General features: G+C 71.0%; 198 protein-coding genes and 4 pseudogenes (2 of these 202 running past the window's edge). 118 read left to right on the top strand and 84 right to left on the bottom strand.

The genetic code is table 11. The annotated features are described in order from the left end of the window. Window positions 1-624, bottom strand: partial view of an alginate lyase family protein gene (locus BCF44_RS17835; protein ID WP_246015191.1) — the 5' end (the start) only. Its footprint begins 645 nt before the window's first position; only the first 624 of its 1269 coding nucleotides appear in the window; it begins with the start codon at window positions 622-624; the stop codon falls past the left edge of the window. A 259-nt stretch (window positions 625-883) separates the two neighbouring features. On the opposite strand from BCF44_RS17835, the gene BCF44_RS17830 reads away from it, so the two are divergent. After that, the gene (locus BCF44_RS17830; RefSeq protein ID WP_246015190.1) at window positions 884-3544 is read left to right on the top strand and encodes a lectin; all 2661 of its coding nucleotides are present in this window, start codon (window positions 884-886) and stop codon (window positions 3542-3544) included. Between the two features lie 170 nt (window positions 3545-3714). Next, window positions 3715-5637 (top strand): serine/threonine-protein kinase, encoded by a 1923-nt coding sequence (locus tag BCF44_RS17825; RefSeq protein ID WP_246015189.1) that lies wholly within the window; start codon window positions 3715-3717, stop codon window positions 5635-5637. 112 nt (window positions 5638-5749) lie between these two features. Here the strand turns inward: BCF44_RS17825 and BCF44_RS17820 are convergent, their stop codons facing one another. Both BCF44_RS17820 and BCF44_RS17815 read right to left on the bottom strand, forming a co-directional pair. Continuing rightward, window positions 5750-7543, bottom strand: coding sequence for an anthranilate synthase family protein (locus BCF44_RS17820; RefSeq protein WP_116175391.1), 1794 nt, complete (start codon window positions 7541-7543; stop codon window positions 5750-5752). Between the two features lie 154 nt (window positions 7544-7697). Then, window positions 7698-8669: a magnesium transporter CorA family protein gene (locus BCF44_RS17815; protein ID WP_116175390.1), complete on the bottom strand. Its 972-nt coding sequence runs from the start codon at window positions 8667-8669 to the stop codon at window positions 7698-7700. Window positions 8670-8735: 66 nt separating this feature from the next. Between BCF44_RS17815 and BCF44_RS17810 the strand changes: the two genes are divergently transcribed. Together BCF44_RS17810 and BCF44_RS17805 are read left to right on the top strand one after the other, a co-directional pair. Further along, a complete protein-coding gene (locus BCF44_RS17810) occupies window positions 8736-10100 on the top strand; it encodes a serine hydrolase domain-containing protein (protein ID WP_246015227.1) in 1365 nt (454 codons plus the stop codon). A 42-nt stretch (window positions 10101-10142) separates the two neighbouring features. Further along, window positions 10143-10433 (top strand): zinc-ribbon domain-containing protein, encoded by a 291-nt coding sequence (locus tag BCF44_RS17805; protein ID WP_246015188.1) that lies wholly within the window; start codon window positions 10143-10145, stop codon window positions 10431-10433. A 40-nt stretch (window positions 10434-10473) separates the two neighbouring features. Here BCF44_RS17805 and BCF44_RS17800 read toward each other — a convergent pair whose 3' ends face one another. The 4 genes from BCF44_RS17800 to BCF44_RS17785 form a co-directional block, all read right to left on the bottom strand. Further along, a complete protein-coding gene (locus BCF44_RS17800) occupies window positions 10474-11991 on the bottom strand; it encodes a hypothetical protein (protein WP_116175389.1) in 1518 nt (505 codons plus the stop codon). A gap of 76 nt (window positions 11992-12067) precedes the next feature. Continuing rightward, window positions 12068-13546: a hypothetical protein gene (locus BCF44_RS17795; RefSeq protein WP_116175388.1), complete on the bottom strand. Its 1479-nt coding sequence runs from the start codon at window positions 13544-13546 to the stop codon at window positions 12068-12070. 27 nt (window positions 13547-13573) lie between these two features. Further along, window positions 13574-15115 carry a PH domain-containing protein gene (locus BCF44_RS17790; RefSeq protein WP_342775612.1) on the bottom strand — a complete coding sequence of 514 codons (1542 nt, stop codon included), beginning with the start codon at window positions 15113-15115 and terminating at the stop codon, window positions 13574-13576. Continuing rightward, entirely contained in the window at window positions 15112-15615 is a 504-nt protein-coding gene (locus BCF44_RS17785; protein ID WP_246015187.1) for a PH domain-containing protein, read from the bottom strand. The genes BCF44_RS17790 and BCF44_RS17785 overlap by 4 nt, the downstream gene beginning before the upstream one ends. A 141-nt stretch (window positions 15616-15756) precedes the next feature. Between BCF44_RS17785 and BCF44_RS17780 the strand changes: the two genes are divergently transcribed. Next, window positions 15757-17169 carry an amino acid permease gene (locus BCF44_RS17780; protein ID WP_116175387.1) on the top strand — a complete coding sequence of 471 codons (1413 nt, stop codon included), beginning with the start codon at window positions 15757-15759 and terminating at the stop codon, window positions 17167-17169. 63 nt (window positions 17170-17232) lie between these two features. Here the strand turns inward: BCF44_RS17780 and nagA are convergent, their stop codons facing one another. From nagA to BCF44_RS17765, 3 genes are all read right to left on the bottom strand, one after another. Continuing rightward, window positions 17233-18408: an N-acetylglucosamine-6-phosphate deacetylase gene (gene nagA, locus BCF44_RS17775; protein ID WP_116175386.1), complete on the bottom strand. Its 1176-nt coding sequence runs from the start codon at window positions 18406-18408 to the stop codon at window positions 17233-17235. 116 nt (window positions 18409-18524) lie between these two features. Then, entirely contained in the window at window positions 18525-19376 is an 852-nt protein-coding gene (locus BCF44_RS17770) for a hypothetical protein (RefSeq protein ID WP_116175385.1), read from the bottom strand. A 156-nt stretch (window positions 19377-19532) separates the two neighbouring features. Further along, on the bottom strand, window positions 19533-20267 hold the full coding sequence (locus BCF44_RS17765; protein ID WP_116175384.1) for a GAF and ANTAR domain-containing protein: 735 nt from the start codon (window positions 20265-20267) through the stop codon (window positions 19533-19535). 260 nt (window positions 20268-20527) lie between these two features. Between BCF44_RS17765 and BCF44_RS55510 the strand changes: the two genes are divergently transcribed. From BCF44_RS55510 to BCF44_RS58950, 4 genes and pseudogenes are all read left to right on the top strand, one after another. Beyond that, window positions 20528-20896: a PadR family transcriptional regulator gene (locus BCF44_RS55510; RefSeq protein WP_170217586.1), complete on the top strand. Its 369-nt coding sequence runs from the start codon at window positions 20528-20530 to the stop codon at window positions 20894-20896. A 314-nt stretch (window positions 20897-21210) separates the two neighbouring features. Beyond that, window positions 21211-22017, top strand: coding sequence for a hypothetical protein (locus BCF44_RS17755; RefSeq protein WP_147328522.1), 807 nt, complete (start codon window positions 21211-21213; stop codon window positions 22015-22017). A 39-nt stretch (window positions 22018-22056) separates the two neighbouring features. After that, window positions 22057-22386, top strand: a pseudogene (locus BCF44_RS58955) (FAD-dependent monooxygenase); the annotation flags it as partial. Between the two features lie 235 nt (window positions 22387-22621). Further along, window positions 22622-22987: an FAD-dependent monooxygenase gene (locus BCF44_RS58950; protein ID WP_342775611.1), complete on the top strand. Its 366-nt coding sequence runs from the start codon at window positions 22622-22624 to the stop codon at window positions 22985-22987. Window positions 22988-23123: 136 nt separating this feature from the next. On the opposite strand, the gene BCF44_RS17740 is transcribed toward BCF44_RS58950, so the two are convergent. Together BCF44_RS17740 and BCF44_RS17735 are read right to left on the bottom strand one after the other, a co-directional pair. Next, on the bottom strand, window positions 23124-23450 hold the full coding sequence (locus tag BCF44_RS17740; RefSeq protein ID WP_116175380.1) for a hypothetical protein: 327 nt from the start codon (window positions 23448-23450) through the stop codon (window positions 23124-23126). 343 nt (window positions 23451-23793) lie between these two features. Then, window positions 23794-24306, bottom strand: coding sequence for a MarR family winged helix-turn-helix transcriptional regulator (locus BCF44_RS17735; protein ID WP_211353060.1), 513 nt, complete (start codon window positions 24304-24306; stop codon window positions 23794-23796). Window positions 24307-24409: 103 nt separating this feature from the next. Here BCF44_RS17735 and BCF44_RS17730 point away from each other — a divergent pair, with 103 nt between their 5' ends. After that, window positions 24410-25729 carry an FAD-dependent oxidoreductase gene (locus BCF44_RS17730; protein ID WP_116175378.1) on the top strand — a complete coding sequence of 440 codons (1320 nt, stop codon included), beginning with the start codon at window positions 24410-24412 and terminating at the stop codon, window positions 25727-25729. A gap of 129 nt (window positions 25730-25858) precedes the next feature. Here the strand turns inward: BCF44_RS17730 and BCF44_RS17725 are convergent, their stop codons facing one another. Next, complete coding sequence (locus BCF44_RS17725) at window positions 25859-26467, bottom strand: TetR/AcrR family transcriptional regulator C-terminal domain-containing protein (protein WP_116175377.1); 609 nt, start codon at window positions 26465-26467, stop codon at window positions 25859-25861. Window positions 26468-26568: 101 nt separating this feature from the next. Between BCF44_RS17725 and BCF44_RS17720 the strand changes: the two genes are divergently transcribed. Both BCF44_RS17720 and BCF44_RS17715 read left to right on the top strand, forming a co-directional pair. Continuing rightward, complete coding sequence (locus tag BCF44_RS17720) at window positions 26569-27714, top strand: nucleotide disphospho-sugar-binding domain-containing protein (protein ID WP_147328520.1); 1146 nt, start codon at window positions 26569-26571, stop codon at window positions 27712-27714. A gap of 112 nt (window positions 27715-27826) precedes the next feature. Continuing rightward, complete coding sequence (locus tag BCF44_RS17715; protein ID WP_116175375.1) at window positions 27827-28396, top strand: MarR family winged helix-turn-helix transcriptional regulator; 570 nt, start codon at window positions 27827-27829, stop codon at window positions 28394-28396. Window positions 28397-28475: 79 nt separating this feature from the next. Here BCF44_RS17715 and BCF44_RS17710 read toward each other — a convergent pair whose 3' ends face one another. Genes BCF44_RS17710 through BCF44_RS17700 form a run of 3 tightly spaced genes read right to left on the bottom strand, consistent with a single transcriptional unit; the run spans window position 28476 to window position 31619 of the window. Then, window positions 28476-29321 carry a fumarylacetoacetate hydrolase family protein gene (locus BCF44_RS17710; protein ID WP_116175520.1) on the bottom strand — a complete coding sequence of 282 codons (846 nt, stop codon included), beginning with the start codon at window positions 29319-29321 and terminating at the stop codon, window positions 28476-28478. Beyond that, entirely contained in the window at window positions 29318-30193 is an 876-nt protein-coding gene (locus BCF44_RS17705; RefSeq protein WP_116175374.1) for a DODA-type extradiol aromatic ring-opening family dioxygenase, read from the bottom strand. Before BCF44_RS17705 ends, BCF44_RS17710 begins: the two co-directional genes overlap by 4 nt. Continuing rightward, window positions 30186-31619: an aldehyde dehydrogenase gene (locus tag BCF44_RS17700; protein ID WP_116175373.1), complete on the bottom strand. Its 1434-nt coding sequence runs from the start codon at window positions 31617-31619 to the stop codon at window positions 30186-30188. The genes BCF44_RS17705 and BCF44_RS17700 overlap by 8 nt, the downstream gene beginning before the upstream one ends. 19 nt (window positions 31620-31638) lie before the next feature. On the opposite strand from BCF44_RS17700, the pseudogene BCF44_RS59165 reads away from it, so the two are divergent. From BCF44_RS59165 to BCF44_RS59155, 3 genes and pseudogenes are all read left to right on the top strand, one after another. Continuing rightward, window positions 31639-32419: pseudogene (locus tag BCF44_RS59165) on the top strand (aldehyde dehydrogenase family protein). Further along, entirely contained in the window at window positions 32364-32630 is a 267-nt protein-coding gene (locus BCF44_RS59160; protein WP_211353078.1) for an aldehyde dehydrogenase family protein, read from the top strand. The pseudogene BCF44_RS59165 and the gene BCF44_RS59160 overlap by 56 nt, the downstream one beginning before the upstream one ends. After that, window positions 32584-32694: a hypothetical protein gene (locus tag BCF44_RS59155; protein ID WP_211353058.1), complete on the top strand. Its 111-nt coding sequence runs from the start codon at window positions 32584-32586 to the stop codon at window positions 32692-32694. Before BCF44_RS59160 ends, BCF44_RS59155 begins: the two co-directional genes overlap by 47 nt. Here the strand turns inward: BCF44_RS59155 and BCF44_RS56600 are convergent. Further along, window positions 32666-33475 (bottom strand): nuclear transport factor 2 family protein, encoded by an 810-nt coding sequence (locus tag BCF44_RS56600; RefSeq protein WP_211353057.1) that lies wholly within the window; start codon window positions 33473-33475, stop codon window positions 32666-32668. The genes BCF44_RS59155 and BCF44_RS56600 overlap by 29 nt on opposite strands. A 78-nt stretch (window positions 33476-33553) precedes the next feature. On the opposite strand from BCF44_RS56600, the gene BCF44_RS17680 reads away from it, so the two are divergent. Next, window positions 33554-34192: a TetR/AcrR family transcriptional regulator gene (locus BCF44_RS17680; RefSeq protein WP_211353056.1), complete on the top strand. Its 639-nt coding sequence runs from the start codon at window positions 33554-33556 to the stop codon at window positions 34190-34192. Further along, window positions 34189-34563, top strand: coding sequence for a VOC family protein (locus BCF44_RS17675; RefSeq protein ID WP_116175372.1), 375 nt, complete (start codon window positions 34189-34191; stop codon window positions 34561-34563). The genes BCF44_RS17680 and BCF44_RS17675 overlap by 4 nt, the downstream gene beginning before the upstream one ends. A 1-nt stretch (window position 34564) precedes the next feature. Here the strand turns inward: BCF44_RS17675 and BCF44_RS17670 are convergent, their stop codons facing one another. Next, entirely contained in the window at window positions 34565-35341 is a 777-nt protein-coding gene (locus BCF44_RS17670; RefSeq protein ID WP_116175371.1) for an acetoacetate decarboxylase family protein, read from the bottom strand. 100 nt (window positions 35342-35441) lie between these two features. Here BCF44_RS17670 and BCF44_RS17665 point away from each other — a divergent pair, with 100 nt between their 5' ends. From BCF44_RS17665 to BCF44_RS17650, 4 genes are all read left to right on the top strand, one after another. Then, window positions 35442-36758 (top strand): glutamine synthetase family protein, encoded by a 1317-nt coding sequence (locus BCF44_RS17665; protein WP_116175370.1) that lies wholly within the window; start codon window positions 35442-35444, stop codon window positions 36756-36758. Continuing rightward, window positions 36742-38103: a pyridoxal phosphate-dependent decarboxylase family protein gene (locus BCF44_RS17660; RefSeq protein ID WP_116175369.1), complete on the top strand. Its 1362-nt coding sequence runs from the start codon at window positions 36742-36744 to the stop codon at window positions 38101-38103. Before BCF44_RS17665 ends, BCF44_RS17660 begins: the two co-directional genes overlap by 17 nt. Window positions 38104-38113: 10 nt before the next feature. Continuing rightward, window positions 38114-39607 (top strand): phytoene desaturase family protein, encoded by a 1494-nt coding sequence (locus BCF44_RS17655; protein ID WP_116175368.1) that lies wholly within the window; start codon window positions 38114-38116, stop codon window positions 39605-39607. A 150-nt stretch (window positions 39608-39757) separates the two neighbouring features. Then, complete coding sequence (locus BCF44_RS17650) at window positions 39758-40102, top strand: hypothetical protein (RefSeq protein ID WP_116175367.1); 345 nt, start codon at window positions 39758-39760, stop codon at window positions 40100-40102. Between the two features lie 63 nt (window positions 40103-40165). Here BCF44_RS17650 and BCF44_RS17645 read toward each other — a convergent pair whose 3' ends face one another. Next, the gene (locus BCF44_RS17645) at window positions 40166-40753 is read right to left on the bottom strand and encodes a lytic polysaccharide monooxygenase auxiliary activity family 9 protein (RefSeq protein WP_116175366.1); all 588 of its coding nucleotides are present in this window, start codon (window positions 40751-40753) and stop codon (window positions 40166-40168) included. A 114-nt stretch (window positions 40754-40867) separates the two neighbouring features. Further along, window positions 40868-41452 carry a TetR/AcrR family transcriptional regulator gene (locus tag BCF44_RS17640; protein ID WP_116175365.1) on the bottom strand — a complete coding sequence of 195 codons (585 nt, stop codon included), beginning with the start codon at window positions 41450-41452 and terminating at the stop codon, window positions 40868-40870. Window positions 41453-41527: 75 nt separating this feature from the next. Here BCF44_RS17640 and BCF44_RS17635 point away from each other — a divergent pair, with 75 nt between their 5' ends. Together BCF44_RS17635 and BCF44_RS17630 are read left to right on the top strand one after the other, a co-directional pair. After that, window positions 41528-42694: a thiolase family protein gene (locus BCF44_RS17635; protein WP_116175364.1), complete on the top strand. Its 1167-nt coding sequence runs from the start codon at window positions 41528-41530 to the stop codon at window positions 42692-42694. A gap of 1 nt (window position 42695) precedes the next feature. Further along, window positions 42696-43535, top strand: a complete 840-nt coding sequence (locus tag BCF44_RS17630) for a 3-hydroxyacyl-CoA dehydrogenase family protein (RefSeq protein ID WP_281283117.1) — start codon at window positions 42696-42698, stop codon at window positions 43533-43535. Window position 43536: 1 nt separating this feature from the next. Here BCF44_RS17630 and BCF44_RS17625 read toward each other — a convergent pair whose 3' ends face one another. Further along, window positions 43537-44328, bottom strand: coding sequence for an enoyl-CoA hydratase/isomerase family protein (locus tag BCF44_RS17625; protein ID WP_116175363.1), 792 nt, complete (start codon window positions 44326-44328; stop codon window positions 43537-43539). Window positions 44329-44389: 61 nt separating this feature from the next. Here BCF44_RS17625 and paaZ point away from each other — a divergent pair, with 61 nt between their 5' ends. The 13 genes from paaZ to uppS all read left to right on the top strand — a co-directional run bounded on the left by paaZ (window position 44390) and on the right by uppS (window position 55106). Further along, window positions 44390-46414, top strand: a complete 2025-nt coding sequence (gene paaZ, locus BCF44_RS17620) for a phenylacetic acid degradation bifunctional protein PaaZ (protein WP_116175362.1) — start codon at window positions 44390-44392, stop codon at window positions 46412-46414. Continuing rightward, window positions 46411-47337: a 1,2-phenylacetyl-CoA epoxidase subunit PaaA gene (gene paaA / locus BCF44_RS17615; protein ID WP_116175361.1), complete on the top strand. Its 927-nt coding sequence runs from the start codon at window positions 46411-46413 to the stop codon at window positions 47335-47337. The genes paaZ and paaA overlap by 4 nt, the downstream gene beginning before the upstream one ends. Next, the gene (gene paaB / locus BCF44_RS17610) at window positions 47334-47621 is read left to right on the top strand and encodes a 1,2-phenylacetyl-CoA epoxidase subunit PaaB (RefSeq protein WP_116175360.1); all 288 of its coding nucleotides are present in this window, start codon (window positions 47334-47336) and stop codon (window positions 47619-47621) included. Before paaA ends, paaB begins: the two co-directional genes overlap by 4 nt. 10 nt (window positions 47622-47631) lie before the next feature. Then, complete coding sequence (paaC, locus tag BCF44_RS17605; protein WP_116175359.1) at window positions 47632-48477, top strand: 1,2-phenylacetyl-CoA epoxidase subunit PaaC; 846 nt, start codon at window positions 47632-47634, stop codon at window positions 48475-48477. Further along, complete coding sequence (paaD, locus tag BCF44_RS17600; RefSeq protein ID WP_116175358.1) at window positions 48471-48962, top strand: 1,2-phenylacetyl-CoA epoxidase subunit PaaD; 492 nt, start codon at window positions 48471-48473, stop codon at window positions 48960-48962. Before paaC ends, paaD begins: the two co-directional genes overlap by 7 nt. Then, a complete protein-coding gene (gene paaE / locus BCF44_RS17595; RefSeq protein WP_116175357.1) occupies window positions 48963-50015 on the top strand; it encodes a 1,2-phenylacetyl-CoA epoxidase subunit PaaE in 1053 nt (350 codons plus the stop codon). A gap of 205 nt (window positions 50016-50220) precedes the next feature. Next, complete coding sequence (locus tag BCF44_RS17590) at window positions 50221-50793, top strand: phosphatase PAP2 family protein (protein ID WP_116175356.1); 573 nt, start codon at window positions 50221-50223, stop codon at window positions 50791-50793. A 43-nt stretch (window positions 50794-50836) separates the two neighbouring features. Beyond that, the gene (locus BCF44_RS17585) at window positions 50837-51436 is read left to right on the top strand and encodes an ESX secretion-associated protein EspG (protein WP_170217585.1); all 600 of its coding nucleotides are present in this window, start codon (window positions 50837-50839) and stop codon (window positions 51434-51436) included. Between the two features lie 14 nt (window positions 51437-51450). Next, window positions 51451-52221, top strand: coding sequence for a siderophore-interacting protein (locus BCF44_RS17580; RefSeq protein ID WP_116175354.1), 771 nt, complete (start codon window positions 51451-51453; stop codon window positions 52219-52221). Between the two features lie 76 nt (window positions 52222-52297). Continuing rightward, window positions 52298-53197 (top strand): ABC transporter ATP-binding protein, encoded by a 900-nt coding sequence (locus BCF44_RS17575; RefSeq protein WP_116175353.1) that lies wholly within the window; start codon window positions 52298-52300, stop codon window positions 53195-53197. Then, window positions 53194-54030: an ABC transporter permease gene (locus BCF44_RS17570; RefSeq protein ID WP_116175352.1), complete on the top strand. Its 837-nt coding sequence runs from the start codon at window positions 53194-53196 to the stop codon at window positions 54028-54030. The genes BCF44_RS17575 and BCF44_RS17570 overlap by 4 nt, the downstream gene beginning before the upstream one ends. Window positions 54031-54037: 7 nt before the next feature. Further along, window positions 54038-54277 carry a helix-turn-helix transcriptional regulator gene (locus BCF44_RS17565; RefSeq protein WP_116175351.1) on the top strand — a complete coding sequence of 80 codons (240 nt, stop codon included), beginning with the start codon at window positions 54038-54040 and terminating at the stop codon, window positions 54275-54277. Between the two features lie 55 nt (window positions 54278-54332). Then, window positions 54333-55106 (top strand): polyprenyl diphosphate synthase, encoded by a 774-nt coding sequence (gene uppS, locus BCF44_RS17560; protein ID WP_116175350.1) that lies wholly within the window; start codon window positions 54333-54335, stop codon window positions 55104-55106. Here the strand turns inward: uppS and BCF44_RS17555 are convergent. Genes BCF44_RS17555 through BCF44_RS17545 form a run of 3 tightly spaced genes read right to left on the bottom strand, consistent with a single transcriptional unit; the run spans window position 55103 to window position 56705 of the window. Further along, on the bottom strand, window positions 55103-55888 hold the full coding sequence (locus BCF44_RS17555; protein ID WP_116175349.1) for a M56 family metallopeptidase: 786 nt from the start codon (window positions 55886-55888) through the stop codon (window positions 55103-55105). The two genes, uppS and BCF44_RS17555, sit on opposite strands and share 4 nt — an antisense overlap. After that, entirely contained in the window at window positions 55881-56234 is a 354-nt protein-coding gene (locus BCF44_RS17550) for a BlaI/MecI/CopY family transcriptional regulator (RefSeq protein ID WP_379798646.1), read from the bottom strand. Before BCF44_RS17550 ends, BCF44_RS17555 begins: the two co-directional genes overlap by 8 nt. Window positions 56235-56267: 33 nt before the next feature. Continuing rightward, complete coding sequence (locus BCF44_RS17545) at window positions 56268-56705, bottom strand: MarR family winged helix-turn-helix transcriptional regulator (protein ID WP_116175347.1); 438 nt, start codon at window positions 56703-56705, stop codon at window positions 56268-56270. Window positions 56706-56832: 127 nt separating this feature from the next. Here BCF44_RS17545 and BCF44_RS17540 point away from each other — a divergent pair, with 127 nt between their 5' ends. After that, window positions 56833-58062, top strand: a complete 1230-nt coding sequence (locus BCF44_RS17540) for an MFS transporter (protein ID WP_116175346.1) — start codon at window positions 56833-56835, stop codon at window positions 58060-58062. On the opposite strand, the gene BCF44_RS17535 is transcribed toward BCF44_RS17540, so the two are convergent. Together BCF44_RS17535 and BCF44_RS17530 are read right to left on the bottom strand one after the other, a co-directional pair. Next, window positions 57972-58400 (bottom strand): hypothetical protein, encoded by a 429-nt coding sequence (locus tag BCF44_RS17535; protein ID WP_116175345.1) that lies wholly within the window; start codon window positions 58398-58400, stop codon window positions 57972-57974. The two genes, BCF44_RS17540 and BCF44_RS17535, sit on opposite strands and share 91 nt — an antisense overlap. Then, entirely contained in the window at window positions 58397-60034 is a 1638-nt protein-coding gene (locus tag BCF44_RS17530) for a PHP domain-containing protein (RefSeq protein WP_342775609.1), read from the bottom strand. The genes BCF44_RS17535 and BCF44_RS17530 overlap by 4 nt, the downstream gene beginning before the upstream one ends. Before the next feature lie 122 nt (window positions 60035-60156). Between BCF44_RS17530 and BCF44_RS17525 the strand changes: the two genes are divergently transcribed. Both BCF44_RS17525 and BCF44_RS17520 read left to right on the top strand, forming a co-directional pair. Further along, window positions 60157-60906 (top strand): DUF742 domain-containing protein, encoded by a 750-nt coding sequence (locus BCF44_RS17525; protein WP_116175344.1) that lies wholly within the window; start codon window positions 60157-60159, stop codon window positions 60904-60906. 100 nt (window positions 60907-61006) lie between these two features. Then, a complete protein-coding gene (locus BCF44_RS17520) occupies window positions 61007-63478 on the top strand; it encodes a glycoside hydrolase family 3 protein (protein ID WP_116175343.1) in 2472 nt (823 codons plus the stop codon). Between the two features lie 13 nt (window positions 63479-63491). Here the strand turns inward: BCF44_RS17520 and BCF44_RS17515 are convergent, their stop codons facing one another. Continuing rightward, window positions 63492-64259, bottom strand: a complete 768-nt coding sequence (locus BCF44_RS17515; RefSeq protein WP_116175342.1) for a dioxygenase family protein — start codon at window positions 64257-64259, stop codon at window positions 63492-63494. An 86-nt stretch (window positions 64260-64345) separates the two neighbouring features. Continuing rightward, complete coding sequence (locus BCF44_RS17510; RefSeq protein ID WP_116175341.1) at window positions 64346-65509, bottom strand: cytochrome P450; 1164 nt, start codon at window positions 65507-65509, stop codon at window positions 64346-64348. 114 nt (window positions 65510-65623) lie between these two features. On the opposite strand from BCF44_RS17510, the gene BCF44_RS17505 reads away from it, so the two are divergent. Continuing rightward, window positions 65624-66268 carry a TetR/AcrR family transcriptional regulator gene (locus BCF44_RS17505; RefSeq protein WP_116175340.1) on the top strand — a complete coding sequence of 215 codons (645 nt, stop codon included), beginning with the start codon at window positions 65624-65626 and terminating at the stop codon, window positions 66266-66268. Window positions 66269-66391: 123 nt separating this feature from the next. Here BCF44_RS17505 and BCF44_RS17500 read toward each other — a convergent pair whose 3' ends face one another. The 3 genes from BCF44_RS17500 to BCF44_RS17490 all read right to left on the bottom strand — a co-directional run bounded on the left by BCF44_RS17500 (window position 66392) and on the right by BCF44_RS17490 (window position 70617). Further along, the gene (locus tag BCF44_RS17500) at window positions 66392-67543 is read right to left on the bottom strand and encodes a hypothetical protein (RefSeq protein ID WP_246015183.1); all 1152 of its coding nucleotides are present in this window, start codon (window positions 67541-67543) and stop codon (window positions 66392-66394) included. Further along, on the bottom strand, window positions 67540-69291 hold the full coding sequence (locus tag BCF44_RS17495; protein WP_116175339.1) for a dynamin family protein: 1752 nt from the start codon (window positions 69289-69291) through the stop codon (window positions 67540-67542). The genes BCF44_RS17500 and BCF44_RS17495 overlap by 4 nt, the downstream gene beginning before the upstream one ends. A 111-nt stretch (window positions 69292-69402) precedes the next feature. Further along, the gene (locus tag BCF44_RS17490; RefSeq protein ID WP_116175338.1) at window positions 69403-70617 is read right to left on the bottom strand and encodes an IniB N-terminal domain-containing protein; all 1215 of its coding nucleotides are present in this window, start codon (window positions 70615-70617) and stop codon (window positions 69403-69405) included. A gap of 262 nt (window positions 70618-70879) precedes the next feature. Here BCF44_RS17490 and BCF44_RS17485 point away from each other — a divergent pair, with 262 nt between their 5' ends. After that, window positions 70880-72163, top strand: coding sequence for an Hsp70 family protein (locus BCF44_RS17485; RefSeq protein ID WP_170217584.1), 1284 nt, complete (start codon window positions 70880-70882; stop codon window positions 72161-72163). Continuing rightward, the gene (locus BCF44_RS17480; RefSeq protein WP_211353055.1) at window positions 72163-74607 is read left to right on the top strand and encodes a helix-turn-helix transcriptional regulator; all 2445 of its coding nucleotides are present in this window, start codon (window positions 72163-72165) and stop codon (window positions 74605-74607) included. Before BCF44_RS17485 ends, BCF44_RS17480 begins: the two co-directional genes overlap by 1 nt. 50 nt (window positions 74608-74657) lie before the next feature. Here BCF44_RS17480 and BCF44_RS17475 read toward each other — a convergent pair whose 3' ends face one another. Together BCF44_RS17475 and BCF44_RS17470 are read right to left on the bottom strand one after the other, a co-directional pair. After that, entirely contained in the window at window positions 74658-75146 is a 489-nt protein-coding gene (locus BCF44_RS17475; RefSeq protein WP_116175335.1) for a DUF4232 domain-containing protein, read from the bottom strand. 112 nt (window positions 75147-75258) lie between these two features. Beyond that, entirely contained in the window at window positions 75259-76104 is an 846-nt protein-coding gene (locus tag BCF44_RS17470; RefSeq protein WP_116175334.1) for a hypothetical protein, read from the bottom strand. 102 nt (window positions 76105-76206) lie between these two features. Between BCF44_RS17470 and BCF44_RS17465 the strand changes: the two genes are divergently transcribed. After that, complete coding sequence (locus BCF44_RS17465) at window positions 76207-77931, top strand: DUF5107 domain-containing protein (protein WP_116175333.1); 1725 nt, start codon at window positions 76207-76209, stop codon at window positions 77929-77931. Here the strand turns inward: BCF44_RS17465 and BCF44_RS17460 are convergent. The 3 genes from BCF44_RS17460 to BCF44_RS17450 form a co-directional block, all read right to left on the bottom strand. Next, a complete protein-coding gene (locus BCF44_RS17460; RefSeq protein ID WP_147328518.1) occupies window positions 77921-78322 on the bottom strand; it encodes a hypothetical protein in 402 nt (133 codons plus the stop codon). The two genes, BCF44_RS17465 and BCF44_RS17460, sit on opposite strands and share 11 nt — an antisense overlap. Window positions 78323-78643: 321 nt before the next feature. Then, window positions 78644-79528, bottom strand: a complete 885-nt coding sequence (locus BCF44_RS17455) for a serine/threonine-protein kinase (protein WP_116175331.1) — start codon at window positions 79526-79528, stop codon at window positions 78644-78646. Window positions 79529-79539: 11 nt separating this feature from the next. Then, entirely contained in the window at window positions 79540-81285 is a 1746-nt protein-coding gene (locus BCF44_RS17450; protein ID WP_116175330.1) for an N-6 DNA methylase, read from the bottom strand. A 107-nt stretch (window positions 81286-81392) separates the two neighbouring features. On the opposite strand from BCF44_RS17450, the gene BCF44_RS17445 reads away from it, so the two are divergent. Next, window positions 81393-82151 (top strand): PP2C family protein-serine/threonine phosphatase, encoded by a 759-nt coding sequence (locus BCF44_RS17445; protein ID WP_246015181.1) that lies wholly within the window; start codon window positions 81393-81395, stop codon window positions 82149-82151. Between the two features lie 216 nt (window positions 82152-82367). Beyond that, the gene (locus BCF44_RS17440; RefSeq protein ID WP_211353054.1) at window positions 82368-83027 is read left to right on the top strand and encodes a response regulator transcription factor; all 660 of its coding nucleotides are present in this window, start codon (window positions 82368-82370) and stop codon (window positions 83025-83027) included. A gap of 23 nt (window positions 83028-83050) precedes the next feature. Here the strand turns inward: BCF44_RS17440 and BCF44_RS17435 are convergent, their stop codons facing one another. Together BCF44_RS17435 and BCF44_RS17430 are read right to left on the bottom strand one after the other, a co-directional pair. Next, window positions 83051-86398, bottom strand: a complete 3348-nt coding sequence (locus tag BCF44_RS17435; RefSeq protein WP_116175327.1) for a TM0106 family RecB-like putative nuclease — start codon at window positions 86396-86398, stop codon at window positions 83051-83053. Window positions 86399-86426: 28 nt separating this feature from the next. Continuing rightward, complete coding sequence (locus tag BCF44_RS17430; RefSeq protein ID WP_116175326.1) at window positions 86427-87818, bottom strand: hypothetical protein; 1392 nt, start codon at window positions 87816-87818, stop codon at window positions 86427-86429. A gap of 130 nt (window positions 87819-87948) precedes the next feature. Between BCF44_RS17430 and BCF44_RS17425 the strand changes: the two genes are divergently transcribed. The 5 genes from BCF44_RS17425 (at window position 87949) to BCF44_RS17405 (ending at window position 96556) form a co-directional block, all read left to right on the top strand. After that, complete coding sequence (locus BCF44_RS17425; protein ID WP_116175325.1) at window positions 87949-90168, top strand: RICIN domain-containing protein; 2220 nt, start codon at window positions 87949-87951, stop codon at window positions 90166-90168. A gap of 98 nt (window positions 90169-90266) precedes the next feature. Further along, complete coding sequence (locus BCF44_RS17420; protein WP_116175324.1) at window positions 90267-91175, top strand: RluA family pseudouridine synthase; 909 nt, start codon at window positions 90267-90269, stop codon at window positions 91173-91175. 278 nt (window positions 91176-91453) lie between these two features. After that, entirely contained in the window at window positions 91454-93658 is a 2205-nt protein-coding gene (locus BCF44_RS58535) for an ATP-binding protein (RefSeq protein ID WP_116175323.1), read from the top strand. Between the two features lie 294 nt (window positions 93659-93952). Beyond that, a complete protein-coding gene (locus tag BCF44_RS17410; protein WP_246015179.1) occupies window positions 93953-95158 on the top strand; it encodes a tryptophan dimethylallyltransferase family protein in 1206 nt (401 codons plus the stop codon). A gap of 18 nt (window positions 95159-95176) precedes the next feature. Then, window positions 95177-96556, top strand: coding sequence for a tryptophanase (locus BCF44_RS17405; RefSeq protein WP_116175321.1), 1380 nt, complete (start codon window positions 95177-95179; stop codon window positions 96554-96556). 59 nt (window positions 96557-96615) lie between these two features. Here the strand turns inward: BCF44_RS17405 and BCF44_RS17400 are convergent, their stop codons facing one another. The 8 genes from BCF44_RS17400 to BCF44_RS17365 all read right to left on the bottom strand — a co-directional run bounded on the left by BCF44_RS17400 (window position 96616) and on the right by BCF44_RS17365 (window position 107323). Next, a complete protein-coding gene (locus tag BCF44_RS17400) occupies window positions 96616-97218 on the bottom strand; it encodes a GTP-binding protein (RefSeq protein ID WP_116175320.1) in 603 nt (200 codons plus the stop codon). Next, window positions 97199-97570, bottom strand: a complete 372-nt coding sequence (locus BCF44_RS17395; protein ID WP_116175319.1) for a DUF742 domain-containing protein — start codon at window positions 97568-97570, stop codon at window positions 97199-97201. Before BCF44_RS17395 ends, BCF44_RS17400 begins: the two co-directional genes overlap by 20 nt. A 2-nt stretch (window positions 97571-97572) precedes the next feature. Next, on the bottom strand, window positions 97573-98004 hold the full coding sequence (locus BCF44_RS17390) for a roadblock/LC7 domain-containing protein (RefSeq protein ID WP_116175318.1): 432 nt from the start codon (window positions 98002-98004) through the stop codon (window positions 97573-97575). Next, the gene (locus tag BCF44_RS17385; RefSeq protein WP_116175317.1) at window positions 98004-100487 is read right to left on the bottom strand and encodes a sensor histidine kinase; all 2484 of its coding nucleotides are present in this window, start codon (window positions 100485-100487) and stop codon (window positions 98004-98006) included. The genes BCF44_RS17390 and BCF44_RS17385 overlap by 1 nt, the downstream gene beginning before the upstream one ends. 1192 nt (window positions 100488-101679) lie before the next feature. Continuing rightward, window positions 101680-103497: a DNA helicase RecQ gene (gene recQ / locus BCF44_RS17380; protein WP_116175316.1), complete on the bottom strand. Its 1818-nt coding sequence runs from the start codon at window positions 103495-103497 to the stop codon at window positions 101680-101682. Next, window positions 103494-104669 (bottom strand): FAD-dependent monooxygenase, encoded by a 1176-nt coding sequence (locus BCF44_RS17375; RefSeq protein WP_170217583.1) that lies wholly within the window; start codon window positions 104667-104669, stop codon window positions 103494-103496. The genes recQ and BCF44_RS17375 overlap by 4 nt, the downstream gene beginning before the upstream one ends. A 204-nt stretch (window positions 104670-104873) precedes the next feature. Beyond that, window positions 104874-106631: a sensor histidine kinase gene (locus BCF44_RS17370; protein ID WP_116175315.1), complete on the bottom strand. Its 1758-nt coding sequence runs from the start codon at window positions 106629-106631 to the stop codon at window positions 104874-104876. Continuing rightward, on the bottom strand, window positions 106631-107323 hold the full coding sequence (locus BCF44_RS17365; RefSeq protein WP_116175314.1) for a response regulator transcription factor: 693 nt from the start codon (window positions 107321-107323) through the stop codon (window positions 106631-106633). Before BCF44_RS17365 ends, BCF44_RS17370 begins: the two co-directional genes overlap by 1 nt. A 78-nt stretch (window positions 107324-107401) precedes the next feature. Here BCF44_RS17365 and BCF44_RS17360 point away from each other — a divergent pair, with 78 nt between their 5' ends. The 4 genes from BCF44_RS17360 to BCF44_RS17345 all read left to right on the top strand — a co-directional run bounded on the left by BCF44_RS17360 (window position 107402) and on the right by BCF44_RS17345 (window position 111221). Further along, complete coding sequence (locus BCF44_RS17360) at window positions 107402-108481, top strand: efflux RND transporter periplasmic adaptor subunit (RefSeq protein ID WP_211353053.1); 1080 nt, start codon at window positions 107402-107404, stop codon at window positions 108479-108481. Further along, on the top strand, window positions 108478-109161 hold the full coding sequence (locus BCF44_RS17355) for an ABC transporter ATP-binding protein (RefSeq protein WP_116175313.1): 684 nt from the start codon (window positions 108478-108480) through the stop codon (window positions 109159-109161). Before BCF44_RS17360 ends, BCF44_RS17355 begins: the two co-directional genes overlap by 4 nt. A gap of 52 nt (window positions 109162-109213) precedes the next feature. Continuing rightward, window positions 109214-110425 carry an ABC transporter permease gene (locus tag BCF44_RS17350; RefSeq protein WP_246015177.1) on the top strand — a complete coding sequence of 404 codons (1212 nt, stop codon included), beginning with the start codon at window positions 109214-109216 and terminating at the stop codon, window positions 110423-110425. A 91-nt stretch (window positions 110426-110516) separates the two neighbouring features. Next, window positions 110517-111221: a flavodoxin family protein gene (locus BCF44_RS17345; RefSeq protein WP_116175311.1), complete on the top strand. Its 705-nt coding sequence runs from the start codon at window positions 110517-110519 to the stop codon at window positions 111219-111221. Window positions 111222-111374: 153 nt separating this feature from the next. On the opposite strand, the gene BCF44_RS17340 is transcribed toward BCF44_RS17345, so the two are convergent. Together BCF44_RS17340 and BCF44_RS17335 are read right to left on the bottom strand one after the other, a co-directional pair. Then, complete coding sequence (locus BCF44_RS17340) at window positions 111375-111866, bottom strand: MarR family winged helix-turn-helix transcriptional regulator (protein WP_116175310.1); 492 nt, start codon at window positions 111864-111866, stop codon at window positions 111375-111377. 14 nt (window positions 111867-111880) lie between these two features. Continuing rightward, window positions 111881-112975, bottom strand: a complete 1095-nt coding sequence (locus BCF44_RS17335) for an FAD-dependent oxidoreductase (RefSeq protein ID WP_170217581.1) — start codon at window positions 112973-112975, stop codon at window positions 111881-111883. A gap of 213 nt (window positions 112976-113188) precedes the next feature. Here BCF44_RS17335 and BCF44_RS17330 point away from each other — a divergent pair, with 213 nt between their 5' ends. The 5 genes from BCF44_RS17330 to BCF44_RS17310 all read left to right on the top strand — a co-directional run bounded on the left by BCF44_RS17330 (window position 113189) and on the right by BCF44_RS17310 (window position 117344). Next, a complete protein-coding gene (locus tag BCF44_RS17330; RefSeq protein ID WP_116175308.1) occupies window positions 113189-114121 on the top strand; it encodes an NAD(P)-dependent oxidoreductase in 933 nt (310 codons plus the stop codon). A 96-nt stretch (window positions 114122-114217) separates the two neighbouring features. Next, window positions 114218-115231 (top strand): LacI family DNA-binding transcriptional regulator, encoded by a 1014-nt coding sequence (locus BCF44_RS17325; RefSeq protein ID WP_116175307.1) that lies wholly within the window; start codon window positions 114218-114220, stop codon window positions 115229-115231. 198 nt (window positions 115232-115429) lie between these two features. Then, window positions 115430-115963: a PadR family transcriptional regulator gene (locus BCF44_RS17320; protein WP_116175306.1), complete on the top strand. Its 534-nt coding sequence runs from the start codon at window positions 115430-115432 to the stop codon at window positions 115961-115963. Window positions 115964-115975: 12 nt separating this feature from the next. Further along, complete coding sequence (locus BCF44_RS17315) at window positions 115976-116704, top strand: class I SAM-dependent methyltransferase (protein ID WP_116175305.1); 729 nt, start codon at window positions 115976-115978, stop codon at window positions 116702-116704. Window positions 116705-116759: 55 nt separating this feature from the next. Then, window positions 116760-117344: a nitroreductase family protein gene (locus tag BCF44_RS17310; protein ID WP_116175304.1), complete on the top strand. Its 585-nt coding sequence runs from the start codon at window positions 116760-116762 to the stop codon at window positions 117342-117344. Here BCF44_RS17310 and BCF44_RS17305 read toward each other — a convergent pair. Continuing rightward, entirely contained in the window at window positions 117331-118872 is a 1542-nt protein-coding gene (locus BCF44_RS17305; protein ID WP_116175303.1) for a CocE/NonD family hydrolase, read from the bottom strand. The genes BCF44_RS17310 and BCF44_RS17305 overlap by 14 nt on opposite strands. 63 nt (window positions 118873-118935) lie before the next feature. On the opposite strand from BCF44_RS17305, the gene BCF44_RS17300 reads away from it, so the two are divergent. The 5 genes from BCF44_RS17300 to BCF44_RS17280 all read left to right on the top strand — a co-directional run bounded on the left by BCF44_RS17300 (window position 118936) and on the right by BCF44_RS17280 (window position 123692). Then, a complete protein-coding gene (locus BCF44_RS17300; protein WP_116175302.1) occupies window positions 118936-119472 on the top strand; it encodes a GNAT family N-acetyltransferase in 537 nt (178 codons plus the stop codon). Window positions 119473-119555: 83 nt separating this feature from the next. Further along, a complete protein-coding gene (locus BCF44_RS17295; RefSeq protein WP_116175301.1) occupies window positions 119556-120707 on the top strand; it encodes an NUDIX hydrolase in 1152 nt (383 codons plus the stop codon). Window positions 120708-120768: 61 nt separating this feature from the next. Continuing rightward, window positions 120769-121755, top strand: a complete 987-nt coding sequence (locus tag BCF44_RS17290) for a GNAT family N-acetyltransferase (RefSeq protein WP_147328517.1) — start codon at window positions 120769-120771, stop codon at window positions 121753-121755. A gap of 17 nt (window positions 121756-121772) precedes the next feature. Next, the gene (locus tag BCF44_RS17285) at window positions 121773-122762 is read left to right on the top strand and encodes a GNAT family N-acetyltransferase (protein ID WP_147328516.1); all 990 of its coding nucleotides are present in this window, start codon (window positions 121773-121775) and stop codon (window positions 122760-122762) included. 138 nt (window positions 122763-122900) lie between these two features. Then, a complete protein-coding gene (locus BCF44_RS17280; protein ID WP_116175298.1) occupies window positions 122901-123692 on the top strand; it encodes a sugar phosphate isomerase/epimerase family protein in 792 nt (263 codons plus the stop codon). On the opposite strand, the gene BCF44_RS17275 is transcribed toward BCF44_RS17280, so the two are convergent. Beyond that, entirely contained in the window at window positions 123687-124475 is a 789-nt protein-coding gene (locus BCF44_RS17275) for a helix-turn-helix transcriptional regulator (protein ID WP_116175297.1), read from the bottom strand. The genes BCF44_RS17280 and BCF44_RS17275 overlap by 6 nt on opposite strands. Before the next feature lie 123 nt (window positions 124476-124598). Further along, entirely contained in the window at window positions 124599-125441 is an 843-nt protein-coding gene (locus BCF44_RS17270; protein WP_342775607.1) for an NAD(P)-dependent oxidoreductase, read from the bottom strand. A 7-nt stretch (window positions 125442-125448) separates the two neighbouring features. On the opposite strand from BCF44_RS17270, the gene BCF44_RS17265 reads away from it, so the two are divergent. The 3 genes from BCF44_RS17265 (at window position 125449) to BCF44_RS17255 (ending at window position 128578) form a co-directional block, all read left to right on the top strand. Continuing rightward, on the top strand, window positions 125449-126333 hold the full coding sequence (locus BCF44_RS17265) for a LysR family transcriptional regulator (RefSeq protein ID WP_211353052.1): 885 nt from the start codon (window positions 125449-125451) through the stop codon (window positions 126331-126333). 55 nt (window positions 126334-126388) lie between these two features. After that, window positions 126389-128023, top strand: a complete 1635-nt coding sequence (locus tag BCF44_RS17260; RefSeq protein ID WP_116175295.1) for a flavin monoamine oxidase family protein — start codon at window positions 126389-126391, stop codon at window positions 128021-128023. Between the two features lie 72 nt (window positions 128024-128095). Then, on the top strand, window positions 128096-128578 hold the full coding sequence (locus tag BCF44_RS17255) for a PH domain-containing protein (RefSeq protein WP_116175294.1): 483 nt from the start codon (window positions 128096-128098) through the stop codon (window positions 128576-128578). Here BCF44_RS17255 and aspS read toward each other — a convergent pair. The 4 genes from aspS to BCF44_RS17235 form a co-directional block, all read right to left on the bottom strand. Next, window positions 128543-129805: an aspartate--tRNA(Asn) ligase gene (aspS, locus tag BCF44_RS17250; protein ID WP_116175511.1), complete on the bottom strand. Its 1263-nt coding sequence runs from the start codon at window positions 129803-129805 to the stop codon at window positions 128543-128545. The genes BCF44_RS17255 and aspS overlap by 36 nt on opposite strands. A 298-nt stretch (window positions 129806-130103) precedes the next feature. Beyond that, a complete protein-coding gene (locus tag BCF44_RS17245) occupies window positions 130104-131678 on the bottom strand; it encodes a flavin monoamine oxidase family protein (protein ID WP_246015175.1) in 1575 nt (524 codons plus the stop codon). A gap of 58 nt (window positions 131679-131736) precedes the next feature. After that, the gene (locus BCF44_RS17240; RefSeq protein ID WP_116175293.1) at window positions 131737-135222 is read right to left on the bottom strand and encodes a discoidin domain-containing protein; all 3486 of its coding nucleotides are present in this window, start codon (window positions 135220-135222) and stop codon (window positions 131737-131739) included. Window positions 135223-135400: 178 nt separating this feature from the next. After that, window positions 135401-135865, bottom strand: a complete 465-nt coding sequence (locus BCF44_RS17235; RefSeq protein ID WP_116175509.1) for a MarR family winged helix-turn-helix transcriptional regulator — start codon at window positions 135863-135865, stop codon at window positions 135401-135403. Between the two features lie 127 nt (window positions 135866-135992). Between BCF44_RS17235 and BCF44_RS17230 the strand changes: the two genes are divergently transcribed. The 3 genes from BCF44_RS17230 (at window position 135993) to BCF44_RS17220 (ending at window position 138784) form a co-directional block, all read left to right on the top strand. Then, window positions 135993-137453, top strand: coding sequence for an aldehyde dehydrogenase (locus tag BCF44_RS17230; protein ID WP_116175292.1), 1461 nt, complete (start codon window positions 135993-135995; stop codon window positions 137451-137453). An 8-nt stretch (window positions 137454-137461) separates the two neighbouring features. Beyond that, complete coding sequence (locus tag BCF44_RS17225) at window positions 137462-137983, top strand: ATP-binding protein (protein ID WP_116175508.1); 522 nt, start codon at window positions 137462-137464, stop codon at window positions 137981-137983. 72 nt (window positions 137984-138055) lie between these two features. Next, entirely contained in the window at window positions 138056-138784 is a 729-nt protein-coding gene (locus tag BCF44_RS17220) for a DUF4097 family beta strand repeat-containing protein (RefSeq protein ID WP_116175291.1), read from the top strand. 36 nt (window positions 138785-138820) lie between these two features. Here BCF44_RS17220 and BCF44_RS17215 read toward each other — a convergent pair whose 3' ends face one another. Next, complete coding sequence (locus tag BCF44_RS17215) at window positions 138821-142432, bottom strand: discoidin domain-containing protein (RefSeq protein ID WP_116175290.1); 3612 nt, start codon at window positions 142430-142432, stop codon at window positions 138821-138823. A 113-nt stretch (window positions 142433-142545) separates the two neighbouring features. Then, entirely contained in the window at window positions 142546-143328 is a 783-nt protein-coding gene (locus tag BCF44_RS17210; RefSeq protein ID WP_116175289.1) for a helix-turn-helix transcriptional regulator, read from the bottom strand. A gap of 51 nt (window positions 143329-143379) precedes the next feature. Between BCF44_RS17210 and BCF44_RS17205 the strand changes: the two genes are divergently transcribed. Beyond that, window positions 143380-144084, top strand: coding sequence for an SDR family oxidoreductase (locus tag BCF44_RS17205; protein WP_116175507.1), 705 nt, complete (start codon window positions 143380-143382; stop codon window positions 144082-144084). Window position 144085: 1 nt separating this feature from the next. Here the strand turns inward: BCF44_RS17205 and BCF44_RS17200 are convergent, their stop codons facing one another. Next, window positions 144086-145051, bottom strand: coding sequence for a hypothetical protein (locus BCF44_RS17200; RefSeq protein ID WP_147328515.1), 966 nt, complete (start codon window positions 145049-145051; stop codon window positions 144086-144088). An 84-nt stretch (window positions 145052-145135) separates the two neighbouring features. On the opposite strand from BCF44_RS17200, the gene BCF44_RS17195 reads away from it, so the two are divergent. After that, window positions 145136-147172 carry an oxidoreductase gene (locus BCF44_RS17195; protein WP_246015173.1) on the top strand — a complete coding sequence of 679 codons (2037 nt, stop codon included), beginning with the start codon at window positions 145136-145138 and terminating at the stop codon, window positions 147170-147172. Here the strand turns inward: BCF44_RS17195 and BCF44_RS17190 are convergent, their stop codons facing one another. From BCF44_RS17190 to BCF44_RS17160, 6 genes and pseudogenes are all read right to left on the bottom strand, one after another. Then, complete coding sequence (locus BCF44_RS17190) at window positions 147173-147829, bottom strand: cytochrome b/b6 domain-containing protein (RefSeq protein WP_211353051.1); 657 nt, start codon at window positions 147827-147829, stop codon at window positions 147173-147175. Further along, on the bottom strand, window positions 147807-148472 hold the full coding sequence (locus tag BCF44_RS17185; RefSeq protein WP_116175287.1) for a molybdopterin-dependent oxidoreductase: 666 nt from the start codon (window positions 148470-148472) through the stop codon (window positions 147807-147809). The genes BCF44_RS17190 and BCF44_RS17185 overlap by 23 nt, the downstream gene beginning before the upstream one ends. A gap of 67 nt (window positions 148473-148539) precedes the next feature. Beyond that, window positions 148540-149574, bottom strand: coding sequence for an amidohydrolase family protein (locus BCF44_RS17180; protein ID WP_116175286.1), 1035 nt, complete (start codon window positions 149572-149574; stop codon window positions 148540-148542). Beyond that, window positions 149571-150902 (bottom strand): cupin domain-containing protein, encoded by a 1332-nt coding sequence (locus tag BCF44_RS17175; protein WP_116175285.1) that lies wholly within the window; start codon window positions 150900-150902, stop codon window positions 149571-149573. Before BCF44_RS17175 ends, BCF44_RS17180 begins: the two co-directional genes overlap by 4 nt. Before the next feature lie 72 nt (window positions 150903-150974). Continuing rightward, a pseudogene (locus BCF44_RS59150) lies at window positions 150975-151753 on the bottom strand (oxygenase MpaB family protein). Between the two features lie 134 nt (window positions 151754-151887). Next, a complete protein-coding gene (locus tag BCF44_RS17160) occupies window positions 151888-152838 on the bottom strand; it encodes an LLM class flavin-dependent oxidoreductase (RefSeq protein WP_246015171.1) in 951 nt (316 codons plus the stop codon). A 57-nt stretch (window positions 152839-152895) separates the two neighbouring features. Between BCF44_RS17160 and BCF44_RS55505 the strand changes: the two genes are divergently transcribed. After that, window positions 152896-153225 (top strand): hypothetical protein, encoded by a 330-nt coding sequence (locus BCF44_RS55505; protein WP_170217543.1) that lies wholly within the window; start codon window positions 152896-152898, stop codon window positions 153223-153225. 52 nt (window positions 153226-153277) lie between these two features. Continuing rightward, entirely contained in the window at window positions 153278-154105 is an 828-nt protein-coding gene (locus tag BCF44_RS17150) for a hypothetical protein (RefSeq protein WP_116175280.1), read from the top strand. A gap of 48 nt (window positions 154106-154153) precedes the next feature. On the opposite strand, the gene BCF44_RS17145 is transcribed toward BCF44_RS17150, so the two are convergent. From BCF44_RS17145 to BCF44_RS17135, 3 genes are read right to left on the bottom strand one after another with little or no spacing between them, the layout of a single operon-like run. Next, window positions 154154-156310, bottom strand: coding sequence for a heavy metal translocating P-type ATPase (locus BCF44_RS17145; RefSeq protein ID WP_116175279.1), 2157 nt, complete (start codon window positions 156308-156310; stop codon window positions 154154-154156). A gap of 11 nt (window positions 156311-156321) precedes the next feature. Beyond that, a complete protein-coding gene (locus tag BCF44_RS17140) occupies window positions 156322-156525 on the bottom strand; it encodes a heavy-metal-associated domain-containing protein (RefSeq protein ID WP_116175278.1) in 204 nt (67 codons plus the stop codon). Between the two features lie 34 nt (window positions 156526-156559). Beyond that, the gene (locus BCF44_RS17135; protein WP_116175277.1) at window positions 156560-156841 is read right to left on the bottom strand and encodes a metal-sensitive transcriptional regulator; all 282 of its coding nucleotides are present in this window, start codon (window positions 156839-156841) and stop codon (window positions 156560-156562) included. Between the two features lie 258 nt (window positions 156842-157099). On the opposite strand from BCF44_RS17135, the gene BCF44_RS17130 reads away from it, so the two are divergent. Together BCF44_RS17130 and BCF44_RS17125 are read left to right on the top strand one after the other, a co-directional pair. Continuing rightward, on the top strand, window positions 157100-157651 hold the full coding sequence (locus BCF44_RS17130) for a DUF2087 domain-containing protein (protein WP_116175276.1): 552 nt from the start codon (window positions 157100-157102) through the stop codon (window positions 157649-157651). A 195-nt stretch (window positions 157652-157846) separates the two neighbouring features. Next, window positions 157847-158788: an MEDS domain-containing protein gene (locus tag BCF44_RS17125; protein ID WP_116175275.1), complete on the top strand. Its 942-nt coding sequence runs from the start codon at window positions 157847-157849 to the stop codon at window positions 158786-158788. A gap of 13 nt (window positions 158789-158801) precedes the next feature. Here the strand turns inward: BCF44_RS17125 and BCF44_RS17120 are convergent, their stop codons facing one another. Next, window positions 158802-159284 (bottom strand): helix-turn-helix domain-containing protein, encoded by a 483-nt coding sequence (locus tag BCF44_RS17120; RefSeq protein WP_116175274.1) that lies wholly within the window; start codon window positions 159282-159284, stop codon window positions 158802-158804. Between the two features lie 89 nt (window positions 159285-159373). Between BCF44_RS17120 and BCF44_RS17115 the strand changes: the two genes are divergently transcribed. Both BCF44_RS17115 and BCF44_RS17110 read left to right on the top strand, forming a co-directional pair. Then, the gene (locus BCF44_RS17115; protein WP_116175273.1) at window positions 159374-160327 is read left to right on the top strand and encodes an NADH-quinone oxidoreductase subunit B family protein; all 954 of its coding nucleotides are present in this window, start codon (window positions 159374-159376) and stop codon (window positions 160325-160327) included. Between the two features lie 118 nt (window positions 160328-160445). Next, window positions 160446-160751 carry an ATP-binding protein gene (locus BCF44_RS17110; protein WP_246015169.1) on the top strand — a complete coding sequence of 102 codons (306 nt, stop codon included), beginning with the start codon at window positions 160446-160448 and terminating at the stop codon, window positions 160749-160751. Here the strand turns inward: BCF44_RS17110 and BCF44_RS17105 are convergent. The 3 genes from BCF44_RS17105 to BCF44_RS17095 all read right to left on the bottom strand — a co-directional run bounded on the left by BCF44_RS17105 (window position 160732) and on the right by BCF44_RS17095 (window position 164197). Next, window positions 160732-161940 carry an NAD(P)/FAD-dependent oxidoreductase gene (locus tag BCF44_RS17105; RefSeq protein ID WP_116175271.1) on the bottom strand — a complete coding sequence of 403 codons (1209 nt, stop codon included), beginning with the start codon at window positions 161938-161940 and terminating at the stop codon, window positions 160732-160734. The genes BCF44_RS17110 and BCF44_RS17105 overlap by 20 nt on opposite strands. A gap of 123 nt (window positions 161941-162063) precedes the next feature. After that, window positions 162064-163326 (bottom strand): hypothetical protein, encoded by a 1263-nt coding sequence (locus BCF44_RS17100; protein ID WP_116175270.1) that lies wholly within the window; start codon window positions 163324-163326, stop codon window positions 162064-162066. 22 nt (window positions 163327-163348) lie between these two features. Then, a complete protein-coding gene (locus tag BCF44_RS17095) occupies window positions 163349-164197 on the bottom strand; it encodes a hypothetical protein (protein ID WP_170217579.1) in 849 nt (282 codons plus the stop codon). Window positions 164198-164389: 192 nt separating this feature from the next. Here BCF44_RS17095 and BCF44_RS55500 point away from each other — a divergent pair, with 192 nt between their 5' ends. The 3 genes from BCF44_RS55500 to BCF44_RS17080 are packed head-to-tail and all read left to right on the top strand — an operon-like array spanning window position 164390 to window position 166332. Continuing rightward, a complete protein-coding gene (locus tag BCF44_RS55500) occupies window positions 164390-164878 on the top strand; it encodes a YbaB/EbfC family nucleoid-associated protein (protein ID WP_170217578.1) in 489 nt (162 codons plus the stop codon). Between the two features lie 6 nt (window positions 164879-164884). Continuing rightward, window positions 164885-165196: a type VII secretion target gene (locus tag BCF44_RS17085; protein WP_116175267.1), complete on the top strand. Its 312-nt coding sequence runs from the start codon at window positions 164885-164887 to the stop codon at window positions 165194-165196. After that, entirely contained in the window at window positions 165196-166332 is a 1137-nt protein-coding gene (locus tag BCF44_RS17080; RefSeq protein ID WP_116175266.1) for a hypothetical protein, read from the top strand. The genes BCF44_RS17085 and BCF44_RS17080 overlap by 1 nt, the downstream gene beginning before the upstream one ends. On the opposite strand, the gene BCF44_RS17075 is transcribed toward BCF44_RS17080, so the two are convergent. Together BCF44_RS17075 and BCF44_RS17065 are read right to left on the bottom strand one after the other, a co-directional pair. Then, window positions 166248-167258 (bottom strand): hypothetical protein, encoded by a 1011-nt coding sequence (locus tag BCF44_RS17075; RefSeq protein ID WP_147328513.1) that lies wholly within the window; start codon window positions 167256-167258, stop codon window positions 166248-166250. The genes BCF44_RS17080 and BCF44_RS17075 overlap by 85 nt on opposite strands. Before the next feature lie 975 nt (window positions 167259-168233). Next, window positions 168234-168449, bottom strand: a complete 216-nt coding sequence (locus BCF44_RS17065; RefSeq protein WP_116175263.1) for a hypothetical protein — start codon at window positions 168447-168449, stop codon at window positions 168234-168236. A gap of 94 nt (window positions 168450-168543) precedes the next feature. On the opposite strand from BCF44_RS17065, the gene BCF44_RS58530 reads away from it, so the two are divergent. After that, window positions 168544-169830, top strand: coding sequence for a LuxR family transcriptional regulator (locus BCF44_RS58530; RefSeq protein WP_116175262.1), 1287 nt, complete (start codon window positions 168544-168546; stop codon window positions 169828-169830). Between the two features lie 3 nt (window positions 169831-169833). On the opposite strand, the gene BCF44_RS58525 is transcribed toward BCF44_RS58530, so the two are convergent. Together BCF44_RS58525 and BCF44_RS58515 are read right to left on the bottom strand one after the other, a co-directional pair. After that, window positions 169834-172191: an ATP-binding protein gene (locus BCF44_RS58525; RefSeq protein WP_281283116.1), complete on the bottom strand. Its 2358-nt coding sequence runs from the start codon at window positions 172189-172191 to the stop codon at window positions 169834-169836. A 115-nt stretch (window positions 172192-172306) separates the two neighbouring features. Further along, a pseudogene (locus BCF44_RS58515) lies at window positions 172307-172729 on the bottom strand (AfsR/SARP family transcriptional regulator); the annotation flags it as partial. Window positions 172730-173119: 390 nt separating this feature from the next. On the opposite strand from BCF44_RS58515, the gene BCF44_RS17050 reads away from it, so the two are divergent. The 12 genes from BCF44_RS17050 to BCF44_RS16995 all read left to right on the top strand — a co-directional run bounded on the left by BCF44_RS17050 (window position 173120) and on the right by BCF44_RS16995 (window position 197907). Then, entirely contained in the window at window positions 173120-174703 is a 1584-nt protein-coding gene (locus tag BCF44_RS17050) for a PLL family lectin (protein ID WP_116175261.1), read from the top strand. A gap of 392 nt (window positions 174704-175095) precedes the next feature. After that, on the top strand, window positions 175096-175887 hold the full coding sequence (locus BCF44_RS17045) for an ABC transporter ATP-binding protein (RefSeq protein WP_116175260.1): 792 nt from the start codon (window positions 175096-175098) through the stop codon (window positions 175885-175887). Further along, window positions 175887-178421 carry an ABC transporter permease gene (locus tag BCF44_RS17040; RefSeq protein WP_116175504.1) on the top strand — a complete coding sequence of 845 codons (2535 nt, stop codon included), beginning with the start codon at window positions 175887-175889 and terminating at the stop codon, window positions 178419-178421. Before BCF44_RS17045 ends, BCF44_RS17040 begins: the two co-directional genes overlap by 1 nt. A gap of 64 nt (window positions 178422-178485) precedes the next feature. Beyond that, window positions 178486-180048, top strand: a complete 1563-nt coding sequence (locus BCF44_RS17035) for an amino acid adenylation domain-containing protein (RefSeq protein WP_170217577.1) — start codon at window positions 178486-178488, stop codon at window positions 180046-180048. 293 nt (window positions 180049-180341) lie between these two features. After that, complete coding sequence (locus tag BCF44_RS17030; protein ID WP_116175258.1) at window positions 180342-181295, top strand: LysR family transcriptional regulator; 954 nt, start codon at window positions 180342-180344, stop codon at window positions 181293-181295. A 174-nt stretch (window positions 181296-181469) separates the two neighbouring features. Beyond that, on the top strand, window positions 181470-182372 hold the full coding sequence (locus tag BCF44_RS17025; RefSeq protein WP_170217576.1) for a TauD/TfdA family dioxygenase: 903 nt from the start codon (window positions 181470-181472) through the stop codon (window positions 182370-182372). A gap of 47 nt (window positions 182373-182419) precedes the next feature. After that, entirely contained in the window at window positions 182420-183424 is a 1005-nt protein-coding gene (gene sbnA, locus BCF44_RS17020; protein WP_116175256.1) for a 2,3-diaminopropionate biosynthesis protein SbnA, read from the top strand. Then, window positions 183421-194958 (top strand): non-ribosomal peptide synthetase, encoded by an 11538-nt coding sequence (locus tag BCF44_RS17015; protein WP_116175255.1) that lies wholly within the window; start codon window positions 183421-183423, stop codon window positions 194956-194958. The genes sbnA and BCF44_RS17015 overlap by 4 nt, the downstream gene beginning before the upstream one ends. Further along, a complete protein-coding gene (locus tag BCF44_RS17010; RefSeq protein WP_116175254.1) occupies window positions 194955-195767 on the top strand; it encodes an ABC transporter permease in 813 nt (270 codons plus the stop codon). Before BCF44_RS17015 ends, BCF44_RS17010 begins: the two co-directional genes overlap by 4 nt. Window positions 195768-195833: 66 nt before the next feature. Continuing rightward, complete coding sequence (locus BCF44_RS17005) at window positions 195834-196052, top strand: MbtH family protein (RefSeq protein ID WP_116175253.1); 219 nt, start codon at window positions 195834-195836, stop codon at window positions 196050-196052. A 4-nt stretch (window positions 196053-196056) separates the two neighbouring features. Further along, window positions 196057-196995: an ATP-binding cassette domain-containing protein gene (locus BCF44_RS17000; protein ID WP_116175252.1), complete on the top strand. Its 939-nt coding sequence runs from the start codon at window positions 196057-196059 to the stop codon at window positions 196993-196995. Between the two features lie 21 nt (window positions 196996-197016). Further along, on the top strand, window positions 197017-197907 hold the full coding sequence (locus BCF44_RS16995) for an ArsR/SmtB family transcription factor (protein WP_116175251.1): 891 nt from the start codon (window positions 197017-197019) through the stop codon (window positions 197905-197907). A 5-nt stretch (window positions 197908-197912) separates the two neighbouring features. Here the strand turns inward: BCF44_RS16995 and BCF44_RS16990 are convergent, their stop codons facing one another. Both BCF44_RS16990 and BCF44_RS16985 read right to left on the bottom strand, forming a co-directional pair. Next, window positions 197913-198881, bottom strand: a complete 969-nt coding sequence (locus tag BCF44_RS16990; RefSeq protein WP_116175250.1) for a hypothetical protein — start codon at window positions 198879-198881, stop codon at window positions 197913-197915. A 33-nt stretch (window positions 198882-198914) separates the two neighbouring features. Further along, window positions 198915-199901: a TauD/TfdA family dioxygenase gene (locus tag BCF44_RS16985; RefSeq protein ID WP_246015167.1), complete on the bottom strand. Its 987-nt coding sequence runs from the start codon at window positions 199899-199901 to the stop codon at window positions 198915-198917. A gap of 228 nt (window positions 199902-200129) precedes the next feature. On the opposite strand from BCF44_RS16985, the gene BCF44_RS16980 reads away from it, so the two are divergent. From BCF44_RS16980 to BCF44_RS16915, 14 genes are all read left to right on the top strand, one after another. After that, complete coding sequence (locus tag BCF44_RS16980; protein ID WP_211353050.1) at window positions 200130-202334, top strand: MMPL family transporter; 2205 nt, start codon at window positions 200130-200132, stop codon at window positions 202332-202334. A 165-nt stretch (window positions 202335-202499) separates the two neighbouring features. Continuing rightward, on the top strand, window positions 202500-202772 hold the full coding sequence (locus BCF44_RS16975) for an acyl carrier protein (RefSeq protein ID WP_116175248.1): 273 nt from the start codon (window positions 202500-202502) through the stop codon (window positions 202770-202772). A gap of 46 nt (window positions 202773-202818) precedes the next feature. Continuing rightward, window positions 202819-204057: a beta-ketoacyl-[acyl-carrier-protein] synthase family protein gene (locus BCF44_RS16970; protein WP_116175247.1), complete on the top strand. Its 1239-nt coding sequence runs from the start codon at window positions 202819-202821 to the stop codon at window positions 204055-204057. Further along, entirely contained in the window at window positions 204047-204835 is a 789-nt protein-coding gene (locus BCF44_RS16965) for an alpha/beta fold hydrolase (protein ID WP_211353049.1), read from the top strand. Before BCF44_RS16970 ends, BCF44_RS16965 begins: the two co-directional genes overlap by 11 nt. After that, entirely contained in the window at window positions 204832-205773 is a 942-nt protein-coding gene (locus BCF44_RS16960) for a thioesterase family protein (RefSeq protein ID WP_116175246.1), read from the top strand. The genes BCF44_RS16965 and BCF44_RS16960 overlap by 4 nt, the downstream gene beginning before the upstream one ends. Beyond that, window positions 205770-206876, top strand: a complete 1107-nt coding sequence (locus BCF44_RS16955; RefSeq protein ID WP_246015165.1) for a beta-ketoacyl synthase N-terminal-like domain-containing protein — start codon at window positions 205770-205772, stop codon at window positions 206874-206876. The genes BCF44_RS16960 and BCF44_RS16955 overlap by 4 nt, the downstream gene beginning before the upstream one ends. Beyond that, on the top strand, window positions 206873-207193 hold the full coding sequence (locus BCF44_RS16950; RefSeq protein ID WP_170217575.1) for a 3-hydroxyacyl-ACP dehydratase FabZ family protein: 321 nt from the start codon (window positions 206873-206875) through the stop codon (window positions 207191-207193). Before BCF44_RS16955 ends, BCF44_RS16950 begins: the two co-directional genes overlap by 4 nt. Beyond that, on the top strand, window positions 207190-207681 hold the full coding sequence (locus tag BCF44_RS16945) for a 3-hydroxyacyl-ACP dehydratase FabZ family protein (protein ID WP_116175244.1): 492 nt from the start codon (window positions 207190-207192) through the stop codon (window positions 207679-207681). Before BCF44_RS16950 ends, BCF44_RS16945 begins: the two co-directional genes overlap by 4 nt. Then, window positions 207678-208418 (top strand): 3-oxoacyl-[acyl-carrier-protein] reductase, encoded by a 741-nt coding sequence (gene fabG, locus BCF44_RS16940; protein ID WP_116175243.1) that lies wholly within the window; start codon window positions 207678-207680, stop codon window positions 208416-208418. Before BCF44_RS16945 ends, fabG begins: the two co-directional genes overlap by 4 nt. Before the next feature lie 48 nt (window positions 208419-208466). Beyond that, the gene (locus BCF44_RS16935) at window positions 208467-209171 is read left to right on the top strand and encodes a 2-hydroxychromene-2-carboxylate isomerase (RefSeq protein ID WP_116175242.1); all 705 of its coding nucleotides are present in this window, start codon (window positions 208467-208469) and stop codon (window positions 209169-209171) included. Then, the gene (locus BCF44_RS16930; RefSeq protein ID WP_116175241.1) at window positions 209168-210310 is read left to right on the top strand and encodes an acyl-CoA dehydrogenase family protein; all 1143 of its coding nucleotides are present in this window, start codon (window positions 209168-209170) and stop codon (window positions 210308-210310) included. The genes BCF44_RS16935 and BCF44_RS16930 overlap by 4 nt, the downstream gene beginning before the upstream one ends. 36 nt (window positions 210311-210346) lie before the next feature. After that, window positions 210347-212047 carry a tryptophan 2-C-methyltransferase gene (gene tsrT / locus BCF44_RS16925; protein ID WP_116175240.1) on the top strand — a complete coding sequence of 567 codons (1701 nt, stop codon included), beginning with the start codon at window positions 210347-210349 and terminating at the stop codon, window positions 212045-212047. A 109-nt stretch (window positions 212048-212156) separates the two neighbouring features. Continuing rightward, window positions 212157-212915, top strand: coding sequence for an AfsR/SARP family transcriptional regulator (locus tag BCF44_RS16920; RefSeq protein WP_116175239.1), 759 nt, complete (start codon window positions 212157-212159; stop codon window positions 212913-212915). Window positions 212916-212954: 39 nt separating this feature from the next. Beyond that, window positions 212955-213722, top strand: coding sequence for an AfsR/SARP family transcriptional regulator (locus tag BCF44_RS16915; RefSeq protein WP_116175238.1), 768 nt, complete (start codon window positions 212955-212957; stop codon window positions 213720-213722). 20 nt (window positions 213723-213742) lie between these two features. Here the strand turns inward: BCF44_RS16915 and BCF44_RS16910 are convergent, their stop codons facing one another. The 6 genes from BCF44_RS16910 to BCF44_RS16885 all read right to left on the bottom strand — a co-directional run bounded on the left by BCF44_RS16910 (window position 213743) and on the right by BCF44_RS16885 (window position 218499). Beyond that, complete coding sequence (locus tag BCF44_RS16910) at window positions 213743-214198, bottom strand: flavin reductase family protein (protein ID WP_246015218.1); 456 nt, start codon at window positions 214196-214198, stop codon at window positions 213743-213745. 53 nt (window positions 214199-214251) lie between these two features. Beyond that, on the bottom strand, window positions 214252-215517 hold the full coding sequence (locus BCF44_RS16905) for a cation:proton antiporter (protein ID WP_147328512.1): 1266 nt from the start codon (window positions 215515-215517) through the stop codon (window positions 214252-214254). 12 nt (window positions 215518-215529) lie between these two features. Further along, a complete protein-coding gene (locus BCF44_RS16900; protein ID WP_116175501.1) occupies window positions 215530-217083 on the bottom strand; it encodes a tryptophan halogenase family protein in 1554 nt (517 codons plus the stop codon). A gap of 119 nt (window positions 217084-217202) precedes the next feature. Then, window positions 217203-217931 carry a sensor domain-containing protein gene (locus BCF44_RS16895; protein ID WP_116175235.1) on the bottom strand — a complete coding sequence of 243 codons (729 nt, stop codon included), beginning with the start codon at window positions 217929-217931 and terminating at the stop codon, window positions 217203-217205. Further along, entirely contained in the window at window positions 217928-218161 is a 234-nt protein-coding gene (locus BCF44_RS16890; RefSeq protein WP_116175234.1) for a hypothetical protein, read from the bottom strand. Before BCF44_RS16890 ends, BCF44_RS16895 begins: the two co-directional genes overlap by 4 nt. After that, window positions 218158-218499 (bottom strand): ArsR/SmtB family transcription factor, encoded by a 342-nt coding sequence (locus BCF44_RS16885; protein ID WP_116175233.1) that lies wholly within the window; start codon window positions 218497-218499, stop codon window positions 218158-218160. Before BCF44_RS16885 ends, BCF44_RS16890 begins: the two co-directional genes overlap by 4 nt. Before the next feature lie 212 nt (window positions 218500-218711). On the opposite strand from BCF44_RS16885, the gene sbnB reads away from it, so the two are divergent. The 5 genes from sbnB (at window position 218712) to BCF44_RS16860 (ending at window position 225137) form a co-directional block, all read left to right on the top strand. Continuing rightward, window positions 218712-219719 carry a 2,3-diaminopropionate biosynthesis protein SbnB gene (sbnB, locus tag BCF44_RS16880; protein ID WP_116175232.1) on the top strand — a complete coding sequence of 336 codons (1008 nt, stop codon included), beginning with the start codon at window positions 218712-218714 and terminating at the stop codon, window positions 219717-219719. Window positions 219720-220195: 476 nt separating this feature from the next. Beyond that, window positions 220196-221245: a hypothetical protein gene (locus BCF44_RS16875; protein WP_147328511.1), complete on the top strand. Its 1050-nt coding sequence runs from the start codon at window positions 220196-220198 to the stop codon at window positions 221243-221245. Between the two features lie 43 nt (window positions 221246-221288). After that, entirely contained in the window at window positions 221289-222647 is a 1359-nt protein-coding gene (locus BCF44_RS16870) for a cytochrome ubiquinol oxidase subunit I (RefSeq protein ID WP_116175230.1), read from the top strand. A 10-nt stretch (window positions 222648-222657) separates the two neighbouring features. After that, window positions 222658-223668 (top strand): cytochrome d ubiquinol oxidase subunit II, encoded by a 1011-nt coding sequence (locus BCF44_RS16865; protein ID WP_116175229.1) that lies wholly within the window; start codon window positions 222658-222660, stop codon window positions 223666-223668. Window positions 223669-223850: 182 nt separating this feature from the next. Beyond that, on the top strand, window positions 223851-225137 hold the full coding sequence (locus BCF44_RS16860) for an NAD(P)/FAD-dependent oxidoreductase (RefSeq protein WP_246015163.1): 1287 nt from the start codon (window positions 223851-223853) through the stop codon (window positions 225135-225137). A 146-nt stretch (window positions 225138-225283) separates the two neighbouring features. Here BCF44_RS16860 and BCF44_RS16855 read toward each other — a convergent pair whose 3' ends face one another. After that, window positions 225284-226936 (bottom strand): PucR family transcriptional regulator, encoded by a 1653-nt coding sequence (locus BCF44_RS16855; protein WP_246015161.1) that lies wholly within the window; start codon window positions 226934-226936, stop codon window positions 225284-225286. Window positions 226937-227181: 245 nt separating this feature from the next. Between BCF44_RS16855 and BCF44_RS16850 the strand changes: the two genes are divergently transcribed. The 5 genes in view from BCF44_RS16850 to BCF44_RS16830 are tightly spaced (at most 11 nt apart) and all read left to right on the top strand, a layout consistent with a single transcriptional unit that may run on beyond the window. Beyond that, window positions 227182-227628: an Hsp20/alpha crystallin family protein gene (locus BCF44_RS16850; RefSeq protein ID WP_116175228.1), complete on the top strand. Its 447-nt coding sequence runs from the start codon at window positions 227182-227184 to the stop codon at window positions 227626-227628. 11 nt (window positions 227629-227639) lie between these two features. Further along, a complete protein-coding gene (locus BCF44_RS16845) occupies window positions 227640-228146 on the top strand; it encodes a general stress protein (protein ID WP_116175227.1) in 507 nt (168 codons plus the stop codon). Next, on the top strand, window positions 228146-230005 hold the full coding sequence (gene dnaK, locus BCF44_RS16840; protein ID WP_116175226.1) for a molecular chaperone DnaK: 1860 nt from the start codon (window positions 228146-228148) through the stop codon (window positions 230003-230005). The genes BCF44_RS16845 and dnaK overlap by 1 nt, the downstream gene beginning before the upstream one ends. Before the next feature lie 8 nt (window positions 230006-230013). Beyond that, window positions 230014-230544: a nucleotide exchange factor GrpE gene (locus BCF44_RS16835; RefSeq protein WP_116175225.1), complete on the top strand. Its 531-nt coding sequence runs from the start codon at window positions 230014-230016 to the stop codon at window positions 230542-230544. A gap of 6 nt (window positions 230545-230550) precedes the next feature. Further along, window positions 230551-230686: the 5' end (the start) of a DnaJ C-terminal domain-containing protein gene (locus tag BCF44_RS16830; protein WP_116175224.1), read on the top strand. Its footprint extends 719 nt past the window's final position; the window shows 136 of its 855 coding nt (coding positions 1-136); it begins with the start codon at window positions 230551-230553; its stop codon lies beyond the right edge, outside the window.

Below are 230686 nucleotides of genomic sequence, written 5' to 3'. Positions count from 1 at the left end.
CACCTGGGTCAGGCTCTGCGACGAGTCGATGATCCCGGTGCCGGAGACCTTGGTGCTGCACGGGATGATCTGCGCGAAGTTGAGGTCGGGGTTCATCGCCGTGGCCGGGTTGAGGAACCACGTGCGGATGTCCAGCTCGGCCCGCTGCGCGTACTTGACGTCGCCGGAGTAGTACCAGGCCAGCGTCAGGTCGCGGATCGCGTCCCAGGCCACCATGCGCTCGGTGTGGTCGGTGATCGCGTCGGCCTCGGGGTTGCGCTGGCCGTCCTTGTTGATGTACGGGCAGCCCTGCGGGTTGGCGGCGGTCTTGGGCTGCGAGGCCCACCAGTACGGGGCCTGGCTCATGTAGTCGTGCTTGTCGCCACTGGGCGGGGTCTGCGGCTTGTCCGTCACCGACCACGGACCGGCCTTCAGGTCGGCGTCGGCGGTCTTGAGCAGCAGGTTGTACGCGGTGCGGGTCGCCTTGGGAGCGGTGCCGGTCGCGAGTTGGAACTTGGTCTTCGCCAGCGCCTGGCCGTCCATCACGACGGTGTGCGGCGCCTTCGCCGCATCGCCGTCGTGGCACAGCGGGGCCAGCACCAGCCCCACCGTTGTCACCAGCGCCGAACCGAGCCGTCCGATCACCTATGCACGTCCTCACGAGGAACGAGCCGCACTCGTGTGAGGACGAGCGCGGCGTGGCGGTGGCGCGCGGCAAGGAAGTTCTACGCGGGAAAACGGTTTCGGTCAACAGTCCTCCGATGAATCCGCTTCGTCCCTGCGCCCTTCGGGCGACGTGACCGTTGCCGTTCATCGGCCGCTCGGCGGTGCGCGCGCCGTTTCGGGACGCCGATGTTAATAGTGGCGAACATGACAACGATGTCATCGCGAAAGGGTGAACTTGATGTCGTTTCCCCGCACGCTGGCGTTGGCCGCGCTGGCGACCCTGCTGCTACCCGCCGTACCGGCTATGGCGGTCACGCCGTCGCTGGTGACCGATCCCGCATCCCTCGTCAACACGTTCATCGGCACGAGCAACGCCGCCGACGACTTCCCCGGCGCCGACGTGCCGTTCGGCATGGTCCAGTGGAGCCCCGACACGCCGAGCCGCCCCGACGGCGGCGGCTACGAGTACAACGACTCGTCCATCACCGGATTCAGCCTCACGCACATCGCCGGCCCCGGCTGCGGGGCCATGGGCGACGTGCCGTTCCTGCCCACCACCGGCGCGATCAACGGCTCCGCGACCGCCGCCTTCACACACGCCAACGAGCAGGCCGACGCCGGCTACTACAAGGTCAAACTCAACTCCGGCATCACCACGGAGCTGACCACGACCACCAGATCCGGCATGGGCCGGTTCACCTTCCCCGCCACCAAGCAGGCCAATCTGCTGATCAAGCTCGCCGGCAGCCAGAACGCCGTCAGCAACACCACGGTGACCGCGGTCAGCAACACCGAGATCACCGGCTCGGTGACCACCGGCCACTTCTGCGGCGCCAGTGCGACGTACACGGTGTACTTCGCCGCCAAGTTCGACCAGCCCTTCACCACCAGCGGCACGTTCAGCGCCCTCGACTCGGGCCCGGTGCCCAACTCGACCCGGCCGGGCGCGCCGGCCCGGCCGCAGACCGTCACCCCGCAGCTGACCGGGCCCAACGGCGAGTACCTGACCTTCGACACCACCGCCAACCAGGTCGTGCAGGCCAAGGTCGGCGTCTCGTACGTGTCGACGGCCAACGCCCAGAACAACCGGGACACCGAGAACGCCCAGTGGGACTTCGACGCGGTGCACCAGGCGGCGCACTCGGCGTGGAACAGCATGTTGGGCCGGATCGCGATCGCCGGCGGCACGGCGACCCAGCAGCAGACGTTCTATTCGGCGCTCTACCACTCGCTGCTGCACCCGAATGTGTTCTCCGACGCCAACGGGCAGTACATCGGCTTCGACAACAAGGTGCACGCCGTCGCCGCCGGGCACGCCCAGTACGCCAATTTCTCCGGCTGGGACATATATCGCTCGCAGGCCCAGTTGTCGGCGCTGGTGGCGCCGGACAAGGCAAGTGACATCGCCCAGTCGATGGTCAACGACTACGCGCAGAGCGGCATGCTACCGAAGTGGGCGTTGAACAACGGCGAGACGTACGTGATGGTCGGCGACCCGGGAACCTCCATTCTCGCTGACTACTACGCCTTCGGTGCACGCAATTTCGACACCTCGGCGGCGCTGACCGCGATGGTGCACGAGGCGTCGGTGCAGAACAACATCCGCCCAGGTCAGAACTATCTGACGACCCCTGGCTACCTGCCGACCGATGGCCAGTGGAACTGCTGCAACTTCTACGGACCGGTGTCGACGCAGCTGGAGTACGACACCGCCGACTTCGCGCTGTCGGCATATGCCGGCGCGCTCGGTGACACGGCGAATCAGACCAAGTTCGCCAACCGTGCGCAGCAGTGGGTCAACCTGTTCAACACGTCCAGCAAGTTCATGCAGCCTCGGCAGGCCGACGGCTCGTGGACCGGCGGATTCAGCGCGACCAGCGGATCGAACTTCGTCGAGGGCACCTCATGGCAGTACACCGGAATGGTGCCGTTCAACATTCACGGCCTGGCGACCGCATTCGGCGGAAACGCGGCCTACGTCTCGTACCTGAACAGCGTGTTGTCGGGTTTCAACGGGGCCGGCGGCAGCAAGGCCGACCTCGGCAACGAGCCCAGCATCGAGCTGCCGTGGGAGTACGACTACGTGGGGCAGCCGTACCGGGCGCAACAGGTGATCCGGCAGGTCCAGGACCAGATCTGGACCGACAAGCCGAACGGGCTCGCCGGCAACGACGACCTCGGCACCATGAGCGCCTGGTACGTGTGGTCGGCGCTGGGCATGTTCCCCGAGACGCCCGGCACCGCCGACCTGGCGCTGGGCAGCCCGATGTTCACGCAGTCGGTGATCACGCTGCCCGGCGGCAACACGCTGACCGTCAACGCGCCGCAGGCCGCCGACAACGCGCCGTACGTGCAGTCGTTGTCGCTCAATGGATCCACGTGGAACAACGCATTTCTCGCGCCGTCAATCGTCAACACCGGTGGGACGCTTGACTACGTGCTCGGCACCACCGCCAACACCTCGTGGGCCGCGTCCTCCGCGCCGCCGTCGTATCCCGGCACGGGGGCTCCGTACGTGACGAGCGGGCCCATCACCTCGGCGCTGGCGGGCAAGTGCGCCGACGACAACCACAGCGGGCTCGGCAACAACACGGCGATCCAGCTGTGGGACTGCAACGGCAGCAACGCCCAGAAGTGGGCGGTGCCCGGCGACGGCACCCTCCAGGTGATGGGCAAGTGCCTGGACGTCACCAACTCCGGCACCGCCAACGGCGTCAAGGTGCAGCTCTACGACTGCAACGGCACCGGCGCGCAGCAGTGGCAGGTACACGGCACCGGGCTGCTGAACCCGCAGTCCGGCCGCTGCCTCGACGACCCCGGCAGCACCCTCACCAACGGCACCCAGCTCCAGATCTACGACTGCAACAACACCAACGCCCAGACCTGGACCATCCCCTGACCCCCTGAACCCCGGCGAGTCGCGCTCCCAGGCAGGGCGAATGTAAGTCTCAGGTAGAGGCTGAGGCCGGGCCGTTTGCGCAAACGGCCCGGCCTCAGCGCAGAGCACACAGCGGCATGTCGGGTGCGCTGTCCGGGCTACTACTCTCCGCTCGGCGATACAGTGACGGGGTGGACGGTGTCGGCGCGCTGGTGAACGGCCTGCTGTCTGGACTGCACAGCGCGTTCGGACTGCGGGTCTGCAATGGCGACTGGCTGCTGACGACGATTCTCGCCGGCGGCTTCTTCGCGCTGGCCCCGATCGCCGCGGCGATGCTCGTGGCGATGATTCGCAAGGTCAGCGGCAACAATTACAACCCGGTCATGGTGATCCTGTTCACCGGCATCGGGGTGGTCGGCAACCTGCTGCTGCCGCTCTCGGCGTTCTCGGGGGCGACCGACGCGCTGCGGCAGCTGGCCGCGGACGGCTTCGGCGCGGGCCGCAGCCTCCAGGAGAAATTCTGCTACGTCCTGAACACCCAGGACGAGCTGCTGGCCGGCTCGCCGCGGGCGGGGCTGGCGATCACCAGCGGCTACGAGGCCGCGCCGGTGCGCTGGCTGTCCATCGCGGCACTGGTCGTGGTGCCGGCGTTCATCCTGTTCTGGATCACCAAGCAGGCCAAGAACGCGTTCCGCGGCGGGGCCCGCTGGCCGGCGCGGCTGTACTACGCGCCGTTCGTGCTGCTGGTTTTCTTCACCCTCGACCTGCCGGTCGGCGTGGTCGGGCTGCTCTGGCTGGGCTTCTTACCCGTGAGTGCGGTCGGCGTGCTGGCGGTGAAGCTGCTCGGCACCCCCAGCGACGCCGTGCTGCACAAGGAGCCGGCGACCGCCGAGCCGGGGGCGAAGGCGATGGGGGAACAGCGGCCGATGCCGCCGTCGCAGCCGAAGCCCCTGCCGCAGACCAAGCCGCAGACGCCCGCGCCGTCGGCGCAGATGGCGTCCCAGCAGGCGCCGATGCCCCGGCAGAACCCGCCGACGAAGATGTACAGCCAGGCCCAGCCGCAACCGCAGGCGCCGCGGACGCAGGTCCAGCCGCCGCCGGTGCGGCCCCAACCCCGGCCGCTGCCGCCGCCCACCCGCGTGCAGCCGGCGGCCCCGTCGCAGGCCGGCCTGGCGATGACGCCCGGTCCGCTGCCGTGGGCCACGCCGCCCGCGCCGGATCCGGACAAGACCGTCTACAACCCGCTGGACGCGCCGACCAAGTTCGACAGCACCGGCGACTCGTTCGGCGGCCGGTTCCGCCGCATCCGCCAGCTCGGCGCCGGCGGCTTCGGCAAGGTGTGGCTGGCCATGGACGCCAACCTGAACCGGCAGGTCGCGATCAAGATCGCGCACACCTCCGACGCAGACACCCAGGAGCGCATGTACCGGGAGGCCCGCGCGCTGGCCGCGGTCCGGCACGAGAACTGCGTGCACGTCTACGACATCCTCGAGGAGGAAGACGGCATCGCCATCGTCATGGAGTACGTCGAGGGGCTGTCGCTGGCGCAGGCGATGCAGCGCAACGGCCTGCTCGACGACGTGTCGGCGGCGCGGCTGTGGTCGACCCTGGCCGGGGCCCTGAACGCGGCGCACGAGAAGTCGGTGCTGCATCGGGACCTCAAGCCGTCGAACGTGATCATCGACAACGATGGCATCCCGCATCTGATCGACTTCGGCCTGGCCCGGCGGCGGGGGGACAGCACGCTGACCGCCACCGGCATGATGATGGGCACCCCGGACTACCTGGCACCCGAGGTCGCCCGTGGCGACTCCGCCAGCCCCGCGTCCGACGCCTGGCAGCTCGCCGCGACCGTCAGCTACGCGCTCACCGGCAGCCCGCCGCGCGGCACCCGTGAGAACCCCATGGCCGCGCTGCTGGCCGGCGCCAACGCCGAGCCCAACACCAAGCTGCCGGAGCGGTCCGTGCACCGGCGGCTGCTCATGGCGTCCCTGGACAAGGAGCCCGGGCACCGGCCCACCCTGGGCCGGGTGCAGCAGCAGCTGGACGGCTGGCTGTCCAACACCGGCGTCTCCCAGAAGGGCCCCGTCACCGCCTTCACCCGCCGCATCTGAACCCCGGCGAGTCTGCCCAAATAGATCAACACTGCGGAGCACACCGAATGTAGGTCTCGGGCATGTGCCTGAAACCGACATTCGGTGTGTCTGAGAGCGCGACTCGCGGGGGTCAGAGGAGGTGGGTGAGGAGGGTGGCCAGGATTGTGGTGCCGTGTTCGGTGAGGATCGACTCGGGGTGGAACTGGGTGGAGGCGAAGCCGGGGGCGCGCAGGGCGTGGATCTCGCCGGTGGCGGGGTCGGCGCTGATCTCGACGCCGGGCACGGTTCCGGTGGCGACGAAGGTGCTGTAGAAGCCGACGCGTTCCGGCTGGCCGAACAGCGAGATGGAGCGCTGCATGCCCTGGTACGGCTGGGTTTTGCGGATCAGCTCCAGCCCCAGCAGCGACGACAGCACCTGGTGGCCGAGGCAGATGGCCAGCAGGGGAATGCCCGACTCCAGGACCTCGCGGACGATCCGGCGCAGGGCGGCGATCTTGGGGTCGGTGTGCTCACGGGGATCGCCCGGGCCGGGGCCGGCGATGACCAGGTCGTAGCCGGCGATCGCCGGCGCGGAGTCGTGGGCGACGATCGTGACCTCCAGGCCCAGCGTCTGTAGCACGTGGTCGAGCATGGCGGTGAAGGTGTCCTCGCCGTCGACGACCAGGGCGCGTTTGCCGCTGAACGGCCCGGAAACGGAGTCGTCGCGGGTGTCGAGCCAGAACCGGGCGAGGCGGTCGTTGCGGGCGGCCAGGGCGTCCAACACCTGGACGTCCTGGGCGAACGAGGCGACAGAAGTGTCCGGTGTGGACTTTCCGTGCAGCGCGGAGAGGATGCCGGCGGCCTTGGCGTAGGTCTCGGCGATCTCGTTCTCCGGCACGGAATCGCGGACGAGCGTGGCGCCCACGGAGACCCGAAGCTCGCCGGCGGGGGAGATCTCGGCGGTGCGGATCAGGATCGGTGCGTCCAAAGAGGATCCGTGCGGGCCGATGAGGGCGATCACGCCGGCGTAGTATCCACGGCCGCGCTGCTCGTAGCGGGCGATCACCCGGCAGGCGTTCTCCAGCGGGCTGCCGGTGACCGTGGGTGCGAACATGGTCTCCCGCAGCACGTCCCGAACGTCCAAAGTGGTCTTTCCGGCGAGCAGGTACTCGGTGTGGGTGAGCCGGGACATCTCCTTGAGATACGGCCCGAGCACCCGGCCGCCCCGGTTGCCGACGCGGGCCATCATCTTCAGCTCCTCGTCGACGACCATGTACAGCTCGTCGGTCTCCTTGCTGTCGGCGAGAAACGCCAGCAGCTCGGCCCGGTCGGGGCGGCCGTCGGGATGCCGATACGTGCCGCTGATCGGGTTCATCATGGCCACGCCGTCCTCGACGGACACGTGCCGCTCGGGTGTGGCGCCGACGAACGTCCGGGACCCGGTGTGCACGATGAACGTCCAGTACGCCCCGCGCTCGGCGAGCAGCAGCCGGCGGAACACGGCGAGCGCGGTGGCGATGCTGTAGTCGGGAATCGCTGCGGTGTAGGTCCTCTTGACGACGAAGTTCGCCCCGGCGCCCTGGCCGATCTCCTCGGCGAGCACCTTGCGCACGATCTCGCCGTAGCTGGCGTCGTCCACGTCGAAGCCGGCGTCGGCCAGCTCGAACGGCACGTCGCCGACGCGCGCCAGAACCTCGTCCAAGGTACAGGTTTCGCGATCGGTCACGCGCAGGGCCAGTAGCGGCGCGCCGTCGTCCACGCATTCGAAGCCGCGCTCGGAGATCTGTCGGTATGGCACGATCGCCAGAACTTCATTGTCGGACAAGGGAATGTCAGCGAGTCCGGCCACCTCGACGACGTCGCCGACGAGCACGTCGACGACGTCGGGCGAACGGCGGAGCAGCGCGAACGGTGTGTCGGCGGCGAGGATCCGGTCCAGCAGCACGGGTGAGGTCCTTCCGAGAAGGGCCGTCACAACCGCAGCGGGCAAACGAAAAGGCCGCCTCGGATGAGACGGCCGCGGGGTGCGCGTGGGAGTGGGCCGCCTACCAGGCGGGCCACCAGTTCATGTTCCGACGCGCGATCACGACCCCACCGTACTACAGCCAGTCCCGCCGGCGGAAGAACCACCACAGGCCGACCGAGGCCACGACGATCACCGCGCTCGACAGCCAGAAGCCCCACTCGGTGTTGATGCCCGGGTAGGTCACGTTCTGGCCGTAGAAACCGGTGATCAGCGTCGGCACCGCGATGATCGCGGCCCAGCTGGTGACCTGCTTCATGATCAGGTTCAGCTGGTTGCCCTGCACCGTCAGCTCGGTCTCGCGCAGCGTCGCCACGAGTTCCCGCAGCGACTCGATCCGGCCGGCGGTCTTGAGCACGTGGTCCTGCACGTCCCCGAAGTACGGCTTCATCGTGCGGTCCACCAGGTGCGAGCCGTGCCGTAGCACGCCCTCCAGCACTTCGCGCATCGGCCCGGCGACCTTGCGCAGCCCCATCAGGCTGCGCCGCAGCTGGTAGGACCGGCGCTGAAGCGGCCGCAGGTCCACGTCGTCCTCGAAAAGCGCCTCCTCCATCTGCTCGATCCGCTCGTCCAGCAGCTGCACGGAGTCGATGTGGCTGTCCACGATGAAGTCCAGCACCCCGTGCAGCAGGAAGCCGACGCCGCTCTTGGCCAGGTCGGCGTTGGTGTCCCAGCGGGCCAGCACCTTGCCGATGTCGAAGCCGTCGTCCTTGCGCACCGTGACCAGCGTCGTCGGCGTGATGAACACGGAGATCTCGCTGGTGCGCAGCCTCTCCGTGTCGGGATCCACAGTTGCCAGGTATGCGGCCAGGAACAGGTGTGACTCGTAGTGGTCCAGCTTGGGGCGCTGGTGCTCGTGCACCGCGTCCTCGACGGCCAGCCGGTGCAGGCCCAGTTCCTCACTGATGGTGCGCAGGTCGGATTCGTCCGGTTCGCACATGTCCAGCCACATCGCCACCCCGGGTTCCTCGAGGTGGTCGGAGATGTCCGCCGGGTTGAAGTCCTCGGCGGCCAGGACGCCGTTACGGTAGAGCCGGGTGCGAGCCATGGCCGCCAGGCTAACCGCTCGCCCGCTGCCACGAGTGTTGATGGACGGGAAGGATCCGGCGTGCCCATCGAACCCCTGCTGCCGACCACCGAGCGCGCCCTGTTGCAGCGTCTCGCCAGCGAGCAGGCCGCCAAGCGCGTGCCCTCGCTCGTCGCCGCCGTCGTGCGGGACGGCCGCATCGCGTGGAGCGGCGGCCGCGGCCGGGTCGCCGGCGAGGTGCCCGGCGTCGACACCCAGTACCGGATCGGCTCCATCACCAAGACCTTCGTCGCCGTGCTGGTGATGCGGCTGCGCGACGAGGGCAAGGTCGCGCTGAACGCGCCGTACGGCAAATACGTGCCCGGCACCGCCTTTGGCGACGTGACGGTGGCTCAGCTGCTCGCGCACGCCGCCGGCCTCACGGCCGAGTCGCCGGGCCAGTGGTGGGAGCGCACGCCCGGCGTCGAGTGGACGGAGCTGTCCGAGCGGGTCACCGAGGCCGAGCTCAAGCACCGCCCCGGCCGGCAGTTCCACTACACCAACCTCGGCTACGGCGCGCTGGGCGAGCTGGTGGCCCGGCTGCGCGGCGTCAGCTGGCTGGACGCGCTCAACGCCGAGATCCTGCAACCGCTCGGTATGACACGCACCACACCGATGCCGGAGAAGCCGCACGCCGACGGCTTCGCCGTGCACCCCTGGGCCGACGTGCTGCTGCCGGAGCCCGCACACGACGCCGTGGCGATGGCCCCGGCCGGCCAGCTGTGGTCGACGTTGAACGACCTGTCGCGCTGGGCCCGCTTCCTCGGCGGCGACACGGATGCGGTGCTGCACCCCGACACCGTGGCCGAGATGCGCGAGCCGGCCGTCGTCGAGGACGCCGAGCAGTGGACCAGCGGGCACGGCCTGGGCCTCCAGCTGGCCCGCAACCGCGGTCGCAAGCTCGCCGGGCACACCGGCTCCATGCCGGGCTTCCTGGCCACGGTGTGGACGCACGCCGAGAGCGGCACCGCCGGCATCGCCATGGCCAACACCACCACCGGCGCGGACATCCCGGGCCTGTGCACCGACCTGATCGACATCGTCGGCACGCTGGAGCCGCAGCTGCCGGCCGAGTGGGCGCCGCTGACCGAGGTCGACCCGGAGCTGCTGGCCCTGACCGGCACCTGGTACTGGGGTCCCGCCGGCCGGTCGCTGCGGCTGCTGCGGGACGGCTGGATCAGCCTGACGCCGATCGCCGGCGGCGGGCGCGCGTCGCGGTTCCGGCCGGTCGGGCGGGAGACGTGGATCGGGCTCGACGGGTACTACGCGGGCGAGACGCTGCGGGTGGTGCGCCGCCCGGACGGCTCGCTCAGCCACCTGGACCTGGCCACCTTCATCTTCACGCGGGAGCCGTACGACCCGTCCGCCGAGATTCCCGGCGGAGTGGACCCGGACGGGTGGCAAGGCCGGTAGGCTGCGTCACTCGTGTCGTGTCCGATCTAGGGGTGGAGAAACGTGTTCCTGCTGATCTGGGGTACCCGCAGATACGTGCAGCAGCTGCTGATGACCATGTTGGTGTGCAACAACTGCCACAATCCGGCGGCGCACGCGCTGCGCAAGTTCACCACCAAGTTCACGCTGTTCTTCATCCCGCTGTTCCCGATCAGCACCCGACACACGTTGCAGTGCACGTACTGCGGCTTCGTGGGTGAGCTGACCAAGGAGCAGGCGGAGGCGCTGGTGGCGCAGAACGTGGCCGCCGCGCAGCAGCAGACCCCGCAGCAGCTCCCGCAGAACCAGGGCTGATGTCAGGAAGGGCCCCTTGAGGAAGGGGCCCTTCCGCGCGTCAGGGCACGTACTTGGCGATGATCTTGGTCATCACCTGGTCCAGGTCGTGCAGCTTGGAGATGTCCGGCTTGGCGTCCTGGGCGGCGCCCCGGGCCGGGTAGGCGTGAGCCTGGCCGGCGATCATGCCGGGCCTGGTGATGTCGTTGTACGGCGACACATAGACGTCGTACTCGTCGTAGGCCGGCTCGCCGGGCCTGGCGTTCGCGACGGTGCCGGTGAATTCCTTGGCCTGCTTGCCGGACACGGGATTCGTCGTCTGGTCGCCGTACAGGTCGGTTTGCACGCCGTAGCGGGCGGGCGTGTTGGCGGTGGACACGTCGATGATGATCATCATCGAGTGCGTCGGCTCGACGAAGATGCAGTGCTGGCCCCACACCACGGGCTTGAAGGAGTCGCCGTACACCGCTTTGACGGCGTCCACCGCGACGGCGCAGCCGATCGCCGGCGAGTCCTCGGCGGCGGGGAACCAGTCCTGGAACGAGGACGGCAGCGTGAACGGCTGGTAGGGCACGCAAGTGCTGTCGGCGTCATGGAAGTCCAAGCACGCGCCGACCTCGGCACTGTCGGGGTCGTTCGCGCCGTAGAGGAGCGGCCGTTGCGGGTTCTCGCTGGACGGCGAGGGACCGGCCAGCGCCTTCTGCACCTTTGCGGCCAGCGCGGTCGCCGCGTCGCAGTCCTTCAGACTCACCTGGGCCACCACGGTGTTGTGATCCGAGTCCGAACCGGACGGACCGACAGCCCATCGCACGTAGCACGAACTCCCGGAGCCGTCGACATCCGCCGTCTTGTCGCCGACCTGCTGCGGTTTGACCCCGTGGCCGGCCAGCGGATCCGTGCCGTACTCCAGTTGGACCGCGGCGTTGTCGGAGGTGCCCTCCTGGTTGACCAGACAGGAGTCGAACTTCGACTTGCCGGTGCCCAGCTCCAGCTTGGCCTTGTCGGGAAGCTGGCCGACCGCCTTGGCGAGCAGCGAGCAGCCGTCCCAATTGGCCAGCGGCCGGGACGCGGGCAGGGTGACCGCGCCCGGGTTGCCCAGCTTCGACACCACGGTCGCGGTCGCCGTCTTGGCCAGGTCGCAGGCATTGCCGGCATTGTCGCCGAGCTGCGCGTCCACCTTCACCGAGAACTGGAAGCTGACCGGGATGTCCACCCAGCATCGCCGGGTGTAGCCGGTTTCGCCGAGGTCCTGGATGTACGCCTTGGAGCCGCCGACGGTCATCGGCGTCTCGGCGTAGTGGCCGCCGAACGGGAAGTCCATGCCGGCGCTCACGTCGATCTTGTCATTGCCCTGCTTGAACTCGCACGAGTGCGGCGCAAGCGGCACCGCCTGGCCGGTCATCAGCGCGCACGTGTCGAGCTTGCGCATCGCGGCCAGCACCGCGTCACCGTTGCGGTCCGCCGGACGCTGCACACCCTGCTGGGCGCCCAGTGCCGGTTCCGCCTGGCCGGCGACGCCGGCACACCCTCCCAGTGCCAACACCGCCACCACGGCGGCAATCCCCCTGATCAAAGCCATGGGGCGGACCCTAGCAGCGGTGTCGTCCTATGTGGCCGGTTCGGGAAATCACGCACCGGATGGGGCGATGACGCGCTCACGGCACGTACTTGGCGATGATCTTGGCCATCACCCGGTCGAGGTCGTGCAGCCGGGAGACGTCCATCGGCTTCGTGACGTCGCCGCCGCGCGGCACGGTGGCCTCGGCCTGGCCGGTGATCATGCCGTCCTTGGCGAGGTCGTTGAACGGCGAGACGTACACGTCGTATTCGTGGTAGGTCGGCGCGGCGGGCTTCGCGGCCTTGAAGCTGTCGGTGAACGTCTTGGCCTGCTTGCCGGACACCGTGGTCGTCTGCACGTTGGCGTACAGGTCGGGCCGGTTCCCGTAGTCGCCCGGCCGGAACTGCTTCGACACGTCGATGCGGAGCAGCACCGCGTGCGTCGGCTCCACGTAGTAGCAGAAGTCGCCCTGTAGCACGGGTTTGAACGCGTCGCCGTACACCTCGCGCACGGCATCCACGGAAATGGCGCAGCTGATGGACTTCTGGTCGGAGCCGGCGAACCAGTCCGCGAACGACGAGGGCAGCGTGATCGGCTGGTACGGCTCGCAGTCCACGTCGCCATGCTGGAAGTCCACGCACGCGCCGGCGGCGGCGCTGTCCGGATCGTTCGTCCCGTACAGCAAGGGCCGCTGCGGCTTGTCGTTCGACGGCGGCGGACCAGCCAGCACCTGCTGGGCCTTCACGGCCAACGCGACCGCCGCGTCGCAAGTCCTTCCTCGCACGTCGATCTCGACAGTGTCGTGCTCCTGGTCCGAGCCCGACGGCCCGGCACCCCACAGCACCGTGCAGGCGCCGCCGCCAGTGGAAATGGCGGCGGTCTTGTCGCCGACCTGGCGGCGAGTCGGGATATTGCCGGACAACGGATCCGTGGCGTACGTGATGTCGATCGTGCCGTCCTGCGCGGGGGACTCCCCGACCCCGCAGGTGTCGAACCGCGAATCGACAAGGTCGTGGCGCAGCTTGGTTTTGGCGTCGAATCCGCCGAGTGCCTTCTCCAGCAGCGTGCAGCCGTCCCAGTTGGCGAACGGCCGGGACGCCGGCACCGCCACGGCGTCGGGGTTGCCGAGCTTGGCGATCGCGGTCGCGGCGGCCGCCCTGAGCTTGTCACAGTTCTTGTCCGACGCGCCGGTCCTGAGGTAGACCGCCCACTTGAAGCTCACCGGGATGTCCATCTGGCAACCGGCCTCGCCGCTGTCCCAGTACGCCTTCGTGCCGCCGATCGTGGTCGGGTTCATCCCCCACCGGCGGCCGAAGTCCGAGTCCATGCCGACAGCCGCCATGACTCCGCCGGCGCTGCACGCGTGCGGACCGACCGGCACCGGCGGGCCGCCGGCCAGCAACGCGCACGCGTCGAGTTTCCGCAGGCCGGCGAGCACGGCGTTCTCGTCGCGGTCGGTCGGGTGCGCGACCTTCGGCTGCGCCCCGAGTTGTGGTTGCGCCTGGCCGGCTATGCCGGCGCACCCGCCCACCAACATCATCGCCGCCACGGCGGCGACCCCCCTGATCCAAGCCATGGCCCGGACCCTAGCAGCGGCGTCGTCCTATGTGGTCCGTTCGAGGAACTGCGCCACCAGATCGGGGACGGCGTCGTCGGCGAACGCCAAGGCCTGGCTCATGCCGGCGTCGGTGACGTGATAGCCGCCCCGCCCGGCGGCGGTCGTCGCGACGAGCGTGGCGAGGCCGGCGCGGCGCTGGAAGTACGACGCGTGCACCCGCCATCCGATGATCCCGTCGCTGCGCAGCGCAACCGTTTCCCGTACGAGCGAACCGGATCGAGTGACGAGGTAGCCGTTGGTCAGCGTGTGCCCGAGGCTTCGGTACCGGTCGTAGCCGAGCCACGCCGCGAACGGCGTCAGCACCAGGAACAGGATCCACACCCAGAACGGCAGGATGTCCAGCTGGTAGCCGATCCACGCGACCACCGCCAGCGCCAGCACGGACACGACGGCCCGCGTCAGCCGGCGGCGCAGCGCGGCCCGGGGATGCGGGGTGAGCGGCGCGGTGGTCGGATCCTTGGGCTCCCGCAAGGCTTTCGCCGCGACGAGGTGCGCCTCCGCCACCGGCGCGGCGGGCAGCAGCAGGCCGCCGCCGCGCTCGTCGCCACGGCCGGTGCGCAGGCCGGACACCACCGCGGTGGCGCGGCCGCCCTGAACCAGGCGCAGCGGCAGGGTTTCCTTCACCTCGACGCCGCGCAGCCGCGCTTCCTCGATCGACACCGACCGGGTGTTGAGCAGGCCGTGCCGGATGTGCAGGGTGCCGCTGGCCTCGCGCGTCACCGAGAAGTTCCAGTACGACAGGATGTAGCCGACCACCGACGCGATCGTCGCGATGAGCAGCAGCACCACGATCGCGCCCGGGATCAGCAGCCACGGCGACTCGGTGCCGACCGCGTCCATGACCGTCCGCACGATGGTGATGTCGTCCGGCCGCAGGTGCAGATCGTTGGCGAAGTGCCAGACGGTGCCGAACGCCGCGGCGACGACCGCGATGCCGGACAGGGTGAACGGCGCGTAGCGCGTCCACCGGCGGTCCACCCGCACCAGCTCGGTCTCGGCCGGCGCGGGTTCGTCCACAACGGACGGTGCCGTGCTGGTGGTGGTGGCCACCTTGGTGAGCAGCAGGGTGCGCAGCCGCTCCGCCTCCGCCTTGGTGATGGCGTCCAGGACGAGCTCGTCGTCCTTGCCCTTGTCCTGACGGCCGGTGCCGATCTTCAGCGCGCTCAGCCCGACCAGCCGGTGCTGCCACTCCGAGGTGATGTCCACGGTGCGGATCCGGTCCCGCGGCACCGCCCGGGTCTTCCGGTTGAACAGACCCGAGCGGAGCTCGACCTGGTCGTCGGTGATGCGGTAGCGGGCGGTGGCCCAGTGCGTGACGCCGCGCGCGATCAGCAGCGCCACGCCGAGCAGGCTCAGCCACTGCCCCCAGCTGTGCGCGCCGCCGCCGGCGAAGAACACCACGACCAGCGGCACCGCGGCCCGCACGACCTCCTTGAGCGGACTGACGATCACCATCAACCCGTTGAGCCGCAACCACTCCGGCGGCTCGTTCAGCGACGGCGCGGCGGCGACCTCCAGCTCGCTCACGTCGCGTCTCCCTCGCTGGCCTCGGTGGCGGCGGTCAGGTCGTCGACCAACTGCCGCGCCACGTCGAGGTCGAGGCCGTGGATGTGCAGCGGGCCGGCCGCCGACGCGGTCGTCACGGTCACCTTGGCCAGGCCGAACATCTGCTCGAACGGCCCGCGCTCGGTGTCGACGGTCTGGATCCGGCTCAGCGGCGCGACCCGCCACTCCTGGTCGATCCAGCCGGACTGGGTGTAGACGGCGGTCGGCGTGACCTCCCAGCGGTGCACGCGGTAGCGCCAGCTGGGCATGACCGCCAGGTGCACCAGCGCCAGCACCACCGTCACCACGATCGCGACGGTCAGCCAGGCGCCGGGCGGGTCGTCCGGGAGGACCTTCACCAGCACCTCGATGACCAGCAGCACGATCCACCCCGGCAGCGCCCGCACCGTCCAGTACGGAATCGCCTTCTTGCTGATGGGGTGCCGTGGCGCCCGCAGCCGCACGCCCGTCGTCTCACTCACGTCCACGAGCAAACCATGCACCCCCGACAGTCCGTTCACCCGGGACGGATGTCACGTTCGTCCCGTGACTCCGCCACCCGCGCGGTGACCGCCGGCCCCCTCTGCTACAAACGGCGTAATCCGCTAGGGCGAGAGGACCTCATGACGAACACCTCGGAGATCGTCGCCGTCGACGACGGCGACGCCGGCTATCACAAGGGCCTGAAGAGCCGCCAGGTGCAGATGATCGCCATGGGCGGGGCCATCGGCACCGGCCTGTTCCTCGGCGCCAGCGGCCGGCTGGTCACCGCGGGGCCGTCGCTGGCGATCGTCTACGCGGTGGCCGGCGTGTTCGCCTTCTTCGTGGTGCGGGCCATGGGCGAGCTGGTCATGCACCGGCCCAGCTCGGGCTCGTTCGTGTCGTACTCGCGGGAGTTCCTGGGTGAGAAGTCCGCGTTCTTCGTGGGCTGGATGTACTTCCTGAACTGGGCGTGCAGCGGCGTCGCCGACGTCACCGCGGCCGCCAAGTACGTGCAGTTCTTCTGGCCGGACGTGCCGCAGTGGATCCCGGCGCTGGGCGCGCTGGTGCTGGTGCTCGCGGTGAACATGGTGTCGGTGACCCTGTTCGGCGAGCTGGAGTTCTGGTTCGCCGCGGTCAAGGTGCTGGCGCTGGTGGCGTTCATGGTCACCGCGATCGTGGTGCTGATCTCGCGGACCCCGGTCAACGGCAACGTGACGGGCCCGCAGCTGATCGTCGAGCACGGCGGGTTCTTCCCGAACGGGCTGCTGCCGGCGGTGCTGATCCTCCAGGGCGTGGTCTTCGCGTACGCGGCCATCGAGATGGTCGGCGTGGCCGCCGGCGAGACCGCCGAGCCGCGCAAGGTGATCCCCAAGGCGGTCAACTCCGTCGGCTGGCGCATCGCGATCTTCTACGTCGGCTCGGTGCTGCTGCTGGTGATGCTCATGCCGTCCAACTCGTACGACAAGAATGTGAGCCCCTTCGTCACGTTCCTGTCCTCGCTGGGCGTGCCCGGCGCCGCCGGCATCATGGACATCGTCGTGCTGACCGCCGCGCTGTCCAGCGTCAACTCGGGGCTGTACTCGACCGGCCGGATCCTGCGCTCGCTGTCGGCTGCCGGCTCGGCGCCGAGGTTCCTGGGCGTGATGAGCCGCGGCGGCGTTCCCTACGGCGGCGTGCTGCTGACCGCCTGCGTGTACGTGCTCGGCGTGGTGCTGAACCTGTTCGTGCCGGGGGAGTCGTTCGAGATCGCCCTGAACTTCTCCGCGCTGGGCATCCTCAGCATGTGGTCGATGATCATGGTGTGCAACCTGGCGTTGCAGCGCAAGGCGCGGCGCGGGGAGGTCGAACGGCCGGCCTACCGGCTGCCGTGGGCCCCGGTCACCAACTATCTGACGCTGGGCTTCCTGGTGCTGGTGCTGGCCCTGAGCTACTGGGACGTGCCGGCCGGCCGGATCATGATCTACTCGATCCCGGGCGTGGTGCTGCTGCTGGTCCTCGGCTGGTTCGCGGTCCGGCACCGGGTCCGCGAGGTGGCCGTCGAACACCACCACTGATGCCGGGAAGGGGGCCTTCCCCGCGTTCACCGCGGGCAAGGCCCCCTTCACTGCACAGCGGGACTACTGGGCGTCGGCGGTGGTGAGGGGTGCGGGGACCTCGGTGACCCACCGGCCCCGCGACATCACGCCGGCGACGGTGAGCTGGTCGTCCAGCACCACGAGGTCCGCCCGCTTGCCGACCTCCAGCGACCCCACGAGGTCGTCGATGCCCAGCACCCGCGCCGGCGTGCCGGACGCGGCGACCGCCGCCCGCTCCAACGAGATCCCGTTGACGAGAACGGCCCGCCGGAAGGCGGCGTCCATCGTCAGCGTCGAGCCGGCGATGGAGCCGCCGTCCTCCAGCCGGGCGACGCCGTCCACGACCTGCACCGCCAGCTCGCCGAGCTGGTAGCGGCCGTCACCCGCGCCGGCGGCGCTCATCGCGTCGGTGATCAGCGAGACCCGCGAGTGCCCGGCCGCCTGGAAGGCCAGCTCGACGGCGGCGTCGTGCAGGTGGTGGCCGTCGTTGACGAGCTCGACGGCGACGTTGTCCGACTCCAGCATGGCGGCGATCGGCCCGGGCTCGCGGTGGTGCAGGCCGCGCATCGCGTTGAACAGATGCGTCGCCACGGTGACGCCGGCGTCGATCGCCGCACGCGCCTGCTCGTAGCTGGAATCGGTGTGCCCCAGGGCGGCGATCACGCCGTTGTCGGTCAGCTGCCGCACCGCCCGCAGGCCGCCGTTGAGCTCCGTCGCCAGCGTGACCATCTTGATGGCCCCGTGCCCGCGCTCCAGCAGCTTGCCGACGACGTGCTCGTCGGGTTCCCGCAGCAGCGCCGGGTCGTGCGCGCCGCAGCGGGCCTTGCTGATGAACGGCCCCTCCAGGTGCAGGCCGGTGAGCAGCCCGTCCTGCACGAGCCCGGAGAGCGCCTCGACGGCCCGCTCCAGCTCCGGCAGCGGCATCGTCACGGTGCTGGCGATGGAGGTCGTGGTGCCGTGCGCGCGGTGGAACTCCACGACTCGGCGGGCCTGGTCGAGGTCCTCGCCGAAGGAGCCGCCACCGCCGCCGTGGACGTGCATGTCCACGAAGCCCGGCACGATCACGTATCCGGTGAGGTCGACCACCTGGGTGTCCGCGTGCGGTCCGCCGTTGGCGCCGGTGCCCAGCTCCGTGATCCATTCGCCGTCGACGGCGAGGCGGCCGTCGTGGACGACTCCTCCCGGCAACACGAGCCGGGCGTGGCGCAGCAGGTACACGGGTGCCTCCTGGACTAGGCGTCAGGGTCCGACTGCCGCCACGGCAGCTTGGCGGTATTGGTATAGACCTTATCGGAAGCGGTGCCGTGCACACGAGGTCCGGGCCGATCGGCCCGCTATCCGGGACCGACCAGCCGCAGCGTGGCCTCCCGGTGGCCGATCAACGCCGTGGACCGCGTGCGCTCCAGCGGCACCGCCCCGGCCAGGCCGATCTCCGGCCCCGTCAGCGCCGCGCACAGGCCCGCGACGGTGGCGCGGTCGCGACAGGCGAGCTGCCAGTGCCGCCCCCGGCCCCACAACGAACGCAGCGGCGACGCCGTGCCCCGCTGGTGTGCCCGCGCCAGCGTCGCGCCCACGTGCCAGCGCCCGTCCGGCTCGTCGGTGCCCAGCCGCACCAGCACCGCGGCCAGCAGCTGCTCGGCGTCCACGTGCATCGGCGGCACCGATCGCAGCGCCACGTCCTCCTCGGGCAGCATCTCCCAGCTGCGACTGGCGATCTCCCAGGCGATCGGCACCTGCGGATGCACCGCCGCCGCCTCGGATTCGACGGCTTCGATGCGCAGCAGCGTGCGTGTCGGCACGTGCCGCATCCGGAACCACAGTCCCTCGGGATGCGCGTTCAGCGGCCGCAGACCGGGCAAACCCTGGCGCCGCACCGGATCCGGGTGCACCAGCGCGGCCGACGCCAGCAGGTGCGGGATGGGCGTGAGCACGACGAGCGCGTGCTGCTCGGGGGAGTAGGTGATTCGCCCCGCCACGGACCAGTCCAGCTGCCAGCGGGTCAGCTGGTTCTCGGTGGTGTCGGAGTTGCAGGCCAGCAGCGCGAGCAGGGCGCGGAACCGGCGCTGGCCGGCCGAGCAGAAGTCGAGTCCGTGGCCCGCGAGGTCGCCGACGGCGGCGTTGACCCGGGTCAGCGGCTCACCGGTGTACGCGGACCGCCGGGCCGAGACGGACACCCACCCGGACACGGCACACCTCCCTGGTGCATCTCACGAAAAGTGGTGATCCGCCAGGGTCCGGAGCGGTTCGAAGGGCGAGCGCCGTCGACAATGCACGGTGAATTCGGCCATTCAGGCTCAACTTTGCACCGCCGGAATTAGGGTCGCAACCCATCAGGACGAAGATCACTTCGATGCCGGCGGCAGCGGCGGCACCTGCTCCGATCCGGTGACCACGGCGTTCGCGAGCTCGGCGAGTCGCAGGTTGCGCCGCCTGGCGTACTCGCGAAGGGCGCCGAATGCGCCGTCCACGCTGCTGCCGTGCCGTTCCGCCAGCACGCCTTTGGCTTGCTCGATCACTATTCGGCTGCTGAACGCGGTCTGGAGCTGCGCGGCGAGCGTTTGCGCCTGCGTCAGCTCCCCAAGTCTGCGCACGCCCGCGGCGGCCGCGAGCGCCATCGCCTCGGCGATTCGGTGGTCCTGATCCGACAGCGTTCCCCGCTCCGTCCGCAGCAGCGTCAAGGCCCCGATCGTGGTTTCCCGCACGCGTAAGGGCACGGCCGTCAGGGAGCCGAAGCCGGCCGCCCGAGCCTCCGTCAGAAAACGGTTCCATCGGTTGTTTCGCTGGTCGGTGTCCGGCACCGCGATCGCGGTTCCGGTGCGGTGGCACTCCATGCTCGGGCCGTCGCCGCGCAGCAGCGGCCACAATGGCGAGGCGGCGAGCCGATCCGCCGCGTCGTGTCCGATGTGCGGCTCTCCCCGGTGATCGACGAGAACCGCACCGACCGCGGGGACCTGCAACGTTTCCCGCGCCCGGGCGGCCAGGAATCGTGCGAACTCGGCATGGTCGAAGTCGTCGACCAGGGTATCGGCGATGCGGGCGAACGTTTCCGCCAGCCGCGCCGGGGACATCGCGGTCATCGTTGAACCGTACCTGTGCCGTCCGCGGCCGCCGCAGGTTATCAGGCCAAATGGGTTGCGGTTGTTCCGGTCGGCCCAATCCCGTTCTACCTTTCGGCGGCTGCATCCTTGATAATCCCGGTGAACGCGGGTTGCGCGGTACCCGATTGGACGCGGCGGTGTCCCTGTGCGGGGCAGCCATTCGGTTTTATCCTTGGTCGGGGTCACGGGCGAGAATTCGACGTGGAGGCCGTCATGAATTCAGCGGGCGAGGTCGCCTGATGCGCGAGGGGGAACCGCGCAACTTCGTCCAGCCGTGCCTGCTGCTGTTGCTCGACGAGCGGCCGGATCACGGCTACGAGCTCATCGAGCGGCTGCGCCTGTTGTGCGGCGTGGACAACGACGCCAGCGGCATCTATCGCGCGCTGCGCAACCTGGAACGGGCCGGGCTGGTCTGCTCGAGCTGGACCACCGCCACACCGGGACCGGCCAGACGCATGTACCACCTGACCGCCAACGGGGCCGCGGTGCTCGCCGAGTCCGCCGCCGCGCTCACTCGCACGCGCGCGTCCATCGACGCGTTCCTGCATCGGTACGCCCGCCGCGCCGAGCACTCGCGGGGCGCCGCGGTCTATCGGTTCCAGCGCTGACTTAGCCCAGACGGACCGATGGCTGACATCCTTCGCTGTCCATTGTGGAGGCAGGCCGCTTGGCCGAACCGTGAGCGGATCGGTGCGCTCCGTTGACCGTTGCCACACCGTACGTGGCGATCTTCCCGCGCCACGCCAAGGTTTTTCAAGGATGGCGAGTGACCGACCACACTAGACAGATTCGGTGACCTGCGGTTTCTCCAAGATCGGCTGGTCGGCGGTAGCGGTTCCCCCGATGTGACGACAGGAGCACCCATTCGGGGCGGATACGATTTTCGGGCGTTGTCTGGACCTGTAGCCGGGGAGCTGTTCTGGTGTACGCCCGAAGTGTGATGGCCGATGCCTGCGTGCGCGTCGCGCCGGTCGCGGTCCCGCGCGCCCGCAGAGCGCCGGCGCGCCCGCTCGGCCGCACCCTCGCCGAGCTCGACCACCTGCACGTGGCCGACCGCCTGGACTTCCTGCGCGAGGTGCAGTCCGACTTCGCCGGCCGGCTGGACATCGAGCCTGGTCGATGGCGAAACATCGAAGGTGTGCTCGAATTCTTCCGGGACAACGAGTTGGCCCGGCCGGGCAGCTGGATGTCCATTGTGGACGCGTCCATTCTGGAGGGTCTCCAGCGCGGCACGGCCATCGCGCTGGGGCTGAGCGAGGACACCCACGGCAATCCCGGTTCGGCCGAATGGGCTAGCTACTTACGCAGGCTCAGCGACGGCGAGCTGGACCGGCGCAGCGTGCACGACGCCGCCTGGAGCCGGGCCGAGCAGGCCGCCACCGAGCACGGCGTGGCGCTGGCCCGCACGCTCGGCGTCGCCCCCTCCGCCGCCGAGTGGCGGTTCTACCAGTTCTCCCAGGTCTACCGCTGGGTCATGCGCAACGAGCCGACGGCGCTGCTCGCGCTGGGCGGCCCGCTGATGAACCCGGCGATCCGCGAGCTGCGGATGCCGTTCCTGAGCTGGTTCACCGATGTCGGCACGCCGGTGCCGGCCTATCGCGGCTGCGCCTTCGCGTGGGCGCTGTCCCGGCTCAACCCGGTCGGCGGCGCGTTCTCCGGGCTCGGCCTGCTCGTGGCGTACCTGCCGAACCTGTTCGAGGACTTCCTGATCGACACCGGCCGGCGCTGACAGCGGTCTGTCGGTGACCTGACAGCCACCGCGCGCGGTGTGCGCCGTGGACACCGAAATCCTGATCATCGGGGCCGGCCGACCGGCCTCACCCTCGCCATCGAGCTGGCCCGCCGTGGCGTCGCGCACCGCATCGTCGACCGCGATCCCGGCGACTTCGCCGGCTCCCGCGGCAAGGGCATCCAGCCCCGCACCCTCGAGCTGACGTCGTTAGCCCAGGCCGACAACGGTGTCAGCGCGCTGCTGGGCGACGAGGCGGTGCGCGCGCGGTACCTGGTCGGCGCCGACGGCGGGCGGAGCGTGGTGCGCAAGGAGATCGGCGTCGGCTTCGCCGGGGAGACGTTGGAGCAGCACCGGATGCTCATCGCCGACGTGCGGGTGGCCGGCCTGGACCACTGGCACGTCTGGGTGGGGGAGGACGGACCGGTGCTGGGGCCGTGCCCGCTGGTCGGCACCGACACCTTCCAGCTGACGACGCCGCGGTACGACGTGCCGGATCTGGCCGCGTTGGTGCTGGAGACAACGGGTTTCGCGCTGACCGACGTGGGTGGTCCACCCAGTGGCGTGCGAACGTTCGCATGGCGGACCGGTACCGGTCGGGCGGGTGTTCCTGGCCGGCGACGCCGCGCACGTGCACACGCCGGCCGGCGGGCGGGGCCTCAACACGGGTGTGCAGGACGCGCACAACCTCGGCTGGAAGCTGGCCGACGGTTCGGAGGAGCTGTTGGACAGCTACGAGGACGAGCGGCTGCCGGTCGCCGCGGACGTGCTCGGCATCAGCACCGAGCTGTTCGATCGCGGCGTGATGGACCGCGGCAACCCGGCACTGCGGCAGCTCGGCGTGAACTACCGGAGCAGCAAGCTGTCCGTGGACACCGGGGTGAATCCCGGCGCGCTGCGCGCCGGCGACCGCGCGCCGGACGGGTACATCGGGATGATCGCCACCGACCCGGGGGACGTCCGGCAGTAACTGGGGCGCGCTGGTAGCTCAGCCTCGGAGTTCGGTGGCCCTGGAGCGCGGCGGCCTGCTCGTACCACTCCGCCTGCGCCTCGAGGACGGTTGCGCGGCCGGGCGCGTCCTTCGTGCGCATGGCCAGGTCGACCGCTTATCGGTGCTGTCGGCCGGCCTCCTCGGTTTGGCCTGTCGCGGCAAGGGTTTGGGCGTAGTTCATGCGCAGCAGAGCGCGGAACTGGTCCGGGGCCTCGTTGGTGTCGAGCTCCACGGTGACGCCGATCCGATCGCCCAGCTCGCGGAATTCCGTTGCCGCCCGGGCGAAGTGGCCCTCCGCCTTGGCCCCGTTGCCGTCGCTGAGCTCGGAGGCGCCATAGCCGTGCAGCAACTCGCCGGCGGCCCGCCGCCAGGGATCGTCGCTTGTGGACAGTCGTCGCGCGATGTCGGAGATCCTCGCGGTGTCGTGGCCGTTGCGGACCACGACCAGTGCCAGCGTCGCCGGGCCGTCCTCCGGGGCCAGGCGGTCCAGCAGCTCCTCAGTGGGTTCGCGGAGCAGCCTCGCCTGTTCCAGCGTCAGCCTCGCGAGCCACGTCTGCTGTTCCGGGCCGCGCAGCAGCGGTTCGGCGCCGCAGGATCGTCAAGAGGCTCTCTTACGTGCTCGTGGCAACATCACTGGGGTCCTGTGGTCGGCCCCCGCCGACGACTTGGATTGATTCGGGGGCTGCTCGCTCAAGATCGGCTCGGCCCGGTCGAGGAAGTTCAGTACCCAGGTCTCCGCACCGCGGCCGAACGCGGCCTTGCCGCCGGTTCGGTCTGGCGGCCGCTCAGCGTGTTCGCCGAGTCGCCGGCGGGGACTCCTGGTCGCGCAGCCGTTGCACGTGCCGGCGCTGGAGCTCGGTGTTGGTGCGCAGGTAGTCGGTGACGAGCCGGAGCTGCGAGGCGTCGTACCGCGAACCGATCTCGCGCGCGCCGTCCTCGATGAGCGGGGCGATCAGGTCCAGGCAGCGCTGCCGGCCGGCGTCGGTGAGACGGACGACGACCTTGCGCCGGTCGGCGGGGTGCGGGGCGCGGGCGAGCAGGTCCAGCTTCTCGAGGCGGTCGAGCATCGCGGTGACGCTGCCGGTGACCAGGTTGAGGCGCTCGCCGAGCTCTCGCGGGGTGAGCTCGCCGGCGTCGATCAAGTGCTCGAGACACCGCAGGTCGGTGCCGTTGATCCCGAGCAGCCGGGCGGTCTCGCGGTCGTAGTCGTCGACCGCGGCCTGGTAGGCCTGCACGGCCCGGCCCAGGTCGGCCAGCACGTCGTCCAGTTCGTTCGGCATCGCTTCCTCGGCTTTCAAGATCCAGCGCATGGTAACCGGCGGCACATCGCTTGACATTCGAGCGACTTTGCTCTCAAACTAAGTTACACGAAAATCGAGATACACGACGATCGAGGTTGTCATGCGTGTGATCATCATTGGCGGCGGCACCGGCGGGATGTGCCTGGCCCACGGCCTGAAACGGGCGGGCGTGTCGGTCGCGGTGTACGAGCGCTACGGCTCCCGCCGCGACGGGCTCTACGGCTATCGGGTGGGCATCGACCCGACGGGCAACCGCGCGCTCCGGCAGTGCCTGCCGCCGGAACTGTTCGACACCTTCGTCGCGACCTGCGCCCGGACCCCGCGGCACTTCAACATCCTCACGCAGTCGATGCGCAGCACCGCGAGCTTCGCGCTCCCGGACAGCACCGACGCGATCGACAGCGAACGGTCTGTGTCCCGTTCCACCCTGCGGCAGGTGCTGCTCACCGGCATGGACGACGTCGTGCACCACGGCAAGGTCTTCACCCGCTACGAGCAGAACTCGGACGGCACGGTCACCGCGTTCTTCGCCGACGGCAGCTCCGCAACCGGCGACATCCTCGTCGCCGCCGACGGCACCCGCTCGGCGGTGCGCCGCCAGTTCCTGCCGCACGCGAAGATCCACGACACCGGCGTCACCGCGATCGCCACCAAGACGGCGCTCACCCCGGAGACCCGTGCCCTGCTCGGCGACGAGGTGCTCAACGGGCTGTCGCTGGTCTTCGGCACCAAGGGCATGATCGGCATGCTGCACGTCATGGAGTTCAAGTGGGACGCCGACGGCCGGCCCAAGAACCCCGCCGACGCGGCCCTGTTGGACAGCTGGTCCGGGCTCCAGTTCGACAACACCCGTGACTACATCAACCTGTCCATCTGGAGCTCGCACCAGCACTTCCCCGACGGCGCGGAGAAGCAGCGCGGTCGGGAGCTGATCGACACCGCGCTGCGGGCCGCCGGGAACTGGCATCCCAACCTGCGCCGGCTGTTCGAACTCTCCGACCCGGACGCCGCGTTCGCCCTGCGTATCGGCACCTCCGAGCCGGTGGAGCCGTGGCCGACCACCACCATCACCCTGCTCGGCGACGCCATTCACACCATGACGCCGGGCCAGGGCGTCGGCGCGAACACCGCCCTGCGGGACGCCGCGCTGCTGTGCCGGGAACTCGTCGCCGCTTCGCGTGGCGAGAAGCCGCTGCTGACGGCCGTCGGGGACTACGAGGCGGAGATGCTCCCGTACGGCTTCGCCCGCGTCGCGGAGTCCCTGAACAACAACGGCACCAGCGGCGACGACCCGCTCTACCGTCCCGTCACCGGCCGCCTGGCCCTGCTGGCCGCCCGCACCTTCTTCGGCCTCACCAGCCGGATCCCCGCCCTCCGCCGCAAGTTCCTCGACGACCTCCGCACCACCCGCGCCGCCTGACGAACTCCCGCGAGTCGCGCCCACAGACACACCGAATGTGGGTTTCAGGCAGAGCCAAGCCTCGGGTCCCAGTTCTGCCCGAAACCCACATTCGGTGTGTCCCAGAGCGCGACTCGCCGGGGTGTGGCGCTAGGCGGGACTCGCGAGGGTGGCGGCTTCGGCGCGCATGCCGAGGATGATCGTCGCCACCGAGGCGGCGAAGGTCTCGGCGCTGGGCGGGTGGTGGTCGCCGAGCATCTCGAGCAGCTCGGGGCTGGCCTCGCTGAGGTCGAAGGCGATCTCGGCCGGGGCGGTCTGCTCCTGGAGCACGTAGCCGGTGACGTAGCTGGCGATGATGTCGCCCCAGCGGGCGGCCACCGGCAGGGGAATTCCCTGCCGGGCGTAGTCGGCCAAGACGCGCTGCATCAGCTTGAGTCCCGACGCGCTGACGGTCACGTGCGCGGCGACCAGGCGGGCGCCGTCGCGGTGGGCGAGCATGGCGTCCCGCATCCGGTGGGCGAACTCGACGAGGTTGTCGAACACGTTCGGCTCCTCCTCGCCGGTGTCGGCGAACACCGGCCGGAGCAGCAGCTCGGTGACGGCGCCGAGCAGCTCCTGCTTGCTCTTGACGTGCCAGTACAGGGCGCCGCGCTGCACGCCGAGCCGCTCGGTGAGCGCTCGCGTGGTGAAGGCGTCCAGCCCCACCTCGTCCAGCAGCTCCAGGGCGGCCTCGACCACCTGTTCCCGTCGCAGCGGCATCCGCGTCCTTTCCCGAGGGGCTTGACGGCGGCAGTCTACCCACCGTAGCTTGAGCAGCGCTCAATTGAGCGCTGCTCAAGACGATCTAGGGGGAGTTGACGATGCGAGTGCTGTGCACGGCCGTGCCCGGTAGCGGCCTTTTCCTGCCGACGGTGCCGCTGGTCTGGGCGTTGCTGGCCGCCGGCCACGAGGTGCTGCTGCTCAACAACGGCGACGGGGCCCGCGCGGCGGCCGGCGCCGGCCTGCCGGTGGTGGACCCGCTGCCCGAACGCGACCTGTGGGCGGAGTTCGTGGCCGCGGTGGCCGGCATGATCAAGGACGGCCAGATGACGAAAGCCGGGGTCGCGCGCAAGCCCGATCGCGGCGGCTTCGCCTGGTTCGGCGAGCAGATGATCGACGGCATGCTGCCGGTGGCCCGGGCGTTCCGCCCCGACCTGGTGATCACCACCGCCGAGCAGGCGGCCGGCCGGCTGCTCGCCGCCGACCTGGGCGTGCCGCTGGTCGAGCAGGGCATCCGGCTGGGCTGGGCCGGCCTGGACGAGCACGTGGTGAGCTCGCGCCGGGAGGCCGCCGAGTACCTGGAGCCGACCCGGCGGCGACTGGGCCTGCCGGACGTCCCGGTGAACCCGGTGGCCTCGATCGACGTCCGCCCGCCGAGCATGGGCGGCCTCGCCACGGACACCCAGTTCCTGATGCGGTACGTCCCGTACAACGAGTCCCGCGTGGTGCCGGCCTGGGTGACCCAGCCGCCGACCCGGCCGCGCGTCTGTGTGACCCTCGGCAGTGTGCTGCCGGCGCTCGGCGGGGTGGGCGCCCTCAAGGCCGTCCTCGCCGATCTGTCCACAATGGACGTCGAGGTGCTGCTCGCGTTGGGGGACATCGACATCTCGGAGCTCGAACCGCTGCCAGCGAACGTCCACGCGCTGGGCTGGATGCCGCTGGGCGCCCTCATGCCCACGTGCGCCACGATCGTGCACCACGGCGGTTCGGCCACGGTGGCGACGCCGCTCGTGCACGGCGTGCCGCAGGTGTCGCTGCCGAAGTTCGCCGACCAGCCGATGAACGCCAAGCTGATGGCCGACCGCGGCGTCGGCCTGACCGTCAGCGAGCCGGAGGAGGTCGCCGCGGCGCTGGCCCAGGTGTTGGAGCAGCCGAAGTTCCGGGACACCGCCGCCGAGGTGCGCGACGAGATCGCCGCCCAGCCCAGCCCGGCGGAGGTGGTGGGCAGGCTGGCGGAACTGGTGTAGTTGCCGCGGCGGGAACGGGACGGCCGGCGCCCTGGCGGGGCCTGCCCGGTCGCCGCGGTGACGTGCCGGTCGATCGCCGGCGCCCGCCCGGGTTGGGGCTACGCTGACCGCTGTGACCGGCTACTACACGCTGCGCGAGACCGAGAAGGCCGTCGGCGAGCGCCTCAACGGCCTGGCCATCGACGTCGAGTCCATGATGGCGCTGTCCAACCTGCACCGGACCGCGCTGGTGGTGCGCAACCACTTCGAGCAGTCCGTGCTGCGTGACGTGGATCTGTCGTGGACCGGTTTCGTGGTGCTGTGGGTGGTGTGGATCTGGGGCGACATCGAGACCCGCCACGTGGCCGAGGAGAGCGGCATCTCCAAGGGCACCCTCACCGGCGTCGCGCGGACGCTGGCCAACCGCGGGCTGCTCACCCGGACGACGCCCGCCGACGACCGGCGGCTGAGCGTGCTGTCCCTGACCGAGCGGGGCAAGGCGCTGATGTGCGAACTGTTCCCGCGGTTCAACGCCGAGGAGGTGTACAGCCTGGAGGGGCTGTCGCCGCGGCGGATCGCCGAGCTGACCCGGGTGCTGCGGCACATGCTCAACCACTTCGAGCAGACGTCGGCCGACCGGCAGGCGGAGGTGCGGCAGGAGGTGCAGTCCAGCACCCTGCCGACCATCGCCGGCGGCGCCTAACCGGCTTCATGCAGGGAAGGACGCCTTACCCGCGTTGAACGAGGGTAAGGCGTCCTTCCCTGCATGACCGGCATTCGGGTCAGCGGCGGGGCGGGCGGATGCCCCGGAACTCCCAGTCGCCGCCGAGTGCCGTCGACAGCACCTCCTCGGACTCCGTCGGCTGCGCGCCCACGTCCGTCCGGATCGCGGTCGGTCCGCTGACGATGTGGTTGCGCAGCACGCCGAGGCCCTCGACCTCGACCTCCACCACGTCGCCCGGCCGCACCGGCCGCGAATGAGCCGGCGTCCCGGACAGCAGCACGTCGCCCGGGAACAGCGTGATCGTTCGGGCGATGTCGGCGACGAGATAGTGCATGTCCCACTCCATCTCGTCGGTGCTGCCGTGCTGCGCGACCTCCCCGTTCACCCTCGTGATCAGCGCCTTGCCGCGGAAGTCCCAGTCGGTGACGAGCCCGGGACCCAAGGGGCACAACGTGTCCGAGCCCTTCACTCGCAGCATCGAGCCGGCGTCGGTGTCGCGGAAGTCGTGCAGGCCGTAGTCGTTGGCGACGGTGTACCCGCGGATGTGGGCAGCGGCGTCGGCGGGGGAGATGTTGCGGCAGGTCCGCCCGATCACGATGGCGACCTCGCCCTCGTAGTTCAGCCACTTGCAGCCCTCGGGCCGCACCACCGCCCCGCCGTGCGCGTTCAGCGCGGAGGTCGGCTTGTGGAAGTAGGTCGGCGCGGCCGGCAGCCGGGCCTGGAACTCCTCCACCCGGCTGCGGTGGTTCAGATGCACCGCGATGATCTTGGACGGCTCGCAGGGCGGCAGGTGCACCGCCTCGTCCGCCTTGACGCTGCGGCCGTCCCCGGCGACGAGCAGCTCCTCGCGGCGCACCACCTCGACAACGGCCCCGTCCAACAGGATCCTGCGGTGCTCGGTCACGTCCACCCCTCGCCCGGGCGGTCGAACCAGATGTGCACCTGGCCGGTGCCGACCGCGTTCTCGTACTCGCTGTAGAGGCGTCCCGGCGCCCGCCACGCCCGCTCGCCGAGGGCGCCGGCCATCATCAGGTAGTGCCCGAAACCGGCCTCCGGTTTGAACTTCGCGAACTCCGGCATGGTGTCGAGGACCCGTGCGTGATCGCCCCGCCGGAGCCATTCGATGCGCTCCAGGTCCGCCTGCGCCGCCTCCGGGGTGCGGATGTGCTCGACGCCGGCGGCCTCGTGCTTGCGGAGTTCCCGCAGCGGCCAGAAGGTGTGGCTGAGCGCTCCCGACGCGACCAGCAGCACTTTCCGGTCCGTGTCGGCGATTCCGGCGGCCAGCGCCCGCCCGAGCCGCAGGTTGTCCTCGCGGTCGGCGGTCTGGCAGACGCCGATGGACACCCACCGCTTGCCCGGAACCCCCAGGTACTGCCACAGATTCACGGTGGCGTAGTAGATCGGCAGGTACTGGTCGTCGATCGGGGTGATCCACGTGCCCTGCTTCTCGCCGTGCGCCGCGACGGCGTGCGCGAGTTCGGGATCGCCCGCGAAGTCGTACGGGATGCGGCACATCCCGCGCGGCAGCTCCTCGGACGTGAACAGCCCGGCCCGCCGCTGGTGCGCGGTGACCACGAACTCCACAGTGGTCGCCCAGTGCGAGTCGAGCACCACCACCGTGTCGTAGTCGAGCCGCTCGAACACCTCCGCGCGCAACCGCTCCAGCCCGGCGACGAGTGTGGTGTCCCTGCCGTCGTTGAGCTCCCGGCGCTCGGCCGCCGGCAGCATGATCGTCGGCACGTGGGAGAGCAGGCCCGCGCCGACGACCTCACCCATGCCGCCACCCCTGTCCCGCCGTGACCGTGTTCTTGACGTCGCAATAGAAGTCGAAGCTCCAGTTGCCGCCCTCGCGGCCGATCCCGGACTCCCGGCTGCCGCCGAACGGCGCGCGCAGATCCCGTACGAAGAAGCAGTTCACCCAGACCGTGCCGGCCACCAGCTGCTCGGTGACCCGCCTCGCGCGGTCCTCGTCGCCGGTGACCAGCGTCGCGGCCAGCCCGAAGCGGGTGTCGTTGGCCATCGCGACGGCGTCCTCCTCGCGCCGGAAGGTCTGCAGCGTCAGCACCGGGCCGAACACCTCCTCGGTGAGGATTTCGCTGCCCGGTCGGACATCCGTGAGCAGCGTCGGCCGATAGTAGAGGCCGCCGAGCTCGGTGTTCGGGCCGCCGCCGAGCAGCACTCGCGCCCCGTCGGCCACCGCCCGCCGCACGAAGCCGTCCACGCGGTCCAACTGGCGGCGGTGGATCAGCGGGCCGACGTCCGTGGCGGGATCGCGCGGATCGCCCTGCTTGAGGGCGTCCGCCCTGGTCAGGAAGCCGGCGAGGAACTCGGCGGCGACGGACTCCTCGACCAGCAGGCGAACGCCGGCCAGACACACCTGCCCGGCGTTGTCGTACTGCTCGACGGCCAGCTTCACGGCCAGGTCGAGGTCCGCGTCGGCGAACACGATCAGCGGCGACTTGCCGCCCAGTTCCAGCGAGGTCGGCACCAGGTTGGCGGCCGCGGCCCGCGCGATGGCCTTGCCCGTCGGCACCGAGCCGGTGAAGCTGATCCGGCGCAGTCTCGGGTTGTTCACCAGGTGCTGGCCGGTGTTCTCGCCGTGGCCTTGCACCACGTTGAAGACGCCGTCGGGCAGGCCCGCCTCGGCGGTGATCTCGGCCAGCAGGGTCGCGGTCAGCGGCGTCCACTCGGCCGGTTTGAGCACCACGGTGTCGCCTGCGGCCAGCGCCGGCGCGATCTTCCAGCTGGCCAGCATCAGCGGCGCGTTCCACGGTGTGATCAGCGCGCAGACACCGGCCGGGTCCCAGCTGACGCGGTTGGTGTGGCCGCGGGTGTCGAAGTCGGGGTGGCACACCTCGTCGACGAGCCAGTCCGCGAAGAACCGGAAGTTGTGCGCCACGCGCGGCATCACGCCGCGCAGGTGCGAGCGCAGCAGCGCGCCGTTGTCGGACGTCTCGACGGCGGCCAGCTCGTCGAGGCGCTTCTCCACCCCGTCGGCGATCTTGTGCAGTAGCTCCGCGCGGCGCTCGCGGGTGGTGCGCCGCCAGTGCGTGAACGCCTTCTCGGCGGTGTCGACCGCGAGGTCGACCTCCTCCGGACAGGCCCGCGAGACGTGGGCCAGGACGGAGCCGTCGATGGGGGAGATGTCGTCGAAGCGGATGGGCGAGGTGACCCGCCTGCCCCCGATCCAGTGGTCGGACATCGTGTCTCCGTAATATCGTTTGCATCCAAACGTACTTGGCTCGGTCGGGCCGGTCAAGGCGTTTGGAGGGCGCCGTGCAGGTGCGTTCACCCCGGGACGGCAAGGTTCCGATGTCGATGAGGCCGGCCCCGCCGAGGTAGACCGAGCGGTCTCCGCCGCGCGGCAGGCCTTCGACGACGGGCCGTGGCCGCGGCTGCCGGCCCGTGAGCGGGTCGACGTCCTGCACCGGCTCGCCGATCTCATCGACGCCGACAGGGATCGGCTGGCCCGCACCATCTCGCCGGAGATGGGCAAGCCGATTCGCGACTCGCTCGGCATCGAGGTGCCGGCGGTGGCTCGCACCTTCCGCTGGTACGCCGAGCTGGCGGACAAGGTCGCGGGCGAGGTCACCACATCGACCGTGGACACCCTCGCGATGGTCACCCGCGAGCCGGTCGGCGTGGTCGCCGCGGAACTTCCCGCTGACGATGGCCGCGTGGAAGCTCGCGCCGGCGCTGATCGCCGGCCGAACGGTGGTGTTGAAGCCAGCCGAGCAGTCGCCGCTATCGGCGCTTTTACTTGCGGAACTCGCAGCGAAGGCGGGATTGCCGGCGGGCGTGCTCACCGTCGTGAACGGTCCCGGCCCGGCGACCGGCGGCGCCCTCGGGCTGCACCGGCGTCGATGTCGTCACCTTCACCGGGTCGACGGAGGTCGGCCGGGAGGTCCTGCGGTACTCGGCGGATTCCAACCTCAAACGGGTGTGACTGGAGCTCGGCGGCAAGTCGCCGAACATCGTCTTCGCCGACGCCCCCGATCTTGACGCCGCAGCCGACACGGCGGCGTGGGGGATCTTCTTCGACTCCGGGGAGATGTGCACTGCGGCGTCGAGGTTGTTGGTGCACCGGGCCATCGCCGACGAATTCGTGACGTGCGTGCTCGACCGTGCCGCGCTGTGTGTGGGTCAACTGCTACGAGGAGGGGGACATGGTGGTTCCCTTCAGTGGCACCAAGTTGTCCGGCCACGGCCGTGACAAGTCCGCCCATGCGTCGGACAAGTTCACCGACCTCAAGACCACGTGGATCTCTCTCCCGTGACGGCGACGGCTGCCGCGATGTCGACGTAGTCCTTGAGGTGGGCGATCTGCCCGTCGCGGGTGGTCAGCACCAGCAGGTTCGGCAGCGTGAAGTCGCCGGTGATCTCGCTGGTGCCCAGCGCTTCCTGCTCCACGACGATCGTGTTCGGGTCACCCGTGTCGTGGACGGCGAGCGTGCGGAACCGGTGGTACCGGAAGGGGGCGCGCCAGGCTTCGGTCATCCAGGCCGTGATCTGGGCTCGGCCCTCGAGCTTGGCGGGGAGGCCGGGAGCCGTGAACGGGAACTCGTGGATTCCGTCGACTGCATACAACGTGGTGAGGTTGGCGAGGGAGTGGTCGATCGCCGCCTGTCGCCAGCGTTCCAGCACCTCTCGCGGCCCGGGCTGGTCCCCTGTTCTGCGCCTTGCGGTCACCTTGCGGTAGCGGATCCGCCAGCCCTCGGGCGTCTGGGCGACGATGTCGTCGTACTCGACGCTGCCGGCCGTGCCCGCCGCGCTGATGCCGATTCCCTTCGATCGGACCCGGACTTCGTTCTCCCCGCCCTCGGTGATCACGATGTTGGTCACGTGATGCCCGACCGGGTTCGCCTCACCCAGTGCCAGCGCCGCCTCCCTGATGGCCGCCACGCCGTGCAGCGTGCCGAGCCCGAAGTCCTCCAGGTCATACGCCACGTCCGCGCGAAAGACGTCTTCCACGCGGTTCCACGCGCCCCCGTCCACGAGGTGGCCGTGCAGGTTGATCAGGTCGGTGATGTCGATCCGGTCCTGTGCCGTCAGCGCCATGGGAGCCCCCGTTAAGGTGAGACATGGTCCGGTTGGACCGTAACGGACTGTGTCCCCGGTTAGCAAGGGAGCCCGCGAGTGGACAAGGCCCGTCCGATGCGCGCCGACGCCCGGCGCAACTACGAGCAGCTGCTCGAACAGGCCCGCATCGCGTTCGCGGAGTTCGGCGCGGACGCCTCGCTGGACGAGATCGCCCGGCGGGCGGGCGTGGCCAGCGGCACGCTGTACCGGCATTTCCCCACCCGCCTCGACCTCATCGAGACGGTGCTCGCCGGGCAGATCGAGGAACTGGTGGAACTCGGCCGTCGGCTACTCGCCGATGCCGGCCCGCTCGATGTCGACTCTCGCGGTACCGGCTCTGGTGATGCCGACTCTCGCCACGCGGACTCTCCCGACCCCGCCCCTCTCGACGCCCTCACCGTCTGGCTGCGCGCCGCCGTCGTTCACGGCCTGACCTACCGCGGCCTGGCGGCCGCCGTGATGAACTCCGCCCTCTCCCACGACCTCGTCGCCGGTTGGCACGCCGAGATGTTCGCCGTGGGGGCCGACCTGCTGGCCAGGGCCCGCGAAGCCGGCGCGATCACCGCCGTCGCCGACGACGCGGACGTGTTGCGCATGGTCGGCGCCATCGCCTGGGCCGCCCAGGACGCCCCCGAGACCGCCGACCGGCTGCTCGCCCTGCTCGTCGACGGGCTCCGCTACGGTGGGGCGTCGTGATCGCCAAGCTGCAATGCGTCGTGCTGGACTGCCCCGACATCGTCGCCCTGTCCGGCTTCTACCAGGCACTTCTCGGCGGCGTCGTGAACCAGCCCGACCCCCGGTGGGCGCTCGACGATCGCTGGGCCACGCTGCACGTCGACGGGCTCGTGCTGGCCTTCCAGCTCGCCGAGGATCACCAGCCGCCGACCTGGCTGGATCCCTCGCGTCCGCAGCAGTTCCACCTCGACCTCGGCGTCACGGACCTGGACGAGGCCCAGGCCGAGGTCCTCAGGCTCGGCGGCGCCCTGCTCGACGCCGGGAACGACCGGCGGAACTGGCGCGTCTTCGCCGATCCCGCCGGCCATCCGTTCTGCCTGGTCCAGGAGTGACTCAGGCCAGCACGGTGCCACCGTTCCAGGTCACGCCGACCTGCCGGTAGTACGCCCCGATGTGCTCCTCCACAGTCAGGTCCGCGAGTTCCTCGGTCGGCGACTCGAACAGCCGCAGCTCGGCCCGCGCGGCCCAGGCCGGCCCGCCCTCGAACGCCGCCGCCCCGGACTCCACCAGCTCCGAGTAGCTGTCCGGCTTGCCGGGTTCGATGTTCGGCTGCCGCCGGTGGTGCGCCATCGGGTGCGCGTTGACGAAACCGTTGTGCGGACTGGGTTCGGTGAGCTCGATGACCGCCTCGGCGAGCCGCCGGTCGCCGGCCGCGAGGGTCGCGCCGAACCGCGCGCCGGCCTCGATCCGCGGCGCCGGCCCGTACGGATGCGGCCGGGTCTGGTGGATCGACCCGATCTTCTTCGGATAGCCCTGGTGGATCCCGCGAGCCAGCGAGAAGTCCTTGTCCACCCAGATGAACACGCACCGCGAGTACGTCCGGCCGGCGAACCGGCAGCGCACGACGACGAAACATTCCCTGTACTGCGAGCGAACCGGGTCCAGCAGCTCCTCGCCGCCGTCCGAACAGGCCTGCCAGTCGGCCCAGATCAGCGCCACCGCACCGGGATCCTCCGCGGCCGGCGCGAGCGGTTCCGGCAGCAGCGCGGCGACCTTGGCCGGATCCGTGCGGTACTCGACGGTGATCAGGTCGCCGGCGTAGTGCCACGGCGGGCCGGCGGTCACGGACGCCCGGCCGGTGGGTGTGCGCGGATGCAGAAAGCCCTTCACGTGCCGCCTCCCGGGTGGTCGTTTGGATACGTACGATATCGCTCTTGTTGCCGACCTGTCACGGCGCTATGGTTCGGAAGCAAACGAGGGAAGGTGGAGGATGGCAGCGCAGGCCGACCGCGTGGTGGCCGAACTGACCGCCAAGGGCGTGGACGTGGTCCGGGTCGCCTTCCCGGACCTGATGGGCACCGAGCGCTCCAAGGAGCTGCTCGTGGAGCAGCTGCCCGCCGCCGTCGAACGGGGCGTCGCCTTCTGCCGCGCCGTCTACCACACCAGCCCGCTCGGCGAGACCGTGCCGGTGCCCGGCGGGCTCGACGCGGGCCTGCCGGACATGGAGATCGTGCCGGATCTGGACACGCTCGCGGTGGTGCCGTGGGAACCCGGCGTGGCCACCTGCATCGGCGACCAGCGCGACGGCGGCGAGTCGCCGCGGGCGGTGCTCGGCCGCGTCGTCGCCGGGCTCGCCGAATCGGGCCTGCGCCCGCTGGTCGGGCCCGAGCTGGAGTACTACCTGTGCGTGCCGGACGGGGCCGGATTTGCCCCGTATTCCCCGGAACCCGGCAACATCTACGTCAGCGGCACCCGCGGCGACCCCGACCGCCACCTGATCGCCACCGTCCGCAACCTGCGCGACCTCGGGCTCGGCGTGCTCGGCGGCAACCACGAGTACTGCCCCGGGCAGTTCGAGATCAACCTCGACTACTCCGGCGCGCTCGACTCCGCCGACCGGGCGTTCCGCTTCAAGGCCGCCGTCAAGGACCTGGCCCGGCGCGAGGGCAAGCTCGCCACCTTCATGGCCAAGCCGTTCAACGAGCACGGCGCGTCCGGCTTCCACGTGCACGTCTCGCTGGTGGACGCCGCCGGCGAGAACCTCGGTGCCGACGACGCCGGCGAGTACGGCATGAGTCCGCTGCTCCGGCACGCGCTGGCCGGCGTGTTGCGGCACGCGCCCGCGCTGACCGCCCTGACCAACCCGACCATCAACTCCTACAAGCGTTTCGGGCCGGACACGCTCGCGCCGTGGCTGATCGACTGGGGCCTGGACAACCGCAGCGCGATGGTCCGCGTGCCGCCCGACCGCGGCGTCGGCACCCGGATCGAGGTGCGGCTGCCCGACGCGTCCGCCAACCCGTACCTGGTGCACGCCGGCGTGCTGGCCGCGATGCGGCTCGGCATCGAGGACGGGCTCGAACCCCCCGCGCCGCTCGAGGGGTACGGCTACAACGCCGACCGCACCGCCGTGCTGCCGATGTCCCTGACCGCCGCGCTCGACGCGCTGGACGACGACTCGGCGCTGCAATCCTTGCTGGGCAAGGACTTCGTCAGCTCGTTCAGCGTGCTCAAGCGGGCCGAGGTCGCCCGGTTCGAGCAGTGGGTGACGGATTGGGAGTTCCGCGAGTATGCCTACCACATCTGAGCAGCTGCGGCCCTGGCTGGACCGCGTGCTGGCCAACCACGAGTCGTGGGCCGCCGAGTTCGGCGAGTTCACCCGGCACGATTCGTTGGCGCTCAAGGACAGCGAGGTCGCTGCGGCGCTCGACGAGCTCGCGGACCGGTTGCGCGACAACTACCCGTTCTTCCATCCCCGCTACGCCGGTCAGATGCTCAAGCCGCCGCATCCGGTGGCGATCGCCGGCTACGCCGCGGCGATGCTGATCAATCCCAACAATCACGCCCTGGACGGCGGTCCCGCCACTGCGAAGATGGAACGGGAGGTCGTGGCGCAGCTGGCCACCATGTTCGGCTACGGCGACCACCTCGGCCACCTGACGTCCAGCGGCACCATCGCCAACCTCGAAGCACTCTACGTGGCAAGGGAAATCCATCCCGATAGCGGCGTCGCGTACAGTGTGGACAGTCACTACACGCACTCCCGGATGTGCAAGCTGATCGGCGTCGCCGGTCATGCCGTGCCGGTCGACGCCACCGGCAAGATGGATCTTGACGCCCTGGAGTCGTTGCTGCGTAGTGGAAAGGTCGGCACCGTTGTCGTCACCGCCGGCACCACCGGCCTCGGCGTGGTCGATCCGGTGCACGAGGTCGTGGCGCTGCGGTCCCGGTACGACTTCCGTATTCACGTCGATGCCGCCTATGGCGGGTTCTTCAGCCTGATCGCCGGCACCGAGGGTATCGACCCCGTGCCGTGGCAGGCGATCCGGCACTGCGACTCCATTGTGGTCGATCCCCACAAGCACGGCCTCCAGCCGTATGGCTGCGGTGCCGTCCTGTTCGCCGACCCCGCCGTCGGCCGCTTCTACGTCCACGATTCGCCGTACACGTACTTCACTTCCGACGAGCTGCACCTCGGCGAGATCAGCCTGGAGTGCTCGCGCGCCGGCGCCGGTGCCGCGGCGCTGTGGCTGACCCTCAAGCTGCTGCCTTTGCGCGCCGACGGTCTCGGCGCCGTGCTGGCGGCCGGCCGTCGGGCCGCCGTCCGTTGGCACGAGTTGATCGACCAGTCCGATCGGCTCGTGCCGTACCAGCGGCCCGAGCTGGACATCGTCACCTATTTCCCGGCCGAGCCCACGCTGTCCGCGATCGACGCCGGGTCCGAGCGCATGATGCGAGAAGGCATGGGCGACAGGGACGATCCGGTGTTCCTCAGCACCCTTCGTGCCGGTGCCGAGGCTTTCGGCGCACGCGGCATCGCCGCCGTCGCCGATGTCGACGGGGCCCGGGTGCTGCGCAGTGTGCTGATGAAGCCCGAGTCCGAGGACTATCTGGACAGGCTGCACGACAGGGTTGTCTCGTTGGCAGGATAGGAGCCGTTGGGTGGACGTCGTCATCGTCGGTGGTGGGCACAACGGCCTGGTGGCCGCGGCATACCTGGCTCGGGCCGGCAAGACCGTGCTCGTGCTGGAACGTCTCGATTCCGTCGGCGGTGCCGCCGTGTCGTTCCAGGCCTTCCCCGGCGTCGATGTCCGGCTGTCGCGCTACTCGTACCTCGTGAGCCTGTTGCCGCGCAAGGTGATCTCCGACCTCGGTCTGCCGATCACCCTGCTCCGTCGGCGGATGTCCTCCTACACGCCCGTCGGCGACCGTGGCCTGCTCGTCGACACCGAGGACCCTTCGCGCACCGCTTCGTCCTTTGTGGATCCAGCCGACTTCGCCGCCTGGCAACGCTTCTACGCCATGACCGGTCGGGTCGCTGAAAGGGTGTTTCCCACCCTCACGGAACCGTTGCCCGGCAGGGCATCCCTTCGCTCGGCCGTCAACGACGACGAAGCCTGGCGTGTGTTGTTCGAGGAACCCATCGGGCACGTCATCGAGCGCACCTTCCGTGACGACACCGTTCGCGGCGTTGTCCTCACCGACGCCCTCATCGGCACCTTCGCCGGCGCCGACGATCCCTCCCTTCTCCAGAACCGCTGTTTCCTTTACCACGTCATCGGAAACGGCACCGGAGACTGGGATGTCCCTGTCGGCGGCATGGGCTCCGTCACCGCCGCCCTGGAGGACGCCGCCCGCTCCGCCGGCGCCCAGATCCTGACCGGCGCCACCGTCACGTCCATCACTCCCGACGGCGAAGTCCGTTACCTGGCAGGGGAAACCTCCCATGTGGCGCACGCCGACCACGTGCTCGTCAACGCCTCACCCGCCGAGCTCTCCCGGCTGCTCGGCGAGACCCCCGATCCCGCCGAAGGCGCTCAGCTCAAGGTCAACATGATCCTCCGCCGCCTACCCCGCCTCCGGGACACCACCGTCGACCCCCATGACGCCTTCGGCGGCACCTTTCACGTCAACGAGAGCTTTTCCCAACTGGCCCAGGCCTTTTCCGAAGCCTCCGCCGGCCAGATCCCCTCGCTGCCCCCGTGCGAGATCTACTGCCACTCGCTCACCGACCCCTCCATCGTGCGGGAGCCCGGCGCCCACACCCTCACCCTGTTCGGCCTCCACATGCCCGCCCGGCTCTTCACCGCCGACAACGACACCGCCCGTGCCCGGGCCCTCGACGCCACCTTGGCCTCCCTCAACCAGGTTCTCGCCGAGCCCATCCAGGACTGCCTCTGGCTCGACCCCGACGGCCGCCCCTGCATCGAGGCCAAAACCCCCGTCGACCTGGAGGAATCCATCGGCCTCCCCGGCGGCCACATCTTCCACCGGGACCTCTCCTGGCCCTACTCCGACGACGCCCCCGGCTCGTGGGGCGTCGAGACCGCCCACCCCCGCATCCTCCTCTGCGGCGCCGGCGCCCAACGCGGCGGCGGCGTCAGCGGCATCCCCGGCCACAACGCCGCCATGAAAATCCTCACCGGCACGGCCTGACCTCGTTCCTCGGGCTTTCAGACCCGTTGTAGGCCTTTCGGGTTGTTCGTCCGTCGCAGCCGCTAACGACCGTTCCGGGTCGGGCGACCAATGCGGTGCGTGTCCGGAAAACGGGTCCGGACGGCGGTATTCGGCGTTTGGAGTTTGGCCATGGGCGGGAAGTTCTGGGCCTGGGTGGCCGGGATCGCGGCGTCCGTGGTGGCGGCGGCGATCATCGCCAACCTGGGGATCAACCAGGCGCTGGGCGTGACCATCGACGGGCCGACGACGGGGCCGTTCGGGAATCGGGTGGCGATCCGGCTCACCGGACACATCAATGGTTCCTACGATTCGGCGTACTGGACGGACACCTTCGGCCAGCAGATGGCCTTCAACCCGAACGGCCAGTACTTCTACTGCCCGGGAGTCGGACAGTTCACGGTGACGTTGACGGCGGTCTCGGACGGCAATCAGGCGCAGGCGAGCCACACGATCAACTGCGTGCAGGTGTACTAGGAGGCGGCTCCTGCCCGGCGGCAGGGGGTGCCGGGTAGGAACCGCCGGCCGACGTCACAGAGGTCAGAAGGTGACGTCGGCGCAGGAGTAGAAGGCGTTGCCGGTGTCGGCGATGTCCCAGACACCGAGGATCAGATGCCGCCCGGTCTTGCCGGCGGGCAGCTTGCCGGGAATGGAGACGTCACCGCTTGGCCTCTTGCCGCCCCAGTTGGACACGAGGAACGGCGTGGGGTCGAGCTGGGCCCGGGTGAGCGGCTTGGTGGGGTCCCAGCCGTCGCGGGTGACGAAGTACCGGAAATCGGTGGTGGCGTGGATGGCGGTGAAGTGCCAGGTGAAGGTGTAGTTGGCGCCGCTGGTGAGCTTGGTGGCGGGCCAGGCGCCACCTCGGGGGTCGTCGAGCTGGGAGAAGCGGGCGATGCCGCCGGCGCAGATCGAGCCGTCGGCGGGCCCGGCCTGCGGGAAGTTCTTGGGGCCTTCGACGGACTGCGGCTCGTACTGGATGTCGCCGCAGTTCTTGACGATGCCCTGGGCGCACAGCGACGACCGGCTGACCGGGTTGGTGGTGTAGCCGTGCGCCTGCGCGGTGCCGGCGAACAGCACGGGCAGCGCCACCACGGCGGCGAACAGGGGTAACAGGAACCTCTTGCGCATGAACAACCCTCCATGGGGTCGGCAGGGAATCAGCGCGGCGGCCGAAGTGGTATAGACCACTTTCCGAGGTTCAGTATGGGGGCGCGGCGAAAAGGGCCGCAACGTCCGATTGGGCTACCGGGTTCGCAACCCATCGAACGCGATCGTGCACACAGCGTCAGCGATCGAGACCCCGGAGCGGGGTTTGTACCACTCGATCAGCGAGTTGACCATGCCGAAGAGCAGGCGGGAGGTCACCGCAGGGTCAACATCGGGGCGGACGTCGCCCTCGGCTTCGGCCTGCTTGACGAGATCGGTGACGAGCCGGTCGAACTCCTTGCGCCGGGCCACCGCGGCCCGCTCGATCTTGGTGTTGCCGCGGGCCCGCAGCAGCAGGGTGACGAACGGCAGCCGGTCGACGAGCACGGCGACGCTGCCGCGCACGAGGTGCTCCAGCCGGTCGATGGCCCGGCCGTCCATCGCCTGCGCCTCGTCGGCGACCCCGAACAGTCCGTCCAGCGCCCGGTCCATGGCCAGCCGCAGCAACTCGTCCTTGCTGCTGACGTGGTGGTATATGGCGGACTTGGTGATGCCGAGCTTGCGCGACAGCTCCTCCATCGAGGTGGCCTCATACCCGCGCTCGTTGAACACCTTCACCGCGACGGCGAGCAGCGACTCCTGGTCGTAGCCGGGCCGACCCCGGCGTGGCGCTGGCTCCACGGTGTGCCTCCACCCTTGCGAACTGACCGAATGGCCGGTTAATAATAGCGCGCAGACGTCCTGAGGAGAGCCGCCATGCCGGAAGTGTTCCTGGTCGACGGAGTGCGCACGGCGCAGGGCCGTTACGGCGGCGCGCTGGCCGCGCAGCGCCCGGACGACCTGGCCGCCCTCACGGTGGCCGAAGCCGTCGGACGATCGAAGGTCCCGGCGGACGTGATCGACGAGGTGATCCTCGGCGCGGCGAACCAGGCCGGCGAGGACAACCGCAACGTGGCCAGAATGGCCGTCCTGCTGGCGGGACTGCCCGAGCACGTCCCCGGCTACACGGTGAATCGCCTGTGCGCCAGCGGTTTGACGGCGATCGCGTCGGCGGCGCAGGCGATCCGTGCCGGCGAGGCGGACGTGGTCGTGGCCGGCGGCGTGGAGTCGATGACCCGCGCCCCGTGGGTGATGGCGAAGCCGGGCACGCCGTGGGCGCGCCCGGGCGAGGTGAGCGACACGTCGCTGGGCTGGCGGTTCACCAATCCCCGCTACGACAAGCAGATCACGCTGTCGATGGGGGAGACGGCCGAGGAGGTCGCGGCCCTGGACGGCATCAGCCGCGAGGACAGCGACGCGTTCGCCTTCCGCAGCCACCGGCGGGCGCTGAAAGCCATCGAGAACGGCAACTTCGCCGATGAGATCATCCCCGTCGGCGATTTCGCCGTCGACGAGGGCCCCAGGCCGTCGACCACTGTGGACAAGCTCAGTACGCTGAAACCCGTGTTCCGCAGGGACGGCGTGGTCACGGCCGGCTCCTCCTCGCCGCTCTCGGACGGCGCGGCGGCGCTCGTGCTGGCCAGCGAGGAAGCGGTGCGAACCCACAACCTCACGCCCCGCGCCCGGGTGATCGCCGGCGCCTCGGCCGGCGTCGCCCCGCACGTGATGGGTCTCGGCCCGGTGCCGGCGACGGAGAAGCTGTTGGCCCGAACCGGTCTCCGCGTCGACGACCTGGACGCCGTCGAGCTGAACGAGGCGTTCGCGGTGCAGAGCCTGGCGGTGATCCGCCGGCTGAAGCTGGACGACGAGAAGGTCAACGCCGACGGCGGCGCGATCGCGCTCGGCCACCCGCTGGGCTGCTCGGGCGCGCGGCTGATGGTCACGCTGCTGGGACGGCTGGAGCGCGAGCGCGGCCGGCGCGGGCTCGCTACGTTGTGCGTCGGAGTGGGGCAGGGCGTGGCAATGCTCGTGGAAAGGGTCTGACGTGCAGGTCGGTGTGATCGGTGGCGGCCGGATGGGGTCCGGCATCGCGCAGGTGTTCGCCGCGGTGGGCGCCGAGGTGACGGTGGTGGAGAGCGACACCATCGCCGCCAAGGGGGCCCTGACGCGGGTCGAGACGGGCCTGCGCCGGGCGGCCGAGCGCGGCAAGCTCGACGGCACGCCGACCCAGGTGCTCTCGCGGGTCGACTTCGTCACGGAGATCTCCTCCCTGCCCAGGCGCCCTGACCTGGTGGTGGAGGCCGTCCCGGAGGCCCCGGAGCTGAAGGTCCGCGTGCTCACGGCGGTGGAGCTCGCGGTCGCCACCGACACCGTGGTCGCGACCAACACCAGCTCGCTGTCGATCGCCGAGCTGGGCGCGGTGCTGGTGCACCCGGACCGGTTCCTGGGCATGCACTTCTTCAACCCGGTGCCGGTGTCGAAGCTGGTGGAGATCGTGCTGGGCCCGAACACCTCGGACGCTGTGCGGGACAAGGCGCTGGCCTGGGTGCACCTGCTCGACAAGGCGGACGTCGTGGTCCGCGACTCGCCGGGGTTCGCCACCAGCCGGCTGGGCGTGATGCTCGGTCTGGAGGCGATCCGCATGCTGGAGGAGGGCGTCACCGACGCCGAGTCCATCGACCGGGCCATGGAGCTGGGCTACGGCCATCCGATGGGCCCGCTGCGCTCGACCGACCTGGTCGGCCTGGACGTGCGGCTGGCCATCGCCGAGTACCTGGAGCGCACGCTCGGCGACCGGTTCGCCCCGCCGAAGCTGTTGCGGGACAAGGTGGAACGGGGCGAACTGGGCCGCAAGTCCGGGCGGGGCTTCTACCCCTGGAACTGACCTACTTGCCGTGGAACTCCACCGGCCGCTTGGCCAGGAACGACTCCACGGCGCCCTGATGGTCGGCGGTCAGGCCCAGCCGGGTCTGTGCCGCCGCCTCGGCCGCCAGCACGTCGGCCAGCGGCGGCTGGAAGCTCGCCGCCAAGGCCGCCTTCGCTTCGGCATACGCGACGGTGGGCCCGTTCGCCAACTTCGACGCCAGCGTCCGCACCTCGTCCGCGAACGACGCGTCCGGCACGACCCGGCCGACGACGCCCCACTCCAGCGCCTGAGCGGCGGTGAAAGGCTGGCCGAGCAGCACGAGTTCGCTGGCCCGGGCGGCCCCGACGGCCCGCGCCAGCGTCGCCGACAGGCCGGAGTCGCAGGTCAGGCCGATGCCGGTGAACGCCGTGGCGAACTTGGCCGATTCGGCGGCGATCCGCAGGTCGCAGGCCAGCGCGAGCCCCAGCCCCGCGCCGACGCAGGTGCCGTTGACGGCGGCGAGCACCGGCTTGCGCATGCCGGCCAGCGCCGACACGATCGGGTTGTAGTGGTCGCCGACGGTGTCCAGCGCGGTCGCGGCGTCCGCGCGCAGCGCCGACGCGTGCTCGGCAAGGTCCTGACCTGCGCAGAAGGCCTTGCCGGAGCCGGTGAGCACGACGGCCCGGACCGACTCGTCGTCGGCGGCGCGGCGGACCGCGGCCAGCAGCGCCTCCTTCATCGACACGGTGAGTGCGTTGCGGGTGGCCTGCGCGTCCAGGGTGATGGTCGCGACTGCTCCGTCGACGTCGAGCGACACGGTTTCCCCATCCATGCACGCACGCTAGCATGTGAACGAACGGACGGTCAGTAATTCGGTCGCGAGAGGTGCTGAGATGGCTCTGCTGCGCAGCTATGTCAACGGCCGGTGGCACACGCCGACGGTCGACGGCCAGCCGCTGCACGACGCGGTGACCGGTGAGGAGGTGTGCACGGTCTCCTCGGCCGGCGTCGACTTCGCCGCCGCGCTCGACCACGGCCGCCGCGTCGGCGGCCCGGCGCTGCGCGAGCTGACCTTCCACCAGCGCGCCGCCCTGCTCAAGACCGTCGCCTCCATGCTCCGCGAGCACCGCGAGGAGCTGTACGGGCTGTCGGCACGCACCGGCGCCACCAAGACCGACTCGATGGTCGACATCGACGGCGGCATCGGCGTGCTGTTCAGCTTCTCCAGCAAGGGCCGCCGTGAGCTGCCCAACGACACCGTCTACGTGGACGGCGACGTGGAGCCGCTCGGCAAGGCCGGCACCTTCCTCGGCCAGCACATCCACACCCCGCTGCGCGGCGTCGCCGTGCAGATCAACGCCTTCAACTTCCCGATGTGGGGCCCGCTGGAGAAGTTCGCGCCGGCCTTCGTCGCCGGCGTGCCGTCGCTGATCAAGCCGGCCAGCCAGACCGCCTACCTGACCGCCCGCATGGTCGAGCTGATCATCGAGTCCGGGCTGCTGCCGGAGGGCTCGCTCCAGTTCGTCGCGGGCAGCGCCGGCGACCTGCTGGACCACCTCACCGAGCAGGACCTGGTCGGCTTCACCGGCTCCGCGTCGACCGCGCAGCGGCTGCGCGCGCACCCGGTGGTCGTGTCCCGCTCGGTCCGCTTCAACGCCGAGGCCGACTCCCTGAACTGCTCGATCCTCGGCCCGGACGCCAAGCCCGGCACCACCGAGTTCGACCTGTACGTGAAGCAGCTGGTCAGCGAGATGACCGTGAAGGCGGGCCAGAAGTGCACCGCCATCCGCCGCGCCTTCGTGCCCGCCGACCTGATGGACGCGGTGGCCGAGGCGGCGTCGGAGCGGCTGGCCAAGGTCAAGGTCGGCAACCCGGCGGCCGAGGGCGTCCGGATGGGCGCGCTGGCCAGCCTCGAGCAGCGCGAGGAGGTCCGGCGCTCGCTGAAGGGCCTGCTGGAGGCCGGCCGCGTGGTGTTCGGCGACGCCGAGAAGGTGGACCTGGTGGACGCTGACGCCACCAGGGGCGCATTCATGTCACCGGTCCTGCTCCGCGCCGACGACGCCGACCTGCCGCAGCCGCACGAGGTGGAGGCGTTCGGCCCGGTCAGCACGCTGCTGCCGTACACGTCGACCGAGCAGGTCGTCGAGCTGGCCGCGCGCGGCCAGGGCAGCCTGGTCGGCTCGGTCGTCACGGCCGACGCCGGCTTCGCCCGGGACGTGGTGCTCGGTGTCGCCCCGTGGCACGGCCGCCTGCTCGTGCTGGACGCCGACGACGCCAAGGAGTCCACCGGCCACGGGTCGCCGCTGCCGATGCTGATCCACGGCGGCCCGGGCCGCGCCGGTGGCGGCGAGGAGATGGGCGGCATTCGCGGCGTGCTGCACCACATGCAGCGCACCGCCGTCCAGGCCAGCCCGAAGGTGCTCAGCGCGGTCACCAACCGGTGGGTCGCCGGCGCCGACCGCAATGTCGACGGCGTGCACCCGTTCCGGAAGTCGTTGGCGCAGTTGAAGATCGGCGACACGGTGGTGGCCGGGCCGCGGCCGGTGTCGATGGCCGATATCGAGCACTTCGCCGAGTTCACCGGCGACACCTTCTACGCGCACATGGACGAGGACGCCGCCAAGGCCAACCCGTTCTTCGACGGCCGGGTGGCGCACGGCTATCTGATCGTCTCCTTCGCGGCGGGCCTGTTCGTGTCGCCGGAACCCGGGCCGGTGCTGGCCAACTACGGCCTGGAGAACCTGCGGTTCCTCACGCCGGTCTACCCCGGCGACGAGCTGACCGTGACGTTGACCGCCAAGCAGATCACCCCGCGCGAGGCCAACGACTACGGCGAGGTCCGCTGGGACGCGGACGTGACCAACCAGAACGGCGACTCGGTCGCCAAGTACGACGTGTTGACCCTGGTGGCGAAATGACCGATCTCGAGCAGCATTTCGAGGACACCATCGCGGCCGATCACCGGATCGAGCCGCGGGACTGGGTGCCCGAGGGCTACCGCAAGACGATGGTCCGGCAGATCGCGCAGCACGCGCACTCGGAGATCATCGGCATGCAGCCGGAGGGCGCCTGGATCACCCGAGCGCCTTCGTTGCGGCGCAAGGCGATCCTGCTGGCCAAGGTGCAGGACGAGGCCGGGCACGGGCTGTACCTGTACTCGGCGGCTGAGACGCTCGGCGCGGACCGCGGCGAGCTGACCGAGATGCTGATCTCCGGCCGGCAGAAGTACTCCTCCATCTTCAACTACCCGACGCTGACCTTCGCCGACGTCGGCGTGATCGGCTGGCTGGTCGACGGCGCGGCGATCTGCAACCAGGTTCCGCTGTGCCGCAGCTCCTTCGGCCCGTACGCGCGGGCGATGATCCGCATCTGCAAGGAGGAGTCCTTCCACCAGCGGCAGGGCTACGAGCTGCTGCTGACGCTGATGCGGGGCACCCAGGCGCAGCGGGACATGGTGCAGGACGCGGTGAACCGGTGGTGGTGGCCGTCGCTGATGATGTTCGGCCCGCCGGACGAGGCGTCGCCCAACACCGCGCAGTCGATGGCGTGGAAGATCAAGCGGCACACCAACGACGAGCTGCGCCAACGGTTCGTGGACATGAGCGTGCCGCAGGCGGAGAAGCTGGGCGTGACGTTCCCCGACCCGCTGCTGAAGTGGAACGACGAGCGTCAGCACTACGACTTCGGCCCGATCGACTGGGACGAGCTCAAGCGCGTGATCTCCGGCAACGGGCCGTGCAACGAGGAGCGGATCGCCAACCGGCGTCGGGCGCACGAGGACGGCGAGTGGGTCCGCGAGGCGGCGATCGCCCACGCGGCGAAGAAGGCGGCGGTGGTATGAGCAGGAACAGTTGGCCGCTGTACGAGGTTTTCGTGCGGGGCAAGCGGGGTCTGAACCACGTGCACGTCGGGTCGCTGCACGCGGCCGACGACGAGATGGCCGTGCGGCACGCCCGCGATCTCTACACCCGGCGCAACGAGGGCGTCAGCATCTGGGTCGTGAAGGCCGCCGACATCACCGCGTCCAGCCCGGACGAGAAGGACCCGTTCTTCGCGCCCAGCGGCGACAAGGTGTACCGGCACCCGACGTTCTACGAGATCCCCGACGACGTTCCCCACATGTGAGCAGGCGGCCATGTTCGACAACGCTTACGAGGCCCTGAGTTCCGAGGGCGACGCTCGCTGGGCCTTCGGCACCGGCTTCGCCGACCCACTGTCCGGTGTGGACACGACGGTGCCGGCCGACGTGGACGCCTCGGCGCTGGCGGCGTACTGCCTGATGCTGGCCGATGACGCTTTGGTGATGTCGCACCGGTTGCAGGAGTGGTGCACGCGGGCGCCGGAGCTGGAGGACGAGGTCGCGCTGGCCAACATCGGCCTGGACCTGTTGGGGCAGGCCAGGTTGCTGCTGACCCGGGCCGGCAAGGCCGACGGCACCGACCGTTCCGACGACGACTTCGCGTTCCTGCGGGAGGCCGACGACTTCCGGAACGTGCGGCTGGTGGAGCTCGACAACGGCGACTTCGCGTTCTCCATGGCACGGCTGCTGGTCTTCACCACGTGGCGGCTGGCGGTGTTGCAGCGCCTGGTGATGTCGCCGGATCCGGTGCTGGCGGCGATTGCCGCCAAGGGCGTCAAGGAGGTCACCTACCACCGCGACTATGCGGCGCAGTGGGTGGTCCGGCTCGGCGATGGCACGGAGTTGTCGCATGAGCGCATGCAGGCCGGCTTGGACGCGGTGTGGCCGTACGTGGGGGAGTTGTTCGCCGGGCACCCGTCGGAGCTCGTCGATCCCGCCTCGGTGCGTGACGAGTTCGACGCCGTGATCACGCAGGTGCTGGACGCGGCCGGCCTCGCCCGGCCGGAATCCGTTGGCGTTCAGGAGCTTCTTGGTCGCGACGGTTCGCACACCTCGTCCTTGGTGGAGCTGTTGGCTGTGATGCAGAGCGTCGCGCGGGCCCATCCGGGTGCGACATGGTGACCGCACAGGCCGTCGCCGAGACCGTGACGGATCCCGAGCTGCCGATGCTCACGCTGGCGGAGCTCGGGGTGCTGCGGTCCGTCGAGGACAACGGGGACCGGGTCGTCGTGGCCATCACGCCGACCTACACCGGTTGTCCCGCGATGGATGCCATGCGCGACGACCTCGATCACCGGCTGCGCGAGGCCGGCTACCGGGACGTGGAGATCAAGGTCGTGCTGGAGCCGGCCTGGACGACCGACTGGATCACCGACTCGGGCCGTCGGAAGCTGGCCGAGGCCGGCATCGCGCCGCCGGGAGCCGCACCGCGTAAACACGACGGCCCGATTCCGCTGACACTGGGGCCTTCCGTGCGGGTGGTTTCCTGCCCGCGCTGCGGAAGTGCCGACACCGTCGAGGTTTCCGGGTTCAGCGCCACCGCGTGCAAGGCGTTGCGCCGGTGCCGGGCCTGCGCCGAACCGTTCGAGCACGTCAAGGAGATCTGAGTGGCTACCACGTTTCACGCGCTCACGGTGTCCGAAGTGGACCGACTGTGCGACGACGCCGTCGCCGTCACGTTCGACGTTCCCGGCGATCTGGCCGACCTGTACGCGTTCCGGCCCGGTCAGTCGCTGACCTTGCGCCGGGAGATCGACGGCCGCGAGGAGCGCCGGTCGTACTCGATCTGCGCCCCGGCCGGCGCGAAGCCGCGGATCGGCGTGCGGGAGGTGCCCGGCGGCGCTTTCTCGCCGTGGCTGGTGCACGAGGTGCGGCCCGGTGACCGGATCGAGGTGCTGCCGCCGACCGGCTCGTTCAGCCCCGACCTCGATGTGCCGGGCCATCACGTGCTGATCGCCGCCGGCAGCGGCATCACGCCGATCCTGTCCATCGCCTCGTCCGTGCTGGCCAAGTCGTCGGCGACGCTGCTCTACGGCAACCGGCGCACCGACACCGTGATGTTCGCCGACGAGCTCGCCGACCTCAAGGACGCCAACCGCGAGCACCTCGACCTCGTGCACGTGCTGTCGCGCGAGCCCCGGGAGGCCGAGCTGTTCAGCGGCCGGCTCGACGCCGACAAGCTGCGGACGCTGCTGCCCGCGCTGCTCGACGTCGCCGGGGTTGATCACTGGTGGCTGTGCGGGCCGTACGGCATGGTCACCGATGCGCAGGCCGTGCTGACCGAGCTCGGCGTGCCCCGGGAGCGGGTGCACCAGGAGCTGTTCTTCGTCGACGACCTGCCGCCGGAGCCCGTCCGGCACGCCGAGCCCGGCGTCGAGGGCCCGAGCTCCGCGGTGAAGGTGCAGCTCGACGGCCGGACCACCGATGTCACGCTGCCGCGGGACGTCACCATCCTCGAGGGTGCGCAGCGGGTTCGCCCCGACCTGCCGTTCGCGTGCAAGGGCGGCGTGTGCGGCACGTGCCGGGCCAAGGTCCTCACCGGCGACGTCGACATGCGCCGCAACTTCGCCCTGGAACCCGCCGAGGTCGCCGCCGGCTTCGTGCTCACCTGCCAGTCGTTCGCGGCCTCCGACCAGGTCACCGTCGACTACGACGCCTGACTGAGCAGCCCCCGAATCAAGCCTGGCGAGGTGGTCTGACAGACCGGCCGGATCGCGGTCCGCGGCCACTGCGTCCGCCCGGGATTGTCGGTCCCACATGGTTGGATTGATTCGGGGGCTGCCTTCACCGAATGTGTGAGGCCGTTTCACACATTCGGTGTGTCTGTGGGCCGGACTCGCCGGGGTCGTAGTCGATCATGGTGGGGTGAGGCTCGCCAAGGCGGTCAGTGACGTGCTGGACCCGAAGAACGTGGTCGTGGCGGGGCTGGTGCTGATCGGGTGGCGCACGGGCGGCCCGACCGGGCTGGCCTGGGCGCTGCTGGCGGTGGTGTTCGCGGGCGTGGTGCCGGGAGTGGTGATCCGCCTGGGCATCGCCCGCGGCAGCTGGCACGACCCGCACGTCCGGACGAGGCAGGCCCGGCTGGTCGTGATCCCGCTGGTGATGGTGTCGGTCGGCGGCTGCATCGTCCTGTTCGCACTGCTGGGCGCGCCGCCGATCCTGGTGGGGGCCCTGATCGCGATGATGACGGTGCTGGTGCCGCTGTTCCTGGTCACCCTGGCGTGGAAGGTGAGCGTGCACGCGGCGGTCGGCAGCAGCGCGGTGACAGCGTTCATGGCGCTGCTGAGCCCGTGGTGGGTGCTGGGCTTCGCGGCGGTGGCTGCGGTCGGCTGGTCGAGGGTCGCGCTGCGTGAGCACACGGTCGCACAGACGATCGTCGGCGCGTTGATCGGAGTCGTGTCGACGGCCGCCGCGATCCTCCTCCTTGGACAGCAGTGAAAAGTCACGGTCGGAGACGGCCCGTTGTGCCACCATGGCCGCCGTGGGACTGGAGTGCACCTTCGTCGAACTGGACGTGGTGGGGGAGGCGCTGGGGCTCGCGCTGCGCCGATTCCCTTTCACATTCCCGTACTTCGGCAACGGCATCAACCGCTCGGCGCTGCGCGCCCAGGTCGGCGCCAGCCTGGCCGGGCGAGGTCTGTTGCGGGGCAACAGGTTCACGCCGGAGCTGCACGACACGGTGACGCTTTTCGGCACCGGGCGGCCGACGATCGGCCTGCTCGGCATGACCGGCGAGCGGCAGCTGACCGCGCTCGGGGTGTTCGGCGCCGACCGCGGCCTGATCGCGGTGGGCAGCGGCGAGGGCATCCGCTTCGACTTCGTGCCGCGCGATCGGATCGTGCCGGCGCTCGTGGCACGCCTGCCGACCATGGCCGCCGCGCCCGCCGGCACGCCGGTGGGGCGGGAGCGGCTCGGCGGCGGCTCGTTCCTGATCGACGGCGAGTCGATCGGCTGGGTGGACACCGACGGGGGCCGCTACCTGGCCGTCACGAGCCGGGGCGGTGACGGTCGGGCCCGGATGGACTACTCGCCGGGCGATCCGGTGGCACTGGAGCGGCGACTGAGGACGGCATTAGCTTAGGCTAACCTAAGCAAATGTCGACGCAGTACAAGCTGGTCACGGTCACGCGCGTGCGCCAGGTCTCGCCGCGCACCCGGCGGCTCACCTTCGGCGGCCCGGAGCTGGCCGACTTCACCTCGGTGGCGCCGGATCAGCAGGTCAAGCTCTTCTTCGGCCGCAACGGCGAGGCGCGGCCATGGGTGCCGCAGCCGCCCGCCGACGGCGACACCATGCGGTGGTACCAGGCCTATCTCGACGTGCCGGAAGAGCGCCGCCCGTGGATGCGGGCGTACTCCGTGCGGGCCCACCGTGCCGACGACGCCGAGATCGACATCGACTTCCTCATGCACGATGTCGACGGCCCGGCGACGCGCTGGGCCGCCGCCGCGGAGCCGGGTGACGTCGTCGGTCTGCTCGGTCCGACCCGGAGTCACCTCGTCACGCCCGGTCCGTACGACTGGCAGCTGTTCGCCGGCGACCAGAGCGCGCTGCCGGCGATCGCCGCGTCGCTGGCGCAGCTGCCGGTAGGCGCGAAAGCGTTGGCGTACATAGAGATTGCCGACGAGCGCGAGGTGCAGGACCTGTCCAGTTCCGCCGAGATCGAGGTCCGCTGGGTCCACAATGGACTCCTCGACGCGGTCCGCGCCGCCGAATTCCCTGACGGGGCCGTCTATGCGTGGCTGGCGGGTGAGGCGTACCTGGTGCGCTCGCTGCGCCGACACCTCGTCGGCGACCGCGGCGTGCCCAGGCACATGATCGCCTTCGCCGGCTACTGGCGCGTCGACGCCACCCACGATCAGCTCTGAACCTGTCGCACCCCTTCCTCGGTGTGTAGTAGGTCTGCTACATTTCATTCCAGACGTAGGACAGGGGGAGGGGTTCATGAGCGTTCTCGACGTTCGTGACCTGCGGATGCGCTACGGCTCGACCGATGTGCTGACCGGGGTCACGTTCCAGGCCCACCGGGGGGAGGTGCTCGCCCTGCTCGGACCGAACGGGGCGGGCAAGACCACGACGATCGAGATCCTGGAGGGATTCAGGATTCGCTCGGCCGGCGAGGTCGGCGTGCTGGGTGTGGACCCGGCGCGCGGCGATGAGAAGTGGCGCGCCAGGCTGGGCATCGTGCTCCAGTCCTGGCGCGACCACCGCAACTGGCAGGTGCGCGAACTGCTGGCGCACCTCGCCTCGTACTACGAGCCGTACCGCACGCCGTGGCCCGCGGACGAGCTCATCGAGCGGGTCGGCCTCACCGAGCACGCGAACCAGCGGATCGGCCGGCTCTCCGGCGGCCAGCGGCGTCGCCTGGACGTGGCCGTCGGCATCGTCGGACGGCCCGAGCTGCTGTTCCTGGACGAGCCGACCGCCGGCTTCGATCCCGAGGCCCGGCGCGAGTTCCACGACCTGGTGCACCAGCTCGTCGACTTCGAGGACACCACGGTCCTGCTCACCACGCACGATCTCGACGAGGCCGAGAAGCTCGCGGACCGGATCCTGATCCTGGCCGGCGGCCGGGTGATCGCCGACGGCTCCGCGGACGCCTTGTCGCGGCGGGTGAACGCCGCCGCCGAGGTGCGGTGGGCCCGCGGCGGCGAGCGGTTCGTGCACTCCAGCACCGAGTCGGCGGCGTTCGTGCGGGAGCTGTTCGCCCAGTACGGGGAGGAGATCTCCGACGTCGAGGTCCGCCGGGCCAGCCTGGAGGACACCTACATGGCGCTGGTGCGAGGCGTCGAGTCCGGCGCCGGCGAGGCCGCCGTGCGCGAGTTCGAGGGGGTGACCCGGTGAGCGCGATCAGGATCGGCCTGGCCAGCGGCCGGATCGAGTTGCGGCACGTCTTCACCACGCCGACGGAACTCGCCTCGTTCTTCCTGCCGGGGCTGGTCTTCATGGTCGTGTTGACGTTCCTGCGCTCCGTGCCGGTGAGCGGGGGCGGACTGTCCTACGGCGCCCTCATGCTGGCCAGCATGATCGGCTCCGGGCTGTTGACGATGGGCATGACGCTGATGACCTCGTCGCTGGCGGCCGATCGGGAGGACGGCGGGCTGCTGCGGGCCAAGGCGCTGCCCAACGGCATGACGGCCTACCTCATCGGCAAGACGGTGCTGGTCTCCGGGGCCACCCTGAGCACCGCGTTGATCATGCTGGTGTACGCGCTGCTGCTGTTCGACGTGACGCCGCCCGGCCCGGGCGGGTGGCTGGTGCTCGTCCTGGTGCTGCTGGTCGGGCTGGTGGCCACCCTGCTGATCGGCGCCGTGCTGGGAGCGCTGTTCCCCAACCCGCGAGTGGCCGCGGTGATCTCCATCCCGATGCTGGCGTTGACGGCCATCTCCGGCATCCTGTTCCCGATCACCGTGCTGCCGGCGTGGGTGCAGTGGATCGCGCAGGTGTTCCCGATGTACTGGCTGGGCCTGGGGGTGCGCTCCTCGCTGCTGCCCGATTCCGCGCTCGCGGTGGAGATCGGGCACTCCTGGCGGACCTGGGAGACGTTCGGGGTGCTGGGCGCCTGGGTCGTGCTCGGCCTCCTGCTCGCGCCGCCGGTGTTGCGCCGGATGGCCCGGCGGGCGTCCGGCACCACGGTGTCGGTCCAGCCGGAGAAGGCGAAACTGCGGAGTGGGTGAGTCACGGATGAACGAGACGGTGCACAACCGCATCGCCATGCTGCGGGCCGAGCGGGGCATCAGCCGCCGGCAGCTCGCCGAGGCGCTGGGCGTGCACTACCAGACCGTCGGCTATCTGGAGCGCGGCGAGTACAGCGCCAGCCTCTACCTGGCGCTGCGCATCGCCGAGTACTTCGAGGTGCCGGTGGAGGTCGTCTTCTCCACCTCGCCGTTCCCCCGTATCGGCAGCGCGGAGCGGCCCGCGTAGGAACCCGCACAACTCCTTCGCGGGATCTCCACACCCGCGTGGTGAGGTGGGGCGTATGGCTTCCTGGCTCACCGGACCGCTCTACGCCCTTTACACCCGCCGCCTGCGGACACGAGTGGCGCAAGGCCCGGTGCCGCGGCACGTGGGGCTGATCATGGACGGCAACCGCCGGTGGGCCCGGCAGATGGGGATGGCGTCGCCGAGCCTGGGGCATCGGTACGGGGCGGAGCACGTGGACCACGTGCTGGAGTGGTGCCGGGCAACAGGAATCGAGCACGTGACGGTGTTCGTGTGCTCCACCGAGAACCTCCAGCGGCGGGACGACGCGGAGGTCGGGTACCTGATGGGCGTCATCGAGGACGTGGTGGCGGACCGGCTGACCAGGTCGAATGATCACTGGCGGGTGCACATCGCGGGCAGCCTGGACGTGCTGCCGGACAGCACGGCGCACGCGCTGAAGCGGGCGGTGGACGTGACCAGGGACCGAGAAGGCGGGCACATCACGCTGGCGGTGGGGTACGGGGGCCGGCAGGAACTGGTCGACGCGGTCCGGGAACACCTGTGCGCCAACGCGGACCGGGATCCCCGGGACATCGCGGCGGAGCTGACGATGGACGACATCACGGGGCGGCTGCACACGGCCGGCCGCCCCGATCCGGATCTGGTGATCCGGACCAGCGGCGAGCAGCGCATGTCGAACTTCCTGCTCTGGCAGAGCGCGTACGCGGAGCTGTACTTCTGCGAGGCGTACTGGCCGGCCTTCCGCGAGGTCGATTTCCTCCGGGCGCTGAGGAACTACGCCCAGCGGCAGCGCCGGCACGGGGCCTAGAGCAGTTGCCAGAGGTCGAGAACCGCCTCGCCGGCCTCGGCCAGCACGAAGGCCGCGAGCAGCAGCGCCAGGAGCGCGAGGACGCGGTACCGGGGTTGGGCCGGGGTGAGCAGGGCGGCGACGCGCTGCGGCACGGGACCGGCGGAGATGCCAAGGGCGGCAACGGAAAGCCGGGACTGGCGGGCAGCCAGCGCGGCGGTGGCGACGGCACGGGCGGTGAGCACACGGTCACCGGTCGCCGCCGCGGCGACCTCGTCGGCCCAACGCTCCACTGTGTACCGAACGGCGGCGCGCAGCGGCCACAGCAGCGGCTGGGCGGCGCTGGCGAGGTCGACGACCAGCACGAATCGGTGGTGGCGCAAGGAAACGTGGGCCCGCTCGTGGGCGAGGAGCGCCCGTCGCTGGTCGGCCCCCAGCGCCCGGACCATGCCGCGGGACACGACGACGCCGCCGGGCAGGGCATAGGCCAGCGGCTCGTCGTCGGGCAGGATGGCCAGCCCGTCAACGTGAACCTGCCACGCGCGGCGCCGGTGCCACGCGGCGGCGCCGGCGGAAACCAGGGCCGTCACGAACAAAGCGCCGAACACGGTGCCGAGGAGGGGGGAACCGTCCATCCAGGACTCCACTGCCTCGACGGCCAGCGTGACGGTGCTGGACAGCGCCAGCAGCGCCGAGACCACGGCGATCAGCCAGCTCGTCGGCCGCGGCTGCCACGACCGGCAGTAGACCAACGCCCAGGCCAGCATCGGCGCCAGCAGCGGCACCAGCGCGCCGTCATCCATCCGAGTCCGCGAGCAACTGTCGCAGCAGCACTTCGTCCTCCTCACTGAGATCGGTCACGAACCGGGCCAGCACGGTGTGCCGGTCCGGCTCGGCGTCGAGGAGCTTACGCATCCGGCCGGCCGCGATCCCGGGTTCGTCCTGCACTGGGGAGTAGGCGTACGCCCTACCTTGCCTCTCCCGTGCAGCCACGCCCTTCTCGTGCAGTCTGGACAGGATGGTCACGACGGTCGTGTACGCCAGCGTGCCGCCGAGCTCGGCCTGCACCTGGGCAGGCGTCATCGCGCCGTCGGCCGCCCACAACGCCGCCAGCACCTCGGACTCGAGCTCTCCGGATCTGCGCCGCACCAGGACAATCTACGGCGCACGGTCACGATCTACCTATGACCTGCCCGAGAGGGCACGCACGAGCGGCGCGAACTCCGGGTTCTGCTCGGCCTCGGCCAGGGCCCGCTCCAGCTCCGCGTCGTTGACGGGGCGGGCGGCCTCGAGCAGCGCGAACCCGGCCTCGGTGACCTCGGTGTAGATGCCCCGGCGGTCGGTCGGGCACAGGTACCGCCGCAGCAGCCCGCGGTCCTCGAGCCGGTTGACGAGCCGGGTGGTGGCGGACTGGCTGAGCACCACCGCGTCGGCCAGCTGGTTCATCCGCAGGTGGTGCTCCTGCTGCCCGGACAGTGTGAGCAGCACGCTGTACTCCCGCACGGACAGCTCGTGCGACGCCTGGAGCGCGCGCTCCAGCCGGTCCTCGATGCGGTTGTGCAGGGCCGCCAGCGTGCACCAGCCCTGCGCGCGCCGGACGTCCTCGTCGGCCAGTGTCACGGCTCACTCCTCCTCGGCTTGCCTGCATCGACTTGCCCGGGGCATCGTTGCATGCAACATTATCAAGCGTATGCAACTATTGTGGAAGCCTGTTACTCCGGAGTCTACTGGGGAAGGACCATCCGACATGCCTCTCGCCCTGCTCGCCCTGGCGGTCAGCGCATTCGGCATCGGCACGACCGAGTTCGTCATCATGGGCCTGCTGCCGGAGGTCGCCGCCGACCTCCACGTGACCATCCCGACCGCGGGCCTGCTGATCTCCGGCTACGCCCTGGGCGTGGTCGTCGGCGGCCCGCTGCTCACCGTGGCCGGCAACCGGATCCCGCGCAAGAACCTGCTGGTCGGCCTGATGGCGCTGTTCATCGCCGGCAACCTGATCTCGGCGCTGGCCCACAGCTACGCCCTGCTGCTGACGGGCCGCGTGGTCGCGGCGCTGGCGCACGGCGCGTTCTTCGGCGTCGGCTCGGTCGTCGCGGCGAGCCTGGTCGCGCCGGCCAAGCAGGCCAGCGCCATCGCGCTGATGTTCACGGGCCTGACCGTGGCCAACGTGCTCGGGGTGCCCGGCGGCACCGCGCTGGGCCAGGCGTTCGGCTGGCGCTCGACGTTCTGGGCGGTGACCGCGCTCGGCGTGCTCGGCCTGATCGGCGTCGCGACGCTGGTGCCGCGGCAGCCGTTGGAACCCGGCCGCAGCCTGCGCGGCGAGCTGGCGGTGTTCAAGCGCCCGCAGGTGCTGCTCGCGCTGGCCATGACCGCGCTGGGCTTCGGCGCCGTGTTCGCCGCCTTCACGTACATCGCGCCGATGATGACCCAGGTCGCGGGCTTCTCCGACGGCGCGGTCACCTGGCTGCTGGTGCTGTTCGGCGTCGGCCTGGTGATCGGCAACCTGATCGGCGGCAAGGCGGCGGACCGCCGGCTGATGCCCAGCCTGTACGTCATCCTCGCCGCGCTGGCCGCGATCCTGGTGGTCTTCGCCTTCACGGCACACGCCCAGATCCCGGCGGCGATCACCCTCGTCCTGTTCGGCACCATCGGTTTCGCCACCGTTCCCGGTTTCCAGACGAGGGTGATGCAGCAGGCCGATGGCGCGCCGGCGCTGGCGTCGACGGCGAACATCGCCGCCTTCAACCTCGGCAACGCCTTCGGCGCCTGGCTGGGCGGCCTCGCGATCACCACCGGCCTGGGCTACACCGCGCCGAGCTGGATCGGCGCGGCGCTCGCCCTGGGCGGCCTCGCCGTCGCGGTGATCTCCGGTCTGCTGGAACGCCGTCAGCAGACGTGGCCGCCCTCGACCTCCAACGGCACGACCGTGCCGGCCGAAGCCGGCGTGACGTGCAGCGTGAGCAGCCCGTCGGCGTAGACCGGCCGCACGTAGTCCCGGGTGTCGACGACCGTGTCGTCGGTGACGGTGCAGCCGACACCAACCACGCGATCAACGGCGCTGGATGCAACGAGATCCCGCACTGGTAGCGCGCCGCGCAGCGCGTCCTGGCCGGGGAACCGGAACGCCCGGCCGCCCTCGGGGTCCCGAAGTTCCTCGAAGTCGGCCTCGGCCAGCTCGAACGACACCGCGTGGTGCGGGGACGGCTCCCGCACCACGTGCGTGCACAACAGGACCGCCGACGGCGCGAGGTCGAGCGCGAAGTGCTCGGCCTCGTGCCGATCGCGGTGTCCACCGTCGACGGTGTACAGAGTCACCGGACGTCCACGAAGATCGGGTTCGAGTACGTCCAGAGGTCGCTCCACGGGTCCACGCCGCCGGCCGGGTCCATTCGCGGCTCGATCGAGCCGTCCGCGTGCACGTTGCCGTCGGTTCCGCGCAGCCGCACGTAGAACGGGTCGCGCACGTTGCGGAAGGTGTGCTGGAAGACCGCCACGTTTCCGCGCCGGGTGTCGAACGACTGCGCCACCTTCACGCTGGGCGTGGCGAACGTGTCGCGATCGGCCACCGGGCCGGTGACCATGCCCTGGATCAGGTCCATCCGCGCCAGGCGCGGGATGCTACCGCCGGCGTTGGGCCGGGTCGCCAGCCGCGCCACGATCAGCACCGTCACGTTGCCGCCGCACCGCACCGACGTCCGCCCGCCGAGTGTCACCGGCCAGCCGCCCTCGTCGGAGAACACTGTCACCTCGAGGCCGGCCAGCAGTCCGCCCATCGCCACCCAGACCCGGCCGTTGCGGATGCCGTCCATCACCGCGCGGTAGCTGCGGTCGGTCGCGCCGACGACCGTCCGCGAGTACTGGCCCGGCCAGAAGTCGGCCCAGCTGTGCCGGACGCCGCTGTCGACCGGGTCCAGGTGCTTGCCGGTGGAGTTGTAGTCGGAATCCGGCGACGCGTTGGTCAGCGTGTCGCCGAAGTTCCGGTGCGAGTCGGAGTTGGACGTGATCCACCAGCCCTTGCCCTCGGCCAGCATCGAGTCCCACAGGCCGCCAAGCTTGGCCGTCATCCAGTCGAAGCCGCCATGTGTCCGGTACAGCTCCAGCGGATAGCCCGGCCACGAGTCGACGCCGGGGCTGTTGGAGTAGCCGCCGCGGGCCGCGCCGTTGCCGCCCAGCGCCACGGGCGTGCTGTCGGCCTGCGCGCCGGGGGAGCCCTCCATGCCGACGGCGATGTGCGGGGCGGTGTCACGCCAGTTGCGCAGCTCGTGCGGCGACAGCCGGCCGTTGCGGGACGGGTGGTTGGCCAGGAACAGCGCCGAGTTGATCTTGCCGCTGCGCACCTGCTGGTCCAGCCACTTCAGCCCCTGGACGGCGATCGCCTCGTTGGCCGGCGAGCTCGGGTTGGTGCCGTTGACGTTGCCGTCGAAGAGCTGCTCGAACGTCTGGAGCATCTGCGCCTCGTCGCGGGTGCAGTCGAAGAACACCGTCGCGTGCTCGGCCGCCGGCGTGTTCCACTCCAGGCCCTGCCAGAGCAGCAGCCCGCGGTGCCGCCGCCGGGAGGCCAGCACGTCGGCGTAGGTCTGCTGCACCGCGTACTTCTCGTGGGCCAGGTAGCCGTGGTCGGTGATGACCATCCAGTCCAGGCCGTTGCGCACGCCGCCGGACACCTGCTGCTCGACCGTGTACATGGCGTCGTTGGAGTACTGGGTGTGGATGTGGTGGTCGCCGGCCAGCCACTGGTAGCGGCCCGGGCTGTCCCAGGTGCTCGCCGACGCGGTGCCGGCGGTCAGCGCGCCGCCGCCGGCGACCGCGGCGCCGAGCAGGCCGGCGTTGCGCAGGAACCGCCGCCGGCTCACGTCCAGCGGACGGAGCTCGCGCTCGGGAACCGACAGGTCGGCGTACTCCGGCGTGTCGCCGTCATGGTGGTGATGATGGTGATGGTGTCCGTGCACGGCCGGAAGCTAGGTGCCGGAGATGGCCGCCGCGTGTCCGCAGCCTGAACTCGGGGCGGTTCACCTGGAACGAACAGAGTCGCAACATCACCGACACGTTCGGAACCGGTCACGGTCCTAGGGTGGCCGACGTGGTGGAGGTCGGTCGGACCGGGGCTCGCTTCGGATCGTCGCGCAACCGCACACGCTGGAACGACGTTGTACCGGACGTGGAGCAGCCCGAACCGGGAGAAGCCGGTCACGACGAGCCGGCGCACGCGTTGGCCCCCGAGGTGGGACGGACCGGCGCCCGGTTCGGCTCGGCCAAGGCCCGGCGCTACCGCTGGCAGCGCGACGACGAGGACGACGACGGGCCCGTCGAGGTCGAGCATGAGCCGGCGCCCGAGGTGGGCCGCACCGGGGCGCGCTTCGGGTCGTCCCGACGCAACCGCGCCGAACCGGCCGACACGGGCGAATCCGACGAGCCGGCGAACACCCAGCCGATGCCCGTGCACCCGAAGCCGCTGCCACCCCCGCCGCCGAGGTATCCCGAGGACGACTTAGACGACGACGAGGAACCCAGCTCGCTCGTCCGCCCCTACGCGCGAACCGGCGGCCGGACCGAGGCCAGTCGCGAACTCCGGCTGGAAACACTGATCTCGGTCGAGCGCACGGACGTAGTACTCGTCATGGAACACCGACGGATCGTGGAGATCTGCGAACGCACCAGCTCGGTGGCCGAGGTCGCGGCCGCCCTGCCCGCGCCGCTGGGGGTCGCCCGTGTCCTGATCGACGACCTCATCGAGCTCGGGGTGTTAACGGTGCATACCGGAGACAGCCGCCCCGACGAGGCGCTGCTGGCCCGCGTTCTGGCCGGACTTCGCAGACTGTGACCCATCGGTAACGCTTGACGGTCGTCAGGAAGGCGTGAAAAGTTCTCGCCTACTCCGCCGAACGGAGTCCTGATCGGCCTGCCATCCAGGTGGGTGCCGCTTGCGAGGGGAGGGGGCGACCACGTTCCGTCTCGCCGATACCGGCGCGCAGCAGGAGCCGACGCCGCGCCAGGTGGCCGATGATCTGGTGGCGCTGCTCAGCCTACCGGAGAAGATCGAACTCACTCAGCAGACCCAGCCCGCCCTGCCCCGGCTGGGCCTGCCGGCGGCGGATCTGACGCTGCGGGCCGCCACCGACGGCGTCGAGTCGGACTTCCCGCGGCCGCTGGCCCTGGGCAGCAGCTGGGACCCGGAACTGGTGGCCCGGGTCGGCGCGGCCACGGCCGACGAGATCAGGGCGTCCGGCGGCAGCCTGGTGCGGGAGATCCCGCTGGTCAACCCGACCTACGACCCGCGGCACGCCAACAACGAGCGCGGCTTCGGCGAGGACCCGCTGCTGTGCTCCAAGCTCGGCGCGGTGTTCGCGCTGGGCCTGCGCGGGCCGGAGAAGGTGCACCCGAAGACCGTGCCGGTCGTGCGGCACGTGGACCACCTCGACCGCTGCGCCATGGCGCCGGGCTTCAACCTGCGCGTGTTCAACGAGTACGAGATGCCGGTGTTCCGCGCGGTGTTCGAGACCGGCGGCGCCGCCGGGATCGTGCTGTCGCAGCTGATGATGGAGGAGTACCCGGCGCTGGCCGCCCAGCTGGTGCGGTTCGTGGTGCGGGGCTGGAGCGACGGCGACGCGGCGATCTGGAGCGAGAAGCTGCCCGGCCGGCCGCTGACCGCCGGCGGCCAGGCGCTGGCGCTGCGGCTCGGCGCGGACGGCTTCATGGGCGGCGGCGACACCGTCGAGGCGATCTCCCAGGCGTGCCAACGGGGTGAGGTGACCGAGCCGCTGATCACCGCGGCGGCCCGGCGGATGCTGATGCTGCGCCTGCAACTGCTGGCGTCCAGCGCCGGCCCGGCGAGGGTGGACCGCAGGGGGCATCGCGAGCTCGTCAACCGCGCCGCGCGGGAGTCGATCGTGTTGCTGCGCAACGACGGTCTGCTGCCACTGCTGGTCGGCCCCGGCATGCGGCTGGCGGTCATCGGCCCGCACGGCGACGGCCTCGCGGCCGAGTTGAGCCGCCGGGTCACCGCCCAGTACGTCAGCGGATCGGACCTGGTCACGGTGTCCGGCCGCCAGGGCGAGTTCGAGCTCATCGAATGGCGGCAGGGCCGATTCACACTGGAGTCGGACACCGAGACGATCGAGGCGATCGCCGGTCCCGACGGCACGATGGCCACCCCGGACGGCGAACCGCTGGAGTGGCAACGGGTTTCGCACGGCATCGGCGACGCCGTGGCGCTGGCCCGCGAGGTGGACGTCGTCGTGCTGGCCGTGGGCAGCAATCCCGCGCTGGACAACGGGAACCGCTCAACGCTGGAACTGCCGCCGCAGCAGCACCAGCTCATCCGGGCCGTGCGCGCCGCCAACCCGAACGTGGTGCTGGTGGTGCGCAGCGACTACCCGTACGCGCTGCGCTGGGAGGACACCTACCTGCCGGCGATCCTGTGGAGCGCGCACCCGGGCCGGGCGTCGGATCGGGCCACCGCGGACATCCTGTTCGGCGACCAGGCGCCGTCCGGGCGGCTGCCACAGACCTGGTATCGCGCCGACACCGACCTGCCGCCGACCCTGGACTACGACCTGATCCAGGGCAACGGCACGTACATGTACCAGACCACGGAACCGTTGTACCCCTTCGGTCACGGGCTGACGTACACCACGTTCACGTACGAGGAAATGGACCTCAGCGACCGGGTGGTCGATTCCGACGCCAGCGTGACGGTGACGGTTCGGGTGCGCAACAACGGGTTCCGCGACTGCCACGAAGTCGTGCAGCTGTACACGCGGCAGCTCAACTCGCAGGTGCGGCAGCCGCGGAAGGTGTTGCGGGACTTCAGGAAGGTGCTTGTCCCGGCACGATCCGCCGTGACCGTGCGGTTCCGCCTGCGCGCCACCGATCTGTCCTTCTGGGACGTCACGCGCGACCGCTGGGTGGTGGAATCGGCGCTGCACGAGGTTTTCGTCGGCAGCTCGTCGGCGAAACCCGCCACCAGCGCGGTGTTGGACGTGCGCGGCGAGACGCTGCGGCCCCGCACGCTGGCGCGGACCTCGATCAGCTCGCACTCGTACGACGAGTCCATGGGCGTCGGCCTGGTGGACATCTCCAGCGAGGTCGGGCCGGTGGTGTCGGCGGTGAAGGACGGCGCCTGGCTGGGGCTGCTCGGGTACGACGCCAGCGGCTGCCGGTCGTGGAGCGTCACCGCGTCCAACGCCACCGGCGAGCCGGTGCCGGTCGAACTCCGTTGCGGCGCACCGGATGGCCGGCTGCTCGGCACCGTGCTGGTGCCGCCGACGAAGGACCGCCGGCGGTACGCGGTGGCCACGGGGCCGCTGATGCCCGTGGACGAGGTCGCCGACCTGTTCGTGGTGTTCCCCGACCGCGGGCCGTGGATCAACCGGGTGGCCTTCGGCGCGGGCTGACCTCTGGGCAGGGCTAACCGATCTGGACGGAGCGCTTGGCCAGGCCGTGCCAGAAGCCGTCGATCACCGTGCGCTGCGTGGACAGCTCGTCCTCGCCGGCGCCGAGCGTGACGAACAGCGGCGCGAAGTGCTCGGTGCGCGGGTGGGCGAGCCGGCTGGCCGGGGCCTTGTGCTGGAAGTCCAGCAGCGAGTCGAGGTCGCCGGCGTCGAGGGCCTGGTGGCCCCACTCGTCGAACTCGGCGGACCAGGTCGGCGTGCCGGGCGCCTGGAGCGCGCGCAGGTTGTGGGTGAAGAAGCCGCTGCCGATGATCAGCACACCCTCGTCGCGCAGCGGCGCGAGCTTGCGGCCGATCTCCATCAGCTGTTCGGGGTCCAGGGTGGGCATGGACATCTGGAGCACCGGCACGTCGGCGTCCGGGTACATCTCCACCAGCGGCACGTAGGCGCCGTGGTCGAGGCCGCGCTCGGGGGCGCTGTGGACCTGCTGCCCGTGCACCTGCTGGCCGAGCAGTTGCCGGACGCGGTTGGCCAGCGCCGGCGCGCCGGGGGCGGCGTACTGCACCTCGTAGTAGTGCTGCGGGAAGCCCCAGAAGTCGTAGACCAGCGGCACGGTGGTGGTCGCGGAGACGGTCAGCGGCGCCTCCTCCCAGTGCGCGGAGACCATCAGGATCGCCTTGGGCTTGGGCAGATCCTTCGACCAGGCGGCCAGCTGGGCCGTCCAGAGCTCGTCGTCGGCCAGCGGCGGCGCGCCGTGGCTCAGGTACAGGGTCGGCAACCGCATGACAGGACCTCCCGCTCACTAGTTGAACATTCAACATAGTAGGCGGGAGGTCGTTCAAATTTCAAGTACCTGCCCCGGTATGTGATCTACCACGAGACCGGGAGCGCCGTCACGCCGGACAGCAGGGCGTTATCGCGGCGCGGCACCTCGTCCAGCGGCACGGCCGGCCGCAGCGTCGGGATGCGGCGGAACAGCTGGGTGAAGGCGATCTCCAGCTCGGCGCGGGCCAGGTTCTGGCCGAGGCACTGGTGGATGCCGAAGCCGAACGCCAGGTGCTGGCGCAGCGGGTGGTCCACGTCCAGGTCGTCGGACTGCTCGCGGTTGGCGACGGCGCTGGCCACCAGCACGCCCTCGCCGGCCTTGATGGTCCGGCCGCCGAGCTCGATGTCGTCGGTGGCGATGCGGCTCAGCGTGCCGGCGATGGTCAGGTAGCGCAGCAGTTCCTCGACCGCGCCCGGGATCGCGGCCTCGTCGGCGCGGACCTTGGCCAGCTGGTCCGGGGTGCTGAGCAGGGCCAGGGTGCCGAGGGTGATCATGTTGGCGGTGGTGTCGTGGCCGGCGATCAGCATCACCATGCCCATCGTGGCCAGCTCGGTGTGGTCGAGCGCGCCCTCCCTGAGCTGCTCGGCGATCAGGTCGTCGAGCAGGCCGTCGCCGGGATTGTCGATCTTCCTGCCGACCAGGTCGTGCAGGTACTTGATCAGGTTCTGGATGGCCTGGCCGTCGGCGTCGAGGCGGCGGCGGGACTGCTCCTCGAAGAACTCGTGGTCCTCGTACGGCACGCCCAGCAGCTCGCAGATCACCCTCGACGGCACCGGCAGCGCGAAGTCGGCCATCAGGTCGGCCGGCGAGCCGGCGGCGAGCATCGCGTCCAGCCGCTCGGTGACGATGGCCTCGATCTTCGGCTTCAGCGCGGCGACCTTGCGCACCGTGAAGGACGGGATCACCATGCGGCGCAGCCGGCTGTGCACCGGCGGGTCGTTGGCGATCAGCGTCGCCGACAGGTTGGACGGTCGCGGGCCCGGCGTCGGCACCGGCATCGGGAAGCCGGGCGCGCTGCGGTCGGACGACACGCGCGGGTCGCTCAGCAGCGCGCGGGCCTCGGCGTGGCCGGTGACCAGCCACGGGGTGCTGCCGTCGAACAGCCGTACGCGCGCGACCGGCCCGCGTTCCCGCAGCTCGGCGGCCTGGTCCGGCGGCCCGTACGGGCAGCTGCGGTGGAGCGAGAGGTCCGGGATGGTGTCGGTCATGAGTGTTCCCCCGCCACTGTAAGAAAACGGCAATTAAGAAACGGAGCGTATCTTCTCTTCGAGGGTAGGCTTCGGTCCGAAGAAACGCAACGGATCTAATCGGGGAGTCTGGAGATGGCCGGGGCCCGGCGACGCGGCGAGGAGCTGGAGGACGCGCTGCTCACCGCCGCCTGGGCGGAGCTGCTCGAGGTCGGCTATCCCAGGCTGACCATGGAGAACGTGGCGGCGCGGGCCGGCACCAGCAAGCCGGTGATCTACCGGCGCTGGCCGACCAGGCCCAAGCTGGTGATCGCCGCGCTGGCCCACAACCTGCCGCTCGAAGAGGCCGACATCGACACGGGTTCGCTGCGCGGCGACCTGATCGAGCTCGTCGGCCGGGGCATCCGCCGCTACCGCGGGGTCCCCGGCGACACGCTGCCCGGGCTGATCACCGAGACGTTCCGCGATCCCGAGGTGTTCGCCGAGCTACGCAGCCGCCTCCGTCAGGGCGAGGTCGTCGAGCTGGTCCGCCCGACCCTGACCCGGGCCGTCGCCCGCGGCGAGCTGCTGACCGACCAGTGCGGCGACCGCGTGCTGCGCCTCCCGTTCGACCTCCTCCGCAGCGAAACCCTCGTCTACGGCGTCATGGTCGACGACCCCACCATCACCGCCATCATCGACGACATAGTCCTCCCGGTGATCCACACCCACTGCGGAACCCCCGCGAGTCGCGCCCAAACCGACATTCGCCCTGCCCCAGAGCGCGACTCGCGGGGGTAAACCAACCCGGCGAGTCGCGCTCTGGGGCACACCGAATGTGCGTTTCGCGCAGATCGGAGACTGGGGGCTCGGTTGTGCCTGAAACCGGATTTCGGTGTGTCTGTGAGCGCGACTCGCGGGGGTTCAGCGGGTGAGGGTGTCGATGATGCCTTCGCAGGTGCGGACCACGGTCTTGGCGGCTTCGGTCTGGGCGCGGCGGAAGGCGGGGTTGGCGGCGTAGCGCTGCCAGCGGTCCAGCACGGTCAGGGCCAGCGGCAGCTGGTCCTCGTCGTCGGTGAGACCGAGGCGGCTGCCGGGGCTGGTGCCGGCGCGGCCCAGCAGCTGCTCGGCCTCGGCGGCGATCTCGCTGGGCAGCTCGACCCGGCCGGTCTGCAACGCCGCGAGCAGCCGCAGCTCCCGGAAGTCCTGGGTGGTGACCTGGATCCGCTCCACCTCGGCGTGCAGGCCGCGGGCCTCGGAACGGGGCTCGGCGCGCAGCACCCTTTCGACGGCGACCAGCGCCGACCGGGCCTTCAGCACCGGCGCCCGCTCGGTGAACTGACGCTTGATCGTCAGCCGCAGGTCGTTCAACCCGCTGCGCTGCACCAACTCCGCGGCCAACCGGCTCGGATCGCCGTAGCCCCGGCGCACCAGCGTCGTCGACAGCCGCACGCCGAACAGCCCGAGCCGCTCCAGCAAACCCTGCCGCAGCACCACATCCTCCAGCGCGGGGTTCAGGAACCGGTCGGTGGACAGCACGAGCTCGTCCAGCTCCACCCGGGGCAGGGCGGCCAGCGCGGCGAGCGTGTCGAACTCCGCGTCGGTCAGGGTCCGCCCGGCGACGGCCAGAAGTCCGGCCACCGCAACGACGTCCTGGCACATCTCGCCGAGCTCGGGCTCCGCCCGCAGCCGGCGGGCGATCATCTTGGCCGACGTCATCGCGTCCACCCGCCCGCCGCCGAGCTCGTCGGCCCGGGACAGCACGACGATCGTGTTGACGGGCAGGGGATTGCCCTGCAGCGCCGCCCGGTCCTCGGCGCGCACCGGCCCGGTCAGGTGCAGCACGGCGTCCACATCGGACGTGTGCCCCTCGATGAAGTCGTCCTCGTCCAACGCGTCCAGCAGCGTCGACTTGCCCGCCTTGGGCCGCCCGGTGACGCCCACCCGCAGCGGCTCCTCGAACAGCTGCCGTTGCTGCGCCAGGAAGTTCGTCGCCTTGCCGCTGCCGCGGTAGAGCCGCAGCGCCCACTCCAGCATCGTGCGCACGTCCTCGGTGAGGACCTCCTGCGTGATCACGACGTCAGCGCGAGGGCCTGGGCGCGCTGCCGGAGCGCCACCAACGTGTTGATCTCCTCGGCGATGCTCTGGTTGCGCTGGTTGCGCGCGGCCAGGTCGGCGCTGGCCAGCTCGCGGGCCCGCCGGATGGTGTCGCTCAGGTTGTCCTGCAACTGCTCCGCCTGCTCGGTGAAGTGCTCCCGCAACCGCCGCTGCACCTGCCGCAGCGCGTCCCGACTGTGCTTGCCGACCTGGAACACCAGCTCGTCGATGTGCCGCTGCACCGCCGTCTTGGCCACGGCCTGGCGGCGCTTGAGCTGCGCGTCCCGCTCCTCCTTCAACGTCTTCGCGCCCATCACCGCGCCCGCGCCGACGGACACGAAGTTCACCAGCGGCATGCCCATCAGGCTGGTCAGCAGCCCGAACATCAGCATGCCGCTGTACGAGCCGCGCAGGCCGGTGATCACCTTGTTGGCGATGCCCGGCGGCGCCAGGTCCGGGGTGAGCAACGCCCCCATCCGCTCCAGCACGGTGGCCGGGTCGCGCAGGCCCAGGTCCGGGATGGTGCCGCGGCTCTCCTCGTCGAACTGCTCGGCGATGCGCTGGGCCAGCCAGTGCGTGCGCTCCACCGTCCAGTCGTAGTTGCGCAGCACGGCGTCGGTGAGCTTGTCGGCGAGCCAGTCGCAGTAGGCGTCCCAGGTCTTGGCCGGGTCGGCCTTGTCGAAGGCCTGGTCGGTATGCCGCAGGATGATCCGGGTGCGCTCGCGAAGGTCGTGATCCACATCGGACATCAGGTCGGCCATGCCGTCCATCAGCATGTTCTGCCACCGCGCCGACTGCCGGCGCAGCAGCTCGGCCGCGCGCTGGGCGTCCTCCAGGCCGCCGATCGACGACGGGTCCTGTGTGGACAGTTCGGCCCGCAGCCCGAGCGACACCTGCTCGGTCACCGCGAGGATGGCCTCCGACGCCGAGCGCCGGGCCAGCAGGCCGGCCTGGGCCTTGACGGTGTTCTCCAGATAGCTCACCAGCGCCGGAAAACCGGACTCGGCGTTGACGTCCTGGTCGCTGGTGGCCAGCGCCCGCTCGCGCAGCACCGAGGACACCGCCACCATCGGGATCGCCAGCCCGGCCTCGGCGACCAGCATCCGGTTGCGCTCCAGGTGCGCCCGCCAGCGCGGGCTCAGGTCGGTCTTGGTCAGCACGCCCAACACGTTCGGGCAGATCGTCGTGGCGAAGCGCAGGAACTGGAGCTCCGCCGGCGACAGCTCGGTCAGCGCGTCGGTGACGGCCAGCACGGCGTCGGCCTCGGCCAGCTCCGCCAGCGTCCGGCTGGTGTGCTCGGACCGCAGCCCGTCCACGCCGGGAGTGTCCACGATGACCAGTCCGCCGGTGAGCACCGCTCGGGGCACGCCGATCTCGGCCCGCACCACCTGGCCGCCGCTGATCTCCTCGGCGATCCGGTCGAGCTCGACCGGCTCCAGCCGCTGCTGCCCGGGCCGCACGACCGCCGCCCACGGCTGCTCGGCGTGCCGGATCACGGCCGGCGCGGCGCTGGCCACGTCGTCGTGCACGGGGCACAGGGTGGCCCCGAGCAGGGCGTTGACCAGCTGGCTCTTGCCCTGCTTGAGACCGCCGACGACCACGACCCGGATCGCCGGGTCGGCAAGTCTGCCCCGCAGGCGGCTGAGCCTGCTGGTCAGGTCGCGCCGGCGGCCGATGGCCGGCTGCCGGAGCGCCTCGTCGATCACATCGAGGGCCGTCATGGTCATCACCCGGGTGATTGTGTCCCGTTCGATCGGGTGATGCACACCAGGCCGGGCCCACGCTGAGGGAGCGGGCCCGGCCTGGAGTCAGTCACCGGTCACTGAAGGGAGGAAGGATCAGAAACCGGGCAGGTGAGCGTCCAGGTTGTGGGTCACATCACCCACGTGCACGCCACCAAGGTTGATGTCGCCGATGCCGACGTGGTTGTCGTTGCCGATGTTCAGGTCCTTGACGCCTGCGTCGACGCAGCCGCTGACGTGCTGCAGGACCTGGTCGCCGTGCACCGAGCTGGTCACCGAGTTGATGGTGTCCAGGGTGTGCGACACGTCGCCGATGTTGGTGACGGCGTGGATCGGGTCGCCGTTGGCGATCTTGGTGATGTCGGTCAGGCCGGCGGCCGTCTTGGCCACGCCGTCCACGTCGACCGAGTGCACCGCGCCGGTGACGTGGCCGGTGGTGTCGGCGACGAGCTTGCCGGCGACCGGGACGTTGCCGGCCACACCGGTGGCGGAGTGGACGGTGGTGTCGAGCGTCTTGGTGACGTCACCAGCGGCGCCCAGGCCCGGGAGGCCCGCGCCGCCCAGCAGGCCGGCGACCGGCAGGCCGTGCGCGGCCACGGCCGGCGCGCCCTGGACGATCTGCTCGGTCATGGACTGCACGCCGTACGCCGCGCGGCCCGGGTCGGCCACCGCGCTGCGGACGTCGCCGACCAGCGCGGTCGGGTCGCTCAGGGCGTCCGTCGGCAGGCCGGGGACGGCCGGGAGGGCGCCGGTGACGCCGTCGAGCGGCAGGGCCGGGATGGCGCCGTCGATCGGCAGGGCCGGGATGGCGCCGTCGATCGGCAGCGACGGCAGCGCGCCGTCGATCGGGAGGGCGCCGGTGACGGCGTCGAGGCCGGGGAGCGGCAGGGCGCCGGTGACGTCGCCCAGGCCCGGGACGGTGGGCAGGCTGCGCTCGATCGGCAGCTCGGACAGGCCCGGCAGGGACGGCAGGCCCGCCGTGGGAAGGCCGGCCGTGGGCAGGCCCGGCAGGCTGTCGACCGGCAGCGCCGGCGCGATGCTGGTGAGGTGCTGGGTCAGCTCCTGGAGGGTGCTGACGGCGTCGCCACCGGGGAGGCTCGGGAGGCCGCCGCCGATGCTCTGCTCGAACGCCTCGACCACGGGGGTCGGCGCGTAGTCCAGCACGAGGGGCAGGATCTCGTGCACGTCGGCGGCGGTGATGTCGCCGAGGCCAGCGGACTGCAAGACACCCGCCGGGTCGGCCGCGAACAGCGACCGCAGCTGCTCGTCGCGAACCAGGCCGAGGGTGAACTCGTGCAGCGTCTGGGCCATGGGGTGGTGCTCCTGACTTCGATCGGGGGACTTGACGGGGATGATCACGGTGTGAGCCGTGCTGGGGCAGAACCGTAGGGGCTGGCGGCCCGTACGCCATCCGGGATCACTCCCAGTCCTGCCTGGTGACCGCCTAGGGATCGGGCCCGGCGGGCCGCCTGGGGCACTAGGGAGCCCCCTTCGTTACGGCACCGGATCACGAATGGGTTACCTTTTCCCCATTCACCTGAGCCCCCGGCCGCTGCGCCTCGCGGAGGAACACTTGCCGTACACGCTAGGGATCGATGTCGGAGCCAGCCGCGCCGCCGCCGCGATCACCCGGCTCGACGGACCGCATCGGGGTGCCCCGCACCCGGTGTCGCCGGTCTCGGCCGATCCCGGCCAGTTCGTCGGACGTATCGGCGACGACGTGCCCATCGTGCTGGGCAATCGCCAGCACAACGCGCACGAGCTGATGGCGTCGGGCATCGACCGGATCGTCGAGCAGGTCGCCGCCCACCACGGCGACCGGCCGGCCCGGGTCACCGTCACGCACCCGCCCACCTGGGGCCCCTACCGGCTGGACCTGCTCCGGGAGGCGCTGTCCCGAGTGGGCCTGGGGGGCGCGGCCCTAGTGCCCGAGCCGGTGGCCGCCGCGGTGGCCGCGGCCGCCCGGCACCGCATCGACGGGCCGGCCCCGATCGCCGTGTTCGACCTCGGCGGCACGTCGGTGACCGCCACCCTGCTGCGCCCGGCCGCGGGCGGCTTCGAGATCATCGGTCGCTCCGAGACCTCGCAGCACCCGGCCGGCGCCGATTTCGACGACGAACTCGTCGCCCTCGTCACCGCGGGCAGACCCGACCCGGTGTCCAGGGTCGACCCGGTGACCGGCTGGGACGACCTCGCCAAGCTGCGGCAGGAGTGTGTGCAGGCCAAGCACACCCTGTCCGTGGCGCCGGAGGCGGTCGTGGCGCCGCTGCAGGTCCGGGTCACCCGTGCGGAGTTCGAGGAGCTGATCAGGCCGTTGTTGTTCCAGGGAGTGGACGTTCTGCTGCGAGCGCTGTCGGGCGCCGGTCTCACGCCGGAGCGGCTGGGCGCGATCGTGCTCGTCGGCGGCTCGGCGCGGATCCCGCTGGTCCGGCAGGTGCTGGGCGAGCGGCTGCGCCGGCCGGTGCTGGTCGACGCCGCGCCCGAGGCCACCGTCGCCGCCGGCGCCGCGCTGCTGGCGTCGCGGTCGCTGCCCGAGCCGGTCAACCCGGTCGCCGAGACGGTCGTCATGGCGAAGATCACCGACGAGACCGTGGTGCTGTTCCCGATGGACGATCCCGACGCCGTCGACGAGGACGTCCAGGTCGAGGAGCCGCCGGCCAGACCGCCGGTGGAGACCGAGCCACCGGACCTGGTCCCGGCCAAGCCGGCGCTGACCGCCGCCCCGCGCGGGCGCCGGCGGCGGCGCAAGGCCAGCCGGCGCGGCCTGGTCATCGGCATCGTGACGCTGCTACTGGTCCTGGCCTGCGCGTATCTGGTGCTCCAGTACTTCACCACACCGGTCGGGGGCGGCCTGTGATGGTGTTGGAGTCCGACCTACGGCAGCTGGACGAGTCGATCGCCGCCGATCCGTCCGCGCCGCGGGTGGTGGGCGTTCGCGCGCCCGGCGGGTACGGCAAGACCGCCCTGCTCAGCCGGTGGGCGCAGATCTACCGCGACGCCGGCGTGCCCGTGTACGACGGCCGTCACGAGCTGCCGGCGCGGGACGCCGCGGTGCTCGTGGACGACGCCCACCAGCTCGACGACGACCGGTTACGGGCGCTGCGCGGGCTGGCGGTCACCGGCAGCGCGCAGCTCGCCGTCGCGTACCGGCCCTGGCCGCGCCGGGCGGCGCTGACCGAGCTGGTCGACGCCGTGACCCGGGTGCGGCCGCCGGTGCTGCTGGGGCCGCTGAGCCGGGCGCAGATCGGCGAGCGGGCCGGTCTGCTGCTGGGCGCCAAGCCGTCCGACGACCTGGTCGACCTGGTCGGCGTGCAGACCGGCGGGGTGCCGCGGTTCGTGGACCGGCTGGTGCGGGCCGTGTCGGAGACCGAGGACTGCTCCGTGCCGGCGGCCGCGGTCGAGGGCTTCCGCTACGAGGTGGAGAACCTCGACGAGAGCGTGCGCCGGCTGCTGCTGGCCACGGCCCTGGGCGCGGGCGTGCGCACCGACCTGCTGGCGTCGCTGCTGGGCATGGACCTGGACGCCCTGGGGGACGCCATGGACGGCGCCCGGGCCAGCGGCCTGCTCGACGAGTACGGGATCTTGTTGCCGATAGCGCAACGGGCGCTGGTCGCGCTGAGCCCGTGGGAGCGGCGGCTGAGCCTGCACCAGCGGCTGATCGAGATCCAGCTGGCGCGCAGCGGTCCGCTGCTGCCGTTGGTCCGGCCGCTGTTGGGCATGCCGGTGAGCGGCCCACTGTTCGCGGCGGCGTTCAAGGCGGCCGGCGACGAGGCACTGGCCGAGTCGCCCGCGCTGGCGGCCCAGCTGTTCACCGCCGCGGTCGACGCCGGCGAGCCCGCGCTGGCGCTGGCCGCGCGGCGGGCCGAGGCGGCGGCGCTGTCCGGCGACCTGGACGGCGGCTTACGCCTCGCCGACCAGGCGATCGCCGCCGAGGCGGCAGCCGACCGGGCGCACGGCGCCAGCGTGGCGGCGGCCGTATTGGCGCACCGAGGACTGCTGGGCAGCAGCACCGAGTTGTACCGCTGGGCCGGCGAGGGCTCGTCCGTCCCGTTCGCGGCGCTGGGGTTGATCGGCACCGGCCGGCTGGCCGAGGCCGACGAGTTGCTGTCGCAGCCGGGTGTCGGCGGACCGCCGACGCTGCTGGCCGGGGCCGCGCGACAGCTGGCGCAGGGCGTGCGGGAGTCCGTCACCGGCTCCGCGACCACCGCGCTGGCCACCCTGACCCGGGCCGCCGTGCTGATCGAACCGTTGGGGCGCAACGTTCTGCTGCCCGACACCCCGGCCGCGCTGGCGGCGCTGGTGGCGATGCACTGCGGCGAGTTCACCGTGGCCGAATCCGTGCTGCGGCGGGCCATCGACTCCGGCATGGGCGGCGCGATCGCGCTGCGCCGGCATCTGTTGTTGCGGGGCTGGACCGCGATGCTCCGCGGCGGCTTCGAGGCGGCGCGGGCCGATCTGCTCGCCGCGACGTCGAACGGGCCGGTGGAGCCGCGGGATTGGCTGCTGGCAACGGGTCTGGAGATCGGGCTGGCCCGTCGCGACAGCGACCTGTCCGCGCTGCGGACGGTGTGGGACCGGGCCCGTGAGGCGATCGTGCGGCACCCGGCGGACCTGTTCGCGTTGCTGCCGCTCGGAGAGCTGGCCGTCGCCGCGGGCAGACTGCACGACACCGAGCGGCTGGCGCCGCACCTCGCGCAGGCCACGGAGTTGTTGCAGCAGCTGGGGAATCCGCCGCTGTGGTCGACCGCTCTGTCCTGGAACCGGATGCACGCGGCGGTGTTGGACGAGCATCCCGAGGACGCCTCGCGGCACGCCGCCGATCTCGCCCGGTTCGCGCCGGCGCATCCGTTCTGCGCCGCGGTCGCCGACGGCGCCCGGGTCTGGGTGAAGCTGCTCGCGGGCGACGTCGACGCCGTGGAGACCGAGACGTCCGCGCGGGCGTTGGCCGCCGCCGGCCTCGTGTGGGACGGCGCCCGGCTGGCCGGGCAGGCCGCGATCCGCACCACCGACCGCGCGGCGATGGTCGGTTTACTCGACTGCGCGCGGATCATCCAGGGCCGGCAACAGGAACCGCAGCAGGAGGCCCCGCTCACCGACAATGCGACCACGCTCAGCGACCGGGAGCGCGAGGTGGCGGAGCTCGTGGTCAGTGGGCTGACGTACAAGCAGATCGGCGAGAAGCTGTTCATATCCGCGAAAACCGTGGAGTACCACGTGGCGCGGATGCGGCAGCGGCTCGGCAGCGACACCCGCAGCGACCTGTTGAACCAGCTGCGCGGGCTGCTGGGGAACCGGGTGTGAAGCCCTAGGGCCGCCTCGGCTTTCGCGGAGGCGGCCCTTCGGTTTCCAGCTCAGTACTGCGCGGCGCCCGGCTGGACAGCGCTTACCCGAAGGCCGTGTGCCTCCTGGCTGTCGTCCAGCGGGCCCTGGTTCCACGGCAGCGTGATGAAGGTGTCGTGGGCCAGGGTGATCTTCACCGAACTCGGGGTCACCTGCTGCGCCGGGGCGTTGATGCCGGACCAGTGCAGCAGCATGCTCGCCGACTCGCCGTTGGCGATGGTCACCAGCTTGCCCTCGCCGCGGTCGGTGACCACGTCGATGCCCGGCGCGCCGGCCAGGCTCACCGGCTGGGCGCCCTGGAGGCTGCACCCGCGGTCCGGCTTGGCGGTGAACTGCACGTTCGCGTAGCGCTGGCCGGCGCCCGGGTCGCCGGCGACGAGCCTGGCGGTGACCTCGTTGGCGGTGCAGAGGTGGTCGCCGGGCATGGCCGAGGCGGTGCCGGCGGTCGCGAAGACCGCGATTCCGGCCAGGCCGATGGCGGCGAATGCCTTGATGTTCATGACGCCCTCCCAGTGGTGTGCTGTCACAACGGGAGACGCCCATCACCCATCTGAGGATCACTCGAAATGGTGTATGCCACTGCTGGGCAACCGCGACGCTCGCTGTGCGTCGTCAGTCGGTCGCCTTGTCGTCCGGCTCGCCGATGCGCTCCGCGCCCCGGCGGCGGAAGAAGCCGAAGCCGGGGATGCCCACGATGGCCCGCCGCACGTCCCGGGTCACCTTGAGCAGCTCGGTGACGTCCGGGCCGACCCGGTCCAGGGTGCTCAGGATGGGCAGGATGTTGGTGGTGAGGTGCTCGGTCAGCCGGGGCAGCTCGTCGACCAGCTTGATCGCCGCCTCGACCTCGTCCTCGGAGAGCTCCTCGACGAAGCGGCCGGCCAGCGGCGCGGCCCGGTTGGCGATCGGCTCGTAGAGGCGGATCAGCTCGTTGGCGATGGTCGCGGTGCTCTCGGCCATGGCCACGACCGCGGCGGCCTCGTCGCTCACCTTCCCCGCGTCCTCGACGATGACCGCCGCCTTGCCGCTGACCAGCGCCGCGCCGTCCACCACGAGCGCGGCCTTGCCGCTGACCACGGCCGCGTCGTCCACGATCAGATTCGCTTTGCCGCTGACGACCGCGGCGTCGTCCACGACGAGGGCCGCTTTGCCGCTGACCAGCGCGGCTTCGTCCACGATGATGGCCGCCTTGCCGCTGACCCGCTTGGCGTCGCCGACCACGACCGCCGCCTCGTCGCTGATGCGGGCCGCGTCGACCACCACCACGCCGGCCGTCGCGGCGATCGCCTCCACCTCGGTGACCAGGCGCTCGGCCCGCTGCACCACGTCGTTGATGCGCTCCACGAGCGACTCGGCCGCGCCGACCAGTCCGATCGCCCGGGCCGGCAGCGACACGAGGGCGACCGTCGTGTCGATGGCGGCCACCGTGGCCGCCTTCGCGAGGCCGATGATCGAGGTCATGACGCCCACTCTGCCCTGCTCGGGGCGGTCGTGCGAGCGATTCGGGGCGGCAAACGTTTGCGAACCGCGGGGCGCGTTGACAGGTGCCGTTAGATCACGGGCATGGGGCGGAAAACCACACTGACCGTGACCGAACTCGGGCTGCCGGCCGCGGCGCTCGGGCCCGAGAATCCGCTGCCGGTGCTGGGGGCGGACCGGGCCAAGGTGCTGCCGTGCCTGCTCCAGGACGGCTACGGGCGGTCACGGGTCGAGACCACCCTGCCGGCGGTCGTGCTGGAGAACGACCACCTGCGGGCGACCGTCCTGCCAGGGCTCGGCGGCCGGCTCCATTCGTTGCTGCACAAGGCGTCCGGGCGGGACCTGCTGTTCCGCAACCCGGTGTTCCAGCCGGCCAATCTGGCGCTGCGCAACGCGTGGTTCGCGGGCGGCGTGGAGTGGAACCTCGGCAGCACCGGGCACACCACCATGACGTGCGCCCCGATGTTCGCGGGGACCGTCGACGGCCCGGACGGGTCGCCGGTGCTGCGGCTGTGGGAGTGGGAGCGGACTCGGAACCTGGTGTACCAGGTGGATCTGTGGCTGCCGCCGGAATCGGAGTTCCTGTACGTCGGCGTGCGGATCCGAAACCCTTGGCAGCAGGAGGTTCCCGCCTACTGGTGGTCCAATGCCGCGGTACCCCGCACGGACGACACCCGGATCCTCGTGCCGGCTCAGGAGGGTTGGCACTACGGGTACAGCCAGAAACTGTCCCGTGTGGACGCTTCGCACGTCACGGTGGCCGACCGGGACGCCGCCGACCTGTTCTACGACATCCCCGCCGGCCAACAGCCTTGGATCGCCGCCGTCGACGACGACGGCTTCGGCCTGATGCAGGCGTCGACGGATCGCCTGCGTGGCCGGAAGTTGTTCGTGTGGGGGACGGGCGCGGGCGGGCGGCGGTGGCAGTCGTGGCTCGCGCCGGGGACCGGCGGCTACCTGGAGATCCAGGCCGGGCTGGCCCCGACCCAGTTCGAGTACGTGCCGATGCCGGGCGGGGCGTCGTGGGACTGGTTGGAGGCGTACGGCCCGTACGGCGACATTCCCGCGCTGCCACTGGATTCGTGGCGGTCGGTGGCGGACTCCGAGCCCTCGCGGCTGTTCGCCGGGGCCGGGTGGGGTGCGTTGGAGTTGCTGCGAACCGGGACGGATCCCTTGCCCGGCACGCCGTTCGACTCGCTGGGGCCGGAGCAGGAGCCGTGGCTGGCGTTGCTGGACGGTGCGATGCCGGTCCCGGATCCGTTGTCGCCGCCCGGATGCACGCTGGTGGCGTGGTCGTCACTGCTGGAGGCCGCGCCGGATTCGTGGTTTTCTTTGTACCACTTGGGCGTTTCGCGCTGGTACCACGGCGACCTGCTCGGCGCGGAGTCCGCCTGGGAGCAGTCGCTGGCGCTGGCGGAGTCCCCGTGGTCCTTGCGTGCCTTGGCTTTCGCCCGGCCGGCGCAGGCGGGTGTGTTGTTGTCACGGGCCATCGAGCTGGCGCCGTCAGTGCCGGCGCTGGCCGTCGAAGCCCTGGAGGCACTGCTCACCGCCGGTTCCGCCGACGCCGCCGCGGCCGTTTTGGCTTCGCTGCCGGAGGATGTCGCCTCCCTCGGGCGCCTGCGCCTGATGGACGCCCGCATCCGCCACGCCCGCGGCGACATCGCCGGCGCACGGGCCGTCTTCGACGCCGGCTTCGAGGTGGCAGACCTCCGTGAGGGCGAGGAATCCCTCAACCACACGTGGGCCCTGATCGCCGGCCCGGAACCGATTCCCGCCGCCTACGACTTCCGTATGACGACTACTGGTTGACCGTGCTCAAGACGACCGTGCGGTCGCCCAGCGGGGCATCGAGGTGCACCGTCACCCAGACGTTGCGGACGAACTGGGGGCACACCACGTGCTTGACGACGACGCTCACGACCTGGAAGTCGACCTCGGTCGCCGTCTGCTTGGACAACCGGCCGCTCACCCTGACGCAGCCGCCTTCCTCGGCGACCACGGCCAGCGTCCGGCCGCCGTCCTGTTCCCAGACCACCGGCTGGATGTCGGTGGTGACTCCGGTGGCGTCGACCTGGCCGGCCGGCACGCGCGTGCCGCCCGGATCGTCGGCGACCGATGCCGATGCGGTGCCGACCGCCGTCGCGCACAGCAGCGCCACCGCCCCGACACTCGCGGCTACTTTCCCCAGGAGACGAGACATCTTTCCTCCACTGGCCACTTGCGGCCCAGAACTGAATTCTTCGCCGGAACAAGTCGAACGCGCCCACCGGCCGTCGGTGCAGGTCGGGTCGCTTCGATCTCATCGGGCGGTCGTGCGCTGCGGATAACCGCTCTACCGCACGCACTCCAAGGTAGCCGACCCCGACGTCGCTGAAATCGAGGTCACCGCACTTTCGACCGAATGTGCGACCGTCACGACCCGAACGCGCCGGTTCCGGGACCACACCGTCGGATCAATCGGCAGCGACTGTCCGATCCTCGCGGGCGAGCCGTTCTTCCGGCGATCCACGTCCGGATCGGGTCAGGGAAGGCGGCCGGCGGCCTGCGAGTACATGCGGGCGGGGCTGGGGGTGGGGTCGAGGAAGCCGGGAAGGGGCGGGAGGTCGGTGACGAAGGGGAGCAGCCGGTCGTAGAGCACGGTGGCGTCGGCGGGGCGGCGCTCGGGGGCCTTCTCCAGCACGTCCTGGAGCAGCTGGTTGAGGGCCGGCGGCAGGCCGGGCACGTCGGGCGGGAGCTCCTTGACCTGTCGGTCGAACACGGCGTACGCGGTGGGGCCGGTGAACAGCTGCCGGCCGGTGAGCATCTCGTGCAGCACGCAGCCCAGGGCGTACAGGTCGCTGGCGGGGCCGGCGGCGCCGCGCTGGATCTGCTCGGGGGCCATGTAGGCCGGCGTGCCGAGGATCTGCCCGGCCCGGGTGAACTGCGCGAGGTCTGACTCCCGCAGGATGGCGAGCCCGAAGTCCAGCACCTTCACGCTGCCGTCGGGGCACAGCATCAGGTTGGTGGGCTTGAGATCCCGGTGGCAGATGCCCAGCGCGTGCGCCGCGGACAGCACGGCGCACGCCTGCGCGGCGACGGACGCGGCCCATGGCACGGGCACCGGCCCGTGCTCGCTGACGAGATCGGCGACGGTCACGCCGTCGATGAACTGCATGACCTGGAACAGGCGGCCCTCGTGGGCGCCGAAGTCGTACAGCACGGGCGCGCCGGGATGCTCCAGGCGGGCCAGGATCCGCGCCTCGCGGACGAACCGCTGCTCCAGCTCGTCGTCGGAACCGCCGGGCCAGTGCAGGAACTTCACCGCGACCCGGCGGTCGAGGTGCTTGTCGTAGCCGCCGTGCACGGCGCCCATGCCACCCCGGCTGAGCGGCAGGTCGTCGAGCTCGTACCGGTCGGCGATGAGCATCGGCCCTCCCGCTAGCGTCCTGGCCGCAGGCTACCCTCGACCAGGCCGTCGACGCCGAGCCGCACGACCGTCCCGCCGATCGCGGCGGCCTCCCGCAGCCGGTCCTCGAACGCCAGCAGCCGCTCGAACGCCTCGCCGCACGCCCGCTGCTCGGCCAGCGGCAGCCGCGGCACCTGGGTCCGCCGCACGTCCAGCCGGCTCGACCCGGTCGACGGCCGCGCGGTCGACGCCCGCAGCGCGCCGGCCAGGAACCGGGCGTCCAGCTGCTGCTCGTCGACGCGATACGCGGTGAGGTACGGCCCGAGCGCGGCGACCTCGGTCGCCACCCGCGCCATGCCGGTGGGGGCGGCGACGACGTCACCGGGTGCGATCATCACCAGGTCGCCGGTGTCGGCGGCACGCTCGCCGGCCGGCCGTCCCTCGGCGAGATCGTCGAGCGTCAGCACGGGAACGTCGTCGCCGGGCGTCAGCTTGGCCGGCGCGTGGCGTACGCCGAGCGCCCCGGACCGCACGAGGTCGCCGACGGTGGTGGTCGGCGCGGACCGGTGCTCGACCAGCACGGCCAGGTCCGGCGGGGTCAGGTCGAGCTCGCGGAACCGGTCGACGGCGTCGGCGAACTCGCGGCCGATGTCCGGGCCCTGGGCGAGCTGCCGCCGCCGGGCCGGGCTGACGTCGACGTCGTCGTCGAGCAGGTCGATGATCCGCACCGCGTCCTCGGCGGCGGGGTCCAGCCACGCCGCCTCCACGCCGTCCACACGGTCGGTGATCAACACCGTTGACGGCGGCCGCAGCTCGGGCGTCGGGCGGCACAGCAGCCACAGGTCGGAGTTGGCCTCCGGCAGCGCGATGACGGCCCGCAGCGCGCCGGTACGCAGCAGCTTGGCCCGGATCCGCCGGCCGGGGCGGCGGCTCGCGGCGGTCGGCGGCATCAGGATGGCGACCATGCCGCCGGGTTCGACGTGCGCGAGGCAGTGCTGCACCCACGCCAGCTCCGGCTCGCCGCGCGGCGGCACGCCGTACTCCCACCGCGGGTCGCCGATCAGCTCCTCGTGGCCCCAGGTCCGGTCGTTGACCGGCGGGTCGCACAGCACGGCGTCGGCGAGCCGGCCGGCGAAGCCGTCGTGCCGCAGCGAGTCGGCGTTGACCATGTCGACGTCGGTGTCCCGCAGCGTCAGCCGGCAGGCGGCGATCATCACGGCGGCGCGGTCGACGTCCTGGACGAAGACCTCGTGCGCGGCGGTGGCCATCGGCAGTGTGCCGACGCCGCACGCCGGATCGAACACCACGCCGCCGTCCGGGCAGGCCAGCCGGACCATCAGCTCGGCGACGGCCGGCGGGGTGACGGCGAGCCGCCGGGAGTGGGCGTCGAGGTAGCGGGCGACGAGCAGCTCGAACGCGTCGGCGGCGCCGTGCTCGGTGGCCAGCCGGGAGAGCAGCTGCGCCAGCGCGGGGTCGTCGACGCCGCTGCCGCTGGCCAGGAACAGGCCGGCGCGGGCGACCTCCTCGCCGAGCCGCAGGTCGTCGACGCTGGAGCGCAGCGCCTGCCAGGCCCGTTCGGCGGTGGACACCTCGAACGCCTTGCCGTTGCGCCGCAGCCAGTCCTCGATCTCGTCGAGGGAGAACAGCGGGCTCGCGGCGCTGCCGCCGACGGGCTGGGGGAAGTCGTCGAACCGACGCCGCCAGTTGCTGACGGCGGCCCGGCCGACGTCGACGAGGCGAGCGATGTCGGCGGCGCTGACCGTGGCGTCGTGGTTCACCGGCCGAATCCTAGCAGCAGCGGTGCACAACCATTTTGCTTGTGAACTCAGTTCACAACTGATTCACTGGTGGCATGGCGAACACATCGAAGCTTCGGTTGACTGCCGTGTCACGCACCCACCCGGGCTGCCTGCGGGCCTACAACCAGGACGCCGTCCACCTGGGCGAACACGTGCTCGCGGTGGCCGACGGCATGGGCGGCCACGCGCACGGCGAGGTCGCCAGCGCGGTCGCGGTCGAGGTTCTCGACGAACTCGAGACGGCCGTCGCACACGAGAAGATCGCCGAAAACGACAAGACGGGCGCACTCGCCGCCGTCGTCGGCGAAGTGCTCCGTCGTCTGAACGACCTCGCCGCTCGCGACAGCGGTCTGTACGGCATGGGCACCACCATCACCGCGCTGCTGTGGAACGGCGCGACAGTCACCGGCGCGCACATCGGCGACTCGCGGGCGTACCGGTGGCGCGCGGGCGAGCTCGTGCAGCTCACCCGGGACCACACCTTCGTCCAGTCGCTGCTGGACGGCGGCCGGATCACCGCCGAGGAAGCCGCCGTGCACCCGCGGCAGAACCTGCTCGCGCGGGCCGTGCAGACCGGCGGCTCCGCCGAGCCTGACGTGTTCTCCCACCGAGCGCGGGCCGGCGACCGCTACCTGATCTGCTCCGACGGCCTGCCCCGCGTGCTCACCGACGAGACGATCGCCGGCGTCCTGTCCGACGTCGTCGTCCCGGCCGACGCCGTCGATCAGCTCATCGATCTCGCCCTGCGCGGCGGCGCGCCGGACAACGTGAGCGTGCTGCTCGCCGATGTGGCGGATGCGCCGCGATCCGGCCACCGGAAGTACTTTTGGCGACAGTCCGGGTAGGAAATCCGGGGCCGGGACGGCCCGAGATGACCGGACGGGTCGGAAATCATGCCATCTGGTCGGCCGCTGGCGCGTCTTCCCGTGGCGCCGTTCGCATCGGCCGACAATGGCGGCGAGGAACCCGCACGGTCGGGTGGGAAGATCACCGGCATTTTCGGCCTGCCCTGTCAGGATGCCGACGTCCACGGTCCCATCCGCGACGAGGTAGGAGCCACGGTGTCCGAGCCCGAGATCAGTGTTGTGCTGGCCGACGACCACCCGGCGGTGCGCGGCGGGCTGAAGCGGGCGCTCGGGTCGGAGCCCGGCATCCGCCTGGTGGCCGAGGCCGTCGACGGGCGCGAGGCGATCCAGGCGGTGGTCGCGCACCGGCCGGCCGTGTTGTTGGTGGACATCGACATGCCCGAGCTGAACGGCCTCGACGCCACCCTCGCGGTGTCCGCCGTCGCGCCGTCCACCGCGGTGCTGATGCTCAGCGGCGGCGAGGACGACGAGTCGGTGTTCGCCGCCGTCCGGGCCGGGGCGCGCGGCGCCGTGCCCAAGGACGCCGAGCCGGCCGAGATCGTCCGCGCCGTGCGCTGCGTCGCCGCCGGCGGCGTCATGTTCGGCCCGCGCATCGCCCGCCGGGTGGGCGAGTTACTCGGCGGCGCGCCCGAGGACCTGCCCGACGTGCCGTTCCCGCAGCTGACCGTCGGCGAACGCCAGGTGCTCGACCTCGTCGCCGCCGGCCTGGCCAACGGCCAGATCTCCGATCGGCTGCGGCTGGCCGCCGACGCCGTCGGCGACCACGTCTCGTCGATCCGCGCCAAGCTCCAGGACGCCGACCGCGCGCAGCTCATCGCCCGGGCCCACGACGCCGGCCTCGGCCGCCAGGCCTGAGCCGCCCGGGGACCCGGCAGCGGTCAGGAACGCCAGGGAGCGGCCGCGTTCATGAGGCCGATCATGCCGGAGACCAGGCGCATCTGGTCGACGGTGCGGATGTCGGCCTCCACCAGCTTGGGCGAGCAGACCAGCACCGCGACCGCCTGGGCCCGTGACAGGGCGACGTTCAACCGGTTGCGGGACAACAGGAAGTCCAGGCCCCGGGGCAGGTCGACGGCCGACGACGAGGTCATGGTGGTGATCACCGCCGGGGCCTCCTGGCCCTGGAACCGGTCCACCGTGCCGACCCGCACGCCGGGGAAGCCGGCGCGTTCCAGCTCTCGGGTGACGACCCGCGCCTGGAGGTTGTACGGGGCCACCACGAGAATGTCCTCGTCGCCCAGGGGGCGCACACCGTCGCCGTCCGTCCACTTGCGACCGTGCAGGGACCGCACGATGTCCACGACCGCGGCAGCTTCCTCGACGGAGCGGGTGGTGTTGCCGCGATGGTCCACGGAGGCCAGGTACAGGCCGGAGTCGATGCCGTCGATGCCCCGCTCGGCGGCCGACGGGTGGGCGTGCAGCAGCCCCGCGTACGACAACCGGGACACCGGTTCGCAGACGGCGGGGTGCATGCGCCGGGACTGGTCGAGGAAATATCCCAGCGACGGCGGGATCACGTCGTTGTCGCCGATGAGGTGCCCGAGCGCGGACGCCTCGGCGCCGGCGGGATGAGTGCCCTGCACGACCTGCGGCAGCTGCTGCGGATCGCCCAGCAGCACGAGGTTTCGCGCGCACATCGACACCGCCAGGGCGTCGGCGAGCGCGAACTGGCCGGCCTCGTCGATCACCAGCACGTCGAACGGCTCGGCCCGCATGGCGGCGTTGGCGAAGGTCCACGCGGTGCCGCCGACGAGGTGCCCGTCGGTGTGCTCGGCCCGCCACCGGGCCAGCCCGGGGTTGTCCTTCGGCTGCTCCCAGGGCACGTCCTTCTCCGCCGCCTTCTTCGGCCGCTTCGCGGCGGGAAGCGTCGGCGCGGTGGACTTGGCCGCCCGCAACACGTTCTCCACGGCCTTGTGGCTGGTCGACGTCACGGCGACCGTCCGGCCGGAGCCGACCAGGTGCGCGATCAGCTTGCCGGCCAGGTAGGTCTTGCCGGCCCCGGGCGGCCCCTGCACCGCCAAGGTCGACCCGTCGAGCAGATCGACGGTCTCGATCACCGTGCGGACGAGATCCTCACCGTGGTCCGGCAACGGCCGCCCGCCGCGCAGCCGCGGGGGAGTGCGGCGGAGCAGGTCGACGCCGGGATGCTGTGGCAGCGCGGGCAAAGCGTCCACCGCGAGCTGCGCCAGGTCGGCGACGGCCTCGTCCTTCGGCTGCGGGCGGACCGGCGCGCCCGGCAGCACCGCGCCGGGGCGGGCGTTGTCGGTCTCGTCGGGCTTGGCGCTCTCGACGAGCGTCAACTCCTCGGCGGTGGCGGCGCTGACCAGCGCGTCCCGCGTCGAATCGCCGTAGCGAAGCCGAACCTGGTCGCCCGTGGCGTACGGGTGCGGCCGGTCCGGGTCGCATCGGAGCGTCAACACCCGCTTGGCCAGCTTCGACCGGCCGGCCGGCGGCTGCCAGTCGCCCGCCCGCACGGAGACCGGCACCGCGCACGTGGTGTCGACCTCCAGGTCGGACAGCGGGGCGGCGACCTGACGGAAGAACTCCCACCAGGCCGGATTCGTCTCGCGGCGGTGGTATCCGACCGCCGCGGCCAGCAGCGCGCGGGCCTTCTCGTCGTCGGTGGCGTCGAGCGGGTTGTCGGGCAGGTCGGCCAGCAGCGGATCGACCAGCGCCGCCAGGCGGGCGGCCCGCTCGGCCCGGCGCTCGGCCGCGACGAGGTCCTCGGTCTGCGTGACGAGATCGTCCTCAATGGACCCTTCCGCCGTCTCGATGCCGGCCTCGACGCGAACCCGGTGCAGGAACTGGAAAAGCTCCCGGGTCGACACGCAGTCGTACTCGTTGTAGTCGCTGATGCCCCGCAACACCTCGCCAGCCCGCGGATCGTCGAGCTGTTTGAGCGTCAGGTATTCCTCGTACGCCTCGATGCTGGACACGGCCGTCTTCACGTCGCCGTCCCGCGCCGACGGCATGTACAGCGGCTCCAGGTACTTGATGGAATACGACCGCTGCGACACCCGCAACGCCTTGCGCACCACGGCGTACAGGTCGATCAGCTTGCCGCCGCGCAGCAGGTCGTCGACGGCCTCCTCGCGGGTGCCGTGCACCGCCGCCAGCCGCTTCAACGCCGTCACCTCGTACGGCGCGTAGTGATAGACATGCGCGCCGGGATGCTCGGCCAGGCGCGCGGACGCGAAGTCGACGAAGTCCGCGAACGCCTTCTTCTCCTGCGCCCGGGAATGCGCCCAGAACGGGGTGAACCCGTCGGTGGTGATCGAGCCGAACAGGTACTCGAGCCCGGTGCCGGCCAGCGCGAACGGGTCGCCCTCCATGTCGAAGAACACGTCGCCGGGGCTGCCGGCCGGCAGCTTGGCCAGCTCGGTGCCGTCCACCACCTCGTAGCTGATCTTGCCGGTGGCGTCCTGCCGCACCTGGATCGCCGCCTGCGCCCGCAGCGCCGTGTACGTGGTCGCGGACAGGTCGCGCGGACGGTCCTCGGGGGCGGCCGATGCCAGCGCGTCGATGGTGCCCAGCCCGGCCTCGACGAGCTTGCGCCGCTGGTCCGCCCGCATGCCGGCGACCAGCGACAGGTCCCGGTCGGCCTCCCGGCCGGACTCGCAGTTGCTCAGGAACTTGCACGTGGCGCAGGCCGGCCGGGCGTCGTCCCACAGCCGCGGGGGCAGCGCCGGCTCCCGGACGGACAGCTTGGCGCGCAAGCGATCCAGCAGCGGCACGAAGTCGTCCACCCGCAGCGCCACGTCGCTGCCGTCGCCGAGCAGCAGGTGCATGTGCGGGCCGGTGGGAAAACCGGTGCGGCGCAAGGCATCCGCATACGCCGTCAGCTGGAGCACCGCCGCCGGCCGGGCGTGCCGGGCCAGCTTGGTGTCGTACGCCTCGTAGCGGCCGTCGGCGTCGGCGATGAGGAAGTCCGCGCGGCCGGTGAGGTCGCCGTCGCGGAACACCGCCTGGTAGATCACCGGCGCGCCGGCTTCCAGCGCGGCCAGCGTGGCCGCCACCGGATCGTCGCCGCCGATCTCCACCACGCCGCGTTCCGACCGCAGCCGCTCCAGCACCGCCAGCTCGTGTGCCTGGCCGTGCTTGACGGCCAGCTGGTCGCCGCCCGGATCGGGCCTCGGCGCGCCCGGCAGGCCGGCGGACAGCGCCTGGTCGAGCACGCTCCGGTGCTCGCACTCAAGCAGGTCGGCCAGGTCCGTTGGGGTGAACATCGCCGGCACAGTGTTCCACAGCGAAGGATCAACCCGTGGTTGCCACGCGCGCGGCCTCCGCGGCGAGTCGCTCGGCCAGCCCGGCGTCCGAGGCCGAGCTGAACACCGACAGCACCAGGTTGCCGCAGCGCAGCACCACCTCGACGCCGCGCTGGCTGACCACCTCGCTGGCCTGGTCGCACGGGCCCGGCAGCGCGCGCACCGCGCCGGGGATGACGTGCGTGGCCAGCGTGAACTCCCGGATCGACTGCGGGATGTCGCCGCTGCCGACGTAGGCGTCGATCGCGACGAACCCGACCGGCGCCGCCCCGTGGCTCTGGAACCACTCGCAGCCGTTCACGGTGGCTTCGGTGAAGGTGTTGGCCGGCCCGGCGTCGATGTTCGGGGCGATCCGGGCCAGCGCCTCGTGCGACAGCAGCGAACACGCCGACACGTGCGGGAAGGCGGGCGCGGGGGAGGGGCCGGCGAGCACCGGCGTGAGCAGGCCGAGCCCGACCGCCGCGACCGAGGCGGCGGACAGCCAGGACAGCTGGCGGATCCGTGCCGGCGACAAACGATTGCGGCCCCGGGTCGAGGATGTCGCCGCGAGCAGGCCGAGCGCGATGGCCGTCGCGGCGGCGACGGTGAGCCATTCACGCACGCCGAACGCCGGCTGCCACCAGTTGACGTCCCAGGACTTGCGGATCGTCCAGAACATCATGAACACCAACGGTGTCAGGGCGATGGCGGTGACCCGGACCCGCCGCCCGCTCGCCGTGCCGAGCGCCACTTCGACCAGCGGCAGCAGACACCCGAGGCCCAGGCCCAGCGCCAACGGGATGGTGCGGTGGTAGAGGGAGGGCTCGATGTTCCAGGTTTGTTCCAGCCACGCCAGGGAGGCCACGGCCAGCGCACAGGCCAGCACCGAACCGACGATTTCCCTTGCCCACCGGGGCTTCGGCGCCGGCACCCGGGCCAGCACCGGATACACCATGTTGGCGCGCAACAGCTCCGCCGCCACCGTCAACCCCGTGCCCGTGCGCTTTCGCAACGGTTTCCACGACGCCGCGAGCTCGTCCGCTGCGTACTCGCGGAGGTCGGCGTGCGGGCGGAACGGCAGCAAGGCGGGGATCGGCGCATCGTCGTCGTCCAGTTGGCTCAGCACGAACTGCGCTGTCGCGCTTCCCTGCTGCTGCGCCAAACGCGTCCGCTGGAATGCCGCGTACCCCGCGCGGAACCGGCGAAGTCGATCGTGCAGACTGTGCCGGAACCTGGCGGTCCCGAGTCGGTGACGCAGCCAGGTCTCGACGCCGAGCCAGCCGGCGGCGGCCGCCAGCAGCGGCGCGACCGTCGGCGACCGCACCGCCAGTGCGCCTAGGGCAAGCGTCGCCACCAGCCCGGCCACGGCGGTCCCGGTGCTGATCGGGCGCCTTCTCGCCATGCCTGCATGATCCCCGCGGGCGGGATTGTCTCGGTCTTATTTTAAGGCGTGTATTGACGCTCCACAGTGACCGCCATAACATTCGGCCCTGTCGGGGCCGCCAACTGTCGACACCCCTGTCCTCTTTTCAATGAAGCAGGAGGGCCCTGTGACCCCTGTGCGAACCGCCGCTGTCGCGGCGGTGGTCGTGACCCTGTCCGCGACCGCAGTCAGCTTCGCCATGGCGCCGGCGGCCAGCGCCGCGGTGTCACCCGGCACCTACACCGTCACCAACGCCAACAGCGGCAAGTGCGTGGACGCGCGCTCCGCCGCCACCGCGAACGCCACCGCCGTGCAGCAGTACGCCTGCAACGGCAGCGGCGCGCAGTCCTGGACGTTCACCGCCACCGACTCCGGCTACTTCCAGGTCGGCGTCGCGGGCGCGCCCGCGCAGGTCTGGGACGTCACCAACGTGTCGACCGCGGACTCGGCGCCGATCCAGCTGTGGACGTACGGCGGCGGCGCCAACCAGCAGTGGCAGCCGGTCGACGAGGGCAACGGCAACTACCACTTCGTCAACCGGAACAGCGGCAAGTGCCTGGACGTGCCGAGCGCGTCCGTGGCCGACAGCGTGCAGCTGCAGCAGTACACCTGCAACGGCACCGCCGCGCAGTCGTTCAGCCTCAACGGTGGCGGCACCACTCCGCCGCCCCCGCCGCCGCCCGGCCAGCCCGACTTCGGCCCGAACGTGTCGGTGTTCGACCCGTCCATGTCGGCGTCGACCATTCAGAACAAGCTCAACTCGGTGTTCAACCAGCAGCAGTCGGCGCAGTTCGGCACCGGACGCTTCGCTCTGCTGTTCAAGCCGGGCTCGTACAACGTGGACGCCAATGTCGGTTTCTACGAGGAGGTCGCCGGCCTCGGTCTGACACCGGGCCAGGTCACCATCAACGGCCAGGTGCACGTCGAGGCCGACTGGCAGGGCGGCAACGCCACGCTGAACTTCTGGCGTGACGCCGAGGGTCTGACCATCAACCCGCCCGGCGGCACCGACACCTGGGCGGTGTCCCAGGCCGACCCGCTACGCCGGGTGCAGGTCAACGGCAACCTCAAGCTGGACGACGGCGGCTGGTCCTCCGGTGGCTTCCTGGCCGACTCCCGGGTGACCGGGCAGGTGCAGTCGGGATCGCAGCAGCAGTGGCTGTCCCGCAACGACCAGATCGGCAGCTGGAACGGCCAGAACTGGAACATGGTGTTCTCCGGCGTGCAGGGCGCGCCCGGCAACACGTTCCCGAACCCGCCGTACACCACGCTGAACTCCAGCCCGACGATCGCCGAGAAGCCCTACCTGTACGTCGACAACGCCGGCAACTGGCAGGTCTTCGTGCCGGCGCTGCGGAACAACAGCTCGGGCACCTCGTGGGCCAACGGCAACCCGGCCGGCAGCTCGCTGCCGATCAGCCAGTTCTACATCGTCAAGCCCGGTGACTCGGCCTCGACGATCAACGCTCAGCTGGCCGCCGGCAAGAACCTGATCGTCACGCCGGGCATCTACCACCTCAACCAGACGCTGAACGTCACCCGTCCCGACACCGTGGTGCTGGGCCTGGGCATCGCGACCCTGGTGCCGGACAACGGCATCACCGCCATCTCGGTGGGCGACGTCAACGGCGTGAAGCTCGCCGGTCTGCTGATCGACGCCGGCACCACGAGCTCGCAGCAGCTGGTGCAGGTCGGCCCGCAGGGCTCGTCCGCGGACCACTCGGCCGACCCGACCGTGCTGTCCGACTTCCACGTCCGGCTCGGCGGCGCGACCGTCGGCAAGGCCCAGCAGTCGGTGGTCATCAACAGCAACAACGTGATCACCGACGACACCTGGCTCTGGCGGGCCGACCACGACGACAACAACGGCACGGCCGGCTGGTACACCAACACCGCCGCGAACGGCCTAGTCGTCAACGGCAACAACGTCACCGCGTACGGCCTGTTCGTCGAGCACTACCAGCAGTACCAGACGATCTGGAACGGCCAGGGCGGCAAGACGATCTTCTACCAGAGCGAGATGCCGTACGACGTGCCCGACCAGGGCTCGTACATGAACGGCTCCACCCAGGGCTTCGCGTCCTACAAGGTGGGCAACAACGTCACCAGCCACGAGGCGTGGGGCATGGGCGTGTACGCCTACTTCAGCACCAACCCGGGCATCGTCAACCACCACGCCTACGAGGTGCCGCAGAACGGGAACGTCAAGTTCCACGACATCATGGACATCTCGCTGGGCAACAACGGGTCCATCACGCACGTCATCAACGAGACGGGCGCCGCGACCCCGACCAACACCACCCCGGTGGACATCGTCAGCTACCCGTGATCCGCTGACGGCCTGATGCAGGCAAGGACGCCTTACCCGCGTTGAGCGAGGGTAAGGCGTCCTTCCCTGCATAACGGGTGCCGTAGGCTGGCCGGGAGATGAGACGCCGCGCCAAGCCCCCGCTGCCGCAGCGCCTCGGCCTCGACCCGGTGCGGATGCGGATGCCGGCCGAGGGGCCGTGGCGGACGCTGCGCGAGCACCTGGTGTTCCGGCTGCCCCGGGTGGACCCCGAGCGGATCGACGAGATGCTGCGGGAGCGGCGGATCGTCGACCTGGACGGGCCGCTGGGCCCGGACGCGCCGTTCGTGCCGGACGGGGTGATCTGGTTCCACCGGGACCTGCCGGTGGAGACGCCGGTGCCGTTCGACATCCAGGTGGTGCACCGCGACGACGATCTGCTCGTTGTGGACAAACCGCACTTTCTCGCCACGATCCCGCGCGGGCAGCACATCGCCGAGACGGCCCTGGTGCGGCTGCGCCGCGACCTCGACCTGCCGGACCTGGTGCCCGCGCACCGGCTGGACCGGGTGACCGCCGGCCTGGTGATGTTCGTGATCCGCCCGCAGGTGCGCGGCGCGTACCAGACGATGTTCCGGGATCGGCTGGTACGGAAGGTTTACGAGGCGATCGCCCGGCACGACCCCGACCTCGTGCTGCCGACCACCGTGCGCAGTCGCATCGTCAAGGAGAAGGGTGTGATCGTCGCCCAGGAGGTGCCGGGCGAGCCCAACGCGGAGACGGTCGTCGACCTCGTCGAGCACCGCGCCGGCCTCGGACGCTACCGCCTCAAGCCGCACACCGGCCGCACGCACCAGCTCCGGCTGCACATGAGCGGCCTCGGCGTGCCGATCCTCAACGACGACTTCTACCCGGTGCTGACCGAGAAGCCGCTGGACGACTTCACCGACCCGCTCCAGCTGCTGGCCAAGACCCTGGAGTTCGACGACCCCCTGACGGGGCGACACCGCCGCTTCGACAGTCGCCTGACCCTGTCGGCCTGGGGGTAGACCGAGGGCAGGACGGCGCGGCCCGCTGGGGAAGCGGGCCGCGGACGCGTCGGCTGGGGAACCAGCGCCGGAGCCGCAGGCCGGGTACGAGGTCGCGTCCCGTTCGGTCAACACGGTCGCGAACCGGCTGCCCGCCCCCCTGACGGACCGTCATACCGGCCGGCGGTCTCCCCGCCCTGTCGTCCCTCACGGGACGTGATCACTGTGCCGTCTCCACGTGGTCACGGGCATCCGTGATTTCCCGGATACGGGTACGGAGAGCCCCGTAGAGTGACCGGGTGACTGGGGCACACCGCGGGCGGCTTCCGGTCGAGCTGACCAGTTTCGTCGGCCGCCGGCAGGAGTTCGCCCGGATTCGCGCGACCCTCGACTCCGCCCGCCTGGTGACGCTGACCGGTGCCGGCGGGATCGGCAAGACCCGGCTGGCGACACGGATTGCGGCGGACCTGGCGGGGGTCTGCTTCGTCGACCTCACACCGCTGGCCGCCGGCAGCGGGGTGGAGCAGGTCGCCGGCGTGGTCGCGGAGTCGTTGGGGCTCCAGGACGGCATGCGGCCTGACCTCGTCGTGGCCCACGGCCGGCAGCTGTTCGTGCTGGACAACTGCGAGCACGTGCTGGCCGGCGCGGCGGCGTTCACCCTGATGCTGGTGCAGGCCGGCGCCAAGGTCCTGGCCACCAGCCGCGAACCGCTGCGGGTGGACGGGGAGCACGTGATCGACGTGCCGCCGCTGCCGGTCTCCGGCGAGGCGCTCGAGCTCCTCACCCACCGCGCGCGCCAGACGCTCGGTGCGGATTGGGAACCGGGCGCGGAGACCGCGGCCGCGGTCCGGCTGTGCCAGCGGTTGGACGGCCTGCCGCTGGCGATCGAACTCGCGGTGCCGATGATGCGGGCGATCCCGCTCGAGACGCTCGCCGATTCGGTCGGCGCGAGGCTCGGCCGGCTGACCGCGACCCCGCAGCCCCATCATCGGACGTTGCACGTCACCTTCGCGTGGTCGCACGAGCTCTGTGCCGACAAGCAGCGGCTGCTGTGGCGGCGGCTGGCGGTGTTCCCGGCATCCTTCGATCTGGCCGCGGTGACCGCGGTCTGCTCCGATGACGGCCTGTCGGCCGCGGACGTGTTGCCGACGCTGGCCGAACTCGTGGACAAGTCGGTGGTACGCAAGGAGACCTACGGCGGCCGCGTGCGGTGGCGGATGCTCCAGCCGGTTCGCGAGTACGCGGCGGAACTGCTTGCGACGTCAGGGGAACAGGACGTCCTGATGGCCCGGCACCGCGACTACTACCTGGGCCAGACCGAAGGTTGGGCCTCGGCCTGGGTGAGCGCGAACGAGGTCGAGTACCTGCACGCGTTCGAGCACGACATGCCCCACCTCCGCCAGGCGCTGGAGTGGTCGCTGACCACGCCCGGGCAGGAGTCGGCGGGCCAGCTGCTCGCTGTCAACCTGGCCCGGTCGCACGCCTGGTTCGCGATGGGCAACCTGCGCGAGGGCCAGGAGTGGTTGCGCCGCGCGCAGGAGGTCGACGCCGCCGCGGAGGGGCAGGCCTTCGTACTGGCGACGTCGGTGTGGCTGGCCGCGCTGCGGGGCGAAGCCGAGTTGACCGGCGAGCTGCTGCCGGTCTGCCGGGCCGCGGCGGTCGCAGTCGGGCCGAGCAAGGCGCTCACGGTCGCGACGAACCTCGCGGAGGGCACGTACCGCTGGCTGTTGCACGGCGAAGCGTCCGGAGTGGAGCAACTGGAGCTGGCCCGCGAGTCCAGTGTGGAGATGGGCTCCGAGCGCTTCCTCGCGACGCTGTTCTGCGGCATCGCGCACAGCCAGCTCGGCGACGCCGACGCGGCCCGAGCGGCGTTGCTGGAGTGTCGGGAGATCGTGGCCGCGGACGGTGCCGAGTGGACGGCCGGCTGGGCTGACTGGCTCGAGGGGCTGATCACGCGGCACTCGCGTCCGGCCGACGCGGCCGAGCTGTTCGCTCGCAACCTGCGCCGGCAGGTCGCCATCGGCGACGTCTGGGGTGCGGCGTGGAGCCTGCTGATGATGGGCTGGACCGCCGCGGCGCTGGGCGACTACCGGCGGGCCGTCCGCCTGATGGGCGCCAGCAATCGGCAGCTGGCCGACATCGGCGTGCGGTTCGCCGAACTGAAGGCGTTCCAGGCCGAGCGGCTCGGCTGGGAGGCCGTGGTCGGGCGTGCGCTGTCGAGCGTCGAACACCGGCGAATCCTGGCCGCTGGCGAGTCCGCGGCGTACGAGGACAGCGTGCGGTTCGCGCTCGGCACGGACGTGCGGGGCGGCGCCGAGTTGACCAAACGGGAACTTGAGGTGGCGGAGCGGGTCGCGGCCGGGCTGACCACGCCGCAGATCGCCCGCGCGCTGTTCGTCGGCGAGCGCACGGTGGAAACGCACATATCGCACATCATGCGGAAACTGGGGGTCACTCGCCGGGCCGCCATCGCCGCCTGGATGACCGGCGCCGACCGGAGCTGACCCGCTCACCGACAGTGCACAGCGGACGTCCATTGTGCTCGAATACATGTTCGAATTGGACGGTGCGTGGCGAACGTTGACTGTGCGTGTAGCGCGGACCGTGGTGTGGACGCGAGATCTTAGCATGTTTCACGTTCTGCGAGTGGGTGATTCCGGCCGTCCGTCCGGCGCACCCCCGGTGAAATGCGAAAACGTCCCGAGCGGGTGCTTGGTTGTCGTGTGTTGACATTATTCGAACCGTCGACAACTGCGCTGGGTCATGGAAGTTGAGCGTGCAATCGCCAGGTAGGCGGTATGCGGACTCTGGGTCACTGGGTAGGTTTCTGGGGCAACTTGCAGGGGGCTGGACGGGTGATTAATGTTACTACCCATCGGAGTCGAAGGATGAAGGTGCGGTCCCTTTCCTTACGTGAACACGCCACTGTTCAGCTGCGCGGGCTGTGCGCCGCCGTCGGCCTGTCGGACGTCGAAACTCCGGTGAGCATCCTCACATTGCTGCTGGGTGCGGCCGGTGATCGCGGTACCACGGAGCCGCCGATCTGGGCGTCCCACGTGTCCGACGACCTGACGCCCGTCGAATTTTCGATAGCGATGGACGAGGACGGCACCCCGGTGTTGCGAATGTTGGTCGAGCCGATCGCCGACGGCTCCGGTGTGTATGCCAACAATCGGGTGGCGCTCCGGGTACTCACCGCGCTCGCCGATCGATTCGACATTTCCCTCGAACAGTTCGAAAAAGTGTGGGGCCTGTTCGTGCCGGGCGAGCCCTGCGGCCGTTTCGGGTTATGGTTCTCGGTCATATTCAGGCCGGGCGCCCCGCCCGATTTCAAGGTGTACTTCAATCCCGCGGCCCGTGGGGAGGAACACGCGCCGGCATTGGTGGCCGAGGCGCTGTGCCGACTCGGGCTCGACAGCGCGTATTCACTGGTCAGCGCCGGTGCGGTGGCCCGGCCCGGGCTGGACCGGCTGCCATTCTTCGCCCTCGATCTGCACGCGCGGATGCACGCGCGGGTCAAGGTCTACGTCTCCCACTACGACGCCGGATCGCCCACCGTGGAGACGGCCGCGGCCGTCGTGCCGGGCATCCACATGGGCCGGGTCCGCGAGTTCTACTCGGTCATCGCCGGCGGCCTCGGCCGACGGTTGACCGGCCTGCCCTCACTGTCCAGCTATTCGTTCGTCGGCGATCCGGGGACGCCGAAGAACTACTCCTTGTACCTGCCCATCCGCGATCTCGTACCCGATGACGAGGTGGCGCTCGAGCGGGTGCTGCTGTTGATGGACCGGTGGGGTCTAGACCACTCGCCGGTGCTGCGCGCGGTCGACGCGGTCAGCGCCCGTCGCCCCGGCGACGGCGTCGGTCTGATCGCCTACGCCTCGCTGCGGCTGGGCCCGGACCGGTCGGGAATCACGGTGTACCTGTCCTCGGAGGCCTACGCGACGATGCCGCCGAGATCGCGGGCGAGCACACACGCCCAGCTGTCGCAAGCGAACCACTAGGAGGGGGAAGGGTCTGCCATGCCCGCCATCATCGAGCCGTACCGGATCAAGGTCGTCGAGCCGATTCCGCTGACCACTCGCGAGGCCCGGGAGCGCTCACTGTCCCGCGCCGGCTACAACGCCTTCAACCTGCGTGCCGACGAGGTCACCATCGACCTCATGTCGGATTCCGGCACCGGCGCGGTGTCGGTGGCGCAGGAGTCGGCGGCCGCGCTGGGCGACGAGTCCTACGCCGGCGCCCGATCCTTCTACCGCTTCCACGAGGTGCTCAGCGACCTCACCGGCTTCCCGCACATCTTCCCGGCGCACCAGGGCCGGGCCGCCGAGCGCATCCTGTTCGGCGCGCTGCTGACGCCGGGCAAGATCACTCTGAGCAACACTCACTTCGACACCACCCGGGCCAATGTCGAGCTGCTGCACTGTGAGGCGCGCGACCTGCCGTGCCCGGAGGCAGCCGACCTGGACAGCCACGACCCGTTCAAGGGCAACATCGACCTGGCCGTGCTGGAGCAGACGCTGGCCGGGCCGGAGGGCGACAAGGTCGGCTTCGTGATCATGACGATCACCAACAACGGCGGCGCCGGCCAGCCGGTGTCGATGGCCAACATCGAGGCCGCCAGCGCCCTGTGCCGCAAGCACGGCGTGCCGTTCCTGTTGGACGCCGCCCGATTCGCGGAGAACGCGTGGCTGGTGACCCAGCGGGAGCCCGGCTACGAGGACAAGACCCCGGCCGAGGTGGCCAGGGCGGCGTTCCGGCTCGCGGACGGCTGCGTGGCCAGCCTGAAGAAGGACGGGATCTCGCCGATGGGCGCGTTCCTGGCCACCCACGATCCCGAGCTTGCCTCACGTTGCGAGCTGATCCTCACCGCCACCGAGGGATTCCGCACGTACGGCGGCCTCGCCGGCCACGAACTCGACCGGCTCGCCCAGGGGCTGCGCGAGGTGCTCGAGCCCGACTACCTGCGGTCCCGTGCCGCCGCCGCGGCGCACCTGGCCCAGCTGGCCAACGAGGCCGGCGTCGATGTCGTGCAGCCGCCAGGGATCCACGCGCTCTACCTCAACGCCGGCCGCCTGCTGCCGCACATCCCGCCCGGCCGCTTCCCCGGCCACGCGCTGGCCTGCCAGCTGTACCTGGAGGGCGGAATCCGGTGCGTCGAACTGGGTTCGCTCTACCTCGGCACCCTTGACGAGAACTACGAACTGGTCAGCGCGGCGCCGTACGAGCTGGTCCGGCTGGCGCTGCCGCGCCGCGTCTACACCCGCAGCCACTACGAGTACGTCGCCGAGACGCTGGCCACCATCGCCAAGCACCCGGAGAGCGTGCCCGGCTACCGGATGGTGGAGACCACGCCGATCCTGCGGCACTTCAACTCCCGCATGGAACCCGTGCACATGTAGGGAGACAACGGAAAGGGCCCCCGCCGGACGCGTCGGCGGGGGCCCTTCTCGTAGCCAGGTCAGGCGCTGGCCTGCGCCGGCAGCCGGCTCATGGCGTGCTCGATCAGCCGGATCAGGATGAGCTTGCTGGCGTCGCGCTTGCGGGCGTCGCAGGGCACGATCGGGATGCCCGGGCTGATCGCCAGCGCGGTGCGGATCTCCTCCGGCTCGTAGCGGTGCTCGGCCCCGTCGAAGTGGTTGATGCCCACCACGAACGGGATCTCGCGGCGCTCGAAGAAGTCGATCGCGGCGAAGCTGGCGTCCAGCCGGCGGGTGTCGATCAGCACGATGGCCCCGATGGCGCCGCGGGCCAGCTCGTCCCACATGAACCAGAACCGGTCCTGGCCGGGCGTGCCGAACAGGTACATCACCAGCTTCGGGCTGATGGTGATGCGGCCGAAGTCCAGCGCCACCGTGGTGGTGGTCTTGCCCTCGATGCCGGCGAGGTCGTCGATGCCGTCGCTGGCCTCGGTCAGCAGCTCCTCGGTGCTCAGCGGCGGGATCTCGCTGACCGAGGCGACCATGGTGGTCTTGCCGACGCCGAAACCGCCGGCCACCAGGATCTTCACCGACTCGGGGGCCAACGCCGCGGCCTGCCGTTGGTCAGAGGGCACGGACACCATCGAGCACCGCCTGGAGGAGGTCGCGACCCGGCGCTTGCAGGGCCTGTGCGGGGGGACGGACAACCACGTCGCCGCGGTCCATCAGGTCGCTGATCAGCACCTTGATCACGACCAGCGGCACGTTGACGTACGAGGCGAGCTCGGCCACCGACAGCGCGCGGTGGCACAGGTCCAGGATCGCCTGGTGCTCGGGGCCGAGCCCGAGCCGCTCGCTGGCCGAGGGCACCGTCACCACCTGGGTGGCGACGTCCAGCCAGGCCGCGCCCGGCCGGGTCCGGCCGCCGGTCATGGCGTACGGCCGCACCAGCGGGCCGGCCGCCTCGTCGAACCACTGTGTTTCGTCGCCGGTCATCGTCACGCCCTCTGGCCGGTGTCCGCGGCGGCCGCCGCTGTGCGCGGCGCCGAGCTCAGGTACACGCCGACCTGCTTGACGAGCAGGTTCATCTCGTAGGCGATCAGGCCCACGTCCGCGCTCTCGCCGGCCAGCACGGCCAGGCAGGCGCCCCGGCCGGCCGCGGTCACGAACAGGTAGGCGTGCTCCATCTCGACGATGGTCTGCCGCACCTGCCCGCCGCTGAAATGCCGGCCGGCGCCTCTGGCCAGGCTCTGGAAGGCCGAGGCCATCGCGGACAGCTGGTCCGAGTCGTCCCGCGAGAGTTCCCTGGACTTGCCGATGAGCAGTCCGTCCGCCGACAACACGACAGCATGCTGCGCGGCGACGACCCGCTCCACCAGGTTGTCCAGCAGCCAGTTGAGGTCGGTCTCCGAAGTGGCCTTCTCGTTCATCAGTCCTGACTTCCCTGTGCCTGCGGTGAAAAGTCCGAGGATTCGCCGGCCTGGCGGCCGAGCATCGACCCGCTCTGGAACGCCGACATGGTCCGGCGGATCTCCTCGGGTGACTTGCCCGGCTCGTCGTCGAACCCGGGCTCCTGCTCGTCGTAGAGATCGCCGCGCAGCTGCGGAGCGAGGTTGTTCTGCGGTTGTCGCAGGGGCAGTGCCGGGCGGGGCGTCGCGTTGCTGGCGCCGATCGGAGTGACCTCCTCGCTGGCCGGTGCGGGCGCCGGCGGCAGCCGCAGCCCGTCGCTGCTCTGGCCGAGCAGCGGCGGCTCGACCCGGGCCGTCGGCGCGGCCACCGGCGCGGGCGCCGGCGGGGCGGCCACCTGCTGCCGCCCGCCGGTGGTCTGCACCGACTCGGCCAGCCGGGACCGGCTCAGCGCCCAGAACTCGTCCAGCTCGCTGGCCCCGCTGCCGTCCTTCTCCTGGTACTCACCCGAGACCGGGGTGCCTTCGACCGGCATCAGCTGGCCGGCGACCGACTCGGTCTCCGGCTCCTCGTCGCGGGCCAGGATGTGGTTCGGGATGAGCACGATGGCCCGGGTGCCGCCGTACGGGGACAGCCGGAACTCGACGTTGATCTCCAGTCGGGCGGCCAGCCGCGCGATCACGAACAGGCCCAGCCGGGAGTCGGACTTCAGCGCCATGGCGTCGAACTCGGGCGCCTCGGCCATCATCGCGTTGGCGCGGGCCCGGTCCTCCTCGCTCATGCCCAGGCCCTGGTCCTCGACCTCGACCACGACGCCGCGGGCCACCCGGGTGCTGCCGACCAGCACCTGCGAGCGCGGCGGCGAGAACGACGTGGCGTTGTCGACCAGCTCGGCGATCAGGTGGATGGTGTCGGCGACCGCGGTGCCGACGATGGCCACGTCCGGGCCGCGCTCGACCTGGACCCGGTGGTACAGCTCGGTTTCCGACACCGCGGCGCGCAGCACGTCGACCAGCGCGACCGGCTTGCGCCAGCGCCGGCCGGGCAGCTCGCCGCCGAGGATGATCAGGTTCTCGGCGTTGCGCCGGGCCCGGGTGGCCAGGTGGTCGAGCTGGAACAGCCGCTCCAGCTGCTGCGGGTTCTCCTCGCCGCGTTCCATGGTGTCCAGGATCTTCAGCTGCCGGTGCACCAGGCCCTGGTTGCGGTGGGCGATGCTGAGGAACACGTTGTGCACGCCGTCGCGGGCCTGCGCCTCGGTGACGGCCGCCGACACGGCGGTGTACTGGGCGGCGTTGAAGGCGTCGGCGAGCTGGCCGATCTCGTCGCCGCCGAAGTTCAGCTCGGGCAGCTCGGAGCGGACGTCCAGGGTCTCGCCGTCGCGCAGGCGGCGCACGATGTCGGGCAGCCGCTCCTGGGAGGACCGCAGCGCCTCCTCGCGCATCTTGGTCAGGCGGGTGACCAGGGTGCGGTCGACCAGGGTGCGGGACACCCGGACCGCGAACAGGATGGCGCCGACCGCGGCGAGCAGGGCGACCACCGAGCCGACGATCACCGTGGTCAGCTGGCTGTCGCTGTCGGTGATGGCCTGGCTGGAGACCTCGTCGGCCTGGTCGATGGTCAGCGTCACCAGCTGGTCGGAGATCTTGTTGGTCAGCGCCAGCCAGGTGCCCTGGTCGGTGGGCAGCCCGGTCAGGCCCTTCGTCCACGCGCCGTGCTCGATGAACGCGTTCTCGATGTCGACGAGCTGCTTCCAGTCGTCGCCGCCGGCCAGCTTGTTGTACCGGCTCTCGATGTCCGGTTCCACGAACGGCATCGTGGTGGCGAACTCGGAGTGGTAGGCGGCGACCAGGCCGGCGTACTGGAGGTGGTCGGCCGGGCTGAGCGTGCCGGCGGCGAAGCCGCTGGAGATCAGCGTGGCCGAGCGGGACATCAGGTCGGTGGCGCGGAACTGCGCCGCCGAGGTGACGCCGCCCAGCGAGACGGTGACGGCGGGCAGGATGCGGGCCTGGGTGTCGAACAGGCTCCAGGCCGAGTCCAGCATGGTGTTGTAGAACTCGAAGACCTGCGCCTTGTCGATGGTCTTGCTGTCGACCTCGGCCCGGATCTTGGGCAGCTGGTCGATGCTCACGTTGAGCTTCTGCAGGCCCTGCACGACCGGCGGCGGCGCGTTCTTGGCCAGCGCGTCGGCGGCGGTCTTCATCGAGGCCAGGTACTTGTCGGTCTGCTGCTCCTGGTTGTGCAGCGTGTCCAGGTCGTTCGACGACCCACTTAAGAAGGCCGTGCCGAGCTGGCGCTCCTTCTGCGCGGAGGCCAGCGCGGTGACCGCCGGGATGGACACCTCACGCACACCGGTGACCACCGCCTTGACGTACACGGCGTCGAAGACCAGGTACGATGCGGCCACCGTCCACAGCACGACCAGCGCGACGCTGGGAATCAACACCGCCCCGACCAGGCGCGACTTGATCGACCGGTTCGCCTTGTCCGGCTTGTCCTTGTTCTTCACGACGCTCCATCACCGACCCTGGGGGTGTGCGGTTCGTGGCCTCTCGCCGGCGCCCGGGCACGGTCGGCGATTGCGGCGGCGGACACTCGCAGTGATGGTCGCGTTCACGGCCATCTCGGGACAGAAGCGCCCGCTCACCGATCTTGATCTTCTTCCGGCCAGGAAATCTAGCACGTTCGAGATAGTGGGCGAACAGTCCTCATGTCGGCGATCTGGCCTTTTCGTCGACTACTGCGATGAGCGTGCAGAAGCATGCGCCGAACGGTCGTAGGGAGTTAGGTCGAGCTGTCGCGGCCCGTCGGGTTTCGGGCCCGGTCTTCACTCGTTCAGTGGTACAGCGGCCCCGGTTCGGCACGATATGGGACGAGGTGTTCCGTCGCTATCGGTACACGCCCGGATCGGTACGGTGAGCAAACACGTTCGACGAATTCATGAACCCGTGGCGAGAAATTCGGACACGTATTAACTCGAACGAAACGCGTGCACGCGGCGCTGATCGGGGCCCTTGCGGCGGCGGCCGACCGGCCGTAGCGGTACGTGCGTACGCCAAGATGTGCACTTCCGGTCACTGATGGTCACCCGGGGTGTCGATGTGGCCGCCGCGAGTGCGCCGGGCGGTCCAACCGGGGCGTCCGATCGACCGCGATCCGCACGCCGGGGCCGACTTTTGGGCACGGGCCCGACCGCCGCGGGCGGGGCTGCGGTTCGCGGTCACTCGGCTGCGGAGCGGCACCGCCGCCGACGGCCGGCCGATCCCGCGCCGCCGCGCCGCGGGCGCGACGCGGTCGGCGGGTGCCGGCGTAGGCCCTGCGGCGCACCGCCGGCTGCGCCGACCGTCACAAGGGCAACCGCTGACCGGCCGTGTCGGAAAATGGTCGCCACGCATTGGCGATAAACGCCTGAAACGTTTTCTTTCGCTGGCCCGAGGCATCCGGCCAGGCGGTTCGAACCCGTACGGCCGACCGCCTCGGACACGGTGGCGGCCGGTCGCCGTGATCAGGGGGCGGCGGCCCGCTGGTCAGCGCTTTCTCCGTCAAACGGTGGAATTCAGGCCGCCGATTCCGGCAGTCGACGTCCGCTCATCGGGCTGCCGCTAATACTGCACAAGGTGGCCGCGACCGATATGTCCCGACCATGCGGGGGGGCCGCCCCCGCATTTGTGTGACGGGATCGATGCGCGGAGTTCTTCCCTTTAACCGCCGGCGGCGAGGGTGTCCAGGACGGCCTGCCCGTACTTCGCGAGCTTGTTCTCGCCGACGCCGCTGACCGTGCCCAGCTCGGCCAGCGTCGTCGGGGCCTGCGTGGCGATCTGCCGCAGCGTGGCGTCGTGGAAGATGACGTACGCCGGCACGCCCTGCTCCCGGGCGGTGGCCGCCCGCCAGGAGCGGAGCTGCTCGAACGCCGGCGCGGCCTCGGCCGGCAGCTCGGCCGCCGCGGCCTTCGCGGTTGCCGTGCGCGCGGCCTTGGGTGGCTTGGCGGCGTTCTCCCGGCGCAGCCGGACCTCGCGCCGCCGGCCGAGCACGTCGGCACTGGCCTCGGTCAGCGACAACGTGCCGTAGTCGCCCTCGACGGCGAGCAGGCCCTGTGCGAGGAGTTGTCGCACCACGCCCCGCCACTCCGACTCGTTGAGCTCGGTGCCGATGCCGAACACGGTGAGCCCGTCGTGGTCGTGCTGGATCACCTTGGCGGTCTTGCGCCCCAACAGGATGTCGATGACCTGCCCGGCGCCGAACCGCTGCCGGCGCTCCTTGTCCAACCGGAACACCGCGGACAGGAACTTCTGCGCGGCAATGGTTCCGTCCCACGACTCCGGCGGCGTGAGGCAGGTGTCGCAGTTGCCGCAGGCCTCGGTGAGCGTCTCGTTGAAGTACGCCAGCAGCCCGCTGCGCCGGCACTCCACGGTCTCGCACAGCGCGAGCATCGCGTCGAGGTGCTGGCCGAGCCGCCGGCGGTGCGCGTCGTCGCCCTCGGAGGTGTCGATCATCTTGCGCTGCTGCACCACGTCCTGGAGGCCGTAGGCCAGCCACGCGGTGGAGGGCAGCCCGTCCCGGCCGGCGCGGCCGGTCTCCTGGTAGTAGCCCTCGACCGACTTGGGCAGGTCCAGGTGGGCGACGAAGCGCACGTCGGGCTTGTCGATGCCCATGCCGAACGCGATGGTGGCCACCATGACCAGGCCGTCCTCGCGCAGGAAGCGCGCCTGGTTGGTGGCGCGGGTCTGCGCGTCCAGCCCGGCGTGGTACGGGAGCGCCTGGATTCCTTGCTCGGTCAGCCATTCCGCGGTCTTGTCCACAGAGGACCGGGACAGGCAGTAGACGATGCCGGCGTCGCCCTTGTGCTCGGTGCGCAGCAGGTCCAGCAGCTGCCGCTTCGGCTCGTTCTTCGGCACGATGCGGTACTGGATGTTGGGCCGGTCGAAGCTGGAGACGAAGTGCCGAGCCTGCTCCAGGTTGAGCCGGCTGGCGATCTCCTTGCGGGTGGCCTCGGTGGCGGTCGCGGTCAGCGCGATCCGCGGCACCTCGGGCCAGCGTTCGTGCAGATGGGACAGCTGGAGGTAGTCCGGCCGGAAGTCGTGGCCCCACTGGGAGACGCAGTGCGCCTCGTCGATCGCGAACAGGGAGATCTTGCCGCGGGACAGCAGCTGCGGCGTCGACTCCATGCGCAGCCGCTCCGGCGCCAGGTAGAGCAGGTCCAGCTCGCCCGCGACGTAGAGCGCCTCCATCATCCGGCGCTCGTCCGGATCCTGTGTGGAGTTCAGGAATCCCGCCCGCACGCCGAGCGCGCTGAGCGCGTCGACCTGGTCCTGCATCAGGGCGATCAGCGGGGAAATGACGATCCCCACGCCGTCACGGACGAGCGCGGGGATCTGGTAGCACAGCGACTTGCCGCCGCCGGTGGGCATCAGCACCAGCGCATCGCCTCCGGCCACGACATGCTCCACGATTGCCTGTTGGTCGCCGCGGAACGAGTCGTAGCCGAAGACGGTGCGCAGTACCTGAGCCGGTTCACTCACGCCGCCCGAGTGTAGTCCGGCAGCGTCAGCGAGTCGGCGGAGCGGTTGACCAGCCAGGTCAGCAGGCCCGTCATGGGCTTGGTGTTGAGCACGCGGTACACGTACTTGCGGTTGCGGATGGCCCGCTCGGTCTCCGGCGCGAAGAAGCCGCCGCTGCGCTTGGCCTGGTTCTGACCCATCTTCGCGGTGGGCCGGATGACCTCCTCGTACGCCGCGAAAGCCGCCTCGTGGCTGGACTTCGTGGCCAGCTCGCCGGCGAGCACGTAGCCGCCGATCATGCCCAGACCGGTGCCGCCGCTGCCCGGGCCGCCCGCCCACGCCGCGTCGCCGACCAGCACGACCCGGCCCTTCGACCACTTGTCAAGTCGGATCTGGGTGAGCGAGTCGAAGAACAGCGTGTCGGTGTCGGCCAGGCCCTCCAGGATGGTCGGCAGCTCCCAGCCGGCGTCGCGGAACTTCTCGATCAGGATCCGCTTCTGCTGTGCGATGTCGCGCCGGTCGTAGGTCAGGGGCTCCGACGCGAAGTACATGGCCACGCCCATCTCGTCCTGGTCCAGGTGGCTGGTGACCATGACGCCGATGTTCGGCTCGGAGTACATCAGACCGGAGTGGTCCAGGCCCAGGTGGTTGGGCACGGTGAAGTAGGCGACGTAGTAGCCCAGGTCGGTGGCGAAGTCCTGCTCCGGCCCGAAGGCCAGCGACCGGACACCCGAGTGCGAGCCGTCCGCGCCGATCACCAGGTCGAAGGTGCGCGGCGCGCCCTTCGCGAACGTCACGTCCACGCCGCCGGCGTGCTCGGTCAGCGACGTGATCCGGTCGCCGAACACGTACTCCACCTTGTCCTTGGTGTGTTCGTAGAGGACCCGGCTCAGGTCGCCGCGTGGGATCTCCACCTCGCCGCTCATCACCGCGGACGGGACCCGCGCCTCGAACTTGCCGTCGCGATCGACGATCGTCACGTCGCCCATCTGGGTGCTGAGAGCCTCGATCGCCGGCAGCACGCCCATCTTGCGCAGGATCTCCGTCTGCTCGCCCCGGAAGTCGACGGCGGAGCCGCCCTGGCGCAGCGCCGCGGCCTGCTCGACGACGGTCACGTCGAAGCCGTAGTGGTTCAGCCAGTAGGCGACGGTCGGGCCGGCGATGCTCGCTCCGGAAACCAGGATCTTCGTCATTTCTGCCTCCTCGGTCGGTGTCTGGTCATACCGTCGCGGCCGGCGCTGACCGGTCGCTGATCGTGCGCTGACGATGGCGATCGAGGGTGGTGGTGAGTGGTCAGGTGAGGGGCTGTGAGGGCCGGTGACCTGCGGAGATACCGCTGACAACCATTCTACGGGGGATCTTGCGCAAGGGGTTGCGGCGGCCGGGTGACGGTCACCCTAAGACTGGGTGTCGATCGGCAGACGCACCCAGAACCGGGACCCCTCGCCGACCGAGCTGGCCACCCCGACCGTGCCGCCGTGCCCCTCCACCAGCTTCTTCACGATCGCCAGCCCCAGCCCGCTGCCGCCGGTCAGCCGGCTGCGCGACTTCTCCGCGCGCCAGAACCGCTCGAAGACGTGCCCGAGGTCCTCGGCGGCGATACCCGTGCCGGTGTCGCGCACCTCGATCACCAGGTCGCTGCCGTCGGCGAACCCGCGCAGCGTTATGCGCCCGCCGGCCGGAGTGTGCCGCAGCGCGTTGGTCACCAGGTTGTCCACTACCTGCCGCAACCGCACCGGGTCCGCCCACACCTGACCGTCACCGTCACACCTCAGCTCCACCCCGCCGGCCACCGCCCGAGCCCGGTGCCCCGCCACCACCGCCCCCAGCAGTTCCCCCACCGACACCAGCTCCCGGTGCAGCCGCAACGTTCCCGCGTCGGCCATCGCCAGGTCCTGGAGGTCGTCGATGATGTGGTGCAGCAGCAACGCCTCCTCCAGCAGCGACCCGACCAACGCCGGATCCGCCTCCGTCACCCCGTCCTGCACGGCCTCCAGCCACCCCCGGATGTTGCTCAGCGGCGTCCGCAACTCGTGGGCGATATCGCTGATCAGGTCCTTCCGCAGCCGCTCGACCTCACCGCGAGCCGCCGCCATCTCGTTGAACGCCCCCGCCAACCGACCGATCTCGTCCCGGCGTCTGACCGACACCCGTGTGGCCAGGTCCCCGCCCGACATCCCTTGAGCCGCCGCCGTCAGTGCCCGTAGCGGCCGGGTGAAGCGCCGCCCCGCCAGCACCGTCACCAGGATCGTCACGACCAGCACCCCACCGGCCGCCAGCCCGATCCGCACCTTGTTCTCCGCGCTCAGATCGAACACGCTCGCCGGCGAAACGCCGCCTTTGGTCGTCACGAACAGCAGCGCAGCCGGTGCCACGAACGGCGTGAGCTGCTCGTGCCGGCCGGTCGTGACACAGTCCTGCACCCGCTGATCCGTCGGACTCGGCACCGCCGCGCTCGTACTCGCCTGCGCCGACCGCGCCTGCCACGTGAAGTCCAGCGCCACCGTCACCGCCGGCAGCCCTTGCCGCGCCAAACACTCGTTCACCAGCGATCCCAGCTGGTCCAGCGCCGCCTGCTCCGACTTCACCGGCTCGTCGAGCGTCTTGGCGCACTGGGCCGCCACCAGCGGATCCGGGCTCTGGATCTTCGGCCGCCCGCTCGGCGTCGTCACGATCGACCCCACCGAGCCGCCAGCGCGCACGCACGCCAGCGCGCGCTGCCCCAGCCCGCTCAGGTACGCCACATCCTCCTGGCTCAGGGCGAACGGCCCCACCGCCGACGGCGAGATCCGGTCCGGTCCCGCGTCCACCAGGCTCGGATCCACCGACAGCGCGTCCACGCCCGCCGACGCGGAGTCCGGCAGCGCATGCCCGCCCGGCTCCGAGTCCATGATCACGTGCCGGTTCTGGTCCGTCAGCACGATCCGGCGACCCGTCTCTTGCGCCAGCACCGTGACGCTCTGCCCGACGCCCGCCCAGCTCGGATGCGCCGCCGCGTAGCCGAGCAGGTCGTCGTAGATCTGGTTGCCGGTGGTGATCGCCTGACCCTGCTCCTGCCGGATCGCGCCACTGGTCGTCTCGATGGCCAGCCACGCCGTCGCCGCGATGGAGCACGCGGCGACCACAATGGATACCGCGAGCAGCCGGGCGAGCACTACGACCTCTCGTCGGCGGTCAGTTTGTAGCCGACGCCGTACACCGTCACCAGTCGCACCGGCCGCCGCGGGTTCGGTTCGATCTTCTTGCGCAGGTTCATCACGTGCACGTCGATCGTGCGGTCGGTGATGTACTTGTCGAAGCCGTGCAGCCGCGCCAGCAGCTGCTGCCGGGTGAACACCCGATCCGGTTGCCCGGCAAGGGTTTCCAGCAGCATGAACTCGCCCGGCGTGCAGTCCACCCGATTGCCGTCGCTGGTCACGGTGTGCCGTCCCGGATCGATCACCAGCGTGCCGACCTTGAGGAGCTCGTCCGGTTCCGCCGCCCGCTGCGCCCGCCGCAGCAACGTCCGCACCCGTGCCACCAGCTCGCGCGGGCTGAACGGCTTGGTCATGTAGTCGTCCGCGCCCAGGTCGAGGCCGAGCAGCAGGTCGTCCTCCGTGGATCGGGCCGTCAGCATCAGCACCAGCACGTCGGATTCCCCGCGCAGCACCCGGATCACGTCCAGACCGTCCACTTTGGGCATCATCACGTCCAGCACCAGCAGGTCCGGCCGGCAGGCCCGGACCGTGTCGATGGCCGCGCGGCCGTCGCCGACGACGACAACCGTGTGCCGTTCACGCTCGAGATAGCGGCGGACCAGCTCCGCCTGCTTCTCGTCGTCCTCGGCCAGCACGATGTGGGCGCACATGGCACCGATGATAGGTCCGCCACGCGCACGCCACCGGATCCTGACAAGTTCCTCATATCCCTCGGCGATGGTGTCGCCATGACCAGAGTGGCAGCCCGCCGGCGGACGGTGATCGGGATCGCCGTCCTGGTCGTCGTGGTCGGCACGGCGCTCGGTGTGGCCCTGATCGACTCCCGGCACGGCGAACAGGCCGGCGCCGCGACGCCACCGCCGGCCGCGCAGACCGTCGCCGTGCGGCGGACCGACCTGTCGAACGCCCAGTCGTTCGGCGGCACGCTCGGTTATGGCGCGCCGCAGACGTTGAAGGGCACCGGATCGGGCGTGGTGACCAAGCTGCCCGCGGTCGGCGACGTCGCCGCGCAGGGCAAGGCCTTGTACTGGGTCAACGACAAGCCCGTGCCGGTGTTCTTCGGGGACACACCGCTCTTCCGTAAGCTGGACGGCCCGACCTTGAAGGGCGCGGACGTCGCTGTGGTGGCTTCGAACCTCAAAGCCCTGGGCTACAGCGTCGGCGCGCTGCCGAAGGACCCGCAGCAGACGGCCTTCACGCCGGCGATCGCCGCCGCGTTGAAGAAGTGGGAGAAGAGCGTCGGCCTCGACGACACCGGCACCATCGACGTCGGCCAGGTGGTGGTGCTGGCCGGGCCGATGCGCGTCAACTCCGTGACCGCGCAGCTCGGCGACCCGGTCGCCGGTGACCTGATCCCCCTCACCTCGACGCAGAAGGTCGTCACCATGCCGGTCGACGCCACCGAGGTCGGGCAGATCAAGACCGGTGCCGCGGTGACGATTCTCCGTCCGGACAACAAGACTGTGTCCGCCAAGGTGACCGCCATCAGCACCACTGTGGACGGTGGCGGCAAGGATCAGACGTCGTCCGGGCCGCCCAAGCTCAACGTCACCGTTACACCGGACGACGCGTCCACTCTAGCCGATCTCGATGCCGCATCCGTTCAGGTTCAGGTCACCACCTCGGTCCACAAGGGAGTGTTGGCGGTCCCCGTCGGCGCGCTGGTGGCTCTCCGCGAAGGCGGCTACGCCGTCCAGACGCCGGACGGCCAGTACAAGGCCGTGCAGACCGGGATGTTCGCCAACGGCATGGTGGAGGTCAGCGGCGCCGGCATCGCCGAGGGGCTGAAAGTGGTGACCACGTCGTGACGCCGGTGCTGGAGCTGACCGGCGTCAGCAAGCGCTATCCGGGCGTGACGGCGCTCGACTCGGTGTCACTGGAGATCGAATCCGGCGAACTCGTCGCCATCGTGGGACCCTCCGGCTCGGGCAAGTCGACCATGCTGAACATCATCGGCACCCTGGACCTGCCCTCGCAGGGTTCGGTTCGCCTCGGCGGCCTGGACGTCGCGACGCTGTCCGACCGGCGGCTGTCGGCCCTGCGCGGGCGGTGGCTCGGTTTTGTGTTCCAACAGTTCCATCTCACCGACGGTTTGACCGCCGCGCAGAACGTCGCCACCGGGCTGTTGTATGCCGGCGTGCCTCGCCGCAGGCGGCGTCCGCTGGCATTGGAGGCGCTTGATCGTGTCGGGCTGTCGCATCGCGTCGACCATCTGCCGCAACAGCTTTCCGGCGGCGAACGGCAGCGGGTGGCCATCGCCCGTGCAGTGGTGAACGATCCCGCGCTCGTGTTGGCCGACGAGCCGACCGGCGCGCTGGACACCGTGAACGGCCAGGCCGTGCTGGAGTTGTTGCGGCGGTTGAACAACGACGGCACGACCATCGCCGTGATCACGCATGACCGGGACATCGCGGCCGGCCTGCCACGCCGGATCGAGATGCGCGACGGGAAGCTGGTCGCGGACACACGCTCGGGGAGTTTGGTGTGACCTCTCTCAACGGCCAGCCGCGCTCGACCGGCAAGTGCGCCGGGAGTCCGGTGTGACCACCACCCTCAACACCCATCCCGTTCGCCTCTCCTTCGGCGATGTGCTGCGCCTCGGGCTGCTCGGTGTCGGCACCCGCAAGATGCGGACCGTGTTGTCCGCGCTGGGAATCTCCATCGGCATCGCCACCATGGTGATCGTCACCAGCATCCCGGCGTCCAGTCAGCAGGCGCTGCTCGACCAGCTCACGGCGTTGGGCACCAACCTGTTGCGGGCCGAGCCGCACCCGGCACAGGGCGGCGATCCCGTGCTGCTGCCCGAGAACGCGATGGGCATGGTCAAACGGATCGGGCCGGTGGCCGCCGCCGCGCAGGTCGCCAACGCGCACAGTTCCGTGCAGCGCAACGACAAGGTCGATCCCAACACCGACTCCGGGCTGACCGTGCTGGCCAGCAGCACCAACCTGCTGACCGCCGTCAACGGATCACTGCACGCGGGCAAGTTTCTCGACGACGCCACCTCGAACTTCCCGACGGTGGTGCTCGGTTCCGTCGCGTCGGCACGGCTCGGCTTCACGTCGCTGGTGCCGGGGCAGCCGCCGCAGGTGTACATCGGCAAGCAGTGGTTCACCGTGATCGGCATCCTGAACCCGATGCCGCTCGACCCGGATCTCGAGCGGTCGGTGCTGGTCGGATGGGGTGCGGCGAAACAGGTTCTGGGCTTCGACGGGCATCCGACGGTCGTGTACGTGAAGGCCGACGAGGACGCCCTTCAGGACGTGCGGGCGGTCCTCGGGCCCACGCTCTATCCGCAACTTCCCGGCCTGGTGCAGGTGTCGCGGCCGTCGGACGCGTTGGCCGCCAAACAGGACACCAAGACCACGTTCTCCGCGCTGTTCCTCGGGCTTGCCGGCGTCGCGCTGCTGGTCGGCGGCGTCGGCGTGGCGAACACGATGGTGATCTCGGTGCTCGAGCGCCGACGGGAAATCGGCCTGCGGCGGGCACTCGGCGCCACCCGGGGCCAGATCCGTGGGCAGTTCCTCACCGAGGCCGCCGTCCTGTCGGGGCTGGGCGGGCTGGCCGGGACCGTGATCGGGGTGGTGGCGACGGTGGCGTACACGGGATACCAGGGCTGGCCGGTGATCATTCCCGTCGCCACCCTGGGCGGGGGACTCGCCGGCGCGGTGCTGATCGGCGTGCTCGCGGGCATCTATCCCTCGGTTCGGGCCGCACGCCTCACGCCAACCCAGGCGCTGGCCGCGCCTTGACCTTGTTCAGGGGGACCTTAGGAGGTTATTACCGAACGTCCATTCCGGCCGGTTCCCGTGCTGGACTGTCGGTGGACGGAAGGAGCTCCCGATCATGGCGTTCGACGACCTGCGCGCGCTGTTCGTCAACTGCACGCTCAAGCGGTCCCCGGAGGTCAGCAACACCAACGGGCTGATCGACATCAGCAGCGGCATCATGGCCCGCAACGGCGTTACGGTCGAGGTGCTGCGGGCCATCGACCACGACATCGCGGTGGGGGTGTGGCCCGACATGACCGAGCACGGCTGGGCCACCGACGCCTGGCCCGCGATCTACGAGAAGGTGCTCGCCGCGGACATCCTGGTGCTGTGCGGTCCGATCTGGTTGGGGGACAACAGCTCCGAGATGAAGAAGGTGATCGAGCGGCTGTACGCCTGCTCGCACCTGCTCAACGACGCCGGCCAGTACGCCTACTACGGGCGGGTCGGCGGCTGCCTGATCACCGGCAACGAGGACGGGATCAAGCACTGCGCGATGAACGTGCTGTACAGCCTGCAACACCTCGGCTACACCGTGCCGCCGCAGGCCGACGCCGGCTGGATCGGCGAGGCCGGGCCGGGGCCGTCCTATCTGGACCCCGGTTCCGGCGGCCCCGAGAACGACTTCACCAACCGCAACACCACCTTCATGACCTGGAACCTCATGCACCTGGCCCGGCTGCTCAAGGACGCCGGCGGCATCCCCGCCCACGGCAACCAGCGCTCCGCCTGGGACGCCGGCGCCCGCTTCGACTTCCCCAACCCCGAATACCGCTGACCCCCCGGACAAACAAACCCCCGCGAGTCGCGCTTACAGACACACCGAATGTCGTTTTCAGGCACAAACGAGCCTCGGAGCTCAGTTCTCCACCAAACCGACATTCGGTGTGTCTCAGAGCGCGACTCGCGGGGGTGCGTGGCCTTCGGTGGGTCAGGACCAGGCGGCGTCGGGGGTGGTCACCTGGGTCTCGCCGCCGGCTTCGGCGAAGGCGAGGAGGGCGTCGACCAGGCCGGCGCGGGTCTCGGGCGGCATCTTGGCGACGATGCGCGCGATCTCCTTGCGCCGGCGGGCGGTCACCTGGCGCACCACCCGGTGCGCCTCGGCGGTCAGCTCGATGACGATCTCCCGCCGCGACACGGGGTTGGTCTGCCGCTCCACCATGCCGGCGGCGACCAGGCGGTCCACCATCCGGCTGGCCGTCGACGGGTTGACCCCCAGCTGGTCGGCCAGGGCGGCGTGCTTGACCGACCCCACCGACTGGAGAATCACCAGCATCCGGAACTGGGCCAGGGTGATCGCCTCGTCGACGGCGGCGATGGACCGCGCGGACACGGCGACCAGCAGCCTCGACGCCGTCAGCACCGCATCGGTGACGGCGTCGACGTCCGTGTGCTCGGCGAGTTCGCCCTGGCTGCGCGGCATGGGACCAGTGTGCCTCAGGCCCGCCCGGCCAGTGCCGGCACCGCGTCACGGATGGTGATCTGCCAGCGCGTGGTCGGCGCGACCCAGCCGGCTGCCCGCCGACCGGTGCGCTGCACGAGCTGCACGGCCGGCATCAGTCCCTGCTGGTACGCGGTCATGCCGGCGCGCAGGTCCAGGGACCGCTGCAACGAGTCGGTGAGCCGGAAGGCCCCGAACACGGCGAGCGTCGCCCCGTGACCGGCGAGTTCGGACACCGCGGCGGCGGCGTCGCCGACCAGCACGGTACGGCCCACGTGCCAGCTGGCGAGCTCCACCTGCGCGACCGGGGCGTGCTGGATCCGGGGTGGACACAGCGCCAGCGCGCGGTCGACGATCCAGCCCATGCCGGCGCACTGCTCGCGGACCTCGGCCGTCGGGTCGGCGGGGGAGCGTTCGCCGGGGTGCACGACGAACGCAGCGACCCGGCCGTCGGCGGTGCGGCAGAAGCCCGCCTGCCTGTCGGGCAGGCTGAGCACCTTCAGATCCGGTCCCACACACGCCGCGATCTCGGCGTCGTCGAACACGAACGTGCCGCTGTACTGCCCCAGCGCGCGCACGTACAGCCGGTCCGGCCCGAACACGATCCGCCGCACGCTCGAGTGCAGGCCGTCCGCGCCGATCAGCAGGTCGACGACGTGCACGCTGCCGTCGGACAGCGTCACCCGGACGGGCCCGTCGCCGTCCTCGACGGCGGTCACCTCGACGCCGTGCAGCCTCCGCACGCGGGACGGCAGCGCGTCGGCCAGCACGTCCTCCAGGTCGCCGCGCATGATCGTGAGCAGTCGGCCGCGGAGCAGGGTGGCCGTGGCCAGGTAGCTGACGGAGGCGAGTTTGGCGCCCTCCTCGTCGACGTACACCACGGCCGGGATGCGCCGGCGGAACCGGTCCAGCGCCGGCAGCAGGCCCATCCGGTCCAGCACGTCGTAGCCGGCGCCGCCGACGTCCAGCAGGTGCCCGGCGTCGCGGGGGCGCTCGTCCCGCTCCGTCAGCAGCACGTCCCAGCCGTGCCGGTCCAGCCACCACGCGGTGGTCAGCCCGGCCACGCCGGCGCCGCACACGAGCACCCGCATCGGTTCTCCCGTCATTTCCGACGAATCTCCAAGTGTTGCATATGGCAACAGTCTGTGGCGGTACTATGCCGGTCGTCCGACCCCGAACGACAAGGTGGCGGCCGTGGCCTCGCAATCGTTCGCATCACACGACCGGCCCAATGGGGTTGACCAGCGTCGACACTCTGGGCATCGTGACTGCGAACGATTGCAGCGGGGACGTCGAGGAGTGTCATGTCTTCACCCACGATCGGCTGGATCGGCGCGGGGCGGATGGGGGCCGCACTCGTCGCGCGGCTGCGCGCCGCCGGCTACGACGTCGCGGTGTACAACCGCACGCGCGCCAAGGCCGAGGCGCTGACCGCGCACGGCGCTACCGTCGCCGACCGGCCGGTGGACCTGGCCGGCCGCGACATCGTGTTCACGATGGTCGCCGCGTCCGCCGACCTGGAGGAGGTGACGACCGGCGAGGGCGGCCTGCTCACCGACCCGGACGCCGCGCCCCGGGTGGTGATCGACTCCTCCACGGTGTCGCAGGAGGCCTCGGCCGCGGTCCGGGTGGCCGCCCACAAGCGCGGGTCCGAGCTGCTGGCCGCGCCGGTCAGCGGCAACCCGAAGGTCGTCGCCGCCGGCAAGCTGACGCTCGCCGTGTCGGGACCGCGGCCCGTGTTCGACGAGGTCGAGCCGGTGCTGCGCACGCTCGGCCGGGGCGTCACCTACGTCGGCGAGGACGAGGTGGCCCGGCTCGTGAAGATCGCTCACAACGTGTTCCTCGGGGTGGTCATCCAGTCCCTCTCTGAGATCACCGTGCTCGCCGAGAAGGGCGGCGTCAGCCGCGCGGCGTTTCTCGAATTCCTCAACGACTCGGTGCTGGGTTCGGTGTTCACCCGGTACAAGTCTCCCGCCCTGGTCAACCTCGACTTCACCCCCACCTTCACGATGCCCTTGCTGCGCAAGGACTTCGACCTGGGGCTGGCGGCGGCCCGCGCCCTGGAGGCCCCGATGCCGCTGGCCTCGGCGGCCGCGCAGCTGGTCGCGTCGGCGGTCGGCGCCGGTCACACCGACGAGGACTTCGCCGCGCTGGTGCTGGAACAGGGCCGTCGGGCCGGGCTGGAGCTGGCGTCCGAGCATGCCGACGTGGACGACGGCCTCACGCCCGACGAGTGATCATCCGACCGCCGGTCCCGCGTCGGCGGCGAAGTTCCCGGCGCGGTAGCCGTTCGTCGGCAACGCTTGGTGATCGCCAGTCCCTATGCTGGCCCGATGGACAAGCCCGCGACCATCAAGGACGTCGCCGAACTGGCCCGCGTGCACGCGGCGACCGCGAGCCGTGCGCTGAACCCGCAGACCCGGGACAAGGTGAGCCCGCGCACCGCCGCCCGGATCGTGGAGGCGGCGCGGACGCTGGGCTACTCCCCGAACTCGGCTGCGCGCAGCCTGCGCACGCGGACGTCGTCGGTGGTCGGCGTGGTGATCCCGGACCTGCGCAACCCGGTGTTCCCGCCGATCGTGCGCGGGGTCGAGGACGCGCTGCGGGAGGCGGGCTACCTGGCGCTGCTGGGCAACACCGACGGCGACGCCGAGCGCGAGCGGGACCTGCTGACCACCATGCGCGGGCAGCAGCTGGCCGGGTTCATCCTCGCGACGAGCCGGCGGGACACCCTGCCGCCGCTCGGGCCGGACGTGTCGGTGGTGCTGGTCAACCGCCGGACCGAGGCCGGCGACATCGCCTCCGTCGTGCCGGACAGCGGCGCCGGCGTGCGGGCGGTCGTCAACCTGTTGGTGGAGCGGGGACATCGGCGCATCGCCCACCTGGCCGGGCCGCAGGACACGTCGACCGGCGTGGAGCGACACCGGGCGTTCCTCGACGGCCTGGCCGCGCACGGGCTTTCCCCCGTGGGGGTGGTGGTCTCGGCCGCCTTCACCGAGCAGGCGGGGTACGAGGCGGCCCAGGAGCTGCTGGCCGGGAGTGCGGCCGTCACGGCGATCGTCGCCGGCAATGACATGATCGCGCTGGGGTGCTACCGGGCGTTGGAGGAGCGCGGGCTGCGGTGTCCGGAGGACGTGTCGGTGACCGGGTTCAACGACATGCCGTTCCTGGACAAGCAGCGGCCGGCGCTGACCACCGTCCGCATTCCGCACTACGACATCGGCTACGAGGCGGCCCGCCTGCTCCTGGAACGCATCGCCAACCCCGGAGCCCCCGCCAAACGGGTGGTTCTCCCCGTGCAGTTGATCACCCGTGACTCCGTGACATCCCCCGCGAGTCCCGCGTAGGCGCACACCGAATCCCGCTCACCGTCACATCCCCCGCGAGTCGCGCTCTCGGACACACCGAATGTACGTTTCGGGCAGATCTGAGCTCCGAGTCTCGTTTCTGCCTGAAACCGACATTCGGTGTGTCTGTAAGCGCGACTCGCGGGGGTTGGACGGTTCTGAGGCAACCTGTCAGTGGTGGAAGGTAGGGTGCTGCGTATGAGCCTGCGGCATGCACTGATCGGCCTACTGCGCGAGAGTCCGGCCAGCGGCTACGACCTCATGCACGTGTTCAACAGCTCGCTGGCCAAGGTCTGGCCGGCGACCAAGAGCCAGGTCTACACCGAGCTGGCCAAACTCGCCGACGCCGGCCTGCTCGTGGTCACGGCGGAGGGCCCGCGCGGCCGCAAGGAGTACGCGCCGACCGAGGCGGGCCTGGCCGAGCTGCGCCGGTGGATGCTGGACGCCGGCAACGAGGCGCCGACGCGCAGCGAGAGCCTGCTCCGCGTGTTCATGCTCGGCGCGCTCACCCGTGACCAGGCCCGGGACTACCTGCACCTGATCCAGCGGCGGTCCGCCGAGGACCTCGCCGCGATGACGGCGTTCGGCGAGCACGTCGACTGGGACCGCGAGGACATGGGCGATCTGCGCATCTACGGCCGCATGGTGCTGGAGTTCGCCACCCGCCTGGCCGAGCTGAGCCGGGACTGGTCCGAATGGGCCGCGCAGCAGATTCCGCCGACCGATTCGTGAGATCGTACGGGTGTGAACGTGCATGCGCTGAGCCAGTACCGGACCATCGACAGGCTCGCCGCCCGCATCGCATTGCACCGCCACAGCACGAATCCCCGGCCCTGGCACGACTGGGTCCGTGACCATCTGCCCCTTCGCGCAGGCCAGCGCGTGCTGGAGGTAGGTGCCGGCACCGGCGCGCTGTGGCCGCAACCGGTCGACGGTGTGGTGCCGACGGATTTCTCGCCGGCGATGTGCACCACGTTGCGGGACAAGGGGTTCGGGCCCATTCGGTGCAGCGCCGACGCTTTGCCGTTCACCGCCGGCGTTTTCGACGGGGCCGTCGCCTGCCACATGCTGTACCACGTGGACGAGCCCGCCGACGCCCTCGCCGAGCTGCGACGCGTGCTGCGGCCACGCGGTTGGTTCGTCGCGACCACCAACGGCGCCGGTCACATGGCCGAGCTGTGGGACGTCGCCAGGACTGTCGGACTGCCGATGGCGTTCCCCGAAGCCGCGAATCTCTCGTTCAACGCGGAGAACGCGGTTGCCTTGTTGGGCAGGCATTTCGACGGGGTCGAGGTGATCCGGTACGAGGACGAGATCAGGGCGCCCGGCGTCGAGCCGGTGGTCGCCTACCTGGCCAGCTGCCTGGACCGGGACGCCACCGACGAGGAGCTGGCGGCGCTGCACGACGAGGTCGCCCGGCGCCGCGATTTCCGGGTGGGCAAGCATTCCGTCCTGCTCACGGCGCAAGGGTGAGCCTTGACGGCCTCGGGCATGCTGGGACGTCGGACCGTTACGAGGAGGACCGCCCGTGGAGTTCGCCGATGTGCTCCGTGCCCGCCGGATGGTGCGCACCTACCGCCCCGACCCGGTGCCCGAGGACGTGCTGCGGCGGGTCGTGAAGGTCGTGCACCGCGCGCCCAGCGCCGGCTTCAGCCAGGGCCACCGGCTGATCGTGATCACCGATCCCGAGCTGCGGCGGGAGGTCGCCGACCTGGCCGAGCCGTGGTACCTCGAATCCGGCATGGAGCCTTGGATCTCGGTCGCCCCGGTGCTGATCGTCGTCGGCGTTCGCGAGGAGTCCTACCACGAGCGCTACCGCCAGCCGGACAAGGTCGACGAGAACGGCAACGAGGCCGAGTGGCCGGTGCCGTACTGGTGGTTCGACAGCGGCAGCCTGCTGGTCATGCTGCAACTGGCCGCCGCCAACGAGGGCCTGGCCACCGGGTTCTTCGGTCCGCACGCCGAAGGACTGGCCGAACTCGTCGGGCTGCCCAAGGACGTCGGCCTGGCCGGCATCCTGACGCTCGGCTACTCCGACGCCGACCCCAAGGCCCCGGTGCCGCGCCTGGACCAGCGGCGGATGCCGCTGGACGACCTGGTCACGTGGCGCTGACGCGGTCGATCACCGGCAGCGTCAGCCGGCTGCGCCCGAGGTGCACGGTGTTCTCCGCGACGACGACCTCCCGCGCGTCCGCGACCACGCCGCCGGTGTTGGGATTCCGGTCGTAGCGCGGGAAATTGCTGCTCGCCACCTCCAGCCGGATCCGGTGACCCGGCAGGAACACGTTGGACGTCACGGAAAGGTCCAGCCGCAGCTCGTACACCCGATGCGGCTCGAGGAGTTCCGGTGCGGACAGCGAGTTCCGGTAGCGGGCGCGCAGCATGCCCTCGCACAGGTTGATGGCCGTGCCGTCGGGGTGCACGTCCACCAGCTTGCCCATGAAGTCGGTGTCCACCGCGGAACTGGACACGTGCAGCGTCAGCGACACGTGCCCGGTGACCTCCAGCGGATCGGCCAGCTCCGGCCCCGTGAAGCACAGCACGTCGTCCCGTGTCTCCACCGGCCGCTGGTCGCGCGGGCCGGCGTCGGCGGCCAGCGTGTTGCCGCCGATCGTGGGCACCGGATTCGCCGGGTCGTAGCGGTACGTCAGCGAGCCGGCCGCCGGCGGTACCACGGAAAGCGTTCCCTCGCCGAGGAAGTAGTCCATCCGGCGGGTGTCCGGCAGCGGCCACGCCGGCTCGTCGCGCCACTGGTCGACGCCCATCACGAAGATCCGCACCGGCGCGGAGCCGTCCGGCCTGCCGCGCAGCCACTGGTCGAAGAACCGCAGGTGCGCGTCGGTGAGGTTGGCGCTGCGGTAGTCGGTGCTCAGGTGGGTCCATGGCCCGATGATCAGACGCTCGTTGTGCGCACGGACCGTCTCGTCCACGAAGATGTCGTACCAGCCGCCGACGCTCAGCGCGGGCGCCTTGGCCGCCGGGGCCAGCCGCTGCCAGTAGCCGTCGTGCTCGGGGTGGTCGAAAACCGTGTCCAGCCAAGGGAAGTGCTTGGCCAGCACCGGATGGTCGCGGGTCGGCAGCACGTCGAACTGCTGCCGCATGATCTCCGTCAGGTCCTCGGCCGCGCCGGCCTTGAGGGCCTCGCCGGCGGCGTTCGCGGTGATCCACGTCAGCACGGTGTGCAGCGACATCGCGCCGCCGGGGGAGTACCAGGGGGCCAGGTAGAAGTCGGCCGTCGCGAACGTGGGGGCGATGGCCTGCAACAACTCCGCCGACTGCCACTGCACCGCGCCCTGGTAGGACGCCCCGAAACCGCCGATGTTCCCATCGCACCAGGGCTGTTCCCGCAGCCAGGCGATGGTGTCCGCGCTGTCCGCGGCCTCCGTCTCGTGCGGCACGTGCACGCCCTCGGAGCGGGCCGTGCCGCGGCAGCACTGGATCACCACGGCGTAGCCGGCCTCCAGCAGGGCGAACAGGTTCGGGCGGTTGCCGCCGTAGCTGGCGATGTCGTCCTTGCCGTACGGGGTGCGCAGCAACAGCACCGGCGCCGGCCGCTCGTCCGCCGGCCGCCAGATGTTCGTGGCCAGCGCGACGCCGTCCCTGGCGGTGATCCGGACGTCGGTGTCCACGATGTGCCTCATGGGTCCGGATCGTGCAGCATCCTTCCGGCGATGTCGAACCGGTATGTCTGGCATTGTTGCGGCATGAACCCGTTCGCCTCGCCGCTCGTCCTCACCGGGAACGGCCTGCTGCTGCGGGATTTCACCGACGCCGACCTGCCCGCGATGATCGACGTCTTCGACGACCCGGACGTGGCGCTGCGCACACCCATCGCCTCGCCGTTCGACCTGGCCGCCGCGCGGGACTACCTGGCCGCCATGCGCCGGAGCCGGGCCGAGGAGAACCGCCTGCACCTGGCCATCACCCGTCCCGGCGAGGACCTGCCGCTGGGCATGGTGTTCCTGCGGCCGGCGCTGTGCATGGCCGGGTACGTGGTCGGCAAGGCGCACCGCCGCCAGGGCCTCGCCGTCCGCGCCGGCCAGGTGATCACCGAGTTCGCGCTGCGCACCGTCGGCCTGCCGCACGTGCTGCTGGAGATCGAGCCCGACAACCTCGGCAGCCAGCAGGTCGCGCGGGCGCTGGGGGCCCGGCTCAGCGACGCCGCGCCCATCGAGGTGACGTCCAAGGGCCGGGCCATTCGCCTCGACACGTGGATCATCGAGCCGGGGGAATTCGGATAACGGAACGCGCCGGGACTGCGATTGCTGGTCGAACTCGCACTGCGGCACGGTTGTCCGAAGGTTCGGCGAGAAGGTGGTCGTCGGTGGATGTCCTGATGGGTATCGTCTGGCTTGTCCTCGGCGTACTGCTCGGCGGTCCATTCGGGGTGATCTGTGCGGTCCTTTTCCAGGACCGCTGGAAGGCGCGGGTCGAGCGAAGGAAGAGATTGCATGTGGCGAACGCGATCACCCGGATGCAGCACCAGGGCGACGGCATGATCCACATTGCCGGCCGGCCGACGACGGTTCACCTGGTCGAGGGCGACGGATCACTGGTCCTGGAGCCGGAGCACGTCGATATCGACATTCAGCGGGACCCCGTGCCCCTGCCTCCGGAAGTGGCGGCCGTTCGGGAACGGGTGCTCAGGGAGATGGACGTCGACCGTGGCAACAGCGTCGGCGTTGTGCCGACGTGGAACAGCAAAAGGCTGGTCGCGCTGCGCGGTTACCGCATTTCCAGAACGAGCCGGCACGAGAAATCCCGCATGCAACTGGAGACAGCGCCGGTCGACTACGCCACTTTCTGTGCCACGGTCCTCAGACTTGATGAGGAGTTCGAGCGAGTCGACGGGTCCGGCGCGACGGTGCGGACGACGTTGCGCCGAGACTATCTGACTTCCGACGATGCGGTGGTACGTCCCGTTCCCTTCCTCGCGAATGGTCTCGGTATCGCTCTGCTGGCATTCACCGATGACGACAAGGTCCTGCTCGGGCGGCGTCGTCCGACCGCGAGGGCACGTGGAGGGGAACGCGACGTCAGCGTGGTCGAAGGCATGCACTCGAAAATGGACCGGAACCCGGACGGCAGCCTCAGCGCGTACAGGACGGCCGTTCGGGGGTGCGAGGAGGAGCTCGGGGTCCAGGTTGAGCCCGCGGATGTCCGCCTGCTCGGCTTCGCGGTGGACATGAAGTACTACCAGTGGAACTTTTACGGCCGTGTCAACGTGCGCCTCAGCGCCGCCGAGGTGATCGAGGCGCAGCGGCTGCACGCGAAGGACCGCTGGGAGGCCAAGCTCGAACCTGTCGACCTCGATCCGGAGGCGATCTTCGAGCGGATGCGGCAGGACGGAATCTGGGACACCGGTCTGGTGGCGGCTTATCTCGCACTGTGTTCCCGGCTCGGCCCCGAGCCGGTCCGCCGTGCGGCGGAACGGGTGTTCGGGGCCAAGCCCGATCACGTTCCCTGGCGTCGCTGACCCCTACGCCGTCGGGGGAATTCGCCTGACGGCAGTCGTTCGCGGCGGCCATAGTGGACCGGTGCTGGAAGTGCGGCTGATCGACGCCCGGCGGGCGGTCGACGGCGAGGTGGACGAGCACCACGAGCTGCAACGGGCCGCGAGCCTGGCGGACTACCCCGGCGCGCCGCCGCCGACGAGGGAGACGACGCTTGCGAGGCTCCGGGATCCCGACGTCGACCTGGGCGAACGCCTGTTCTGGACCGCGCGCCTGGACGGCCGGCTGGCCGGGCACTTCGTCGCCCAGTTGCCGGTGGACGGCAACGAGCACCTCGGCATGGTGCGGCTCGTCGTGCATCCCGAGCTGCGCCGGCGGGGCATCGGCACCGAACTGCTGCGGGTCGGGGCGGCCGAGCTCCGCGACCGCGGCCGCAAGATCGTCGAGATCGTGCAGGTGGAGACCAACTCGCCCGGGTTCCGGTTCGCCGCCTCCCGCGGCTTCCGGACCGTGCAGACGTCGATCTTCCAGGCGCTGGAGATCGCCGAGGTCGACCCCGACATCTGGGCCGTGCCGCCGGCCGACGGCTACCGGCTCGTCCGGTGGAGCGGCCGCGCCCCCGACGACCTGGTCGAGTCGTACGCGCGAGCGCGCCACGCCATGGCCGACGCGCCGCCCGGGGAGTCCGCGTTCCGCGTGCCGGACTGGACGGTCGACCGCGTGCGGCGGATGGAGGCCGGGTATCGGGAGAACGGGATCGAGCGGCGGGTGGTCGTCGCCGTCGCCGGTGACGAGGTCGTCGGCGTCACCGAGCTCGACCTGCACCCGCTACGCCCCGAACTGGCCTCGCAGCGCGACACCGCCGTGTCGGCGGCCCATCGCGGCCACGGCCTCGGCCAGGCGATGAAGGCCTCGATGCTGAGGTGGATCACCGCCGACCGACCGGAGCTGCGCCGGGTGTGGACGTCCACGGCGGCGGCCAACCAGTACATGGCCGATGTCAACCACCGCCTCGGCTTCGCCACCATGCGCCGCTACTGTGTGGTCAACCGGGCGCTGGCCGGTTTGTGACGCTGGGGGAGCGCCAGATGGTTGACGTGCGGCCGTTGGACGGACGGCGGGCGACCGACTCGGAGATCGACGAGTACCACGAGCTGTGGAGCGCGGTCTGTCGCGTGGACTACCCGGAGCTGCCGGTCCCGACCAGGGCGGCCAGCGCCGCCGGGCTGCTCACGTCGCAGCTGCACCTCGGCGAGCGTCTGCTGTGGTTGGCGCGCCTGGACGGACGGCTGGTGGGGTCGGCGAGCATCAACCTGCCGGCTGACGACAATGACAGGATCGCCATCGCGCGCATCATCGTGCACCCCGACCAGCGGCGTCAGGGCATCGCGACGGAGATCCTTCGCGTCGTGGCCCTGACCCTGCGTGAGCGTGGTCGCACGCACATCGAGGGGTGGGATGTCACCGAGGGCGGCACCGGTGCCGGGTGGACGAGGGCCCTGGGTTTCCGGGTCGTGAACGCCTCCGTGCTCCAGATCCTGGAATTCGCGGAGAGCGACCCGAGCCGCTGGGACGCTGCCGTTCCCGCCGGATATCGGCTGGTGCGCTGGGTCGACGCGGCGCCCGACGACCTCGTGGAGTCCTACGCGAAGGCCCTCAACGCGATGGCCGACGCCCCGCTCGGTGAGTCCGGCCTGACCGAGTCGGCGTGGTCGGTCGAGCGGGTGCGCCGAGAGGAAGCCGTATACCGCGACAACGGCATCACGAGGTGGACCATCGTTGCGGTCACCGGGTCCGGTGAGGTGGCCGGGCTGACCACCGTGCAGCTTCGGCCGCTCAACCCCGAGCGGCTGGTGCAAGCCGAGACGGCGGTGCTTGCCGCACACCGTGGACACGGGCTGGGCATGGCGTTGAAGGGGGCCATGCTGCGCTGGGTCAGGGCCGACACGGGTGGCCTGAAGCAGGTGTGGACCGGCACCGGGGCCGCCAACACCCACATGATCGACGTGAACCATCGGCTCGGATATCGAACCGTGCGCCGCTTCAGCGCCGTCAGCCGGGAGCTCGCCGGTTTGTGAACCATCGGCTCGGATTTTCGACCGTCCGTCGCGTCCTTGCGGTCATCCGGGACTGTGACGGGTGGTAGCCGTTGCGCCGACCGGTGGTAGCTGGTAGTCCACCTGGAAACCCTGCCTGATTCGTGGAGTGGAACCAGTATGCGGCTGTCCGTCATCACCGACGAGATCGCGCCCGATCTCGACACGGCGCTGCGCGAGTGCGAGGGCCTCGGTCTGACGGCGGTGGAGCTGCGCAGCGTGGGCGGCCGCAACGTCGTGCACCACGAGCCGCAGCGGCTGCGGGAGATCCGGGCGGCGCTGCGGGCCGGCGGCTTCGACTGCCCGGTGGTGGACACGCCGTTCCTCAAGGCGACCAAGGCGGTGTGGGAGCACCTGGACCGCGGCATGGAGATCGCGGACATGGTGGGGGCCAAGGCGGTCCGGGTGTTCTCGGGCCTGCGCGTGGACGACCGCGACTGGTATCTGCCGTGGCTGGCCGACGTGCTGTCGGCGGCGGCGAACCAGGTCCGCGCGGCCGGGTTCCGGCTGCTGCTCGAGATCGACGAGAACTGCATGGTCGCAACGGTCGCGGAGGCGGACGAGCTGCTCGGCACGATGGCACCGGGCCTGGTAGGCGTGGTGTGGGACCCGGCCAACGAGGCCCGGTTCCGGGACTCGGAGCCGGATCGGGTGGACGGCGGCAAGATCGCGGACGCGGTGCGCCACGTGCACGTCAAGGACTACGCCCGCGGCGAGGGCTGGGTGCGGCCCGGCGAGGGCATCGTCGGCTGGGACGGCCAGCTGCGCAGCCTCGCGGCGGCCGGTTACGAGGAGTACCTGTCGATCGAGACGCACCACGCGGATCCGGTCGGCGGCACGGTGCAGGCCACCCGCGACAGCGTCACGGCGCTGCGGCGGATCGCCGGCGAGAGCGGGATTTCCCTGCTATGACTTGGGCAGCAGACCGAACCGCTGCGCCCGCAGCACGGTGGTGAGCCGGTCGGACGTGCCGAGCTTGCGGTAGATGTTCTCCAGGTGCTTGTGCACGGTCCGGGGCGACGCGCCGAGCCGGTTGGCGATGCCGCCGGCGGTCAGCCCGGCGGCCAGCAGCGACAGCACGGTGATCTCCCGGTTGGTCAGCTTCAGCTCCGCCGCCCGGTCGAAGCCGTCGATCGCCTTGTCCTGCCAGCGTTTCAGCTGCCGCACGTGCCCGTCCACCCGACGCAGCAACGGTTGCAGCCGCCGCACGAACGCCCGTTCCCGGTCGGTGAAGTCCATGCCGGCCCGGCCCAGCACGAAACCCCGGTTGTGGCCGGACATGTCGTGCAGCGGCAGGGCGATGTGCCTTGTGGCACCGGAGGTTTCGCGCAGTGCGCCGAACGTCTCCGTGGAGCGCCAGGTCCGATCGTCGAGCAGGTCGCTGACCGTGCGCGGCTCGTTGTCGCCGGTCTCGGCGTAGTGCCGCACCAGCGGGTGCAGCGGCATCCGGGCCTGCTCCTCGGCGCCGGCCGGCAGGACGCCGCGGTACCACGGCGTCCACACCTCGACCTCGTCCAGCACGATGACCCGCTCGACGAACCGGTGACTGCGCGACAGCACACACGTGGTGCCGTGCAATGATCGGATCAATTCGTCGGCGACGAGCGACCACGTCCTGTCCACGTTGCGGCTGTCCATCACCGCAACGGCCAGGTCGAGTATGCGTTCGTAGTCGCGCGACGCCAGTTCCGTCACGTCACCCTCGCACTTCTCGCCGCCTGCGGGGCACGCTACACCGTGGCGCGCGGTGGTTCCCGCCGCGCCCGTTCGTCTCAACGCGACGGCGGCCGATCAGGTTCAGGCGAGCAGCCGTCGGTTTCAGCGCAGCTGGTCCACGACCTTGCCGAGATCCTCCTCCTGGCCGGCGAGTCGGGTCAGCTGCTCGTGCACGGTCCGCGCCAGCGGCAGGTCCGCGGACGTGAGCGCGAGCGAGACATCCTTGGCGGCCAAGCGGATCGGGAAGTGCACGCCCTCGGCGAAGGCCCGACCGGCGACGCCGGCCAGCGGGCTGTTGGACAGCACGGTTCGGATCAGACTCTCGGGCAGGCCGTAGCGGTCGGCCAGCCGCACCGCCTCGGCCACCGCCGTGACGCCGACGATCACGGACGTGATGATGACGATCTTCGCCGCCGATCCGGAGCCCGGGCCGCCGCAGCGGACGGTGGTGCCGAACTGGTCGAGAATCGCCTGCACGGGCGTCGGATCGCCGCCGACGAACAGGGTCAGCTGGCCCGTCGCGGCGCGGTCGACGCTGCCCAGCACCGGTGAGTCGATCGCGGTGACGCCCGCCGGCAGCTTGGCCGCGACCTCGGCGAAGGCTTCGGGGCCGATGCTGGACATCTCGATCAGGTACGCGCCGGGGTTGAGCGCCGGCGACAGGGCGTCCACGACCTCGTGCACGGCCTTGGGGTCGGCCAGCATCGTCACCACGAACTCGGCGTCCTCGACGGCCTCGGCCGGTGTGAAGGCGGTCTTGGCACCGTCCTGTGCAAGTAAGTCCGCCTTGGCGGCGGTGCGGTTCCACACCGTCAGCTCGTGGCCGGCGGCGAGCAGGCGGCGGGCCATCGGCAGCCCCATGGCGCCCAGCCCCAGAAAAGCGATCTTCGACATGTCCTCGACGCTACGAGCGTCCGTGCGATGCCACCAGCGAATGTCTAGCATGGCTGCCATGCCTGACGCGCATGAGTTGTCGAGCGGCCTGCTGCGGGTGTTCGTCGAGGTGGCGCGGCTCGGATCGTTCACCGCGGCCGGCAGCCGGCTCGGCTACACCCAGTCGGCGATCTCCCGGCAGATCTCCGCGCTGGAGGACGAGGCCGGCACCCCGTTGTTCGACCGGCTGCCGCGCGGCGTGCGGCCGACCGAGCCGGGGCGGCGACTGCTCGCGCACGCCGAGGCGGTGCTGGACCGGCTGGAGGCGGCCCGCCGCGAACTCGCCGACCTGCGCGAGCTGGCGACCGGGCGGCTGCGGGTGGGCGCGTTCGCCACGGCCGACGCTTCCCTGGTGCCGAAAGCGATCGCGGCGTTCCGCGCCGCCCATCCGGCGGTCACGGTGACGCTGACCGAGGGCTACACCCCGGGCCTGGCCCGGCAGCTGCGGGAGGGTGCCCTCGACGTCGCGGTGATCTCCGGCGAGAGCCCGTTCGAGGGCCTGGACCTGCGGAAGATCTGTGACGACACGATGCTGGTGGCGCTGCCCGCCGGGCACCGGCTGGCCCGGCGGCGTCGGCTGCGGCTCGTCGATCTGGCCGACGAGGAGTGGATCGCCGGCAGCGACCGGCCCGAGGACACCCTGATGAGTTCGTGTCTGGCGCACGGTTTCCGGCCGCGGATCGGCTTCGTGGCCCGGGACTGGCTGGCCAAGCAGGGCTTCGTGGTGGCCGGCGTGGGCATCACGCTGATCCCGTCCATCGCGGCCGAGTCGGTGCGGCCGGACATCAGCCTCGTGCCGCTGCACCCGGACGAGGTGCCGGTGCGCGGCGTGTACGCGGCGACGCCGGCCGGGGTGGCGCTGTCTCCTGCGACTCGCGCATTCCTGGCGATTGTGAACGACTGATTTCGTTGCGATTGGCCGTTGACAGTACTGATTCGGTTGGTGTTGGCTCCCTGGCATGCCGCGTACGGAGATGTTCCGGTTCCTGCGTCGAGTCGCCGCCGACCATGCCGCCGCCGAGCGGCTGGGCATGCCGGTGGCCGAGTTCCGCGAGGCGCGGGTGGCGCGGGCAGCCGGCACGATGAGCCGCCGGGACGTGCTCAAGGTCTTCGGCGCGTCGGCGGTCGTGCTCGGCGCGGCGAGCGTGCTGCGTGCACCGAAGGCGGCCGCCGCTGCGTCTCGGGCCACGAATGCGCGGATCGCTGTCATCGGCGCCGGCATCGCCGGACTCAACGCGGCGCTGACGCTGGCCGACGCCGGCGTGCGCTGCACCGTCTACGAGGCCAACGACCGCGTCGGCGGGCGGATGTACTCCGAGCGCGACTACTGGGGCGGCGGCCAGGTCACCGAGTACGGCGGCGAGCTGATCGACACCGACCACACCGTGATCCGGGACCTGTGCAAGCGCTTCGGCATCGGCCTCACCGACGTGCACGCCGCCGAACCCGCCGGCAGCAACGATGTCCTGTACTACGAGGGCCGCTATCGTCCACACGCCGAGTTCGTCGCCGAGTTCCAGCCTGTCTACAAGGCGTTGAAGGCCGACATCGACAAGGCCGGCGAGGACACCCCGACCTGGGACTCGTCCACGCCCGGCGGCGTGGCGCTGAGCCGGATGAGCGTGCAGGAGTGGATCGCCACGCGGGTGCCCGGCGGCTACTCGACCTGGCTCGGGCGGTTCATCGACGACGCGTACGTGGTCGAGTACGGCCGGGACAGTGGGCAGCAGACCGCGGTCAACCTGACGTACCTGATGATCGACCAGGAGGACCTGAACGAGCCGTCGATCTGGGGCGCGTCCGACGAGCGGTTCCACATCACCGGTGGCAACCAGACCCTGCCCGAGGCCATCGCCCGCGCGTTACCCGCCGGCACCGTGCAACACGGGCACCGGCTCGAAGCCTTGGCACGCAACGGAGACGGCACCCAGACCCTGCGCTTCGACACCGGCGCCGTCCGGGCCGACCACACGATTCTCGCCGTGCCGCTGGGGGTGCTCAAGCGCCTCGACCTCACCCGGGCCGGCTTCGATCCCCGGATGCGCGGCGCGATCTCGTTGCTGGAGATGGGTTTCTGCACCAAGCTGCACATGCGCTTCGGCTCCCGGCCGTGGGTCGGGCGCGGCCCGTGGCCCGGCGTCGCCAACGGGATCAGCTTCTCCGACACCGGGTATCAGCAGGTGTGGGACGCCACCGCCGGCCAGCCCGGGCGCGCCGGCATCGCCATCCAGTACGGTGGCGGCAGCGGCGCCCTGGCCTTCCAGCCCACGGTTGCGTTCTCCGACGCGGGATCTTCCTACGTTCGCTCCGCCGTGCGGGACAAGTTGGCGCAGTTCTCCGTGGTGGTGCCGGGGATCGGCGATGTCTACACCGGCAGGGCGACCCTGGCCGCGTGGCACCGCAACCCGTACACGTACGGCGCGTACAGCTGCTACCCCGTCGACTACTGCCACCGCTTCGCCGGCTACGAGGGCCAGCGCCAGGGCAACGTCCACATCGCCGGCGAGCACACGTCGCTGGACTCCCAGGGATACATGAACGGCGGCGCCGAATCCGGCGCCCGAGCCGCCACCGAACTCCTCTCCCTCCTGTAACCCCCGCGAGTCGCGCTCTGGGACACACCGAAATGCGGTTTCGGGCACACCGCGCGTCGGTAGCATCGGGGTGTGGCCGATGTGATTGGTCTCGACGCCGACGCCCGGCGCCGGAACCGGGGTTGGACCTGGGTCCTGACGGTGATCTTCGGGGCCCTCGCGGTGGTGTCGGCGCTGGTCGGGAGCCGTGATCACTGGTGGTTCGTCGGCGTCACCGGCGGGATCGGGCTGCTCGCCTTCTGCTACATGGTCGACCGCGGCTACGCACGGACCATCCTGACGGCCGAGGGGATGAGGTTCCGGACCTTCTTCGGTCGCCGTTCGGTCCCGTGGGACCAGGTCGTTCGGATCGAGAAGCGCTGCCACCGGGCGCGAAGCGGCGGGTGGTGGGACATCTGGGTGGTGCGCCGCCGCGGACGGGCGTTGCGCATTCCGGGAGGTTTCACCGGCACGAGTCGGATCACCGCCGACTTCGACGCGAAGCTGACGGTGATCCGTTCGTACTGGTCCCGCGCGAGGTCAGGGGGTCAGGCGGTGGATGTCCCGTGGGAATAGCGTGGTCTGCCGGATGTTGGCGACGCCCAGCAGCCGGGCGGTCCAGCGTTCCAGGCCGATGGCGAAACCGCCGTGCGGCGGCATGCCGTGGGCGAACACGTCGAGGTAGCTCCGGTACGCCTCGGGCGACTCGCCGCGTTCGGCCAGCGCGGCGAGGTAGTCGGCGTGCCGGTGCAGGCGCTGCCCGCCGGTGACGAGCTCCAGCCCCCGGAAAAGCAGGTCGAAACTGTTGCTGTACTTGGGGTTTCCGGGTTGGGGGTGGGTATAGAACGGCCGTTTGGCCATCGGGAACCCGCTCACGAACAGGAACTCCGAACCGAGCTCACGCGCCGCCCACGCCGACAGCCAGCGCTCGTCGGCGGGGGAGAGGTCGATCTCGTCCTTACCTCCCAACAGTTTCTGGGCCTCGGCGAAGTGGATGACGGGGATCTCGGCCGGCACCTCGGGTAGGCGAGCACCCAGCAGCGACACGGCCTCGACGCGTGACGCAGCCGACGACACCATGCCGGCGATGGCGTGCCGGAGCACGGACATCACGTCCCGGTCGTCGGTGATGAAGCCGATCTCGGCGTCGAGACTGGTGTACTGGGCGAGATGCCGGGCGGTGTCGTGCGGCTCGGCGCGGAACACCGGCCCCACCTCGTACACCCGCTCGAACACGCCGACCATGGACTGCTTGAAGAACTGCGGCGACTGGGCCAGAAAAGCCCTGCGCCCGAAGTAGTCGATGCCGAACACGTTCGCGCCGGACTCGGTGGCCGACCCGACGATCTTGGGCGTGTGGATCTCGGTGCAGCCGATGGCGTCCAGCGCCGACCGGAACCCGGCGACGGAGGCGGCGGCGATCTCGAACTGAGCGCGCAGGGCGGGATGCCGCAACGAGACCGGCGCACCGTCCAAAATGGTCGGCAGCGTCGCGGGCACAACTGGTCGGTAGAGGTCGAAGGGCGGCGCGGCGACCGCCTCGCCGAGGACGGCGATGACAGGCTCGACCAGTTCGACCCCGCCGGGGGCCTTGGAGTTGGCGGTCACCAGGCCCGTCACCTCGACGACGGTCTCCTGCGCGGGCGCGGGACCGGCGGTGACGACCTGGGTGAGACCGGATCGGTCCCGCACTATCACGAAGGTCACGGATTTCAGCTCACGGCCGCGGTGCACCCAGCCGGCGACGCGGACGCGTTCGCCGATGTGGGCGGCCAGCTCGGCGGCCAGTACTCGGGCGATCATCGCCACTCCAGTGGTCGAGTCGGCCCCTTGGGAGTGCGGGCGAGAAGGGAAACTCGCGGTGCCACCGCACTTTCGTCCCCGGTGACGGGAACCTCGTCGCGGCCCGATCACGGGGGCCGGCCGGCGGGGCATTGGGCGCGCGGCGCCGTTTCTCCCCGCACTCGGGAGGGTCTTCGCACGGGGGACCCGAGACCGCCTTCGCAGCTCCCGGCGGCTCTCTCCGACTCGCGTCGATCCCGGCTACTCGTCTCCGTCAACGTGTTGCGGCAGAGGATAACCCGGACGACGTCGCAGCGCCTCAGGTTTTCAGCACCCGCTGGTGCAGCTCGGTGACGACCCGCCGCGCGGAGTCGAAGGCGCCGGCCTGCCAGGTGACGAGCCAGGTCAGCCAGTCGCCGGCGAAGTACACCCGCCCCTGCGGCCGGTTGAGCAGCTCGTACGGCTGCGTGCCGAACAAGATCGACCAGCCGCTCTCGATATGCGGCGTGCGGTGCCAGGCGACCGAGAACGAACTGGCCAGCTCGGTCCGGTACTTCGAGCCGTGGATCTTCACACCCTGCGCCACGGCGCGGGCCTCCCGTTGCGGCGGCGTGAGTTGGCCGTACGCGACGGCGTCCTCCTTCGTGTTGTAGTAGCCGATCAGCACCCCGCGCGGACCGTGGTAACCGTGCGAGGGGTACCAGATGTGCTCCACGTCCATGTCGGTCTCGGTGATGCCGCCGTAGATCCGGTAGTCGGTCTCCCACCACCGGCTGCGGTACTCCAGGCCGATCTTGCCGACCTTCTCCACGGGGAACGCCGCCAGCGCGGCCTGCACGTCCGCGCCGAGGTTGTGCGGGATCCGCGCGGTGATGTTGGGCGGCATCGCGGAGATGCAGTAGTCGGCGTCGATCCGGCGCTGGACGCCCTCACAGATGTACGTCACGGAGACGCCGTCGTCCCGGTTGGTGATGCCGGTGACCACGCAGCCGGTCCGCACCCGGCCGGGGCCGATCTCCCGCACCAGCGCGGCGGGGATCCGGTCCATGCCGCCGACCGGCTGGAACATCAGCATCGCGTACTGGTACTCGAACTCGAACGAGAAGGTCCGGCCGACGTTGCTGGCGAACACGTCCGACAGCGACGGCGGCGGCCCGAGCGCGGTGCCGGTCTGGTCGGCCGCGCCGGGATCCGGCGAGAAGCCGCGCCGGAACGACCCGGTGTACCGGTAGTCGGTCTTGCCGAGCGAACCCCAGTCCTGGAGGAACGTCAGCAGCCGCTCCTTGTCGACGGCGGTCAGGTCGCCGTCCAGCGCGCCCTGGTTCGTCGCCTTCGCCAGCAGTTCGCCGACGTAGCCGTACATGTCGGCCTTGGCGGTGCGGTACCGGACCGGCGCGGTCATGCCGGCCTGCTCGTTGTAGATCAGGGCGCTGGCGTTCTCGTTGGTGAACACCTCGATCGGGATGCCGAGCTCCCGGCAGTAGTCCAGGGTCACCATCCACTGCGCGATCCGCGCCGGGCCGGCGTTCATGTACTCGCCGTCGGCGAACCGGGCGACCTGGGTGTTGCCGTCGAGATCGGTCTGCCGGGTGCCGCCGCGCACGGTGAAGTTGCGGCCGCCGGCGATGTCCCGCGCCTCCAGCACCGTGCAGTCGTAGCCGGCCTTGCCGAGCTCGTACGCGCTGGCCAGGCCGGCGATGCCGCCGCCGAGAACGACCACCTTGGCCGCCGCACGGCCGGTCAGCCGGAAGTCGGACGGCCGCGGCGGCACGTAGGCCGGCGCGCCCATGGCCGTCGGGGCCAGTCCGAGCGCCCCCATCGTCGCGAACATCGCGCCCGCCCCGCCGGCGACGCCGACCGCGGACAGGAAGTCCCGCCTCGAAATCCCCCTCATGCCTCCCGAGGGTCCCACTCCTCGGGAGGCAGCGGAGGCGAATCCGCGAAGTTGCCGGTCAGTGCCAGCCCTGCAAGCCGGATCCGTACTGGTACAAGGGCTTGCCGTACGTCGGCGGCACCGGCTGCCCGGCCCCGATGCGGGCCCGGATGTCGGCCCGCTCGGCGTCGGTGGCCCCCAGGTCGTACGGGAGGTCCCAGCTCTCCACGGCGTCGGCCGGCACGTCGGTGCCGCCGGGCTTGAGCACCTGGTCTAGCGAGGCCGGCAGCTGCCAGGGGAGCTTGCCGCGCGGCGTGTAGTCGCCGAACAGCAGGCTCGCCGCCGCCGGCCCCATCTCCTCGCCGCCGCGATAGGTGACCACGATGGCGTCGGCCAGGCCGTTCCAGTCGGAGATCACGTACGGCCGCGGCAGCACCAGCAGCACGACCACCGGTATGCCCTGGTTCTTGTAGTTCTGGATCAGCGCCACCTGGTCCGGCGGCAGGTACGGCTGCTCCTTCACCCAGTTGGTGGCGTGCGTGTACGACGCCTCGCCGACCGCCACGACGGCGAGTTTGGGCGGTGTCGGCGACGTGTCCTGGTACACGTTCACCCCGGCCTGAGCCGCCCTCGCCTTGATGGCGTCCAGGAAGTCCAGCGACCCGTAGTCCTGGTGGAAGTAGCTGGTCCACAGGCAGCAGGCCGCGCCGTCGGCGGCCCGCGCGCCGGTGACGACGATGTTGTCGCCGGCGTTGAGCTTGACCGGCAGCACGCCGTCGTTCTTCAGCAGGGTCATGGATTCCCGCGACGCCTGGTTGGCCAGCGCCGCGTACGAGGGCTGGTGGAACCGGTACGGCGCGTTGGCCGGATCCCCGTACGGGTGGTCGAAGATGCCCAGCTTGAACTTCACGGTGAGGATCTGCCGCACCGAGTCGTCGATCCGCGCCTGCGGCACGCTGCTGGCGAAGGTGTCGAGGGAGAAGCCGGCCGCGCCGGGATCGGCCCCGCCCATTACGTCAGCGCCGGCATTGGCGGCGCTCACCCACGCGCCCGACGGCAGCCAGTCGGTGGTGATCAGCCCGGTGTAGCCCATGTTCTGCCGCAGGTAGTTCATGATCGGCGCGCTGTTGCCGGCCCCCGCGCCGCTCGGGTCGAGGAAGGACGCGCCGGCGTAGCCGGTCATGATGCTGCCGGCGTTGGCCTCGATGGCCGCCGTCCACGGGATCATCGTGTACTTGATGGTGGTGCCGTCGAACACGACGCCGGCCTCGCCGCCCGCGCCCTCGCCGGGCCAGTGCTTGACGGTCACCAGCACCGACTGCGGGTTGAGCTCCGGACCGCCCTGCATGCCGGACACCAGCGCCCGCACCTGCGCCGCCGCGACCTGGGCGTTCTCGCCGTTGCCCTCCTGGATCCGGGGGTAGAGCACCTTCGTGCCGACCTCGGCCAGCGGCCCGAGCGTGCCGCGTGCGCCGGCCTGGACCTCCTCGCGCCGCTGCATGTCGCCGAGCTTGTAGTCCAGGGCGTAGTCCTGCCCGGCGGCCAACGCGCTCTGCGCCGGATACGTGGTCTGGTAACCGATGATGGTGTCGCCGGCGGCGATCGGCGGGATGCCGAGCCGGGTTCCCGCCGACGCCTTGAGGAAACCGTCCAGGTCCTGCGGCTGCGCCGGCCCGAAGATCCAGCCCGACTGCGGGTAGACCTGGTTGTTGTAGAACATCTGGTACGCCTTCTCCTGCAACGTCATCCGACCGAGCAGGTCGTTGACGCGGGTGGCGATCGGCTGCCGCCAGTCCTCGTACGGCTCGATCGTGCCGTCCTTGTTCAGGTCCCGCGCGCCGTTGACGATCGGCACGCCGTCGGACGCCGCGGCGACGTCCGGCAGGTACAGGCTGAACGTGTTGACGTTCGACGCCTTGGTGGCCCCGCCGCCGTCGACCGAGACCACGAACCACTTGTAGGTCCAGCGATCCGAGATGTCCCACGTCGGCGTGTAGCTGGTGCCGGCCGGCTCGGCGACCTTGGTGTAGAAGTCGAGCAGGTTGCCCGACGCGGTGAAGTCGTAGTCGGCACGGCTGATGTTGAGCCACACCTGGTAGTGCGCGGCCCCGGCGACGGCGGCCCAGGAGAAGGTGGGGCGGCGGGTGTCGGTCACCATCGCGTTGTTCGCGGGCGCGGACAGCGCGAACTGGCCGGTGGTGGCGGGCGCCTTGGTCGGCGGGGAGAGCAGCGGCGGCGTGGACGTGGAGGTGTCGACCGTGCCGTGCACCTGGAATTCCCACAGGCTGTAGCCGTATCCGGTGGCGCGTGCGGTGCCGTACAGGCGGATGTAGCGGCCGGTGCCGGTGATCTTGAGGGTCTCGGTGCCGCCCTGGCCGGCGGTGGTGGAGTAGATGCTGGTCCAGTTGGTGGCGTCCGGCGAGACCTCGATGCGGTACGCGGAGGCGTAAGCGGTTTCCCAGGTCAGCACGACGCAGCTGATCGCGGCGGTGCCGCCGAGATCGACCTGGAGCCACTGCGGATCGCTGGCGGCGCTCTCCCAGCGCGTGGTGGACCGGCCGTCCAGCGCGGCCGCGGGCGCGTTCGCCCCGGCGTACGAGGAGGCCTTCACCGGCGCGAACCCCGAGATCACCGGGTCCGCGCAGCTGCCGCCGCCACCGCCGCCGCCGGTGGTGAAGACGGCGAATTCCCAGAGGCTGTAGCCGTATCCGGTGCCGCGAGCGGTGCCGTACATCCGCACGTAGCGGCCGGTTCCGCTGACGTTGAGGGTCTGCGTGCCGCCGGCGCCGGTGGTGGTCGTGTAGACGCTGGACCAGTTGGCGCCGTCGGCGGAGACCTGGATCTGGAAGGCGCTGGCGTACGCCGTCTCCCAGTTCAGCGAGACCTGGCAGAGGGTCTGGCTGCTGCCCAGATCCACTTGCAGCCACTGGGGATCGCTCGCGGCGCTGGACCAGCGCGTCCCGGTGTTGCCGTCGAACGCGGCGCTGGCCGGCGTGCCGGCGTTCTCCGTGGAGGAGGCGGTGGCCGGCTTGTTCAGGGCGGCGTTCGTGCCGCACGAGCCGCTGCCGGCGGTGCCGTAGACCTGGAACTCCCACAGGCTGTAGCCGTAGCCCGTGTTGCGCTGGGTGCCACTGAGGCGGACATAGCGGCCTGAGCCGGTGACAGTGAGGGTTTCGGTGCCGCCGGGGCCGGTGGTGGTGCTGTAGATACTGGTCCAGTTGGCGCCGTCGGTGGACGTCTGGATCTGGTACGCCTTCGCCGACGCGGTCTCCCACTGGAGCACCACCTGCGTGATGGACGCCGTCGCGCCGAGGTCGACCTGCAACCACTGGGGGTCCGACCACGCGCTCTCCCAGCGCGTGCCGGTGTCGCCGTCCACCGCCGCGGCGGCGGAGTTGCCGCCGTTGACCGAGGACGCGGTGGCGGGTTTGCCTTGGGACAGCAGGGTCGGCGCGGCGTGCGCCGAAGGGCCGGTGGCGACGAGCCCGCCGGCCGCCACGATGATCGCGAACGCGGTGCAGAGCAGGCGGAACCGGCGCGTCGTCGCGCCGCGAGGGCTGGGCATACCGTCTCCCGCAGGGTTGATGGAGCGCTCTCCCGATCGGCTGGATCGGTGACCAGAAGTCAGCACAAAGCCGTACGCAGGGGCGGATCGGCCACCGTGGGTAGCCGATCCGGGCTAGTTGGAGAGCGCTCTCCGATGCGGCCTAGTGTCACGCGCCGCGGCGGCGGCCGTCAAGCCGTCACCCCGAGCGGTTCTTCATGTTCCGGTGCAGGGCGTCCATTCCCTCGGCCAGCGCGCCGAACTCCTTGCGGCTCATTCCGTCCACGAAGAGCTCGCGCACCAGCGCGGCATGGCCGACGGCGGCCTCGCGCAGCTTCTCCCGGCCCCGTTCCGTGAGGGCTGCGACGATGCCACGCTCGTCGCTCGGGCAACCCTCGCGCGCGACGAAGCCGGCCTTCTCGAGTTGGCCGACCTGGTAGGTGAGGCCGCTCTTGGACGTCAGCGCCGCGCCGGCGAGCTCGGTCATGCGCAGCCGGCCGTCGGGGGAGTCGGCCAGCCGCGCCAGCACCTCGAACTGCGGGTGGGACAGGCCGGCGTCCTGCTTCAGCTGCTGGTCGACCAGCCGGTTGATCACGGCGCCCGCGCTCAGGAACTGCTTCCACGCCGTCAGTTCCCGTCGGTCCAGCCAGGTCGGGTCCGCCATGTCGGACATAGTACGAATTTCAACGTTCTCCGGCTTGACGGCCGCGTGTCACCGGGGCCACACTGTGCGTATCGCGAATGTCTGTGCGCAGTGCGCACAATCCTTCTGGGAACACATGGAGCGACTTGTGACGATCAAACGAGACCTGGTCATCGGCGGCGAGGACGTCCCGGCGCTGGACGGCCGCACGGCGGAGGATCTCAACCCGTACACCGGCGAGGTGTACGCGGTGGTGGCGGCCGCCGGCGCCGCCGACGTCACCCGCGCGGTCGACGCCGCCCAGCGGGCGTTCCCGGCCTGGGCGGCCACCTCCCCGGCGACCCGGCGGCGGATCTTCCTCAGGGCCGCCGACCTGATGGAGGCCAAGGCGGCCGAGGCGACCGCGCTGATGGCCGAGGAGGTCGGCGGCGTCGCCGGCTGGGCCGGCTTCAACGTGGGCCTGGCCGCCGGCATCCTGCGCGACGCCGCGTCCTCGATCGGCCAGCCGCTCGGCGAGGTGCTGTCCACCGAGACCGAGAACCAGCTCTCGCTCGCCTTACGGCAGCCGGTCGGCGTGGTGGCGGCGTTCGCGCCGTGGAACGCGCCGATCATCCTGGGCACGCGGTCGCTGGCGGTGCCGCTCGCGGTCGGCAACACCGTGGTGCTCAAGCCCAGCGAGGACGCGCCGATCGCGTGCGGGCTGTTCATCGCCGACGTCCTGCGCGAGGCCGGCCTGCCCGAGGGCGTGCTGAACGTCGTGACGAACGCGCCCGCCGACGCGGCCGAGGTCGCGCGCACCCTGATCGCGGACAAGCGGGTCCGGGTCGTCAACTTCACCGGGTCGACCAAGGTCGGACGGATCATCGGCACCACCGCGGCCGAGCACATCAAGCCCGCGATTCTCGAACTGGGCGGCAAGAACGCGCTGCTGGTGCTGGACGACGCCGACGTCGACTACGCCGTGAACGCGGCGACGTTCGCCTCCTTCCACAACGCCGGCCAGATCTGCATGTCCGCGGACCGGGTGCTGGTGCACCGGGCGGTCGCCGCCGAGTTCACCGAGAAGCTGGCGGCCAAGGCGGCATCGCTGCCGCACGGCGACCCGACCGATCCCGGCACGGTGATCGGGCCTCTGATCAGCGCGACCGCCGCGCAGCGGGTGTCCGCGCTGGTGGCCGAGGCGATCGACGCCGGCGCGTCGCTGCGGGCCGGCGGCGGGGACGCCGACGGGTCGCGCTACCCGGCGACGGTGCTCGCCGACGTCACCCCGGAGATGCGGATCTTCAACGACGAGATCTTCGGGCCGGCGGTCACCGTGACCACCGTGGACGACGACGAGCAGGCGCTGGCCATCGCCAACGACACCGACTACGGCCTGACCGCCGGCGTCATCACCGAGGACGCCCGGCGCGGGCTGGCGGTCGCGCGGCGGCTGCGCACCGGCATCGTGCACGTCAACAACCAGACCGTCGACGACGAGCCGCAGGTGCCGTTCGGCGGCGTGAAGTCCAGCGGCTACGGGCGGTTCGGCGGGCGGTGGGGCGTGGAGGCGTTCACCGAGACCCGCTGGGTGACCGTCGCCGGCCAGCAGAACGGTTTCCCGTACTAGTGATCCACGTGCCGGCGGGTCTCGTGGTCCTCGTGGGCCCGCCGGCGTCCGGCAAGACCAGCTTCGTTCGGGCACTGATCGCGCGCGGGCGGCTCGACGCGGCTGCCGTGGTCTCCAGCGACGAGATCCGCGTGGAACTCGTCGACGCCGACGACGGTCGGATCTTCGCGGAACGCGACCGCAGGATCGTCGCCCGGCTCGCCGCCGGACGGACCGCGGTCGCCGAGTCCACCAACGTCACCCCGGAGGCCCGCGCCCGCCTCATCGCCATCGCGCGGCGCTTCCACGTCCCGGTGACGATCCTGCGTTTCGCCCCGGACCTCGACACCCTCCTCGACCAGCACGAAGGGCGCGGCCGCACCGACGTCACCGCCGCCGACGTCCGCGCCTACGCCACCGTCATGGCCCGCCACGCCGGGGCCGAGCAGCTGCGGGCCGAAGGCGCCACCGCCGTGCACGACGTGCCCGGACGCCGTGACGGGGTCACGCCCGCCCAGGCCGCCGGCCGCTTCGCGGTCACCTCAGGGTGATTCCCCGATGCGACCCCGGGGTTGCCGCCGCTAATGTGCGTCAGCGTCGGAATCGACGCGGGGGAGTGACAGATGCGCAGGGTGGGAATCGGTGCCGCACTAGTTGTCGCCGGGGCGTGCGCGGTGGGCGGGTGCAGCCTGCTGCCGGCGCAGTCGGTGAGCGACACCACGACGCTCGACCAGTCGGTGACCTCGATCAAGCTGGACGGCCACTCCGGCAGCGTCGAGGTGAACGGGCAGACCGGCGCGACCAAGGTGACCGTGGAGCGGACGATCAAGTACCGGGACCAGCGGCCCAACCAGGACGCCTACCAGGTGACCGGCGGCGTGCTGACCCTGACCGGCGACTGCGGCAGCGACTGCGACGTCGACTACGTGGTCACGGTGCCGGCCGGGCTGGCCGTCGGCGGCGGGACGTCCTCCGGGCACATCGCGCTGCACCACGTCGGCGCGGTGGACGTGAAGACCTCCACCGGCAGCGTGGAACTGGCCGACGTGACCGGCACGGTGAAGGCGGAGACGAGCAACGGGGCGATCGAGGGGACCGGCCTGCGCGGCGGCGCCGTGCAGGCGACCACCAGCAACGGCGAGATCGACCTGACGCTGGCCGATGCGAACAATGTCACCGCCCGCACGTCCAACGGGCGGATCCAGCTGACGGTGCCGTCCTCGGCGACCTACCGGGTGTCGGGCAACAGCAGCAACGGGCACCGCAGGATCGGCGTGGACGACGACGCGTCCGGCAAGTACTCGCTGGACCTGAACACGGACAACGGGTCGATCGAGGTGGACAAGGCGTGACCGTTGGGGGGCAGGAAAAGCCTGCCCCCAACCGGCTCACGACAGGGTGGTCGGCACGTTGTAGCCCTCCACCAGCAGCCTCGGGCGCGACACGGCCTTCCGCGGCGACACGGTGACCGTCCTGCTCTCACCGGGCAGCAGCCAGAAGTAGTTGTCGCCGTACAGCGTGGGCAGCACGCGGTCCTTGCCGTTGCTTTCCCGCAGCGACAACCGAACCATCGCCGCCACCGTTTTCCCGGTGTTGCGCACGACCGCGCTGTAGGCGTCGCCGGACTGCCGCAGCGACACGGACACGCTCGTCGCCGCCACCTGGTTCAGCGCCCGCATGTCGGTGTCCGCGCGGTAGCGCCAGTACGTGTTCTCCGACATCAGGTTTCCCTTGCTGTCGGTCATCCGCAGCCGCAGCAGGTGCAGCGCCGGCAGCGAATCGCCGAACGCCACCGTGAACGCCGACGTCACCGAGGACGCGCCGATGTCCACCTTCTGCGATTGCGCCGCCCCCAGCGTCGACCCGCTCAGGTCGTACAGCTGCGCGGTGACGGTCGCCCCGGACACCGCCGTCGGCGTGTGGTTGACGGAACTGACCTGCCACGTCGCCAGGCTCGCCTGCACGTGGTGCGCCTCGCAGCCCTTGCGCGCCCCGTAGTAGCTGCCGTTGACGTCCAGGTCGTAGTCGTAGGTCTGCCACACGGTGCTGTGCCAGGCCGGGTGCGACATCCACAGCAGCACGCCGCGGGCGTCGTTCCACAGCAACGCGTTCCAGGCCTCGAAGATGGCGCGCATGCTCTCGTAGTTGACGAACTGGGCCTTGCGGCAGAACTCCTCCAACCCGCTCGACGGCGCCAGCCGCGCGTCGATCGCCGCCTGATAGCTCTGCGGCTGCTGGTTGCCCTGCGTCGACCAGTCGTGCAGGTACCAGGCCGGGCCGATCGGCCAGCCCGGGTCGCCGGAGCCGACCAGGTTGCGCATGCTCTCCACGACCGACACCGTCGGAATGCCGATCTCGCTCCAGAAGCCGTGCTTGCCGCCGGTGGCGTCGCCGGTGAAGTACTGCTTCGGGTCCAGCCAGTGGTACGGCCCGTCGCCGCTGATCACGCCGCCGGCCGAGTTGCTCTGGTACATCAGGTCCGTGTTGCCGGTGACGATGTCCCGCAGCGGCGCGTCGATCGAGTCCGGCGGCGTCCCCTCGTTGCAGCCGAAGAACACCACCATGCACGGGTGGTGCCGGAAGCGCAGCACCGTGTCCTCGGCCTGGGCCAGGAAGATGTCGTGGTTGGCCGGATCGGTGGAGAAGCCGTCCCAGAACTCGTTCCACACCAGGATGCCGTTGCGGTCGGCCGCCGCGAACAGCTCCTCGCGGTAGCTGCACCCGATCCAGTTGCGGATCAGCGTGAAGTTCATGTCCCGGTGCATCGCGACGACCGAGTCCGTCCTGTCCGCCGGCATGCGGCGCAGCAGCTCGTCCCAGCCCCAGCTGCCGCCGCGGATGAACACCTTGACGCCGTTGACGAAGATGGTCATCGGCACCGGCGAGTTGTCCACAGCCTTCGCGTCGGTCCAGGTCGTGCCGTCGTTGGAGACCTGGATGGTGAACGTCGCCGCGTAGGCGTACTCCCAGGTCAGCTGGAACCGGTCGAAGGTCTGCGTGGAGCCGAGGTCGACCTGGATGTACTGGTCGTCCTCCCACGCCGAGGCCCATCGGGTGCTGGGGTCGCCGTCGACAGCGTTGCCCGCCGGCCGGCTGGGATCGTCCACGGAGGACGATGTGGCCGTCTTGTTCAGCGCCAGGTCGGTGGTCGGCGCGGCGCTGTTGATCACGGACAGCGTCCACAGCGAGATGCCGTAGCCGGTGGCCCGCTTGTGGCCCTGCAACCGCACGTACCGGGCCTGCTGCACCGGGAAGTCGACGGTCTGGTCGGCCCGGCTGTTCTTCACGGTGATCGGCAGCTGGTAGTCGTAGCTGATCTTGCGGATGCCGAAGTTCACCGACCGCTTGTCGCTGGTCCTCCCGCCGACGGTTGCCGTCAGCTGGAGCGCGTGCAGATTCGGGTCGCCGTATCCGTTGGGCCACCACAACTTCGGGTTGGTCAGCTTCAGCTGCGGGTACGCCGTCGGGTCGAACTTCACGTCCGTCGACTGGCCCGCCGCGACGGTGACCGTGCTGCTCACCTTCACGTTGTCGAAGGCCGCGGTCACCGTGACCTGCTGCGGGCTACCGGACGCGTTGCGCACCGGAACGGTGATCGTCAGCTCGGCCGAACTCAGGTCGGGCGACTTCGGCAGCACGGTGTCGATCCGCGCGTCGCCGAGGACCGCCGCGCCGGTCGAGCGCAGCCGCACGTGGTCCCAGATGCCGGAGACCCGGTCCCGGACCGCCGGCATCCAGTCCCAGCCCGACGCCGCAACCAGCGTGGGGGAGTTGGCGAAGATGCCGCCGCCGGCGTCCACGAAGGACTGGCCGGCCGGGCCCTTGTCGCCGGGGCTGCCCGGGAACGGGATCGGCGAGATCTTCACCGCCAGCGCCTGGTCGCCGCTCTTGCGCAGGGCATTGGTGACGTCGAAGGCGGCCCGGCCGAACGGGTGCGACAGCGTGCCCACCGACTTGCCGTTCAGCCACACGTCGGCCTGGTTGTTGACGCCGTCGAACTCCAGCCAGACGAACCGGCCGGCGCTCGTGTCCACTCCGGACGGCACCGAGAACGTCCTGCGGTACCACCAGGCGTGCCGGCTCAGCGCCTCCGGGATGACCATGTTGTTCATGCCGGACACCGGGTCCGGGAAGTGGCCCTGCTCGACCAGCGAGGCCAGCACCGTGCCCGGCACGGTGGCCGGCACCCAGCTGTCGGTGTTCACGGACGGGCCCGACAGCGCGGCCCCGTCCTGGCTGGGCGCGAAGTCGTCCATCGTGAGCACCCAGCCGGACTCGATCGGCACGGTGCCGTCGCCGGCCACGGTGAGTGCCGGCGGGGTGCGGTGCCGCGCCGGCCAGTTCGTCCAGCCGGTCACCTGCGGCCGGCCGCCCGTGGCCGTGCCGTACACCTGGAAACCGTTGAGGCCCAACGGGTTGCTCGTGGAGCGGCCGAACGAGGTGAACCGCACCCAGCGGGCCGCCGCCGGCTTGGCCAGCGGCACGGTGCTCACCGCGCCGGTGCCGGCGGTGGTGCTGTAGACGGTCGTCCACACCTCGCCGTCGGTGGACACGTCCAGCGCGTACGAGGTGGAGTAGCTGGTGAGGATCTCCAGGCCGGTGGTCTGGTTGCGGGACTTGGAGAAGTCGAACGCGGGGTCGCCGGGCCTGGCGTCGAAGGTCAGCACGATCTTGCCGACCTGGCACTGCCCCTGGAGGTCGACGACCATCCACTGCGGATCGCCCTGGGCCGCGCGCCAGCCCGAGCCGCGCAGGCCGACCTGGGCCACGCCGTCCACCGCGAAGGAGCCCGGGGTGGCCGCGTAGTCCGTGGACGAGACGGTGACCGGACGGAACAACGCCAGGTCGGAGGGGGTGGCGTCGGTTGCCGACGACGTGTCGGCCGCGGCCGACACCATCGCGTCGGGCAGCGCCGTGGCTAACCCGAATCCGGCGAGAAGGGTGACCCCGGTGGAGAGGAAGCCTCTCCTCGACACCCCGTCTGCTTCGACCTGCGTCATGCCCTGCTCCCGGATCCGTCGCGGCGTTGACAACGTTGCCAAGACCCTGCTTCAGGGGTGTGACTGTGTCAAGACGACAAGCAAGACAGGAAATCCGGCCACCGACATCGTTGTCATAGTCGGCGGAACAGCCGGGCCGTGGGCGGCCCCGGGTCGGCGGTGATGAACACGACCTGCTGGTCGTCGTCCGGCACGGCGAGCACGTCGCAGTTCACCCGCAACGGGCCGAGCTCCGGGTGCTCCAGCGTCTTGCGGCGGTGGCCGGGAGTGCGCACCGGGTTGGTGTCCCAGATATGCACGAACTCGTCGCTGCCACGGAGATCGGCGATCAGGCGGCCCAGGCGTTCGTCGCGGGGGTAGCGGGCGGCGGCGCTGCGCAGGCGGGCGACGGCGATCTCGCCGAACTCCTCGGCGCCGCTGCTTTGGGTTGCTGTGCTCAGGAAGCGGCGGCGGGCCAGGTTCGGCTCGCGGCGCAGGTCCCCGAGCAGCGCCTCGGCCAGCGGATTCCAGGCGATGATCTCGTACGTCGCATCGGTGACGACCGCGCCGGCCTCGGGCAGGCGGCGCAACAGCTCCGCCACGTACGGGCGAACGTGGCGGGTCGGCCCCGGCGGGGGCGAGAGGTTCGTGCCGGCGAGGCGGAACAGGTGGCGGCGCTCGGCCTCGGCCAGGCGCAGCGCGTCGGCGATCGAGTCGAGGATGCGCGGAGACGGCCGCGGCCCTCGGGCCTGCTCCAACCGTGCGTAGTAGTCGACGGACATCGTGGCCAGGCCGGCGACTTCCTCGCGGCGCAGGCCCGGCGTGCGGCGACGGCCGGCAGCGGGCAGGCCGACATCGGCCGGCCGCAGGCCGCGGCGGCGGTCGCGCAGGAACCGCGCCAGCTCTTCCCTCGGCATGGGATCGATTGTGCCTGGTTGGCCGGGATGGGGCCGGGCATCGTGGTGGCCATGACTTCCACGGCATTGGTGACCGGGGCCAACAAGGGCATCGGCAAGGAGATCGCGCGGCAGCTGGCCGCCGCCGGCCTGACTGTCTGGATCGGATCGCGGGACCCTGAACGCGGTCAGCGCGCGGTCGAGGAGATCGCCGGCTCGCGGCTGCTCGTCCTGGACGTGACCGACGAGGCCGGCATCGCCGCCGCGGCGCGTGAGGTCGACTCGCTCGATGTGCTGGTCAACAACGCCGGCATCATGGTCGACGGGGACAACCCCGTGGACGCCTCCGTCGATGGCTTTCGTCGCACCTTCGAGACGAACGTGTTCGGTGTGGTGGCCGTGACCAACGCCTTCCTGCCGGCGCTGCGCCGGTCCGCCCATCCCCGCATCGTCAACGTCTCCAGCGGCACGGGGTCGCTGACCTGGAGCACCTCTGGCGAGCACTTCCGTTACGGCGGTTCGGGCGCGGCGTACCGGTCGTCCAAGGCGGCGTTGAACGCGCTCACGGTGTTCTACGCGCAAGCGCTTGCGGACGACGGATTCAAGGTCAACGCCTTGGCGCCGGGGCTGCGGCGCACCGACCTGAACGAGCGCGCCGCCGCCAGCGACGGCGACCCTGGGGAGGCCGCCGCCGGCGCCGTGCGGCTCGCGTTGCTGCCGGACGACGGCCCCACCGGCGAGTTCCGGTCCTGGGATGGTTCCCCGGTGCCGTGGTGATTCACGCCAGCTGGTGCCAGCTGCCGCGGTAGTACCAGAGGCCGCCGGTGGAGTCGACGTAGAAGTCGCCGTTCTGGCCGTTCGCGGGCGCGGTGTTGGTGAGGCTGCCGGGGAGGAGGCGGATGGCCGCCTGGCCGCCGGCGAACACGCCGCCGCGAGCGGTCTTGCTGAGGCCCTGCACGCCGTTCTGGTCCTTGCTGTCGCCCGTGACGGCCGCCGCCGGCGCGGTCACGCCGCTGCGTTCGACGGAGACACCGAGCACACCGACGCCGTTCGGCTGCACGGCGAGGCCGAACACGCCGTGGCCCTCGTTGGCGATGCCGCGGACGCCGTCGCCGCTGCCGGAGTGGCCGTAGACGCCGGTGGCGGCGTAGGAGCCGTCGCCGAAAACGCCGATGCCGTTGTCGTTCTGGCAGTTGCCGTGCACGGCGGCGAGACCGCTGGTGGTCTGCGCGGCGATGGCTTCGCCGTTCTGGGAGGTGGCGAACACCCCGGCCACCCCCTCGACGCCGATGCCGACAACGCCGGCCGGCACGGGTACCGACACGGGCCGCCCGAGCCCTGGGGCCTGGCCGATCACGCCGCCGTAGTCGCCGGTGCCGAACACCCCGTAGTCGCCGAAGGCGTCGAGTCCGGACGCGTAGCCCTGGTGCGCGACGAGGGTGTCGTTGGACACCGTGAGCGCCGCGGCGTTGCCCGCGTGGTCGGCGTACAGGGCGGTGCCGTTGGTGGCGAAGTTGGTGACGCCTTGCAGGACCGGGTTCTTGTCGTCGGCCGCGGCGGTCGGGGCGGCGGCGACCTCCGCGCCGACGGAGAGCGCGGCCGCGCCGAGGGCGACCTGGCCGGCGCGCTTGAACATGGCGCGGCGGCTCACCGGCCGGGCCAGCTCGTCGAGGCGGGCCGACAGCCTGCGGTTCTCGTCCTCCAGCTTGTGCAGCCGGGCGAACAGCTCCTCGTGTTCGGACATGGTCACCAGTGTCGGGGCGCGGTGCCGCCGCTGTCCCGTCCGATGGGGTGCCCGATCGCGCCGGCTTGTGGCACGGTGGGCGGCGTGGCCTACGACGTGCTGTTCGAGCCGGTGCCGATCGGGCCGGTCGTCACCCGAAACCGGTTCTTCCAGGTGCCGCACTGCAACGGCATGGGGTACCGCGACCCGTCGGCCGAGGCGGCGATGCGGGGCGTCAAGGCCGAGGGCGGCTGGGCGGTGGTGTGCACCGAGGAGACGGAGATCGGGCCGTCCAGCGACCTGACGCCGTCGATCGAGCTGCGGCTGTGGGACGACCGGGACGTGCCGGCGGTGGCTCGGATCGCCGACCGGATCCACGAACACGGGGCGCTGGCGGGCATCGAGCTCGTCCACAATGGAATGCACGCGGCCAACCTGACCAGCCGGATCCCGCCGATGGGGCCGAGCGCGCTGCCGGTGGTGGGCAGCAACCACCCGGTGCAGGCGCGGGCTATGACCCTGGCGGACATCGCCCTGCTGCGGGAGATGCATCGTGCCGCGGTGCGGCGGGCGCTGTCGGCGGGCTACGACCTGATCTACGTGTACGCGGCGCACGGCTACGGCATGCTGGAGCATTTCCTGTCGCCGCAGCACAATCACCGGTTGGACGAGTATGGCGGTTCGCTGCGAAACCGGGCCCGGCTGCTGCGCGAGGTACTGGCCGACACGCGGGAGCTCTGTGCCGGCAAGGCGGCGGTGGCGTGCCGGCTGGGCGTGGGCGGCGGGGCCGAGGAGACGGCGTTGTCCGCAGCGGAGACCCGGGAGGTCGTGCACGAACTGCGGGACCTGCCGGATCTGTGGGACTTCGTGGTGGGACCGTGGTCGGCGGATTCCAACACGTCCCGGTTCGGGCCGGAGGGCGAGCAGGAGGAGGCCGTCCGCGGCCTGAAGTCGTTGACCTCCAAGCCGGTCGTCGGCGTAGGACGGTTCACCTCGCCGGACGCGATGGTCCGGCAGATCCGTTCCGGTGTGCTGGACTTCATCGGCGCGGCCCGGCCGTCGATCGCGGATCCCTTCCTGCCGTGGAAGATCCGGGACGGGCGGCTGGACGAGATCCGCGAGTGCATCGGCTGCAACATCTGTGTGTCCGGGGACCACACGCAGTCGCCGATCCGCTGCACCCAGAACCCGAGCATGGGTGAGGAGTGGCGGCGCGGGTGGCACCCGGAGCGCTTGCGCCCCAGGGGATCCGACGCCACCGTGCTGGTCGTCGGCGCCGGCCCGGCCGGCCTGGAGGCGGCGATGTCGTTGGGACGCAGGGGATATCAGGTCACCCTGATCGAACGGTCCCGGGTGCTCGGCGGGCGGGTCCGTCGCGAGGCGGCGCTGCCGGGGCTGGCGGCGTGGACCAGGGTCGCGGACTACCGCGAGGCCGTCCTCGGCAAGCTCGATACCGTCGAGCTGTACTACGAGAGCGAGCTCACCGCCGACGACGTGCTGGAGCACGGCTTCTCACACGTCGCCGTCGCCACCGGCGCCCGGTGGCGCGCGGACGGCGTCGGCCGGCAGCACCCTTGCGGGCTGGCCATCGACCCGGCGGCTGAGGTCCTCACCCCCGACGACGTCATGGCCGGCGCGCGGCCGCGCGGCCGTCACGTGGTGGTCTACGACGACGACCACTACTACATCGGCGCCGTCCTGGCGGAGTTGCTGGCCCGCGAAGGCTTCGCCGTCGAGCTCGTCACACCTGCCGCGAGCGTGTCGGAGTGGACCGCGAACACCATGGAGCTCACCAAGATCCGCCGCCGCGTGATCGAGGCGGGCATCATCGTGCACACCAATCGCTCGGTGGTCTCCGTTGCCGGCGTTGTGCGTACGGCCTGCGTTTTCACCGGCTCCGAACGCGACCATGCCGCCGACTCCGTCGTGTTGGTGACCGCCCGGACGCCGATCGACGACCTGAGCCACCAATTGCTGGCCAGGCAGTCGGCGTGGACGCACCTCCGGTCCGTCCGTGCCATCGGCGACGCCTTCGCGCCGAGCACCATCGCCGCCGCGGTGTGGGCCGGCCGCGAGTACGCCGAAACCCTGGACGCCGTCGCCGAGCCGTTCCGCCGGGAGATCACGGAACTGGCGCCGTAGTCACCCCAACCAGTTGGGGTGTTCCTCGCGGGCCCAGTCCAGTCGGACGTAGCCGGTGCGCATGCCCTCGCGGGCCAGCGGATCGCGGTGTGCCATTCGGATGTGCCCGACCAGCACCGCAGCGATGGCCAGCGCGAGCCAGTCGTGCACGAAGATGGCGCTGCTGCGCGGAATCCACGGCAGCAGGCCGCCGAACCACATCAGCAACCCGGTGAACAGCATCACCGGCACCGCGCCGCCGATCCACGCGGCGTACAGCTTCTGACCGGCGTTGAACTTGCCAGCCGGCCGGGACCTGAGCCGCTTCAGGGCTCGCCGCAGCCATTCGCCGTCATACGCGGCGAAGCGGTTGAGCCGGCGCAGGTCGGCCCGGAACGACGCGGAGAACAGCCCCAGCAGCACGGGAACCGGCAGCAGCAGGCCGGACGCCTCGTGCACAGCCACGACGATCAACCGCCGGCCGACCAGCTCCGCCAGGGGAGGAAAGTACAGGCAGGCAGCGGTGCCGACGCAGAACGCCATCAGCCAGCCGGTGGCGCGGTGCACCAGCCGCTGCACCCGGCCGAACCGCGGCACCCAGCCGGGCCGCTGCTCCTGGCCGGGCCTTGGCACGTTGCCGCGCCGGGGCACCCGGTCAGAGCCAGCCGTCGGCGTCATAGCCGTACTCCTCCCAGTAGCCGGGCCGGACCTGGTCGGTGACGGTGATGCCGGACAGCCACTTCGCCGACTTGTAGAAGTACATCGGCGCGGCGTAGAGGCGGACGGGTCCGCCGCGCTCGTGGGTGAGGGGTTGGTCCTGGAGCTTCAGCGCCACGAGCATGTCGGGCCGGCGGGCCTGGTCGAGGGTGAGGCTCTCGGTGTAGACGCCGTCGAAGCAGGTGAAGCGCACGGCGGCGGCGCGGGACTGCACGCCGGCAGCGTCGAGGAGGGCCGACAGCGGCACGCCGGTGAAGGCGGCGTTCTCGACCTTCCAGCCGTCGGTGCACTGCACGTCGTGCACGACCCGGCGCTGGGGGAGCGCGCCGAGCTCGGCGAGCGTGAACGACCTTGGGCGGTCGACCAGACCGTCGATGGTGAGCCGGTAATTCGCCTCGTTCTTGACGGGAACGGACGCGGTGACGCTGTAGTACCGGAACCCACCGCTGTTCGGCAGCAGCTGGGTCACGCCGACGGGGTCGGCGTCGAGCAGCTTCTGCCATCCTCCCTGCAACACCGGGGCGGCGGCGATGCCGGCCGCGCCCGCGGCGAGCACGGACAGCAGCACCCGGCGGCCGATCGGCTTGCCCTCGTCTTCGCTCACGAGCCGAGCCTATGCGCACTGCTCTAACCGGTGTGCGATTCGTGCGGAGGTTGGCCGGATGTGTGGGTCAGCGCACTCGGCACCCCCTCAGGATCACGGCCGCCGGCGCGGACAGCTGGGAGAGGTCGGTCCGCGGATCCTCGGCGTACACAACGGCGTCGGCGGGCGCCCCGGGAGTCAGCCCGCCCAGGCCGAGGAACTCCCGAGCGGCCCAGGACGCGGCGGCGAGGGCGTCGTGCGGGCGGAGACCGGCCCCGACCAGCGACCGGATCTCGTCGACGACCCGGCCGTGCGGCCGCGAGTCGGTGCCGGCGAGCACGGTCACGCCGGCCTCGACCGCCATTGCGGCGAGCCGCCCGTGCACCTCGGCTCCGCCGAGGTACCAGTCGCGCCGCGGACCCGGTGGACGGGAACGCACTTGCTTCAGGCTGGACTCGATGACCGACAGCGTGGGGGTGAGGACCGTGCCTTGGGCGGCCATGGTCGGCAGCGCGGACGGGTCGAGGCACATGCCGTGCTCGACGGAGTCGACACCCGCGGCCACACACGCGGCTCCGCCGGTGGCGTGCTGCGTATGGGCGGCGACCCGGCCGCCGACGGCGTGCACGGCGTCGACCACGGCCTTGAGCACCTCGGCCGGCACCGGCTCGTCGTCCACACCCCAGTCACTGATGATCTTGGTCCAGCCGGTGCGGGCGGCCTGCTCGGCGGCGACGGCCGGCATGTCCGCGTGCTCGACCCGACGTCCCCAGCCGTCGAAGAACTGGCCGAACTGTGCCAGCCACGGCCCGGCGTGCCAGGCCCGCGGCAGGTCCGGGTCCCGCCCGAACCACTCCGGCGGATCGCCGGCCAGACCGGGCGCCCTGATCACGGTCACGCCGGCTGCCACGTGCAGGCGGAGATCCTCACGCAGCATCGCCTCGTCGAGCGGGTCGCCGGGTTTCTCGGCGCCGGGATGGGTGTGCGCGTCGACGAGTCCGGGCAGCAGCCAGCCCTCGATCACCTCCGCGCCCGACGCCGGATCGTCCGTCCACCGGTCGCCGTCGGCACACAGATCGACGTACTCCCCGGACGGCAACGCGGTGCCGCGGACCCGGATCATGCGGACCTCCTCGCGGTGAGCAGCAGCATCCCGGCCGGGCTGCGCAGATCGACCAGATCGAGGCCGGCCGCACCGAGCCAGGTCGTCAGCTCCGTCGGCGTGAACGATCGCACGCCGGACGCCTCCTCGTACTGTCGTTGGAAGAACCGGGCCGTGGGCCGGTCGGAGCGCCGGGCCGTGACGGCCGTGAACACGCCGCCCGGTCTCAGGCACCGGGCCACCTCGCGCAGCACCTCACGCGGCGATGGCAGTAACTCCAAGGCATGAGAGCAGTTGACGGCCCCGAGCGAGCCGGTCGCGAACGGCAACACCCCCGGTGGGCTATCGACCCCATCCAACGTGAGCACCTGACCGACGTGGTCGACCAGCGTCTGCGTCCAACGGCCGGTCGCCAGGTCGAGCAGCGGCACGTCGGCAGCGGTCAGGTGCGTGCGGAGATAGTCGTCCTCGACTTCGGGCGCCAAGACGCTGTTCTCGCCCGGCTCCACCACATTGTCGGCCTTGGTGCCCAGCGCCGCGGCCGAATCGTCGCCACGGAGCTGTGCTTCCAGGTAGTCCAACGCTAAAGTCACCGGCTCCGCGTTGGGGGAGCCGACGACGGCGAGGATCTCCGGCAGTCGGGCGGTCACCGCATCGTGGCACGACGTCGACAGGACGCCGAGCAGGATCAGTGCCCGGGCGTGCGCCGGATCCTCGGGGATGCGCTTCGCCGCAACGACAAGCCCGTCGACCACGTCGTCCGGTGTCGGCCCCGGGCCGGCGATCAACTCGCCGAGACGTCGGTACGAGTCGAGCACCGCGTGACCGCTGGCCAGATTCGCCAGATGCCGTGACCGCTCAACGGGATCGTCCCTGAACACGGTGGTGCCGCGAGCGGCCGACTCCGCGGCCATCACGGCCGGATCCGTGTGGGCGTGGGCGTCGCCGCCGGGCAGCCGGTTCTCGGCCGCCGGCGAGCTGACGATCTGGAACATCTCCTCGAAGCCGCCGGGGGTGATCAGCACGAGGAAGTGGGCCTCCTCGGAAATCACCGCGAACCGGTGCGGCTTGTGCCGGGGCAGGAACGCGGACTCGCCGGCACGCAGCACGCCCTCGCGGCCGTCGACGAGGTACGAGAGTTCCCCGGCCAGCACGACAAGCGTCTCGTCCTCGCGGGAATGCACGTGCGGGGGCGTGGAATAGCCCCGCACGGCGCGTTGCTCGACGACGCTCAGCGCCCCGTCGGTGTCGCCGGCGGTGGCACGGATCGACATCAGCCCGCCGAGATGCCACAGCTGTCGTGGCAACTCCGTGCCGCGCCGTGCCAGCAGGCCAGGTGGAATCGACATGCCGCCAACACTAGCGACCGCGACCGGCTGTCAAGGGCGATCGCCGCAGAAGGCGCAGTCCATTGGGGACGGTCACAGCCCGACGCGCTCGATCTCGTACCCGTCGGGGTAGCTCGGCGTGTCGAGTTTCTCCTGGTAGAGCGGCACTTTCCGGACCGGAAGCCGACGCACTACCGCACCGCGGGCCTTGAACGCAAGGTGCCCCGCGCGCACCGCCCACGCGGGCACGGAACCGACGCCGAGCGCCGCGCGGAGGCGTTCGTCGAGCAGTGCGTTGGCCATCGTGTCGGCGAACCGGCGGCCGACGGGCGCGAGCGGCCCCGGCAGCCATGCCGCGAACAGCTCGGTCAGCTGTGCGCGGGTGGCGTCCCACTGGCGCTTGTTCGCTTCCGTGTAGCGGAAATGCTCCCGTTCGTACGAGTCGAACCAGGTCTCGAACTCCGGCAGCGTGGCCGGGTGCCGCGCACTCCCATCAGCCGGCCCATTTCCTGGTAGAAGCGGAACAGCGCGGTCCGCTCGTGGCAGCAGATCGGCCGCCACGCGTAGACGTCCAGCCAGCGCAGCGTGGGAATCACGAACGCGCCCAGCACGTAGACGAATTCGTGGTCGGGGATCCGCCACGGCCGGTCCGTGCCGGCCCGCTGCATCGCGGCCCCGTGCACGCGGCGCATCTGCCGCACGGCTGCCTGACCGCGTTCGTGCTCGAGGCCGTAGTGGATGGCCTCGAAGAGGAGGATGGCGGTGTTGTCCAAGCGGCGCTGGGTGTGCGCGGTCATCTCGCCGGTGCGGTCGAGCAGCGCGCTGATGCCCGGCACCGCGAAGGTCCGGTAGAAACCCAGCTGGATGCCCATGGTGATGTCCCACGGGAATTCCAGCAGCGCCATGTCCCGGTAGATCCGGTGGTAGTCGCGGTCGGGGTCGAGTCGGCGGAACTCCCGCAGCCGGTCGTAGCGGCCCACCGCGTCTCCCTTCAGCGCAGACCCGATCAACCCAGGGCTGGGGCGATTTTAGCGACCAACTCGTAGGATCGCCGCCGCGCCGCGTGGTCGTGCACCGGAGTGGTCAGCATGAGCTCCGTCGTGCCGGTCTCCTCGACCACAGCCTGCAACAGCTCGCGGACGGTGTCCGGCGACCCGACCAGCACGCCACCCGAACGGGCGGCGATCTCCGCGCGGTCGTCGTCGGTGTACGGGTACGCGGCGGCATCGGCCGCGCTGGGCAGCTGGATGCGCCGGCCGCGGACCCGGCTGAGCACCTTCAACCGGGTGGAGCCGGCCAGATACTCCGCCTCGGCATCGGTGTCGGCGACGATCACCGACACGCTGACCAGGGTCTGCGATCCCCGGTACTGCCCCAGCGCCGCGGCGGCGTTCTCCGGCTCGAGGTGGTGCGCGAAGGCGTAGCCCAGGCCCAGCGACGTGGCGAGTTCGGCGCTGTGGCCGCTGGAACCCAGCAGCCACACCGGCGGCCGGTTGCCGACGGCGGGCACCGCGCGCACCCGGTTGCCGCCCTCGAAGTACTGGAGCAGCTCGCGTACCTGCGCCTCGAAGCTCTTGGCGGTCCGCTCGCGCTCGCTGCGCACGGCGTCGGCGGCCGGCTGCGGCCCGCCGAGCGCGCGGCCGATGCCCAGATCTATTCGTCCCGGGTGGAACACCTCCAAGGTGCCGAACTGCTCGGCGACGACGATGGGCGCGTGGTTGGGCAGCAGCACGCCGCCGGCCCCCACACGAATCCGGCCGGTGACGTCCGCTATCCGTCCTACCACAACGGCCGGCGCCGAGCTGGCGACGCCGCGCATGCTGTGGTGCTCGGGCACCCAGTACCGGTGAAAGCCCAGCTCATCAGCCAGAACCGCGAGGTCAAGCGTGTTTCGCAGAGCCTGTCGGGCGGTGCTGCCCCGCACGATCGGGGACGTGTCCAGCACGGATACGCGCACGTTGTTCCCTCCAGCCGGACCGGCCGCCCGGGTACCCAGGTGGGGTATGGTAGCGCCGTGACGACCCGCGCGCGGCTGCTGACGCTGTTCGCCGTGCTGGTCGGCATTTTTCTCATGCACGGCCTGCCCATGCAGTCCTGTGCCGGCGACTCGATGGCCGCCCCGATGGCTCATGTCGCCGCCGGCGTGTCGTCCAGCCATGGCGGCGTTTGCGAGTTCACCGCACCTTCCCGTGACACGGGTCCGCTGCTGACCCTGGTGCTGGTGGCCGTCGCTTTGCTGGTGACGGTGCTGTGGCGGCCGCTGTTGGTCGGCGGGCCCAGTCGCCGCGGTCCGCCGCTGTCCGGCGCCCGTCTGCTGACCGTGGTGTGCGTTTCCCGGACGTGATCGGCACTCGTGTTGTGCCGTCCTGTTCACGTCGCACGGAAAGACGTTTCCCATGTTCACGACCACGCGTGCCCTGGTGGCGGTTGTCGCCGCCGGGGTGTTGACCACTGCCTGCGGCAGCAGCCCCATGCAGATGCCCTCGTCGTCTGCGATGCCCGAGTCCTCGATGTCCATGTCGCCCATGGCCATGGGCGACGGGCTCGCGGCCCAGTCCGGCGGCTACACCTTCAAGCCGGCGTCCAACACCGTGACCGGCGCGTTCACGTTCCAGATCCTCGGCTCCGACGGCCGGCCCGTCACGGCCTTCGAGCCCGAGCAGACCAAGCTCATGCACTTCTACCTCGTGCGATCCGACCTGACCGGGTTCCAGCACGTGCACCCGACCATGGCCGCCGACGGCACCTGGACCGCGCCGCTGGCCGGTGCCGCGTCCGGCACCTACCGGGCGTACACGCAGTTCGTCGTCGGGGGCCAGTCGGAGGTGCTGAGCCAGCAGGTGACCGTTCCCGGCAGTGCGACGAATGCCGCCCTGGCTGCGCCCAGTGCAACAACGGCGGTGGATGGCTACACGCTCACCGTCGGCGGCGACAAGCCCATGGCGGGCATGAGCCACCAGCTCACGGTGAGCGTCGCGAAGGACGGCAAGCCCGTCACCGATCTCCAGCCGTACCTTGACACGTATGCGCATCTTACGGCGTTCCACGCAACAGATCTCGTTTTCGCGCACCTGCACCCGCAGGGCACGGTCGACGGCGACCGCGGCGGCCCGACCCTCACGTTCGAGGCGATGCTGCCCAGGCCCGGCGACTGGCGGATGTTCGTCCAGTTCCAGACCGGCGGCGTCCTGCACACCGCCGCGATCACCATCGCCGCGAGCTGACAAGAGCGTGGCCCCGGCTCGCCGAGCCGGGGCCACGCCTTTTAGGCGTCAGCGGAAGCGGCGCAGCCGCAGGCTGTTGCTCACCACGAACACCGAGGAGAACGCCATCGCGGCTCCGGCGATCATGGGGTTGAGCAGGCCCAGGGCGGCCAGCGGGAGGGCGGCGACGTTGTAGGCGAAGGCCCAGAACAGGTTGCCCTTGATGGTGCCCAGGGTCCGGCGCGACAGCCGGATGGCGTCGACGGCGGCCCGCAGGTCGCCGCGGACGAGGGTGAGGTCGCTGGCCTCGATGGCCACGTCGGTGCCGGTGCCCATGGCCAGGCCGAGGTCGGCCCGCGCCAGCGCCGCGGCGTCGTTGACGCCGTCGCCGACCATCGCGACGACCCGGCCCTCGGCCTGGAGCCGGGCGACCACGTCGACCTTGTCCTTGGGCAGCACCTCGGCGATGACGTCGTCGATGCCGACCTCGGCGGCCACCGCCCGGGCGGCGTCGGCGTTGTCGCCGGTGAGCAGAACGGGCTTGAGCCCCAACGACTTCAGCCCGGCGACGGCCTCGGGCGAGCCCGGCTTCACGGTGTCGGCGACGACCAGCACCGCGCGCGCCGCGCCGTCCCACGCGACGCCGACCGCCGTGCGCCCGGCCTGCTCGGCGGCCTGCTTGGCCTCCAGCAGCGAGGAATCCAGCTGCACACCCCACTGCGACAGCAGCCGCTCCCGCCCGACGAGCACCGCCTTGCCGTCCACGATCCCTTGGACGCCAAGGCCTTCCTCGTTGCGGAAATCGTCCACGGTGGGCAGTTCGCCGACCCGGTCGGCCGCGCCCGCGGCGATCGCCCGGGCGATCGGGTGCTCGGACGCGTGCTCCAGCGCCCCGGCCAGCCGCAGGGCCTCCGTCTCGGAGACGCCGTCAGCGACGTGCACGGAGACGAGGGTCATGCGGCCGGCGGTGACGGTGCCGGTCTTGTCGAGCACGACGGTGTCCACCTTGCGGGTGGATTCCAGCACCTCCGGGCCCTTGATCAGGACCCCCAGCTGCGCCCCGCGACCGGTGCCGACCAGCAGCGCCGTCGGCGTGGCCAGGCCCAGCGCGCAGGGGCAGGCGATGATCAGCACCGCCACCGCGGCGGTGAACGCCGCCTCGGCGGGATGCCCCGTGACCAGCCAGCCGATCAACGTCGCCAGCGCGAGCCCTATCACCACCGGCACGAACACCGCCGACACCCGGTCGGCCAGGCGCTGCACCGCCGCCTTGCCGTTCTGCGCGTCCTCGACCAGCCGGGCCATCTGCGCCAACTGGGTGTCCGCGCCGACCCTCGTCGCCCGGACGACCAGCCGTCCGCCGGCGTTCACCGTCGCGCCGACCACGGCGTCGCCCTGCCGCACCTCGACCGGCACCGACTCGCCCGTGAGCATGCTCATGTCGACGGCCGAGCTGCCCTCGACAATCACGCCGTCCGTGGCGACCTTCTCGCCCGGCCGGACCACGAACTCGTCGCCGACTCGCAGTCCCGCCAGCGGGATCCGGTGCTCCCGACCGTCCCGCAGCACCGCGACGTCCTTGGCCCCGAGCTCCAGCAACGCCCGTAAGGCGGCACCGGACCGGCGCTTGGACCGTGCCTCGAAGTAGCGTCCGGCGAGGATGAACATGGTGACGCCGGCGGCGACTTCCAGATATGTCTCGCCGTCGCCGAGGAACAGCGCGTACAGCGACCACAGGTAGGCCGCGCCGACGCCCATCGAGATCAGCGTGTCCATGGTGGCCGCGCCGTGCCGCAGGTTCGTCCAGGCGGCGCGGTGGAACGGCAGCGCGCCCCACACCACCACCGGGCTGGCCAGCACGAGCGCGAGCCACTGCCAGTACGGGAAGTGCAGCGCCGGGATCATCGACAGCAGGATCACCGGCACCGCGAGGACCGCGGAGACGATCAGCCGCTGCCGCAGGGCGTCGATCGGGTCCGTCTCGTCGGCGGCCGGCTCGGCTGTGTAGCCGGCGGCCTCGACGACCCGCACCAGCTCCGCCGGGTCGATCGTGTCCGGGTAGCTGACCTTCGCCTTCTCGGTGGCGTAGTTGACGGTGGCGGTGACACCCGCCACCTTGTTGAGCTTGCGTTCGATGCGCGCGGCGCAGGAGGCGCAGGTCATGCCGCCGATGGACAGCTCGACCTCGTGCTGAGCCGCTCGCACCTCGTGCGTCGCGGAACTCATCGAACCCTCCGTCAGACGAGCTGGTAGCCGGCTTCCTCGACGGCCGCGCGGATGTCGGCCTCCGGCACGTCCGCGTCGCTCGTCACGGTCAGGCGACCGGTGGGCAGGTCCACGTCGACCTGGCGGACGCCGGCGACCGCGCCGACCTCCTCGGTCACCGAGCTGACGCAGTGGCCGCAGGTCATGCCCTGGACCGTGTAGGTGTTCTCGGCCATCGGTTGGTGACTCTCCTCCATGGAAAGGGGTGGTTCAGGAGCGGACGAGGCGGGCGATCGCGTCGGCGGCTTCCTTGACCTTGGCGTCCGCGTTCTCGCCGCCCTCGGCGATCGCGTCCGTCACGCAGTGCCGCAGGTGCTCGTCCAGCAGCGCCAGCGACACCGCCTGCAGCGCCCGCGTGGCCGCCGAGATCTGGGTCAGCACGTCGATGCAGTACTTGTCCTCTTCGATCATCCGTTGCAGGCCGCGGACCTGGCCCTCGATCCGCCGCAGCCGACGCAGGTGCGCCTCTTTGTGCTCGGCGTAGCCGTGCATCGTCATCCTCCTGGGGTCGGGGCGCCTGCGGCGCGGCCGGTCGCGAGTGACCGGGGGAGCCGCTGGCTCGTCCCTCCTTTATACCCCTGGGGGGTAGGAGTATCGCAAGCCGGCTCGGCGTGCGCAGTATCTCGCCGCGGTGTGGACCGACGTCCACCCGGGGCCACACGGCCGGCCGGGTTCAGTCGATCGGGTGCGGTGGTCGACCCCGAGTAATTGAGCGGCGATCCGTCCCGCCCCGGGGCTACCCTCCGCGTCGTGTCCGCGAAGCTGACTGCGGCGGCCGCCGCGCTGCAGGCCCTGTCGAGCCCGACCCGGCTGGCGATCCTCGCCGCCGTCGCCGACCTCAACCGGCAGCGCAAGCCCGTCGTGCTCGGCGAACTGGGCTTCGACATGCGGACGCTGACCAAGGAGATGGGCCGGCTCACCGAGGCCGGCCTGCTGACCAGGTCCCGCGGTCAGCTCATCGCCGACCTGACACCTCTGTCCGCGCTGGCCGAGGCCGTCGTCGAAGCGACCGCGCTGGCCCGGGCCATCCCGCCGGCCTCGCCGCTGCGCCGGTTCCTGGTGCACGGCCGGATCGAGACGCTCCCGAAGAAGCCCGCCGACCTCGAGGCCCTCGCCGCCGCCCTGTGCACCCTGCTGCCGAACGACCGCACCCTCACCGAAGCCGAGGTCAACGACTGTCTGGCGCAGGCGGGCGACGACGTGGCCGGTCTGCGCCGCCTGCTGGTGGACCTGCACTTCGTGCGACGGAACGGCTCCGCCGAGTATCGGGTGATCGAGGCTCCGATCGACGTTACACCCTGAATTCGCGGACAATTCTGTCCCGCTGAATACGGGAACCCCGGACAGAAATGTCGGATGTCCCGACGATCAAGGCCGTCCACCAGCGGGGGATCACCCTAACGGGTGAAGCGTATTCACTGCGTTATTGGGCCGGACGTAGTCTTCAGTGCCCCCCGTGGAAATGCCGAACGATTCCGCGTGGGAATCGGAGGCGAGATGACAGCGGCTTTTCGGCACCTGGGTTTCCTCTACGGCAGCGACGCGGAGTGGCTCGAGATGGCGGTCCCGTTCGCGCTGGACGGCCTGGCGCGCGGCGAGCCGGTGCTGGTCGCGACGACGTCGGCCAACCTGGAGCTGCTGCGTGAGGCGATGGGGGACGAGGCCGACGGCGTGGACTACGCCGAGTCGGCCTACTTCGGCCGGCGGCCGCCGCAGCGTGCGACGGCGATCCACCGGTACTGGAGCCGCCGCCGCGGCGGCGTGGTGCGCATCATCGCCGAACCGGTCTGGACGGGCCGCTCCCGCCGCGAGGTGGACGCGTGGCAGCGCATGGAGGCGGGCTTCAACGTGGTGCTCGCCGACACCACCGTCCGCCTGGTCTGCCCGTACGACACCAGGATCGTCGACCCGGCCATCCTCGACGACGCCTGCCGCACCCACCCGGAGCTGGTCGCCGGCGACGCGGTGCGGCCGTCGCCGCAGTTCATGGCCCCGGACGAGTTCGCCCGCCGGCACACCGCGCCGGGCTCGGTGGCCACCGTCGGGGACATCTTCGACTTCGACGGGGACCTCGGCGCCGTGAGGCAGTACGTGCTGGGCAAGGCCACGCCGTTGCTGGGAACCGAGGACGCGGTCGCCATGTTCGGCATCGCGGTCGGCGAGTCGCTGACGTACCTGCTCCGGCAGGGCATCACGCACGTGTCGGTGTGGGTCCGGCCGGCCGGTGGCCGGGTGGTCTGCACCCTGCACAGCGAGCAGCCGCTGGCCGTGCACCCGTTCGTCGGCTTCCGTCCACCCGACCGGCCGCAAGGTGACGGCGACGGCCTGTGGCTGACGAACCAGATCTGCGAGTGGCTGGACGTCACGTCGGACGACACCGGCTGCACGGTGGAGCTGGCCGTGCCCGGTCATCGGGCTGCCGAGGCATTCGGTGTCTAACGGGACACAAGTGTCAGCGCAGCTTGACCTCGCCGAAGCGTTCCTGGATACGGCGGAGCTCCCGCAGCCGGGGTTCGGTCTCGCCGCCGACCCAGCGGCTCACGGTCTTCGCCGACACGCCCAGCTGACGCGCGGCGGTCTCCCGGTTGATGCCCTCGCGGCGCAGCATCTCCGTGATCCAGTCGGCGAAGGTGTCCTGCTCGGGGGGCATCGCCACCGGTTCGTCGGCCACCGCGTGCAGCACGTCGAACTCGACGTACTCGGGGTAGACGCGGCAGGAGATCTGGATCGCGCCGCTGGGGCCGGCCGCGTCCAGCAGGGCCCGGAACACGGCGTTGGTGATCTCGCGGTTGTCGGCCTCGGCCAGCGGGGCGTCGGAAACGCACTGTCGGATGAAGTCCCGGATCTCGGGCACTGCCGCCGGTCGCGCCGGGAACACGCGCGTGACGACCTCGATCGGGAGCACCTCGATGGGTTGCTCGCTGGTCCCGGCCACGCCTGCCGCCTTCCCGCCGCACGCTGTCCTGGGATTTTCGCCGACAACGGCCGGATCCACCAGTACCCTGGCCGCGCCGGAGGTGTCCGATGAGCGAAGTTCTGCACATCCTGTGGATGAATGGCGGGCTCGGCTGCGACGGCGACTCCGTCGCGCTGACCGCCGCCACACAGCCCAGCATCGAGGAGCTCGTGCTCGGAGGCATGCCGGGACTACCCCGGGTGGCGCTGCACTGGCCGATGCTCGACTACGACAACGGCCCGAGCTTCATGGACTGGTGGCACAAGGCGGACCGGGGCGAGCTGGACCCGTTCGTGCTGGTCGTGGAGGGGTCGATCGCGGACGAGTCGAACAAGGCGGAGGGCTTCTGGACCGGCTTCGGCACGGATCCCGAGACCGGCCAGCCGATCACCGCGAGCGAGTGGCTGGACCGCCTGGCGCCCAAGGCCTGGGCCGTGCTGGCGGTCGGCACGTGCGCCGCGTACGGGGGAATCCACGCGATGGCCGGCAATCCCACCGGCGCGATGGGCGTGCCGGACTACCTCGGCTGGGAGTGGCGGTCGAGGTCCGGCATCCCGATCGTCTGCGTGCCCGGCTGCCCGATCCAGCCCGACAACCTGTCCGAGACGCTGCTGCACCTGCTCTTCCAGTACGGCAGCCCGGAGCCGGCGCTGCCGCTGGACGAGTCGCTGCGGCCGAAGTGGCTGTTCGAGACGACCGTGCACGAGGGCTGCGACCGGGCCGGCTACTACGAGCAGGACGATTACGCCGAGAGCCACGGCTCGCCGAAGTGCCTGGTCAAGCTGGGCTGCTGGGGCCAGGTCGTGAAGTGCAACGTGCCCAAGCGGGGCTGGATCAACGGGGTCGGCGGCTGCCCGAACGTCGGCGGCATCTGCATCGGCTGCACCATGCCCGGCTTCCCGGACAAGTTCATGCCGTTCATGGAGTCGCAGGCCCTGGCGGCCCGGGAGACACGTCTGTCCGGCTCGGTGGTGCGCGTGCTCCGGTCGATCCGCACGACGCGCACCACGGGGGACCGCTAGGTGTACTGGCCCGTGAGGTTGGGAACGCGGCTGGCGGGTGGGAGGCCCGCGAGTGCGGTGTGGCCGCGGTGGTGATTCCAGGTGTGCGCGCACCGCGGCCACCGCATCGTCGGTCGTCTTGACGTACACGGTCGTGGGTGTCGACAACGCCGTCAGCTACAACGACACCAATGGCTGGGTGCGGGTCGAGATCGCCGACACGCCGGCTCTGGCCGTGCGGAATACCGGCCCGGTGCTGGACCCCGACGCCGCGGAGGCGCTGTTCGAGCCGTTCCACCGCGGGGCCGCCGACCGTACCGGTGACACCGCGCATTCAAGCCTGGGGCCGTCGATCGTGCAGTCCGCCGCCGACGCCCACGGCGGCAGTGCGCAGGCCCGTGCCCACCCCGACGGCGGGCTGGACGTCACTGTGCGACTGCCGTGAGCGGCGTCGCGGGATCGGCGAGCGCCTGCGGGTCGATCTCGGTCCTGGCCCGGATCAGCGCCTTGATCGGGTCGACGACGTCCCAGACGTTCACGTTCATCCCGGCCAGCACGCGATTGTCCTTGAGCCAGAAGGCGATGAACTCGCGGCCGGGCACGTCGCCGCGGAACACCACGCGGTCGTAGCCGTCGGGCAGGCCCACGTACTCCATGCCCAGGTCGTACTGGTCGGTGAAGAAGTAGGGGAGTTCCTCGTGGCCGGCCGGCTCGCCCAGCATGGTGGCGGCGGCGACCGGCGGCTGGCTCAGCGCGTTGGCCCAGTGCTCGACGCGGATGTGCTTGCCCAGCAACGGATGGAAGGCGTTGGCGACGTCGCCGGCGGCGACGATGTCCGGGTCGTCGGTGCGCAGCGCCGCGTCCACGACGACGCCGTTGTCCACGCGCAGGCCCGCCTTCTTGGCCAGCTGCGTGTTCGGCTCCGCGCCGACCCCGACCACCACCGCGTCGGCGTCGATCCTCGTGCCGTCGGATAGTCGTACGCCGGTGGCGGTGATCTCCGCGACCTGGACGTTCAGGCGCAGATCCACCTCGTGGTCGCGGTGCAGGTCCGCGAAGACCGTCGCGACCTCCGGGCCCAGTGCGCGCAGCAGCGGCAGCTCCGCCGCCTCCAGCACCGTGACGGCCACGCCCGCCTGCCTCGCGGCCGCCGTCACCTCCAGACCGATCCAGCCCGCGCCGACCACCACCAGCCGGCCCGCCGACGCCAGCGTTTCCCGGATGGCCTCGGAATCCTCGATCCGGCGCAGGTAGCGCACACCCGGCGCGTCCGCGCCCGGCACCGGCGGCCGCCGTGGGCTCGCGCCGGTCGCCAGCAGCAGCTTGTCGTAGGCGTGGGCGCTGCCGTCCGCCAGCTCCACGCGGTGGCCGTCGCGGTCGATTCGGCTGACGCCGATGCCCAGCGTCAGGTCCACGCCGTGCTCGTCGTACCAGGTCGCGGGGTGGACCCGCAGGCTGTCGCGGTCCGCCTTGCCCGTCAGGTGGTCCTTGGACAGCGCCGGCCGTTCGTAGGGCAGGTGCAGCTCGTCGCCGACCAGCGTGAGCCGCCCGTCGAAGCCCTGCTCGCGCAGCGCTTCGGCCGCCTTCGCCCCCGCGAGGCCGCCGCCGATGATCACGAACCGCTGCTCCGCCACCCCGACCTCCGCTCCCGGTTTTCGCCAACAAATCTTGGTCTTATCGGGAGTCTCGGTCAAGGTGCGCCAGTAGTTCCGACGCGTGAACTTTTGCGGAAACAACCATGGGTTTTTTGTGGACGGTCACCGCGGCGGGTCGGTCCGGCCGGTGAGCGGGTTGAGCCTGCCGGTCTCGTACTCGCCGAGCCACAGCCGCGGCGCGAACCGCCGCACCGCGTCCTCGACCTTGTCCGACGCGCCCTGGTAGGCCGGCAACGGGATCCGGAAGTGCGGCGACGGGCCCTTCTGCGCGTACGACGACAGCGCCGGGTACTGCTGCACCAGCTTCTTGTTCGCCGGGTAGAGCTCCAGGTACGTGGCCACGACCCGGTTGTCGCCCGGCCGGTACGACCGCTCCTGGGTGCGTGCGCCGGCGAGGCCGACGGCGGCGAGGTCGCTCCACGGCACGACCACGAGCTGGTCGCCACGGGCGTCCCGACGCCAGAACCCCGTCGCGTCCAGCGCGATGCCGTTGCCGCGCCGCAGGCCGCCGCTGCCCAGCACCATCCCGGCCAGTCCGGACACCGACAACAGCAGATCCGCGATCACCAGCGCGATGATCTTCTCGACGGTGTCCGCGTGGCCGCCGTGGGCGAACGAGGCGGGGAAGAAGACGTACCCGAGCGCGCACACGCCCAGGGCCAGCGGGATGAGCAGGCGGAGCGCCGCGCCCATCGCCGACGCGCGGAAGTCGAGGATGGCGGCGTCCGCGCCGGGGCCGGGCAGCAGCCCGCTGAACGGCGAGTCGCCGGTCGGCCGGTCCGCGTCGTAACGGCCGATCCACAACTGCGGCGCGTGTCGCTGCACCGCCGTCTGCACGGCATCCACCGCGCCCGGTCGCTTCGGCAGGCTGATCCGCACCCGCCGGGTGGGCAGCGTCGGCGAGGCCGGCGTCGACTCGATTGCCTTGTACCGCAACCGTTCCGGCACCTCGCCGAGGAAGAAGAGGTCGATGGCGCTGGGACCGCCCGCCGCGCACAGCCCCACCGCGGCGAGATCGCCCCATGGCACGGTGACGAGCACGTGGTCATGGGTGTTCCGCCACCACACCGCCTCGCCGTCGACGGCGAGGCCGATCTGACGCTGCGGTGCGCCCATCGCGATCACCAGCGTGGCCAGCAGGCCGACGGTGGCCATCGGCAGGGTGAGCGCCAGCGCGAAGGCGACGAGGTTCTGTGTGGCCGACGCGTGCGGGCTGAAGGCCGTCAGGACGGCGAAGACGGTGCAGGCGACGGCGATCGACGTCAGCAGCCACGCCTTGGTCGTCCGCCCCCGTTCGTAGTCGACGACCAGAGCGTCGGCGGTCGGGCCGTGCTTGAGTCCCTTGAACGGTGAGGGGCGAGCCATGCCTGTCACCCTAGGGGCGGGGTCACTTCTTCCGATCGGGATTCGGGGAAAGCAGTTCCGGCGCGGCCTGGCCGTAGAAGGCGACTCGCCGCTGGAAGAAATCGGCGAGTTCATCCGATTTGTCCAACGGCAATTGTTGATCACCGTCGGCGGTGCGCAGGACAACCGCCGGCCCCGGGGTGGTGGTCGCGGCGATCTGCCTCGTTCGCGATGTCGCCGTGGTCCACTGCACCGCTGACGTGATCGACGAAGGGACGATGGTCAGGCCGCCCAGCGGGAGCCGACCACTCGCCGCCGCAGCGCTGTTGTTGGACACGGCGGTGCTGACTCGCCAGCGCAGCACGTCCTTCTGCACCTCCACCGTCCCCCTGGGACGTGACCGCAGCTTCCAGACCACCGTGAACGGCGTCTCCGCCAGGTCCGTGGGGTTTCCGCTCACCAGCGCCGACCTGGCGATGCCCGCGAACAGTACCGCCACGGCGTCCAGGGCGAACCCGGCGAGATAGACTGGGATCGAGATCGAACTCGGCTGGGCCACCACCACCGGGCTCAGGCCGAGGAAGACCTGCGCCGTGCAGGCCATCAGCGCCATGATGAGCCAGGCCGACGGGTTGGTCAGGCCCTGTCGGGCGAGCGAGCGGTGCAGCACCACGACCGGGACCCACGCGCCCAGCACGGCGATGAACGCCGTCCCTTGTAGACCGTGGGCGGCGGTGTCGCGCACCAGCAGGCAGGTGGCGCCGACGGCCAGGACAAAAGGGATGACGATCAACGCGAGGGACAGCAGCGCGCTCGCGGTGGCCCACCGCCCGGACAGCGCGACCCGCGCCTGCGGCGAGATCGGGGCCGGCGGCTTGGAAACCCACCACATGCTGACTCCTCGGTCGGGGACGCCCGCTCACCGTATCGGGTGGCCGGGCCGTCCCGCCGGACGACGGGTAGGGTCGCGGCCCTGAAGCAATGGACCCATGAATTTTCGCAAATACGGGAACCGACCGGGGCCCGGCGTGGTCTGAGCCGACCAGATCGCCGATTCGGCATTCCGGACACGAAAGGGGGATGGGTGGACGCGAACGCGTGGCTGCGGGAGTACCAGCAGGACGTCCAGAGCCGCCTCGCCCGCGCCGAGCAGGTCAAGGAACAGGTCAACGCGGCGACCGGCTCGGCGCGCAGCGCCGACGGCACGGTGCTGGCGACCGTCGGCCCGACCGGCGCGCTCCAGGACCTCCAGCTGTCGCCGAAGGCCGACAACATGACCTCGACTCAGCTCGCGCAGCTCATCCTGCGCACCTCGCGCGAGGCGCACCGCAAGGTCGCCGAGCAGATGGCGCAGGCGGTCAAGCCGCTGATCGGCGACAGCGAGGCGATGTCCTTCCTGGAGAGCCAGATCCCGCCGGCCGAGGAGCCGCAGGCGCAGGACCAGGCGTCCCAGGACGAGCCGCCGCAGTGGGGCCAGCCGCAGCAACAGCAGCAGCCGCCGCAGCGGCCGGCGCGACCGTCCCGGCCGGCCTGGGACGACGACAACGACGACAACGGTCCGATCCTGAGGTGAGCGCACGTGTCTGACATCCAAGTCGAAGTGTCCGAACTGCACGCTCACGCCAAGAACGTGGACGCGCTCGCCGACCAGGTCGCCAACTGCGCGCAGACCGCCAAGGGCATCGATTTCGGCATCGACACGTTCGGCGTGATCGGGCAGGCGTTCGCCGCCTTCATCAAGCCGAACTCGCAGCAGCAGGCCGCGAACCTGGACTCGGCCGTCGAGGCGGTGCGGGACGTCAGCAAGAACCTGGACGCCACCGCCGACCTCTACGAGCAGACCGACAGCGACAACGCCGACCTGTTCGGCGGCATCGAAGGGGGCATGTGATGGCGACCGAGACGATGCCCGACCTCAAGGGCGAGGCCCCGGCCGAGAGCCCCACCTCCGGCTTCGACGGCTCCGGGATCTTCTCCGACGTCGCCAACACGGCCAAGGACGTGGCAGGAGGCGACGCGCTCGGCATGGCGATGGACGGCGCGGCGTCCGCGCTGGACACCCTCGGCTTCGTCGAGGACCCGCTCGGCTCGCTGCTGTCGGCCGGCATCGGCTGGCTGATCGAGCACGTGGAGTTCCTGCGCAAGCCGCTGGACCTGCTGGCCGGCAACCCGGGCGAGATCGCCGCCCAGGCCGCCACCTGGACCAACATCGGCGCCGAGATGAAGAAGATCGGCGAGGACTACCTGAAGTCCATCGAGTCCGACATTCCACAGTGGAAGAGCGGCGCCGCCGAGAGCTACCGGGCCAAGGGCAAGGAACTGGCCGAGGCGCTGTCCGCGTTCTCCGAGGCCGCCGACGGCGCGGCCGGCGGCATCACGCTCGGCGGCGTGCTCGTCGGCACCGAGCGGGGCATCATCCGCGACCTGGTCTCCACCTTCATCGGCAAGATGATCGAGCGGGCCATCATCGCGCTGGCCGCGTCCTGGTGCACGTTCGGCGGCACCATCGCCGCGTTCATCGCCGACGCGGTCGCCGAGGGCAGCATCGTCGCCGGCAAGTGCGCGTCGCGGATCTCCAAGGTCCTCAACGATCTCGCGCAGCTGGCCAACAAGTTCGGCAAGCTCGGCCATGCCATCGAGTCGCTGGCGCTGAAGATGAAGTCCTTCGCCAAGGACGCCGGCCAGCTCGCCGGCAAGGTCAAGGCGGCCAAGCCGGCGTGGAAGGAGGCCGGCGAGCAGTTCGGCAAGGACGCCAACAAGTTCATCCGCGGCAAGGCCGGCGAGAGCGTCGTGAAGTCGGTCGACGAGGGGCAGTCCCTCGGCGACTTCGCCAAGGACACCATCAAGGACGGGCTCAGGGAGCAGTTCACCACCGGCGAGGACGGCGACAAGTTCCCGGCCGGGCTGACCGAGGCGGGCCGGCAGAGCCACGAGGCCAAGGATCACACCGAAGAGGCCAACGAGAGCGCCGAGAAGATGGTGGAGAAGCAGGAGTACCCGAGTCGGTCGGGCAGCCTGGCGGAGTGAGCGGCGGCCCCGGTGTCAGCCGGGGCCGCGCCGACGTACTTCCTCGCCGGCCGTTCGGCGGTGGCGATTCCCTCGCGCGCCTTCTCATTCGCCTCCTGGAACAGGTGCAGCGCCTCGTAGACGGTCTGGGCGAGTTCGCCGACATGTTCGACATGCTCCAGGTCGGCCTTCGTCCAGCGCGCCACACCCGTGCTCAGCGGGGATTCGCCGGTCGCCTTGATCATGCGCATCCGGTCGTGCCAGACCGCGTCGTCGGCGTTCGCGTTCTCGAATCCGTCGCTGGTGTAGACCGGGTTGACGACGTCGGCGCGCGGCACCCGCCCGGTGTCGCGTACCGGATAGCCGCGGACGCGATTCACCTCGGCGTCGCTCAACCCCTTGCGCAGCAACACGTTCGGGTTGTCGGCGATCGTCTTCAGCAGACCGTCCAGGTCGTCCTGCGAGACGTACTCGCCCGGCTGCTTGCCGACCGCCTTGTGCACGAGCGCGTCGACCTCCGCAGTCTTGGGCATGACGTACCGTTCGAACGGTACGGTGCCTACCCGCGCGAAGTCGTGCAGCAGCTCCCGGTCGGCCTTCGTGCCGCCGGGGCCGTTGCACAGATCCGGGTCGTGCCGCAGCTGCGCCCGGAGCGCGTCCATCTGCTTGGCCGGGAACCCCTGCTGCACAAGGAACTTCTCGTATTCGCGGACCGGCGACCGCTCGAACGCCTCCCGGTTCACGGTCCCGATCGGCAGCTTGGTGTCCAGCGCGCGTTCCGTCGCCGTCCGGTGGTCGTTCGCGGCGGGACGCGGCGCCGGATGCTCGGCCGCCGCCGGCCGGATGTCCAGGCCGAACTTCGTCCGCCACTCGGCGATCTCCGGCGACACCTCCTTCGCCGCCGGCAGCACCTTGAAGTCCGGCGGCAACGGCCCGAATTCGTTCACGACGATCACCTCCACGGGGGATGCGGCTGCACGGGCGGCATCTGCCGCACCGGCGGCACCTGCCGCGGCGCCTGGCCCGGCTGGTGAATCTCCACGTGCTCGCGCCGGGGCTGTGGATGGTCCGTGCCGGGCGGGGGATGCGCGGGCCGGGCCCGGGCTCCGGCCGGGTCTTCGGACCCGGGGGATCGGGCCGAGGCGGATGCGGGCCGTCGACATGGGTGCGCACGTCCCATTTCGTGGCCGCCTTGGCCACCTCCCGGAACGCCGCCCGCACCTGCACGACCTCGGTGTCCGACTTCGTGTCCACGAGATGCAGCTTGATGTCCACCGGCTGGACGCGCAGCTCTCGACTCCCGTACCCGCCGGGCGGCGGATGGCCCGGTCGCCGGTGCTCCGGCTGCGCGAAGCCGACGTCCGTCTTCACGATGCGGGTGAGTGCCGCCCGCACCTTGGTCCAGTCGAGATTGCCGTTGTTGTCGCGGTAGTTCTTGTCGAGGTCCAGCGTGTGGGTGAATCCGATGGGTGGCAGATCCACCCGGTGCTTGATATCGGTAGCGGGCACCATCGCGGTTTCCGGGTGCGGGGTCGAACGGGCCTCGAACTGCGCCTTCCACTCGGCGAAGTTGGTCGACAGGCGCGGGCCCGGCGGCTGGTCGCCACCGTGGCGCGGACCGTCCGCGGTCTTGGGGCCGGGCACCTCGTTGATCTTGACGGGTCCGTCGCCCGACCGATGCGTGTCGCCGGACTGGTGGGATCCCGTGTCGCCCTTGGGTCCTCCGACCTCCGGGGGCTTGCCGCCCGGTGGCCCGGTCGGGGCGTGATTGTCCTTTCCTCCCTTGCCGTCCGGCTGCGCGGTCTGGTTGGCGGGACGTGTCGCGTCGTGCTGCGACTTCTGTGCGTCCGGCGGCACCGGCGGCTTGTCGGGCGGCTTCGGTGTCTTCGCCTTGTCGGCGGCCCCGGAGCCGAATTCGCCACTCATGTCTCGTCCCCAATCGGTAGCACGTGCCACCACACCCACTCCATGTCGCCGGCGAACCAGCCCTGCGCCCTGGCGATCGCGTACCGCCACGTGTCGCCGGCGTCGGCTTGAACGCCGAGCGCCGACTCGAGTGCGGACGGCCGGCTGGTGCCGTACGTGACGGCGTTGCGGCCCGCCTTGTCGCGGAGGAGCCCGGTATGCCAACGGTCCACGGCGGCGTGCGACCTCGACCGCGTCCGGGCGGGATTTCCCCGTGCTGCCAACCTTTTCTACACCACCCAGCGGCCCGAGGAGGCGCTGGCCGCCTTGGACGAGGCCGACGCCGCGATCACCGACGACAACCTTCGCGCTCTGCTGACCGGGTTGCGCGCCGCTTTCTACGTCCATCTCGGACGGCCGGCGCTGGCCGTCCAGCGCGCCACCGAGGCCCTCGGTTCCGGTGTGCTGCCCCCGCCCGCCTTTGTCATGGCCAGCTTCGGTCTCGTCGGCGGGCTCGGTGTGCAAGGCCTTGCCGACCAGATCGGCGATGCCGCCGCCCGTGCCTACGCCGTAGGAGCCTCCGCCGACGCAGCCGTGCCGTCCTTCGGACTCGGCTTCTGGCACACCCTCGCGCTCCAACTCGCCGGTTACCTTCCGGAGGCCACCCAGGTAGCCGGGGAGCTACGCCGTCGCGGCGCCGACATCCCTGGTGCGCCTCAGCTTTACGGCACCGTTCTCGCCGGCCGCGCCGCGCTCGCCACCGGCCGCCTCCGGACCGCCATCCGTGAGCTGCGCGAGGCCCGGACGGGCTTGTCGCCCTTCGACACCTCCGGCTTCGAGGAGCTCTGCCTCGTCGCCCTCGTCAGCGCCCATGCCTCCGCCGGCGACGTCCCCGCCGCCCGTGAGGCCTTGTCCCGTCTCGGCGACATCCACCATCCCGGCTGGGAGTTCCTCCACCCCGAAGCCTCCCTGGCCCGCGCCGCCCTCGCCGCCGCCGAAGGCTCCGTCAGCCAGGCCATCACCCACGCCCGTGCGGCCGCCAACCGCGCCGCCCTCAACGGCCAGCACGCCATCGAGGTCCTCGCCCTCCAGTCCGCCGCCCGCCTGGGCGACCGCACCGTAGCCGAGCGCCTGCTCGTCCTCTCCTCCCAAGTCGGCGGCCCTCACGTCTGCGGCCCCCGCGTCCAGGCCGCCGCCTCCCACGCCGCCGCCCTAGCCGCCGACGACGCCGAGGCCCTCCACGCCGCCTCCGTTTCGTACGAACAGTTCGGCGACCTGCTAGCCGCCGCCGACGCCGCCGCCCAATCCGCCATTTCCCACTCCCACACCGGCCGCCGCGGCCCCGCCCAGGCCGCCGTCTCCCGCGCCACTCGCCTCGCCGCCCTCTGCGAAGGCGCCCGCACCCCTGCCCTCCTCGCCGCCCTTCACCCCCTCCCGCTAACCACCCGCGAACGCGAGATCGTCACCCTCGCCGCCGACGGGCTCTCCAACCGCGACATCGCCAGCCGCCTGCTCGTCTCCGTTCGGACCGTCGAAGGCCACCTCTACCGCGCCACCGCCAAACTCGGCGTCACCGACCGCACGCAGCTACCCTCGGTACTCCGCGGCGACTGAGGCTCACAGGAACTGGGCAGAATCTCTCAGCGGCGCCGGGAAAGGCTTGCGGGCCTTGGGTTCCTCCCGCGCCTCACGGCTCTCGTGGCGCAGGAACACCGCCATCGCCTCGGCGTGCACCAGGTCGGCCTCGCCGTCGCGACCCAGCGCGCGCAGAGCATGCGCGAGGTCGCGCTGGCAACGGGCGTGCCACAGCGGCAGCGACAGCGCGGTCCACCATCGCATCGAGTTCTCCAGATGCTCCACGGCGTTCGCGGGTCGGCCGACGGCCAGCTCGAGCTCGCCGAGCGTGCGCAGCATCAGTGCCTGACCGAAGCCGTCCTGCATGTCGTGACAGGTGCGGTGCGCCTGCGTGAGCGATTCGCGCATGTCCCATCCGGTGCCCTGGCGGATCCGGACTTTCGCCAACGCCTGCACGGCATACGCCGTCATCAGGTGATCGTCGATGGGCCGCAGTATGGCCAACGCGCGTTCGCAGCACGTGGCGGCCTGATCGAGCCGGTCGGCTGCCCGGTGAACGATGCCCGTCGACCGCAGGGCCAGCGCCACCCCGTGCAGATCGCCGATGGCGTCATACGCCGCGACGGCCTGGTCGCAGAACCGCAGCGCCTCCGGCAGCCGGCCGAGTTCGGTCAGAATCGTGCCCCGGATGTGATGCGCGCGGGGAATCGCCTCCGGGTCGGTCGCCGTCATCAACGCCGGCCATGCCTGTTCGATGGTCCGCAGCGCCGCTGTGAGCCGGCCCAGTTCGCGCTGCGCGCTGCTGAGCATGAGCTGGGTGGCCATGCTGCCGCGCTCGTCGTGGACCTGCTCGAATGCCGCGAGCGCCTGGTCGTAGTAGTCGATGGCCTCATCCAGCCGGTCCTGCTCGCTACGCAGCCAGCCCAATCCGACCAACAGCAGGCCCTGGCTGGCCACGTCATCAGCGCGGCGAGCGGCCTGCAGTGCCGCGGTGTGCGTGCGCCACCACTGCGTGAAGTGGTTGCTGATGGCGAACGACGACGAGCACAGCGCGGTGGCCAGGCGGGCGGCGACGCCGGCGAGGTGGAGTTCGCTGGCTCGTTCGACGACGTGCACCAGCGCCGCCTGTTCGGCATCGAACCAGGCCAGCGGCGGCGCCTCGGACACGTAGTCGCTGACGTCGAGGCGGAACCCGGTGGAGAGGACGGAGCTCAGCAACCGCACCGGAGTCCCGCCCGAGGCGTGATTCACCAGTCCCATGCCGCACTCGGCCACCTGCGCCACGGCGGCGACCAGATCTGCGGAGCCTTCCTCGTCCTCGGCGCGTTCCCAGGCGAACACCCTGGTCAGGTCGTGCAACCGATACCTGCCACCGCCCACGCCGTCCCTGGCGGTGATGTCCACGAGCTGGGCATCGACCAGGCTTTCGGCGATGTCTTCCGCGTCCGGGACCGTGGCGCCGGTCAGCACCGCGAGCAGCCAGACCGAGAAGTCCGGTGTGCCGAGCCAGCCCAGCCGGCGCAGCGCAAGCCGTTCGCGCTCGGGCAGCGCCTGGTAGCTGAGGTTCAGGCTGCCGCGCACCTCCAGGTCGCCGACGCGCAGCTCGTTGAGCACGCGCCGCTGTTCACCCAGCCGCTCGGCCAGCCGAGCCAGCGGCCAGTCGGGCCGTGCCGCCAGCCGCGCGCCGGCCACCCGCACGGCCAGCGGCAGCCGCCCGCACAGGCGCACGATCTCGGCGGCCTGCTCGGATTCTCGGGTGGTTCGGCCGCCGCCCACGAGCCGGGCCAGCAGGTCGAGCGCGTCCGGTTCGGACAGCGTGTGCACGTCGATGTGGTCGGCGCCGGCCAGCGCCGACAGTCGGGATCGGCTGGTGATCAGGCACAGGCAGTTCGGCCCGCTCGGCAACAGCGGTCGCACCTGCGGCTCGTCGGCGGCGTTGTCCAGCAGCACCAGCAAGGTCCGGTCGGCCAGCAGGCTGCGGTACAGCGCCGCGCGCTCGTCCAGTGTGTCCGGCACGGCGGACTCGCCGACGCCGAGCGCGCGCAGGAACTGGCCGAGCACCTCGATCGACTGCCGTGGTGTGCTGTCGCTGCCGCGCAGATCGACGTACAGCTCGCCGTCGGCGAATCTGGCGCGCAGCCGCAGTCCGCTGTGGATGGCCAGGGCGCTCTTGCCGGCTCCGGGTTTGCCCGCCAGCGCGACGATCGGGGCCGTGCTGGCCGCGATGCGGGCCAGCTCGTCGGCCCGTCCGGTGAAATCCGCGATGTCCACCGGCAGTTGGCGCGGCACGACCGGGGCGGCGACCGGCTCGACCTCCGGCGCGGGCGGACCGGACAGCACCTGCCGCCGGATCGCCTGTAGCTCGGCGCCGGGCTCCACGCCCAGTTCGTCCGCGAGCACCTGGCTGCCGGCCTGGTAGCAGGACAGCGCCTCGGCGGGCCGGCCCGAGCAGCGCCAGGGTGCGGATCAGCTGGCCGCGCAGCCGTTCCCGGAGCGGGTTCCGTTCGACCAGCGCCGTCAGCTCGTCGACGGGCATGCTGTCGGTGCCCGTCGCCAGCGCCGCGTCGAGCAGGGCCTCCTGGATGTCCAGGCGGAATTCGGCGATCCGGGCGCGTTCCACGTCGACCCAGTCGCCGGTCGCGCCGTCCAGCGCGGTGTCGCCGCGCCACAACGTGAGGGCGGTGCGCAGTCGGGCGAGCGCCTCGTCGTGCTGCCCCCTCGCGGCCAGTTCCCGCCCGGCCACCGCCAACTCGCGCGCCCGGCTGAGGTCTACGGAGGCGCGCTCGGTGCACAGCAGATAGCCGCTTGCCTTGCGTACCAGGATGTCCGGGCCGACAACGCGGCGCAACGCCGACACCTGGGTGTGGATCGAGGCGCGAACCTTGGCGGGCGGGCTATCCCACCACAGCGCGTCCACGATCTGGTCGGTCGTGACCACGGTGCCGGCGTGGACGGCGAGCAGCGCCAGCAGTGTCCTCGGTTTGGGCCCGCCGAGCGGCACCGCGGTCCCCGCCAGCACGACCTCGACAGGACCGAGCACACACACGTCCACAGCGGCTCCAACCAGGACGCCGGAAGCCGGTCCGGAGTCCTCCCCCAGAGTCACAACCCTGCCAGAAGTTATAGCGTTCGGAAGGTTCGTCGCGCTCAGCGTTTCGACCGTTACAGCCGGTTCGTCGAGTGCCCGGCAGGCACTACGCCGATCGGCGTAGTTCGGCACCTCTCGGTCGCTGACCGCACGGCTGGGAGAGCTACCAGATTCTTCTGAGTTTTCTGTGAGTGGCCGTGGTTAGCGTCTGCCCCGTTCAGTTCACGAAGGGGGAGACAAATGAAGTTACGAAACCTGCTCGCCACGCTGCCGGTGCTGGAATTGTTGCTGGCCGGGGCGTCCGTTGTGGCGCCTACGGCGGCGCATGCGGCATCGACCCTCGGCGGCCCGATCACCCGATCCGAGGTCATCAGCCGCGCTCAGTACTGGGTCGACAACCAGCCCGGCCCTTATGACCCGAACGTCACGTCCGCGGGTCCCGGCGGTGACGGAACCTACCGACACGACTGTTCCGGCTACGTCTCCATGGCGCTGCATCTCGCCGCCGATCCCAATACCGAAGGATTGCCGGGCTACGCCGTTCAGATCGACCGGGCGGATCTCAAACCCGGCGACTTCCTCGACAGATCCGCTGGAATCTACCCCGGAGACGGTCACACGTTCCTGTTCGACCACTGGGACGACGGCAATGGGAACTTCAGCTACTACTCCTTCGGCAGCACTCCCGTCAGGCATCTGCATACCAACATCAACAATGGCAGTCTCGACGGGCATCCCAACAACAGCTACATCGCCTACCGCTACAAGAACATCCGGGACGACGGCCCGGCGCCGACCATTGCCGGGCATCGTATGGTGACCGCGGCGTCGGCGGACGGTCGACTGGAGGCGTTCGCGAGTGGCGGTGACCAGATCTATCACACGTATCAGACCTCGGTGAATGGTCCGTGGGCGCCGTGGGCGGCGATCGGTGGTCCCGGTGGGGCGCATCTGGCTATTGCGCCGGCGGGTGACGGTCGGCTGGAGTTGTTCGCGATCAACAATGATGTGGCGGAGCATCTGTATCAGGTCGCGGTCAATGGTGGCTGGTCGAATTGGGAGACCAGTTTCGGCGGTGGTGGTTATGACATCGCCGTCGGCAGGAACAAGTCGGGTCGGCTCGAGGTGGTCGCGTCCAACGGCGGCGGTGTGTGGCACAAGTATCAGTCGCCCGAGACGCCCGGTTACTGGTCGGGCTGGTCGCCGATGACCGATCCGACGGGCAACTCCGGCCCGGGGAATTCCCGCTTGGTGGCCACCACCTCCGGGGACGGTCGGATCGAGGTGTTCGCGATCAACGACGGTGTGTTCGAGCACGTTTATCAGACCGCGACCGACGGCGGCTGGTCGAACTGGGAGGCGAACTTCGGTGGTGGTGGTTATGACATCGCCGTCGGCAGGAACAAGTCGGGTCGGCTCGAGGTGGTCGCGTCCAACGGCGGCGGTATTTGGCACAAGTACAACTCGGATGACCCGAGTCATTGGTCCGGGTGGTCGGAGATGACCGATGCCGGCGGTCACTCCGGTCCGGGGAACGCTCGCCTGGCCGCTGCCAACGCTCCTGACGGCCGCATCGAGGTGTTCGCGATCAACGGATCGGTGGCGCAGCACGTCTATCAGACCGCGTCCGATGGTGGTTGGTCCAACTGGGAGACCGATTTCGGTGGTGGCGGTACCGATGTCGCCGTCGGCGCCGATCAGAACGGCACCCTGGTTGTCCTGGGTTCAAACCCGGGCGGCGTCTATCAGAAGTCCCAGACGCCCGGCGGTTCTGCGCCGTGGTCGGGTTGGTCGCTCGTGGGCCCCAACGGCCCCGGAATCTGAGACTGCGCAATCCATCGCCGTGGGCGGCATCCGCTGCCCACGGCGTGCCCTATTGGAAGCAGTCCGGACGTCATGTGACCGGCGACGAAGTTCGACGCACAATTTCTCCAGAACGCGCGGAGTGGTGTCCATGACCGCAGTTCACCACCGGCGAGGAGCACGACGGGTTCCCGGCCGGCCGGACCGAGTTGGGCCGGCAGAGCCACGAGGCCGACCAGCACGCCGAAGAGGCCAACGAGAGCGCCGAGAAGATGGTGGAGAAGCAGGAGTGCCCGAGTCGGTCGGCCAGTCTGGCGGAGTGACCGCCGGGCCCTGAGGCCGCCGCCCCCACTTGACTCCGTGAACTACCACCTGTCAGAGTTTTCTATCAGGTGCTAGTTCAGGGGGGATCGATGCGCCAGGAGTCGACGCGCGGCGGCGCGGACGTGGTCAGCCTCAGCGCGGTCAGCAAGGTCTACGGCGGTCGCGCGGGCGTGACCGCGCTGGACGGGGTCACGATCGGGTTCCGTCGCGGCACCTTCACGGCCGTGATGGGACCGTCCGGATCCGGCAAGAGCACGTTCCTGCACTGCGCCGCGGGACTGGACCGGCCGACGGCCGGATCCGTCGTGCTGGACGGGGAGGAACTCACCGGGCTCACCGAACGGCAGCTCACCGAGCTGCGCCGGGACCGGATCGGCTTCGTCTTCCAGTCGTTCAACCTGTTGCCGGCGCTGACCGTGCTGGAGAACGTCGCCCTGCCGCTGCGGCTGGCCGGCCGCGCGCCGGAGCCCCGGCGGGTCCGCGAGGCCGTCGAGCAGGTCGGCCTCGCCGACCGCGCCGACCACCGGCCGGCCCAGCTGTCCGGCGGCCAGCAGCAGCGGGTCGCCATCGCCCGGGCGCTGATCACGCGGCCGGCGGTGATCTTCGGTGACGAGCCGACCGGCGCCCTGGACACGCACACCGCTCGCGACGTGCTGGAGCTGCTCGGGCGGGCGGTACGCGGCGCCGGCCAGACCGCCGTTGTGGTCACGCACGACCCGGTGGTGGCCGCGCATGCCGACCGCGTGGTGTTCCTCGCCGACGGCCAGGTGATCAGCGAGGTGCACCAGCCGACGCCGATCGCCGTCGCCGAACGCATGACCCGGCTGGGCGCGTGGGGCGAGCCGGTCTCGGCCGGCCGGTTCACGGGGCGGGTGCTCTGATGTTCCGGCTCGTGCTGCAGACGCTGCGGCTGCGCAAGGCCGGCTTCCTGGCCTCGTTCGTCGCGCTGCTGTTCGGCGCCGTGATCGTGATGGCCTGCGGCGGGCTGCTGGAGACCGGCATCCGCACCACCGTGCACCCGCAGCGGCTGGCCGCCGCGCCGGTCATCGTCACCGCGGACCAGAGCAATCCCAGCCGCAACAAGACATTGCCGGAACGAGCCCGGCTGGCCGCTGACGCCGCCGTACGGGTTCGGGCGGTCGCCGGTGTGACGGCGGTGCACCCCGACGTCTCCTTCCCGGTGGCCGCCATGACCCGCTACGGCACGGTCGGCGCGCAGACCGTCGGCCACGGCTGGAGTTCCGCCGCGCTCGCGCCGTACCGACTGGTCCGTGGCGTCGCGCCGACCGGCAGCGATCAGGTCGTGCTCGATCAGGCGCTGGCGACCCGGCTCAACAGTTCCGTCGGCGATGACGTCTCCCTGCTCGTGCGCGGTGCGCGGCAACAGTTCCGCGTGTCCGGTGTCGCCGCCGGCGCGGTCGAGGCCACGGCGATGTTCTTCGACGACGGCGAGGCGGCCACGCTCTTCGGCCCACCGGGAGTTGTGGACTCGTTCGGGGTGTTCCTCGCCCCGGGCGCGGATCCCGCGCACGTCGGCGACGACATCGAGCGCGCCCTCGTGGACACGCCGGCCGTGGTCCTGCTCGGCGACGACCGGGGCACGGCCGAGTTCCCCGAGGTCCTCTCGGCCGGCGGCCGCCTCATCCCGGTCGCCGCGGTCACCGGCGGCATCGCCGCGCTGGTCACGGTGTTCGTCGTCGGCAGCACGCTGGCCCTGCTGCTCCGGCAACGCCGGCGGGAACTGGCTCTGCTGCGGGCGATCGGCGTCACTCCGCGCCAGCTGCGCAGGATGCTGCTCGGCGAGAGCATGGCCGTCGGGGTGCTCGCGGTGGCCCTGGCGGCGGTGCCGGGCAGTCTGCTCGGCAGTTGGCTGCTCGGCCGGCTCGCCGCCGCAGGCGTCGTGTCGCCGCTGATCGTGTACGAGCAGCACTGGATTCCGACGGTCAGTTCGGCGGCCATCGGCCTGGGCACGGCGTTTGTCGCCACAGCGGTGGCGGCGCGGGGCTCCGCGCTGGCCCGGCCGGTCGAGGCGCTGTCCGAGGCGGAACTGCCACGCCGCTGGCTCAGCCCGACGCGCCTGGTGTTCGCGGTGCTCACCCTGGCCGGGGCGACCGCGCTCGCGCTGGTCACCGCGCTCGTGATGACCGGGTCGGTGGCGGCGAGCACCGCGGGGCCGTCGGCGATGCTGTGGGCGGCCGGCGTCGCCCTGCTCGCGCCCGGGGTCACGCGGGTCGTGCTGGCCGTGCTGCTTCCGTTGGCCCGCGGCATGTTCGGACTGCCCGGTCACCTCGCCGCCGTCAACTCCCGGACCGGACGGATCCGCGTGGCGGGGGCCGTCACGCCGGTCATGCTCGCAACCGGCCTGGCCATCGCGCTGATCTACCTCCAGACGTCGTCGACGGCGGTGGCCCAACGGGTCTACGCGGAGAGCCTGCGGGCCGACGCGGTGGTGACCTCCACCGCCGGCGGCTTCCCGCCGGAGCTCGTGGGCCGGATCGCCGGCACGCCGGGCGTCGGCGCGGCGTCGGCGTTCGTCACCAGCACGGGCTACCTCGACCGGCCCATGGATCCGGGCAGCAGGACGAAGCGGTTGAGCGTGAACGAGATTCCCGTGCAGGGCGTCGACGCCGACGCGGCGGCGGAGCTCACCGCGTTCACGCCGTCCGGCGGCACGCTCACCGCGCTGCGTGGTGATTCCGTTGCCCTGCCTGAGGACCAGGCCCGACAGGTGAAAGCCGGGCTGGGCGACACCGTCACGATGCAGCTGGGCGACGGCAGCGCCCACCGGCTCAAGGTCGTCGCGCTTTTCCCCACGGCCAAGGGCTTTCCCACCGCGCTGGTGCCCGAGCCGCTGCTGGTCGCGCACACCACCGCCGGCCTGGCGACCCGGATCCTGGTCCGGGCGGCGCCCGGAACCGAGCCGGCGCAGGTGGTCGCCCGACTCGACGAGCTGGTGGCGCGCCAGCCCGGCGTGCAGGTCGCCGACCGGGCCGCGATCACCGCGTCCTTCGCCGAGCAGCAGCAGACCGGCGCCTGGGTCAACTACCTGATGGCCGCGATGATCGTCGGCTACGCGCTGATCTCACTGGTGAACACCACCGTCGTGGCCACCGCCGAGCGTCGCCGGGAGTTCGCGCTGCAACGGCTGACCGGCTTCACCAGTCCCCAGGTGCTGCGCATGATGGCGGTGGAGGCCGGTGTGATCGCGGTCGCCGGCGTGCTGCTGGGCACCGCCGTGGCCGCCGCGACCCTGGTGCCCTTCGGCCTGGCGCTCAGCGGCAGTCCGTGGCCGTCGGGCTCGCCGGCGATCTACGTCGTGATCATCGTGGTGGCGGTGGCGCTGACCATGGCCACCACGCTCGTGCCGGCCGGACTCTGCCTGCGCGCGCGGCCCGTCGACGCGGCCGCCGACTGACCGACCCCGGATCCGCCGAATCGGCGGCTCCGGCCGCCGGAAACGGATAAGAATGGGAAACGAGATGATCCCGCACGCTGACTTCGCGTATCCGATTATTTCCGAACAACGACCGCTCGCCGCTGAATCGCTGGTCGCACTGATACGCGGACAGGCCGCGTACGAGCCGGGCCGCGTCGCCGTGGAATTCGCCGGCGGCCGCTGGACCTACGGCCAGCTGTGGACGCGGGCCGAGCGGATCGCCGCCGCCCTGCTCGACGCCGGCGTGCGAGCCGGCGACCGGGTCGCGCTGTGGGCCGAGCGCAGTCCGACGGTGATCGCCGCCGCGCTGGCCGTGATGCGACTGCGGGCGGCGTACGTGCCGGTGGACCCGGCGCATCCGGCGGCGCGGATCGCCGCGGTCCTCGCCGCCGCCGGCCCGGTCGCGCTGGTGCACGACGGCCGGGCGGCGAGGCTGCCACGCGACACCGGGCCGCTGTCCGTGGTCGACGCGGCCGAGGTGGGAGCGGCCGGCCGGCCGGCGGATCTGTCCGGCCACCCGGAGCCCCATCCCGCCGATCCCGCGTACGTGGTGTTCACCTCCGGTTCGACGGGCACGCCGAAGGGGGTCATCGTCGAACACGGTTCGCTGGTCAACTACGTGAGCTGGTGCGACTGGCTGGTCGGCGGGACCCGCGACGGCAGCCCGCTGTTCGCCAGCCTCGGCTACGACCTGGCGCTGACCTCGCTGTGGGTGCCGCTCGCGCATGGTGGCCGGGTTGTCGTGGCGGCCGGCGCGTGGGACCGCGACGCGCTGTTCGCGGCCAGGACCCCGCGCCACTCGGTGCTGAAGCTGACCCCGTCGCACGCGCGGCTGTTCGAGGAGATGTCCCCGCCGCCGGCCTACCGTGAGCTGACCGGGGTGCTGATGTTCGGCGGCGAGGCGCTGGACGCCGGCCTGATCCGGTCGATCGGCGACCGGTTGGACGGGGTGCGGCTGGTCAATCACTACGGGCCGACCGAGACCACGATCGGCTGCTTCGGCTATCGCTTCGACCGTCACTCGGCGCCGGACCTGCCGACGGTGCCCATCGGGCTGCCGGTCTGGAACACCAGGGGATACGTGCTCGACGACCAGTTGCGGCCGACCCGGCCCGGCGAGCCCGGCGAGCTGGTGGTGGCCGGGCGGGCCGTGGCCGCCGGTTATCTCGGCGGCGCGACCGGCGGCTTTCTCGACGAGCGCGAGCTCGGCGGCGGCGCCGGCCGGGCATACCGCACCGGCGACCTGGTCCGGCACGTGCCCGGACACGGCCTGGTGCACCTCGGCCGGCTGGACGACCAGGTCAAGGTCAACGGCTACCGGATCGAGCTGGACGAGTTGCGCCACCACGTGCTGCGGGTGCCCGGGGTGGCGGCGGTGGCCTTCGACATCGTGCGTGACGTGGTGGACACCGTGGATGCCTTTGTGGTCGCCGCCGACACGGGTGACCGCGACCTGGCCGCGGAGGTGCGCGCGGTGCTGGCGGCCGCGCTGCCCGAGGCGCTGGTGCCGGAGCGGGTGCGGCTGGTGCCCGAGATCGTGCTTTCCGCCAACGGCAAGTGCGACGTGGCGGCCACCCGGGCCGCCGCCGAAGCCCGGACCGACTGAGTCCGGCCTGCTCAGGCGCGGTGGCTCGCAAACGCCTCGAACACGGGCTACCGGGTGGTAGACACGGGCAAATTCGAGAAATCCTCTTTTCGCCGTGATGGGGGTTGTGGCTGGCGGGTAGGCTGTATGTATCGCACGCAACAGGGGGAAATCGATGCGAAACGGGCAACCGTGGGCAAACGCTGGACGCCGTCCAGAAACAGGGCGGCTCTTACGATTGGCCATTCGAAGTTCACCGGCGCCGGTGAAATGCGGTCGAGGGGGCGGAACTCAGCTGCGATCGGCGCGTTGACATGCGCCTGGAAGTCCGACACGCCCGCGTCGTCGCGGCCGTGGCCGAGTTGGGCAGCATCTCCAAGGCGGCCGCCAGCCTGTCGCTGCCGCAGCCGAGCCTGACCGCGCAACTGCGCCGGATCGAGAAGACGATCGGCGGCGAGCTCTTCGTCCGCTCGCGCACCGGCATCACGCCGACGCCGCTCGGCGAGCGCCTCATCCCGATGCTCGTCGATCTCGCCCGCAGCGCCGACGCGGTGCTCGCCGAGGCCGCCTCACCCGTGACCGACGTGCTCGGGGTGGTCAGCGCCGAGTGGGAGCCGGCGGTGTTCTGGCAGGGCCTGCGCGATCAGTTGGCCGGGTACGAGGTGCGGACCTCGTCGCTGGATCCCGACGGCGCGCTCGACGCTGTCGTCCGCGGTGAGTACACGGCGGCGCTGGTGCGCGGCCCGGAAACCGCCGGGCCGCCGGAACTGCCGGACAGCACCCTGGACTCGCAGCTGGTCATGCGGGAGCCGACCTGGCTCGCGGTGCCCAGCACGCACCGGCTCAGCCGAGATCCGATCACGTGCGTCGGCGAGCTGGATCAACTGCCCTGGGTCCGCCACGCGCCGGGACACTGGCTGCACAACGTGGAACAGGAACTGCTCGAGGCCGTGCGGCCGACCGTGCTGCACTACGTCTCCGGACAGGCCGAGGCGATGAACTGGGTGCGTGACGCGGGCGTGGTCGCGCTGACGGTGCCCAGCGCCCAGCTCGACGATGTCGCCCTGGTCCCGCTGCCGGGGGTCACGGGCAGTCGGCTGACGATGGTGTGGCGTCGGGGCTGGCGCAATCACACCGGTCGGCGGCGGCTGCTCAGCGCCATCCGAAGAACGCTGCGCGCGCAGGCCGACCGCCATCCCTGTTATCGCGACTGGCTGGCCGTGCATCTCGACGAGTTCCCGGAGCTCAAGGACTGCGCGCCGGCATAGCGCCGTGGTGCCCGCCCGGCGACCCGCGCCGGGCGGGCATCCCCGCCGTGCCGGGGAAATCCCGGCTCAGTCAGCGGTCAGCCCGCCGTCAGCGGGACCGGCTAGCTTTGCGGCGACTCCACTGTTCGCCGGGAGGCTGACATGCGATTGGCGAGGTCCAGCGCGGGTGGCACCATGATGACCATCGCTCACATCGATCCGGGCACACCGCCGGCCGACGTGCGCGCGGAGGCGGAATCCCTGCTCGCGCAGGACGGCGCGGTGCTGTTGCGGGGTTTCGACATCGCCGACGCGGACGCGTTCCACCGCGCGGTGACGTGTTTCGGGGCCCCGCCGCTGGACAGCTACCGGGGCGGGAACACGCCCCGGAGCTCGATCTCCACCGGGGTGTTCACGTCGACCGAGTATCCGGCGCGGTACGAGATCACTCTGCACAACGAGATGTCCTATGCGCGGCAGTATCCCCGCCGGTTGTTCTTCGGCTGCCTGACGCCGGCCGAGTCCGGCGGCGCCACGCCGGTCTGCTCCGGCCGGGCGCTGCTGGCCGACCTGCCGGCGCCGGTCCGCGACCGGTTCGCCGAGCTCGGCGTGGTGTACCACCAGCACCTGCACGGTGGCGCCGGGCTGGGCAAGTCTTGGCAGGACACCTTCGAGACAGACGACAAGTCCGTTGTGGACGAGTTCCTGACCGGCGCCGACGCCCGCTTCGAGTGGACCGCCGACGGGGGGCTGCGGGTGCGCCAGCACCGGCCGGGCGTGCTGACCCACCCAGACACCGGGCACGCCGTCTGGTTCAACCAGGCCGACCAGTGGCATCCGGCCACCCTGCCCGACGGCGAAGGCGACGACCTGCTGTCCATTGTGGATGGACCGGAGGACCTGCCGCACTGGGTGACCTACGGCGACGGCAGCCACATCCCGGCGGCCGACCTGGCCGCGGTGCGCGCGGCGGGCGACCGCAACAAGCTCGCGGTCCCATGGCGGCGGGGCGACCTGATGATCGTGGACAACCTGGCGGCGCTGCACGGCCGGCAGCCGTTCACCGGATCCCGCAAGGTCGTCGTCTCGATGACCTGACCGGCTCGGGATCTCGCCGACCGCGTCTCGTGAGGGGGAGCTCACCCATGCCCGTCATCACCACCCCGCAGGAGTTCAATGTCCCCGACCTGTTCGTGGACCTCGGGCCCAGCCTGGGAATTCCGCTGTACCTCAAGTGCGAGGGCTTCAACTTCGCGGGTTCGATCAAGCTCAAGGCGGCCACCGAGATGATCGACGCCGCCGAGCGGGAGGGCCTGCTCGGTCCGGGCGCGATGCTGGTGGAGAGCTCCTCGGGCAACATGGGCGTCGCGCTCAGCCTGGTCGCGCTGGGCCGGGGCTACCGGTTCACCTGCGTCACCGACGTCCGCTGCACCCAGACCGCCCGGTCCCTGATGCGCGCCCTCGGCGCGCACGTGCACGTGGTGAGCGAGCCGGACGCGGTGGCGGGCTTTCTCGGCGCGCGGCTGCGGCAGGTGGCCCGGATGTGCGCCGAACACGACGACTACGTCTGGCTCAACCAGTATTCCAACCAGGGCAACTGGATGGCGCACCGCCGCACCACCGGACCGGAGATCCTGCGCGCGTTTCCCGAACTGGACGTGTTGTTCGTGGGCGCGGGCACCACCGGAACGCTGATGGGCTGCGCCCGATACCTGCGCGAAGCCAGGCCGTCGGCGCGGATCGTCGCGATCGACAGCGTCGGCTCGGTGACGTTCGGCCGGCCGGCCGGTCCACGGCTGATTCCCGGCCTCGGCACCGGGGTGCGGCCGGCGCTGCTCAACGAGTCCCTCGTGGACGACGTGCTGCACGTCGCCGAGCCGGACACGGTGCGGGCCTGCCGCTCGCTGGCCCGGCAGGGCTTCCTGTTCGGCGGTTCCACCGGGAGCGTGGTCGCCGGGGCCGCGAAATGGTTGGCGGACAACGACTCCGGCGGGATCACCGCGGTGGCCGTCGCCCCCGATCTCGGCGAGCGCTATCTGGACACCGTCTACGAGGACCAGTGGGTGGCGCAGGCCTTCGGCGCGCAGGCGCTGGACGAGCAGGAGTTGACCGGAGTGGGAACGGCGCGGGCGCTGAGGAGTGCGGGATGACTGCGGGACATCTGACGGGCCTGCCGCTGTCGGCCGGGCAGACCGACATCTGGTTCGACGAGAAGCTCTCCGACGCCGGCGCGGCCTACACCATGGGCGGCTACCTGGACATCCGCGGCCGGCTCGACCACGGCGCGTTCCGGCGGGCGGTGACCGGGCTGGTCGCCGAGGCGGAATGCCTGCGGATCCGGGTGCACGACCGGGACGGCGTGCCGTACCAGGTCGTCGCGCCGGTCGAGCCGCTGCCGCTGGCCGAGGCGGATCTCGGCGGCGAGCCCGACGCCGAGGCCGAGGCACTGCGCCGGCTGCGGGCCGAGCTGTCCCGCCCCTTCGCACTGGACGGCTCGCCGCTGTTCCGGCTCGTCGTGCTCACCCTGTCCGCCGAGCGGACGCTGTTCGGCATGTTCGTGCATCACCTGGCCTGCGACGGTTTCAGCCAGGTGATCTTCTGGCGCCGGCTGGCCGCGACGTACCAGGCGCTGCTGGCCGGGGCCGACCCGACCGACGACGCGCTGCCGCCGCTGCGGCAGCTGATCGAGGCCGAGGCCGAGTACGCCGGATCCGACCAGGAGGCCGCGGACGAGGCTTTCTGGCGGCAGCGGTTCGCCCAGACCCCCGAGCTGATCAGCCTGTCGGCGTCACGGGCCGAGCCGGGACCGGAGTTCGCGCGGGCCGGCGCGGTGCTGCCCGACGCGACCGCGCGGGCGCTGCGGGCGGCGGCGTGGCAGGCGCGGGTGACGCCGGGCACGGTGATCATGGCGGCGGTCGCGGTCTACTCCGGACGGATGACCGGCGCCGACGACGTGCTGTTGTCGCTGCCGGTAGCCGCGCGGACCGGCGCCGCCATGCGGGCGGTGCCCGGCATGGTCGCCAACTACCTGCCGCTCGCCGTCCCGGTCCGGCCGGCGACCACCCGGTCCGAGCTGCTCGACGGCACGGCAGCCGAACTGCGCCGAATACTGAGCCACCAGCGGCTCCGGGTCAGCCGGACCCGCCGGGCGATGGGCCTGCGCAGCGACGACCGGCGGCCGTTCGGCCCCTTCGTCAACATCTTCCCGCAGGACGCCCGGCTGCGCCTCGGCGAGTGCGAGGTCGTCGTGCGCAGCCTGTCCACGGGGCTGATCGACGACTTCGAGTTCACCGTCGTGGAGACCGCGGACGCCGGGTTCGAGGTGTTCGCCAACGGCAACCTGAGCCGGCACACCGAGTCCGAAGTGGATGGACACCTGGCCCGGTTCGTGGACTTCCTGGACCGTTTCGCGCGGGCCGACCCGGACACCCCGTTGGCGCGGCTGGACGTGCTGACCGACGACGAGCGGGACCGGCTGCTCCGGTCGGGGGCCGGCGCCCGCGACGAGGAGGAGTTCGTCGACGTCGCCCGGCGGATCCGGGCCGTCGCCGGACGGCGGCCCGACGCGATCGCCGTGACCGATGCCGGCGGCGACACCACGTACGCCGGCCTGACCGCCACCGCCGCGGCGATCGGCCGCCGGCTCGGCCGCGGCGGCCTGGTCGCCGTGCTGGCCGGGCCGGGCAGCGGGTTCATCGCGACCGTGCTCGGCGTGCTCGGCGCGGGCGGGGCGTATCTGCCGCTGGACGTCCACGCCCCGGTGGCCAGGCTGGCGAGTCTGCTCGCCGACAGCGGAGCCGACCGGCTGGTCGCCGATCCCGCGCACAGCGCGCTCGCCGAACAGGTCGTCGCGGCCGCCGGCGGTTCCGTCGAGCTGCTGGAGCTGGACGGCGCCACGGCGGAGGCCGGCGACCTGCCGCCGGTGTCCGCCGACGACCTGGCGTACGTGATCTTCACGTCCGGCTCGACCGGCCGGCCCAAGGGCGCCATGGTGCACCGGGCCGGCCTGGTCAACCACCTGCTCGCCAAGGTGGCCGACCTCGGTCTGTCCGAAGTGGACACGGTGTTGCAGAACGCGCCGCTGACCTTCGACATCTCCGTCTGGCAGATGCTCGCCGCGCTGCTGGTCGGCGGCCGGGTGCGAGTGGTCGACCGGGATGTGGCGGCCGACCCGGAGCTGCTGTTCCCGCTGGCCGAGGCCGACGGCGTGACGGTGGTGGAGGTGGTCCCGTCGTTGCTGCGCGCCGCCCTGGACGCCTGGGACCTCGCCGTCGCCCGGCCCGAACTGCCCGCGGTGCGCTGGCTCGTGGCCACGGGCGAGGCCCTGCCGGCGGCGCTGTGCCGGCGGTGGGCCGCGTGGTTCCCGGAGATTCCCGTGGTCAACGCGTACGGACCGACCGAGTGCTCCGACGACGTCACCCACGCCGTCATCACCGGCGGCGGATCCGACGCCGGCTTCGCCGCGCCGATCGGACGGGCGGTGCGCAACACCGACCTGTACGTGCTGAACGAGGCGCTGTGCCTGGTGCCGGCGGGCGTCCCGGGCGAGCTGTACGTGGCCGGGACCGGTGTCGGTCGCGGCTATCTCGGCGATCCCGCGCGCACGGCGGCGACGTTCGTCGCGGACCCGTTCGGCCCTCGTGGCCGGCGCATGTACCGGACCGGCGACACGGTCGTGCGCCGGCCCGACGGGCAGTTGGAGTTCCTGGAGCGACGCGACAGCCAGGTCAAGGTGCGCGGACACCGGATCGAGCTCGGCGAGGTCGAGGCGGCGCTGGCGACCGCACCGGGCGTGGCCGACGCGGTGGTCCGAGTGGTCGCCGACGAATCGGCGGCGAAGCGGCTGGTCGGCTACTTCGTCGGCGGCGCGGACCCGGCCGCGGTGCGTGACCACCTCGCCGCCGTCCTGCCGGAACACATGGTGCCCGCACTGCTGTTGCCACTGGAGGCGATGCCGTTGACACCGCACGGCAAGGTCGATCACAACGCGCTGCCGACGCCGCACTTCGCCGCCCCGCGGCGGGGCCGGTCAGCCCGAGGCTGGCAGGAGGAACTGCTGTGCGCGGTCCTGGCCGAGGTGCTCGGCCTGCCGGAAGTCGGCGTGGACGACAACTTCTTCGCGCTCGGCGGGGACAGCATCAGCTCGATCCAGGTCGTGGCCCGGGCACGCAGGGCCGGGCTGGCCATCACCCCGCGTGACGTGTTCCGCCTGCGCACGGCGGCGGCCATCGCGGCGGTCGCCGTGCCGGTCGGCGCCGCCACGCCGGCACTGGTGGACGACGGGGTCGGCGAGATCGAACCGGTCCCGGCCATGCACGAGCTCCGCGAGCAGGTCGGGCCGCACGACGACGCGCTCGCCCGGTACAGCCAGCACGCCGTCGTCCAGTTGCCCCCGGGGACCAGGTTCGACGAGCTCACCCTTGCCTTGCAACGGGTTCTGGATCACCACCACGCGCTGCGGATGCGTCTGGACGTGCCGGCGCCGGGCCTGTGGGCCCTGGTCGCACCGCCACCCGGCGCGGTCACCGCCGCCGGCATCCTGACCCGGTCCGGCGGTTCGGTCGAGGAGCAGGCGGCGGCCGCCCGCGCGCGACTCGACCCGCGCGCGGGCGTGATGGCGCAGGCGGTTCTGCTCGACGGCGATCGGCTGCTGCTCGTCCTGCACCACCTTGTCGTGGACGGAGTGTCCTGGCGGATCCTGGCGCCCGATCTGCTGGACGCGCTGCGGGGCGAGGCGCTGGACCCGGTGGGCACGTCGTACCGGGCCTGGGCACGGCTGCTGTCCGAGCAGGCACGTTCGGCGGCGCGGGCGGCGGAGCTCCCGCTGTGGGTGGCACAGACGCCGGCCGAGCCGGCGCTGGGGTCGCGTCCGCTCGATCCCGCGGTCGACGTGTACGACACGATCGGCCGCTGCCGCCGGGAACTTCCGGCCGACCGGACGGCGGCGCTGCTGACATCGGTGCCGGCCGCGTTCCACACCGACGTCAACGACGTGCTGCTCGCGGCGTTCGCGGTCGCCATGGCCGACTGGCGCCGGCGGCAGGACGCCGTGACCGTCCACTTGGAACGGCACGGACGCGAACAGCTCACGGACACGCTGAACCTGAGCCGCACCGTCGGCTGGTTCACCAGCGCCCACCCGGTCCGACTGGATCTCGACGGAGTGCGCCGCGGCGATCCGGGCTCGGCCGTCAAGCGGATCAAGGAGCAGCTGCGGGCCATTCCCGACCACGGCATCGGGTACGGGCAGCTGCGCCACCTCAACCCGCAGACCCAGCGGCTGCTCGGGCAGTCGGCGGGGCCTCAGGTCGGCTTCAACTACCTGGGACGTTTCCAACCCGGCGCGGTCATCGGGTTGGGCGTCGACCCCGGCATGCCGCTGCCGCACGTGCTCGATGTGACGGCGGTGACCGAGGACCGGGACGACGGCGCGGTGCTGACGGTCGACGTGGCCTTCGCGGCCGGCGTGTTGACGCCGTCGGAGGTCGACGACCTGGCCGACGGCTGGATCCGCGTGCTGTCCGCGCTGGTGGACCTGGGCGCGGGCGGACACAGCCCGTCCGACTTCGAGCTGGTCGAGGTGAGCCAGCGGGAGGTCGACGACCTGGACGCGAGCACCGACGGCCTGACCGACGTGCTGCCGCTCACCCCGTTGCAGCGCGGCCTGCTGGTCCGGGACGAGGCGTACACGCTGCAGGTCACCATCGATCTCGAGGGCGACCTGGACCTGGTTCGGCTGCGGTCGGCCGCCGAGCGGTTGCAGGGCCGCCACCCCAGCGCGCGGGCGCACTTCCGCCACCTGGCCGCCGGCGATCCGGTGTGCGTGGTCACCGGTCAGGCGCCGCCGCCGTGGGGCGAGATCGACCTGACCGGTGTGGCGGCCGCCGAGCTGCCGTCCGAAGTGGACAGGCTGACCGACGCCGACTGGCGGCACGGTTTCGACCTGGCCGAGCCGCCGCTGGTCCGGTTCACGGTGCTGCGGCTGCCGGGCCGGCGCTGCCGGCTGCTGTGGACCGCCCATCACCTGCTGTTCGACGGCTGGTCCATGTCGATCATGGCGCGGGAGCTCTTCGCGCTGTACTCGGGCGCGGAACCGGCCGCGCCGGCGCCGTATCGCGACTACCTGCTGTGGTTGGCCGCCCAGGACGGCGACGCCGCCCGGCAGGCGTGGCGGGAGGAGCTGGCGGGTGTCGGCGGCCCGACCCTGTTCGCGCCCACCGGCCGCGGCGCCGAGCCGACGCTGCCGGTGACGCTGGTGCGCGAGCTGGACGAGGAGCTCAGCGAGCGGCTGTCGGCGTGGGCGAGCCGGCAGGGCCTGACCCTGAACACCGTGATCCAGGGCTGCTGGGCGCTGCTGGTGGGACGGCTGACCGGCCGCGCCGACGTGGTCTTCGGCGCGGTGAACTCCGGCCGCCCGGCCGAGCTGGCGGGCGTGGAGTCCATGGTCGGCGCCTTCATGCACACGCTGCCGGTGCGGGCGCGGCTGGATCCCGGGCTGTCGCTCACCGAGCTGCTGATCGACCTGCAGGACCGGCAGCTGGCGCTGGAGGCGCACCAGCACATCGGGTTGGCCGAGGTGCAGCGCTGCGCCGGCGTCGGCGAGCTGTTCGACACCGTGTTGACGTACAACAACTTCCCCACGGATCTCGGCGCGCTGGAGCCCGGGCTGCGGGTCCTGGACTGGCGGGCCAAGGTGGTGGCCGAGTACCCGTTGGCGCTGGGGGTCTACCCCGGCCGGCGGCTTCGGCTGGACGCCCACCACAATCCGGACGTGTTCGGCCGGGACCGGATCGAGACCGTGCTGGACCGCTTCGAGCACCTGCTGCGGACCCTGGTCACCGAGCCCGGGCGACGGGTCGGCGACGTCGACGTGCTGCTGCCGCGGGAACGCCGGCTGATCCTGCACGACTGGAGCGGCGTGGCCGATCGGCCACGGGACGTCCTGCTGCCGCAACTGTTCGAGGCGCATGCGGCCGGCCGGCCGGCGGCGCCCGCGATCCTCGACCGCGCCGCCGTCGTCGACTACGCCGACCTCAACGCGCGGGCCAACCGGCTGGCCCGACTGCTGGTCGAGCACGGCGCCGCCCCCGGGCGGATCGTCGCGCTGGCCCTGCCGAGGTCCGTGCACAACGTGGTGGCGGTGCTGGCGGTGCTCAAGACCGGAGCCGCCTACCTGCCGATCGATCCCGGCTATCCCCCGGAGCGTGTCGCACAGATCCTGGGAGAGTCCCGCCCGATCGCGGTGGTGGCCACCGACGAGTTCGCCCGGCGGGCGGCGCCGTCGGCGCCGGTCGTGCTGACCGTCGACGACGAGGCGGCGGTGCGCGGGCGGTCGGGCGCCGATCTGACCGACGAGGAACGCGTGCGGCCGCTGCGGCCCGCCGATCCGGCGTATGTCATCTACACCTCGGGTTCGACCGGCCGTCCCAAGGGCGTCGTCGTCGACCACGCCGGGTTCGCCGCCATGGTCGCCAGCCTGGTACAGCGCTTCGGGCTCTCGCCCCGTACCAGGGTGCTGCACTTCGCGTCGGTCAGCTTCGACGGAGCCGTGTGGGAACTGGCGCTCGCGCTGTTCACCGGCGGATCGCTGGTGATCGCCGACGAGGAGCACCGGGTGGCCGGCGCTCCGCTGGTCGACCTGATCACCCACGCCGGCGTGACGCTGGCCGGCCTGCCGCCGGTCGTGGTGGCCGCGCTGCCGGCGGACACCGAGCTGCCGCCGGACCTGACGCTGGTGGTGGCCGGCGAGGCGTGCCCGGAGGAGGTCGTGACCCGCTGGGCCGACAAGGTCCGGCTGTTCAACGGGTACGGGCCGACCGAGTCGGTGGTCAGCGCGACGGTCTGCGGACCGCTGCCGGCGAGGGGGCGGCCGCCGATCGGACGACCCACCACGGCGCACCGCGTCTACGTGCTGGACGCCAGGCTGCAGCCGACGCCGGTCGACGTCGTCGGCGAGCTGTACGTGGCCGCCGGGCTGGCCCGTGGCTACCTGGACCGGCCCGGGCTGACCGCGCAGCGGTTCGTCGCCGATCCCTTCGGCGGCCGGGGCGAGCGGATGTACCGCACCGGCGACCTGGTCCGTTGGCGGCCGGACGGGCAGCTGGACTACGTGGGACGGCTCGACGACCAGGTGCAGGTGCGCGGCTTCCGGGTCGAACCCGGTGAGGTGGAGTCCGCGCTGACCGCCCACCCCGCGGTGTCGCAGGCGGTCGTGGTGATGCGGGAGGACCGCACCGGGGACAAGCGGCTCGTCGGCTACCTGGTCACCGAGGGGACCGGCACGGAGGTCCCGGCCGGGCTGCGCGGGCACCTCGGCGCCCTGCTGCCCGACTACATGGTGCCGTCGGCGTTTGTCGTGATCGAGCGGATTCCGCTGACCCAGCGGGGGAAGCTGGATCGCGCGGCGCTGCCCGTGCCGGAGTTCGCGACGGCGGCCGCGAGCCGGCAGCCGCGCACCCCGGTCGAGGAGATCCTGTGCGGCCTGTTCGCCGACGTGCTCGAGCTGGACTCGGTCGGCGTCGACGACGACTTCTTCGACCTGGGCGGACAGTCGCTGCTGGCGACGAGGCTGGTCAGCCAGGCGCGCACCCTGCTGGGCGTGGAGCTGCCGATCCGCGCGCTGTTCGAGACGCGGACCGTCGCCGCGCTGGCCGACCGGGTCGGCGCCGCGGCCACGGCGAGGCCGCCGCTGCGGCGCGTGCCCGAGGCACACTCCGGCGCCGGGTCTCCGCTTTCCTTCGCCCAGCAGCGGTTGTGGTTCCTCAACCGGCTGGACGACGGCGCCAGCGGCACCTACAACGTGCCCCTGGCCCTGCGGTTGACCGGCGAGCTGCGGGCGGACGCCATGCAGGCCGCCCTGCGGGACCTGGTCGAGCGGCACGAGGTGCTCAGCTCGGTGTTCCCCGAGTACGACGGCGTGCCGCACCAGTGCGTCCTGGACGCGCCGGCGAACCACCCGCTGCTGCGGGCCACCCGGCTGGACGAGTCCGAACTGGACGCCGCGCTGACCGCCGAGGCCGATCGGGGCTTCGACCTCACCACGGAGCCGGGGCTGCGCGCCCGGCTGTACGTGCTCGGCGCCGACCGGTACGTGCTGCTGCTGGTGTTCCACCACATCGCCTTCGACGGCTGGTCGATCGCGCCGCTGCTCGGCGAGCTGATGTCCGCCTACGGCGCGCGCAGCGCCGGCCGCACCCCGGTGTGGACGCCACTTCCCGTGCAGTACAACGACTATTCGTGGTGGCAGCGGGAACTGCTCGGCGACGAGGACGACCCGACGAGCCTGTTCTCGGCGCAGTTGCGGTACTGGACCGGGGCACTGGCGAACCTGCCCGAGCAGTTGCGCCTGCCCACCGACTTCCCGCGGCCCGCGGTGACCAGCTACCGCGGCGACGACGTCGAGTTCGCCGTCGACCCCGAGCTGCACGCGCGACTTTCCGAGATCGCGCGGCGGGCCGGCGCGACGCTGTTCATGGTGTTGCAGGCGGCGGTGTCCGCACTGCTGACCAAACTCGGCGCCGGCACGGACATCCCGCTGGGCAGCCCCGTCGCCGGGCGCACCGACGAGGCCTTGCACGACCTGGTCGGCTACTTCGTCAACACGCTCGTGCTGCGGACCGACACCGGTGGCGACCCCACCCTGCTGGACCTGGTCCGGCAGGTGCGGGAGACGAACCTGGCCGCCTACGCCCACCAGGACCTGCCGTTCGAGGACATCGTGGAGGCCATCAACCCGGCCCGGTCGTTGTCCCGGCAGGCGTTGTTCCAGGTCATGCTGCTCGTGCAGAGCGAGCAGCACGAGCCGGGCCTCACCGCCGGCCTGTCGGTCGAGGTGCAACGGGTCCGGTCCGGCCGCGCGAAGTTCGACCTGACCGTGCAGTTCTACGAGGGTCGCCGCGACGGCGCCGCGGCGATGAGCGGCATCCTGGAGTACAACACCGATCTGTTCACCCGGGGCACGGCGGAGCGGCTGGCCACGACGCTGGTGACCTGGCTGCGGGCCGTGGCCGCCGCTCCCGACGAGCGGCTGAGCCGCGTCGACGTGCTGGACCCGGACCGGCGCCGCAGGATGCTCGAGGACTGGAACGCGACCGACCACGAGGTGCCCGACCTGACCGTGCCGCAGCTGTTCGAGCGGCAGGCCGCCGGCACACCCGACGCCTACGCGGTCGACGACGTGACCTATCGAGAGCTGGACGCTCGGGCGACCCGGCTGGCCCGGCGGCTGGCCAGCCTCGGCGCCGGCCCGGACCGGACCGTCGCGCTGGCCCTGCCCGGAACCGTCGAGATGGTGGTGGCGGTGCTCGCGGTGCTCAAGTCCGGCGCCGCCTATCTGCCCGTGGACGCCGAGCACGCGGGCGACCGGGTGGCCGGGATGATCGAGGACGCCGCACCGGTCTGCGTGTTGTCCACTGTGGAGCTCGCCGACGGTTTGCGCGGACTCGGCGCCGATGTTGTGGTTATCGACGGGGTCGACGACGCGGAACCGTCCGATGTGGACCTGGTTGGACCGCAGCCCGGTCATCCCGCCTACGTCATCTACACATCCGGCTCCACCGGCCGCCCCAAGGGAGTCGTGGTCGAACACCGGGCGCTGGTCAACTACGTCTCCTGGGCGGTGTCGGCCTATCCGTCCCTGCGCGACAGCGCCTTCCTGCACTCGCCGCTGTCCTTCGACCTGACGGTGACGGCGCTGTTCGGGCCGCTGCTGTCGGGCGGTCGGGTGCGGCTGGGCGAGCTGGCGGAGGGCGGCGGCCCGGCGCGGACGGCGTTCCTCAAGGCGACGCCGAGCCACCTGCCGCTGCTGACCTACCTGCCGCCGGCGCACTCGCCCGGCGCCGAGCTGGTGCTCGGCGGCGAGCCGCTGCCCGGCTACCAGCTGGACCAGTGGCGGGCGGCCCATCCCGGGGCCCGGACCGTCAACGAGTACGGCCCGACCGAGACCACGGTGGGCTGCACGGCGCTGCCGATCGAGCCCGGCGAGCCGATCCCCGCCGACATCCTGCCGCTGGGCCGGCCGGTGTGGAACACCCGGGTCTACGTGCTCGACGCCATGCTGGCGCCGGTGGCCCCGGGCGTGGTCGGCGAGCTGTACGTCGCCGGCGCCAACCTGGCCCGCGGCTACCTGCGCCGGCCCGGCCTGACGGCGAGCCGGTTCGTGGCCGATCCGTTCGGGCCGCCCGGTTCCCGGCTCTACCGCACCGGCGACCTCGCCCGGTGGGACGACGACGGCGGGCTGTGGTTCGCCGGTCGCGACGACGACCAGGTCAAGATCCGGGGCTACCGGGTCGAACTGGGCGAGGTCGAGGCCGTGATCGCCGGGCACACCGCCGTGCGCCAGGTGGCGGTGGTGGCCCGGGAGGACGAGTCGGGGCAGCGGTACCTGGTGGCGTACGTGGTGACCGCCGACGGCCGGGCGCTGGACGTGACGGCGCTGACCCGGTCCCTGGAAACCCGGCTGCCGGCATACATGGTGCCCGGCGCCTTTGTCGCCGTGCCCGAGCTGGCGGTCACCGCCAACGGCAAGCTGGATCGGGCGGCGCTGCCCTCGCCGGAGGCCGTGGCGGCCCGGGGCCGGGACCGCGAGGCCGCCTCCGAGACGGAGCGGACGCTGCGTGGCGTCGTGCTCGAAGTGTTGTCGTTGCCGGAAATCGGCCTCGCGGACAACATCTTCGAGGTCGGCGGGGACAGCATCCGCGCGGTCAAGATCGTGAGCCGGGCCCGCAAGGCGGGGCTGACCGTCGCCATCGCGGACATCTTCGCCCACCAGAGCATCGAGGCGCTGGCCGCCGAGCTGGACCGCCGGCAGCAGCCGGCCGGCGACGGCCCGGGCCGGGCGGAGCTGATCGCCGAGGTGTTCGACCGGGTGCGGCGGGTCGCCGACGCGGACCCGTTCGCGACCGTCCTGCCCATGCAGCCCGACGGCGCCCGGCCGCCGCTGTTCTGCCTGTACAGCGGCGTCGGCTTCAGCCTGCCCTACATCGGGCTGGCCGCCCACCTCGGCGCGGAACAGCCGATCTACGGGATCCAGAACGCGGCGATCACGGAGCTGGCGCCGCTGCCGGACACCATGGCCGATGCGGTGGACGACTGCGTGCGCCGGATCAGGCACGTCCGCCCGAACGGCCCGTACCACCTGCTCGGCTGGTCATTCGGCGGCATCCTCACCCATGAGGTGGCCGCGCGGCTGCGGGCCGACGGCGACGAGGTGGGGCTGGTGGCCAACCTTGACGGCTATCCGCGGCCGCAGGACGAGGAGCGCGGCGGCGACCAGGACATGCTCGGCTGGCTGGTGCAGCTGGCCGGTCAGGACGGCGCGCAGTTCGCGGGACGCGCCATCGACCCGGCCGACCTGATCGCGCTGTTGCGCCGGGACGGCAATCCGCTGGCGGACCTGGGGGAGCGCCGCGTGGTCGCGGTCCTGGACACGATGCGGCGGCATTCCCAGCTGCTGCGGGGATTCCGGCCCAGCCGCTACGACGGCCGGGTGGTGTTGTTCGTGGCCACTGCCGGGGCGACCGAGCCGGAGCTCGCAGCCCGCGTCGACGGCTGGCGCGCGGGGCTGGTCGGCGACCTCGCCGTGCACGAGGTCGACTGCGTCCACGACGACATGATGCAGCCCGGTCCGCTGGGCCGGATCGGGTCCGTGCTCGCGACCGAGCTCGACCGGCTGGCCCGGCCGTGAGCACGCTCGCCGTCCGGCCGCGGTGGCCGCTGGCGCTGTGCGTCGAGGCGGCCGCGGCCGCCGGCCGGCGGCTGCGGCACCTGCGCCGCGCGCCGGGCCGGTTCCTCGGGATCACGCTGAACCCGTTGGTGTCCATGCTGATCCTCGGCTACCTGTTCCAACATTCGATCACCGTCCCGGGCGCCGGCAGCTATCAGGAGTACCTGTTCGCCGGGGCCGCGGCGCAGGTCGGGCTGGCCGGCATCGGCCCGAGCGCCATCGCCGTCGCCGGCGACCGCGACCGCGGCCTGGTCGATCGGCTGCGGTCGCTGCCGATCGACCGCGGCGCGGTGCTGATCGGGCACACCCTGGCCGACGCCGTGGTCGGCGTGCTCGGTCTCGCCGTGGTCACCGCGTTCGGCCTGCTGATCGGCTGGCGTCCACACGGCGACCCACTGTCCACAGTGGCCGCTTTCGCGCTGCTGGCGCTGTTCGGGTACGTGATGAGCTGGGTCGGGGTGCTGCTGGGCATGACGTCGCGCAACGCGGAGTCGATCAGCGCGCTGGCCCCGCTGGTGACGGTGGTGCTGCCGTTCCTGTCCAACGCCTTCCTGTCCTCGGCCAGCCTGCCCGGCTGGCTGACGCCGATCGCCGACTGGAATCCGGTCAGCGCGGTGAGTTCGGCGTGCCGCGCGCTGTGGGCGAATCCGTCCGGGACGGCGACCTCGTTCGCCGGCACGCACCCCGGCGTCGTGCTCGCCGCCTGGCTCGGCCCGCTGTTGGTGGTCAGCGCCGGGCTCAGCCTGCGCCGGTACCGGGCCACCGGATAGCCGCTCAGCCCGCGGTCAGCCCGCCGTCAGCGACGGCGGGCACCATCGGAGAATGTGGAGACAGCGATGACCAATCCCTTTGACGACCAGGACGGCGCGTTTCTGGTGCTGGTGAACGACGAGGACCAGCACTGCCTGTGGCCGGCGTTCGCCGAGCCGCCGGCCGGCTGGGCGGTCGCTCTCGGCGAGAGCACCCGCGAGACCGCGCTGTCCTATGTGGAGCAGAACTGGGTGGACATGCGGCCGCGCAGCCTTCGGGACACCGCGCCGGCGACCGGTCGGTGACGGCATGGAGCTGGCGGTCGAAGCCGTCGGCCTGCGCAAGCGGTACCGCGGCGTCGAGGCGCTCGCCGGCCTGGACCTGACCGTCGGGGCCGGCCGTGTGCTCGGACTGCTCGGTCCCAACGGCGCCGGCAAGACGACGACGGTCCGCGTGCTGGCCACCCTGTTGCGACCCGATGCCGGGTTCGCCCGGGTGGCCGGCCACGACGTGGTGCGGGAGCCGGACGGCGTGCGCCGCCGGATCGGGCTCGCCGGCCAGTACGCGGCCGTGGACGAGGTGCTGACAGGCTGGGAGAACCTCGTGCTCGTCGGCGAACTGCTGCACCTGGGCCGCCGGGGGGCGCGTCGCCGGGCGCGGCAGTTGCTGGACCGGTTCGACCTGGCCGCCGCCGCGGACCGCCCGGTGCGCACCTACTCCGGTGGCATGCGACGGCGGCTGGACCTGGCCAGCTGCCTGGTCGTCGAGCCGTCGGTGCTGTTCCTGGACGAGCCGACGACCGGCCTGGACCCGGTCAGCCGCCTCGCGCTGTGGGCCGCCGTCGAGGAGCTGGTCGCGGGCGGCGTGACGGTGCTGCTGACCACCCAGTACCTGGAGGAGGCCGACCGGCTCGCGGACCGGATCGCGGTGATCGCCGCCGGCCGGGTGATCGCCGAGGGCGCCCCGGACGAGCTCAAGCGCAAGGTCGGCCTGCCGTGGCTGGAGGTGGCCGTGGTCGATCCCGCGACGGTGCCCGGCGCGCTGTCCGTGCTCGCGCCGGTCGCGGCCGAGGCGCCGGTCGTCGACCGGGACGGCGCCCGGATCACCGTGCGGCTGCGCGACGGCGCCGACGACCTGGCCACGGCCGCGGTGGCCTTGCGGACGGCCGGGGTCGAGGTGCTCGACTTCGCGCTGCGCCGGCCGACCCTGGACGACGTCTTCGTCCAGCTGGTCGGACACACGACTTAGCTGGGCGGGCAAGGGGGAAACGTGCAGCGGATACATTTCACGGTGGAGGACCTGTCCCGACTGCGGTTGCGGGCGACGCTCGGGCCCGTCACCGAGGCGGTGCTGGCGTTGGGACTGCTGGGCCGGCCGGTCACCGCCTCGTACACACGATGGCGCAACCAGGCGCTGCGACAGCTGCAGCGCCGCCCCGGCCTGGCGGAGTTGGGGCGGCTCACCGCCGACGACCTGCTCTGCCTGATCGACCGGTCCGCCGCGGTCGACGATTCCGCGCTGCGGACGTTGCACCGCACGCCCCGGCAGGCCGCCAGCGATGTGCTGGAGGCGTGGCAGGTCGTGGTGGCGCCCTACTGGGCGCGGGTGCTCGGCTACCTGGACGCCGAGTGCGACGCGCGCGGCCGGATCGCCATGAGCAGCGGGGTGGAGCAACTGCTGGCCACCCTGCACCCCAAGATCGTGTGGTCGCCGCCGGTGCTGGAGGTGCCCGGCCTGCCGCCGAGGGACGTCCACCTCGATGGTCGCGGCCTGCTGCTGAGCCCGTCGATGTTCCTGCTGGACCGGCCCGGCCTGGTGATCGGCGCGCAGCGGCGCACCGGCCAGCCCGCGCTGCTGTTCTCCGTGCCGCCCGATCCGGTGCAGGCCACCGCGCTGTGGGACGACCCGGACAACAGCGTCCGGGCACTCGGCGCCCTGGTCGGCCGGACCCGCGCCGCCGCCCTGCGGGCGCTGACCGCCACCTGCACCACCAGCCAACTCGCCGAGCGGCTCGGCATCTCCTCCGCCGGCGCCAGCCAGCACGCGACCGTGCTGCGGGAGACCGGCCTGATCACCACCCGCCGGACCCGCAACACGGTGCTGCACACCGTCACCCCGCTCGGCATGGCGCTGCTCGGTGGCAAGATCCGCGAGAGGTAGGCGCATCAGGCCGCGGTGAGCGCGGCTGTGGCCTCGGCCCGGACGGGCTTGCTGAGCACCAGCACCAGTCCGGCCAGCACCACGACCAGGGCGACCAGCAGTCCGAACGCGCCCAGGGTGAGCGCGTCTGGGTGGATCAGCGGCTGGCCACGCAGGGCCTGCCAGCCGACAATGGCCAGCAGACCGGCCCAGCCCACCGCGCCGACCCCCACCAGGCGGGCCCGCACGACGGACGAGCGCAGCTTGGGCACCCACCGCGAGCCCAGCACGAGCAGCAGCACCAGCACCGGCAGCGCCTGCAGCGCGTGCAGGCCGACGAGATGGGGAATCCTCAGGTCGCCGCCCGTCTCGCTCCATCCGGTGATGGGCATGAGCGGGCCGCTGCCGTCGGCGACCCCGACGCTGTGCGCGCCCTGGATGCCGTCCCAGGTGCCGGCGGCCTTCGCGGCCTGCTGCTGCGGGGTGGCCGCGCCCATCATCGGCCCGAACGCCATGCCGGCCACCGACAGCAGCGCGCCCAGTCGGATCGCCCAGCGGTCCGCGGGGTCGCCGACCGGAACGAACACGAAGACGAACGCGAGCACCAGGGAACCGACCAGGATGAGCCCGGCGGAAATGCCCATGACGTTGCCGAGCGCGCTGTTCAAGTCGGTCGACTTGTTGAAGTGGCTCCGCTGGCCACGGATGATCTGGACGGTGAGCAGGATGTATTCGACGGAGAGCAGGGCGACCAGCGCCGTCGACACCCACGAGGCGGTCCGTCGGCCCCTCGGCAGCATTGACGTGAGCCACGCCCACGTCAGGCAGTACATTCCGATCGACAGCGCGAAATCGAAGTCCTTCTGCCAGATCGGCTCGCCGGCGAGGGTTCGGCTGTCGAACAGCATACCCAGCGCTGAAACCACGGCCATCACCGCCATGGCGCCGGTGAAGAACACCATCGGACGGTGCCATTCCCGCGTTCTGGCGGTCATCTCGGAAAGCATTCTCATGGTCCGCTCCCAGTATTATCGAACGAGGACGTGGCCGTCGTTCGGGCGGTGATCGCGGGACCTGCGGAAATCCCGCAGGCTGAACGCGCGCATCAGCCAGCGGTCCCGGCCGTCGTAGCGCGGGCGGAAGGCGGTGCGGCCGTGCAGGGCCACCCGGTTGTCGACGACGGCCAGGTCGCCGGGTGCCAGCCGGACGGTGCGCGCGGTTCGGGTCAGGGCGGCGCGCAGCTGCGCCATCGCGGCCTGCGCCCTCGGCGTGGTCGGGGTCGTCGCGGCGAAGTCGACCACGACGTCCGGGTCCTCCCGCGCGCCGCTGAGCAGCGCGTGCGGGGAGGTGACCTGGTCGGATCCGCCGAAGGACGGCGGCGGGGCGGTGACGAACTCCTCGCGGAACAGGGCGCTGCGGTCCTGCTGGTCCAGCAGGCGCAGCGCCTCCCGCAGGCAGGCGGTGCGCAGCCCGGCGACGCGGTCGTGGTCGGCCCGCAGGCACAGCAGCAGCACGTGGTCCGGGCGGTGCCGGTGGAAGGCGTTCTCGTTGTGCAGAGTGAGCGGCACCGACCCCTCGTTGCCCTGGAACTCCTCGCTGCCGGGCACCGGGACGACGTTCTGGGCCAGTGCGCCGGACTTCTCGGCGAGAAAAGCGACGGGTGTGCCCAGACCACTTGCGAGGAGCATGAGCAATGCCGCCGGAACGGTCGCATCCCGCGTCACCGACCCGCTGACCATCGGCGTGTCGCCGAGGAGGTGTTCCGCGACGGGCAGGCCCGTAACCAGCAGTGAACCGGTCTTTCCGGAATCCCGCTGAAACGCGTCCATCCGCTTTCTCAGGCCGACCGGTGCTTCCTGCCAGGCTGCGGCGGCGGAACGGATCCACGCCGGCGAGTCCACCTTGTCATGCCCGTCGCCGACGAGTTCGTCCGCGATGCGGGCGAGGGATTCCTGGTCGTCCGGATTCACCGCGAAGGTGGTCGTCGACAGTGGCTCGGTACTCGTGAGTGTCACTATTTCCCCCTCCGGTGGTGCTGATCGCCGCGAGACGACAAGCCTAAGCGGCCCCTTCGTGAGGCCCCATGACATTCAGTGTCGGGCGAAATTCGCAGGTGATCGGGGAATCGTTCCGGCGGGGGTCGCGGGGGCCGGTTGACAGTCCGAGCTCCCACCTGTCACTCTCAACTTACAGGTGAAGGTCGCCGCCTCCGGTGGCGGCCGTACTCGAAGGAGTTGGAGACCGTGCCCGAGCGACACCTCACCGTGCGCCTGGCCCGCTGGAGCGCGACGCATCCCTGGCGAGCGATCGTCGGGTGGGTGCTGTTCGTCGTGCTGTGCGCCGCCACCGGCTCACTCGTCACCAGCAACCAGATCCACGGCGAGGACGGCTGGGTGGGTGAGTACGGCCGCGGCCAGCACGTGGCGGCCGACGCCGGCCTGCTGCCCCCGCAGGTGGAGAAGGTGCTGATCACCGCGGCGAGCGGGCACGACGCCCCGGCCACCGGTCCGGCCGCCGCCCGGGAGATCACCGACCGGATGCGGGCGCTGCCCGCGGTGGCCTCCGTGGCCGACCCGATCCGGTCGGCCGACGGCAGCGCGCTCGTGGTGCCGGTGACCATGAAGGGCGACGACAAGGTCGCCGGCGCCAAGCTGCCGACGTTGCTCGACCAGACCGCGGCCGTGCAGGCCGCGCATCCCGAACTGAGAGTGTCCGAGACCGGCACGGTGTCCACCGGTCAGGCGCCGGGCCAGCAACTGGGCCACGACCTGGTGCGGGCCGAGATGATCACCTTGCCGGTGACGCTGGTCATCCTGTTCTTCGTGTTCGGCTCGCTGCTGGTCGCCGGCGTGCCGGTGCTGCTGGCGCTGTCGTCGGTGATGGCCACGACCGGGCTGTACGCGTTGGCGTCCTACGTCTTCCCCGATCCGGGCGGCGCGGTGTCCAACGTGGTGCTGATGATGGGCATGGCGGTCGGCGTCGACTACTCACTGTTCTACGTCAAGCGGGTCCGGGAGGAACGCGAGCGCAACGGCACGATCAGCCCCGCCGCCGCGATCGAGCTGGCCGCGCGGACCTCCGGCCGAGCCATCCTCGTCTCCGGCGTCGCGGTGCTGCTCTCGCTGGTCGGCCTGTACCTGGCCGACGACGTGATCTTCGCGGCGATCGCCAGCGGCTCGATCATCGTGGTCGCCATCGCCATGGTCAGCTCGCTGACCGTGCTGCCGGCGCTGCTGGCCAAGATGGGGCCGCGGGTGGACCGGCGGCGGCTGCGCCGGCGCGGCGCGAAGCCGACCGAGAGCCGGCTGTGGGCGGCGATGCTGCGCCCGGCGATGCGGCATCCGGCCGCCACGCTCGCGGCGTCGGTGATCGTCATCTTCCTGTTGGCGCTGCCCGCGCTGGGCATCAAGCTGGCCACGCCGACCAACGCCAACTTCCCGCCGTCGATCCCGTCCATCGCCACCTACGACGAGATGACCCGGCTGTTCCCGGACCAGGGCGCCGCGCACCTGGTGGTGGTGCGGGACGATCCCGCGCGGTCGGACCAGGTGGCGGCGGCGCTGTCCGACCTGGCCGGGCGCACCCGGGGCAATTCCTTGTTCGCCACCGGCCCGGATCCGGTCGTGCAGGCGTCGGCCGACGGCGGTGTGCACACCCTGCGGCTGCCCGTCCCGTACGGCAGCAACACCGACCAGGCCCAGGATTCGCTGCGGCAGCTGCGTTCCCAGCTCGTGCCGGCGACCGTCGGCACGGTGCCCGGCGCGGACGTCGCGGTGGCCGGGGACGTGGCGCTGTCGGTGGACTACGTGGACCACCAGACGCAGCACACCCCGTTGGTGCTGGGCTTCGTGCTGCTGCTGACTTTCCTGGTGATGCTGTTCGCGTTCCGGTCGGTCGTGATCGGACTGGTCGGCGTCGTGCTCAACCTGTTGTCGGCCATCGCCGCCTTCGGCGTGGTCACCGCGGTGTTCCAGAACACGTGGGCCCAGCCGTTGCTGGGCTTCACCTCCGACGGGTTCGTCAGCTCGCGGCTGCCGCTGATCCTTTTCGTCATCCTGTTCGGACTGTCCATGGACTACCAGATCTTCGTGGTCAGCCGGATCAGGGAGGCCGCGCTGCGCGGAGTTCCGCCGCGCCGTGCGGTGTTCGACGGGATCACCGGCTCGGCGGGCGTGGTCACCAGCGCCGCGGTGGTGATGGTCTCCGTCTTCGTCAGCTTCGTGTTCGTCGGGCTGACCGAGCTGAAGGAGATCGGCTTCGGCCTCGCGGTGGCGGTGCTGCTGGACGCGGTGATCGTCCGCATCATGATCCTTCCCTCGCTGCTCGCGTTGCTGGGCAAGGCGGCGTGGTGGCCGTCCCGTGCCGTTCGGGAGGCGCAGTCGACCGCCGACAGCCACGCGACCGTGCTGGAGTCCCCCCACTCCCCACGGCAGCCGGTTCAGCGGTAAGGGAAAGGCGCTCGGGGCCGGGACGCGATCGCGTCCCGGCCCCGAGCTGTGTGCCGGATATAGGAAAGGTATAGCCGCCCTCGGCAGACTTCCCGGCGTGGGCAGGCCGCGCAGCGCGGCCGTGTCGCCCGAGCCAATGGTGATCACCGTCAGGGGAGAGCAGAGATGACCAACAGCACCACCGGCGCCGCGGCCTTCGTCGACGACGAGCGTCGGGCGAAGATCAAGGAAATCGTGTGCGAGATCCTCGAGATCGACCCGGCCGAGATGACCGGCAGCAGCCTGTTCAAGGAGGACCACGGGGCCGACTCCATGGGCGCCATCGAGATCCTCTCGTCCATCGAGCGCACCCTCGGCGTGGACATCGACCAGAGCGAGCTGGCCAACATGACCAGTTTGGACGGTGTGGTCGAGGTCGTGAACCGGGCCGCCGGCTGACGGCGCCGCCGACGCACCGCACGCCAGCACGGAGGGGGAGCACAGAATGGGAGAACCACACGGATTCGCCGACCGCCGCCGGGTCGTGATCACCGGCCTCGGCGTGGTCACCAGCATCGGCGTCGGCGTCCGGGAATTCCTGGCCGGCCTGCGGACCGGCCGCAGCGGCGCCAAGCCGATCACCTCGTTCCGGACCGAGGGCTACGCCTACGCGACCGGCTGCGAGATCACCGACTTCGACCCGGGGCAGTGGGTCGAGAACACCGATCCGGCGCGGCTCGGCCGGGCCAGCCAGTTCTCGGCCGCCGCGGCCCGGATGGCCGTCGTCGACTCCGGGATGTCTCCGCAGCGGCTGCGGGAACTGCGCACGCTGGTGTCGGTGGGCACCACCGACGGCGAGTCGCGGGACCTGGACACCCTTGCCGTGCAACAGGTCGAGCACGGTCCGGAGAACCTCGACCAGGTGTTCGCCCGGCGGGCGACGGCGAACCGGTTGGCCACCAGCGCCGTGCGCGAGCTCGCGCTGACCAACGTCGAGGCGGTGACGATCCCGACCGCGTGCGCCGCCGGCAACTACGCCATCGGCAACGGCGTGGACGCGATTCGCGCCGGCGACGTGGACGTCGCGCTCGTCGGCGGCGTGGACGCGCTGTGCCGCAAGACGTTCGCCGGCTTCTACCGGCTGGGCGCGATGGCGCCGGCGGTCTGCCAGCCCTTCGACCTGGACCGCAAGGGCATACTCACCGGCGAGGGCGCGGGCCTGTTGTTCCTGGAAAGCCTGGACTCCGCGCTGGCCCGAGGCGCGCGGGTCTACGCCGAGGTGCTCGGCTACGGCCTCAACTGCGACGCGAACAGCCCGGTCGCGCCGGACCAGACCAGCCTGGCCCGCTGCATGCAGCTGGCCCACCGCAACGCCGGGATCAAGCCGGACGACGTGGACTTCATCTCCGCGCACGGAACCGGCACACGGGCCAACGACAAGACCGAGGTCGGAGCGATCCGGGAGGCGTTCCCGACGCCGCCCCCGACGATCTCGATCAAGGGCATGCTCGGCCACACCATGGGCGCGGCCAGCGCCCTGGCCACGGCGGGCTGCGCGCTGGCCATCACCGAGGGGTTCATCCCGCCCACGATCAACCACGAGGCCACCGATCCGGAGTGCGGGCTGGACTGCGTGCCCAACACCGCCCGCGAGGCCGAGGTGGACGTGGTGCAGAACAACTCGCTGGCCTTCGGCGGCAACAACGCCGTGGTGGTGCTGGGCAGGCTGCGGGATGTGGCCTGAACCTCGGCGGGCCTGCTCGGCCGTCGAGGCGCGGCGGGTGTTGCTGCTGCCGGGACTGGCCTGCAGGGCCGGCGACTGGGACGCCTTCGCCGACCACGTCGGCGACCGGTTCGAGCTGTGGGACGTCGAGCTGCCCTGGCACGGGGTCGAGGACCTGGCCTGGACCAGGCGCGGTGATCTGGGGCGGCTGCTCGCCGGCGCGGTCGCCGACGCCGGGACGCGGTTCGACGCGATCGTCGCCCACTCGTTCTCGGCGAGCCTGCTGCTGGAGGTGCTCGCCGCCGGAATGCTGCGGCCGGTGCCCGTGGTGCTGGTCAGCCCGCTGTACCGGGCCAGCGCCGACGACTTCGACTGGGCGACGATCTCCCACTACCTCAACGATTTCCACCTGATATTCGCCGAGGCGCTGACCCTGCGGCGGGGCGGCGGCCGCCGCGCCGACCGCGCGGCCCGCCTGCTGCGCGACCGGATCGGACCCTACGGCTGGACCCGCTTCTTCGAGCTGTACCTGCGGTCCCCGCTGCTGGATCTGGGCGCGGTCACCGCGCCCGGCCTCGTGCTGTGCGGTGACGGCGACATCGCGACGAGGAGCGCGGACTGCCGCCGGCTGGCCGCCGCGCTGCCCGACGGCGAGTACCGCCAGCTCGCGCGGTGCGGGCATTTCCCGATGGCGCAACGGCCCGGGCCGCTGGCCGATGCCGTCGCCGCCTTCCTCGACGACCTCGCGCCCCGGCGGACCGCGGCCGTCACCGACGACGTAAGCCTGGAGTTGATGTGAATCTGACCGCAAGCGCCGAAACCCAGCTCGTACGGACCCGAACGCAGCTGCGGCCACGCTACGAGGGCGCGAACATCTGCACCTGGATCGGCTTCAAGCATGTCAACTATCTCGTCGAGGAGGCCGTGCTGGACCATCTCCGGCAGTGCGGGCATCCGGCCGGCGAGCTCTACGAGCGGCACGGGCTCTGCGTCGATCTCACCGAGATCGACACGAAGATGCTCACCGCGTTCCACATCGACGACCTGGCCACCGCGACCGTGGACCGGCTGGCGTCGGACGGCCCGGGGATCAGGCTGTCGGTCACCTTGGTCGCCGAGCGCGCGCAGCCGGTGCGGGCCGCCGTCTCGAAGGTCACCGTGGTGCTGCGCCGGGATCCGCGCGGCTTCCCGGCGCAGTCGCCGCCGGCCGAGTTGGCCGAGCACGTCGTCGAGCGGCTGGGCAGGGCCGTCGAGCCGGTGGCGCTGACCGGCGCGGATCCGTTGGCCCAGCTCACCGCCGGCCGCAACGCCTTCGCCTGGAAGTGGCGCGCGCCCTACTTCTACTGCCACTTCACCGAACGGGTCCAGATGACCGGGTACCTGAGGCTGTTGGAGGAGGCCGTCGACCGGTTCCTCGCCGATCGCGGCGTGTCCATCAAGCGGCTGCTGGACGAGCAGAACTGGATTCCGGTGGTGCCGCGGTCCCAGGTGAGCATTCTCGACGAGGCGTGGATGGAGCAGGACCTCTACGTGGTGTTCACGGTCGAGGACGTGTTCAAGCGGCTCACCTACACCGCGCGGATGGACTGCTACGTGGTGCGGGAGAACAGGTTGGAGCCCGTCGCGTCCGGTCGGATCACCCACGGGTACGCCGTGATCGACAGCCGTCGGGACTGGAGCCAGGTCGACTTCGACGACCGGCTCGCCGGCGCGCTGAACGGGCAGGCGCGGCCGTGACCGCCGCGACGGCGCCGGACGCCGGGGCACTGGTCGTCACGGCATGGTCGGCGGTGTCGGCGTTCGGGATGGGCTCGGCTGCCTTCCGTGACGGGGTTTCGCGGCAGCGCGACGCCGTCACCGCCGTGGACCTCGACGAGTTCCCGGGGCCGTTCGAGCGGGCCGGTCTGATCCCCGGCTTCAGCCCGACCGGCCACCTGGGCGCCAAGGGCACGCGGAACATGGACCGCCTGACCGCCATCGCGGTGAGCACCGTGGGACAGTTGGTCCGGGAGTACGGCGGCGAGGTCACCGAGGATCCGGAGCGGGTCGGTCTGGTGCTGGGCACCGGATCGGGCAGCGTGCAGAGCATCATGGACTTCACCCGGGACTCGCTGGTGGGGGAGAAGCCCTACCACGTCGACCCGGCCAAGTTCCCCAACACGGTGATGAACAAGGCCACCGCGCAGAGCGCGATCTGGCACGGGATCAAGGGTCCGAACACGACGATCGCCGGCGACTGGCTGACCGGGCTGCTGGCGCTGAGCTACGCGGTGCGCCTGTGCCGCGCCGGACACTGCGACCGCGTGCTGGTCGGCGCGGTCGAGGAGTACTCCACCCAGCGAGCGTGGCTGGAATGGCACGCCGGGGCCGCCGGCGACCGGGCGCCCGCGCTCGGCGAGGGTGGCGCGATCTTCCTGGTGGAGCCGGTGGACGTCGCCGCGCGCGCCGGCCGCACACCGCTGGCGTCGGTGCTGGCGACCCGGTTCATGGCCGCCGCCACGACGGCGCAGGCCGGCGAGACGCTGGCCGACTGCGTGCGGGCGGCGCTCAGGCAGGCCGGGGTCGCGCCGGCGCGGGTCCGTGTGGTGGCGCCGGCGGCCGCCGACGGCGGCCTTGGATCGCTGGAATCGGCCGCCATCACCGAGGTTCTCGGCGAGACGGACGCGCGGTGGGTGCGTTGCCGGCCGTTGCTCGGCGATGCCTCGGCCGTGTCGACCGCGTTCCAGCTGGCGGCCGCGTTGGGCGAGCCGCTCGGCCGTGACGAGGTCGCACTGGTCACCGGCATCGATCGAGACGGCGCCGTCGGCTGTGCCGTCCTCGGCGGCGGGACCACCTCGTGAGCGCCGTGCCGGCGGCGATTCGCGCCGAGGTGAGCGTGCGCCCGGACGATCCCGTCTTCGCCGGCCACTACCCGGGTTTCCCGATCCTGCCGGGGTTGTTCCTGCTGGAGTACGTGCACACCACGACCGGGATCGAGGCGCTGCCCACCGCGGTGGACCGGGTCAAGTTCGTGCGTCCGGTCTATCCGGGCGACCAGGTCGTGCTGGACATCGGTTTCAGCCGGGACGGCGACGAGGTGCGGTGCGACGCCACTGCCTCGGTGGACGCCGACGTGGTCGCCGAGTTCCGGCTGCGTTATCCCGAGGGGGCGAAGTGATCGGCGTCGACCGGATCAAGCGGATCATTCCGCACCGCCACCCGATTCTGCTCGTGGATCGCGTGTCCACAGTGGAGCCCGGGCGGTCGCTGGTGGCGCACAAGGCGGTCACCGCGGCCGAGCCCTGTTACCAGCGGCTGGGCGACGACACTCCCGCCGGCGGCTACGCCTATCCGATCAGCCTGCTGCTGGAGTCCTGGGCCCAGAGCGCGGTGCTGCTCGCCTGCTGGGAGCAGCCCAACCCGGACGTATTGGCGGGCAAGGTGGAGCTGGCGGCCGGCATCGCCGGCGTGCGACTGCTGCGGCCGGTCTATCCCGGCCACACGGTGGAACACCGGGTGGAGATCGTGCGCAGCGTGGACGACGCCGCCGTGGTCGCCGGCGGCAGCCTCGTCGACGACCAGACCGTGTTGGAGGTCAAGCGGTTCACCGTGGCACTGCGGGATTCGGACGTACTGCGGCGGCCCTCGGTCGGGGCGAGCCGGTGACGGCCCGGCCGGTCGCGCTCGTCACCGGCGGCTCGCGCGGCATCGGTCGCCACGTGGTGACCAGGCTCGCCGCCGACGGCTACGACGTCGCCTTCTGCTACCAGCACTCGGCGCAGGCGGCCGATGACGTCGCCCGCCTGGTCAAGGACCACGGTGGCGCGGTGTTGGCGGCCCGGGTGGACGTGTCCCACGGCGACGAGGTGACCCGGTTCGTGCGGTCCACGGAGGACGAACTCGGTCCGGTGCGGGCCGTCGTGTCCTGCGCCGGCATCGTCCGGGACAAGCCGCTGGTGATGCTGGCCGAGCCGGACTGGCGGTCGGTGCTCGGGGTCAATCTCGACGGCACCTACAACGTCTGCCGGGCGGCGGTTTTCCCGATGATGAAACGGAAGTCGGGCGTCGTGGTGACGATGTCGTCGGTGGCCGGCGTGTACGGCAACGCGACCCAGACCAACTACTCCGCGTCCAAGGCCGGGATCATCGGTTTCACCAAGGCGCTGGCCAAGGAGGTCGGCGCCCATGGGGTGCGGGCCAACGTCGTCGCGCCGGGCTTCATCGAGACCGACATGACCTCGGCACTGCCCGACAAGGTGACCGCGCGCCTGCTCGACCGCATTCCGCTCGGGCGGTTCGGCCGTCCCGACGAAGTGGCCGACCTGGTGTCCTTCCTGGTCTCCGACCGCGCCTCGTACGTCACCGGCCAGGTCTTCGGCGTCGACGGCGGCCTGGTCGTGTGACCGCGGGCGGTTCGATTCGACCCCCGACTACGGCCTTGAGGAGTCACGATGGCCGACCGTGCAGCGCCACGGTTCTATTTCTCGTTGCGCAGTCCCTACTCCTGGCTGGCCTACCGGCAACTGCTCGAGCACCACGCCGATGTGGCCCGGCTGCTGCAGTGGAAACCGTTCTGGGAGCCCGACGAGGGCAGCGCCCGGGCGCTGGCCGCCCGGGGCGGGCAGTTCCCGTACTCGGCCATGTCCAAGGCCAAGCACCTGTACGTGCTGCAGGACGTGGCTCGGCTGGCCCGCGCGGCCGGCCTGTCGCCGACCTGGCCCGTCGACCGGGATCCGGTGTGGGAGGTGGCGCACCTGGCCTACCTCGTCGCCCGCGACCGCGGCCAGGGGCCGGCGTACATCGAGGCCGTCTACCGCGCCCGGTGGCAGCAGGGCCGCGACATCTGCGACCCGGCGACGATCGGGGAGATCGGTTCCGAGCTGGGCCTGGACGGGACCGAGCTCGCCGGCGCCTGGCGGGACGAGCGGCGGCGGGAGCAAGGTGTGGGCCTGCTGCTGGACGTCTGCCGGGACGGGGTGTTCGGCGTGCCGTTTTTCGTGCACGGCCACAGCCGGTTCTGGGGAGTGGACCGGCTCACCGAGTTCGCCGAGCATCTGCGGTCCCGGACGGCGCTGGCCGACCGCATGCCCGAGCCGGTGGCCGCCGTCGGGCTCGACCGCGGTGGCGACCAGGGCCACGCGGGCGGCTGCGGATGAGCAGGAGCACGTTTCCCCGGACCGGGGACGACGAGGATCTGGCCGCCCTGCGCGAGCTGGCGAGGTCGTTCTGCGAGCGCGAGCTGGCGCCGCACCAGTTGCGGTGGGCCGACGAGCACCGGGTGGACCGCGGCCTGTGGACCACCGCCGGCGAGATCGGCCTGCTGGGCATGGGAATTCCCGAGCGGTACGGCGGTGGTGGCGGCACCTTCGCCCACGAGGCCGTGCTCGTCGAGGAACAGGCCCGGGTCGGCGACACGGCGTGGGGACTGAGCGCGCACCTGGTCGCCGCCCAGTACCTCGTCACGGCCGGCACCGAGGAGCAGAAGCGGGCGTGGCTGCCCCGCCTGGCCTCCGGCGAGCTGGTGGCCGCCATCGCGATCACCGAGCCCGGCGCGGGGTCCGACCTGGGCGGGATCGCCAGCCGGGCGGTCCGGGAGGGCGCGCAGTACCGGCTCGCCGGCAGCAAGACGTTTGTCACCAACGGGTTGCACGCCGGCCTGGTGCTGCTGCTCGTGCTGGCCGGGCCGGACCGGCAGCCCAGTCTGCTCGTGTTGGAGACCGATCGCACGCCGGGCTTCCGGCGGGGCCCGGCCCTGGACAAGGTCGGGATGCGCGGCCAGGACACCGCGGAGCTGTTCCTGGACGGGGCCGTGGTCCCGGCCGGGAACCTGCTCGGCGGGCGGGAGGGACTGGCCATGGCCCAGCTGGCCCCGATGATGAACCGCGAGCGGCTGTTCATCGCGGTCGCCGCGGTGGCGGCCATGGAGGCCGCGCTGGCGCAGACCGTCGACTACACGCGGCATCGGACGGCCTTCGGCCGGAAGCTGATCCGTTTCCAGAACACGCGGTTCACGCTGGCCGAGTGCGCCGCCGAGGCGGCCGCGAGCCGTGCGCTGCTGGACCGTTCCGTGCAGCGGTATCTGGCTGGGGAGCTGGACACCGCCGGGGCGGCGACGGTCAAGCTGTGGACCACCGAGCGGCTGTGCCGCGTGGTCGACGCGTGCATGCAGCTCTTCGGCGGCTACGGCTACACCACCGAGTACCCGATCGCCCGCGCCTGGGCCGACGCCCGCGTGCGGCGGATCTTCGGCGGCACGAGCGAAATCATGAAACACATCATCGCCGGCGGTCTGTGACCGGCGATCAGCTGATTTCCCGTGGGGGGAAACGCCATGAGCAAAGGCTTGGTACTGCTGGTCAATCCCAACAAGGTGCACCCGCCGATCGCGCCGTACGCGCTGGACGTGCTGACCACCACCCTGTCCGAGGCGGGGTTCGAGGTGGACGTGGTGGATCTGACGTTCGACCGCGAGCGCTGGCGGTCGGTGATCGCCGACTATCTCGACCGGCGCCGGCCGATGCTGGTCGGCGTGACCGTGCGCAACACCGACACGGTCTACGCCTTCGAGCAGCGCCCGTTCGTCAACGAGCACAAGGAGATCATCACCGAGATCCGGCGGCGCACGGCGGCGCCGGTCGTCGTGGGCGGAATCGGCTTCTCCACCATGCCGTTCGCGCTGGTCGACTACTTCGGCGTCGACTACGGCGTCAAGGGACCCGGCGAGCTGATCCTGCGCGACCTCGCGGAGGCCCTGTGGTCCGGGCGTTCGCCGGAGACCGTCGCCGGGCTGCTGGTCAACCGCGGCGGCGGCGAGGTGGTCCGGGTCCCGCCGTTCACGGTCACCGACCGCACGACACCGTTGCAGCTCAACGGTTTCGGCGAGGACCGGGTCTGGCAGGTGGATCGGGAGCACAGCTACGCGCGCGAGTCCGGCGTGCCGAACCGGGTCGACAACCTGCGGTACTACCGGCACGGCGGGCTGGGCAGCATCCTGACCAAGAACGGCTGCGCGTACCGGTGCGCGCACTGCGTCGAGCCCGACGCCAAGGGCAACCGCTTCGGGCGGCGGTCGGTCCAGGCCGTGGTCGACGAGATGGAGTCCCTTGCCGCGCAGGGGATCCACGACCTGCACACCACGGACAGCGAGTTCAACCTGAACATCGCCAACAGCAAGAACCTGTTGCGGGAGATGATCCGCCGCAAGCACGCCGACCACACCAGCCCGCTGCACCAGGTGCGGCTGTGGATCTACTGCCAGCCCGCCCCCTTCGACGAGCAGTTCGCCGAGCTGCTGGCCGAGGCCGGCTGCGCCGGCGTGAACGTCGGCTCCGACCACGTCCGCGCCGAGATGCTCGCGGGCTGGAAGGTCACCGCGAAGGGAACCACGTACTACGACCTGTCCGACACCGAGCAGTTGGTCAAGCTGTGCCATCGGCACGGCATGATCACCATGGTCGAGGCCCTGTTCGGCATGCCGGGGGAGACCCTGGACACCATGCGCGAGTGCGTGGACCGGTTCATGGAGCTGGACGCCACGGTCACCGGCTTCAGCCTGGGGCTGCGGCTCTTCCCGTACATCGGCCTGGGCATGTCCCTGGCCGAGCAGTGCGACGGCGTGCGCACGGTGCCCGGCCTTCAGTCCAACACCGCCCGCGGCCCGATCGTGCTCAAGCCGCTGAGTCGGTGCTCGGGCCCGGTGGAGTACGAGCGGCAGTTCATGTTCGACGAGGACGGCGAGTTCCGCCTGGTCTGCTACTTCTCCCCGGACCTGCCGGAGGACCCGGCGACCGTCGGCAGCCCGACCGGGCGCTGGCACAACTCGCTGCGCCTGCTGTGGGAGCACGTCCCCGAGTCGGAGCGCTACCGGGTCATGCTGCCCACCGTCGAGGGCATCAGCGAGCACGACAACAACTACGCCGACAACCCGTTCCTGACCAGCCTGGTCGGGCTCGGCTACACCGGTGCGTTCTGGGCGCACTGGCGCGACCGCGAGGCGATCATGGCCAAGGCCGGCGCCGCGGCGCCGCGGTGAGCCCGCCCCGGGGCATACCCCGGTGGTATGCCCCGGGCCGTGCGGCTGGTATTTCCGGCCGCCCGCCGAACGGGGCATGATCTCAACCACTCGACTTTGGGGGGAACCAATGGAGATCGAGTTGTTGGGTTCCGTCGCGCTGGTGCAAGGGGAGCACCGGTGCGCGGTCGCCTCCGTCAGAATCCGCACCCTGGTCGCGTTGATGGCGTTGTCCCCGGGCAGCTCGCGCCCGTTCGATCTGCTCGTGGAGCAGCTGTGGGCGGGCCGGCCGCCGGGAAACGCCAGAAACGCGTTGCAGGCCAACATAGTTCGACTACGCAAGCTGTTCGAGTCGCTGACCGGCCGCCGGGGCGACGAACTGCTGCGCACCGTCAGCAGCGGCTATCTCCTGGACGTGCCGCCGGACTCCGTCGACGCGCACCGCTTCCTGCGGCTCACCGACGAGGGCGCCGCCCAGGTGGACCGCGACCCGGCGGCCGCCGTCGACCTGCTGGAACGGGCGCTGCACCTGTGGCGTGGGCCCGCCCTGGTCGACGTGCCCGACCAGCCCGGCCTGCGGGAGCAGTCGGCGCGGTTGGACGAGCGGCGGCTGTCGGCCCGGGAGGACCTGATCGCCGCGAAGCTCGCCATTGGCGAGGAACGCGGGCTGGTCTCCGAGCTCAGGCAGTTGGCCGAGGCCCATCCCGAGCGCGAGCGGTTCAGCGAGCAGCTGATGCTCGCGCTGTACCGCAACGGGCGGCAGACCGAGGCGCTCGACGTCTTCCACCGCGCCCGGCGCCGGCTGGCCAGCGAGCTGGGCCTGCAGCCGGGGCGCGGGATGTGCCGCCTGTACGAGGCGATCCTGGTGCAGGACAGGGTGCTCGGCTAGGACGGCGAGAGGGGGCCGGCCAGGTTAGGGGGACAGACCATGGAATTTCGCGTGCTCGGGCCGGTCGAGGCCGAGGCGGACGGCGAGCAGATCGCACTGGACGGGGCCAAGCAACGCACGGTGCTGGCCGTCCTGCTGCTCGAACGGGACAGCGTCGTGTCGGACCAGCGGATCAGCGAACTGGTGTGGGGGCACAAGACCCCGGCAACGCTCAACGCGCAGATATACACCTACGTCTCGCGGCTGCGTAAGACGCTCGGGCCCGGCGTGCGTATCGTGCGGCGCTCGCCCGGCTACCTGTTGCAGATCGGCGGGTCCGGCTTCGATCTCGCCGACTTCACCGAGCTGGCCACGCGCGGTGCGGTCGAGCTGGCCGCCGACCGCCACGAGGCGGCGGCGAAGCTGTTGCGTGGCGCGCTGACGTGCTGGCGCGGGCCGGCGCTGGCCAACGTCACCGAGCACCTGGCCAGCGCCGAGGCGCCGAGGCTGGAGGAGGCCCGGATCGCCGCCCTGGAGCAGCTGTTCGAGGCCGAGACCGCGGTCGGCCGGCACTGGCTGATCCTGCCCGAGCTGGTCCGGCAGGTGGACCGGCATCCGCTGCGGGAACGGCTGCGCGCCCAGCTGATGACGGCGCTCTACCGGTGCGAACGGCAGGCCGAGGCGCTCGCGGTGTACGACGAGGGCCGACGGGTGCTCGCCGCCGAGCTGGGCATCGACCCCGGACCGCTGCTGCGCGGCGTGCACCGGGCGATCCTCACCTCCGACCCGCGGCTGGGGAACCGAGGCAGCAGCCTCGCGGCCGGCTGACCCGGTTCCCCGGTCCTGGTTCAGCGCCTTGGCCACGAGTGGTACTCCCGCAGCCCGTAGAGCAGCGGCCGGTGCGCGGGCAGCTCCGTGATCGCGCCGACCACGCCGAACACCACCACGTGGTCGCCGACCGGCCGGGTGTCGTCCAGCCAGCAGTCGGCGATCGTGTGCGCGTCCGCGACCAGATGGGGGCCGGCCGCCGCGGGCGGCCGTTCCCAGCGGACGCGGTCGAACCGGTTCGGATCGCCCGAGGCGAACAGCTCCGCCGTGTCCCGCGCCCGCTCGTGCAGCAGATTCACCGAGAACTGGCCGCAGTCCAGCACGGCGCGCAGGGTCGGGCTGCCCGTCCGCAGGCATACCAGCAAAGTGAGCGGTTCCAGGCTCACGCTGCACACCGATGAGCAGGTCATTCCCCAGGGTCCGTCGTCACGGCCGTCAGCCGCGACGACAGCCACCCCGCTGGGAAAGCGGCTCATCATCGCCCGGAACCGCGACGGCGTCGCGGTGCTCTGTCTCGTCGGCGATTCCGTCATCGCGCATCGTTTCCCAACTCGACGGCTGCCGGCACGGTGACGGCACGCGCCTGCCACCGGTCGAGCAGCGTCAGCAACGGTCCGGTCATGGCGGTGGTGGCCAGCGCCATCACCAGCAGGGCCAGGAACAGCGGCGGGCTCAGGATTCCCGAGGCCACCCCGACCTGGAGCACCACCAGCTCGGTGAGTCCTCGGGTGTTGACCAGCGCGCCGATCCGGAGCGCCAGCATCGGCGTGTGGCCGCTGAGGCGGGCGCCGAGGTAACCGCCGCCGATCTTGCCGAGCACACCGAGGAGGACGGCGACCACCAGCACCGGCCACGCCGGGGCGACAAAACCCCGGGTCAGCACGGAAACCCCGGTGATGACGAAGAACAGCGGGACCAGGTGCCGGCCGACCGAGCCGACCTTGGCCACCACCGCCGGCCACGGCCCGTCGCCGTCGGTCGGCACGGCCAGGCCGACCAGCGCCGCGCCGAGAATGCCGGTGAGTCCGAGCTGCTGCATGACCGCCGACGACGCCAGGGCCAGTCCGCCCAGCAGCACGGCCATGACGACTTGCCGCCGTGCGGACAGGGCGCGCGCCGGGGCGGAACGCAGGAGCACACGGAACACCAGTGCCGCCAGCACACCGCAGACCAAGACCACGACCGAGTGGATCACCCCGGCGACGGTGCCGGACTGAAGACCGATCGCCACCGTCGCCAACAGCCAGCCGGCCGAGTCGATCACGATCGCCGCCCGCAGCGCCAGCCGGCCCTCGACGGTGTCGGTCAGTCCCTTGTCCGTGAGGATCCGGGCCAGCACCGGCACCGCCGTGACGGCCAGACCCGCGGCCAGGAACACCACCAGCGCGCCCGGCCGGGCGCCGCCGACCACCACCGTATTGCCGTCCAGCAGCAGCCAGCCCGCCAACCCGATCCCGCACAGCAGGGCCGGGATCAGCGCGCCGGCCACCACCCATCCCATCCGGTGCCGGCGTTTCTCGCCGGGGACGTGGTACACGACCGAGACCAAAAACAGGGCCAGACCGGCGTTCGATACCTGTTGCACGACCCCCAGCACCGGCCCGGGCAGCAGCTGCCCCATCTCGCGCCCGCCGACCAGCCAGAGCATCACCGGCCCGACGAGCAGGCCGGCCAGCACCTCGCCGATGACCTCGGGCTGCCGCAGCAGCCGGGCCAGCGCGCGGCCGCCCATCGCGACCAGCCAGATCACCGCGACCACGGCGGCCACGTGGGCCGCCAGTGCCGCGACCTGCATGCCCGTCACCGGTCAGCGCCGCAGGGAGGCGAAGTACTCGTACTGGTTGGGCAGCTTGTCCACCAGCGTGCGGGCCTTGTCGGCGATGAGCTGGAACTCCTCGCGGGCCAGGCTGTCGTCGACCAGGCCCAGCGCGGGGGAGGGCCGCAGCGGGATCGCGCCGCCGCCGAGCAGGATGCACATGTACGACATCGGCGGCAGTCCGTGGTAGTACGGCATGATCGACTCGGAGTCGGGCAGCTGCACCTTCCACTGCTCGATCCGCTCGGCCAGCGCATCCGGCACCCGACGGGTCTTGGTGTCCCGCCAGTACCGCGTGTCCGACCGGGCGGCGCTGAGATAGTGCAGCACCAGGAATTCGCGGATGCCCTCCTGCACGTTGGCGACCGCGCTGTTGTACTGGTCGCGGTGCACCGGATTCCACGCCTGGTCGGGGAAGTGCCTCACCAGCTGCTCGATGGCGTGGTGGATGAAGAAGATCCCGGTCGACTCCAGCGGCTCCACGAACCCGCTCGACAGTCCGATCGCGACACAGTTGTTCACCCACGAGTTGCGGCTGCGGCCGATGCGCATCCGGATGTGGTTGGCCTCGGCGTCCGCGCCGGCCGGGCCGACGAACTCGCGCAGCGTGCGCTCCGCCTCCTCGGGCGAGCAGTAGTCCTTCGCGTAGACGTAGCCGGTGCCGATCCGGTTGAACAGCGGGATCGTCCAGATCCAGCCGGCTTCCTGCGCGGTGGCCGTGGTGCACGGGCGGATCCCGCGCTCGAACATGTCCTGCGGCACCTGCAGCGCCACCGCGCTGTCGTTGGGCAGCGTGTCCTGGAAGGAGATGAACGGCTCGCCCAGGGCCTGGTTCAGCAGCACCGCGCGGAAACCGGTGCAGTCGATGAACAGGTCCCCGTGGATCTCGCCGTGCTCCGCGGTGACCACGTGGCTCACCCAGCCGCGGTCGTCGAGCGCCACGTGGCGCACGTCGTCGATCAGGTGCTTGGCGCCCCGGTCCACCGCGTAGCCGGTGAGGAACTTCGCCAGCAGCGCCGCCTCGAAGTGGTAGGCGTACGGGAACTGGGTCTTGCCCTGGTGCTCCGACATCGTCATCCGGTGCAGGTTGTCCGAGCCGTCGACGTAGTCGTTCTCGAACATCGACCCGTCCAGGTGCCGCGGGCTGCGCTCGGCGTCGCACAGCGAGGCCAGCACGAAGCAGTCCTTGTCGAACCGGTCCGACGGCCGGTTCTGCAGCCACCAGTCGGTGAGCGGGAAGCCCTCCACCGTCCGGACCTGCTCGAACGGGTGGTAGAAGTGGTGGCCCGGCTCGCGCCAGTTCTCGAAGCGGACGGCCAGTTTGTAGGTCGCGTTGCACGCCGGCATCCAGTCCTCCTCGCGCAGGTCGAGGAACTCGAAGAAGTGCCGGATGTCGCTGAACGTCGCCTCCCCGACGCCGATCGTGCCGACCTTGCCGGACTCCACCAGCGTGACGTCCACCCGGTCGGCGAACGCCGCCTTGAGATAGGACGCGGTCATCCACCCCGCGGTGCCGCCGCCGACGATGACGACTTTCTTGGCCATGTCGAACTCCCCCATTCGATTGTCCATTCCCGAGATCGCAATCAATTCGCGTGCGATGCGAGTGGCGAGTGTGCCGTGCGGGAATAGCATAGATTCGGGGAAATGCGTGGGCTACGTCGTTAAGTGCTCCGTGAAATTCGCTGGTCGAGCCGCCACGGCGGCAGCGGGCCCGGCTCGGCGAGCACCCGCTTCGCCGCCGCCAGCGGGTCGGTGGCCGGCCCGAGCAGCGCGCGCGCCACCCGGGCGTGCAGGGCGGCGACGGCGACCACCAGGTGGCTCGCGGCGGCGGCGAGCACGACGCAGACCGCCGCGAAGACCAGGGCGCTCGGCAGATCGCCGAGCCAGATTCCCAGCGGCGCGATGTGCAACCCGTGCTCGGTCCGGCCGTCCGGCCAGGTCTGCGGGATCGTCCAGAACCACAGCGGCACCGTGATGCCGGCCAGCAGGGTGAGCCAGAGCAGCATCGTCGCCGCGTCCAGTAACAGCAACGCCGGCATGAGCGCCATCAGGTAGCCGCAGTCCCGGCGGGTGGCCGGGTCCGTCCATCTGACTCTGAGCTGGGTGAACACGCCGGCGTCGCCGACGGCCAGGTAGCCGCCGGTGATCGGCTCGGCGACCAGCCGCGTACGCCAGCGTTCGATGTCCGCGCAGCCGCGCACGATGCCCGCCGCGCCCACCAACAGTGGGAAACCCAGCCAGCTGATGCTCAGGACACAGGCAACCGCGACGACCACGACCGTCGCCACGAACAGCGCGGGACCGAGCGCCAGATAGCTGCCCAGGTACGCGGTGGCCGCCCACGGCGCGCGGGTCAGGGGCAGCCGGACCGCGCTCGCGGCCCGGCTCACTCCACGCTCCGCAGCAACTCCTCCACCGAGGCCAGCCGGGCGGCCACGGTGGCGAGCTCGGCCTGGAGCGCCTCCTGGTTGGCCACTGCCTGCTCGGCGAGCTTGCGGTAGCTGGCCATGGCGATGGCGTCCGCGCGGTGGCGCTGGAGCCGGAAGTACGAGACGACGCCCGCGGTGATGCCGCCGATGACGATCAGAACGATGGCGATGGCGACGATGGCGCCGGTCATGTCGTGCTCCCCTTCACGTTGGATTCCCCCAGTTCGGTCTCGGCGTCGCCGTCGTCGGCCATCGCCTCGAGCACGGTGTCCACGGTGAGATGCAGGTCGAACGGTGTGAGCTCGAAGAACTTCATCGCCTTGCCCTGCGGCGAGAGTTCCAGGCTGCCGGTGACGAGGCCGGCTTTCTCCAGGCGCTCGAGGTGCATGTAGAGCAGCGGGCGGGACAGCTGCAGGCGCCGGGCCAGCTCGCTGACGTGCAGGCGGTTGCGGGCCAGCTCCACGATGATCCGCAGGCGCTGCTCGTGGCCGACGGCGGCGAGCACGGCAAGCAGTTGCTCCCTGGTCACCGCGGCCTCCGATCCGGCATGTTAGTTCTGACTTACAGGTGTAATGCTAACCTGTTTCTCGCCGTCCGCACAGTCTACTGACGTGTCGATCAAGCGGCCGACCCGGCGCTTGAAGCCAGCGCTGAAAGACCGCGCATACGCTTGACCGTCGATTTCCGGCGCCGGAGACTGGTCGCCATTGGCCGGGAAAGACGTCACTGGGGGCAGGCGAAATGGGCACACCCACGTTTTCAGTCATCGGTGGCGCGGTCGTCCAGGAAATGCTGCGCGATCGCCACCGGGAGCTCGTCGATGTGGTCGAGCACGCCTATCGGCTGCACGGCCGGGCGCAGACCGTCAATCCGCCCAGCTACTTCCTGACCTACCCGGACCGGCCCGGCGCCCGCACCATCGCGCTGCCGGCCTCCGTGCGCGGCGACATCGCCGTCGACGGCATCAAGTGGATCTCCAGCTTCCCCGCCAACATCCGCACCGGCCTGCCGCGCGCGTCCGCCGTGCTCGTCCTCAACGATCCGGAGACCGGCTATCCCTTCGGCTGCCTGGAAAGCTCCATCATCAGCGCCACCAGGACCGCCGCCTCCGCCGTGCTGGCCGCCGCCACCCTGGCCCGCGGCGACCGCCCGCGCCGGGTCACCTACTTCGGCACCGGCCTGATCGCCCGCTACGTCCACGAGTTCCTGGTCGGCACCGGCTGGGAGTTCGACGAGGTCGGCGTGTACGACCTGTCCGCCGACTACGCCCGGCGGTTCCGGGAGCACATCCATGCCGACTCGGTGACCGTGCACACCGATCCCCGGTCCGCCATCGAGAAGGCCGGGCTCGTCGTGTTCGCCACCACCGCCGCCACGCCGCACGTGCATGACCCCTCGTGGTTCGCCCACCACCCGCTGGTGCTCCACCTGTCGCTCCGGGACCTGGCTCCCGAGGTCATCCTGGCCGCCACCAACGTCCTCGACGACGTCGATCACTGCCTCAAGGCCAACACCTCGCCGCACCTTGCCGAACAGCTCACCGGCTCTCGCGACTTCGTCGACGCCACCCTCTACGACGTGCTCACCGGTGCCGTCACGCCGCGGCCCGGCAAGCCTCTCGTCTTCTCCCCGTTCGGCCTCGGAGTCCTGGACCTTGCCGTCGGAAAGTTCGTCTACGACGAGGCCGCGCGGCGTGGCCGCCTCCAGCGGATCGACGGCTTCTTCGCCGAACTCAGCCGCTACAACTGACAATGCCGGCCTTGCGGGTTCGCCGCCCATCTGGACAGGAGTCGCAGCGACTGCGCCGAAGGTGAGTCGGGCTCGGCCGTGCAGGCGTCCAGCGCCATCCCGAGACGCAGCGGACCTACCTGCTGCGGGGGATGGTGTTCTGCGCCTGCGGGCGGTGGATCTCGCTGGGGTTGATGACCGGGCCGTTGAGGCGCGGCAGAAGTCGGTGTTGCGCAAGCGCGGGTCATCGAGGCGCACGTGCCTGCCGCGCCCGGTAGTCAGCGGTCCGGAAAGGCCGGGTTACGAAGGATGACCCGCGTCTCAGCGGTCCCCAGGCCGGGCGGCCTGGTAGATCGTGAGCACCTGCTCGACGTGCTGGACAACCATGACGGCGATCCTCCCTGGCCCAGCCCGCAGCAGACCGAGGAGAGAGAGGGGCTCCCGTCATTCAACCGGCGCCGCTGAGTACCCGGCGTTGCATCGGGTAGTCAACCGGTGTGCCTGCGCAACGGACTGTCCTACTGGGCCTGTTGGCCGATCCCGGCCTGGCCACCGAGCTCGCGGAGCCGCTGGCCGACCGTCTGCCCCAACTGCTGGCGCGACGGGTGGACAGCGGCGTGCGCTGGCGGGTGATGCTGGTGCGGGATCAGTTCGCGGCCGACGAGCACGGCAGCGTCCGACACGTCGTGGGCATGGTCCGTGGGCAGGTCGTCAAGGACCGGTGCGACCTGTGGGTGTGCCTGACCGACCTGCCGCGGCGTGCCGGCACGGACCCGATCATCGCCGACGCCAGCGCGCAGGACGGGCTGGCCGTCGCCTCGCTGCCTGCGATGGGCGGCTGGGGACTCCGCCACAAGGTGGCCGACACGGTCACCGCGCTGGTCGGCGAACTTGTCGGCCGGCCGCGCCCGCTGTCGAGCCTGGCGCGGCGGATCGAGACGCCCACCGACGACATCGGGGTGCGGTTCATCGCGTCGGGGCATTTCGGCCGGCTACGCATGATCGCCGGCATGGTGCGGGCCAACCGGCCATGGCGGCTGGCGATCGGGTTGTCCAGTGTGCTGGTCGCCGCGTTGGGCACCGGCGCCTACACGATGATAAGCCCGACCATCTGGCAGCTGGGCATCCAGTCGCATCCGCTGCGGCTGCTCGCCGTGATGCTGCTGTCCCTGTCGGCCATGGTCGCTTGGCTGATCTCGCGGCACCGCCTGTGGGAACGCCCGGACGACGCGCTGGGCCGCGGCCGGGCCGTGTTGTACAACCTCACCACGGTCATCACGCTGGTGTGCGGTGTCCTCGCGTTGTACGCCGCACTGTTCGCGCTGGTGTTGGCGGGAGCCACCCTGCTTCTCGACCCGGAAGTCCTGCAGCGCCAGATCGGCCATCCGCTCAGCCTGCTCGACCACCTGCGGTTGGCCTGGCTGGCCGCGTCGGTGGCCACCATCGCCGGCGCGCTCGGCGCTCGCCTGGAGAGCGAGGAGGCGGTGCTCAGGGCGACGTACGGCTATCGCCAACGCAAGCGCCGGGAGCAGTTCGCCGCCGATTGAGCACCACGCGTTTGCCCCGGCATCGTGCGGGCAGCCTGCGCCCATGGTGTCGAACGCGCTCGCCGTCGTGCGACCGGACGACCTCGCGGCCGCCCGCGCCCAGATGGGCTTCTCCCTGGCCTGGCACATCGTGCTCGCCTGCCTGGGCGTCGGCCTGCCGCTGCTGACCGTGCTGGTCGAGTGGCGCGGGATCCGCACCGGTGACCGGAGCTACCGGCTGCTGGCCCGGCGCTGGGCGCGGGCCATGGGCGTGTTGTTCGCTGTCGGCGCCGTATCCGGCACGATCCTCAGTTTCGAGATGGGGCTGTTGTGGCCGGGGCTGATGGGCCGATTCGGTCAGGTCATCGGGCTGCCGTTCGCCATGGAGGGCATCGCGTTCTTCGTCGAGGCCATCTTCCTGGGTATCTATCTGTACGGCTGGGACCGGCTGCCGCCCCGCCGGCACGTGCTGACCGGTGTGCCGATCATCATCGCCGGCATCTGTTCGGCCTTCTTCGTGGTCAGCGCGAACGCGTGGATGAACCAGCCGCAGGGCTTCACGCTGCGCGAGGGCCATGTCGTCGGCGTGCAGCCGTGGGCGGCGATGTTCAACCCGGCGACCCCGCCGGAGACGATCCACATGATCCTGGCCGCGATCATGGTCGCCTGCTTCCTCACCGCCGCGGTCTATGCGGTGGCCCTGCTACGCGGCCGCCGGGACCGATACCACCGCATCGGTTTTGTCCTGCCGTTCGCGGTCGGCGCGGTGGTGACCCCATTCCAGATCGTCGCCGGCGACTACGCGGCACGGTTCGTCGCCCAGTACCAGCCGGCCAAGCTGGCCGCGATCGAGGGCGTCTACCACACCGGCTCGCACATCCCGTTGACCGTCGGGGGAGTCGCCGCCGACGGGCAGCTCGACTACGGCGTGAAGATCCCGGACGGCCTGTCGCTGCTGGTCGGCTCCAACCCGGACACGGTGATCACCGGGCTTGATCGCGTGCCCCGGGACCTGTGGCCGCCGGTGACGGGCGTGCACCTGTCCTTCGATCTGATGGTCGGCGTCGGATTCTTCCTGCTGGCGCTGGGAGTGTGGTTTGCCGCAGCACGGTGGTGGCGAGGGGTTCCGAATCGTGCGTTCCTCGTTTTGGGGGCGATAGCCGGTCCGGCGGCGGTGGTCGCGCTGGAATGCGGTTGGACCGTCACCGAGGAGGGGCGGCAGCCGTGGGTGGTGCAGGGCGTGATGAGCGTGCACGACGCCGTGAACCCGGCACCGGGGCTGATGGCCGGGCTGTGGCTGGTGCTTGTCGTCTACGCGGGCCTGACCGTCGCCGTGGTCTACGTGATGCGCCGGCTGGCCAGACAGACGCCGGTGCCGACCGCGCCGCAGGAGCGGGACGTCGAAAGCTACCCCGTGACGTGAAGGGAATCCGATGCTGGCCGATGTCTGTCTCGCCGCGATGTGGATCGGCTTGAGCTGCTACGGGCTGTTCGCCGGGGCGGACTTCGGGGGCGGCGCATGGGACCTGCTCGCCGGCCGCGACGACCGTCAGCGGCGGCGAGTCGAACACAGCATCGGGCCGGTCTGGGAGGCCAACCACGTGTGGCTGATCTTCGTGGTGGTGCTGCTGTGGACGTGTTTCCCGACTGTCTTCGCCGCGGTGATGTCTACTTTGTACATTCCGCTCACATTGGCCGCGCTGGGCATCATCGCACGGGGTTCCTCGTTCGCGTTCCGCAAAGTGACCGAGCAGCCGGGTCTGCGACGACTGTTCGGCGGCCTGTTCGCGCTCTCATCGGTGTTCACGCCGTTCTTTCTCGGCACGGTCGCCGGCGCCGTCGCCTCCGGCCGCGTGCCGCTGGGCGTGGCGGCCGGCAACCCGGTCACGAGCTGGACCGGGCCCAGTTCGCTGCTCGGCGGCGTGCTCGCCGTGCTGGCGTGCGCGTATCTGGCGGCTGTGTATCTGTGCGCCGACGCCGTTCGTGCTGGCGAACCCGAGGTGGCCGCGGCGTTTCGTGCCCGCGCCCTGGCCACCGGCGTGGCGACCGGCGTCGTCGCGCTGGCCGGAATCTGGATCCTGCGCGCCGACGCTCCGCTGTTGTTCGCCGGTCTCACCGGCCGGGCGCTGCCGCTGGTGGTGTTCTCCGCCGTGGCCGGCATCGCCGAGTTCCCGCTGCTGTGGTGGCGCCGCTACGGCATTGCCCGCCTGGTCGCGGCGGCGGCGGTCGTGGCCATCCTGTGGGGTTGGGGCGCCGCACAGTACCCGACCATGCTGGAGCCCGACGTCACCGTCGGCACCTCGGCGGCGACCGACAGCGTCCTGGCGTCCGTGCTGATCGTGCTGGCCGTCGGCGCGGTGATCCTGATCCCGTCGCTGTGGTGGCTGTACAGCATGTTCTCGCGTCCGGTGCCGGGCGCCGGCACCGGTGCGCGAACCGAATGACGACCGTTACAGCGGTGCGCCTGCCGAAGACGACGTCCGAACAGGTCAGACCGTTGTGGATGAACCGCATGGTCTCCGACATCCGGTGCGACAGGGCAGAGCCGACGTCCGGTCGGGTTTGTCCCGGCTGGACCGGGTACTCCGTCCCCTTGCGTCGAGCTCTCCAAAGCGGGGTGAAGGGTGTGGGCACACCGAAGCGGATCGTGATCGTCGGCGGCGGCTTCGCCGGCTTCAACGCGGCCCGCGCGCTGATCCGTGCGTTGCCGCCGGACACAGAGGTGGTGCTGGTCAACAAAACCGACTACTTCCTCTACCTGCCGCTGCTGCCGCAGGTGGCGGCGGCCGCGCTGGATCCGCGTCGGGTGGCGGTGTCGCTGACCAAGGCGCTGCCACGGGTGCGGTTGGCGTTGGGCACGGCCGACAAGGTGTCGGTCGATCGACGCGAACTGACCTACACCGATCCGGAGGGCAGCTCACATACTGTCGGCTATGACCGCTTGGTGTTGGCCGCCGGAAGCGTGAACAAGCTGCTGCCCATCCCGGGTGTTGGTGTGCACGCGCACGGTTTCCGTAGCATCGCGGAGGCGTTGTACCTGCGGGATCACGTGATTCGGCAGATCGAGTTGGCCGGCGCGACACAGGACCCGGCGCTGCGGGACGCCCGCTGCACGTTCGTCGTGGTCGGAGCCGGCTACACCGGCACGGAAGTCGCCGCGCAGGGGCCGCCGTTCACCGCGGCGGTCGCCGGCGCCTACGCGGCCCTGAGCAGCCAGCGGATCCGCTGGCTGCTGGTGGACGTGGCCCCGAAGGTGTTGCCGGAATTGGATCCGCGGCTGTCCCGCGCGGCGGACAGGTTGCTGCGCCGGCGCGGGGTCGAGGTGCTGACCGGAACCTCCGTGCGGGAGGCCACTGGCGAGGGTGTCCTGCTGACCACCGGCGAGTTCATCCCCAGCCGGACCCTCGCCTGGTGCGTCGGCGTGCGACCGGATCCGCTGACGGACGCCACCGGTCTGCCGACCCAGGGCGGCCGGCTCGTGGTCGACACCACGCTCGCCGTGCCCGGGCATCCGGAGATCTTCGCCTGCGGGGACTGCGCCGCGGTGCCGGACCTGACCAGGCAGGGCGAGTTGACGGCGATGACCGCACAACACGCGACGCGGCAGGGCCGGCTGGCCGGGCGCAATGTCGCCGCGTCGCTGGGACACGGCCGGGCCGGCGAGTACCGGCACCACGACCTCGGCTTCGTCGTCGACTTCGGCGGGCTGCAGGCGGCGGCCAATCCATTGGGCGTCCCGCTGTCCGGGCTGCCCGCAGCGGTGGTGACGCGCGGCTACCACCTGGCGGCGATGCCGGGCAACCGCGCGCGAATCCTGGTCGACTGGGCCGTCGACGCGGTGGTCGGCCGGCAGACCGTACAACTGGGCCTGGTCCGGTCCGGCGACGTGCCGCTCGACACGGCCCGCCCCTGAGCCGGCCGACCGCGTAGTGGTCCGGCGGCTGGTAGTAGGGGTTCCCCAGCAGCACCCCGCACAGCAGTGCCCACGGATCTCGTCGATCGAGATGCGCTCCGGCCTCGCGGTTGCGCTCGCCTCGCTGGCCATCCACGCCTTTCCGTTCACTCCATCTCGCGCATCACCTGCCAGGCACGGGTCGCCACGTGCAGGTTGAGCCTGCTGTCGACATCGTTGAGATCGAGCTCGGTGATCTTCCGGATCCGGCCGAGGCGGTAGCGCAGTGTGCTGCGGTGGATGGTCAGCGCGGCCGCCGTCTCATCGTAGCTACCGCCGCATTCGAGGTAGTGGAACAGCGTTCGCACCAGGTCGGCGCGCTTGTGGCGGTCGTAGTCCAGCAGCGGCCCCAGCCATTCCCGGACGAAAGCCACAATCTCGACACGGTTCTGCCCCGTGTCCAGCAATCGGTAGACCCCCAGCTCGTGGTACGCGGTGACGCCGTTGGGGGCGCGGGAATGCCGCCGGATGTCCAGTGCCCGACTCGCCTCGCGGTAGGACCGCGGGACGTCGGCCAGGCCGTCGCAGGGACCACCGATGCCGATGGCACCGTCCGGGCTGTCGAGCACTTCCGCCAGGACGCGATGCATCGCGTCGCCGTCCGGGCGGCCGGACACGATCAACACCGTGGCCTCGGACCGGCGCGCACAGAGCGCGCGCAGGCCGAGCGCGGACACCATCTGACCGATGGCCTCGTCGGTGGTCGGCCCGGACCAGCGCAGTACGACGACGTGATGCGGGCCGCGAAGGTCGTAGCCGACAGCGTCGGCGCGGGCGTACACGCTGTCGTCGTCGACGCCGGCGATCAGGTCGTCCACCAGCTCGCGATGCACCCGCAGCTCGACCTCGGCCAGGTTGCGCTGGTGCGCCAGTTCCAGCGAGAGCACGGTGGTGGCGTACTCCAGAGCGAACATCTCGTGCCGGCCGACGGTCCCGGCCGGGTCGATCAGCGCCAGCACGCCCAGCACCTCGTGGCGCGGCCGGACCACGGACACCACCCGATCGCGGACCCGGACCGGGTGCGGTGTCGTCGCGGCCTGCCGTAGCAGTTCCGTGCGCTCAGCCGCGCCCGGCTTGGGATACGGGTCCAGTCGCCCCGGTCCGCTCCACATGCGCAGATTGCCGAACTTGTCCTCGATCACCACCGGCAGCGCCGTCAACCGGTGCAGCGCGTCGGCGATGCCCGCGTCGCCGGCGCCGGAGGCGGACACGCGGTTGAGCTCGTCGTGCACGGCGGTCCGCCGTTCGAGCCGCGCGACCACCGCGGACAGCTCCGTGTTGAGATCGTGCAGGTCGTCGATGTGGGCCCGCTCGCGGCGGCGCAGCGAGGCATTCGCCAGCGCGCCGGCCAGCTGCTGCCCAAGTGCCCTGAGCAGGAAGACCTCATCCGGTGACGGGCCGTGTGCGGCTTTCACCACCAGACGGCCGATGTCGCCGCCCAGCCCGGTCAGCGGATAGGCCCAGCGCCACATGCCGTCCGCCATGACGATCTCGCCGCCGGCCTCGCCCAGGTCGCGGACGTGCCGGTCCAGCTCGGGATCCAGCGCCGGACCGCGTGGCACCGGCTCCAGTAGGCCGTCCGCGACGACGTAGACGGCCACCACCTCACCGGCGCCCAGCGACGGCACGGCGGTGACGGCGAGCTCGACGATGGCGTCGACCTCCCGGCCGTCGAACATCATCGTGGAGATCGCGAGCAGTCCGGCCACGCCCGCCAGCTGCTGTTGCCACCAGCCGCCCGGCCCGCCTTGGCCATGCACCGAGATCGCGATCCTCCGTACGCCCCTCACCTAGGACCCTACTCGCCGCAACCCGACCCGGCAGGGTGATCACGCACCGGAAGTTCGACCTCGCAGGCGCAGGCGGCCACCCCCGTTCCGGTGCCAGGGTTGTCACTGCCGCAGGTGCCGTGCCCGGAGCGAGAAGCCAGAGAAGGCAACGAAAACGCGGACGTGAGCAGTGCTACCGGCGACAGACCCGACGCGGACAACCAAGGAGTGACACCGTGACACTGATGCGTTTTGATCCGTTCCGCGACCTGGACCGGCTGACCGAGCAGGCCTTCGGTCGCGGCGCCCGGGCGATGCCGATGGAGGCGTTCCGCCGGGGCGACGAGTTCGTGGTCGCGCTGGACGTTCCCGGCGTCGACCCGGCCGATGTGGACGTCACCGTGGAGCACAACGTGGTGAGCGTGCGCGCTGGTCGCCGCCCGCTGCACGCGGACGGTGACGAGCTGGTGATCGACGAACGGCCGCAGGGCGAGTTCAGCCGGCAACTGTTCCTTGGCGACAACCTCGACAGCACCAAGCTGTCCGCCAACGTGGATCGAGGTGTCCTCATGATCACCGTGCCGGTCGCCGAGTCGAGCAAGCCCCGTCGGGTGGAGATCGGTCACGACACCGCCGAACGCCACACCATCGAGACCGGTTCCCGCGAGCCGGCACACGCCTAGAAGGAGTGAAGATGGCCGCGCAGCAGGGCGCGCCTGCGCCCACCACACCCCAGCACGAAAGCGGATACCGCACGACGATCGCCGAATACCCCGCCTACGGCGACGCTGAACGGGCGGTGGAGTACTTGACCGATCACGAGTTCCCAGTCGAGCGGGTCGCCATCGTCGGCACCGACGTGCAGCTGGTCGAACAGATCGTGGGCCGGGTCGACTACGGGGGCGCCGCACTGCGCGGGGCCGGTTCGGGGGCGTTCACCGGCGTGCTGATCGGCTGGTTGTTCGGACTGTTCAACTGGGTCGCACCGATCGTCGCGTCGCTGACACTGGCCGCGTACGGGTTGGTCATCGGCGCGGTGCTGGGCGCGGTCTTCGGTCTCGTCGCGCACGCGCTGCAGCGCGGCCGCCGGGACTTCGCCTCCGTGCGCGCGATGGTGCCGAGTCGCTACCAGGTGGTCGCCGACGCCGACGTGGCCGACCGGGCGCGCGCCCTGCTGGCCCGGATGGACGGGGGTCGGTGATGGCCAGGGCCGTCGGCATCGACCTGGGCACCACCAACTCGGTGATCGCCGCGTGGGAGGGCGGCGAGCCCGCCGTGATCCCCAACGCGGAGGGCTCGCGCACCACCCCGTCGGTGGTCGCCTACACGGAGTCCGGCGAGCGGCTGGTCGGCCAACTCGCCCGCCGCCAGGCGATCCTCAACCCCAAGGGCACCATCTACTCGGCCAAACGATTCATCGGACGCAGGTTCGACGAGATCGCCGAGGAGGCACGGGCGGTCGGCTTCGACGTGGTCGAGGGCGACGGCGGCGTGGTCCGGTTCAAGGTCCGCGGCAAGCTGTACGCGCCCGAGGAGATCAGCGCACAGGTGCTGCGCAAGCTCGCCGACGACGCCGGCAAGGCGCTCGGCGAGAAGGTCACCGAGGCCGTGATCACCGTGCCGGCGTACTTCAACGACGCGCAGCGGCAGGCCACCAAGGACGCCGGCCGGATCGCCGGCCTCGAGGTGCTGCGGATCATCAACGAGCCGACCGCCGCGGCGCTGGCCTACGGACTGGACAACAAGGGCCACGAGACCGTGCTGGTGTTCGACCTGGGCGGCGGCACGTTCGACGTGAGCCTGCTCGACGTCGGCGACGGCGTCGTCGAGGTGCGGTCCACGGCGGGCGACACCCACCTCGGCGGCGACGATTTCGACCGCCGGATCGTGGACCACCTCGCCGAGCAGTTCCAGCGCGACAACGGCATCGACCTGCGTTCCGACCCGCAGGCGCTGCAGCGGCTGTTCGAGGCCGCCGAGAAGGCCAAGGTCGAGCTCAGCTCGGTCAGCCAGACCAGCGTGAACCTGCCGTTCATCACCGCCGACCGGGACGGCCCCAAGCACCTGACCACCACGCTGATGCGGTCGGTGTTCGAGGAGATCACCCGCGACCTGGTCGAGCGCTGTCTCGAACCGGTCAAGCGGGCGATGGCCGACGCCAAGGTCACCGCCGACGACATCGACGAGGTGATCCTGGTCGGCGGCTCCACCCGGATCCCGGCCGTACAGGCCCTGGTCCGCCGGCTCACCGGCGGCAAGGACCCGAACATGAGCGTGAACCCGGACGAGGTCGTCGCGCTCGGCGCGGCGGTGCAGGCCGGCGTGCTCAAGGGCGACGTGAAGGACGTGCTGCTGCTCGACGTCACGCCGCTGTCGCTGGGGGTGGAGACCCGTGGCGGGGTGATGACCAAGATCGTCGAGCGGAACACCACGATCCCGGCCCGCCGTACCGAGGTGTTCTCCACCGCCGAGGACAACCAGCCCGCGGTGGACGTGGTGGTGCTGCAGGGCGAACGGGAGCGTGCGGCGGACAACCGGGTTCTCGGCCGGTTCCAGCTGACCGACATCCGACCGGCGCCGCGTGGCGAGCCTCAGATCGAGGTCACCTTCGATGTCGACGCCAACGGCATTCTCGACGTCACCGCGAAGGACAAGGACACCGGCGCCCAGCAGAGCATCACCATCAGCGAGAGCTCGAACCTGGACCAGGCCGAGATCGAGCGCATGGTGAGCGAGGCCGAGCGCAACCGCGCCGACGACGAACGGCTGCGCACCGAGGTCGACGCCCGCAATGCCCTCGACACCGTCGCGTACCAGGTGGAGCGGGCCCTCACCGACAGCACACCCGAACACGAGCGGGCCCGTGCGCAACTGCTGGTGGAACAGGCCCGTGACGCAGTCAAGTCGGAGGCGCCGCTGGACCAGGTTCGGTCGCTGACCTCGGAGTTGCAGCAGGTGCACGCGTCGCTGAGCGCGCCCCGCCACGGCGACGGCGACGGCGGGAGCACCTCGTCGGACAGCGGCGACGACGTGGTCGACGCCGAGTTCGACCGGGCGTGAGGGACGGCATGACCAATTCGGAGCGCGCCGCGGCGGACCACGCTGCCACCGCGGCCGATGTCGGGGCCGGCGCCGACGCGCGCCCGCAGGCGCCGGCCCCGACCTCACAGGCCCGGATCGAGGATCTCGAGGACCGGTGGCGCCGGGCGATGGCGGAACTGGACAATCTGCGCAAGCGCCACGCGGTCGAGCTGGGACGGGCGACGGCCGCCGAACGGGCTAGGGTCGCCGCGGCGTGGCTGCCGGTGCTGGACAACCTGGAGCTGGCGCTCGCGCACGCCGATGCCGACCCGAGCAGCATCCTGGACGGTGTTCGCTCGATCCGGGACCAGGCGCTCCAGATGCTCGCCACGCTGGGATATCCCCGCGACGACGAGACCGGCGTGCCGTTCGACCCGCGCCGGCACGAGGTGGTCGCCGTGGTCGACGACGCGGAGGCGGAACCGAACAGCGTGGTCCGGGTGGTACGGCCGGGCTACGGCGAGAGCGGCCACGAGCTGCGGCCGGCCGCCGTCGCGGTGGCCAGGACCCGGGAGTGATGGCCCGTGGCGACCGACTTCTACGACACGCTCGGCATTGCCCGAGACGCGACGGCCGACGACATCCAGCGGGCATACCGGCGACTGGCCCGCCGGTACCACCCGGACGTGAACTCCGACCCGGGAGCCGAGGACCGGTTCA

Origin of the sequence: Kutzneria buriramensis, assembly GCF_003387475.1 — a bacterium.
Taxonomy (GTDB): domain Bacteria; phylum Actinomycetota; class Actinomycetes; order Mycobacteriales; family Pseudonocardiaceae; genus Kutzneria; species Kutzneria buriramensis.
Note: the sequence above shows the minus strand (reverse complement) of the source record. Positions and strands in the feature narration are given on the sequence as shown.

Bases quoted from the DNA above. Each gene is read 5' to 3' on its own strand.
- BCF44_RS17765 (WP_116175384.1), bottom strand. From the start codon at position 20,267: ATGACCGCGATGTCCCCGGCGCGGCTGGCGGAAACGTTCGCCCGCATC.
- BCF44_RS17360 (WP_211353053.1), top strand. From the start codon at position 107,402: ATGACCAGAGTGGCAGCCCGCCGGCGGACGGTGATCGGGATCGCCGTC.
- BCF44_RS16920 (WP_116175239.1), top strand. From the start codon at position 212,157: ATGGAGATCGAGTTGTTGGGTTCCGTCGCGCTGGTGCAAGGGGAGCAC.
- BCF44_RS17475 (WP_116175335.1), bottom strand. From the start codon at position 75,146: ATGAACATCAAGGCATTCGCCGCCATCGGCCTGGCCGGAATCGCGGTC.
- BCF44_RS17420 (WP_116175324.1), top strand. From the start codon at position 90,267: ATGAGACGCCGCGCCAAGCCCCCGCTGCCGCAGCGCCTCGGCCTCGAC.
- BCF44_RS17395 (WP_116175319.1), bottom strand. From the start codon at position 97,570: ATGACCGGCGACGAAACACAGTGGTTCGACGAGGCGGCCGGCCCGCTG.
- BCF44_RS17780 (WP_116175387.1), top strand. From the start codon at position 15,757: ATGACGAACACCTCGGAGATCGTCGCCGTCGACGACGGCGACGCCGGC.
- BCF44_RS17435 (WP_116175327.1), bottom strand. From the start codon at position 86,398: ATGTTCACCCCAACGGACCTGGCCGACCTGCTTGAGTGCGAGCACCGG.
- BCF44_RS17410 (WP_246015179.1), top strand. From the start codon at position 93,953: ATGCGGACTCTGGGTCACTGGGTAGGTTTCTGGGGCAACTTGCAGGGG.
- BCF44_RS16970 (WP_116175247.1), top strand. From the start codon at position 202,819: ATGGGAGAACCACACGGATTCGCCGACCGCCGCCGGGTCGTGATCACC.
- BCF44_RS17270 (WP_342775607.1), bottom strand. From the start codon at position 125,441: ATGCTAGACATTCGCTGGTGGCATCGCACGGACGCTCGTAGCGTCGAG.
- BCF44_RS17220 (WP_116175291.1), top strand. From the start codon at position 138,056: ATGCGCAGGGTGGGAATCGGTGCCGCACTAGTTGTCGCCGGGGCGTGC.
- BCF44_RS17800 (WP_116175389.1), bottom strand. From the start codon at position 11,991: ATGGCTTTGATCAGGGGGATTGCCGCCGTGGTGGCGGTGTTGGCACTG.
- paaD (WP_116175358.1), top strand. From the start codon at position 48,471: ATGGTGACCGCACAGGCCGTCGCCGAGACCGTGACGGATCCCGAGCTG.
- BCF44_RS17260 (WP_116175295.1), top strand. From the start codon at position 126,389: ATGCCGCGTACGGAGATGTTCCGGTTCCTGCGTCGAGTCGCCGCCGAC.
- BCF44_RS17145 (WP_116175279.1), bottom strand. From the start codon at position 156,310: ATGAGTTCCGCGACGCACGAGGTGCGAGCGGCTCAGCACGAGGTCGAG.
- BCF44_RS16930 (WP_116175241.1), top strand. From the start codon at position 209,168: ATGAGCAGGAGCACGTTTCCCCGGACCGGGGACGACGAGGATCTGGCC.
- BCF44_RS17465 (WP_116175333.1), top strand. From the start codon at position 76,207: ATGGGGCGGAAAACCACACTGACCGTGACCGAACTCGGGCTGCCGGCC.
- BCF44_RS17000 (WP_116175252.1), top strand. From the start codon at position 196,057: ATGGAGCTGGCGGTCGAAGCCGTCGGCCTGCGCAAGCGGTACCGCGGC.
- BCF44_RS17045 (WP_116175260.1), top strand. From the start codon at position 175,096: ATGCGCCAGGAGTCGACGCGCGGCGGCGCGGACGTGGTCAGCCTCAGC.
- BCF44_RS16990 (WP_116175250.1), bottom strand. From the start codon at position 198,881: ATGACCGCCAGAACGCGGGAATGGCACCGTCCGATGGTGTTCTTCACC.
- BCF44_RS17285 (WP_147328516.1), top strand. From the start codon at position 121,773: ATGGTTGACGTGCGGCCGTTGGACGGACGGCGGGCGACCGACTCGGAG.
- BCF44_RS17470 (WP_116175334.1), bottom strand. From the start codon at position 76,104: ATGACCTCGATCATCGGCCTCGCGAAGGCGGCCACGGTGGCCGCCATC.
- BCF44_RS17040 (WP_116175504.1), top strand. From the start codon at position 175,887: ATGTTCCGGCTCGTGCTGCAGACGCTGCGGCTGCGCAAGGCCGGCTTC.
- BCF44_RS56600 (WP_211353057.1), bottom strand. From the start codon at position 33,475: ATGGCGCTGACGGCACAGGACCGGATCGACATCACCGACCTGATCAAC.
- BCF44_RS17460 (WP_147328518.1), bottom strand. From the start codon at position 78,322: ATGTCTCGTCTCCTGGGGAAAGTAGCCGCGAGTGTCGGGGCGGTGGCG.
- BCF44_RS55510 (WP_170217586.1), top strand. From the start codon at position 20,528: ATGCGCGAGGGGGAACCGCGCAACTTCGTCCAGCCGTGCCTGCTGCTG.
- BCF44_RS16975 (WP_116175248.1), top strand. From the start codon at position 202,500: ATGACCAACAGCACCACCGGCGCCGCGGCCTTCGTCGACGACGAGCGT.
- BCF44_RS17035 (WP_170217577.1), top strand. From the start codon at position 178,486: ATGATCCCGCACGCTGACTTCGCGTATCCGATTATTTCCGAACAACGA.
- BCF44_RS17140 (WP_116175278.1), bottom strand. From the start codon at position 156,525: ATGGCCGAGAACACCTACACGGTCCAGGGCATGACCTGCGGCCACTGC.
- BCF44_RS17455 (WP_116175331.1), bottom strand. From the start codon at position 79,528: ATGCTCATCGCCGACCGGTACGAGCTCGACGACCTGCCGCTCAGCCGG.
- BCF44_RS17030 (WP_116175258.1), top strand. From the start codon at position 180,342: ATGCGCCTGGAAGTCCGACACGCCCGCGTCGTCGCGGCCGTGGCCGAG.
- BCF44_RS17100 (WP_116175270.1), bottom strand. From the start codon at position 163,326: ATGGCTCGCCCCTCACCGTTCAAGGGACTCAAGCACGGCCCGACCGCC.
- BCF44_RS17335 (WP_170217581.1), bottom strand. From the start codon at position 112,975: ATGCGGGTGCTCGTGTGCGGCGCCGGCGTGGCCGGGCTGACCACCGCG.
- tsrT (WP_116175240.1), top strand. From the start codon at position 210,347: ATGAGCAAAGGCTTGGTACTGCTGGTCAATCCCAACAAGGTGCACCCG.
- paaB (WP_116175360.1), top strand. From the start codon at position 47,334: ATGAGCAGGAACAGTTGGCCGCTGTACGAGGTTTTCGTGCGGGGCAAG.
- BCF44_RS17645 (WP_116175366.1), bottom strand. From the start codon at position 40,753: ATGCGCAAGAGGTTCCTGTTACCCCTGTTCGCCGCCGTGGTGGCGCTG.
- BCF44_RS17505 (WP_116175340.1), top strand. From the start codon at position 65,624: ATGGCCGGGGCCCGGCGACGCGGCGAGGAGCTGGAGGACGCGCTGCTC.
- BCF44_RS17135 (WP_116175277.1), bottom strand. From the start codon at position 156,841: ATGCACGGCTACGCCGAGCACAAAGAGGCGCACCTGCGTCGGCTGCGG.
- BCF44_RS17405 (WP_116175321.1), top strand. From the start codon at position 95,177: ATGCCCGCCATCATCGAGCCGTACCGGATCAAGGTCGTCGAGCCGATT.
- sbnB (WP_116175232.1), top strand. From the start codon at position 218,712: ATGGGCACACCCACGTTTTCAGTCATCGGTGGCGCGGTCGTCCAGGAA.
- BCF44_RS16935 (WP_116175242.1), top strand. From the start codon at position 208,467: ATGGCCGACCGTGCAGCGCCACGGTTCTATTTCTCGTTGCGCAGTCCC.
- BCF44_RS17320 (WP_116175306.1), top strand. From the start codon at position 115,430: ATGAGCCTGCGGCATGCACTGATCGGCCTACTGCGCGAGAGTCCGGCC.
- BCF44_RS17115 (WP_116175273.1), top strand. From the start codon at position 159,374: ATGAGCGAAGTTCTGCACATCCTGTGGATGAATGGCGGGCTCGGCTGC.
- BCF44_RS16890 (WP_116175234.1), bottom strand. From the start codon at position 218,161: ATGACCGGCGCCATCGTCGCCATCGCCATCGTTCTGATCGTCATCGGC.
- BCF44_RS17005 (WP_116175253.1), top strand. From the start codon at position 195,834: ATGACCAATCCCTTTGACGACCAGGACGGCGCGTTTCTGGTGCTGGTG.
- BCF44_RS17245 (WP_246015175.1), bottom strand. From the start codon at position 131,678: ATGAGGGGGATTTCGAGGCGGGACTTCCTGTCCGCGGTCGGCGTCGCC.
- BCF44_RS17795 (WP_116175388.1), bottom strand. From the start codon at position 13,546: ATGGCTTGGATCAGGGGGGTCGCCGCCGTGGCGGCGATGATGTTGGTG.
- BCF44_RS17725 (WP_116175377.1), bottom strand. From the start codon at position 26,467: ATGCCGCTGCGACGGGAACAGGTGGTCGAGGCCGCCCTGGAGCTGCTG.
- BCF44_RS59155 (WP_211353058.1), top strand. From the start codon at position 32,584: ATGGTGGTTCCCTTCAGTGGCACCAAGTTGTCCGGCCACGGCCGTGAC.
- BCF44_RS17490 (WP_116175338.1), bottom strand. From the start codon at position 70,617: ATGGCCCAGACGCTGCACGAGTTCACCCTCGGCCTGGTTCGCGACGAG.
- BCF44_RS17080 (WP_116175266.1), top strand. From the start codon at position 165,196: ATGGCGACCGAGACGATGCCCGACCTCAAGGGCGAGGCCCCGGCCGAG.
- BCF44_RS17365 (WP_116175314.1), bottom strand. From the start codon at position 107,323: ATGTGCGCCCACATCGTGCTGGCCGAGGACGACGAGAAGCAGGCGGAG.
- BCF44_RS17210 (WP_116175289.1), bottom strand. From the start codon at position 143,328: ATGCCGAGGGAAGAGCTGGCGCGGTTCCTGCGCGACCGCCGCCGCGGC.
- BCF44_RS16845 (WP_116175227.1), top strand. From the start codon at position 227,640: ATGGCCGCGCAGCAGGGCGCGCCTGCGCCCACCACACCCCAGCACGAA.
- BCF44_RS16865 (WP_116175229.1), top strand. From the start codon at position 222,658: ATGCTGGCCGATGTCTGTCTCGCCGCGATGTGGATCGGCTTGAGCTGC.
- BCF44_RS17480 (WP_211353055.1), top strand. From the start codon at position 72,163: ATGGTGTTGGAGTCCGACCTACGGCAGCTGGACGAGTCGATCGCCGCC.
- dnaK (WP_116175226.1), top strand. From the start codon at position 228,146: ATGGCCAGGGCCGTCGGCATCGACCTGGGCACCACCAACTCGGTGATC.
- BCF44_RS17280 (WP_116175298.1), top strand. From the start codon at position 122,901: ATGCGGCTGTCCGTCATCACCGACGAGATCGCGCCCGATCTCGACACG.
- BCF44_RS17625 (WP_116175363.1), bottom strand. From the start codon at position 44,328: ATGGATGGGGAAACCGTGTCGCTCGACGTCGACGGAGCAGTCGCGACC.
- BCF44_RS17015 (WP_116175255.1), top strand. From the start codon at position 183,421: ATGACTGCGGGACATCTGACGGGCCTGCCGCTGTCGGCCGGGCAGACC.
- BCF44_RS17375 (WP_170217583.1), bottom strand. From the start codon at position 104,669: ATGACGAAGATCCTGGTTTCCGGAGCGAGCATCGCCGGCCCGACCGTC.
- aspS (WP_116175511.1), bottom strand. From the start codon at position 129,805: ATGATCGCCCGAGTACTGGCCGCCGAGCTGGCCGCCCACATCGGCGAA.
- BCF44_RS17660 (WP_116175369.1), top strand. From the start codon at position 36,742: ATGCCTACCACATCTGAGCAGCTGCGGCCCTGGCTGGACCGCGTGCTG.
- paaC (WP_116175359.1), top strand. From the start codon at position 47,632: ATGTTCGACAACGCTTACGAGGCCCTGAGTTCCGAGGGCGACGCTCGC.
- BCF44_RS16910 (WP_246015218.1), bottom strand. From the start codon at position 214,198: ATGAGCCGCTTTCCCAGCGGGGTGGCTGTCGTCGCGGCTGACGGCCGT.
- BCF44_RS17700 (WP_116175373.1), bottom strand. From the start codon at position 31,619: ATGTCCGACCACTGGATCGGGGGCAGGCGGGTCACCTCGCCCATCCGC.
- BCF44_RS17200 (WP_147328515.1), bottom strand. From the start codon at position 145,051: ATGTCCGAACACGAGGAGCTGTTCGCCCGGCTGCACAAGCTGGAGGAC.
- BCF44_RS17580 (WP_116175354.1), top strand. From the start codon at position 51,451: ATGTCGACGCAGTACAAGCTGGTCACGGTCACGCGCGTGCGCCAGGTC.
- uppS (WP_116175350.1), top strand. From the start codon at position 54,333: ATGGCTTCCTGGCTCACCGGACCGCTCTACGCCCTTTACACCCGCCGC.
- BCF44_RS17265 (WP_211353052.1), top strand. From the start codon at position 125,449: ATGCCTGACGCGCATGAGTTGTCGAGCGGCCTGCTGCGGGTGTTCGTC.
- BCF44_RS17235 (WP_116175509.1), bottom strand. From the start codon at position 135,865: ATGGCGGACCCGACCTGGCTGGACCGACGGGAACTGACGGCGTGGAAG.
- BCF44_RS17190 (WP_211353051.1), bottom strand. From the start codon at position 147,829: ATGACGCCGACGGCTGGCTCTGACCGGGTGCCCCGGCGCGGCAACGTG.
- BCF44_RS17635 (WP_116175364.1), top strand. From the start codon at position 41,528: ATGCCGGAAGTGTTCCTGGTCGACGGAGTGCGCACGGCGCAGGGCCGT.
- sbnA (WP_116175256.1), top strand. From the start codon at position 182,420: ATGCCCGTCATCACCACCCCGCAGGAGTTCAATGTCCCCGACCTGTTC.
- BCF44_RS17150 (WP_116175280.1), top strand. From the start codon at position 153,278: ATGTTCACGACCACGCGTGCCCTGGTGGCGGTTGTCGCCGCCGGGGTG.
- BCF44_RS17705 (WP_116175374.1), bottom strand. From the start codon at position 30,193: ATGGGTGAGGTCGTCGGCGCGGGCCTGCTCTCCCACGTGCCGACGATC.
- BCF44_RS17175 (WP_116175285.1), bottom strand. From the start codon at position 150,902: ATGTCGATTCCACCTGGCCTGCTGGCACGGCGCGGCACGGAGTTGCCA.
- paaA (WP_116175361.1), top strand. From the start codon at position 46,411: ATGACCGATCTCGAGCAGCATTTCGAGGACACCATCGCGGCCGATCAC.
- BCF44_RS17300 (WP_116175302.1), top strand. From the start codon at position 118,936: ATGAACCCGTTCGCCTCGCCGCTCGTCCTCACCGGGAACGGCCTGCTG.
- BCF44_RS16915 (WP_116175238.1), top strand. From the start codon at position 212,955: ATGGAATTTCGCGTGCTCGGGCCGGTCGAGGCCGAGGCGGACGGCGAG.
- BCF44_RS17730 (WP_116175378.1), top strand. From the start codon at position 24,410: ATGCGTGTGATCATCATTGGCGGCGGCACCGGCGGGATGTGCCTGGCC.
- BCF44_RS17510 (WP_116175341.1), bottom strand. From the start codon at position 65,509: ATGACCGACACCATCCCGGACCTCTCGCTCCACCGCAGCTGCCCGTAC.
- BCF44_RS17430 (WP_116175326.1), bottom strand. From the start codon at position 87,818: ATGGCGAGAAGGCGCCCGATCAGCACCGGGACCGCCGTGGCCGGGCTG.
- BCF44_RS16900 (WP_116175501.1), bottom strand. From the start codon at position 217,083: ATGGCCAAGAAAGTCGTCATCGTCGGCGGCGGCACCGCGGGGTGGATG.
- BCF44_RS17540 (WP_116175346.1), top strand. From the start codon at position 56,833: ATGCCTCTCGCCCTGCTCGCCCTGGCGGTCAGCGCATTCGGCATCGGC.
- BCF44_RS17515 (WP_116175342.1), bottom strand. From the start codon at position 64,259: ATGCGGTTGCCGACCCTGTACCTGAGCCACGGCGCGCCGCCGCTGGCC.
- BCF44_RS17325 (WP_116175307.1), top strand. From the start codon at position 114,218: ATGGACAAGCCCGCGACCATCAAGGACGTCGCCGAACTGGCCCGCGTG.
- BCF44_RS17340 (WP_116175310.1), bottom strand. From the start codon at position 111,866: ATGCCGCGCAGCCAGGGCGAACTCGCCGAGCACACGGACGTCGACGCC.
- paaZ (WP_116175362.1), top strand. From the start codon at position 44,390: ATGGCTCTGCTGCGCAGCTATGTCAACGGCCGGTGGCACACGCCGACG.
- BCF44_RS17240 (WP_116175293.1), bottom strand. From the start codon at position 135,222: ATGCCCAGCCCTCGCGGCGCGACGACGCGCCGGTTCCGCCTGCTCTGC.
- BCF44_RS17565 (WP_116175351.1), top strand. From the start codon at position 54,038: ATGAACGAGACGGTGCACAACCGCATCGCCATGCTGCGGGCCGAGCGG.
- BCF44_RS17180 (WP_116175286.1), bottom strand. From the start codon at position 149,574: ATGATCCGGGTCCGCGGCACCGCGTTGCCGTCCGGGGAGTACGTCGAT.
- BCF44_RS17215 (WP_116175290.1), bottom strand. From the start codon at position 142,432: ATGACGCAGGTCGAAGCAGACGGGGTGTCGAGGAGAGGCTTCCTCTCC.
- BCF44_RS16905 (WP_147328512.1), bottom strand. From the start codon at position 215,517: ATGCAGGTCGCGGCACTGGCGGCCCACGTGGCCGCCGTGGTCGCGGTG.
- BCF44_RS17720 (WP_147328520.1), top strand. From the start codon at position 26,569: ATGCGAGTGCTGTGCACGGCCGTGCCCGGTAGCGGCCTTTTCCTGCCG.
- BCF44_RS17650 (WP_116175367.1), top strand. From the start codon at position 39,758: ATGGGCGGGAAGTTCTGGGCCTGGGTGGCCGGGATCGCGGCGTCCGTG.
- BCF44_RS17495 (WP_116175339.1), bottom strand. From the start codon at position 69,291: ATGACCATGACGGCCCTCGATGTGATCGACGAGGCGCTCCGGCAGCCG.
- BCF44_RS17815 (WP_116175390.1), bottom strand. From the start codon at position 8,669: ATGGCTCGCACCCGGCTCTACCGTAACGGCGTCCTGGCCGCCGAGGAC.
- BCF44_RS16870 (WP_116175230.1), top strand. From the start codon at position 221,289: ATGGTGTCGAACGCGCTCGCCGTCGTGCGACCGGACGACCTCGCGGCC.
- BCF44_RS17205 (WP_116175507.1), top strand. From the start codon at position 143,380: ATGACTTCCACGGCATTGGTGACCGGGGCCAACAAGGGCATCGGCAAG.
- BCF44_RS17400 (WP_116175320.1), bottom strand. From the start codon at position 97,218: ATGGTGTCCGTGCCCTCTGACCAACGGCAGGCCGCGGCGTTGGCCCCC.
- BCF44_RS17390 (WP_116175318.1), bottom strand. From the start codon at position 98,004: ATGAACGAGAAGGCCACTTCGGAGACCGACCTCAACTGGCTGCTGGAC.
- BCF44_RS16965 (WP_211353049.1), top strand. From the start codon at position 204,047: ATGTGGCCTGAACCTCGGCGGGCCTGCTCGGCCGTCGAGGCGCGGCGG.
- BCF44_RS17830 (WP_246015190.1), top strand. From the start codon at position 884: ATGTCGTTTCCCCGCACGCTGGCGTTGGCCGCGCTGGCGACCCTGCTG.
- BCF44_RS17125 (WP_116175275.1), top strand. From the start codon at position 157,847: ATGACAGCGGCTTTTCGGCACCTGGGTTTCCTCTACGGCAGCGACGCG.
- BCF44_RS16835 (WP_116175225.1), top strand. From the start codon at position 230,014: ATGACCAATTCGGAGCGCGCCGCGGCGGACCACGCTGCCACCGCGGCC.
- BCF44_RS17575 (WP_116175353.1), top strand. From the start codon at position 52,298: ATGAGCGTTCTCGACGTTCGTGACCTGCGGATGCGCTACGGCTCGACC.
- BCF44_RS17095 (WP_170217579.1), bottom strand. From the start codon at position 164,197: ATGTGGTGGGTTTCCAAGCCGCCGGCCCCGATCTCGCCGCAGGCGCGG.
- BCF44_RS17050 (WP_116175261.1), top strand. From the start codon at position 173,120: ATGAAGTTACGAAACCTGCTCGCCACGCTGCCGGTGCTGGAATTGTTG.
- BCF44_RS17025 (WP_170217576.1), top strand. From the start codon at position 181,470: ATGATGACCATCGCTCACATCGATCCGGGCACACCGCCGGCCGACGTG.
- BCF44_RS17305 (WP_116175303.1), bottom strand. From the start codon at position 118,872: ATGAGGCACATCGTGGACACCGACGTCCGGATCACCGCCAGGGACGGC.
- BCF44_RS17555 (WP_116175349.1), bottom strand. From the start codon at position 55,888: ATGGATGACGGCGCGCTGGTGCCGCTGCTGGCGCCGATGCTGGCCTGG.
- BCF44_RS17665 (WP_116175370.1), top strand. From the start codon at position 35,442: ATGGCAGCGCAGGCCGACCGCGTGGTGGCCGAACTGACCGCCAAGGGC.
- BCF44_RS17330 (WP_116175308.1), top strand. From the start codon at position 113,189: ATGTCTTCACCCACGATCGGCTGGATCGGCGCGGGGCGGATGGGGGCC.
- BCF44_RS17425 (WP_116175325.1), top strand. From the start codon at position 87,949: ATGAAGCAGGAGGGCCCTGTGACCCCTGTGCGAACCGCCGCTGTCGCG.